This is a genomic window from Flagellimonas meishanensis (assembly GCF_019880545.1).
GTDB lineage: Bacteria > Bacteroidota > Bacteroidia > Flavobacteriales > Flavobacteriaceae > Flagellimonas > Flagellimonas meishanensis.
In genome coordinates, this window is the sequence record NZ_JAINVW010000003.1 from 634,386 (window position 1) to 865,071 (window position 230,686).

213 protein-coding genes, 1 tRNA gene, 1 other RNA gene and 1 riboswitch (2 of these 216 only partly in view) are annotated in these 230,686 nt (G+C 44.3%); of the genes, 115 read left to right on the top strand and 100 right to left on the bottom strand.

Translation table 11 applies throughout. The annotated features are described in order from the left end of the window. From K7G75_RS10840 to K7G75_RS10850, 3 genes are all read left to right on the top strand, one after another. Positions 1–1,285: the end of a gluzincin family metallopeptidase gene (locus tag K7G75_RS10840; RefSeq protein WP_262420331.1), read on the top strand. The gene continues 1,454 nt to the left of window position 1, outside the view; 1,285 of the gene's 2,739 nt are visible here — the last part of the coding sequence; the start codon falls outside the window, past its left edge; its stop codon occupies positions 1,283–1,285. Between the two features lie 161 nt (positions 1,286–1,446). Next, positions 1,447–3,858, top strand: coding sequence for an alpha-ketoacid dehydrogenase subunit alpha/beta (locus K7G75_RS10845; RefSeq protein ID WP_222984268.1), 2,412 nt, complete (start codon positions 1,447–1,449; stop codon positions 3,856–3,858). Positions 3,859–3,961: 103 nt separating this feature from the next. Continuing rightward, positions 3,962–4,339 carry a DoxX family protein gene (locus K7G75_RS10850; RefSeq protein ID WP_222984269.1) on the top strand — a complete coding sequence of 126 codons (378 nt, stop codon included), beginning with the start codon at positions 3,962–3,964 and terminating at the stop codon, positions 4,337–4,339. A 1-nt stretch (position 4,340) separates the two neighbouring features. Here K7G75_RS10850 and holA read toward each other — a convergent pair whose 3' ends face one another. Continuing rightward, a complete protein-coding gene (holA, locus tag K7G75_RS10855) occupies positions 4,341–5,342 on the bottom strand; it encodes a DNA polymerase III subunit delta (protein ID WP_222985013.1) in 1,002 nt (333 codons plus the stop codon). A 26-nt stretch (positions 5,343–5,368) separates the two neighbouring features. On the opposite strand from holA, the gene K7G75_RS10860 reads away from it, so the two are divergent. The 3 genes from K7G75_RS10860 to K7G75_RS10870 all read left to right on the top strand — a co-directional run bounded on the left by K7G75_RS10860 (position 5,369) and on the right by K7G75_RS10870 (position 7,798). Continuing rightward, positions 5,369–5,815: a type I restriction enzyme HsdR N-terminal domain-containing protein gene (locus tag K7G75_RS10860; RefSeq protein ID WP_222984270.1), complete on the top strand. Its 447-nt coding sequence runs from the start codon at positions 5,369–5,371 to the stop codon at positions 5,813–5,815. Between the two features lie 12 nt (positions 5,816–5,827). Further along, on the top strand, positions 5,828–6,829 hold the full coding sequence (locus K7G75_RS10865) for a glycosyltransferase family 2 protein (RefSeq protein ID WP_222984271.1): 1,002 nt from the start codon (positions 5,828–5,830) through the stop codon (positions 6,827–6,829). Between the two features lie 96 nt (positions 6,830–6,925). Then, entirely contained in the window at positions 6,926–7,798 is an 873-nt protein-coding gene (locus K7G75_RS10870) for an OmpA/MotB family protein (protein ID WP_222984272.1), read from the top strand. A gap of 55 nt (positions 7,799–7,853) precedes the next feature. On the opposite strand, the gene K7G75_RS10875 is transcribed toward K7G75_RS10870, so the two are convergent. After that, positions 7,854–8,474: an L-threonylcarbamoyladenylate synthase gene (locus K7G75_RS10875; protein ID WP_222984273.1), complete on the bottom strand. Its 621-nt coding sequence runs from the start codon at positions 8,472–8,474 to the stop codon at positions 7,854–7,856. 80 nt (positions 8,475–8,554) lie between these two features. Next, on the bottom strand, positions 8,555–10,882 hold the full coding sequence (locus K7G75_RS10880) for an ATP-dependent helicase (protein WP_222984274.1): 2,328 nt from the start codon (positions 10,880–10,882) through the stop codon (positions 8,555–8,557). Between the two features lie 136 nt (positions 10,883–11,018). Here K7G75_RS10880 and K7G75_RS10885 point away from each other — a divergent pair, with 136 nt between their 5' ends. The 4 genes from K7G75_RS10885 to K7G75_RS10900 all read left to right on the top strand — a co-directional run bounded on the left by K7G75_RS10885 (position 11,019) and on the right by K7G75_RS10900 (position 14,367). Next, positions 11,019–11,558, top strand: a complete 540-nt coding sequence (locus tag K7G75_RS10885; protein ID WP_222984275.1) for a DsrE family protein — start codon at positions 11,019–11,021, stop codon at positions 11,556–11,558. A gap of 10 nt (positions 11,559–11,568) precedes the next feature. Then, positions 11,569–12,843: an amidohydrolase gene (locus K7G75_RS10890; RefSeq protein ID WP_222984276.1), complete on the top strand. Its 1,275-nt coding sequence runs from the start codon at positions 11,569–11,571 to the stop codon at positions 12,841–12,843. 138 nt (positions 12,844–12,981) lie between these two features. After that, on the top strand, positions 12,982–13,755 hold the full coding sequence (locus K7G75_RS10895) for a hypothetical protein (RefSeq protein ID WP_222984277.1): 774 nt from the start codon (positions 12,982–12,984) through the stop codon (positions 13,753–13,755). Positions 13,756–13,845: 90 nt separating this feature from the next. Further along, positions 13,846–14,367: a DUF7935 family protein gene (locus K7G75_RS10900; RefSeq protein ID WP_222984278.1), complete on the top strand. Its 522-nt coding sequence runs from the start codon at positions 13,846–13,848 to the stop codon at positions 14,365–14,367. A gap of 1 nt (position 14,368) precedes the next feature. On the opposite strand, the gene K7G75_RS10905 is transcribed toward K7G75_RS10900, so the two are convergent. Then, a complete protein-coding gene (locus K7G75_RS10905) occupies positions 14,369–15,283 on the bottom strand; it encodes a patatin-like phospholipase family protein (RefSeq protein ID WP_222984279.1) in 915 nt (304 codons plus the stop codon). Then, positions 15,280–17,379 carry a M1 family metallopeptidase gene (locus K7G75_RS10910; protein WP_262420332.1) on the bottom strand — a complete coding sequence of 700 codons (2,100 nt, stop codon included), beginning with the start codon at positions 17,377–17,379 and terminating at the stop codon, positions 15,280–15,282. The genes K7G75_RS10905 and K7G75_RS10910 overlap by 4 nt, the downstream gene beginning before the upstream one ends. Positions 17,380–17,417: 38 nt before the next feature. Here K7G75_RS10910 and recG point away from each other — a divergent pair, with 38 nt between their 5' ends. Beyond that, positions 17,418–19,523, top strand: a complete 2,106-nt coding sequence (recG, locus tag K7G75_RS10915) for an ATP-dependent DNA helicase RecG (protein ID WP_222984280.1) — start codon at positions 17,418–17,420, stop codon at positions 19,521–19,523. Between the two features lie 47 nt (positions 19,524–19,570). On the opposite strand, the gene K7G75_RS10920 is transcribed toward recG, so the two are convergent. Further along, positions 19,571–20,683 carry a DUF2911 domain-containing protein gene (locus tag K7G75_RS10920; protein WP_222984281.1) on the bottom strand — a complete coding sequence of 371 codons (1,113 nt, stop codon included), beginning with the start codon at positions 20,681–20,683 and terminating at the stop codon, positions 19,571–19,573. Between the two features lie 417 nt (positions 20,684–21,100). Between K7G75_RS10920 and leuC the strand changes: the two genes are divergently transcribed. From leuC to leuB (K7G75_RS10940), 4 genes are all read left to right on the top strand, one after another. Beyond that, positions 21,101–22,498: a 3-isopropylmalate dehydratase large subunit gene (gene leuC, locus K7G75_RS10925; RefSeq protein WP_222984282.1), complete on the top strand. Its 1,398-nt coding sequence runs from the start codon at positions 21,101–21,103 to the stop codon at positions 22,496–22,498. Between the two features lie 71 nt (positions 22,499–22,569). Next, positions 22,570–23,166 (top strand): 3-isopropylmalate dehydratase small subunit, encoded by a 597-nt coding sequence (leuD, locus tag K7G75_RS10930; protein ID WP_222984283.1) that lies wholly within the window; start codon positions 22,570–22,572, stop codon positions 23,164–23,166. Positions 23,167–23,187: 21 nt separating this feature from the next. Further along, the gene (locus K7G75_RS10935; protein WP_222984284.1) at positions 23,188–24,705 is read left to right on the top strand and encodes an alpha-isopropylmalate synthase regulatory domain-containing protein; all 1,518 of its coding nucleotides are present in this window, start codon (positions 23,188–23,190) and stop codon (positions 24,703–24,705) included. An 11-nt stretch (positions 24,706–24,716) separates the two neighbouring features. Beyond that, positions 24,717–25,775, top strand: a complete 1,059-nt coding sequence (leuB, locus tag K7G75_RS10940) for a 3-isopropylmalate dehydrogenase (RefSeq protein ID WP_222984285.1) — start codon at positions 24,717–24,719, stop codon at positions 25,773–25,775. Positions 25,776–25,777: 2 nt separating this feature from the next. Here leuB (K7G75_RS10940) and K7G75_RS10945 read toward each other — a convergent pair whose 3' ends face one another. The 9 genes from K7G75_RS10945 to K7G75_RS10985 all read right to left on the bottom strand — a co-directional run bounded on the left by K7G75_RS10945 (position 25,778) and on the right by K7G75_RS10985 (position 36,767). After that, complete coding sequence (locus K7G75_RS10945) at positions 25,778–27,352, bottom strand: NADP-dependent glyceraldehyde-3-phosphate dehydrogenase (RefSeq protein WP_222984286.1); 1,575 nt, start codon at positions 27,350–27,352, stop codon at positions 25,778–25,780. Positions 27,353–27,402: 50 nt separating this feature from the next. Then, the gene (ilvC, locus tag K7G75_RS10950; protein WP_222984287.1) at positions 27,403–28,878 is read right to left on the bottom strand and encodes a ketol-acid reductoisomerase; all 1,476 of its coding nucleotides are present in this window, start codon (positions 28,876–28,878) and stop codon (positions 27,403–27,405) included. Between the two features lie 32 nt (positions 28,879–28,910). Then, positions 28,911–29,435: an acetolactate synthase small subunit gene (ilvN, locus tag K7G75_RS10955; protein WP_222984288.1), complete on the bottom strand. Its 525-nt coding sequence runs from the start codon at positions 29,433–29,435 to the stop codon at positions 28,911–28,913. 35 nt (positions 29,436–29,470) lie between these two features. Next, the gene (gene ilvB, locus K7G75_RS10960; protein ID WP_222984289.1) at positions 29,471–31,204 is read right to left on the bottom strand and encodes a biosynthetic-type acetolactate synthase large subunit; all 1,734 of its coding nucleotides are present in this window, start codon (positions 31,202–31,204) and stop codon (positions 29,471–29,473) included. 45 nt (positions 31,205–31,249) lie between these two features. Further along, positions 31,250–32,926 carry a dihydroxy-acid dehydratase gene (gene ilvD / locus K7G75_RS10965; RefSeq protein WP_222984290.1) on the bottom strand — a complete coding sequence of 559 codons (1,677 nt, stop codon included), beginning with the start codon at positions 32,924–32,926 and terminating at the stop codon, positions 31,250–31,252. A gap of 329 nt (positions 32,927–33,255) precedes the next feature. Next, on the bottom strand, positions 33,256–34,098 hold the full coding sequence (locus K7G75_RS10970; protein ID WP_222984291.1) for a 5-oxoprolinase subunit C family protein: 843 nt from the start codon (positions 34,096–34,098) through the stop codon (positions 33,256–33,258). Further along, positions 34,082–34,825: a 5-oxoprolinase subunit PxpB gene (pxpB, locus tag K7G75_RS10975; RefSeq protein ID WP_222984292.1), complete on the bottom strand. Its 744-nt coding sequence runs from the start codon at positions 34,823–34,825 to the stop codon at positions 34,082–34,084. The genes K7G75_RS10970 and pxpB overlap by 17 nt, the downstream gene beginning before the upstream one ends. Then, positions 34,822–35,565, bottom strand: a complete 744-nt coding sequence (gene pxpA / locus K7G75_RS10980; protein WP_222984293.1) for a 5-oxoprolinase subunit PxpA — start codon at positions 35,563–35,565, stop codon at positions 34,822–34,824. Before pxpA ends, pxpB begins: the two co-directional genes overlap by 4 nt. A 5-nt stretch (positions 35,566–35,570) precedes the next feature. Next, positions 35,571–36,767 (bottom strand): Nramp family divalent metal transporter, encoded by a 1,197-nt coding sequence (locus K7G75_RS10985; protein ID WP_222984294.1) that lies wholly within the window; start codon positions 36,765–36,767, stop codon positions 35,571–35,573. A 177-nt stretch (positions 36,768–36,944) separates the two neighbouring features. On the opposite strand from K7G75_RS10985, the gene K7G75_RS10990 reads away from it, so the two are divergent. Both K7G75_RS10990 and K7G75_RS10995 read left to right on the top strand, forming a co-directional pair. Next, complete coding sequence (locus K7G75_RS10990; RefSeq protein WP_222984295.1) at positions 36,945–37,388, top strand: hypothetical protein; 444 nt, start codon at positions 36,945–36,947, stop codon at positions 37,386–37,388. Between the two features lie 221 nt (positions 37,389–37,609). After that, positions 37,610–38,728, top strand: coding sequence for a pyridoxal phosphate-dependent aminotransferase (locus K7G75_RS10995; RefSeq protein WP_222984296.1), 1,119 nt, complete (start codon positions 37,610–37,612; stop codon positions 38,726–38,728). A 2-nt stretch (positions 38,729–38,730) separates the two neighbouring features. On the opposite strand, the gene K7G75_RS11000 is transcribed toward K7G75_RS10995, so the two are convergent. From K7G75_RS11000 to K7G75_RS11075, 16 genes are all read right to left on the bottom strand, one after another. After that, entirely contained in the window at positions 38,731–40,266 is a 1,536-nt protein-coding gene (locus K7G75_RS11000; RefSeq protein ID WP_222984297.1) for a YifB family Mg chelatase-like AAA ATPase, read from the bottom strand. A gap of 47 nt (positions 40,267–40,313) precedes the next feature. Next, on the bottom strand, positions 40,314–42,068 hold the full coding sequence (locus K7G75_RS11005) for a hypothetical protein (protein ID WP_222984298.1): 1,755 nt from the start codon (positions 42,066–42,068) through the stop codon (positions 40,314–40,316). A 10-nt stretch (positions 42,069–42,078) separates the two neighbouring features. Continuing rightward, complete coding sequence (locus K7G75_RS11010; protein WP_222984299.1) at positions 42,079–43,299, bottom strand: DUF4249 domain-containing protein; 1,221 nt, start codon at positions 43,297–43,299, stop codon at positions 42,079–42,081. Continuing rightward, positions 43,296–44,477 (bottom strand): DUF4249 domain-containing protein, encoded by a 1,182-nt coding sequence (locus K7G75_RS11015; protein ID WP_262420361.1) that lies wholly within the window; start codon positions 44,475–44,477, stop codon positions 43,296–43,298. The genes K7G75_RS11010 and K7G75_RS11015 overlap by 4 nt, the downstream gene beginning before the upstream one ends. Further along, positions 44,474–45,640: a DUF4249 domain-containing protein gene (locus tag K7G75_RS11020; RefSeq protein WP_222984301.1), complete on the bottom strand. Its 1,167-nt coding sequence runs from the start codon at positions 45,638–45,640 to the stop codon at positions 44,474–44,476. Before K7G75_RS11020 ends, K7G75_RS11015 begins: the two co-directional genes overlap by 4 nt. 29 nt (positions 45,641–45,669) lie before the next feature. Further along, entirely contained in the window at positions 45,670–46,872 is a 1,203-nt protein-coding gene (locus tag K7G75_RS11025) for a DUF4249 domain-containing protein (RefSeq protein WP_222984302.1), read from the bottom strand. A 2-nt stretch (positions 46,873–46,874) separates the two neighbouring features. Then, a complete protein-coding gene (locus tag K7G75_RS11030; RefSeq protein ID WP_222984303.1) occupies positions 46,875–49,643 on the bottom strand; it encodes a TonB-dependent receptor in 2,769 nt (922 codons plus the stop codon). Beyond that, positions 49,640–50,392, bottom strand: a complete 753-nt coding sequence (locus K7G75_RS11035) for a hypothetical protein (protein WP_222984304.1) — start codon at positions 50,390–50,392, stop codon at positions 49,640–49,642. Before K7G75_RS11035 ends, K7G75_RS11030 begins: the two co-directional genes overlap by 4 nt. Positions 50,393–50,602: 210 nt before the next feature. Next, a complete protein-coding gene (locus K7G75_RS11040; protein WP_222984305.1) occupies positions 50,603–52,996 on the bottom strand; it encodes a penicillin acylase family protein in 2,394 nt (797 codons plus the stop codon). 80 nt (positions 52,997–53,076) lie between these two features. Next, on the bottom strand, positions 53,077–55,059 hold the full coding sequence (locus K7G75_RS11045; RefSeq protein WP_222984306.1) for a thioredoxin family protein: 1,983 nt from the start codon (positions 55,057–55,059) through the stop codon (positions 53,077–53,079). Next, positions 55,056–56,363, bottom strand: coding sequence for a tRNA lysidine(34) synthetase TilS (gene tilS, locus K7G75_RS11050; protein WP_222984307.1), 1,308 nt, complete (start codon positions 56,361–56,363; stop codon positions 55,056–55,058). Before tilS ends, K7G75_RS11045 begins: the two co-directional genes overlap by 4 nt. Before the next feature lie 47 nt (positions 56,364–56,410). Further along, positions 56,411–57,238 (bottom strand): TlpA family protein disulfide reductase, encoded by an 828-nt coding sequence (locus K7G75_RS11055; protein WP_222984308.1) that lies wholly within the window; start codon positions 57,236–57,238, stop codon positions 56,411–56,413. A 61-nt stretch (positions 57,239–57,299) separates the two neighbouring features. Next, positions 57,300–57,623 (bottom strand): helix-turn-helix domain-containing protein, encoded by a 324-nt coding sequence (locus K7G75_RS11060; RefSeq protein ID WP_222984309.1) that lies wholly within the window; start codon positions 57,621–57,623, stop codon positions 57,300–57,302. A 44-nt stretch (positions 57,624–57,667) separates the two neighbouring features. Continuing rightward, positions 57,668–58,237, bottom strand: a complete 570-nt coding sequence (locus K7G75_RS11065) for a hypothetical protein (RefSeq protein WP_222984310.1) — start codon at positions 58,235–58,237, stop codon at positions 57,668–57,670. Between the two features lie 448 nt (positions 58,238–58,685). Further along, a complete protein-coding gene (locus tag K7G75_RS11070) occupies positions 58,686–59,993 on the bottom strand; it encodes an anthranilate synthase component I family protein (protein ID WP_313777829.1) in 1,308 nt (435 codons plus the stop codon). After that, a complete protein-coding gene (locus tag K7G75_RS11075; RefSeq protein WP_222984312.1) occupies positions 59,990–60,526 on the bottom strand; it encodes an NADPH-dependent FMN reductase in 537 nt (178 codons plus the stop codon). Before K7G75_RS11075 ends, K7G75_RS11070 begins: the two co-directional genes overlap by 4 nt. Positions 60,527–60,656: 130 nt before the next feature. On the opposite strand from K7G75_RS11075, the gene K7G75_RS11080 reads away from it, so the two are divergent. Continuing rightward, a complete protein-coding gene (locus tag K7G75_RS11080; RefSeq protein ID WP_222984313.1) occupies positions 60,657–61,859 on the top strand; it encodes an acyltransferase family protein in 1,203 nt (400 codons plus the stop codon). Between the two features lie 24 nt (positions 61,860–61,883). On the opposite strand, the gene K7G75_RS11085 is transcribed toward K7G75_RS11080, so the two are convergent. The 4 genes from K7G75_RS11085 to K7G75_RS11100 all read right to left on the bottom strand — a co-directional run bounded on the left by K7G75_RS11085 (position 61,884) and on the right by K7G75_RS11100 (position 65,138). After that, the gene (locus K7G75_RS11085; protein WP_262420333.1) at positions 61,884–62,627 is read right to left on the bottom strand and encodes an NIPSNAP family protein; all 744 of its coding nucleotides are present in this window, start codon (positions 62,625–62,627) and stop codon (positions 61,884–61,886) included. A gap of 64 nt (positions 62,628–62,691) precedes the next feature. Continuing rightward, on the bottom strand, positions 62,692–64,098 hold the full coding sequence (gene lpdA, locus K7G75_RS11090; protein WP_222984314.1) for a dihydrolipoyl dehydrogenase: 1,407 nt from the start codon (positions 64,096–64,098) through the stop codon (positions 62,692–62,694). Between the two features lie 86 nt (positions 64,099–64,184). Continuing rightward, on the bottom strand, positions 64,185–64,574 hold the full coding sequence (locus tag K7G75_RS11095; protein WP_222984315.1) for a hypothetical protein: 390 nt from the start codon (positions 64,572–64,574) through the stop codon (positions 64,185–64,187). 105 nt (positions 64,575–64,679) lie between these two features. Next, the gene (locus tag K7G75_RS11100) at positions 64,680–65,138 is read right to left on the bottom strand and encodes an Lrp/AsnC family transcriptional regulator (RefSeq protein WP_222984316.1); all 459 of its coding nucleotides are present in this window, start codon (positions 65,136–65,138) and stop codon (positions 64,680–64,682) included. 151 nt (positions 65,139–65,289) lie between these two features. Here K7G75_RS11100 and K7G75_RS11105 point away from each other — a divergent pair, with 151 nt between their 5' ends. The 8 genes from K7G75_RS11105 to ribB all read left to right on the top strand — a co-directional run bounded on the left by K7G75_RS11105 (position 65,290) and on the right by ribB (position 74,752). Further along, a complete protein-coding gene (locus tag K7G75_RS11105; RefSeq protein WP_222984317.1) occupies positions 65,290–66,510 on the top strand; it encodes an aminotransferase class I/II-fold pyridoxal phosphate-dependent enzyme in 1,221 nt (406 codons plus the stop codon). 72 nt (positions 66,511–66,582) lie between these two features. Beyond that, entirely contained in the window at positions 66,583–68,079 is a 1,497-nt protein-coding gene (gene nhaC / locus K7G75_RS11110; protein WP_222984318.1) for a Na+/H+ antiporter NhaC, read from the top strand. A gap of 82 nt (positions 68,080–68,161) precedes the next feature. After that, a complete protein-coding gene (gene tpx / locus K7G75_RS11115) occupies positions 68,162–68,668 on the top strand; it encodes a thiol peroxidase (RefSeq protein ID WP_222984319.1) in 507 nt (168 codons plus the stop codon). Then, positions 68,661–69,026, top strand: coding sequence for a diacylglycerol kinase family protein (locus tag K7G75_RS11120; RefSeq protein WP_222984320.1), 366 nt, complete (start codon positions 68,661–68,663; stop codon positions 69,024–69,026). Before tpx ends, K7G75_RS11120 begins: the two co-directional genes overlap by 8 nt. Before the next feature lie 64 nt (positions 69,027–69,090). Continuing rightward, positions 69,091–71,454: an FtsK/SpoIIIE family DNA translocase gene (locus K7G75_RS11125; RefSeq protein WP_222984321.1), complete on the top strand. Its 2,364-nt coding sequence runs from the start codon at positions 69,091–69,093 to the stop codon at positions 71,452–71,454. A gap of 4 nt (positions 71,455–71,458) precedes the next feature. Continuing rightward, a complete protein-coding gene (gene lolA1, locus K7G75_RS11130) occupies positions 71,459–72,106 on the top strand; it encodes an outer membrane lipoprotein periplasmic chaperone LolA1 (protein ID WP_222984322.1) in 648 nt (215 codons plus the stop codon). Between the two features lie 3 nt (positions 72,107–72,109). Further along, positions 72,110–73,612, top strand: a complete 1,503-nt coding sequence (locus K7G75_RS11135; RefSeq protein ID WP_222984323.1) for an LptF/LptG family permease — start codon at positions 72,110–72,112, stop codon at positions 73,610–73,612. Continuing rightward, positions 73,613–74,752: a 3,4-dihydroxy-2-butanone-4-phosphate synthase gene (gene ribB / locus K7G75_RS11140; protein WP_222984324.1), complete on the top strand. Its 1,140-nt coding sequence runs from the start codon at positions 73,613–73,615 to the stop codon at positions 74,750–74,752. It begins immediately after the preceding gene. Here ribB and K7G75_RS11145 read toward each other — a convergent pair. After that, the gene (locus K7G75_RS11145) at positions 74,749–75,942 is read right to left on the bottom strand and encodes a DegT/DnrJ/EryC1/StrS family aminotransferase (RefSeq protein ID WP_222984325.1); all 1,194 of its coding nucleotides are present in this window, start codon (positions 75,940–75,942) and stop codon (positions 74,749–74,751) included. The genes ribB and K7G75_RS11145 overlap by 4 nt on opposite strands. Before the next feature lie 6 nt (positions 75,943–75,948). Beyond that, positions 75,949–76,704, bottom strand: a complete 756-nt coding sequence (locus tag K7G75_RS11150) for a sulfite exporter TauE/SafE family protein (protein WP_222984326.1) — start codon at positions 76,702–76,704, stop codon at positions 75,949–75,951. Positions 76,705–76,877: 173 nt separating this feature from the next. On the opposite strand from K7G75_RS11150, the gene K7G75_RS11155 reads away from it, so the two are divergent. The 10 genes from K7G75_RS11155 to K7G75_RS11200 all read left to right on the top strand — a co-directional run bounded on the left by K7G75_RS11155 (position 76,878) and on the right by K7G75_RS11200 (position 84,392). Then, positions 76,878–77,378 (top strand): outer membrane beta-barrel protein, encoded by a 501-nt coding sequence (locus K7G75_RS11155; RefSeq protein WP_222984327.1) that lies wholly within the window; start codon positions 76,878–76,880, stop codon positions 77,376–77,378. Between the two features lie 167 nt (positions 77,379–77,545). Next, positions 77,546–77,633: transfer RNA gene (locus K7G75_RS11160), tRNA-Ser, on the top strand. A 409-nt stretch (positions 77,634–78,042) separates the two neighbouring features. Then, complete coding sequence (locus tag K7G75_RS11165) at positions 78,043–78,867, top strand: hypothetical protein (protein ID WP_222984328.1); 825 nt, start codon at positions 78,043–78,045, stop codon at positions 78,865–78,867. A gap of 48 nt (positions 78,868–78,915) precedes the next feature. Then, positions 78,916–79,497, top strand: a complete 582-nt coding sequence (locus tag K7G75_RS11170; RefSeq protein WP_222984329.1) for a Crp/Fnr family transcriptional regulator — start codon at positions 78,916–78,918, stop codon at positions 79,495–79,497. A gap of 191 nt (positions 79,498–79,688) precedes the next feature. Beyond that, entirely contained in the window at positions 79,689–80,084 is a 396-nt protein-coding gene (locus K7G75_RS11175; RefSeq protein ID WP_222984330.1) for a YybH family protein, read from the top strand. A gap of 327 nt (positions 80,085–80,411) precedes the next feature. Beyond that, positions 80,412–80,981, top strand: a complete 570-nt coding sequence (locus K7G75_RS11180; RefSeq protein ID WP_222984331.1) for a Crp/Fnr family transcriptional regulator — start codon at positions 80,412–80,414, stop codon at positions 80,979–80,981. 119 nt (positions 80,982–81,100) lie between these two features. After that, positions 81,101–81,502: a DUF6326 family protein gene (locus K7G75_RS11185; RefSeq protein WP_222984332.1), complete on the top strand. Its 402-nt coding sequence runs from the start codon at positions 81,101–81,103 to the stop codon at positions 81,500–81,502. 145 nt (positions 81,503–81,647) lie between these two features. Continuing rightward, entirely contained in the window at positions 81,648–81,896 is a 249-nt protein-coding gene (locus K7G75_RS11190; protein WP_222984333.1) for a hypothetical protein, read from the top strand. Between the two features lie 317 nt (positions 81,897–82,213). Continuing rightward, the gene (locus tag K7G75_RS11195; RefSeq protein WP_222984334.1) at positions 82,214–83,074 is read left to right on the top strand and encodes a TolB-like translocation protein; all 861 of its coding nucleotides are present in this window, start codon (positions 82,214–82,216) and stop codon (positions 83,072–83,074) included. A 673-nt stretch (positions 83,075–83,747) separates the two neighbouring features. Continuing rightward, entirely contained in the window at positions 83,748–84,392 is a 645-nt protein-coding gene (locus K7G75_RS11200) for a LuxR C-terminal-related transcriptional regulator (RefSeq protein ID WP_222984335.1), read from the top strand. Between the two features lie 67 nt (positions 84,393–84,459). On the opposite strand, the gene K7G75_RS11205 is transcribed toward K7G75_RS11200, so the two are convergent. Together K7G75_RS11205 and dnaK are read right to left on the bottom strand one after the other, a co-directional pair. Continuing rightward, a complete protein-coding gene (locus tag K7G75_RS11205; RefSeq protein ID WP_222984336.1) occupies positions 84,460–84,912 on the bottom strand; it encodes a hypothetical protein in 453 nt (150 codons plus the stop codon). A gap of 143 nt (positions 84,913–85,055) precedes the next feature. After that, complete coding sequence (gene dnaK, locus K7G75_RS11210; protein ID WP_222984337.1) at positions 85,056–86,975, bottom strand: molecular chaperone DnaK; 1,920 nt, start codon at positions 86,973–86,975, stop codon at positions 85,056–85,058. A 204-nt stretch (positions 86,976–87,179) separates the two neighbouring features. On the opposite strand from dnaK, the gene K7G75_RS11215 reads away from it, so the two are divergent. Continuing rightward, the gene (locus K7G75_RS11215) at positions 87,180–88,604 is read left to right on the top strand and encodes an L-serine ammonia-lyase (protein ID WP_222984338.1); all 1,425 of its coding nucleotides are present in this window, start codon (positions 87,180–87,182) and stop codon (positions 88,602–88,604) included. On the opposite strand, the gene K7G75_RS11220 is transcribed toward K7G75_RS11215, so the two are convergent. Beyond that, positions 88,601–89,083, bottom strand: coding sequence for a nuclear transport factor 2 family protein (locus K7G75_RS11220; protein WP_262420334.1), 483 nt, complete (start codon positions 89,081–89,083; stop codon positions 88,601–88,603). The genes K7G75_RS11215 and K7G75_RS11220 overlap by 4 nt on opposite strands. A gap of 70 nt (positions 89,084–89,153) precedes the next feature. Here K7G75_RS11220 and panB point away from each other — a divergent pair, with 70 nt between their 5' ends. Continuing rightward, positions 89,154–89,972: a 3-methyl-2-oxobutanoate hydroxymethyltransferase gene (gene panB, locus K7G75_RS11225; protein WP_222984339.1), complete on the top strand. Its 819-nt coding sequence runs from the start codon at positions 89,154–89,156 to the stop codon at positions 89,970–89,972. A 27-nt stretch (positions 89,973–89,999) separates the two neighbouring features. After that, positions 90,000–90,701 (top strand): RluA family pseudouridine synthase, encoded by a 702-nt coding sequence (locus K7G75_RS11230; protein WP_222984340.1) that lies wholly within the window; start codon positions 90,000–90,002, stop codon positions 90,699–90,701. Here K7G75_RS11230 and K7G75_RS11235 read toward each other — a convergent pair. Beyond that, positions 90,698–92,242 carry a hypothetical protein gene (locus K7G75_RS11235; RefSeq protein WP_222984341.1) on the bottom strand — a complete coding sequence of 515 codons (1,545 nt, stop codon included), beginning with the start codon at positions 92,240–92,242 and terminating at the stop codon, positions 90,698–90,700. The two genes, K7G75_RS11230 and K7G75_RS11235, sit on opposite strands and share 4 nt — an antisense overlap. 145 nt (positions 92,243–92,387) lie before the next feature. Here K7G75_RS11235 and K7G75_RS11240 point away from each other — a divergent pair, with 145 nt between their 5' ends. After that, positions 92,388–93,560, top strand: a complete 1,173-nt coding sequence (locus tag K7G75_RS11240; protein ID WP_222984342.1) for a 2-isopropylmalate synthase — start codon at positions 92,388–92,390, stop codon at positions 93,558–93,560. Positions 93,561–93,589: 29 nt separating this feature from the next. Then, positions 93,590–94,708 carry a 3-isopropylmalate dehydrogenase gene (gene leuB / locus K7G75_RS11245; protein WP_222984343.1) on the top strand — a complete coding sequence of 373 codons (1,119 nt, stop codon included), beginning with the start codon at positions 93,590–93,592 and terminating at the stop codon, positions 94,706–94,708. Here leuB (K7G75_RS11245) and K7G75_RS11250 read toward each other — a convergent pair. Beyond that, a complete protein-coding gene (locus K7G75_RS11250; protein ID WP_222984344.1) occupies positions 94,701–95,933 on the bottom strand; it encodes a peroxiredoxin family protein in 1,233 nt (410 codons plus the stop codon). The genes leuB (K7G75_RS11245) and K7G75_RS11250 overlap by 8 nt on opposite strands. A gap of 124 nt (positions 95,934–96,057) precedes the next feature. Between K7G75_RS11250 and pheT the strand changes: the two genes are divergently transcribed. After that, the gene (gene pheT / locus K7G75_RS11255) at positions 96,058–98,478 is read left to right on the top strand and encodes a phenylalanine--tRNA ligase subunit beta (RefSeq protein WP_222984345.1); all 2,421 of its coding nucleotides are present in this window, start codon (positions 96,058–96,060) and stop codon (positions 98,476–98,478) included. Here the strand turns inward: pheT and K7G75_RS11260 are convergent, their stop codons facing one another. Further along, entirely contained in the window at positions 98,479–99,018 is a 540-nt protein-coding gene (locus K7G75_RS11260) for a fasciclin domain-containing protein (protein ID WP_222984346.1), read from the bottom strand. It lies immediately after the preceding gene. Positions 99,019–99,231: 213 nt separating this feature from the next. Between K7G75_RS11260 and K7G75_RS11265 the strand changes: the two genes are divergently transcribed. Then, entirely contained in the window at positions 99,232–99,951 is a 720-nt protein-coding gene (locus K7G75_RS11265) for a hypothetical protein (RefSeq protein ID WP_222984347.1), read from the top strand. Positions 99,952–99,953: 2 nt separating this feature from the next. Here K7G75_RS11265 and K7G75_RS11270 read toward each other — a convergent pair whose 3' ends face one another. After that, positions 99,954–101,585, bottom strand: a complete 1,632-nt coding sequence (locus tag K7G75_RS11270) for an ABC-F family ATP-binding cassette domain-containing protein (protein WP_222984348.1) — start codon at positions 101,583–101,585, stop codon at positions 99,954–99,956. 168 nt (positions 101,586–101,753) lie between these two features. On the opposite strand from K7G75_RS11270, the gene K7G75_RS11275 reads away from it, so the two are divergent. Then, positions 101,754–103,136 carry a TlpA family protein disulfide reductase gene (locus tag K7G75_RS11275; protein WP_262420335.1) on the top strand — a complete coding sequence of 461 codons (1,383 nt, stop codon included), beginning with the start codon at positions 101,754–101,756 and terminating at the stop codon, positions 103,134–103,136. 61 nt (positions 103,137–103,197) lie between these two features. Here K7G75_RS11275 and fsa read toward each other — a convergent pair whose 3' ends face one another. The 4 genes from fsa to ffs all read right to left on the bottom strand — a co-directional run bounded on the left by fsa (position 103,198) and on the right by ffs (position 105,368). Beyond that, entirely contained in the window at positions 103,198–103,854 is a 657-nt protein-coding gene (fsa, locus tag K7G75_RS11280) for a fructose-6-phosphate aldolase (protein ID WP_222984350.1), read from the bottom strand. A 96-nt stretch (positions 103,855–103,950) separates the two neighbouring features. After that, a complete protein-coding gene (locus K7G75_RS11285; protein ID WP_222984351.1) occupies positions 103,951–104,370 on the bottom strand; it encodes a hypothetical protein in 420 nt (139 codons plus the stop codon). Between the two features lie 33 nt (positions 104,371–104,403). Beyond that, positions 104,404–105,213 carry an SDR family oxidoreductase gene (locus K7G75_RS11290; protein ID WP_222984352.1) on the bottom strand — a complete coding sequence of 270 codons (810 nt, stop codon included), beginning with the start codon at positions 105,211–105,213 and terminating at the stop codon, positions 104,404–104,406. A 56-nt stretch (positions 105,214–105,269) separates the two neighbouring features. Next, positions 105,270–105,368: signal recognition particle sRNA small type (gene ffs / locus K7G75_RS11295), an RNA gene on the bottom strand. Positions 105,369–105,464: 96 nt separating this feature from the next. Between ffs and K7G75_RS11300 the strand changes: the two genes are divergently transcribed. From K7G75_RS11300 to K7G75_RS11335, 8 genes are all read left to right on the top strand, one after another. Next, a complete protein-coding gene (locus tag K7G75_RS11300; protein ID WP_222984353.1) occupies positions 105,465–106,511 on the top strand; it encodes a glutaminyl-peptide cyclotransferase in 1,047 nt (348 codons plus the stop codon). Further along, positions 106,511–106,906 (top strand): acyl-CoA thioesterase, encoded by a 396-nt coding sequence (locus K7G75_RS11305; protein WP_222984354.1) that lies wholly within the window; start codon positions 106,511–106,513, stop codon positions 106,904–106,906. The genes K7G75_RS11300 and K7G75_RS11305 overlap by 1 nt, the downstream gene beginning before the upstream one ends. Beyond that, complete coding sequence (locus K7G75_RS11310) at positions 106,903–108,444, top strand: hypothetical protein (RefSeq protein ID WP_262420336.1); 1,542 nt, start codon at positions 106,903–106,905, stop codon at positions 108,442–108,444. The genes K7G75_RS11305 and K7G75_RS11310 overlap by 4 nt, the downstream gene beginning before the upstream one ends. Positions 108,445–108,536: 92 nt before the next feature. After that, positions 108,537–109,310 carry a LytR/AlgR family response regulator transcription factor gene (locus K7G75_RS11315; protein WP_313777830.1) on the top strand — a complete coding sequence of 258 codons (774 nt, stop codon included), beginning with the start codon at positions 108,537–108,539 and terminating at the stop codon, positions 109,308–109,310. Positions 109,311–109,448: 138 nt separating this feature from the next. Further along, entirely contained in the window at positions 109,449–109,607 is a 159-nt protein-coding gene (locus tag K7G75_RS11320; protein ID WP_222984355.1) for a hypothetical protein, read from the top strand. 482 nt (positions 109,608–110,089) lie between these two features. Beyond that, a complete protein-coding gene (locus K7G75_RS11325) occupies positions 110,090–112,054 on the top strand; it encodes a tetratricopeptide repeat-containing sensor histidine kinase (RefSeq protein ID WP_222984356.1) in 1,965 nt (654 codons plus the stop codon). Next, complete coding sequence (locus K7G75_RS11330; protein WP_222984357.1) at positions 112,047–112,745, top strand: response regulator; 699 nt, start codon at positions 112,047–112,049, stop codon at positions 112,743–112,745. The genes K7G75_RS11325 and K7G75_RS11330 overlap by 8 nt, the downstream gene beginning before the upstream one ends. Positions 112,746–112,917: 172 nt before the next feature. Next, positions 112,918–113,574: a hypothetical protein gene (locus tag K7G75_RS11335; RefSeq protein ID WP_222984358.1), complete on the top strand. Its 657-nt coding sequence runs from the start codon at positions 112,918–112,920 to the stop codon at positions 113,572–113,574. A gap of 25 nt (positions 113,575–113,599) precedes the next feature. Here K7G75_RS11335 and K7G75_RS11340 read toward each other — a convergent pair whose 3' ends face one another. Continuing rightward, positions 113,600–114,874 carry a serine hydroxymethyltransferase gene (locus tag K7G75_RS11340; protein WP_222984359.1) on the bottom strand — a complete coding sequence of 425 codons (1,275 nt, stop codon included), beginning with the start codon at positions 114,872–114,874 and terminating at the stop codon, positions 113,600–113,602. Between the two features lie 242 nt (positions 114,875–115,116). Here K7G75_RS11340 and K7G75_RS11345 point away from each other — a divergent pair, with 242 nt between their 5' ends. After that, positions 115,117–116,301, top strand: a complete 1,185-nt coding sequence (locus tag K7G75_RS11345) for a hypothetical protein (protein ID WP_222984360.1) — start codon at positions 115,117–115,119, stop codon at positions 116,299–116,301. Positions 116,302–116,332: 31 nt separating this feature from the next. On the opposite strand, the gene ytxJ is transcribed toward K7G75_RS11345, so the two are convergent. Continuing rightward, entirely contained in the window at positions 116,333–116,722 is a 390-nt protein-coding gene (ytxJ, locus tag K7G75_RS11350; RefSeq protein ID WP_222984361.1) for a bacillithiol system redox-active protein YtxJ, read from the bottom strand. A gap of 145 nt (positions 116,723–116,867) precedes the next feature. Between ytxJ and clpB the strand changes: the two genes are divergently transcribed. From clpB to K7G75_RS11375, 5 genes are all read left to right on the top strand, one after another. Next, positions 116,868–119,468, top strand: coding sequence for an ATP-dependent chaperone ClpB (gene clpB / locus K7G75_RS11355; protein ID WP_222984362.1), 2,601 nt, complete (start codon positions 116,868–116,870; stop codon positions 119,466–119,468). 137 nt (positions 119,469–119,605) lie between these two features. After that, positions 119,606–120,919: a gluconate:H+ symporter gene (locus K7G75_RS11360; protein ID WP_222984363.1), complete on the top strand. Its 1,314-nt coding sequence runs from the start codon at positions 119,606–119,608 to the stop codon at positions 120,917–120,919. 130 nt (positions 120,920–121,049) lie between these two features. Next, positions 121,050–121,646: a TetR/AcrR family transcriptional regulator gene (locus K7G75_RS11365; protein ID WP_222984364.1), complete on the top strand. Its 597-nt coding sequence runs from the start codon at positions 121,050–121,052 to the stop codon at positions 121,644–121,646. Positions 121,647–121,810: 164 nt separating this feature from the next. Further along, positions 121,811–122,713 (top strand): WG repeat-containing protein, encoded by a 903-nt coding sequence (locus K7G75_RS11370; RefSeq protein WP_335341884.1) that lies wholly within the window; start codon positions 121,811–121,813, stop codon positions 122,711–122,713. A gap of 69 nt (positions 122,714–122,782) precedes the next feature. Next, the gene (locus tag K7G75_RS11375) at positions 122,783–124,546 is read left to right on the top strand and encodes an SMI1/KNR4 family protein (RefSeq protein ID WP_222984366.1); all 1,764 of its coding nucleotides are present in this window, start codon (positions 122,783–122,785) and stop codon (positions 124,544–124,546) included. A 69-nt stretch (positions 124,547–124,615) separates the two neighbouring features. Here the strand turns inward: K7G75_RS11375 and K7G75_RS11380 are convergent, their stop codons facing one another. Beyond that, a complete protein-coding gene (locus tag K7G75_RS11380; protein ID WP_222984367.1) occupies positions 124,616–126,070 on the bottom strand; it encodes a PorP/SprF family type IX secretion system membrane protein in 1,455 nt (484 codons plus the stop codon). A 74-nt stretch (positions 126,071–126,144) separates the two neighbouring features. Between K7G75_RS11380 and K7G75_RS11385 the strand changes: the two genes are divergently transcribed. Further along, the gene (locus K7G75_RS11385) at positions 126,145–126,663 is read left to right on the top strand and encodes a SixA phosphatase family protein (RefSeq protein ID WP_222984368.1); all 519 of its coding nucleotides are present in this window, start codon (positions 126,145–126,147) and stop codon (positions 126,661–126,663) included. Here K7G75_RS11385 and K7G75_RS11390 read toward each other — a convergent pair. Next, positions 126,660–127,403 carry a DUF6503 family protein gene (locus tag K7G75_RS11390; protein ID WP_222984369.1) on the bottom strand — a complete coding sequence of 248 codons (744 nt, stop codon included), beginning with the start codon at positions 127,401–127,403 and terminating at the stop codon, positions 126,660–126,662. The genes K7G75_RS11385 and K7G75_RS11390 overlap by 4 nt on opposite strands. Before the next feature lie 84 nt (positions 127,404–127,487). Here K7G75_RS11390 and smpB point away from each other — a divergent pair, with 84 nt between their 5' ends. Next, a complete protein-coding gene (gene smpB, locus K7G75_RS11395) occupies positions 127,488–127,949 on the top strand; it encodes an SsrA-binding protein SmpB (RefSeq protein ID WP_222984370.1) in 462 nt (153 codons plus the stop codon). Here smpB and K7G75_RS11400 read toward each other — a convergent pair. Continuing rightward, positions 127,946–128,587 carry a protein-L-isoaspartate(D-aspartate) O-methyltransferase gene (locus K7G75_RS11400; protein ID WP_222984371.1) on the bottom strand — a complete coding sequence of 214 codons (642 nt, stop codon included), beginning with the start codon at positions 128,585–128,587 and terminating at the stop codon, positions 127,946–127,948. The two genes, smpB and K7G75_RS11400, sit on opposite strands and share 4 nt — an antisense overlap. A 114-nt stretch (positions 128,588–128,701) precedes the next feature. Between K7G75_RS11400 and K7G75_RS11405 the strand changes: the two genes are divergently transcribed. The 9 genes from K7G75_RS11405 (at position 128,702) to K7G75_RS11445 (ending at position 138,349) form a co-directional block, all read left to right on the top strand. Continuing rightward, a complete protein-coding gene (locus K7G75_RS11405; RefSeq protein WP_222984372.1) occupies positions 128,702–129,667 on the top strand; it encodes a Gfo/Idh/MocA family protein in 966 nt (321 codons plus the stop codon). A gap of 58 nt (positions 129,668–129,725) precedes the next feature. Then, positions 129,726–130,613 (top strand): 3-hydroxyacyl-CoA dehydrogenase family protein, encoded by an 888-nt coding sequence (locus K7G75_RS11410; protein WP_222984373.1) that lies wholly within the window; start codon positions 129,726–129,728, stop codon positions 130,611–130,613. A 5-nt stretch (positions 130,614–130,618) separates the two neighbouring features. After that, entirely contained in the window at positions 130,619–131,854 is a 1,236-nt protein-coding gene (locus tag K7G75_RS11415) for a DUF1015 domain-containing protein (RefSeq protein ID WP_222984374.1), read from the top strand. Positions 131,855–131,876: 22 nt separating this feature from the next. Continuing rightward, on the top strand, positions 131,877–132,530 hold the full coding sequence (locus K7G75_RS11420) for a YggS family pyridoxal phosphate-dependent enzyme (protein ID WP_222984375.1): 654 nt from the start codon (positions 131,877–131,879) through the stop codon (positions 132,528–132,530). 21 nt (positions 132,531–132,551) lie between these two features. Then, positions 132,552–133,913, top strand: a complete 1,362-nt coding sequence (locus K7G75_RS11425; protein WP_222984376.1) for an exonuclease domain-containing protein — start codon at positions 132,552–132,554, stop codon at positions 133,911–133,913. Beyond that, the gene (locus K7G75_RS11430; protein ID WP_222984377.1) at positions 133,910–134,749 is read left to right on the top strand and encodes an ion transporter; all 840 of its coding nucleotides are present in this window, start codon (positions 133,910–133,912) and stop codon (positions 134,747–134,749) included. The genes K7G75_RS11425 and K7G75_RS11430 overlap by 4 nt, the downstream gene beginning before the upstream one ends. Next, positions 134,746–135,675 (top strand): tRNA (adenosine(37)-N6)-dimethylallyltransferase MiaA, encoded by a 930-nt coding sequence (gene miaA / locus K7G75_RS11435; protein ID WP_222984378.1) that lies wholly within the window; start codon positions 134,746–134,748, stop codon positions 135,673–135,675. Before K7G75_RS11430 ends, miaA begins: the two co-directional genes overlap by 4 nt. Next, complete coding sequence (locus K7G75_RS11440) at positions 135,665–136,159, top strand: gluconokinase (protein ID WP_222984379.1); 495 nt, start codon at positions 135,665–135,667, stop codon at positions 136,157–136,159. Before miaA ends, K7G75_RS11440 begins: the two co-directional genes overlap by 11 nt. Positions 136,160–136,300: 141 nt before the next feature. Next, positions 136,301–138,349 (top strand): M13 family metallopeptidase, encoded by a 2,049-nt coding sequence (locus tag K7G75_RS11445; RefSeq protein WP_222984380.1) that lies wholly within the window; start codon positions 136,301–136,303, stop codon positions 138,347–138,349. A gap of 76 nt (positions 138,350–138,425) precedes the next feature. Here the strand turns inward: K7G75_RS11445 and K7G75_RS11450 are convergent, their stop codons facing one another. From K7G75_RS11450 to K7G75_RS11510, 13 genes are all read right to left on the bottom strand, one after another. Continuing rightward, positions 138,426–139,139, bottom strand: a complete 714-nt coding sequence (locus K7G75_RS11450; RefSeq protein ID WP_222984381.1) for a response regulator transcription factor — start codon at positions 139,137–139,139, stop codon at positions 138,426–138,428. A 10-nt stretch (positions 139,140–139,149) separates the two neighbouring features. Continuing rightward, the gene (locus K7G75_RS11455; protein ID WP_222984382.1) at positions 139,150–140,733 is read right to left on the bottom strand and encodes a sensor histidine kinase; all 1,584 of its coding nucleotides are present in this window, start codon (positions 140,731–140,733) and stop codon (positions 139,150–139,152) included. Between the two features lie 64 nt (positions 140,734–140,797). Continuing rightward, the gene (gene coaE / locus K7G75_RS11460) at positions 140,798–141,394 is read right to left on the bottom strand and encodes a dephospho-CoA kinase (RefSeq protein ID WP_222984383.1); all 597 of its coding nucleotides are present in this window, start codon (positions 141,392–141,394) and stop codon (positions 140,798–140,800) included. Further along, positions 141,391–142,347 (bottom strand): YbbR-like domain-containing protein, encoded by a 957-nt coding sequence (locus K7G75_RS11465; protein ID WP_222984384.1) that lies wholly within the window; start codon positions 142,345–142,347, stop codon positions 141,391–141,393. The genes coaE and K7G75_RS11465 overlap by 4 nt, the downstream gene beginning before the upstream one ends. A gap of 2 nt (positions 142,348–142,349) precedes the next feature. Further along, positions 142,350–143,357: a glycosyltransferase family 2 protein gene (locus K7G75_RS11470; RefSeq protein WP_222985019.1), complete on the bottom strand. Its 1,008-nt coding sequence runs from the start codon at positions 143,355–143,357 to the stop codon at positions 142,350–142,352. 54 nt (positions 143,358–143,411) lie between these two features. Next, entirely contained in the window at positions 143,412–144,224 is an 813-nt protein-coding gene (locus tag K7G75_RS11475) for an enoyl-ACP reductase FabI (protein ID WP_222984385.1), read from the bottom strand. Between the two features lie 80 nt (positions 144,225–144,304). Next, on the bottom strand, positions 144,305–145,957 hold the full coding sequence (recN, locus tag K7G75_RS11480) for a DNA repair protein RecN (protein ID WP_222984386.1): 1,653 nt from the start codon (positions 145,955–145,957) through the stop codon (positions 144,305–144,307). Between the two features lie 46 nt (positions 145,958–146,003). Continuing rightward, positions 146,004–146,891, bottom strand: coding sequence for a type IX secretion system protein PorD (gene porD / locus K7G75_RS11485; protein ID WP_222984387.1), 888 nt, complete (start codon positions 146,889–146,891; stop codon positions 146,004–146,006). After that, positions 146,884–148,089, bottom strand: coding sequence for a bifunctional phosphopantothenoylcysteine decarboxylase/phosphopantothenate--cysteine ligase CoaBC (gene coaBC, locus K7G75_RS11490; RefSeq protein ID WP_222984388.1), 1,206 nt, complete (start codon positions 148,087–148,089; stop codon positions 146,884–146,886). The genes porD and coaBC overlap by 8 nt, the downstream gene beginning before the upstream one ends. 3 nt (positions 148,090–148,092) lie before the next feature. Continuing rightward, complete coding sequence (locus K7G75_RS11495; protein ID WP_222984389.1) at positions 148,093–148,419, bottom strand: DNA-directed RNA polymerase subunit omega; 327 nt, start codon at positions 148,417–148,419, stop codon at positions 148,093–148,095. A gap of 24 nt (positions 148,420–148,443) precedes the next feature. Continuing rightward, positions 148,444–149,277 carry an outer membrane protein assembly factor BamD gene (locus tag K7G75_RS11500; RefSeq protein WP_222984390.1) on the bottom strand — a complete coding sequence of 278 codons (834 nt, stop codon included), beginning with the start codon at positions 149,275–149,277 and terminating at the stop codon, positions 148,444–148,446. A gap of 105 nt (positions 149,278–149,382) precedes the next feature. Next, on the bottom strand, positions 149,383–150,273 hold the full coding sequence (dapA, locus tag K7G75_RS11505; protein ID WP_222984391.1) for a 4-hydroxy-tetrahydrodipicolinate synthase: 891 nt from the start codon (positions 150,271–150,273) through the stop codon (positions 149,383–149,385). Continuing rightward, positions 150,273–150,806 (bottom strand): DUF6913 domain-containing protein, encoded by a 534-nt coding sequence (locus K7G75_RS11510; protein ID WP_222984392.1) that lies wholly within the window; start codon positions 150,804–150,806, stop codon positions 150,273–150,275. Before K7G75_RS11510 ends, dapA begins: the two co-directional genes overlap by 1 nt. Before the next feature lie 115 nt (positions 150,807–150,921). Here K7G75_RS11510 and K7G75_RS11515 point away from each other — a divergent pair, with 115 nt between their 5' ends. Together K7G75_RS11515 and K7G75_RS11520 are read left to right on the top strand one after the other, a co-directional pair. Next, complete coding sequence (locus tag K7G75_RS11515; protein ID WP_222984393.1) at positions 150,922–151,638, top strand: 5'-nucleotidase C-terminal domain-containing protein; 717 nt, start codon at positions 150,922–150,924, stop codon at positions 151,636–151,638. After that, a complete protein-coding gene (locus K7G75_RS11520) occupies positions 151,639–152,550 on the top strand; it encodes a metallophosphatase (RefSeq protein WP_222984394.1) in 912 nt (303 codons plus the stop codon). 127 nt (positions 152,551–152,677) lie between these two features. On the opposite strand, the gene K7G75_RS11525 is transcribed toward K7G75_RS11520, so the two are convergent. Then, entirely contained in the window at positions 152,678–153,064 is a 387-nt protein-coding gene (locus tag K7G75_RS11525; RefSeq protein WP_222984395.1) for an endonuclease domain-containing protein, read from the bottom strand. A 336-nt stretch (positions 153,065–153,400) separates the two neighbouring features. Beyond that, complete coding sequence (locus K7G75_RS11530; protein ID WP_222984396.1) at positions 153,401–155,617, bottom strand: BspA family leucine-rich repeat surface protein; 2,217 nt, start codon at positions 155,615–155,617, stop codon at positions 153,401–153,403. A gap of 111 nt (positions 155,618–155,728) precedes the next feature. Between K7G75_RS11530 and K7G75_RS11535 the strand changes: the two genes are divergently transcribed. Then, positions 155,729–155,956, top strand: a complete 228-nt coding sequence (locus K7G75_RS11535) for a hypothetical protein (protein WP_222984397.1) — start codon at positions 155,729–155,731, stop codon at positions 155,954–155,956. A 199-nt stretch (positions 155,957–156,155) separates the two neighbouring features. Then, the gene (locus K7G75_RS11540) at positions 156,156–157,622 is read left to right on the top strand and encodes a T9SS type A sorting domain-containing protein (protein ID WP_222984398.1); all 1,467 of its coding nucleotides are present in this window, start codon (positions 156,156–156,158) and stop codon (positions 157,620–157,622) included. Between the two features lie 51 nt (positions 157,623–157,673). Here the strand turns inward: K7G75_RS11540 and K7G75_RS11545 are convergent, their stop codons facing one another. Genes K7G75_RS11545 through K7G75_RS11560 form a run of 4 tightly spaced genes read right to left on the bottom strand, consistent with a single transcriptional unit; the run spans position 157,674 to position 161,356 of the window. Continuing rightward, positions 157,674–157,967, bottom strand: coding sequence for a hypothetical protein (locus K7G75_RS11545; RefSeq protein ID WP_222984399.1), 294 nt, complete (start codon positions 157,965–157,967; stop codon positions 157,674–157,676). Beyond that, a complete protein-coding gene (gene ligA / locus K7G75_RS11550; protein WP_222984400.1) occupies positions 157,967–159,964 on the bottom strand; it encodes an NAD-dependent DNA ligase LigA in 1,998 nt (665 codons plus the stop codon). The genes K7G75_RS11545 and ligA overlap by 1 nt, the downstream gene beginning before the upstream one ends. Beyond that, positions 159,961–160,872 carry a peptide chain release factor N(5)-glutamine methyltransferase gene (prmC, locus tag K7G75_RS11555; RefSeq protein ID WP_222984401.1) on the bottom strand — a complete coding sequence of 304 codons (912 nt, stop codon included), beginning with the start codon at positions 160,870–160,872 and terminating at the stop codon, positions 159,961–159,963. Before prmC ends, ligA begins: the two co-directional genes overlap by 4 nt. Before the next feature lies 1 nt (position 160,873). Further along, entirely contained in the window at positions 160,874–161,356 is a 483-nt protein-coding gene (locus K7G75_RS11560) for a GNAT family N-acetyltransferase (RefSeq protein ID WP_222984402.1), read from the bottom strand. A 32-nt stretch (positions 161,357–161,388) separates the two neighbouring features. Between K7G75_RS11560 and ribD the strand changes: the two genes are divergently transcribed. From ribD to K7G75_RS11580, 4 genes are read left to right on the top strand one after another with little or no spacing between them, the layout of a single operon-like run. After that, the gene (gene ribD, locus K7G75_RS11565) at positions 161,389–162,441 is read left to right on the top strand and encodes a bifunctional diaminohydroxyphosphoribosylaminopyrimidine deaminase/5-amino-6-(5-phosphoribosylamino)uracil reductase RibD (protein WP_222984403.1); all 1,053 of its coding nucleotides are present in this window, start codon (positions 161,389–161,391) and stop codon (positions 162,439–162,441) included. 7 nt (positions 162,442–162,448) lie between these two features. Continuing rightward, positions 162,449–163,036, top strand: coding sequence for an HAD family hydrolase (locus K7G75_RS11570; RefSeq protein ID WP_313777832.1), 588 nt, complete (start codon positions 162,449–162,451; stop codon positions 163,034–163,036). Between the two features lie 2 nt (positions 163,037–163,038). After that, positions 163,039–163,902, top strand: a complete 864-nt coding sequence (locus tag K7G75_RS11575; RefSeq protein WP_222984405.1) for an EamA family transporter — start codon at positions 163,039–163,041, stop codon at positions 163,900–163,902. Beyond that, positions 163,902–164,537 carry an IMPACT family protein gene (locus K7G75_RS11580; RefSeq protein ID WP_222984406.1) on the top strand — a complete coding sequence of 212 codons (636 nt, stop codon included), beginning with the start codon at positions 163,902–163,904 and terminating at the stop codon, positions 164,535–164,537. Before K7G75_RS11575 ends, K7G75_RS11580 begins: the two co-directional genes overlap by 1 nt. Here the strand turns inward: K7G75_RS11580 and K7G75_RS11585 are convergent. Beyond that, the gene (locus tag K7G75_RS11585; RefSeq protein ID WP_222984407.1) at positions 164,510–164,908 is read right to left on the bottom strand and encodes an acyl-CoA thioesterase; all 399 of its coding nucleotides are present in this window, start codon (positions 164,906–164,908) and stop codon (positions 164,510–164,512) included. The two genes, K7G75_RS11580 and K7G75_RS11585, sit on opposite strands and share 28 nt — an antisense overlap. Before the next feature lie 201 nt (positions 164,909–165,109). Here K7G75_RS11585 and dnaA point away from each other — a divergent pair, with 201 nt between their 5' ends. From dnaA to K7G75_RS11600, 3 genes are read left to right on the top strand one after another with little or no spacing between them, the layout of a single operon-like run. Continuing rightward, complete coding sequence (gene dnaA / locus K7G75_RS11590) at positions 165,110–166,534, top strand: chromosomal replication initiator protein DnaA (protein WP_222984408.1); 1,425 nt, start codon at positions 165,110–165,112, stop codon at positions 166,532–166,534. A 12-nt stretch (positions 166,535–166,546) separates the two neighbouring features. Continuing rightward, complete coding sequence (locus tag K7G75_RS11595) at positions 166,547–166,999, top strand: low molecular weight protein-tyrosine-phosphatase (RefSeq protein WP_222984409.1); 453 nt, start codon at positions 166,547–166,549, stop codon at positions 166,997–166,999. 4 nt (positions 167,000–167,003) lie between these two features. After that, positions 167,004–167,732, top strand: a complete 729-nt coding sequence (locus tag K7G75_RS11600; protein WP_222984410.1) for an SAM-dependent methyltransferase — start codon at positions 167,004–167,006, stop codon at positions 167,730–167,732. A gap of 44 nt (positions 167,733–167,776) precedes the next feature. Here K7G75_RS11600 and K7G75_RS11605 read toward each other — a convergent pair whose 3' ends face one another. The 4 genes from K7G75_RS11605 to dapF all read right to left on the bottom strand — a co-directional run bounded on the left by K7G75_RS11605 (position 167,777) and on the right by dapF (position 170,917). After that, positions 167,777–168,421 carry a lysozyme family protein gene (locus tag K7G75_RS11605; RefSeq protein ID WP_222984411.1) on the bottom strand — a complete coding sequence of 215 codons (645 nt, stop codon included), beginning with the start codon at positions 168,419–168,421 and terminating at the stop codon, positions 167,777–167,779. Positions 168,422–168,580: 159 nt separating this feature from the next. Next, positions 168,581–169,624, bottom strand: coding sequence for an endolytic transglycosylase MltG (gene mltG / locus K7G75_RS11610; protein WP_222984412.1), 1,044 nt, complete (start codon positions 169,622–169,624; stop codon positions 168,581–168,583). Continuing rightward, complete coding sequence (locus K7G75_RS11615; RefSeq protein WP_222984413.1) at positions 169,614–170,147, bottom strand: GNAT family N-acetyltransferase; 534 nt, start codon at positions 170,145–170,147, stop codon at positions 169,614–169,616. Before K7G75_RS11615 ends, mltG begins: the two co-directional genes overlap by 11 nt. Continuing rightward, positions 170,141–170,917, bottom strand: a complete 777-nt coding sequence (gene dapF, locus K7G75_RS11620; protein WP_222984414.1) for a diaminopimelate epimerase — start codon at positions 170,915–170,917, stop codon at positions 170,141–170,143. The genes K7G75_RS11615 and dapF overlap by 7 nt, the downstream gene beginning before the upstream one ends. A gap of 134 nt (positions 170,918–171,051) precedes the next feature. On the opposite strand from dapF, the gene K7G75_RS11625 reads away from it, so the two are divergent. The 11 genes from K7G75_RS11625 to K7G75_RS11675 all read left to right on the top strand — a co-directional run bounded on the left by K7G75_RS11625 (position 171,052) and on the right by K7G75_RS11675 (position 183,906). After that, the gene (locus tag K7G75_RS11625) at positions 171,052–172,443 is read left to right on the top strand and encodes a S1C family serine protease (RefSeq protein ID WP_222984415.1); all 1,392 of its coding nucleotides are present in this window, start codon (positions 171,052–171,054) and stop codon (positions 172,441–172,443) included. 127 nt (positions 172,444–172,570) lie between these two features. After that, on the top strand, positions 172,571–174,019 hold the full coding sequence (locus K7G75_RS11630) for a glyceraldehyde-3-phosphate dehydrogenase (protein ID WP_222984416.1): 1,449 nt from the start codon (positions 172,571–172,573) through the stop codon (positions 174,017–174,019). A 111-nt stretch (positions 174,020–174,130) separates the two neighbouring features. Then, positions 174,131–174,736, top strand: a complete 606-nt coding sequence (locus K7G75_RS11635; RefSeq protein ID WP_222984417.1) for a tRNA (guanine-N1)-methyltransferase — start codon at positions 174,131–174,133, stop codon at positions 174,734–174,736. Between the two features lie 46 nt (positions 174,737–174,782). Continuing rightward, positions 174,783–175,229 (top strand): GNAT family N-acetyltransferase, encoded by a 447-nt coding sequence (locus K7G75_RS11640; protein ID WP_222984418.1) that lies wholly within the window; start codon positions 174,783–174,785, stop codon positions 175,227–175,229. A gap of 28 nt (positions 175,230–175,257) precedes the next feature. After that, complete coding sequence (gene trmD, locus K7G75_RS11645) at positions 175,258–175,932, top strand: tRNA (guanosine(37)-N1)-methyltransferase TrmD (RefSeq protein WP_222984419.1); 675 nt, start codon at positions 175,258–175,260, stop codon at positions 175,930–175,932. A 6-nt stretch (positions 175,933–175,938) separates the two neighbouring features. Continuing rightward, entirely contained in the window at positions 175,939–176,265 is a 327-nt protein-coding gene (locus K7G75_RS11650) for a hypothetical protein (protein WP_222984420.1), read from the top strand. A gap of 114 nt (positions 176,266–176,379) precedes the next feature. Further along, positions 176,380–176,730, top strand: a complete 351-nt coding sequence (rplS, locus tag K7G75_RS11655) for a 50S ribosomal protein L19 (protein ID WP_222984421.1) — start codon at positions 176,380–176,382, stop codon at positions 176,728–176,730. A gap of 624 nt (positions 176,731–177,354) precedes the next feature. Further along, entirely contained in the window at positions 177,355–179,574 is a 2,220-nt protein-coding gene (locus K7G75_RS11660) for an NADP-dependent isocitrate dehydrogenase (protein WP_222984422.1), read from the top strand. A 160-nt stretch (positions 179,575–179,734) separates the two neighbouring features. Further along, on the top strand, positions 179,735–182,143 hold the full coding sequence (locus K7G75_RS11665; protein ID WP_222984423.1) for a TonB-dependent receptor: 2,409 nt from the start codon (positions 179,735–179,737) through the stop codon (positions 182,141–182,143). 19 nt (positions 182,144–182,162) lie between these two features. After that, the gene (locus tag K7G75_RS11670; protein ID WP_262420339.1) at positions 182,163–183,044 is read left to right on the top strand and encodes a DUF4249 domain-containing protein; all 882 of its coding nucleotides are present in this window, start codon (positions 182,163–182,165) and stop codon (positions 183,042–183,044) included. A 34-nt stretch (positions 183,045–183,078) separates the two neighbouring features. After that, positions 183,079–183,906, top strand: a complete 828-nt coding sequence (locus K7G75_RS11675; RefSeq protein WP_262420340.1) for a DUF4249 family protein — start codon at positions 183,079–183,081, stop codon at positions 183,904–183,906. Here K7G75_RS11675 and K7G75_RS11680 read toward each other — a convergent pair. Continuing rightward, entirely contained in the window at positions 183,896–185,221 is a 1,326-nt protein-coding gene (locus K7G75_RS11680; RefSeq protein ID WP_222984425.1) for a GntP family permease, read from the bottom strand. The genes K7G75_RS11675 and K7G75_RS11680 overlap by 11 nt on opposite strands. Positions 185,222–185,298: 77 nt before the next feature. Here K7G75_RS11680 and K7G75_RS11685 point away from each other — a divergent pair, with 77 nt between their 5' ends. Beyond that, positions 185,299–185,538 carry a DUF6095 family protein gene (locus tag K7G75_RS11685; protein ID WP_222984426.1) on the top strand — a complete coding sequence of 80 codons (240 nt, stop codon included), beginning with the start codon at positions 185,299–185,301 and terminating at the stop codon, positions 185,536–185,538. Here K7G75_RS11685 and K7G75_RS11690 read toward each other — a convergent pair. Further along, positions 185,535–186,236 (bottom strand): DUF4294 domain-containing protein, encoded by a 702-nt coding sequence (locus tag K7G75_RS11690; protein ID WP_222984427.1) that lies wholly within the window; start codon positions 186,234–186,236, stop codon positions 185,535–185,537. The two genes, K7G75_RS11685 and K7G75_RS11690, sit on opposite strands and share 4 nt — an antisense overlap. Before the next feature lie 102 nt (positions 186,237–186,338). On the opposite strand from K7G75_RS11690, the gene K7G75_RS11695 reads away from it, so the two are divergent. Next, the gene (locus K7G75_RS11695; protein ID WP_222984428.1) at positions 186,339–187,427 is read left to right on the top strand and encodes a M42 family metallopeptidase; all 1,089 of its coding nucleotides are present in this window, start codon (positions 186,339–186,341) and stop codon (positions 187,425–187,427) included. A 110-nt stretch (positions 187,428–187,537) separates the two neighbouring features. Continuing rightward, positions 187,538–188,086: an NUDIX hydrolase gene (locus K7G75_RS11700; protein WP_222984429.1), complete on the top strand. Its 549-nt coding sequence runs from the start codon at positions 187,538–187,540 to the stop codon at positions 188,084–188,086. Here K7G75_RS11700 and hisS read toward each other — a convergent pair. Next, complete coding sequence (gene hisS, locus K7G75_RS11705) at positions 188,083–189,462, bottom strand: histidine--tRNA ligase (RefSeq protein ID WP_222985021.1); 1,380 nt, start codon at positions 189,460–189,462, stop codon at positions 188,083–188,085. The two genes, K7G75_RS11700 and hisS, sit on opposite strands and share 4 nt — an antisense overlap. Before the next feature lie 306 nt (positions 189,463–189,768). On the opposite strand from hisS, the gene K7G75_RS11710 reads away from it, so the two are divergent. Continuing rightward, positions 189,769–190,431 carry a hypothetical protein gene (locus K7G75_RS11710; protein WP_222984430.1) on the top strand — a complete coding sequence of 221 codons (663 nt, stop codon included), beginning with the start codon at positions 189,769–189,771 and terminating at the stop codon, positions 190,429–190,431. Positions 190,432–190,755: 324 nt separating this feature from the next. Continuing rightward, positions 190,756–191,508, top strand: coding sequence for a hypothetical protein (locus tag K7G75_RS11715; RefSeq protein ID WP_222984431.1), 753 nt, complete (start codon positions 190,756–190,758; stop codon positions 191,506–191,508). A gap of 276 nt (positions 191,509–191,784) precedes the next feature. Here the strand turns inward: K7G75_RS11715 and K7G75_RS11720 are convergent, their stop codons facing one another. The 5 genes from K7G75_RS11720 to rpsF all read right to left on the bottom strand — a co-directional run bounded on the left by K7G75_RS11720 (position 191,785) and on the right by rpsF (position 196,718). Beyond that, the gene (locus K7G75_RS11720) at positions 191,785–192,255 is read right to left on the bottom strand and encodes a DUF6495 family protein (RefSeq protein ID WP_222984432.1); all 471 of its coding nucleotides are present in this window, start codon (positions 192,253–192,255) and stop codon (positions 191,785–191,787) included. A gap of 66 nt (positions 192,256–192,321) precedes the next feature. Beyond that, positions 192,322–195,513, bottom strand: coding sequence for a TonB-dependent receptor (locus K7G75_RS11725; protein WP_222984433.1), 3,192 nt, complete (start codon positions 195,511–195,513; stop codon positions 192,322–192,324). A 101-nt stretch (positions 195,514–195,614) separates the two neighbouring features. After that, the gene (gene rplI / locus K7G75_RS11730; RefSeq protein WP_222984434.1) at positions 195,615–196,067 is read right to left on the bottom strand and encodes a 50S ribosomal protein L9; all 453 of its coding nucleotides are present in this window, start codon (positions 196,065–196,067) and stop codon (positions 195,615–195,617) included. Between the two features lie 12 nt (positions 196,068–196,079). Continuing rightward, the gene (gene rpsR / locus K7G75_RS11735; protein WP_055392375.1) at positions 196,080–196,376 is read right to left on the bottom strand and encodes a 30S ribosomal protein S18; all 297 of its coding nucleotides are present in this window, start codon (positions 196,374–196,376) and stop codon (positions 196,080–196,082) included. Between the two features lie 3 nt (positions 196,377–196,379). Continuing rightward, entirely contained in the window at positions 196,380–196,718 is a 339-nt protein-coding gene (gene rpsF / locus K7G75_RS11740; protein ID WP_222984435.1) for a 30S ribosomal protein S6, read from the bottom strand. 237 nt (positions 196,719–196,955) lie between these two features. On the opposite strand from rpsF, the gene K7G75_RS11745 reads away from it, so the two are divergent. Beyond that, complete coding sequence (locus tag K7G75_RS11745) at positions 196,956–197,648, top strand: LytR/AlgR family response regulator transcription factor (protein ID WP_222984436.1); 693 nt, start codon at positions 196,956–196,958, stop codon at positions 197,646–197,648. Here K7G75_RS11745 and priA read toward each other — a convergent pair whose 3' ends face one another. Genes priA through nadC form a run of 4 tightly spaced genes read right to left on the bottom strand, consistent with a single transcriptional unit; the run spans position 197,649 to position 202,376 of the window. Next, positions 197,649–200,105 carry a replication restart helicase PriA gene (gene priA, locus K7G75_RS11750; RefSeq protein ID WP_222984437.1) on the bottom strand — a complete coding sequence of 819 codons (2,457 nt, stop codon included), beginning with the start codon at positions 200,103–200,105 and terminating at the stop codon, positions 197,649–197,651. A 4-nt stretch (positions 200,106–200,109) separates the two neighbouring features. After that, positions 200,110–200,544, bottom strand: a complete 435-nt coding sequence (locus tag K7G75_RS11755) for a DUF2147 domain-containing protein (protein ID WP_262420341.1) — start codon at positions 200,542–200,544, stop codon at positions 200,110–200,112. Further along, positions 200,534–201,514, bottom strand: a complete 981-nt coding sequence (locus K7G75_RS11760) for a YihY/virulence factor BrkB family protein (protein WP_222984439.1) — start codon at positions 201,512–201,514, stop codon at positions 200,534–200,536. The genes K7G75_RS11755 and K7G75_RS11760 overlap by 11 nt, the downstream gene beginning before the upstream one ends. Positions 201,515–201,518: 4 nt before the next feature. Then, positions 201,519–202,376 (bottom strand): carboxylating nicotinate-nucleotide diphosphorylase, encoded by an 858-nt coding sequence (nadC, locus tag K7G75_RS11765; protein WP_222984440.1) that lies wholly within the window; start codon positions 202,374–202,376, stop codon positions 201,519–201,521. A gap of 95 nt (positions 202,377–202,471) precedes the next feature. Here nadC and rlmH point away from each other — a divergent pair, with 95 nt between their 5' ends. Next, a complete protein-coding gene (gene rlmH, locus K7G75_RS11770; protein WP_222984441.1) occupies positions 202,472–202,945 on the top strand; it encodes a 23S rRNA (pseudouridine(1915)-N(3))-methyltransferase RlmH in 474 nt (157 codons plus the stop codon). Here the strand turns inward: rlmH and serA are convergent. After that, positions 202,939–204,831, bottom strand: coding sequence for a phosphoglycerate dehydrogenase (gene serA / locus K7G75_RS11775; protein ID WP_222985022.1), 1,893 nt, complete (start codon positions 204,829–204,831; stop codon positions 202,939–202,941). The two genes, rlmH and serA, sit on opposite strands and share 7 nt — an antisense overlap. A gap of 145 nt (positions 204,832–204,976) precedes the next feature. Then, positions 204,977–205,429 (bottom strand): methyltransferase family protein, encoded by a 453-nt coding sequence (locus K7G75_RS11780; protein WP_222984442.1) that lies wholly within the window; start codon positions 205,427–205,429, stop codon positions 204,977–204,979. Between the two features lie 59 nt (positions 205,430–205,488). Between K7G75_RS11780 and K7G75_RS11785 the strand changes: the two genes are divergently transcribed. The 7 genes from K7G75_RS11785 to K7G75_RS11815 all read left to right on the top strand — a co-directional run bounded on the left by K7G75_RS11785 (position 205,489) and on the right by K7G75_RS11815 (position 213,257). Then, positions 205,489–206,070: a non-canonical purine NTP diphosphatase gene (locus tag K7G75_RS11785; RefSeq protein ID WP_222984443.1), complete on the top strand. Its 582-nt coding sequence runs from the start codon at positions 205,489–205,491 to the stop codon at positions 206,068–206,070. A 143-nt stretch (positions 206,071–206,213) separates the two neighbouring features. Further along, positions 206,214–207,959, top strand: coding sequence for a DEAD/DEAH box helicase (locus tag K7G75_RS11790; RefSeq protein ID WP_222984444.1), 1,746 nt, complete (start codon positions 206,214–206,216; stop codon positions 207,957–207,959). A 75-nt stretch (positions 207,960–208,034) separates the two neighbouring features. Further along, on the top strand, positions 208,035–208,811 hold the full coding sequence (locus tag K7G75_RS11795; RefSeq protein ID WP_222984445.1) for a carboxypeptidase-like regulatory domain-containing protein: 777 nt from the start codon (positions 208,035–208,037) through the stop codon (positions 208,809–208,811). An 84-nt stretch (positions 208,812–208,895) separates the two neighbouring features. Beyond that, the gene (locus K7G75_RS11800) at positions 208,896–210,581 is read left to right on the top strand and encodes an alpha-amylase family glycosyl hydrolase (RefSeq protein WP_222984446.1); all 1,686 of its coding nucleotides are present in this window, start codon (positions 208,896–208,898) and stop codon (positions 210,579–210,581) included. 232 nt (positions 210,582–210,813) lie between these two features. Further along, positions 210,814–212,514, top strand: a complete 1,701-nt coding sequence (locus K7G75_RS11805) for a hypothetical protein (protein ID WP_222984447.1) — start codon at positions 210,814–210,816, stop codon at positions 212,512–212,514. Between the two features lie 2 nt (positions 212,515–212,516). Beyond that, entirely contained in the window at positions 212,517–212,969 is a 453-nt protein-coding gene (locus K7G75_RS11810) for a hypothetical protein (protein ID WP_222984448.1), read from the top strand. 48 nt (positions 212,970–213,017) lie between these two features. Then, entirely contained in the window at positions 213,018–213,257 is a 240-nt protein-coding gene (locus K7G75_RS11815; RefSeq protein ID WP_222984449.1) for a hypothetical protein, read from the top strand. Positions 213,258–213,334: 77 nt separating this feature from the next. Here the strand turns inward: K7G75_RS11815 and K7G75_RS11820 are convergent, their stop codons facing one another. From K7G75_RS11820 to K7G75_RS11830, 3 genes are read right to left on the bottom strand one after another with little or no spacing between them, the layout of a single operon-like run. Continuing rightward, positions 213,335–213,715 carry a VOC family protein gene (locus K7G75_RS11820; protein ID WP_222984450.1) on the bottom strand — a complete coding sequence of 127 codons (381 nt, stop codon included), beginning with the start codon at positions 213,713–213,715 and terminating at the stop codon, positions 213,335–213,337. A 5-nt stretch (positions 213,716–213,720) separates the two neighbouring features. Further along, positions 213,721–214,248 carry an SRPBCC family protein gene (locus K7G75_RS11825; protein WP_222984451.1) on the bottom strand — a complete coding sequence of 176 codons (528 nt, stop codon included), beginning with the start codon at positions 214,246–214,248 and terminating at the stop codon, positions 213,721–213,723. A gap of 39 nt (positions 214,249–214,287) precedes the next feature. After that, a complete protein-coding gene (locus K7G75_RS11830; RefSeq protein WP_222984452.1) occupies positions 214,288–214,941 on the bottom strand; it encodes a TrmH family RNA methyltransferase in 654 nt (217 codons plus the stop codon). A gap of 178 nt (positions 214,942–215,119) precedes the next feature. On the opposite strand from K7G75_RS11830, the gene K7G75_RS11835 reads away from it, so the two are divergent. Together K7G75_RS11835 and K7G75_RS11840 are read left to right on the top strand one after the other, a co-directional pair. After that, positions 215,120–216,622, top strand: a complete 1,503-nt coding sequence (locus K7G75_RS11835) for a S10 family peptidase (RefSeq protein WP_222984453.1) — start codon at positions 215,120–215,122, stop codon at positions 216,620–216,622. 24 nt (positions 216,623–216,646) lie between these two features. Beyond that, positions 216,647–217,345, top strand: coding sequence for an SIR2 family NAD-dependent protein deacylase (locus K7G75_RS11840; protein WP_222984454.1), 699 nt, complete (start codon positions 216,647–216,649; stop codon positions 217,343–217,345). On the opposite strand, the gene K7G75_RS11845 is transcribed toward K7G75_RS11840, so the two are convergent. Further along, complete coding sequence (locus K7G75_RS11845) at positions 217,308–217,781, bottom strand: heme-binding domain-containing protein (RefSeq protein ID WP_222984455.1); 474 nt, start codon at positions 217,779–217,781, stop codon at positions 217,308–217,310. The genes K7G75_RS11840 and K7G75_RS11845 overlap by 38 nt on opposite strands. 30 nt (positions 217,782–217,811) lie before the next feature. Here K7G75_RS11845 and K7G75_RS11850 point away from each other — a divergent pair, with 30 nt between their 5' ends. Together K7G75_RS11850 and purB are read left to right on the top strand one after the other, a co-directional pair. After that, positions 217,812–218,384, top strand: coding sequence for a hypothetical protein (locus K7G75_RS11850; protein WP_222984456.1), 573 nt, complete (start codon positions 217,812–217,814; stop codon positions 218,382–218,384). Between the two features lie 47 nt (positions 218,385–218,431). After that, complete coding sequence (gene purB / locus K7G75_RS11855) at positions 218,432–219,775, top strand: adenylosuccinate lyase (protein WP_222984457.1); 1,344 nt, start codon at positions 218,432–218,434, stop codon at positions 219,773–219,775. A 206-nt stretch (positions 219,776–219,981) separates the two neighbouring features. On the opposite strand, the gene K7G75_RS11860 is transcribed toward purB, so the two are convergent. From K7G75_RS11860 to K7G75_RS11875, 4 genes are all read right to left on the bottom strand, one after another. After that, a complete protein-coding gene (locus K7G75_RS11860) occupies positions 219,982–220,521 on the bottom strand; it encodes a DUF4252 domain-containing protein (protein ID WP_222984458.1) in 540 nt (179 codons plus the stop codon). 94 nt (positions 220,522–220,615) lie between these two features. Continuing rightward, positions 220,616–221,155, bottom strand: a complete 540-nt coding sequence (locus K7G75_RS11865; RefSeq protein WP_222984459.1) for a DUF4252 domain-containing protein — start codon at positions 221,153–221,155, stop codon at positions 220,616–220,618. 11 nt (positions 221,156–221,166) lie between these two features. Beyond that, entirely contained in the window at positions 221,167–221,586 is a 420-nt protein-coding gene (locus K7G75_RS11870; protein WP_222984460.1) for a hypothetical protein, read from the bottom strand. Then, a complete protein-coding gene (locus tag K7G75_RS11875) occupies positions 221,573–222,082 on the bottom strand; it encodes an RNA polymerase sigma factor (protein ID WP_222984461.1) in 510 nt (169 codons plus the stop codon). Before K7G75_RS11875 ends, K7G75_RS11870 begins: the two co-directional genes overlap by 14 nt. 209 nt (positions 222,083–222,291) lie before the next feature. Between K7G75_RS11875 and K7G75_RS11880 the strand changes: the two genes are divergently transcribed. Further along, positions 222,292–223,734 carry a S41 family peptidase gene (locus K7G75_RS11880; RefSeq protein ID WP_222984462.1) on the top strand — a complete coding sequence of 481 codons (1,443 nt, stop codon included), beginning with the start codon at positions 222,292–222,294 and terminating at the stop codon, positions 223,732–223,734. Between the two features lie 27 nt (positions 223,735–223,761). Here K7G75_RS11880 and K7G75_RS11885 read toward each other — a convergent pair whose 3' ends face one another. Next, a complete protein-coding gene (locus K7G75_RS11885) occupies positions 223,762–225,624 on the bottom strand; it encodes a TonB-dependent receptor plug domain-containing protein (protein ID WP_222984463.1) in 1,863 nt (620 codons plus the stop codon). A 69-nt stretch (positions 225,625–225,693) separates the two neighbouring features. Continuing rightward, positions 225,694–225,937: riboswitch (cobalamin riboswitch) on the bottom strand. A 159-nt stretch (positions 225,938–226,096) separates the two neighbouring features. On the opposite strand from K7G75_RS11885, the gene K7G75_RS11890 reads away from it, so the two are divergent. The 5 genes in view from K7G75_RS11890 to K7G75_RS11910 are tightly spaced (at most 60 nt apart) and all read left to right on the top strand, a layout consistent with a single transcriptional unit that may run on beyond the window. Then, positions 226,097–227,149, top strand: a complete 1,053-nt coding sequence (locus tag K7G75_RS11890) for an ABC transporter substrate-binding protein (RefSeq protein ID WP_313777833.1) — start codon at positions 226,097–226,099, stop codon at positions 227,147–227,149. 1 nt (position 227,150) lies between these two features. Next, complete coding sequence (locus K7G75_RS11895; RefSeq protein WP_222984465.1) at positions 227,151–228,182, top strand: iron ABC transporter permease; 1,032 nt, start codon at positions 227,151–227,153, stop codon at positions 228,180–228,182. Further along, entirely contained in the window at positions 228,182–228,961 is a 780-nt protein-coding gene (locus K7G75_RS11900) for an ABC transporter ATP-binding protein (RefSeq protein WP_222984466.1), read from the top strand. The genes K7G75_RS11895 and K7G75_RS11900 overlap by 1 nt, the downstream gene beginning before the upstream one ends. A 60-nt stretch (positions 228,962–229,021) precedes the next feature. Then, a complete protein-coding gene (locus K7G75_RS11905) occupies positions 229,022–230,365 on the top strand; it encodes a DNA recombination protein RmuC (protein ID WP_222984467.1) in 1,344 nt (447 codons plus the stop codon). A 3-nt stretch (positions 230,366–230,368) separates the two neighbouring features. Further along, positions 230,369–230,686, top strand: the 5' portion of a protein-coding gene (locus K7G75_RS11910) for a 6-phosphogluconate dehydrogenase (RefSeq protein WP_222984468.1). It continues 48 nt past the right edge of the window; 318 of the gene's 366 nt are visible here — the first part of the coding sequence; it begins with the start codon at positions 230,369–230,371; its stop codon lies off the right edge, out of view.

Genomic DNA, 230,686 nt, shown 5'->3' on the forward strand with positions numbered 1-230,686 from the left:
CAAGCAGGGAACCAATGTGCCCATTTCCCTTTTCGGACTGCAAAAGGATTCGGTGGTGTCCCATTACTGGTTCTCCGATATTGACACCTCTAAAACTGTGACCATTCCGCGAAATGGTGAGGACCGTTTGGTGCTGAACTATGATCAAAAAATTCCGGAGTTCAATCAGCGGGACAACTGGAAAACCCTAAATGGTTTTTTCTCAAGCAATAAAAAACTGAAGTTTCAATTTTTCAAGGACACGGAAAATCCGTATTACAATCAGATTTTTTACGTTCCAATTGTCAACTTCAACGTGTATGATGGGGTCACGCCCGGGCTTCGGATATACAACAAGACCTTCCTTGAAAGGCCTTTTCAATATGACATCTCCCCCACATATTCCTTCTTGGAAAAGACCATGGTTGGGAAGGCGAGTTTCAGATATAGGAAATACCATCAAAAAACAGGGTTGTATGCCTCAACTTATTCATTTACAGGATCTACGTCCCATTTTCAGACCAATTCCCGTTTCACGACGCTCACTCCCGCAATCAGCCTAAGTTGGAGGCCCAATGACCTCCTCTCCAATAGGCGACAGACCTTGCTATTACGTTATAGGGGTGTATTCAGAAATATTGATGATACTTTGGTGGATGAAATCGATACCGAGCCAGATTATGGTGTTCTAAACCTGCGGTTTGGGGATGTGGACAATAACATTCTCAACTATACCTCTTGGTTTTTGGATGCCCAACATTCCAGTGATTTTACCAAACTGGCCTTTGAAATGGAATACCGAAAATTGTTCCAGAGCAACAGGCAATTGAATTTGAGGTTCTATGCCGGAAAGTTTATAAGAAACCAGACCAACTCCGACTTTTTCAGTTTTGCTTTGGATAGGCCCACGGATTATATGTTCGACCTGGCCTATCTCGGTAGGTCCGAAGACTCGGGGATCTATAGCCAACAAATAATAATTGCCGAGGGTGGTTTCAAATCACAGCTCGAAAATCCGTTTGCCAATGATTGGATAGCCACCACCAACGCTAGCACGAACATTTGGAGATGGGTGGAGGCCTATGGAGATATTGGTTTCATCAAAAACCGGGGTGATGACGCCCGTTTTGTCTACGATTCCGGAATCCGACTCAACTTGGTTACGGATTATTTTGAACTGTACTTTCCGGTCTACTCCAAAAGAGGTTGGGAAATTGCACAGGATGATTATGGGCAGCGTATTCGTTTTGTGGTCACCATAAGCCCAAGAACACTTATTGGTCTCTTTACCCGTAAATGGTTTTAAATTTGATGAATTCATATTTTTAAACCCATTGAAATCCAATATTCTGAAGTATCTGTTTTAAATTATACATTTTTTTGTCATATTTATAATTTGTTAACGTATTCCCTTGTTGGCAAATTGGATGGGTTTTTGTAGTTTTGCAAAAAAGCAACCCATACTCTATGAAGCCTGACCCGAGTACTCAAAATGATATTTCTTTTGATGATTTTCAGTCACAGATTCTTCAGGATTACAGAACGGCGGTACTAAGCAGGGAATGTAGTTTATTGGGAAGGCGTGAGGTACTCTCCGGAAAAGCCAAGTTCGGAATTTTTGGTGACGGTAAGGAATTGCCCCAGTTGGCCATGGCCAGGGCATTTCAAGATGGGGATTTCAGGAGTGGTTACTATAGAGATCAAACCTTTATGATGGCCCTTGGACTTTTGGACCCGAAAGAATTTTTTCACGGGCTTTATGCCACTACCGATTTGGAAAAGGATCCGATGAGTGCCGGAAGGCAGATGGGAGGCCACTTCATGACCCATAGCCTAAATGAAGATGGCACCTGGAAAAACCTTACCAAGCAAAAGAACAGCAGTGCCGATATCTCCTGCACCGCAGGGCAGATGCCACGTTTGTTGGGGTTGGCACAGGCCTCAAAAATATACCGAAACCTCAAGGAGATTGACCAATCCAATTTTTCCAACAATGGGAACGAAGTGGCTTGGGGCACCATAGGAAATGCGAGCACCAGTGAAGGACACTTCTTTGAGACCCTCAATGCGGCCGGCGTTATGCAGGTGCCCATGGTCATCAGTGTTTGGGATGATGAATATGGCATATCGGTCCCAGCGGAGTACCACACCACCAAGGGCAATATCTCATCGGCCCTGAAAGGGTTCCAGCGCGATGATGAAAATGCCGGATTTGAAATTTTAAAGGTCAAGGGGTGGGATTACACCGCGCTTATCCATGCATTTGAAAATGCCGGCGAAATTGCACGCGAGAACCATGTGCCGGTGCTAATCCACGTAACCGAGTTAACACAGCCTCAAGGACACTCCACGTCGGGTTCGCATGAGCGGTACAAATCCGCAGAGCGCCTGGAATGGGAACGGGAAAACGATTGCAACAAACGTTTTAGGGAATGGATCATAGCCAATGGCATCAGTAATGAAAATGAACTAAAAGCCATTGAGCGGGAAATCAAACAACATGTACGGGTCGCCAAAAAGGAGGCATGGGCTACCTTCCTAAAGCCTCATATTGAAGCAAAGAAAGAGTTGGTGCATCTGCTTGACGCTGCAGCTTCAAAAAGCCCCAACCGAGCATTTATTTCCAAATTGAAAAACGACCTCATCGCCATTGATGAACCCTTAAAAAAAGATTTGGCATCCAAGTCCCGTACTGCACTGCGATACCTACTTGGTGAAGAATCCCCGGAGAAAAAGCAACTACAGCAGTGGATAGCCACATTTTTGAACAACAGCCAGCCTAAATACAGCTCACATCTGTACAGCGAACTGCCAAATGGTGCCACTCGTGTGAAAGCGGTCTTGCCAAACTACGACAAGGATGTTGAGGAAGTGGATGGGCGTATCATACTGCGCGATAATTTTGATGCCCTTTTTGAAAAGTATCCTGAAGCCATGGTTTTTGGAGAGGATACAGGGAATATAGGTGATGTGAACCAGGGCCTGGAAGGATTGCAAAAGAAATATGGGGAACTTCGCGTTGCGGATACAGGCATCCGCGAGGCATCCATAATTGGGCAAGGCATTGGTTTGGCCATGCGGGGCCTACGGCCCATAGCGGAAATCCAATATTTGGATTATATATTGTACGGCCTCCAGACCTTGAGCGATGATTTGGCCACCCTCCTATACCGCACGGTAGGCAAACAGAAAGCACCCCTTATCATCAGGACCAGGGGGCACCGACTGGAAGGCATTTGGCATTCCGGTTCCCAAATGGGCGGGCTAATTCATTTGCTAAGGGGCATGTATATCCTGACCCCAAGGAACATGACCCAAGCTGCCGGTTTTTACAATACTTTGTTGAAAAGTGATGAACCCGCCTTGGTTATAGAGAGTCTGAATGGTTATCGGCTTAAAGAGAAGAAACCCACAAATTTAGGAGATTTTTGTACCCCTATAGGAAAGGTGGAAAGGTTAAAGGAAGGGAACGACATTACTTTGCTATCCTACGGATCAACACTGCGGATAGTTGAAAAAGTGGCCCAAGAACTTCTGGAAGTCGGCATTGATGCCGAGGTCATTGATGCGCAATCGCTGTTGCCCTTCGATTTGGCACATGAGACGGTGGAAAGTCTGAAAAAGACCAACAGGTTATTGATAATCGATGAAGATGTTCCAGGCGGGTGTTCAGCATATTTACTACAAAAAATACTGGAAGAACAGGGTGGTTATCACTATTTGGACAGCACCCCACAAACCCTTACCGCAAAGGCCCATCGGCCTGCATATGCTTCCGATGGTGACTACTTTTCCAAACCGAATGCGGAGGATATTTTTGAAAAAGTTTATGAGATTATGAACGAGGCCGATCCTGTTTCATACCCAAGGTTGAGATAGCCTTCAGGTTACAAAATCATATCTCGGCAGAAATTTATTTCGACGGTTTTTGTTGTCATTGAAACAATATTTTTTACTTTCACAAAGTTTAAAATCCCCCATAATGAAAAACAACTTGTTGATACACCTGGGTCTTGCACTTCTTAGAATTCTGCCTTCGGCATTTATGCTTACCCATGGTTATCCTAAATTGATGAAACTGGTGAATGGAAATACGGAGTTTGCCAATCCTTTCGGTATCGGTGAAGCCCCTACCCTTTTCTTAGCGGTGATAGCGGAGTTCGTTTGTCCCGTGCTCATGATCATTGGTTTTAAAACCCGTTGGGCTGCCATACCGGCCGCCATTGCCATGTTTGTTGCTGCCTTTATGATACACGCTGCAGATCCCTTTGCAACAAAGGAGAAAGCGTTGTTATTCCTGGTTTTCTTTGTGGTTATTTTCCTGTTGGGTCCTGGGAAGTACAGTGTGGACAAGAGGTAGGTCAAACAACCTCGAACAGCAACTCCTTTAAAAGATCGGCATGGCCAATATTGTTGGCGCCCACTCCCTTTCCCTTAAGATCAAGCTCACGAAGACTTGAAATGATCCGGCTTACTGTTTTCATTGGATAGTTTTTGGCCGCTATGGTATATTCCTTTACGAAGTATGGGTTTACGCCCAGCACTTTGGCAACATTCGCGGGGGAATGGTCGCTCAGTCCATGATATTGTAATAGCTGTGTAAAAAAAGTGTTCATCAGGGTTATTGTGACCACGAAGGGATTGTCCTTTGGGTTCTGGGCAAAATAGTCGATGATCCTGGAAGCTTTTTTTACATCCTTTTCCCCAATGGCCTTTTTTAGCTCAAAGTTGTTGTAATCCTTACTGATTCCTATATGTTTTTCAATGGCCTCGGGGGTAATCTCATCTGCGGATGGGATTACAAGCATCAATTTATCCAGTTCATTGCCAATTTTGCTCAAGTCCGTTCCCAAATATTCCACTAGAAGTATGCAGGCCTTGGGTGATATCCTATATTTTTTCCCTGCCAGGGTCCTCCGTATCCATTCGGCAACTTGGTTCTCGTACAGCTTGTTGCTTTCAAAGAGTTCCCCGTTCTTTTGTATGGCCTTGTACAACTTCTTCCGCTTGTCCAGTTTTTTGTACTTGTAGCAGACCACCAAAACGGTTGACCACTGGGGGTTTTCAACATAGCCTACCAGATTCTCAATGTTTCGGGACAAATGTTGGGCCTCCTTCACAATGACCACCTGATAATCCGCCATCATGGGAAACCGCTTGGAGTTGGCAATTACCTCATCAACTTGGGTATCCTTTCCGTAGAGCACCATTTGGTTGAACCCCCGTTCTTCCTCGGTCAACAAATTATCGGCTATGTATTGGGAAATCTTATCAATGTAGTAAGGCTCCTCCCCCATCAAAAAATAAATGGGTTTGGGTTTCCGCGCATCTATGGCGCCCACAATCTCCTTTATCCGCTCCATTGAGAAAAAATCATCAAATTTGTCCAATGCAAGCATTGAACTTTCCTAAATACTCGTTTCGACTCAAAAGTAGCGAAAATAGCCTCTATATTTTTGATGGTATCCGTAAAAAGTTTGTGGTACTCCAGCCCGAGGAATGGGTGCGCCAACATGTGGTCCACTTTCTGGTTTTTGCAAAAGGATATCCCAAAAGCCTGATCAATGTGGAAAAGCAACTAGTGGTGAACAAATTGAAAAAGCGCTATGACATTGTGGTCTTCAATCCGGATGGAAAAATTCATTTGCTTGTTGAATGCAAGGCTCCCGAGGTCAAAATCACCCAAAACACCTTCGACCAAATTGCCCGATACAATTACGCCTTGAAATCAAACTACCTTATGGTTACCAATGGCATGGAACACTACTGCTGTAAAATGGACTTTGAAAACGAAAAATACCAGTTTTTGAAGGAAATTCCTGATTTTAGCCGTTAATTTGCTCCCGTTTTGAAGATTGCCGTTGTCATACTCAATTGGAACGGGAAGGCATTGCTCCAAAAGTATCTTCCCCCAGCACTGGCCCATTCCAATGAGGCCGACATCTACGTTGTGGACAATGCCAGCACAGATGGGTCGGTAGCATTTATTGAAGAGGCCCATCCCACTATCCGTGTTATTCAAAATGAGGTGAACGGTGGCTTTGCCAAAGGATACAACGATGGTCTTAAGGATATAGACGCCGACATTTACTGCTTGTTGAATTCTGATGTTGAAGTTACCCCAAATTGGATTCCACCCATTGTTGAAGCGTTCAAATCGTTACCGGAAGCTGTCATCATCCAACCTAAAATACTGGATTTAAAAAGAAAGGACTATTTTGAATACGCAGGTGCCGCCGGTGGATTTATTGACCAGTTGGGATATCCATTTTGTCGGGGGAGAATCTTCCAGGCATTGGAAAAAGATGAAGGCCAGTACAACGATGTCAAGGAGGTGTTCTGGGCCACGGGCGCATGCATGTTCATAAAGGCGGATGTGTACAAGCATCTCAATGGTTTTGACGAGGACTATTTTGCCCATCAGGAGGAGATCGACCTTTGCTGGCGGGCCAAAAACATGGGACACAAAGTATATTATGTGGGCAAAAGCCATGTGTACCATCTTGGAGGCTCCACCCTGGACAACATGAATCCCACGAAGACCTATTTAAATTTTAGGAATTCTTTGTATTCCATCACCAAAAATCTCCCCAGGAGAAAAGCATACCCGATTATCTTGCTAAGATTGTTGCTGGACGGTATAGCGGCGCTTCGTTTTATATTTCAGTTGAAGTTCAATCATTGTTGGGCCGTTCTTCGAGCGCATTTGAGTTTTTATGCTAACTTTAGGAAAATGTACAAAAAGCGGGAGAAAGCTAATTTTATCCTAAAGTACCATGCCACAACATCCATAGTGTGGTCCCACTTCGTACATCAGGTAAAGAATTTTAACATTTTAGTAAAAGATTAACGATACCTAAGAATACAAGCTTTGCTTTTTCTATAATTTTGGCTCGTGTTTTTTACTTCGAAATGTCTAACAACCATTAAAATAATACTCTGAACTATGAAAAAAGTTTTTCTAGGAACCCTGGCCATGGCCGTTCTATTGTCTTCATGCGTGTCTCAAAAGAAATATGCCGAACTTGAGGCCAAGCAAAAGGAAACCCAAGATTTATTGAACTCGGCAACCGTTAAGCTCAACGATTGTTTGGAAGAAAAAGCCACTGCCGATTCAAGATTGAAAACACTTGAGGACCAAAATTCATTTTTAAAGGCAAACAACCAAGAGTTGATCAACAACATGGGCAATTTGACCACGCTCACTACCAAGGGTGCTGAAAACCTTGAGAAATCCTTGGAAAGCCTGCGTGAAAAAGATTTGACCATTAGAAAACTGCAAGATGCCGTCACCCGTCGTGATTCTGTTAACCTGGCACTGGTACAAAGCCTAAAAGGTGTTCTGGGCAACTTGGATGACGAGGACATCGAGGTCAGCGTTGAGAAAGGTGTTGTTTTCGTATCCATTTCTGACAAATTGTTGTTCAGCAGCGGAAGCTACAATGTGACCAATGCGGCCAAAGAAGTTTTGGGCAAAGTTGCGAAAGTGGTCAACAACAAACCTGACTTTGAATTCATGGTGGAAGGCCATACGGACAATGTTCCCTACAGAAGCGGTGTGCTTTTGGACAACTGGGATTTGAGTGCCAAAAGGGCAACATCCATTGTGCGGATTCTTCAGGATGATTTCGGTGTGGATCCTGCTAGGATGACCGCCGCTGGAAGAAGTTATTATGTTCCATTGGTGTCCAATGATAGCGCTACCGATAGGGCCAAGAACAGAAGAACCCGTATCGTGGTCCTTCCAAAAATCGATCAGTTCTATAGTATGATTGAAGAGGGAATGAAAGACCCGGCCATTGGTGGTTCTGGTAACTAAAAAGTCCTTGATAGTATATTAAAGCGGCCTTTAGGCCGCTTTTTTTTATGCCATTTTATAAAATGTCCAGACTGCCCTTACCCTCGCGCACAACCACTGGCTCCCCTTCCGATACATCAATTACGGTGGAGGCAACATTGCCACCATATCCGCCATCAATCACAACATCTACCAGATTTTGCCACTTTTCATAAATGAGTTCCGGGTCTGTGGTATATTCCAAAACATCATCTTCATCATAAATGGAAGTGGAGACGATTGGATTCCCCAAGGTAGAAACAAGGGCTCTGGCAATGGCATTGTCCGGAACACGTATCCCGACGGTCTTTTTCCGTTTGAAATCCTTTGGAAGATTGTTGCTGCCAGGCAAAATAAAGGTGTACGGCCCAGGAAGTGCCCGTTTCAAAAGCTTGAAAGTGGGCGCGTCAATCTGTCTGACGAAATCGGACAGGTTGCTCAAATCCGCGCAGACGAAAGACCAATTGGCCTTTTCCAGCTTCACTCCCTTAATCCGTGCAATTTTTTGTAATGCTTTTGTATTTGTGATATCACAACCCAGGCCATAGACCGTATCCGTAGGATAAATGATCAATCCATCCTTTCTTAGGATATCACAAATCTTGGCAATTTGCCTTGGATTCGGGTTTTCTTCATAAAGTTTGATGAATTCTGCCATAGTGTTTTTTGCCCTCTATGCAAGTTAGTGCAAAAAAGAGAATTCTTCCGATAAAAACGGACCCCATGAGGTGCAACCTTTCAGCCCAACACTTCCAATTTCGCAAAACGAAGCAATAATTTTTTCACATCGCCCTGCTCAAATTGTATTTCGGCCTTTTTATCATTTCCGATGCCTTCTATCTTCAAAACTTTTCCTTTGCCAAAACGGGTATGGTTTACCAAAGTCCCTTCCGACAGATTCAAATCGTTGGCGCTGGTAGTACTGGCTGGGTTGGAGAGTTCTGGTTTTAATTTTCTAAGTCTCCTCAATTGCTGCTCATTCGGTTGTTGAATGCGCGGAGGTGTGCCGTTCTTGGGTTTCACCTGTCGCAATTTGCTTTTGTCCACATCACCAAAAATATCGGCGTCTATCAATGATTTGTAACGATAGCCGTCATTCACAGGTGTTAGGTTCTCCACATATTGCGCATCGATTTCCTCAAGAAACCTGCTGGGTTCCGCATCTATAAGCTTTCCCCATCGATACCGATTTTGGGTATAGGTCAAGATCGCCTGCTCTTCGGCCCGGGTGAGGGCGACATAGAACAACCTCCGTTCCTCTTCCAGTTCGCTGCGTGTGTTCATGCTCATGGCGGACGGAAACAAATCCTCTTCCATGCCCACTACATATACGTGTGGAAATTCCAATCCCTTGGCCAGATGGATCGTCATCAATGCGACACGGTCATCATCGCCCACTTCCTTGTCCATATCCGTGGCAAGGGCAACATCTTCCAAAAACTCCGACAAGGCTCCTGTTGCATCCACCAATTCTTTCTGACCTTCCACAAAATCCTTGATCCCGTTCAAAAGCTCCTCAATATTTTCCATGCGGGCCACACCTTCCGGGGTGCCATCCTTTTTGAACTCAAGAATTAGTCCTGTTTTTTTCACTACGTGCTCTGCCAAGGTAAAGGCATCCGTGCTCTCGTTCATTATCTGGAAACTCTTGATCATGGTTACGAAATCTTCCAGTTTTCGTTGGGTACCCGCATTGATGCTGAGGTCCAGTTTCCCCAAATTTTCCATCACCTCATAAATGGAACGTCCATAATGGTTGGCGGCAACAATCAATCGGTCTATGGTAGTCGACCCGATGCCCCTCGCAGGAAAGTTGATGACCCGTTTTAGGGCTTCCTCATCTTTCGGGTTCACAATCAATCTCAAATAGGCCAGTACATCCTTGATCTCCTTACGTTGATAAAATGAAAGGCCTCCATAAATGCGATAGGGAATATCCCGTTTCCGCAGGGCATCCTCAATGGCCCGTGATTGCGAATTGGTCCGATACAACACGGCAAAGTCACCATTCAGGAGCTGCTTCTGCATCTTGGTTTCAAAAATGGAACTCGCCACGTACCTTCCCTCCTCCGCATCGGTTATACTGCGATGGATCTTTATTCTGTTCCCTTCATCATTTGAGGTCCAAACCACTTTTTGCAATTGGTCCCTATTTTTTGCAATGATGGAATTGGCCGCATTGACTATGTTTTTTGTGGAACGGTAATTTTGCTCCAGGCGATATACCGTTGCATCATCATAATCCCGTTGAAAGTTCAGGATGTTGCTAATATTTGCTCCACGAAAGGAATAGATGCTCTGCGCATCATCACCAACCACGCAAATGTTTTGATAACGGTCTGACAATGCTTTTACGATCAAATATTGGGAATGGTTGGTGTCTTGGTACTCATCCACCAAAATATAGCGGAAACGTTCCTGGTATTTGGCCAAGACTTCCGGAAAACGGGTCAACAGCTCATTGGTCCTGAGCAAAAGATCATCAAAGTCCATCGCCCCGGCCTTGAAACAACGATCAACGTAGTTCCGGTAAATTTCGCCCAACCTAGGACGCTTGGCCATGGCATCGGCCTCCACCAGCTCCGGGTTCTGGAAATAGGCTTTCACCGTGATCAGGCTGTTCTTGTAGGATGAAATCCGGTTTTGGATCTGTTTGTATTTGTAGATGTCCTTGTCCAGGCCCATTTCCTTGATGATGGATGCAATCAATCTTTGCGAATCCTGGGTATCATAGATGGTAAAATTGCTCGGGAATCCCAACTTATCGCCATCATAGCGCAACAATCTGGCAAAAACGGAATGGAACGTCCCCATCCACAGGTTCTTGGCCTCCGATTCGCCGACTATGGCCGCAATCCGTTTCTTCATTTCCCGGGCGGCCTTGTTGGTAAAGGTCAAGGCCAAGATATTGAAGGCATCAACACCCTCTTGCATCAAATGGGCAATGCGATAGGTCAATACACGGGTTTTTCCCGAACCTGCCCCGGCTATCACCATCAACGGACCCTCCTTATGGAGTACAGGAGCCCGCTGCGCATCATTGAGTTCATCTAAAAAAGAGTCCACCTTTTGTTTTTAAAACCAAGGGTGAAATTAGCCAATAATGGGCGCATGCTAAAATCATCCTTTCAATACTTATAAACAGAAAATGGGGATTTACCGGGATTTTGAATATATTTAAAACCAGAACCAACTACGCTTGATGAAATATAGCATCCCATTCGTTTCCCTCTTCTTATTGATTTCAGCCTTTTGCCATTCACAAGAAAAAAGCACAGGTCCCATACTAAATGATTTTGGGGCGGTATGGGCCATTGAGAACCCAGATTTCAAAACCGACCTGAATGGTGAGTTCAAGGTGGTATTCGATGTTATGGACAGCCCAGAATCCCATTCCGAGCTCAACCCCTGGATTGAAACTGCGGCCCGTTTTTTAAACATGCATGCACAAGCGGGCGTTCCCCTTTCCCAACTCAAGGTTGCTCTCGTCGTGCATAACAAGGCTTCAAAAGATATTGCCAACAACGAAAAATATGGAATCCTGTATGGCACTGAAAATCCCAATCGGCCCATGATCGAAGCCTTAATGCAGGCAGGAGCGGAAGTCATTTTTTGTGGGCAATCCTCCAAATCACGGGGTTTTCCGAAGGAAGATTTGATACCGGGGACCAAAATGGCACTTTCGGCAATGACGGCGTTGATCCAGCTTCAAAATGAAGGATACCGACTAATCAAATTCTAAATCAACTTATATGTACAAAATCATCCCCCTAGCTTTCCTATTTATTGGCCTTGGCCTTTGTGCCCAGGACTCAAATCTAGAGCAGGATTTCCAAAGCATTGAAAGCAAAGTGATTGAATGGAGACGGGACATCCACCAAAACCCGGAATTGAGCAACCGGGAATTCAAGACGGCAGAGAAAATAGCAAAACACCTAAAATCCCTAGGGCTGGAAGTCCAGACCGGAGTGGCCCATACCGGTGTGGTGGGACTTTTGAAAGGAGACCAGCCTGGCAAGGTGGTGGCCTTGAGGGCGGATATTGATGCCCTACCGGTCACGGAGAGGAATGATTTGCCCTTCAAATCCACAGTAACGTCGGAATATTTAGGGAAAGCAACGGGTGTCATGCATGCATGCGGGCACGATACGCACACAGCCATATTGATGGGTGTTGCGGAAGTACTTTCCAAAAACAAGGATAAAATAAAGGGAACCGTCAAGTTCATTTTCCAACCCGCAGAAGAAGGCCCGCCACCAGGTGAAGAAGGTGGGGCTTTGCTTATGGTGAAAGAGGGTGTATTGCAAAACCCCGATGTTGATGCCATTTTTGGGTTGCACATTAACTCCCAAACCCCAATCGGAACCTTAAAGTACAAGCCTGGAGGTGCTTTGGCATCGGCACAGCGTTTTGTGATCAATGTAAGAGGCAAGCAGACCCATGGTTCCCAACCATGGGCAGGAACAGACCCCATAATGATCAGTGCAAAGATCATTGATGCCCTGCAGACCATCATTAGCCGAGAAGCAGAGCTCACCAATGAAGCAGCGGTTATTTCCATTGGAAAAATCACGAGTGGGGTTCGTTCGAACATTATCCCTGAAAGCGCCGAATTGATTGGCACTATCCGTACCCTGGATTACGATATGCAAAAGTTCGTCAACAAAAGAATGGAAGAAATGGTACCTGCCATTGCCAAAGCCTATGGTGGTGATGCCACCTTGGAGATTTTCACCTCCACGGCAATTACGTTCAACGATTTGGATTTGACGGCCAAAATGGCACCGACGTTGGAAAAAGTCGCTGGAAAAGAAAACATTTCCATTCACAAGGCCATTACAGGTGCGGAAGACTTTAGTTATTTTCAGGAAAAGGTGCCCGGATTGTTTTTCTTTTTGGGAGGAATGGCCCCAGGCACTACTGAGGCTTTTCCACACCACACCCCCGATTTCAAGATTGATGACAGTGGATTATTGCTGGGCGTGAAAGCCATGACCCATTTGGCGCTGGACTATTTGAACATGTAACCGTACTTGGCTCTCCATTGTGTAATGTAATGCTGAAGGTGATGGGATTTAACTTCATTTTACTGTCAGGTTTCCAAAGGTTTTAAAAAACATCCTAATTTTGGCCTAAACAAAATTGCAAACCAAATACGACTACTTATGAAAAAAAAGCTACTCCTAATTGCTGTGCTCAGTGTTTCGTCTCTTTGTTTTTCCCAGAGAAAAAGTGATTTGATCGCCCAAATCGACCATTTCAGGGCAGCATTGGACAGTGTTGGGCAGGAATTGGCCCAGGCCAAACGTGAAATCTCCTCTAGCCGTGCCAAGGCAGAGACATTGGAAGCTGAAAATGTGGGACTTCGGGACGCCAATGCCACATTGCTGCAAAATTTGGGGAACTTTTCGGAGCTGTCCAAACAAAATACAAAAAACGTGAACCGGGCCATGGAAGCTCTCGCGCAGAAAGAAAAGCAGTTAAGTGGCATCAACGACATGATAGCGGCCAACGATTCAACCGCCATTGTATCCCTCACCCGGATAAAACAGACCTTGGGGGAAAATGCCAATGTAAACGTTTCCGCTGGCACCATTATCATTTCCAATAGTTTGGATGGCCTTTTTGGTTCCGATTCGGCTGTGGCATTGACCGAAGAAGGAAAAGCATGGCTGTCCAATGTGGCCAAAGTGATCATGCTCAATCCCAATTTCACCGTTGAAATAGAAGGGCTCAATATTACAGGTGAGTTCGGACCAACCTTTGATAAAGTCGCCTCAGTGGCAAAGGAATTGGTCAATCAGTCCGGAATCCCGACCGATAAATTGACACTTGCGGCCAAGGATGGGAATTTTAGGGAAGGAATAAATGTAAAATTGCAGCCGGACTACAAAGCTTTTTATTCGGAAGCGAAAAACAGTGTGAAGATTGCACAGTGACGGGCGGCAAGGTTAAATCCCGAGAAAAATACTTTTTAAAGTTTTAGTGCGTTCTTGTTTCTGTAAAATCAACAAAAACCAAACTTTGTTATGAGTGGAGATGATATCCTTCAACTTTTTGCCTATTTATTGCCAGCCGTAGTTACCGGAGCCATTGCTTTTTACTTTTTTAGATTGCATACCCGCAACGAAGACGGCAGACGACGTTTTTTGCTCCATAAAGATTCTCAGAAAGATACCCTTCCGGTGAGATTGCAGGCCTATGAGCGCATGGCGCTTTTTTTGGAGCGAATCTCCATCAACAGTCTTGTGGTTCGGGTGGCACCCAAGGGAAAAAGTAAAAGTGATTATGAAAACTTGTTGATAAGCCAAATTGAAACCGAGTTTGAGCATAACCTTTCCCAACAGATCTACATGTCGGACGAATGTTGGAACATTATCAAAGCTGCAAAAAATGCAACGATTCAAATAATCCGTTCCGCAGGAATGAGTGCAACGGATTCTCCCGATAAACTAAGAGAGGACATTTTGAACCAAACCATGGAAAAGCAATCACCTTCCAACACAGCTCTGGCTTTTGTGAAAAGGGAAGTGAGCGACCTCTGGAACTAGGCTATTCTTGATGTTCGGGATTGATGGGGCTGGTTTCCTCGTTCTTGTTTTTGGCATATAGATAGCCCCTTTTCCACCAAAGCGTCATTCTTTCCTTATCAAAAATCAATGAATTGGTGGTCAGCACCGTGGGTGTGTAGTAGAAGTTGATAATAGCGTCCTTTTGGTTCGCGACCAACTTGCCAATCCTAATATTTTGGTTTTCAATCCTGTCCAACATAAAACCAAAAATGGTTGTTATCAGTTCAAAGGGATTTCTAACCGGCATTCGGTTCAAGTAGTTTACCTCCGTGTGCAGTACCACAACATCCACCTCGGTGGCACCCCTTCTGAGGGCCTCTTCAATGGGCACCAAACTGCCCAATCCTCCATCGGCATATTCGCAGCCGTTCTTGCGCACCAAACTCATGAAAGGCGTATAGTTGGATGAAATCCAAATCCAATCACAGAATTCGTCATAAGTGCAATCATTGACCGATTTATACTCCACCTGGTTCAACGAAAGGTTGGAAACCGTGACCACTACATCCTTGCTGCCTTCTTTCAAGTCAACGAACTCTTCCGGTGTAATGGATTGGCGAATGAGCTCCCTCAGATTTTCACTTTCGCCAAATGTTTTTTTGCCGCGGATAAAGTTCTTTACCACATTCCAGTGGTTTATGGCAATGGTCTCCACGCCATATTTCTTTTTGATGATAAAGGGACAGTTGCTGAAAATACTTTCTTGGTTCACCGAGGAATAGATTTCCTTGATCTTATCCAATTTGTTCAGTGCCAAATGCGAAATCAGTAGACTTCCCGTGGAGGTGCCCACAAAAAGGTCGTATTCATGCTTGGCCTCCTCAATCAAGAATTGGGCAACACCCCCCGCGAAGGCCCCCTTGCTACCTCCCCCTGAAATAACAAGCGCTCTCATTTTCCCAGGGTTTTATCCAAATATGCTCTTTCCTCGGAACCAAGAGAGCCATATAGTGCCTCCACACGGTCCAAATTTCCTTCTTCCCTTAGAAACTCTTCCAAAATCTTTCTGCATGATTTTTTGAAGTGCCAAACGTGGTGCCCGCAGGCCTCGATAAGGTTTTTGAGCGTATCATCATTAAAGGCGCCTATATTCCCCAAATATTGAAACGCCAAAAGGCGTACCTCAAAATGGTACTGGGGGCTGGTATAAGCACTCAACTCTTCAAAATAGGTAGATTTTTTTTCGATGTCGTAATCCGGTGTAATCAGGGCCAAGGTCAACCACAACAATCGAACATTTTTATTGGGAAGCCCAATGATACCGTCGGTTTTCTCCAAATAAACATTACGATGCAAGGGAAAATCTGTCCAAAGTCGATATAAAACGGATTCGATGGTCACATAACTTGGGTCGTTCAACAGTTGTTCAACGTTGGGGCGCAGTGCAACCGGTATTTTTTTCAAAGTCATTGCCGCGGCCTGCCTCACCTTGAGCCCTTCTTCCATAAAGACTCTCTGTAAAAACTGCTCTGGAAGTTTGTCCCCAAAATCCAAAATAAGACGGTGTTTCAATAAATCGGATGAAAGATTGTCCCACTCCCCATCCAGGACCGTTTCCACGGTCTGGGGATGCCCATCAATTTTCTCTTTTATGGTGAAATAGGTGTCAATGGAACTATTCTTTGTCCTAAGAAAGGATTTGGCCACATCCAAAGGAAACTCAGATTCCTGAAGCCAAACCACTTCAAAATCAGATAGATTCATCCCGGATGCCTTTTCCATTTCCCAAATAAATTCTGGAATGGTAGCATTTTTAAAGGCATATTGGGTGAGAAAGTTTTGTATGCCTGTCCTAAAACTTTCTTCCCCTACCCTTTCCCTGAGTATGACCAAGGCCCATGCCCCTTTCTCATAAAAGGTGAGGCTTCCGGCATTGGAATTGGTAAGTGCCTCGCCATTTCCATCTCCTGAAAAATTGGCCAAGGCCTCCGCGGTTTCCAACAAGCGCCAATAAAAATGGTCCCCGCCAAAAATGTCCTTTTCGGCCAGGTAGGCGTAGTAGGTGGCAAAGCCTTCGTGCAACCAATGATGTTCCCCACTTTGCTCTGTCACCAAATTTCCAAACCATTGGTGCGCCAATTCGTGCGCATTGACATTGACATAATTCTTGTCAAAAAAAGCAATGGAATCCACCACAAAGGTGTTGGAGAAAATAGTGGCTCCCGTATTCTCCATCCCGGCATATAAAAAATCCTGTACGGGCACTTGTTTGTAGTTCTGCCAAGGATAGGGAACACCTATTTCCTTTTCCAAAAAGTCAAAAATCTGTTGGGTATGGCGATAGGTAGGTTCCACTTTAAGGCTATCCTTGGGTTCATAATACAACTCAATGGGCACTCCAGAACCCGATTGTATGCGTTTTTTATCAAAATTGCCCATGATAAAGGCCACCAAGTAGCTGCTCATCGGTTTTTGCATGTCATACTTCCAAAGAAATGCATTGGTTTCCTGGAGGGTATCCTTTTTTGCCAACCGCCCATTTGAGATGACCCTATAATTTTCCTTAAAAAGAAAATTCAGATCAAATTCAAGCTTCTCGGTCATATCATCCAAACTGGGCAACCAGTGGCTGGTATATTTTCCCTGTCCTTGGGTCCAAATTTGTTCGTTGCCTTCAACACCATCATCCCACCCCAAAAAATAGACCGTTTGTTTTGGATGGGCGGTATAGGCCAACGCTAGGGTGTGTTCTTGGCCATTTTTGAATTTTTTGTCCACAATAACGGCCTCACCTGTATTGCGAAAGGTAGTTTCTTTCGCATCAAGCAATACGGAAGAAAACTCCATGGCATGGGCATCTAAAAAGATGGAATCCACATCTTTTAGCACTTCAAATTTATAGGTGACATTGCCCACAATCTTCCTTTCTTGCGGGATTGGCTCTACCAAAACCTCAGCGTGGATAAAATCGACTTTATCCTGAACCTGCGGAAAAGTGAATTGGATGAAAAGAAAAAAAACGATAAGGGGGCAGGACTTCATACGGTACATGCTATCAAAAGTCTTTCCAAATTACATATTTTAGTTCGATGGATCCCAATTTTCTGCAAACTCCAATCTCCTATTTAAAAGGTGTAGGTCCCAACCGGGCCGAAACCCTGAAGTCGGAACTGGGCATTGAAACGTACAAAGATCTACTGCATTTGTTCCCCAATCGGTACCTGGACAGAACCACCTACTACACTATAAACCAATTGCAGCCCAGTGGTGCCGACGTGCAGGTAATCGGAAAAATCATCCACATAAAGACTGTGGAACAAAAGCGGGGGAAACGTTTGGTCGCCACGTTCGTTGATGAAACCGGAGAAATGGAGCTGGTATGGTTCCGGGGGCAGAAATGGATTCGCGAGAACTTAAAACTCAATGAACCATATGTGGTCTTTGGACGGGTATCCCGGTATGGCAGTACTTTTTCCATGCCGCATCCGGATATGGAGCTTCTAAAGGAGCATCAGGCGGGCCTGAAAATTGCCATGCAACCCATTTATCCATCCACCGAAAAATTGGGCTCGAAAGGTATAACCAATCGGGTAATCGGCAAAATGATGCAACAACTGTTCCTGGAATCCAAAGGGATATTCCCCGAATCACTTTCCAAAACCATTATTGATGAACTACGTCTCATCTCAAAAAATGAGGCCCTTTTCAACATCCATTTCCCAAAAAGTCAAAATCTATTGGCGAAGGCAAGGTTTCGATTAAAGTTTGAGGAGCTTTTCTACGTGCAACTCCAGCTCATTTCCAAAAAACTGTTGCGCAAGCAAAAAATAAAGGGCTTGCCTTTTGAACAGGTGGGTGAAAAGTTCAATATCTTTTTTGAAAAACATCTACCCTTTGAACTTACCACTGCACAAAAACGGGTAATCAAGGAAATACGCAGCGATTTGGGCAGCAATGCCCAAATGAACCGACTATTACAGGGAGATGTGGGTTCTGGGAAAACCATTGTGGCACTTATGTGCATGCTCCTGGCCATTGACAACGGGTTTCAGGCCTGTTTGATGGCTCCAACGGAGATATTGGCCAATCAACACTACAATGGATTGAAGCAGCTTTTGGGCCACATGGAGGTGAAAATTGCCCTATTGACCGGTTCCACCAAAAAATCAGAACGCACCCTGTTGCACAACCAGCTGGAAAACGGGAATTTGAACATTCTGGTAGGCACCCATGCCGTTTTGGAAGATAAGGTGCGGTTCAAAAATTTGGGATTGGCCATTGTGGATGAACAACATCGGTTCGGGGTGGCCCAGCGCTCCAAACTTTGGCATAAAAATGAGATTCCCCCACATGTTTTGGTCATGACCGCAACTCCCATTCCAAGAACCTTGGCCATGAGTTTGTACGGCGATTTGGATATTTCTGTTATTGATGAGCTGCCCCCTGGAAGAAAACCTGTAAAAACCGTCCACCGTTTTGATAGCAATAGGTTGAAAGTCTTTCGCTTCATCAAGGATGAAATCAAAAAAGGGAGGCAGGTGTATATCGTTTATCCCTTGATTCAAGAATCGGAGGCCTTGGATTTTAAAGATTTGATGGACGGTTATGAAAGTATCGTTCGTGATTTTCCCATGCCAGACTATCAAATTTCCATTGTCCATGGCAAGATGAAACCCGTCGATAAGGATTATGAAATGGAGCGTTTTGTCAAAGGGGAGACGCAGATTATGGTCGCCACTACGGTAATTGAGGTGGGCGTAAACGTCCCCAACGCTTCAGTAATGATCATTGAAAGCGCGGAACGGTTCGGGTTGTCCCAACTGCACCAGTTGCGTGGTCGCGTGGGGCGCGGTGCTCAACAGAGTTTTTGTATTTTGATGACGAGCGGCAAGCTCTCAGAGGATGCCAAGACCCGTTTGCAGACCATGGTGCGCACCAACGACGGTTTTGAAATTGCTGAAGTCGACCTAAAACTACGTGGTCCAGGGGATTTGATGGGCACCCAACAAAGCGGCTTGCTCCATCTAAAGATTGCCGATATTGTAAAGGATAACCAAATCTTGAAAACAGCCCGGTATCATGCCATTCTATTGCTGAAAGAGGACCCGAAACTGCAAAAAGAAGAGAATATTCCAATACTTATAGCATACACCAAGATGATGAAAAGCAAGGTGCTATGGGGGTATATAAGCTAAAAAACCCAGCTTTCGCTGGGTTTTCCGTTCCTGTCTGGATAAATTCTCTAGTTGATGTCCGTGCCTTGCTCCAATTTTGTGATATTGGCGGCAATGGCATCTTTATTGGGCTGGTCGGGAGCTCTTCCAGCGGCTATTTTTAAATGTTTAAGGGCTGTTTTGTAGTCCCCAACAGCCGAGTACCCTCTGGCCAACCCGAAATCAACGGGCCAGGTATCTTTATTGTTTTTGGCATTCCATTTAAAAATTTCCAAGGCTTTGTCCGCTTGGCCTTGTGCTATCAGCTGCCTACCATAACCATGCACCTGAAATACGGTGGCCAACGGCAATGCTTCCTTCATCAAGGCTTCGGCTTCGGCTGTCTTGCCCTGCTTGGCCAAGATTTGTGATTTTATGCTAAGGTTATTGAATGTCTTCTGGCTAAAAAACTGACCGGCGATCGCAGCATCCACCCATGCCAGGGCTTCGTCCAAATCGCCATCGTTATTTAAGGCGAAATTTGCGGCTTGTTCCCAGCTCTGTCTTGCAAATCCCGGGGTGGTCTGTAGTTGTTGACGGATTTCGGCCAATACGTTGTTGGTGACGTCCGTTTCCACCTTTAAAGGAATTTGTTTCTTTTCCCAGTTTAGGGAAACCACCGCAGAGTTGGCATCAACGTCCGTAAACAAATAGGTGAGTTGTTCCACATGCGACACTTCCTTGGTCTCCACATCCACCCGAAGTACATCATCCGCAGGGTCGTAGAAATAACTTCCCCAGGCATCGTGATTTTTTGAAAAAATAATTGTTGCAGAGTTGTCTTCGTTAACAATCATGTGGAGCCCATATTTACCAGCAGGTAAAGTCTTCCCGCCAACGGTAAGGTCGTGGGTAGTCTTAAAAATGGTATTCTCATTGGCTCCGGCACGCCATGGTGACTCGGAGGCGGTTCCAAAACCAAGGTTGTTCATGCCATAGGGAACCAGGGTGCCCCAGACTTCCCTATCATTAACACTGGGTCTTGAGTAGACTACGGTAACATCCGTGTTGCCGATACGCTGGGAAACTTTGGCCATCTGACTTCCCCTGGGCAAAAAGTTTAACTGGGCAACGGCATAGCCCGATACAAAAAATAGGGCAATAAGAATCTTAGCCGTTAAGGCTGAATAATTTTTTCTCATGTTCGTTTTTGATTTAATTAATGAATAAACTATTAGGTTGTATTCTTCGAAAGTAGGTTGCTTCCGTTTTCAAAAGCGTTACAGCAATGTTAAATATCCCCTGAACCTGTTAAAATTCAAGGATTTAAGAAGAATATGAACAAACCGAGGCACTTAAAAAAGTTGGACTTCACTTTAACATCCGTCACTTTTCTTCGGGAAAAACCTTACCAAAACATATCCATTACCTGCTTAGCTATAAATGGTGAATAATTACTGTGGTTAAAATATGGTCCATCATAATGAATCCAATTAACTGGCACTTGAACAAACAAAAGTTATTAGCCGCTCTTGGACATCGTAATTTTTTGAACAGGCAAAGTGTCTTTTTGGTTGCAAGTTTTAACTTTGGTCGCTTACAAAATATTCATTTTCAACATGAGCAAGACACTGTTTGACAAGGTTTGGGATTCCCACGTGGTGCAACACATTGAAAATGGCCCCGATGTACTTTTTATAGATAGGCATTTGGTGCACGAGGTCACAAGTCCCGTGGCATTTTTAGGTTTGAAGAATAGAGGCATCAAGGTGCTATACCCTGAGCGAACTTTTGCCACTGCAGATCATAATACACCCACGCGCAACCAACATTTGCCCGTAAAGGATAAGCTCTCTGCCAACCAGTTGAAGGCATTGGAGATAAATTCCAAGGAACATGGCATACCCTACTGGGGCCTTGGGCATGAAAAAAATGGGATCGTACACGTAATTGGCCCAGAAAATGGCATTACGATGCCCGGTGCTACGATTGTTTGCGGGGATTCGCATACATCCACACACGGGGCTTTCGGAGCCATTGCTTTTGGTATTGGCACCAGTGAGGTGGAAATGGTGCTTTCCACGCAATGCATCATGCAGCCTAAACCAAAAAGCATGCGCATCAACATTAATGGCTCTCTGAACAAAGCCGTTACACCAAAAGATGTGGCCCTGTTCATTATTTCAAGGTTGACAACATCCGGTGCCACGGGTTATTTTGTGGAATATGCCGGTGAAGTATTCAAAAATATGTCCATTGAAGGCAGAATGACGGTCTGCAACCTTAGCATTGAGATGGGTGCGAGAGGCGGAATGATCGCTCCGGATGAAACGACTTTTGAATATATAAAAGGCCGGGAGTACACACCAAAAGGCAAGGAATGGGACAAGGCCACGGCCTATTGGAACACCCTTTATTCTGAAGATGATGCGGTTTTTGACAAGGAAATCACATTTGATGCGGGAGAAATTGAACCCATGATCACCTACGGCACCAATCCGGGAATGGGCATCGGAATCCAAAAGGGCATTCCCTTTGCAGAAAGTGTTGAAGGCGGGGTGGCAACTTACAAAAAATCCTTGGCCTATATGGATTTCAATGAGGGCGAAGCAATGGTCGGGAAACCCATCGACTTTGTATTTCTTGGTAGCTGCACCAATGGGCGGATTGAGGATTTCAGAGCCTTTGCATCCATTGTCAAGGGAAGAAAAAAGGCCGACAATGTCACAGCGTGGTTGGTTCCCGGTTCGCACAAGGTAGAAGAGGCCATCAGGGAAGAAGGTATTTTGGATATTTTGAACGAAGCTGGTTTTGAATTGAGAGAGCCTGGATGTTCTGCCTGTTTGGCCATGAACGACGACAAAATACCAGCGGGAAAATACGCTGTTAGCACCTCCAACAGAAACTTTGAGGGTAGACAAGGTCCCGGAGCAAGAACCTTACTTGCAAGCCCATTGGTGGCAGCTGCCGCTGCAGTTACTGGCAAGGTCACTGATCCCAGGGAACTCATAGCGTAGTTGGCAATGACCAATAAACAATTGACAATGAACTTGAAATTGCTAATTGAAAACTGATAATTGACAAAAAAATGGCATACGATAAATTCAACATACTAAAAAGCACAGCGGTTCCAATGCCCATAGAAAATGTGGATACGGACCAAATTATACCAGCCCGTTTTTTGAAAGCAACCGAGCGCAAGGGATTTGGTGACAATTTGTTCAGGGATTGGCGCTACCATCCCGACAACACGCCCAAAGAACAATTTGTGCTGAACAATCCCATTTATGGTGGAAAAATATTGGTGGGTGGCAAAAACTTCGGCTCAGGTTCCTCCAGGGAGCACGCTGCATGGGCGGTATACGATTACGGTTTTCGATGTGTGGTTTCCAGTTTTTTTGCAGATATTTTCAGAAACAATTGCTTAAATATTGGTGTTCTTCCCGTTCAGGTAAGCCCTGAGTTCTTGGATAAAATTTTCAAGACTATCGAAGCAAATCCCAAAACAGAATTGGAGATCAATCTGCCCGAACAATCCATCACCATTTTAGAAACTGGGGAAACAGAGCAGTTCGACATCAACGGGTATAAAAAAGAGAACATGTTGAACGGTTTTGATGATATTGACTACCTGTTGAACATCAAAAAAGATATTGAAAAGTTTGCGGAAAGCACGCCTTTATAAATTGGTAAACTTACCCTGAAAATGAAAAAGCGCACCATTGAAATAATGGACACTACCCTTAGGGATGGTGAACAAACCTCAGGAGTATCCTTTACGGCCCTGGAAAAGTTGACCTTGGCCAAGCTGCTCTTGGTGGAACTAAAGGTAAACCGAATAGAGGTCGCCTCGGCCCGGGTTTCAGAAGGTGAGTTTCAAGCCGTGAAAAACATTACCGAGTGGGCCAGCGAAAGTGGCCGAATCCATCAGGTTGAGGTACTTACTTTCGTGGATAACGGGGCTTCCATCGATTGGATGAAAAAAACAGGGGCCAAGGTACAAAACCTGTTGACCAAAGGTTCACTGAACCACCTCACACATCAACTCAAAAAGACGCCAGAGGAACATTTTAATGCCATAGGCAAGGTCATTGAGATTGCCAATGAAGCCGATATTGAAACAAATGTATACCTAGAGGATTGGAGCAACGGGATGCGAAATTCCCCAGAATATGTCTTTCGGTTCCTGGATTTCTTGGCACAACAACCCATAAAGCGTATTCTGCTGCCAGATACCCTGGGCATTCTGACGCCCTCGGAGACCTTTGAATACATAAACGATATCGTCAAGAAATATCCCAATGTGCATTTCGACTTCCATGGGCACAACGATTATGACCTTAGTGTGTCCAATGTTATGGAAGCACTCAAAGCGGGCGCACATGGATTGCACCTAACAGTGAATGGGATGGGTGAGCGTGCCGGTAATGCGCCCTTGGCCAGCACAATAGCCGTAATCAACGATTTTCTGCCGGAGATTGAAACCCAGGTGGTGGAGTCTTCCCTTTACAAAGTAAGCAAGCTAGTGTCCACATTCACAGGTTTTGGTATTCCTGCCAATAAACCCATCGTTGGCGATAATGTTTTCACGCAAACAGCTGGTATACATGCTGATGGTGACAACAAAATGAATCTTTACTTTAGCGATTTAATGCCTGAGAGATTTGGCAGAAAGCGAAAATATGCCCTCGGCAAAACCTCCGGCAAGGCCAATATCCTCAAAAATCTTCAAGAACTGGGGTTGACCCTCAACGACGAGGAAGTACAGAAAGTAACGGAGCGCATCATTGAGCTGGGAGACCGAAAGGAAAAAGTGACAACGGATGATCTTCCCTATATCATCTCGGATGTTCTGGACAGCTCTTCGTTCAAGCAAAAGGTTTTTATAAAATCCTATGTGCTTACCCACGCCAAAGGATTGAAGCCCTCCACTACCCTTTCCATTGAGATTGAGGGCAACCGTTACGAAGAAAATGCCCAAGGTGATGGACAGTTCGACGCTTTTATGAACGCTTTGGGTAAAGTCTACGAAAAAAGGGGCAACAAATTACCTAAATTGGTCGACTATGCCGTCAGAATACCCCCCGGAAGCAGTTCCGATGCCCTTTGTGAGACCATGATCACATGGAAGACCAGCAAAAGGGATTTTGTCACAACCGGACTTGATTCCGATCAAACCGTTTCAGCGATCAAGGCAACCGAAAAAATGCTCAACTTAATTTAACCAAACTGTTTATGAAACTCAACATTGCCTTATTGGCCGGTGACGGAATTGGCCCCGAAGTGATAGATCAAGCGGTGAAAGTCTCCAATGCGGTAGCGGCAAAGTATGGTCATGAGATTACTTGGGTTCCGGCGCTCACAGGTGCTGCGGCCATAGACGCTGTTGGCGAACCCTATCCGGACGAGACCCATGAAATCTGTGTAAATGCCGATGCCGTTCTTTTTGGTGCCATAGGGCACCCACGTTTTGATAATGACCCTTCCGCCAAGGTTCGTCCAGAACAAGGATTGCTTAAAATGCGTCAAAAACTAGGACTTTTTGCCAACGTGCGTCCCACGTTTACCTTTCCGTCATTGATTGACAAATCTCCTTTAAAAAGGGAGCGCATTGAAGGAACCGACCTAGTTTTTCTCCGTGAACTGACCGGCGGCATCTATTTTGGAAAACGGGGAAGGGAAGATAACAACAACACAGCCTACGATACCTGCACCTATACGCGCGGGGAGGTGGAACGGCTTGCCAGAAAAGGATTTGAAATGGCCATGCAGCGCTCCAAGAAGCTGTGCTGTGTGGACAAGGCCAATGTTTTGGAAACTTCCCGTTTGTGGAGGGAAACTGTTCAAAATATGGAAAAAGAATATCCCGAGGTGGCCGTTTCCTATGAGTTTGTGGATGCGGTTGCCATGCGCTTGGTGCAATGGCCCAACGAGTATGATGTGTTGATCACCGAAAATCTTTTTGGTGATATTCTTACGGATGAAGCTTCGGTAATCTCAGGTTCCATGGGCTTGATGCCCTCTGCCTCATTGGGAGAAAAAACCTCATTGTTTGAACCGATTCATGGCTCCTATCCCCAAGCGGCCGGGAAGGATATTGCCAATCCTTTAGCCACAGTACTATCAGCAGCCATGATGTTTGAAACGGCTTTTGGATTGACTGATGAAGGTGAGGCCATCCGTGCCGTGGTGAATAAATCACTGTCCGAAGGTGTGGTCACCGAAGACCTGGCCAATGGTGGCAAAGCCTACAAAACCAGCGAAGTCGGGGATTGGTTGGCAAACAATATTTGAATCTATAAAATATAATCAGTACTCAAAAAGTTACTGACCTTGGCCTCCAATAGCTGTTCAATGGTCTGATTATTCAAATCGTTGTCCTTAAAGGCCACAAAAGTCCTAATGGAAAAGGAACGCAGTGCATCATGGACGCTCAAGGTGGACTGCGCAGAATCCTTTCTTCCCGCGAACGGATATACATCGGGGCCACGCTGGCAGGAGCTATTCAAATTTACCCGACACACCAAGTTGGCCAAAGTATCAATCAATGGAGATAACGTATATACGTCTTTACCAAAGAGACTCACCTGCTGCCCATAGTTGGACTCGGCCATGTCATCCAAAGGTTCTTCAATATCCTTAAAGGATAAAACTGGAATAATGGGACCGAATTGCTCTTCCTGATAAACCCTCATTTCCTTGGAAACCGGGTACAATACGGCGGGCCAAATGTAATTGTCGAAATGCTTACCTCCCTTTTTATTCTTGATTTTGGCCCCTTTGGCCAAAGCATCATCCAATAGTTCCTGAATGTAAGCCGGTTTTTCTGGTTCTGGAAGCGGGGTTAGCTGCACTCCATCATCCCAAGGATTTCCAAATTTAAGGCTGTCCACTTTTTGGGCGAATCGTTTCAGAAACTCTTCCCTTATTTCTTCATGGACATAGATGACCTTAAGTGCGGTGCAACGCTGTCCGTTAAAAGAAAGTGTTCCCGAAATGCATTCGTTTATGGTCAGGTCCAAATCCGCATCGGGCAGAACGATGGCAGGATTTTTTGCCTCTAGGCCCAAAACCAAACGCAATCTGTTGCTCTTTGGATGTTGGTCCTGCAAGGCATTGGCCGATTTGCTATTACCTATCAATGCCAGAACATCCACCTTTCCAGTTTTCATTATGGGAGCGGCCACTGCCCTGCCCCTTCCAAACAATATGTTGACAACCCCTTTGGGAAAACTGCTCTGAAACGCCTCCAATAACGGCGCAATCAATAGAACTCCATGTTTGGCCGGCTTAAAAATGGTGGTGTTGCCCATTATAATGGCCGGAATCAATAAAGCAAAAGTTTCATTCAATGGATAATTGTAGGGGCCCAAACATAATACTACACCCAGGGGTCCTCTCCTAATATGGGCGTACACGCCATCATGCTTTTGAAACTTAGCGCTGTTTCTGTCCAACTCCTTGTACTCTTCTATTGTATCGTAGATATATTCCACGGTACGGTCGAACTCCTTAAAGGCATCAGGTTTGGATTTACCAATTTCCCACATCAAGAGCTTCACCACCTGCTCCCTTTTTTTCTCCATCTTTTTCACAAAAGATTCCATGCACTCTATACGGTCCTTTACCTTCATGGTGGGCCAAACACCCTGTCCTTTATTGTAGGCCGCCAATGCAGCGTTCAAGGCATCCATTGCCTCTGGCTCTCCCATATCGGGAATGCTTCCAAGAACGGTGTGGGCATATTTGTCAGTGGATGAAATTGTTGAGATGACCGGGGTGGTATTGCCCTCCCAATGGCGCAACTCTCCATTGATCAAATACTTTTTTTGATGTATTTCTTCGGTAATTTGAAATTCTTCAGGTATCATAAGGTTTCCATATAGAAGTTGAGATTGCGGGATGAGTCGTCAATCGATTTTTAAGCAATGGGTTTCATGGCGGTCATGGAAGCACGCAAGCGGGCACCGACCACCTCCACATCATGTTCCCGAATGGCTTTATTGACCGCTATAAGTTTAACGTTGTCCACGCCATTATCACTAGCCTCTCCGAAAGACTTTCCAATAATATCGGTCTCAACATTCTTCATGAAGTTTGACAAAAGGGGTTTACAGGCATGATCAAAAAGATAACAGCCATATTCCGCCGTATCGGAAATTACCCGGTTCATCTCGAACAATTTCTTCCTGGCAATGGTGTTTGCAATCAAGGGTGTTTCATGCAGGGATTCATAGTAGGCAGATTCACCAATGATGCCTGACTCGGTCATGGTCTCATAGGCCAATTCCACCCCTGATTTCACAAAAGCGACCATCAGTACCCCATTATCATAATACTCCTGTTCTGAAATCTCCATACTGCCTGCAGGTGTTTTTTCAAATGCGGTTTCGCCCGTGGCAGCTCTCCAATCCAAAAGATTCTTGTCCCCATTGGCCCAGTCTTCCATCATTGTCTTGGAAAAGTGGCCACTCATTATGTCATCCATGTGCTTTTGGAAAAGTGGGCGCATGATGCCTTTAAGTTCTTCGGCCAATTCAAAGGCCTTTATTTTGGCTGGATTGGACAGACGGTCCATCATATTGGTAATCCCCCCCTGTTTCAACCCTTCGGTAATGGTCTCCCAGCCGTATTGAATCAATTTAGAAGCGTATTTCTCATCAATTCCTTTCTCCACCATTTTATTGAACGAAAGTATGGAGCCGGTTTGAAGCAATCCACAAAGAATGGTCTGCTCACCCATTAAATCCGATTTCACCTCGGCAACAAAGGAAGACTCCAGTACGCCTGCCTTGTGACCTCCTGTGGCAGCTGCATAAGCCTTGGCCCGTGCAAGTCCCTTGCCTTCAGGGTCATTCTCAGGATGCACGGCAATCAGGGTGGGGACCCCAAATCCTCTTTTGTATTCTTCCCGAACTTCGGAACCTGGACTTTTGGGGGCGACCATAATCACGGTCAGGTCCTTACGGATCTGCATGCCTTCTTCCACAATATTGAATCCATGGGAGTAGGACAATGTGGCTCCCTTCTTCATTAGGGGCATCACGGTAGTCACTACATCGGTATGCTGCTTATCCGGGGTCAAATTAATGACCAGGTCTGCAGTGGGTATCAGCGCATCATAGGTTCCTACAACAAAATTATTTTCCTTGGCATTTTTATAGGATTGTCTTTGCTGTTTGATGGCCGCTTCGCGAAGGGCATAGGAAACATCCAAACCCGAGTCGCGCATGTTCAATCCTTGGTTAAGGCCCTGCGCACCACAGCCCACAATTACAATTTTCTTTCCTTTCAATGCGGCAACACCATCTGCAAACTCACTGGAATCCATAAACCTGCATTGTCCCAATTGCAATAATTTTTCGCGGAGTGATAGTGTGTTGAAGTAATTTGTCATTTTTTTAAATCTGGTTTAACTATGTTTTCTTGTTAGTCTTGAAATTCTGCCAATATTTCCGAGATGGGCATAGCGGCCTTGGTCACTGCAATCCTTCCTGAGCGAACAAATTGCATGATGCCGTAAGGTTCCAGTGCCTCGTGCATCTCGTCAATTTCATGGCGACGGCCCGTTTTCGCAAGCACAAAGAATTCTCGGTTGACGGTAACGATCTGGGATTTACTTTCTTTGATTATGTTTTGAATCTGACGTTCATCAAACAGTAAATGCGATGCTATCTTGAACAGGGCCGATTCTTGGTAAATGGTTTCATCATCCGTATGATAAAAAGCCTTTATCACCTCTATCTGCTTTTCAATCTGGTTCACGATCTTCCTGGTCCAATCTTCGGTGGTGTTGATTACGATTGTGAACTTAGAAACATTCTCGATTTCTGATTTTGAAACATTTAAACTTTCTATATTAATGTGACGCTTTAAGAATATTCCCGATATTCTGTTCAACAACCCCACATTGTTTTCGGAGTACACCGAAATGGTATACCATTGTTTTTCCATAATATTCTTGCTTAATGTCATTTACAAAGGGGTAATTACTTCAACCGAATGTCTGCCACAGAAGCCCCGGAAGGAATCATTGGGAAAACGTTGTCCTCTTTTTCAACCCGTACTTCCAAGAAATAGGGGTCTTTGGAGGACATCATTTCTTGTACGGCTTCGGTCAAATCTTCTCTTTTCTCTACTCTCCTTGATTTAATATGGTACCCCTCTGCTATTTTGACAAAATCGGGATTGGTCATAACTGTGGAGGCATAACGACTTTCAAAGAAAAGCTCCTGCCATTGCCTTACCATGCCCAAATGTTCGTTGTTGAGGACCACAATCTTAACGGGTACATTATGCTGAAAGATAACCCCGAGTTCCTGTATGGTCATTTGATAGCCCCCATCTCCAATAACGGCAACCACCTCACGGTCCATGGCGCCCATTTTGGCACCGATGGCAGCGGGTAGGGCAAAGCCCATGGTGCCCAATCCCCCAGAGGTTATATTGCTTTTTGATTGCCGGAACTTGGCATATCTGCAGGTTATCATTTGGTGTTGGCCCACATCCGTTACAATAACGGCCTTCTGGTCCGATGCCAAGTTAATCTGTTCTATGACCTCACCCATGGTCAGACCTTCTTTGGTGGGGTGAATGTCCTTTTCGATTACAGTATCAAATTCTATCTTGTACTTTTTATCAAACTCCGCCCGCCATTCCTTATGTTCGTTCTCATTTACTAGTGGCAAAAGGAGCTCCAAGGTTTGTTTGGCATTGCCCATGACCGCAACATCGGCATTCACGTTTTTGTTCACCTCGGCCGGATCAATTTCAAAATGGATAATCTTGGCCTGTTTGGCGTAAGTGTCCAAACTGCCGGTTACCCTATCGTCAAAACGCATTCCTATTGCTAGGAGCACATCGCACTCGTTTGTTAGCACGTTGGGGCCATAATTACCATGCATTCCCACCATTCCAACATTCATTGGATGTTCGGTATCCAAGGCGGAAAGCCCAAGAATTGTCCATGCTGCGGGAATCCCGGCCTTTTCCACCAACGCCTTTAGCTGTACCTCTGCTTCTCCCAATATTACACCTTGCCCAAAAACGATGTACGGCTTTTTTGCCTTGTTGATAAGTTCTGCGGCTTTTTCGATGGCCTTCATGTCTGGCTGGGGCACTGGTTTGTAACTTCTGACACCAGTACACTTTTCATACGCGAAATCCAATTCGTCAAATTGTGCATTTTTGGTAATATCGATCAAAACAGGTCCTGGCCTGCCTGATCTTGCAATGTAAAATGCTTTGGCCATTATCTCAGGAATCTCACTTGCCTTAGTTATTTGATAGTTCCATTTAGTGACCGGTGTGGAAATTCCAACGATATCGGTCTCCTGAAAGGCATCAGAACCCAACAAATGTCGCGGCACCTGCCCGGTGATGCAAACCATCGGGGTAGAATCGATTTGGGCATCTGCCAAGCCGGTAACCAAATTCGTAGCTCCCGGTCCCGAAGTAGCCATGGCAACGCCCACTTTTCCCGTAACCCTAGCAAATCCTTGGGCAGCATGTGTGGCTCCCTGTTCATGACGGGTCAGAATATGCGTGAGCTTATCCTGAAATTTATAAAGCTCATCATAAACAGGCATAATTGCACCTCCCGGATAGCCATAAATAAGATTAACCCCCTCTTCCAATAGGCAGTGTATTATTGCCTCGGCACCGGTAATTCGCATACTGGTCTTCTTTTTCTCTTCTTTCTTCTGTGCTTTCAATGTTTCCATAAGCCTGTTTTTGAAAGGTTCAAACCCAACTTTGGGATTCAATTCCTAAAATATATCGGTTACACAGCCCTTGGAAGCTGATGAGACCGTTTTGGCGTATTTGTACAAACTTCCCCTTTGAACCTTCAAGGGAGGTTGCACCCATTTTTGTTTTCGTTTTGCCAACTCTTCGTCGGAAACGTTCAAATTGATTGTATTTTTTACTGCATCAATGGTTATCTCATCACCATCTTCCACCAAAGCGATAGCTCCACCTTCTTGGGCTTCCGGCGAAACATGCCCCACAACAAAGCCATGCGACCCTCCGGAAAATCTTCCATCGGTGATCAACGCCACATCATTTCCAAGTCCTGCTCCCATTATGGCTGATGTGGGCTTCAACATTTCTGGCATTCCAGGCCCTCCTTTGGGTCCCTCATAGCGGATCACCACTACATCACCCTTTTGTACCCTGCCATTCTTTATACCCTCATTGACGGCGACCTCTCCATCAAAAACTTTAGCGGTCCCCGTAAAATTCAACCCTTCCTTGCCCGTTATCTTGGCCACGGCTCCTTCAGAAGCTAGATTTCCATAAAGAATACGGATATGTCCCGTTTCCTTTATGGGCTTGTCAATTGGCCTTACCACATCCTGACCTTCAGTCAAATCCGGTACATCCAATAGATTTTCCGCCAATGTTTTGCCTGTAACGGTCATGCACTCTCCATGGAGCATTCCCTTTTTTAGCATATATTTTAGAACCGCTGGAACCCCGCCAACTTTATACAGGTCTTCCATGACGTATTTACCGCTTGGCTTTAGGTCGGCCAAAAATGGCGTTGTATCGCTTATTTTGGTGATATCCCTTAGGGTAAAATCAACCTCGGCCGCCTGTGCTATTGCCATAAAGTGCAAAACAGCATTGGTGGAACCCCCAAGTACCGTGACCAGCCTAAACGCATTTTCCAATGCTTCCTTGGTCACTATGTCCCTTGGTTTGATGTCATTCTCCAACAAATGCAGTAAGGCTGCACCCGCTGCTTCGCAATCGGAACTTTTTTTGGAGTTCACCGCAGGTATTGACGAATTGAAAGGCAGTGCCATACCCATTGCCTCAATGGCGGAAGCCATGGTATTGGCCGTATACATGCCTCCACATGCCCCGGCTCCGGGACAAGCTTTGTGGATAACACTCTTGTATTCTTTGTCGTCAATGGACCCAGCAACTTTTTGCCCCCATGCTTCAAAAGCGGAAACCACATCCAATTTCTTATCGTTATGGCAGCCCGGGGCAATAGTGCCGCCATAGACCAGCACTGAAGGTCTGTTCAAACGGAGCTGTGCCATTAGGGCGCCCGGCATGTTTTTATCACATCCTACAACGGTTACCAGCCCATCATAGCTCATGGCCTGTACCACAGTTTCAATGGAATCTGCAATAATGTCTCGCGAAGGAAGCGAATATCGCATTCCAGGTGTACCCATGGAAATGCCATCACTCACCCCAATCGTATTGAAAATAAGTCCTACCAAATTGGTCGACTCTACACCCTTTTTCACCTCAAGGGCCAAATCATTTAAGTGCATGTTGCAGGGATTGCCCTCATAACCTGTGCTGGCTATGCCCACAAATGGTTTTTTAAGGTCTTCATCCGTTAGGCCAAGGGCATGTAACATGGCCTGTGCCGCGGGTTGTGTTGGGTCTTGCGTTACGCTTTTACTGTATTTGTTCAATTCCATTTTCAAAGGTCATTCACGCACGGGATACCACAGGGCACATCATGCAAAATCAAATATAGCTGTTTAATCACCCGTATTTTGGATATGGAATTGTCTGCTCTAGATTCATTTGAAAAAATATATAGGTATCTTTCTGTTATTCAATTTGTTATATAAAAAAAATTCCAATATTCATTTCTCCCCAAATCGGCAGGGAAAAAGTCCGTGGTTGTTTTGATACAAACCTTTTCAATCAACATGGTCCCAGGATCATTCCACGTTTGAAAATGAAATGATTGCGCTTTTGACTTTCTTTTTGTTCATCAATCTGTAAAATGCAGAAAAGACGGCTATTTCAAAAGTTCGAAGGAAACAATGTCCCTTGACTTCTTTTGGGCCAAAATGCAAATGGATTCTTTGGAAAGTTGAAATATTCGTGGATAGCCCCCGGTTGTTTGTCCATCCTTCATCAGGATAATAATCCTTCCCGATGGAGTGAGCTGCACCGTGCCTGGCAATGTTCCAGAGGTGAGCATGGAATGATCATGTCCCTTTATGGTCTCTCCCAATTGGTAGGCCATTCTGTTGTTTTGTTTTGAAATTGTAAACGATTTTGAAAAGATTGAGGCCAATTGTCCATCGTCCAAGAGTTCGTACTCCGGTCCCTTGTTGACCTTCAACAGACCCGGTTCAAAATGTGCCTCTGTTTTCAATTCGGTTATGGCTGGAGCAAAATTGCTTGTTTCCTTATAAGGAATTTCATCGCCCTCTTTTAAACATTGGGCCAATGTTACAGGAAAATACTGTGATTGACTGCCCAATACTTTTTCGGTTCCAAACCCACCTTTAACCGCCAAATAGCTCCTAAAACCGTTTTGCAACTTGCCAAAGGTTAGGACATCGTTTTTTGCAACCTTGATCACCCTGTAATTGGTGATGGCTTTTCCATTTATGGATGGTAGCATATCAGCTCCCGAAATACATATATATGTGTGAGACTCAAATTGTAAGGTTGGACCCGTCATTGTCATTTCCATTAAGGTAGCACCGGCTTCGTTCTCCAATAATAGGTTTGCCCGTGTAGCGGAAACTTCATCCATAACCCCGGAAATGGGAACTCCTTTATCCCGAAAACCTAACCTTCCCAAGTCTTGGAGCGTGCTGTAAAAACCAGCTTTAAGTATCTTGACCATGCAAAAGGATCCTTTTAGGTTTATAGATGCCGACCTCTGCTTCAATCTTGTGTAGATCATATTCCGCACGTGGAATACTATGGAACTGTACCTTGTCCCCTACGTTTACCAAACATGGTTCTTCTTTTTTTGGATTGAAAAGTGATATGGGGCAATTGCCAATGATGTTCCAACCCCCGGGGGATTCTTGCGGATATATACCCGTTTGTTTTCCAGCCAGTCCCACCGAACCCTTTGCCACATGCAAACGAGGTTCCGCTCGTCGTGGAATCTCCAGTGAGGATGGAAGCCCGCCCAGATACATGAACCCTGGCAAAAATCCAATGCCATAGACAAGATATTGGTGAGCGGTGTGTTGCTCAATAAGCGTGTTTACGGAAATATTCAAGTGTTCTGCCACTTCCTCGAGGTCGATGCCAAACTCTGCATCATAACAGACTGGAATGTGCCAAAGATGGTTTTCTCTTTTGATTCTTGAAGTTGCTCTGGTAAACAAACTATCATTTATCAACTGTTTTGAACGATCAAAATCCAAAACATCCCCTTGACTGACCATCATCAATGAATTGTAGGCCGGGACCATTTCCCATTCTGTACCGCTAATGGTCCTAAAGTGCTCCATAAAATCCAGGATGTCGCACAAAATGTCTTCTGCAACTTCGTTTGGCCACTCCAAAAGAATGGCATATTCACCATAAGGTTTAATGTTGACGGGGTAACTTTTCACTTTTGTAACTGTACCTGATGTTTGGGCAATTCCTTGGAAAGATACATCAATATTTCCAATGCTGATGGCGTGTCCCCATGGACGCAGAGCGTATTTGCCTTTATTTTTTTTATTTTTCCTGTTGGCGTCAACACCGTATCTTCTTTAATGATTGGAAGTATGTGTTCCAAGACCTTTTCAGGTTCCTCAATTACTGCATTCCGTTCTTTTCTGGGGACAAGGCTCAGGTCTTCCATATAGTTTCTGTCCGCAAATGCCTCATGCCAAATTGAAAAGCCCAAATCCACAGCCATCTGTGCGATTATGGATCCGAAAGGAACATAGAGAAGGGTTTGATCCCGATATCCTTCCAAAGACTCCAAGTAGACCCGTGCGAGCCGAGCATCCTTGGCTGTTTGGTTGTAAAGAGCACCGTGGGCCTTGATGTGATGCAAAGTGCAATCTTCTGCTGTCAACACTTCATCAAAATCCGCCAACTGCTGTTCAATGCTTTCTTTGAGCATGGCTCCGGATATGTTTATTACTTCTCTTCCAAAGTTTGCTTTGTCGGGATAGGAAGGGTGCGCTCCAATCTTTATTTTGTGCTTTTTGGCCAATAGGACCACATCGGTCATCGTGCCTCGGTCCCCGGCATGCCCTCCACAGGCAATATTGCATGAGCTAATGTGGGGAAACAATAGCGCTTCATTGCCAACACCCTCACCAACATCACAGCTAATATCTATTTTCCAACCTTTCATTTTCTTTAAAACATTCCAATTACGCTTAAAATGCTCTTGCCACCCAAAAACAGGGTGAACCCCACAATCAGTAAGCCCAATGTGTTTTGGAATTTCGTATTGTGATATTCTCCCATCACAGATTTTTGGTTCACCATCCAAAGCAACAGTATGGCCATTATAGGCAGTAAAACGCCATTGGCTACTTGGGCAAATTGAATTACCTCAATGGGTTTTATATCAAAAGACAAAAAGAAGACCCCAAAAAAGAGCACCATGGCCCAAACCAACCTGAATCGCTTATCCTGCATGCCAGCTTTCCATCCGAAACAGCTATTGGCAACGAACGCAGCCGCAAGAGGTGCGGTCACCGCAGAGGTAATTCCGGCTGCCAACAGTCCGACGCCCATAATGTAAGAGGCGGTCTTGCCAAAAAGAGGCTCCAGTCCCTTGGCCATATCCGCTGCATTTGTCACATCTTGTATCGAAGCCGCCGAGGCTGTGATCAATATCGCCATGGACACCAATCCTCCAAGGGCAATAGAAATTATTGTGTCCCATGTCACGGATCCGAGTTCCGATTTGGATTTCCACTTTTCCTTAACCAATGATGCGTGCAAAAAAAGATTGTACGGCACCACCGTTGTGCCCACCAAGGCCATTATGGTAAACAGGCTGTCCGCTGGCATCTCTGGTACCAAAGCGCCCTTGATGATGTCTAGAGCTGAGGGTTTAACCATCAACGTGCACAGTACAAAGCATAATCCCATTAAGGCCACCAGGGCCACAAAAACCTTTTCCAAAACTTTATAGGTGCCAAACCAGAGCAGGAGAAATGCAAATATTCCTATGATCATTGGATGCCATGCCGTAAGCTCTGGATTTTGGACCAACTGTTCCATTCCCAAGCTTGCACCGCCTATATTTCCCGCTTCGTAGGCCGCGTTGCCGACAAGTATGGCTCCTAAGATGATAACGATCACAACGCCCCGAAGCCATGGATTCTTCAGTTCTTTTTTTACTGATTCGGCCAAACCGCTTTGCGTGACCAACCCTACTCTCCCAGCCATTCCCTGCAACACCATGGTTGCCAGTATGGACAGGGTTAAGGCCCACAAGAGGGTGTACCCGAAACGGGCTCCGGCAACGGTGCACGCCGTCAAAGTTCCCGGGCCCACAAATGCCGCCGCCACCAAAATTCCCGGTCCTATTCTTTTTAGCATTTCAAATGTTCTTTTATTGGTTTTTTAGAAGGCTTTGTAATAATACATGCATTTCGTCTAAAAAAATGCATTTCGTCTAAAAATAGGTTGTTTTGATTACCCATTTTATACGAATATCCAAAACCAGAAGTTATAATAATCCCAAATTGAACCATTGACCTAACTTGACCAAGGCTTATGACCTGTAAGGACTGCGATAAGAGCATAGGACACCAAGAATATGAGTCGTCCCAAAATTCATTGGGAGTGGCATTGTGCAAAAAACACACCTCCCTCATCAAAAAAGTCATTCTTGAAAACAATACTCCTTTGGAGGCAATTCAACTGTTTTATGCCCTTAAATCGGCAGGCGCCAATCCCATGTTGGAATGGTGGGATGGGAAAAAATCCGTTGACATAGCCATTTCCCGGGTAAAGCTCAATATAGAAATTGACAGGGACCATAGTACCATTACCCATGAACAGGCCATTAACGACCTTGAACAGGCGATGCGCTCCTTTCAAAATGGCTTTACAACCATTCGCATCCCCAGCGTTGCAATCAAATACTATCTAAAAGATACCGTGGACAACATCCTGGGCATCATCAATGGTTTAAAAGCAAACATTAAAGTGGTCTAGGCCTTACAAAACTTCAACCGTTTGTGTATCTTTAAGTGAAATTGAAATCCAGTCATTGGTTTCACTTTTTCTATGGCAATTGACCTTGGCATTTTTTGGATTTAGGTCTGTTGTCGAAAGTACTATTGATGCGGGCCATTGTTGAAAAAGTGTGGAGTTGTCCATAAATGATTAAACCAAACTTGCATCAAACCCGATAAAGAACCACTAAAAAATCAACCATGAACACTATTGAAAGAAGGGAATGGCTCAAGAGCATTGGCCTATCCGCAGGATTCACCCTTTTGGGAGGGGTCGGAGGTTGGGCAGGCGAGACCAAAAAAGAGTTTATTGTTTCCTCTAAAAATCTAGTGGCCAAACTGGATTCCAATGAGAATCCGTATGGTCCTTCAAAACGGGTCAGGGAAGCAATAACACATGCGTTTGATAAAGCCTGTAGATATCCTTCCGTAGTTTTCCGGCCTTTATTGGAAAAGATTGCTGAAAAAGAGGGCGTTCCCACGGACCACATCGTAATAACAGGTGGGTCAACTGAAGGTTTGAACGCCGCTGGATTGACTTTTGGCAACGGAGGCGGTGAGTTGATTGCCGCTGACCCCACATTTCAAGCTATGTTGCGATATGCCGAGGGATTTGGCGCCTATGTACATCGCGTACCGGTAGATGAAAATTTGGGGCATGACCTGGAAGCAATGGCCAATAGATTAAATACCAAAACGAGCCTTGTTTTTCTCTGTAACCCCAACAACCCCACAGGCACTCTGCTGGACAAGCACAAGCTAAGGGTTTTTTGCATCTCCATGGGCAAAGAGACCATGGTTTTCAGTGATGAGGCCTATTACGACTTCATCATGGAGCCAGATTACCCTTCCATGGTGGAATTGGTCAAGGAAGGCATGAACGTTATTGTATCAAAAACCTTCTCAAAGGTATATGGATTGGCTGGAATGCGCATCGGCTATTTAGTGGCGAGGCCGGACATTGCGGCACGACTGCGCAAAAACATAATGGCCATGACCAATGTCCTGGCCATTGAAGCGGCCCGAACAGCTTTGGAGGATGATGAGTTTTACAAATTCAGTCTGATGAAAAACATGGAGGCCAAAAAGGCCATATATAGCTGTTTGGATGATCTTGGGCTGGAATATGTTCCATCCCACACGAATTTTGTATTCTTCAAGACTGGTAGGCCAATTTCGGAAATGATTGCTGAAATGAAAAAACACGATGTTTTGATAGGAAGGCCATTCCCTCCATTCTATGAATGGGCCCGTATCAGTACGGGCACCATGGAAGATATGCAGCGATTTGACAGTGCGCTGCGAAAGGTTATGGGATAGTATCATCCCAACCAGCCTTCCCTGTCCAAGCTTCTATATTGGATGGCCTCCGATATGTGTCCCTGCGCTATTTTATCGGTATTTTCCAAATCAGCGATAGTACGGGCCACTTTTAATATTCTATCATAGGCCCTGGCGGAAAGATTAAGGCGCTGCATGGCATTTTTTAGCAAAGTTTTGCTCATTTCATCCAACACGCAATATTTACGTATCTGCTTTGTGCCCATTTGTGCGTTATAATGAACCCCATCCATGTTGGAAAAACGGCGGGATTGGATAGCCCTGGCGGAAATGACCCGCTCCCTGATTTGCACACTGCTTTCACCTTTTCTTTCGTCCGCCAGTTTTTCAAACGGCACGGGGGTCACCTCAATATGGATATCTATTCTATCCAACAAGGGTCCGGATATTTTACTTAAATAACGTTGCATTTCTGCCGGGGATGATGTGACGGGCGCATCGGGGTCGTTAAAATATCCCCCGGGACTTGGGTTCATGCTGGCAACAAGCATAAAACTACTGGGATACGTAACGGCATATTTGGCCCTGGCAATTGTTACCTCCCTATCTTCCATGGGCTGACGCAATACTTCCAATACCCTCCGTTCAAACTCAGGAAGTTCGTCCAAGAACAGCACTCCGTTATGGGAAAGGGAAATCTCACCAGGCTGAGGATAACTGCCGCCTCCCACCAACGCTGCACTGCTTATGGTGTGGTGTGGGCTTCTAAAAGGCCGCTGGTGCATAAGACCCATGTTCTTTACCTTGCCGACCACGCTGTGTATTTTGGTGGTTTCCAAGGCTTCTTGCAACGTCATAGGTGGCAATATGGAGGGAAGGCGCTTGGCCAACATAGTTTTACCTGCTCCCGGAGGTCCTATTAAAATAATATTGTGCCCACCGGCTGCTGCAATCTCCATACAACGCTTTATACTTTCCTGGCCCATTACATCAGAGAAATCAAACTCAGGATGGTTCGTCAATTGGTCAAATTCCCCTTCTTCCTGAATGGTTGTCTGCTCCAATGCCCTTTCAGCGTCAAAAAAGCCTATCACCTCTTCTATATGTTTTACCCCATAAACACAAAGTCCCTCCACCACCGCGGCTTCCCTGGCGTTTGCTTCGGGCAAGATCATACCCGCAAACCCTTCTTCCTTGGCTTTGATGGCGATGGGCAATGCTCCTTTTATGGGCTGTACGCTTCCATCAAGGGAAAGTTCTCCCATGATCAGATAGTCTGAAATATTTTTTGACTTAATCTGGTCGGAAGCGGCCAGAATACCCAGAGCAAGGGGAAGGTCGTAGGCCGAGCCCTCTTTTCTGAGGTCGGCAGGTGCCATGTTAATGGTTATCTTTTTACCAGGAATCCTAAATCCAATATTTTGAAGGGCTGCAGCAATGCGAAAATTGCTTTCCTTTATGGCATTATCGGGCAATCCTACCAAGTCGTAGCCAATGCCTCTGTCCACGTTGACTTCCATGACGATGGTGGTGGCCTCAATGCCAAATACGGCGCTCCCATAAACCTTTATGAGCATAAATAAAGAGAGAAATGTTGTTTACTAGAGGAGAAATATATTCAATCCTACTCGACAACAAGCCGCTCTTTGACGGATACCGGGTTTCCAGTTGACGTAAACCCCTCCAGAACCAACTGATAAATGCCAGGCACATCGGAAGTGTAAAAAACAATCTCCTTTGGACCGTTGGACAAATCTAGGTCTGGCTCCCAAAACAATTGGTGCCTAAAGTCAGGAATTCGCTGGTTTTCTTTATCGCCATAATCCTGATTGTGATATACTTTTTCTGGTTCAGGTTTGAAAAGATCCACATTTATAATGTGCGGGGTGTAGAAATCGCTATAAAAATCGCCTTCAATGGTCTTAAAAGAGATCATTCCTTGGAACATTTGGGAGCCCAACAACACTTTTTCCCGTGAAAAACTGATGGATTTCACTTTTTTGGCACTATAACCCATAAAATCTTCATGTCTTTTTATAAAAAGGCCGTCCACAAAAACCATGGGCAACAGGTTTCTGTCCGTATACCCTTCTTCAGGCCGTACCTCAAAAACCCGGGTTCCGTCGTCCAGTCGACGCACGCCTACTTGGTCCACTACCTCAATAATAGTCTCCGGAATCGAATTAAAACGGGTGTAATCATCCAGGTCATAAGTTTCTGTAAATTTTCGGTAATAGGGCTCCACATGAGATGCGGGAACAATGGAATCCAATTTCACTTCACGATAGGCATTCTCAATTTGGTTTTGAATACTTTTTTGAAGAATACGCTGTTCCATTTCCTTGCTCAGTTTAAATTCTGAAAAATCAAGTGAATCGAACTGCTGGTTTTCGCCATCCAGCACGATGTCATACTTGTCCCAGTCGTCGGATAAAACCTGTAACGCTCCTTCAAGGTTGTCATATTCCCTGTTGACAATAAAACGGAATTTGCCATCGGCATTGGAAGTGGTCACATTTAACAGATACTTGTTTCCCGGAAGGGACAGGGAAATCCTTTGGTTTTCCACTGGAAGTCCAGTCTCTTTTAATTTAATTGTTCCTGAGATAACATCTCCCCGTAATTCGGGCAATTGGGTGCTTTTATTAAGATTGTTCGACCATACTTTGTTTAGTTGCTTTTCCACAAAGGTCTCCGAGGATATTTGGGAGGGCATGGGCAATGAGTCCAATTTCCGGACGGAAATGGAATAACTGCCGGTTGAAGCAGCTTTATCACTCGAACGAATTGTCAACGCTGCCTTTTGCCTTTTTCCAACAACGTCCTTATCCAAATTGAGGGTTATGTGAGCACTCCCTTTTTGTTCAGGGGCTTTATAAACCATAGTCTTCCGTGGTTCGGGAGAGGCAAGGGAATCCAATGAATCCATTGGTTTTTCCAAATAGGCTGCTGGTAAGGGTTGATAAGGGTTCACAATGTATAGGTCGGTCTGGAAAAAGTTTTCATGGGGCATATTTTTCATCCATTCCGAATATCCCAACAACTTATAGCTGCCGGTGGGCAACGAGGTGGGCACAAAGAAATCCCCATATCCCTTACCTGATTCTAGATGCAATTTATGTGAAAACACAACATCTCCCTGTCTATCCACAAGGGTCACATAACCAATCTTACTGATATGGCTCAGTGACTTTGTGCCCCTGTCCATACAATAAAATTTATACAGCAGGTTTTCCCCAGAAAAAACCAACGCCTCATTGCATTGTAAATAGACCGCTTCTTGCGGCATGTTATTTAGCTTGCCAGTTGAGTTATTTTGGGCAAATGTCCCAAGAAAAACCGATAGGCAAATGAACAATGTAATTTTCACTTTCTTCATAATTATTGTATTATTCCATCCAAAATTCGGGTGGTGTTGAACTACCAATACTTGTGCAGTCCCCGCAGACTTTTGGGACAACTATATATGGACCTTCGTTAGGGCCTCCACTTTGATTTTCTTCCACGTAAGCGACCAATTCACTTTCAACCAAATTAAGCAAAACGCATACCGGAGGTACGCCTCTTGATAAGACAGGTGCTGCTAGATTACAAGGTTCTATATATGGAGGCAGATTTTCATTAGGATAAAAGTCTTCATAATTAAAGAAAATACGCTGCTCCGCAACAGGTGACACATCAAAATATCCCAATACTTTCTCTTCTTGATTAGTTTCAGATGAAACATTTCCAACTAAAAACCCTGGCTGTGTTTCGGAGAAAAGACTCTCACTACCTGAAAACTCTTGTAAGGTTTCATAGAAGGTATAGGCCTCATTTGATAGCACAAACTGTTTAACCAAAATGCTATATCTATGGGATATGAAATAATTGTCTCTATTGATGAAGCGTACCCTAAAATCATCCAAGCGATCTTCTGAAAAACCTTCAGTATTTGCCAAAATGATTCCGTTTGAAGCAACTGAGGCATAACAGATACTTTCACTAATGTTGCGGGTCTGTTGCAAAACCTTTACCCCACATGGAACTGCTTCAGGATCCGTATCTGCGGCTAAACTATTAGGACTCCATAAAGGAGCCTCAATTCGGAACGTTTCTCCATACGTGAAACGATAGTATTTAGATTGGTTCTGTGAATCATTGGTATCCAATAAAATGGCTATCCCATCCTCTCCAAAACCATTTTGTGTGCGCTCAGCACGTAATTCATCGATGTTTGTTTCAGTGTTCAATGCAACTGATTGCGAAGCATAACTCCTACCATCCTGAGTAGTAATCGATAGCCTGTAGGTGTTGCCTGTCTCGGCAGCAAAAGGTACTGCGGAAACATAGTTGCCATTACCCATGTCCCGAAAGGTGAAGGTGTTCCCGGATTGGTCCTCGACCAGAACATTGGCATTGGATTCTGCGGTGGGTCCGTCAGCTTCAAATTCAAAAGTACGGGATAGGAATACTTCTTGGTTCTTTAATTCGTTGGTTATGGTAGCCTCCACGACCAAAGCACTTTCAAAATCCTCGAAAGTTGCCTCAAAGGGCTCTATGCAGCCATAGAGCAGACCTCCCATAAAAATGGGAGAGAAAAAACGATATGTCACCTTTTCCCATGTCATTCTATCCAAAATTCAGGGATTTCTGGGGAACCTAAGACCGTACAATCACCGCAAACTCTAGGAACAATAATGTAAGATCCGACTGGTCCTGTAAATTCTCCATCATTATCCTTTACATATTTTATTAGATTCAGCCTTACTTGACTTGGTATCTTATCATCGGGTGGAGATGATAAATTACATGGATTCACATAAGGCGGCAAACGTTCACCTGGGAAAAAGTCCTCGTAATTAAAGAAAATTCGTTTTTCATCGATAGCCGCAACATTAAAATAACCCAATACTTTGTTTACGCTATTTGCTTTTGAAGATAGATTACCACTCAAAAATCCAGGTTGAGTTTCTGAGAAAAGATTCTCGGACGTGGCAAAATTGCTCAGGTTTTTATAAAAAGTATGCGGCTCCTGGGACTGACTGTATTGTCTTACCAAGATGCTATATCTGTGAGTGATAATGTAATTATTTCTGTTTATAAAGCGAACCAGAAAATTGGTCACATTAACATCATCCAAATCTTCAGTATCTGCTAAAATAATAGTATTTGAGGTCGCACTCGGAAAACAGGTCAATTCTTCCGGTGGTCTAGGAGTGATGATGATGGCACCTTCATCGCTTAAACTCAAATCATCATTTGTATAAAAGGGTGCAACTATTTTATAGGTCTCCTCATACTCATAGCGATAAAAATTGGTGCTGTCACCAATACCGCGTGTGTTTAAAAAGATACCTATCCCCTCTTCTCCAAAATCATTAATAATACGTTGTGCATATAAGCTGTCAATCTGTGACATATTCCCCATTGCCGCTTCTTCAGATTGGTAGACACTGCCATCCCTGGTGGTGATGAAAAGGGTGTATTGGGTATTTGGTTGGGCCGCAAAGGGTAGTTCGGAAAAATAATTGCCGTTTTCCGATTCTATAAAGTCAAAACTCACACCGTTGCCCGCAACTACCTGAAGTAGGGCTCCTGATTCCCCAATTGGCCCGTCTGCCTCAAGTTCGTAGGTGCGGGTAAGAATTATTTGTTGCTGCTTTATCTCATTGGTCAGGGTCGCATCGACCACCAAAACGCTCTCAAAATCGATAAAAGTCGCCTCAAAGGGTTCTATACAACCACAGAGCATTCCCCCCATAAAAATGGGCGAGAAAAAACGGTATGTGACTCTATCCCATGTCATTCTATCCAAAATTCAGGGATTTCAGAGGTTCCCAACACGCTACAGTCCCCACAAATTCTGGGAACAATCAAATAAGGACCTTCATTTACACTTGCAAGCGCATTGTCAGCGGCATAAATGCCGGCACCGGATTCCAAAATAGGCCTGAGCACACAGCCTCCCTCATTCTCTATTACGGGTGTACTTCCGTTGCATGGTTCAACATATGGAGGTAAATCCTCTCCAGGATAAAAATCGTCATAGTTGAAAAAAAGGCGCTCCTCTGTCACGGAGCTAACGTCAAAATATCCCAACACATTCTCGTCTCGGTTCTCCCTCGAGAATACATTGCCCTGCAATAGCCCTGGTTGAATTTGTGAAAAAAGACTTTCCGAACTAGAGAGCTCTCTTAGCGTTTCAAAAAAGGTGAAGGCTTCATTGGATAGAACAAACTGACGGACCAAAATACTGTACCTATGTGAGATAATGAAATTGTCCCTACTTATAAAGTGGACTCTAAACTTACTGACCCGATCCTCTTCCAAATCTTCGGTAGAGGTCAAAATAATGTCAGTTGAGCCAACCGTTGGGTAACATATTTCTTCATCGGTGCTGTTAGGTACTTTTATGACGTCACAGCCTCCTTCTGGGTTTCCAACAAGCGAAATCGGTGTCCAGGTCGGTGCAATTACCCTATACGTCTCCTCGTATTCGTACCTATAGTTTTTGGAGGTTCCGCTAGGGTCAAAACTATCCACCAATATGGCCATCCCATCATTACCGATATCTGTAATTACACGCTCTGCTGACAACCCATCTATAGTGGTTGCGGTGGTTAACCGTGCGGTGTCCGATCCATAATTTCTACCATTTGATGTAGTGATGGAAAGCTCATAATCCACTCCAGGTTGTGCCGCAAAGACCTCAGTGGAGCGATATATTCCATTGTTTTCCTCCTCAAAAGTGTAGATGTTTCCTGCCGAGTCAATGATACGTACATCAGCATTGCTTTCTGGTATGGGGCCATCTGCTTCAAACTCAAATGTCCTTGTAAGAATGATTTGTTGTTGTTTTGTTTCGTTGGTGATTGATGCATCGATTACCAAGGCACTTTCAAAATCCACAAAAGTGGCATCAAAAGGTTCTATGCAACCCTGAAAAAACCCTCCTATTATTAGGGCCATTAGTAAGTGATATTTTTTTGTGTGTGATTTCATTCTGTCCAAAATTCCGGAATTTCAGGAGGTCCAAGCACGCTGCAGTCGCCACATACCCTTCGTGTAACAAGATATGGGCCTTGATTGTCACTTGGTTGGGCACCGCTATCTCCGGCATATACCCCTGCACCACTTTCGATGAGCGGCCGTAGGACACAGCCCCCCATATTGGCGATGACCGGGGCACTGGTGCCACAGGGATCCACATAAGGCGGGAGTTCCTCTCCTGGGTAAAAATCGTCGTAATTGAAAAAGATTCGTTGTTCTGATACCGTACTCACCTCGAAAAATCCAAGTACGCGTTCTTCCGAATTGTCATTGGAGAACACATTTCCTTGCAAAAACCCGGGTTGCGTTTGGGAAAACAGACTTTCTGAGCTGGAAAACTCCAAAAGGGTGCTATAAAAATTGAAAGCCTCATCGGATTGCACATATTGCCGCACCAAAATGCTATATCTATGAGAGATTATATAGTTTTCGCTACTGATGAATCTGACCATAAAATTATCAACCCTGTCTTCAGCCAAATCCTCGGTGGATGTCAAGATTATTTGGTTTGATCTGTTTGTAGGATAACAGACACGAGCCAAGTCATTGTTGGCAACCAAAATCATGTTGCATCCAAATTCTGCTTCTGGCACCAATTTGATGGGCCACCAAGTGGGTGCTATTACCCGATAGGTCTCCTCATACTCGTATCTATAGTTTTTGGAGGTGCCGCTAGGGTCAAAACTATCCACCAATATGGCCATCCCATCCTGGCCGTCATCATCAGTAATCCGCTCGGCAGTAATCTGATCTATGCCCGTTCCTGTCTTTAGTTGGACCTGATCCGAACGATAACTTCTTCCATCCCTGGTGGTCACTGAAAGTTGATAATCCTGACCCGATTCAGCTGCGAAAGTCTCGGTGGATAGATAAAGTCCGTTCCCCTGATCTTCAAAAACATATGTGTTGCCTTCAGAATCATTGATACTGACATTGGCATTGACCTCAGGTGTTGGGCCTTCATCATCAAACTCATATGACCTGGTAAGAAAAATTTCCTGTTGTTTGGTCTCATTGGTTATGGTCGCTTCAATGACCAAAGCGCTCTCGAAATCCTCAAATGTAGCGTTGAACGGTTCTATACATGAGGTCACCAGGAGCAATATGAAACACTGGCCAACAATAACAAATTTTCCAATTGCACTCGACATGTTTAAAACTTAAAATTATATGTAATAGTTGGCACCGGAATAGCGAATATGGAACTCTGAAACGCTTTGATATCGCCATCTTCCGTTACAAAAAACACCGAATAGGGATTGTTCCTTCCCAACACGTTGTAAATGGAAAAACTCCAAAAACTATGTGCAAATTTTTTGATCTTATGATTCCCTTCCATGTTGAAACTGAGGTCCAAACGGTAGTAATCGGGAATTCTGAATTTGTTCCTGTCACTATAAAAAACAAATTCTGAATTGTTGAATGCAAAGCTGCCAATTGGAAAAGTTACCGGCCTGCCGGTTTGATATACGAAATTGGCAGAAGCACTGAACCTTCTTGTGAACTTATAATTTGCTACGACGCTAATGTCGTGTGGCTTGTCAAAATTGGATGGAAAAAACTCACCATTGTTAATGCGCTCTTCATTGAACTCGCTATCTAGTTTCACAAAGGAACGGGAATAGGTATAACCCAACCACCCGTTCAGTTTTCCTTCATTCTTTTTCACCAAGAACTCCACTCCGTATGCCTGGCCATCGCCCTGTAGCACTTCCTGTTCTATGGCCTCATTGAGCAACAATTGAGCCCCGACCTTATAATCCAGCAAATTGCGTTGCTCTTTGTAATAGCCCTCCAGGCTCAGTTCGTATTTATTCCCATCAAAGTTTTTATAAAACCCCAATGAGGCCTGATAGGCTTCCTGTGGCTTGATATTAAGGTCCGATAGCTTCCAGGTATCTGTCGGTGATACCGTAGTATTGTTGGACAGCGTGTGTATGTACTGAAAGGCATTGTTCACACTGGCCTTGACGGAAAAGTCGGGTGCCAAAAAATACCGGGCCGAAAGCCGAACCTCGGGCCCACCAAAGGTCTCTATCACCTCATTCTCATCAAACTCCTGGGTCTCTACAAGGGTGCCACTGTTTCTAGGGGCATTATCCTGATAAATGCGTTGTTGCCCCGCTCCCAATGCGGCATAAAAAGAAAACCGTAACCCCATATCTATCAAAAGCTTATCGTTGACCTTATAGCTATCCGATATGAACACCGCAGACTCCAAACCCTTTTCTCGGGGAATGACCAAAGAGGAAACGTCGGAATCCGCACCCAAGGGGTCTATATTACCAGGGTCTACTACATAGAGTTTGCTGGCAATCCCAAAATCCAATGTATGTTTTCCGCCAGGAATGTACTTCATCCGGTATTTGAACTCAGTTTCGTTGTTCTTGTAGCCAAGGTCAAAATCGTTATTGGATTCACCATCAAATTCAATACCGAACCTATACTCACTATTTGATAGGATGAGGCTTCCTGTTGTCTTTTCGCTGAACTTGTGATCCCATCCCAATGAGACCAACCTGTTGCTATAATCGAAAATGGAATCGGAGGTAATACTGAATTCATCCCGACTGAAGTAGCCCGTTGCCTTTATCTCATTATTTTCGTTTATGGTGTGGTTGTACTTGGCCAGTACGTCAAAAAAGGATGCGGTACTGTTATTAAGCTGCTCGTCATCCAAGGTTTCCAAAATCCAATCGGAATATGTGGCCCTACCCCCTACCATCAGTGCGGCTTTATCCTTTATTATGGGTGTCTCCAAAACAATGTTGCTGGTAACAGGGCCTATGGAGGCCTCTCCAGCAAACTTTTCGGTATTGGCATCCTTGGACGTAATGTCGAAAACCGAAGAAAGTCTACCTCCAAATTCGGCTGGAATATGTCCCTTAAAAATTTCGACCGCTCCCGTGGTAAATGGATTGATTGCGGAGAATATGCCAAAAAAGTGGGATGGATTGTAGATGACCCCATTGTCGAGCAAAATCAGGTTTTGGTCTGTACGTCCACCACGTACATTATATCCTGAAGCACCTTCACCAGCCGTTGTAATGCCCGGAAGGGTAATCGCAGCCTTGAGCACGTCCCTTTCACCAAGTACCAACGGTATGTTTTTGATCTTTTCAACCTCAATAAGCGTTACGCCCGTTATGGCGGTTTCCACATTTCTATCAATGTTTGCCTGTACCACAACCTCATCCAATGCCTCAACACTCTCATCCAATTGAAAGTCGTGGGAACCGTCATTGTACAAAATGACCTTGGTACGAGATTCCTCTATACCCAATCCTCTAGTAGTGATGATATTTTCCCCAATGGGCAGTTCCAGACTGTAGTTTCCGTTGGCATTGGTGGAAGTACCTATATCTTTTCCTTCAACAATAATTGCCAGGTCGGGTATGGGTTGTCCGCTCCGGGCATTCAAGGCCCTTCCGTTAAGTGTAAAGCTTCGTCGCCTACTGTTCCGATTCTCACGGCCTATTTTTACCACTTGCAGTCCCCTGTTATTATCATCACTGCCTACAAAAAGAGGGCCAATATCCTGAAGTTGGTCATATTGTGGAAAGTCATCCTCAACTTGCTCTTGGGCCCCAAAAAAGTCGTTGGGAAGCGCATCGTATATCTGATTGTTCTGCATGAGGTATATCCTTTCGGAATCCATGATGAAGTAATTGAGCACGGTATCCTTAAAAATACTTTCAAGCACTGTGCTGATAGGGACATCTTGAAAACTTCCGGTCACCCTAAGACCTTTTAACCAATCTGACAAGTAGAAGAAGCTATATGAGGTCTTGCTCTCAATTTCAGAAAGGGCATCTTCGGCCGGAGTATTGGCAAACGAAACTGAAATGCGCGGGACCTCTGTTTGGGCACCAACGTATTGCATGCCCATAAAGAGCAGGAAAACAATTATTACTCTTTTCATTCTTCTACTGGTTTATTGGATTGGTTAAGGAGGGTTTCTATTCGCCTGACCAAACTGACCTGAAATTGGTCGGGATCCGTTCTTCTGAGGCTTTTGGCAATTCGATAGAATCGGTCAATCTGCCTTTTCTGATTTGGGAACAGATCTATTATATTCCCTTTTGTATTCACGATATGGTAGCTGCCCTTATGTAACAACACATATTCCGAAGGGCCTTCCAAAAATTCATAATAGATAGAGCTCCTATCCTTTCTCTCAAAACTTTTTTTGGTGTACTTGGTGTAAAGTGTGAATGTAGGAGATTCCATCGCCTTTGCATAAAAACCATAAGCGTTGAGCCCAGGGGCCTGTTGCTCTGTCAACTTAAAAAAACTAAGCCCGCCAAGCTCAAAGCTATCGATGTAATCCTTGAACAATCGCAGGGTTCCTCCACCCGCGGACGAAATAAGCTTAAGCAAGACTTCATCTTCATATGAATCATATTTAAGGTCAACATCAAAATAACATTGCCCGTCGTAACATACATTTCCCTTTTGGAAGTCAAGCGTTCTAAAAAACTGGGTCTGTTCATTAATGGTCCTATACTTCTCCTCATAAACCTCCCCTTGGTACAGCCCCGTGTTCTCTATGCCCACTTCTGAATCATAGGCATTGTAGTATGCTATATAGTTTTGCTCTTGGGAAAAAACAGTAAAAAAGCAGCCAAGTAAAAAAATCGGGGATAAGAGACCCCTTAATTGTGTTCTCATATTCTTTTTTGGTTGATGAATTGGTCTAGAAATCAAATAAAGTTTGATATCCGTATCTAAAATACCGATAAAAATCCTGACTTCTAAGAAAACCAAAAAAAATGAATAATCTATAAAAATAATAGGGAATTGTCATCCTTTTTAGGGGGACACCTTTCTTTTAATAAAGGTATCTTCAACCATTGTGCAATTTTTAATCCTTTTTGGGACTTATTGTGGCCTTAATTTTAACAAGGAGGACGCATTCTGCTCTATTTCATTTTTGTTCATCATCATTTTCCTGAACTTTCCTTGAATATAGAGCTTTGCTTGATCTTCGTAATGTTTGCTAAAAGGATTGCCAGACTGCCCTGTGGGCAATATACTGATGCTGTTCTCTATATCGGAAAAATCGATAATGCGACGGGTTGACGGTCCAGAGTTTACCTTGTACATCCCAGTACTATCATAGGGAAAGGCCATATTGTTGATCACCTCCCTGGTTCCCTCTACCGGAAAAGGGCCAACATTGAAAAAACCGCGCAGCGCCTCCACCTTTCCTATGGGGTGCTGGTGCTCCAATGTGTGCACTTTTCGCCACTGCCACTGATTTGGGTCAGGTCCAAAATCCTCAACAAGGGAATTCCATGCGTCATCAAATGATTTTATCAAGATTTCCAATCGGGTCTCAACCATTTCTTCCGTGTTCACATTGTCCCACCATACGCCATCTTCCATTTGGGCACCCCATGCAATGTGGCGTTTTACAAGATGGGTCGCCAACAACTGATTGAATCGTTCCGAGCCCAATTCATCTTCAAAAGTGTTCTTAAGCATGTAATATTCCGTACGGTGGAACAAGGTCGGGCTAATGCCATCCAACGGATAGCTCCCATCCCAATTTTTAAGTGCATCCACCCAAACCAGCTGTTCTTCGGTAAGTATGGAAACATCCACCAATTTAATGAGCTCGGTCACCAAACTTGGGTTCACGGAGGAGGTTACGTCCAATATCATACCCGCTGTGGCTTCCTTGTCCCAATCATTCTTATTATCCAATAACTGGACAATTCGCTTGGCCCTGTTTTCAGGAAGATAATAGCCTGGGTATAACATCCCGGCGGAGGAATCGGGTTGATTATTTGCGGAGTACACATACTGCCAAGGTGGATTCACAGCGCTTGGATTTTCCGAAAAATCAAGAAAACGTTTGGGCTCCTGTGTTCCGGAGGTTCCATCGAGAATGAATTTTGTTGAAATGCTATCCGGCATCTGGTACAGCTTTGCGGTGGCCCACCAGGCCACATTTCCCTCAGCATCTCCATACATCACGTTCAGACCTGGTGCATGAATCTTGGGCAATGCGCTTTGAAATTCTGTTATGTTTTCTGCATGGCTCAGCTCATACAGCCCATGCATCACTTCGTTTTTTTGCGTAACATACACCCATGACATTGCAACAGGCCGTTTGTCCTCAATTTGGGCGGCAATTCCATTCAAAATGGGTCCATGTCGTGTTTTCTTATACGTATAAGTTATATCGTCGCCATCCTTTACTTTTATGGTATTGGTGATGTACCCATAGTTCTCCCACCCGTTTTCGGTCCGATATTTTGTGCTGTCCTGTGGATGGGTCTCTTCATAATAAAAATTAAGGTCGTCGTTCTGTAACATAGTAAGGCCGTAGGCCAGATTTCTGTTATGCCCTAGCAACGGGAACGGGACTCCCCCCAAATGATATCCATATTTTTCATAGTTGGGGGTTATCACATGGGCTTCGTACCAAACCGAAGGTTGGGCAAAACCGATATGGGGGTCGTTTGCCAAGATTACTTTTCCATTTTTGGTTTTGGAGGGAGACAGAACCCAACTGTTACTTCCAACGAACAGTGGCACCGGGAGTTTTTGCAATGCCCTTGTGGCACTTGCCGTTATTTGCGTTCCTATGGAATCTGGAATGTTGTTTTTATAATTTTTAATCCAAACGGTGGATGTATCCGAATAGATAGCCAGGTCATTGATGTACTGCTCGCCCAACTCCTCCTGAATGCTGGTCAACAATGGGTCCGTTTTGTGCCCCATTGCAAAGCTGAAGGCCATATAGCCGACCACATTGTAGACATCGTCCAAGGCAAACGGTTTCTTCTCCAATCCCGTCAGGTAAAACTCTATAGGTGTCGGGCCATGTTCAATAAAGGTGTTTATGCCATCCAGATAGGCTTGGCAAAGGCTTACCATCCTGTCATCAGGATTTAGTGCTGCCAACGTTTCATTGGTATGCTCATCAATGCCGAGGGAAAGAAAAAATTTGTCCGTGTCCACCAAATCGGCCCCAAAGACTTCCGAGAGACCTCCCTTTGCCAATCTTCGCAATAGCTCCATTTGCCAAAGCCTGTCCTGCGCATGAACATAACCCAATGCCTTTTGGGCATCCAGCTCATTTTTGGCATAGATGTGCGGGATGCCATAAGTGTCAAAGAAAACATTGACGTCTTCCTGGAGACCGGGCAATGTCTTTTCCCCCTTGTAATCGGGTTTCAGTGTTTGAACAAATATGGCCAATCCGATGATTGCAAGCACTAACAGCCCTGCAATCGCCCAGAGCACTTTCTTTAATTTTTTCACGGGGGTTCTTTAGGTTATGTCAATTAGTTACCCTAAGGTAATCTATTTTGTATAATGTGAAAAAAATATTGAGGTTCGGATCACTGTCGATTCATGGATAATTGATGTCTTTCCAAGCCCGATTTGAGCCATTGTCCATAGGTTTCAACATCCACATACTGCACGGCATCATTGAGGAGTTCAAGGTCTGGAGAAAGCAGTACGTAGTACGGTTGCGACGCGGCATTGAAGTTGATGGTCTGGAAGGTCCCCCATTTTTGACCGATGGTCTCAATGGTCTTTATTCTACCTGAATCAAACTGAAAATCAAATTGTTCCTCTTTGGGAAGTGTTTTTCTGTCATCAACATACAGGGAAATGAGGACGTATTCGTTTTTTAGCAGCTGGTAAATGTCTGGATGACTCCAAACGTTCTCCTCCATTTTTCGACAATTTACGCAGGCCCATCCGGTGAAATCGAGAAGAATTGGTTTATTGACCTCTTTTGCATGGGCAACGCCATCGTCAAAATCTTTGAAACAATCCAATCCCAGTGGGCAATCACTTTCCTTTTGTTGTACACTGTAAAAATCAGGAGGTGGAAAACCACTCAACAATTTTAATGTGGTGAGGTTAAAAAGGCCCAAGACCAAATAGGTGGTAAAGATCAGGCTCAATAGACCGAAAAATTTTCGTGTAATGGAAATCTTTGCCTTTGGTCCGTCATGCGAAAACCTGATGAGCCCGAAGAGATACAAAGTCATCAAAAGAAACAGAACAATCCATATTGCCAAGAATATCTCGCGTTTCAACAATCCCCAATGACCAACCAAATCGGCGTTAGAGAGAAACTTAAATGCCAGGGCCAGCTCCAAAAAGCCCAATACCACTTTTACCGTGGTCATCCAACCACCAGATTTGGGCAGCGAATTGAGCCAAGTTGGAAACAAGGCAAACAGTCCAAAGGGCAAAGCAAGTGCAAGACCAAAGCCTACCATGCCAGAACTTAGATTGGTGGCAACATTGCCCGCTGCCAAGGTGGTGCTCCCCAATAGTCCGCCCAATATGGGACCGGTACACGAAAAGGAGACTATGGCCAATGTCAAGGCCATAAAAAATATCCCCAGTGCACCGCCAACCTTTGAGGATGCGGCATCCATCTTATTGGCCCAAGAACTGGGCAGGGTCAACTCATAATATCCAAAAAACGAGAATGCGAAGACCACAAAGACCACGAAAAAGAACACGTTGAGCCAAACATTGGTCGCAATCGTGTTCAAAATCTGGGAATCCACCGAATCAAACAAGTGAAACGGCAAACTGAGCAGAAAATAGATCAGCACTATGAAAAAACCATAAAGGCTGGCGTTGAACACTCCGTGTTTTTTTTGTTGGGCATGTTTGGTAAAAAAAGATACGGTCAAGGGAATCATTGGAAATACGCAGGGCGTCAACAGTGCAATAAGTCCGCCCAAAAATCCCAAGCCAAAAATTGTCCAAAGGTTGGATTTTGCCTCGGAGTCCTGAATTCCGCCCTGGTTCAAGAGTGCTTTGTTCTTGATATCAACCCGAAGGGATTCATTGATGAGCAGGCTCCTTTCGTCCAACTGTTTTCCTTCATCCACATAGGCACTGCCATCCAAAGAAATTTGGAACAAATAATCTTTTGGAATACAGACCTCCTTACAGATTTGGTAAAACAAGTTGGCCGATAGTTGTCGCACATTCGGGTCGAGAAGTTTGATTTTTTGGATGAAGATGGCCTCCTTTTTGAAAAAAGTCTCCTCCACTTCAAAAATATCGCTGTATTCCTTGATGGTTTCGCCCTCCTCTGTTCTCCCGATCAACTCATATTCCTCCCCAGCCTTCTCAAAAGTAAACTCACTGGGCAGGGAACCTCCCTCGGCAGTGTATTGGGAATATACGTGCCATCCGTCCATTATCTTGCCCTTGAACACCAGCTCGTATTCGGTCTCCGAGATCTGATTCACCTCATGTGACCATAAGGCAGGTTCCGCATCGGTTTGTGCAAAAAGGCTCGAGCTTATCCAAAATGAAGCCAAAAAAAGCAATATAATTCTCATAGAATCCATGTGATCTTTAATATCTCCCGAGTTGCAGCATCAATCTTAAAGCGCTCATCGGCCCTGCGGCCCACTACCCAGACAATTTCATCATCCGAGCAGAGCAACCACTGTTTTTCCTTTGAAATGACATCCACTTTATCATCTTTGAAAAACTTGGACAGCTTCTTCTTTCCCTTCATTCCAAAAGGATAAAAATAGTCGCCATTTTGCCACTTCCTTAATACTAACGGAAAGTTTAACTTTTCCTTATCCAAATAGATGGTGTTCGATGTCGCTTGGCCAAGACTTGGAACGATTTCCATTCGCAGATGTATGGGATCCTGCACGAATGATTCTCCATCGTGGATAAAATAAACTCCATCTTCTTCCGATTGCAACGGCGACAGTATAAGATGCGTTCTGTCCTTTAAAAGCCGATGGGTCTTGGAAAGGACTTCCTTACCACTCATGGCGTCCAAAAGACCTTTCACATTGTCCCATTCAGTGAAACCATATTCATGGAACAATCCATAAAGATAGGCTTCCAACGGGACCATTTTGTGCAGCTCCCCAATAGTTATGATAAAGGTGTCTCCCTTGGGCTGGAACAGCCTATTCTTAAGTTCTTTTAGATGATGATCGGCCAAAACCCGGGTTTGCTCCAAGTAGGTCTGTGTCGTCAAAAAATTGTCAAGAAAGTTAGGATGCAACTCTTTTAAAACGGGAACCAATTCCAGGCGAATTTTATTCCTCAGGTATTTGTTGTCCCTGTTACTGCTGTCTTCCCTCCATTCCAAACCTTCCCCCTTGGCATAATCTTCTATTACCTTTCTTGGGAAACGGAGCAAAGGTCTGATGATTCTTCCATTTTGGGCGGGTATTCCCATAAGACCTTCAATTCCTGTGCCCCTGGACAGATTGATCAAGAATGTCTCCAGATTGTCGTCCGCGTGGTGTGCCGTGAGCAAATAATCAAACCCTTTTTTTTCCAGCAATCCATGGAACCATTGATAGCGTAATGTCCGTGCCGCCATTTGGATGGAGCCTCCATGTTGGTTCAAATACCCAAGCGTGTCGAAAACTTTTGAAAAGGTATCGATTCCCAGGTTTTTTCCCAATTCCTTAACAAAGTTTTCATCCCCATCACTTTCAGCGCCACGTAAATTGAAGTTGCAATGAGCCAAACTGATATCCAATCCAATGCGATGACAAAGATGGGCCAAAACCACGCTGTCCACTCCCCCACTGCATGCGACTAAAAGTTTGCCCCTGACCAAAAAGGTAAAATCAGCTTCAATTTTTTCTTGAAATTCAGTCAACATTGGACAAAAATAGGAATATACTCCATGAGTTATAAACCTATCATCACCTATTCCGTTAACGACCTTATGATTTCATTAAGGTTCTTGTCCAAACTCTCTGATGGGTTGTACCCTTCATGTTTAAACCTTATCATACCAGAACTGTCAATAATCAATAGTGCAGGTACTCCAGTAAATCCGAGGCTTTTATGTGATGCGTTGCCAAAATCAAAATAGGTTTTAAAATCCATATCATGTTTCTTCATGAATTCCATTGCCTTTTCAGGTGTGTCATTGCCAAACTCAGTACAAACCATTAGAAACTCTATCTTGGAATCGGATTTGAAACTATCCCTAACCTTTTTTAGTTCCTTCATTTCATTCAAACAGGGCTTGCACCAGGTACCAAAGAAATCGAGGACCAGAACTTTTCCCCTAAAGTTTTCCGCTTGTATGTTTTGTCCTGTATCAAGAGAAAGCAGTTCAATGTTTGGGGGATTCTCGTTCACGAATTCTGAAAGATCTGACTCTACCAAGGAGGGAACTATGAAAAATGAGAATAGCACGTAAAGTGGAATGGTCAATGCCAGGTTTTTATATTTTCCAGCAATGCGGCCTACAAAGGCAGCTGATATAAATACAGGTATTGAAATCCAAAGCTTTGGAATTTCTGGAAGAATCCAAATTGTAAAAAAAATGGCGATGGGTAAGCAAACAAGGAATATTGTGAGTATAATATTAAATTCTCTTGAGGGTGTGATATAGGTATAGAGCAATATAAGAAGTGATATAATCAGTGTGATCCACCGCAAATCGAGCGTTACCAGCAGCATGACCGATATAGCAAGGAGTGTTATGGCAATACCTGCCGCAAAGTCTAGAATCCCTTTTTTCAAATCAAACATGTTTAGTGCTGCAAACAAAACTAGTTTGAAAATCAATTATATGGGTAAGCATTCATTCAGTCTTACCCTTTTTTTGCATGCTGTTTCTGAATGTGGTTGGGGTCATTCCTGTTCGGTCTTTAAAAGACTTGTTGAAGGTGGCTTTATTGTTAAAGCCGCAATCATACATTACGTTTTTAATTGGAATTTTTTTCAATGCTTCGTCAGCTAGCATTGTCTTGGCCTTCTCAATGCGTAGGGTATTTAAATAATCATACAGGTTTTTACCTAAAAAATTATTGAAAACTTGAGACACTTTCTTTGGAGGTATGTTGAGTGCCCTGGATATTTCATCGAGGCCAATTTCAGGGTTTGTATAATATTCTTTTTCTGCCAAAAACTCCTCAATTCGTCTGGATATTGCATTGCCCTCATCGATAGTCAGGTTGGATTCTGAATATTTTTTTTACTGCCTCTGAAAATCTCAGGAAGTATGATTGAAAAATAAATCAAAGACCCCGCCAAGAAAGTTGCCAGAATAAAAATTGAAGTTGTTGCATAGCCATGAGCGCTAAGGTTGCTGCGATACGAGAAAAACAAGTTAATTGCCAGAACAATCCAAAGTAAAAAGAAAAGTAAAAGAAAATAAACTATCCATCTTTTCAATCCCTCAGAATGCCCCGTTGCCGCTTTTAAACTATGTTTCAGCGCTGCAAGTGTAAAGGCGATGTTGTAGCCCAAGATAAAGAGGGTGAAAAAAAACAGTTGTTGGAACGAAAAATCATCTAAAATAGCCCATGTCAAAAAAATGAGGGAGGGAACAAAATATAAAAACGAACGATGAGCAGGTTCTCGGCTATTATCTACAAGGGATTTGACATAAAGATATATGAATGGGCCGTAGTTGCTGGCAAAGAAGGGATTCAAATCCGTTTTAATAGTGTGATCGGCAAATTCCGAAAAATATATATTTATGAAATGAAGCCCAAAGTTTAGGACAAATAGGGTCATTAACCTTGACGTACTGTTTTTTTTAGGGAAGCTTAAAAGTGCCAGCACTACAATGGTTGCCAGCAATATTACGAACCAAATGAGAATCCTGTTCATCATCACCTGTCATCTATACTTGGTATAAATCAAAAAACATATTTTCCTACAAAACAAAAGCACTGAGCTTTGTAGAAGGTAAGTTTGGATCGAAACATACCAAGAATTCGCATGAAAGGCAAATGATATTCAAATTTTTAAATCTGCAGTCTGCATTCCTATTGTCTTAATTTGAATAAGAAATGAATTGAAATTTTGATTGTAAAGTAAGAGAGAGTCAGACCCAATAGATTTTGGATGAATAAAACTATATAAAGTTTTAAGAAATAAATGGAAAACTTTAAGCATCAGTTTGATAAATTTCAAACAAATGCGTTTAGAAAAATAATTCTTCGATATTAAGAGAAAAGCCTCAGCCCTTTTCCAAAACACTGCGCATTGCCTTGGCCTTGAGCAAACATTCCTGGTACTCCTTTTCAGGATTGGATTTTGATGTGATCGCACTTCCGACAGAAAATGATACATATTTTTCTGCGGCATTGTAAAGTATGCTCCGAATCACTACATTAAAATCGAAGTCTCCATTGGGAGCAAAATATCCCACAGCACCACTATACAGCCCCCGCTTGGTTTCCTCCAATTTTTCAATGATTTTCATGGCCGATATTTTCGGTGCCCCTGTCATGCTTCCCATTGGGAAGGTCTGTTTGATAATTTCCAGCGGGTTCTTTTCCTTGGCCACTTTTGAGATAACAGTGGAGATCATTTGGTGCACCTGTTTGTACGTGTATACCCTGCAGAGCTCTTCTACGAGCACACTTCCTTTTAATGCGCTCTTGGATAGGTCGTTTCGCACCAAATCAGTGATCATAATGTTCTCCGCCCTTTCTTTTTCATCCATGGAAAGTGCAATGCGCAAAGCTTCGTCTTCTTTTCCGTTATTTCCACGTCGGGATGTACCCTTAATAGGTTGGGAAATGACATTCTGTCCCATTTTTCGTAAATAGCGTTCGGGAGACGCGCACATTAAATAGCGCTCCCCAAGTCGCATGAATGCCGCAAAGGGGGGTCTGGAAATCTCATTCAGCCGAAAATAGGTCTGCCAGGGGTCAATCTCAGTATCCGTGGCATAAAATTCCTGGCATAGGTTGGCCTCGTAAAGGTCTCCCCTATGGATATGCTCCAAAAGCCTCGCCACTTTTTCAAAATAGGCATCCTTATGTACACGGAGATGGATCCGTGGTGATGGGGAACTTCCCATAACAGCTTTTGGACCATCAACGGCATTCTTTATTTGTAAATAGTCATTATCGATATCGTTGGTATCGGCTTCAAGGTATAGAAAATGAAGTTCCCCACCTTTGAGCAGTATCAACTTTGATGGTCTAAAAAAATGGATTTTTGGGAAACTTAGACCATCAAAATTCCTTGACTCCAAGTCCTCAAGGTCATTTTTAAAATCATATGAAAAATAGCCAAACAGCCAATCATGCTTTTTATCGATGATAGCACTTAATTCATCGATGTTTTCTACGCCAGCATCAGACATATCGGTCTGTTCCACTGCCAAAGCAGCCTCAAAAAAACCATAGGGGTCCTTATGCCCATTACTGTCCAACCAAACAACCGAGGGAAATTTTTTGGACCACTCCAACAGCGCATCCTTTATTTTGAGGCTGTCTTGGATCGTAAAGATTTGATGCTTTCGCAAGGGAATCACTTTAGCCTTTCCAAAAAAGCCTGCAGTGCGGCAAGGTGTTCTTTCTTTAATGACTCTTCCAATATCCCCCGTTCCTTGTCGAAATTCTCATGATAGGACGGCAGGGAAAATGTTGAACAGATTTCGGCACCGAATCGCGGTAGCATATTTTTGGTCACCTCCAAAGCACCCATAGCACCCCGCTTTCCACCGGAGGTTGACATGAGCAATATGCATTTTCCATCCAAAAACTTACGCTCCAACCGGGAAAGCCAGTCAACCACATTCTTAAAATAGGCCGAAGGATTACTGTTGTGTTCATTCACGGAAATGATTAAGCCATAAGCCTGCGCTATGCTTTCCTTGAGTTCGACCACCGAATTGGGAAAACCTTTCTGCTTTTCATCATCCACACTGTACATGGGAAAGGGATAATGGGTCATATCAAGGAGTTGGTGCTCATGATTTTCCAACAAGGAAATGGTATACTTTACCAGTTGATGATTGATGGAAGTTGAAGAATTGCTTCCGGCGAATGCCAAAATTGCAGCCATAAAGGGAAAACTTTGATTGTTTCGCTAAAATACTTGAAATGGTACAGACTTGACACTATTTTGTATAATTTTGCCGGGCAAAGCATCCAAACGTACTGTCAAACAAGTATATAGGGTAACCGATTGCGGGATGAAGGAAAAAACCAGCAGACTATTTTTCATAGATGCCATGAGGGCGTGGGCCATTCTGATGATGCTCCAGGGCCATTTCATTGACGGTTTGCTAGATCCCATTTTTAGAAACCCCGACAACCCGATTTACACCACTTGGCTTTATTTTAGGGGAATCACAGCTCCCGTTTTCTTTACGGTTTCTGGTTTCATCTTCACCTATTTATTGATTCGCGTACCACAGCAGGGCTTGGAAAATCCAAGGGTAAAAAAAGGCATACGGCGTGGTCTACAGTTACTTTTGATTGGATATCTGCTACGATTGAATCTTTTTGGGCTGCTCAAGGGCGAGATTTATGAAGGGTTCTATTTGGTGGACGTTCTGCAATGCATCGGCCTGTCCATTCTGGCCATTATCGGTATCTACCTGCTTGCCATAAAAAGAAAGCGCTTTGTTTTTCCATTATCGTTATTGATGGTTACCGTGGTGCTGTTCCTTTTTGAACCCCTATACAAACAATTCACCTTTGGCTTTTTACCGGATGGATTGGCCAATTATTTCACCAAGGCCAACGGTTCCGTGTTTACCATTTTCCCATGGCTGGGATACAGTACCCTTGGTGCCGCCCTTGCATTGTTTTTTACCCGATTCAGGAATCTGAAGCATTTGTACCCCATAGCGATTGGCTTTTCGGTTTTGTTGGGGTATGCTTTGGTCTACCATTCATCCAACCTGTTCTTTAACCTGTATGCCAGTACGGGTATTGAGCTTTTCCGAATGATAGAGTCCAACAACTATCTTTTTATCCGTTTGGGGGATGTTTTCCTTGTCTTTGCAATTTTCATGGTTTTTAGAAGCCTGTTGACACACAGCACCATTTTGAAAATCGGCTCCAGCACCCTGACGATTTACGTAATGCATTTCATTCTGCTCTACGGAAGCTTTACCGGATTGGGGCTCTACAAATTTTTCCATCATGGATTACCTGCGGTGATAGCCATTCCCGGTGCTGTGGCATTCATGATACTTTGCACCTATCTTTCGCTGCAATACGAGAAACACGAGGAGGAGATAAAACTGACCCTTGTTTCAACCGTCCAGCAAATAAAAAATGGCTTGGAATTCCTTCAGAAAATGGCTTTTGCAGCATTGAAGGAAATTATTGTCCGTGTGCGCCCCTTGTTAGATCGGGTGCTAAGAGTCGTTCGCAGCGGGCAATAGTCCGTTACAAATTGCACAAACCTTTTATAGTTTGGAATAAGGTAGTCGTTCCAAATACTTCGTCTCGATATGGGAAACCGTATTGGAGTACTCTTCCAGGTTCAGGATACGTATCCATTCTGGATGCCGGAGGAACTTGACCCAACTCTCCTGGTGCTTTTCAAACGATTCAAAGGCCAAGAAATAAGTCAAACTGGGCATGCCCTCACCAATAAGTTGCTCTCCAAAGAAAAGCGGATTCAATCCCACTTCCTCAAAGATTTCAAACTCACTTTCGTTGAACATTTTCACTTTTCGCCGTAGGGCGTCCTCATTATAGCTTAGATAAGTGCGCAATTCAAAGAATCTTGCACTATCATCGGGTTTGGCAATCTTTGGCATTCCGGCAAAGGCTATAAAAAATGAGCTGGTGTAGTCGCGGAAAGGAAATTCCTCCACTTTGGCTTTTAGATAAGGCCTTGCGGAATCAACATAAACCTCATCATTAATAAGCCCATTCTTGATTTTTAGAAATTGCTCCATACTTTCGTATGGGATGAGCACGTAAATTCTATCTGGCATGACCCGCCATTCCCTAAAAACACCAATAGCTTCCACACCTTGGCGTTCCATGGCCGGAATGAGGGCATCTTTAAGATAGTTGTGAAGAATATTCGAATCCCTGCGAAAAGTAAGTTCATAGGAGCGAAGTTCATAGAACTCCTGCTGCCCTTGGACATAAAAACATAGTAGAAATACAGCTAGGACAATCTTCTTAATAGGAAACATATAGGTTGATTATAATTTCCTAAAATTAAAGAAAATAAACCAGAGACGGTTAGAGCTCAAAAGATTATATGTGCAACGCCCTATCCTCGGTGGCAGCCAAGGCAGCCTCCTTTAACGCTTCGGCATAGGTTGGGTGGGCATGGCTCATCCGGGCTATATCCTCGGCCGAAGCCCTAAACTCCATGGCTGTAACGCCTTCGGTGATAAGGTCCGCACATCGAGCACCTATCATGTGTACTCCGAGCACCTCATCGGTAGCTTTGTCGGCAATGATTTTCACGAATCCATCGATGTCCATACTGGCCCTGGCCCTTCCCAGCGCCCGCATGGGAAACTGACCCACTTTATAGTCCACACCGGCTTCCTTCAACTCTTCTTCCGTTTTTCCCACAGCAGCCACTTCTGGCCAGGTATAAACCACTCCTGGGATCAAATTATAGTTGATGTGCGGCTTTTGACCAGCTATCAGTTCCGCCACCATGGTGCCCTCTTCTTCTGCCTTGTGGGCCAACATGGCACCGCGCACCACATCCCCGATGGCATAAATGTTAGAAACATTGGTCTGCAAATGGTCATTGACCACTACCCTGCCCTTATCATCCAATTTCACCCCGGCCGCTTCCGCATTCAAGCCTTCTGTGTAGGGTCTCCGCCCTACCGAAACCAGACAGTAATCCCCTGTCAATGTCACTTCCTCGCCTTTTTTGTCATCGGCTTTCACTACCACCTGATTGCCCTTTCGCTCCACGGATTTAACCTTGTGCGAAAGGTTGAACTTCATTCTCTGTTTCTTCAACACCCTCATCAATTCTTTGGACAATGCGCCATCCATTCCAGGAATGATCCTATCCATAAATTCCACGACGGTGACCTCGGAGCCCAAGCGCTTGTATACCTGGCCCAATTCCAACCCGATCACACCTCCGCCAATTACAATCATGTGCTTGGGAACTTCCCCGAGCTTCAAAGCTTCCGTTGATGTGATGATGCGTTCCTTGTCCAATTTGATAAATGGCAGGGTTGACGGCTTGGAACCTGTCGCTATTATGGTGTTCTTGGCTTCGATGGTTTCCGTTTTTCCTTTGCCTTTTGTGATGTTTATATGGGTTGCATCCTTGAAACTGCCCAGCCCTTCATAGACATCAATTTTATTTTTATCCATCAAAAACTGGATCCCTTTGGTGGTTTGGTCCACCACGGACTGCTTTCGTGCAATCATCTGTTTGAGGTTCACCTTCACCTCCCCTGGAATTTCGATGCCATGCTCTTCAAAATGGGTAATGGCATCTTCATAATGATGTGAGGAATCCAACAAGGCCTTGGAGGGAATACAGCCCACATTGAGGCAGGTACCACCCAATGTGCTGTACTTTTCAATTATTGCGGTCTTCATTCCCAATTGGGCACATCGAATCGCCGCCACATAACCTCCGGGTCCAGAGCCAATGACAGCCACATCATATTGATTCATACTCTATTTTTTTGTGGATAAATTTTAAATCTGTTCGTCAATAAAAACGGCAGTAAAAATACAAATGTTTTTCGGGAACTTTCCTATTAAACAGGAGCCAATGGAAACTTATGTGCGCAGTAACGGCCAAACCAAAGTCCGACCAATAGGGACAACTGCAGGGCGGACTCGAACCAAATGGGCCCATTTGATGGCAAGTGTACCAGAATAAATGACATTTTGGCCACAATGAACAGAGATATCAAAAAGTGCGGCCATACATTGTCCCTGATCACGATCAAGGATGCAATGAAACCGGCAATACTTGCCGATGCAAAAGTGGACAGTCCCGCCATGAAGAGTTCCACATCCGAAGAAGAACAGAGATTCAACCCATTAAAGATAATATCTCTTGAAAGTGTATTGTACAGGATCAGTGCAAGCCCCCCTACAAGAGTGGCCAATACCGAAAGAAGAATTCGGGTACGGGATGTCATGACTAATTAAGTGGTTTTTGGTTGTCTTCGTTTTTTGATAGTCAAAAATTAGACATATGCCACTGGCCATGATTCCTTTTTAACATGGAATTAGGTTAAACTTTGCTAAATATGCACGGAAGGGCTGCTTTTGACCTCATTGATCACAAAGGAACTCTGGGTATTTCCAATGTTGCTGATGGCCGTGAGCTTGGTGACCATAAACTCCCTATATGTTTTCATGTCCTTTACATTCACCTTGATAATGTAGTCATAATCCCCTCCAACATGATAGCACTCCGACACCTCATCCAACTTCAGGATCTCCCGTTCAAACTTCAGGACATTCTCTTTTATGTGTTGTATCAGTCGAATGTGGCATAATACGGTGAAATTACGTTGCACCTTTTCCTTGTTGACCAATGCGACATAGCTTGTAATAATGCCCTCCCGCTCCAATCGTTTGATGCGCTCATACACCGCTGTTTTTGACAGTTGCAGGATATCGGCGTAATACTTTGTGGTCCTTTTGCAATCTTCCTGTAACAGTTCCACTAATTTTTTATCAATGGCATCCAGTTTCATTCTGATATATTTTCACCAAACATAATCAATTTTAAATTGATTAAGAACAATATTCTAGAATAGCAGCATTCTATTGCACTAAGTTCTATATTTGAAGATTTTGGTTGATACATCATCTACATATAGGTATCTTTATAAAAAAATTTATATCATGGACTACAAGGCTGCAGAGAACATTCAAGATTTACAGTATTTTGGTGAATACGGCGGGGTAAATCCTTCCATTTCGGATTCTTCCACCTATACATTTCTTTCCGCCAAGACTATGTTCGACACTTTTGAAGGAAACACAGAAGGTTGCTATCTATACAGCAGGCACTCCTCCCCTTCCAATCTCTATTTGGGCGAAGCCATGGCCCAACTTGAAGGAACGGAGTCCGCCAACGTGTTTGCCAGTGGTATGGGAGCGATAAGTGCCGTTATCCTTCAACTTTGTGATGCCGGTGACCATATCGTCTGTAGTCGCACCATTTATGGAGGAACCTATGCCTTTTTGAAAAACTTTTTGAAGAAGTTCAATATTTCCACCTCTTTTGTGGACATTACCGATTTGGAAGTTGTTGAAAAATCCATTACCAACAAAACCAAGATGATCTATTGTGAAGCCATTAGCAACCCTTTATTGGAGATAGCCGACATAAGGGCGCTTTCCAAACTTGGCAAAAAGCATCGATTGCCTTTGGTGGTGGACAACACCTTTTCGCCATTGAGCATCAATGCGGCGCAATTGGGTGCGGACATCGTGGTGCACAGCCTCACCAAGTTCATCAACGGAAGCAGCGATTGTGTTGCCGGGGCCGTTTGTGCTTCTACCGATTTTTGTCTTTCCCTGAAAGATGTAAATGATGGTGCAGGTATGCTTTTGGGAAGTACATTGGACAGCCTAAGGGCCGCTTCCATACTTAAAAACATGCGTACCCTACATATTCGTATCAAAAAGCATAGCGAAAATGCCCATTATCTCGCCCAACAATTGGAACGGGATGGCCTTAAAGTTGCCTACCCCGGACTTAAAAGTCATCCGGGCCATGAAACCATGAAAGGCCAAATGAACGACGAATACGGATTTGGCGGGCTTTTGACCTTGGATGTCGGCTCCCTTGACAAAGCCAATGCACTTATGGAACTCATGCAACAAAAAAAGTTGGGCTATTTGGCCGTGAGCCTGGGCTTTTACAAAACACTTTTCAGTGCTCCCGGAACTTCCACATCTTCGGAAATACCCATGGAGGAACAAGAGGCTTTAGGACTTTCCCAAGGACTTATCCGCTTTTCCATTGGTCTTGACAACGACATCCACAGTACATACATGGCCATGCGCGCTTGCATGGAAACCTTGGGCATTTTGGCAAAAGATTCCGCTATGGTTTAGACAAGACTTCTGTTAGGGTTTGGAGAACAAGGCTCAAAATTGTAATATTACCCTTTACCAAAACCAAACCCAATGCCAAACAAGGAAAAAAAACCGAAGTATAGACAGAACGAAACCATCATAGAAAATCGGGAACTGAACATTTGGGAGGCAATGATCCCAGTTTTTGCACTGGTGGGCATGTTGGCATATAATGTCTACGTTTTTGGTGACGATGCCCTGAGTGGCTCCAACCAATTTATTCTGCTTCTGGGAGGTGCCGTAGCCGCCATCGTAGGTTTCTTCAACAAGGTTTCCTATAAACAAATGATAGCCGAAGTTGCAGAAAATGTTCGATCCACCACGGGTGCCTTGCTCATTCTTTTAATGGTTGGTGCCCTATCCGGAACTTGGTTGGTGAGCGGAATTATCCCGGCGATGATCTATTACGGCCTTCAAATTCTTAATCCCACCATCTTTTTGGCTGCTTGCGTGGTTATCTGTGCCATTATTTCCATAGCAACCGGAAGTAGTTGGACGACCGCCGCAACCGTTGGTATTGCCTTGATAGGAATAGGCGAAGCATTGGGCATCTCTTTGGGAATGACCGCAGGTGCCGTGTTATCGGGAGCCTATTTCGGTGACAAAATGTCCCCACTGAGCGACACTACAAACTTGGCGCCCGCAATGGCAGGAGGTGATTTGTTCTCACATATTCGCTATATGACCTATACGACCGTTCCTACCATAAGCATCACATTGCTGGTGTTTATCATTTTGGGTTTTACCGTGGATGCATCGGGCGTTACAGATACGGATACCATATTGGCCAATATAGATGCAGCCTTCAATATCAATGGTTGGCTATTCTTAGTGCCGGTTGTGGTAATCTTTTTAATTGTCAAGAAAGCACCCCCGCTTATGGCTTTACTCATAGGAACGCTTTTGGGTGGTGTGTTTGCCCTTATTTTCCAGCCAGACGTCATTGCTACCTTGGGAGGCAGTCCATCGCTGACTTTTGAGTCCGGATACAAAGGAATTTTGAATGCCATAACCGTTGATACCAATATCGCCACAAGTGACCCAGCGCTTAATGATCTTTTCTCCTCGGGAGGCATGGCCGGTATGTTGGGCACTATCTGGCTTATTGTCTGTGCCATGGTTTTTGGCGGAATCATGGACGGAATTGGTGCACTGGAACGCATTACACAATCCCTTTTGAGCATGGCCAAAACAACATTTGGCCTTTTTGCCAGCACCGTCGGAAGTTGTTTGGCGCTTAATGTGACCGCTTCGGACCAATATTTGGCTTTGGTGGTCCCTGGTAAAATGTTTGCCAAAGCATACAATGATAGAGGATTGGCCCCAGAAAATTTGAGTAGGACCCTGGAAGATTCCGGTACGGTGACCTCCGTTTTGGTGCCATGGAACACCTGTGGGGCCTATCACAGTGGCGTACTGGGCGTTGGTGTCGGGGAATATTTTCTTTATGCCATTTTCAACTGGCTCAGCCCGTTCATGACCTTATTGTTTGCCGCACTAAAAATCAAAATCAAACAACTGGCCACACCATCCGCTTCAACGGTCTAAATTTTGGATAAATTTAAAACGGTTGGGTATGATGGTCAAGATTAAAATTTTACCTTCACGGTTTTAATCAAAATCCAAAAAAATGGCTTCAATAACTCTTGGTGGCAACCCGGCCAAAACCGTTGGGGAACTGCCCGCAAAAAATACAAAAGCACCTGATTTTAAACTGACTAAGTCCGACATGTCAACAGTTTCTTTGTCCAACTACAAAGGTTCAAGATTGGTGCTCAATATTTTCCCCAGTGTGGACACCGGGGTATGCGCCCAATCCGTTAGGGAATTCAACAAAAGAGCTTCGGCATTGGAAAATACTAAAGTCCTCTGCATATCCAAAGACCTGCCCTTTGCCCAAAACAGATTCTGTGGCGCGGAAGGTATTGAAAATGTGGAGATGCTTTCTGACTATAAAACTGGAAAGTTTGGGCAGGACTACGGCGTCACCTTTGCAGATAGTGCCTTTGAGACCCTATTGTCTCGTTCAATCGTCATAGTAAACGAAAATGGGCAGGTGGTCTACACTGAGCAGGTTCCAGAAACCGGTAATGAACCCAACTACGATGCCGCTTTGGAAGCTTTGCTGAATGGCTAGGGAATCTTTCTTTAAAAACCGGATTCGGAGTATTGGCTATGCTTTCAAGGGTTTGTTCCTTTTGATAGCAACAGAATCCAGCATACAGATCCAACTGGTTATAGCCCTGTTGATAACCGGTGCCGGGTTCTATTTTCAAATATCCAACACTGAATGGATCGTGCAGATGCTGGCCATAGGAATGGTGATGGGTGTTGAGGGAGCCAACACGGCGATTGAAAAATTATCCGATTATGTGCAACCAAAGAACGATCCCAAAATCGGTTTGATCAAGGATGTCTCGGCTGGAGCCGTCATGATTGTTTCCATTGCCGCTAGTATTGTCGGGCTTATCATTTACCTGCCAAAAATCATCTGATTGGTGCCCTAATTGAACTGGAGCATCCTAAATTTGTAACTTAGCCCCGGAATTAACAAGAGTAATGGCAAAAAAGAGGACAAAATCCAAATCTACTTCCTCCAAAAAAAGTTTTACGCTAAAACTTTCAAAGCAGAACAAGATCATCTTTGGCAGTTTGCTGATTGTATTGAGCATCGCGCTTTTCTTTTCCTTTCTTTCCTATTATTTTACCTGGCAGGAAGATCAAAGCCTGCTATCCGAATTTAAGGACCGAAATGCACAGGCCAGCAATTTGTTGAACAAGTTTGGCGCCTCCGTGAGCCACTTTTTTATGTTCAAGGGTTTTGGTCTGGCTTCTTTTGCGTTTCCTCTGCTCTTGGCGATAACTGGACTTTATCTTTTTTTGGGATTGAACGGTAAAAGTCTTTTGGGAAAATGGATTTGGGGATTGGTCGGAATAATCTGGGTTTCCATAGCCCTTGGCTTTTTTGCAATGGAACAACCCCTTTTGGGCGGACTCATCGGGTTTGAGATGAATGATTTTCTCCAAGATTATACCGGAAAAATTGGCGTGTTGCTGCTACTGCTTTTTGTGTTGATTGTGATTTTGGTACGCCTATTCAACTTCACTCCAGAGGGATTTGCCAATTTCTTTCGCTCACAGCGACGAAAAATCAAATCTGACTTTGGGGGTGCTGAGGTGGCTGATGATTTGGATGAAAGCAGTATTGAGCTGAGCGTGGATGCCGATGCCGAACAAAAATTGGCGGACACCTATACCCACAGAAAAGATATACCTCCCTTACAGAGCGAGGCAGGTCTGGATGTGAACCTTCCTGAGGAGGATGATCCTGAAATTGACCTAAAAGTGGAGCAGGTAGCCGAGGAAGAGGAAGAAAAGGACATAAAAGCCGCCAGGTTGGTCAAGGATTTTGGGGAATTTGACCCAAAACTGGAACTGGGAAATTATAAGTTTCCCCCGCTGGACCTACTGGACGCACATGGTGCTTCTGGAGGTATTACCATCAACCAAGAGGAACTTGAAGAAAACAAGAACAAAATTGTAAGTACCCTCAAGAATTATAAAATTGGCATTGCCCAAATAAAAGCGACCATTGGCCCCACCGTTACCCTTTATGAAATAGTCCCTGAGGCGGGAATACGGATTTCCAAAATAAAAAATCTGGAAGATGACATAGCGCTGTCCCTTGCTGCCCTGGGCATACGGATTATTGCTCCCATACCCGGAAAAGGTACCGTAGGTATCGAAGTTCCGAACAAAAATGCCACTATAGTTTCGATGCGTTCCGTAATTGCCTCAAGTAAATTCCAGAAAGCGGAGATGGAACTTCCGATCGCCTTTGGAAAGACCATCAGCAATGAAACATTTGTGGTGGACCTTTCCAAAATGCCCCATTTGTTGATGGCGGGTGCCACGGGACAGGGAAAATCTGTGGGATTGAATGCCGTGATCACCTCCATTCTATACAAAAAGCATCCGGCGGAAGTTAAGTTTGTATTGGTGGATCCAAAAAAAGTGGAGCTTACCCTTTACAACAAAATTGAAAGGCATTTTTTGGCCAAACTGCCAGATTCCGAAGAAGCCATCATTACCGATAACAATAAGGTGATCAATACACTGAACTCCCTTTGTATTGAAATGGACAATAGGTACGAGCTTTTGAAGATTGCCATGGTGCGCAACATCAAGGAATATAATGTGAAGTTCAAGGCGCGCAAGCTCAACCCCAATGATGGTCACAAGTACCTGCCCTATATTGTGTTGGTAATCGATGAGTTTGCCGACCTCATCATGACAGCCGGCAAGGAAGTGGAAACCCCCATTGCCAGATTGGCACAACTGGCGCGGGCCATTGGAATTCACCTGATCATAGCAACCCAGCGACCTTCCGTAAATGTGATCACGGGTATCATCAAGGCTAATTTCCCGGCCCGAATTGCCTTTAGGGTAACTTCAAAAATAGACTCCCGTACCATTCTGGACACCCAAGGGGCCGACCAACTTATTGGTAGGGGCGATATGCTTTTCACCCAAGGCAATGATGTTACAAGGCTTCAATGCGCCTTTGTGGACACTCCGGAAGTGGGCAAAATAACCGAATATATCGGGTCGCAGCGAGCATATCCCGAAGCCCATATGCTTCCGGAATATGTGGGAGAGGATTCTGGCACGGGTATTGATTATGACATTTCGGAAAGGGATGCCATGTTCCGCGAAGCGGCAGAGGTGATCGTGACCTCCCAGCAAGGTTCCGCCTCCCTAATCCAAAGAAAATTGAAATTGGGGTATAACAGGGCCGGGAGAATCATTGACCAACTGGAGGCTGCCGGAATCGTCGGTCCATTTGAAGGAAGCAAGGCACGGCAGGTGTTGATTCCGGATATTTATGCCCTTGACCAATTATTAGCGAACGAAACAAAATAATGCCATGATAAAAAAACAACTTCTTTTCCTTGCGCTTTTGGGATCAATACTCATTTCCCATGCTCAAAATTCATCCAAAGCAAAAGCCCTCCTGGACGAAGTCTACAACAAAGTGATGGGCTATGACAACATCCATATCGATTTTTCCTCCACCCTGGAAAACACCGAGGCCAATCTTAAGCAAGAGACCAATGGCAATGTTACCTTGGATGGGGAAAAATATCTGTTGAACTATTTTGGGGCAAAACAACTTTATGATGGTAAGAAAGTGTATACCGTGGTCCCAGAAAATGAGGAAGTGACCATTGAGGATGTAAACGAGGACGAGGACAACGTGAGCCCATCAAAAATGTTGACCTTTTACAAGACGGGGCACAACTATCACTGGGACATTCTGCAAAATGTGGGCGGAAGAAAGATCCAGTATGTGAAATTGGTTCCGATTGATTCCAACACCGAGATCAAATCGGTGCTTTTGGGCATCGATTCGGAGACAAAGCACATCTATAAACTCATACAAACCGGTAAAAACGGAACCAAGACCACCATTACCGTTAATTCTTTCAAAACCAATCAACCCCTTTCCAGCGGACTCTTTACCTTTAACGAGAAAAAATACGAGGAAGAAGGGTATTACATCATAAGAAACTAGGCGTTGAAAATACTTGATCGCTATATATTATCAAGATTTCTTTACAATTTCTTTAGTTCATTCTTTATTCTTATAGTCATATTCATTTTTCAGGGGATATGGCTATTTATAGATGATCTGGCCGGAAAGGGATTGGGGATTGTCATCATCGGAAAGTTCATTTTCTATTTTATCCCTACCCTGGTGGACAAGGTTCTGCCACTGACCGTACTGCTCTCTTCCATCCTTACCTTTGGTACTTTTGCCGAAAACTATGAGTTTGCTGCCATGAAGGCATCAGGAATTTCCCTGCAACGAGGCATGCGGAGCCTCATTGTTTTTGTGCTTTTTCTGGGCGTGATCACTTTTTTCTTTGCCAACAACATTATCCCGAAATCGGAACAGAAAATGTTCAACCTGCGCCGTAATATTGCCAAGGTAAAACCGGCAGCCGCCATTACGGAAGGGGTTTTCAGTGATTTTGAGGGGACCGGACAGGGCATGAACATAAAGGTGGAACGAAAATTCGGGGAGCAAGACCGGTTTTTGGAAAACGTGATCATCCACAAAAAGACCAATCAAAGTGTGAACAACACCGTCATCAAAGCACAGTCGGGGGAGTTGATCAGCAGTGAGGAATCCGATATCATCCAACTTGTGCTGAAGGATGGCCATTATTACGAAGAACTCAAACCAAGCAAAAGTACAGAGAGAAGAAAGCATCCGTTTGCCAAATCCAAGTTTGAAACATACACCATCAACATAGATATTTCAGAGTTGAACGACCAAGACCTGGAAGAGGACCAGAACATCACCACCGATAAGATGAAAAATGTGGTCCGCTTGATCAAAGACATCGATTCCCTCGGAAAAAACAACGTGGAAAAAGTGGAGGCTTTCTCCAAAAGCATTACCAGCAGAATGGGTGCCTTTCCTTTACCTGAAAAAAAGGACAGTTCCCTTGTAAAACTGAACGAAATTGTTTCATTGGACAGCCTTACCAAACAGCCCGTGGATACCATCAATAGTATTGAAGGGCTCCTGGGCAGCCTTAAGGTATGGCAGCGCTCGCAACTGGTGAACAACGCCAAAAATTCGGTCACTGGAGTCCTAAACACCGTAAAATCGAAAAAGGAAGAGCTGCAAAAGCGCTTCAAGTTCTACAACAGCCATATCCTTTCGCTGCACAAGAAATATGCGCTTGCACTTTCGTGCATTATCCTCTTTTTTGTGGGAGCTCCCTTGGGAGCCATCATTAGAAAAGGTGGGCTTGGACTTCCTATGGTCGTTGCCATTATGCTATTTTTGACGTATTATTTTATTGGCGTTTTTGCTGGCAACTATGCCAAGGAGGGCAACATACACCCAGCCTTGGGCGCATGGCTCTCCACCCTGATCATGCTTCCGCTGGGCATTTCGCTTACCAAGAGGGCCACTGCGGACAAAGGACTGTTCGGGTTTGGACATTTGTTCGATGTATTGAAGCAATTTATTGGCAAGTTTGCCAAAAAGACAAAGAAAGCATAGATGGTATTTAAGGATAAGAAGATACAGCTTGACGCTATTGAAGAGGCGATTGCCGATATTCGACAGGGCAAGGTTATCATTGTGGTCGATGATGAGAATCGGGAAAACGAAGGCGATTTTGTGGCGGCTGCCGAATTGATCACCCCAGAGACCATCAACTTTATGGCCAAACACGGGCGTGGACTAATATGCACCCCACTTACCGAGGGCCGTTGCAAGGAATTGGGATTGCATAAAATGGTGACCCATAATTCCGACCCCCTTGAGACCGCCTTCACCGTTTCGGTAGATTTGAGGGGCAATGGGGTAACCACTGGTATCTCAGCTGCGGACCGCGCGAAAACCGTATTGGCACTCACGGATAACTCCACCAAGGCACACGAACTGGCCCGACCCGGTCACATTTTTCCATTGATTGCGAAAGAGGGCGGTGTGTTGCGACGAACAGGCCATACGGAGGCGGCCATAGATTTTGCGCGTTTGGCAGGTCTGCAACCCGCTGGAGTGATTGTGGAGATCATGAACGAGGATGGTAGCATGGCCCGCCTGCCGGAGCTTATGAATGTGGCCAAGAAATTTGACCTCAAAATAGTTTCCATCGAGGATTTGATTGCCTATCGGATGGAGCATGACAGCCTCATAGAACTCAAAGACGCCTTCGACATCAAGACCCGGTTCGGGGATTTTCGACTACGGGCCTATCAACAGACCACCAATGACCAAGTACACATAGCATTGTTGCGCGGCACTTGGAAAAGCGGGGAACCTGTGCTCACCCGTATCAATTCCACATTGGTCAACAACGATATGTTGGGCACTTTGACCAACAATCCCGATGAGGTGCTCCACAATATGTTCAAGGCATTGAACAAGGAAGAAAAGGCTGCCATGATCTTTATTAATCAGGAAAGCCAATCCATAAATCTTTTGGGGCGTCTTGCGGAGTACAAAAAATTACAGGCCCAAGGCATTTACAATGCACCAAAAATTGAAATGGACACCAAGGATTTTGGTATTGGTGCACAGATCCTACACGACCTCAACATTTCAAAAATTCGATTGTTGACCAATTCCGGAAAAACGCGTCGTGTTGGAATGGTAGGTTACGGTCTGGAGATTGTGGAGTATGTAAACTACTAGAGAGCACTTTTTATGGCCTCAGCCATTTTCTGGGCTCTTTGTTCCACTTCGGTTGCAGTCCAGCCCAATTTAATCAAACAGGAAATGGTGCGGCCCATCCAATGGTCCGAGGCTGAAAAATCAACTTTGGAAAAATCCTGAAGTGAATCCAACACTTCTTTCGGCAATTTGCCCAAGGACTTTGCTTCGGTCAAATGTTCCCATTTCCGATAATAATGCCAATTGTTGTCATACCAATAGAAACAGCCATCAACGCCATTTTCACCAAGACTGCGATGCGCCCTGCGGGCCAATTTCTCCGTGGGAAGAAAGAAATTGAGGAACGAATGGTTTTCTTCCCCGCCTTCCGGAACCCTTCTAAAAGTGATCTCAGGGATTTGGGACAGGGTCTCCCTAAGGATGTTGTAGTTTCTTTTTTGTATGCCGATGAATTCATCCAGCCGGGCAATCTGTGCCAGCCCCACAGCGGCATTCAGTTCGGAAATCCGAAAATTGTATCCTAAAAACGGATGCGCCTCCGCTCCCCTATCATTTCCCAAATGGTCATGGCCATGATCGGAGTACTTGTGGGCATTTTCATAATAGTTTTTATTATTGGTGATGACAGCTCCTCCCTCGCCACAGGTGATGGTCTTGACATAGTCAAACGAGAAACAGCCCAAATCCCCGATACTACCCAAAGGTTTTCCCTGATAACTGCCCCCAATGGCCTGACAGGCATCCTCCAATAACAGTAGCCCATATTTCTTACAAATGGATTGCAGCGCCCCCAAATCGGCCATGGAACCACACATGTGTACGGGCATAATCACTTTGGTCCTTTCCGTTATGGCTTTTTCCACAGCGTTGGGGTCCAAGGTCAACGTATCATCGATATCCACTAAAATGGGGACCGCCCCCAGCATCAAAATGGACTCAAAACTGGCCACAAAGGTAAAGGTGGGCATGATTACCTCATCCCCCGCTCCCACTCCAGCACCGGCAAGAGCAACAGTAAGGGCCGAAGTACCGCTACTGGTTAGGTGTGCATGGGACACTTGCATCCGTTGGACAAGAGCATCTTCCAGCGACTTGGCTTTCCAATGTCTTTTCCGCATGCCATCGAACCCGTAACGCATAAGCACCCCGGAATCCAGAACGTCGTTTACCTCTTTTCTTTCTTTATCTCCAAAAAGTTCAAATCCAGGCATATCTTTCTATGTAAAAAACCACAGTTTAATGGCCATGGCAATTACCATGATGACCAAAAATGTTTTAATGAATCCATCTCCTTTGTTCACCGATACCCTACTGGATACCCATCCACCGCCACCTGTGCCAATAGCCAAGGTAAATCCGGCCAACCAATCCACTTTATCATTTATGACAAAAACCGCCAGCGCGGAAATTGTGTACGCCAAGACTACCGATACTTTGGTTGCGTTGACCCGTACCAGGTTCATCCGGTTTACGTAGTGCAAAAATAATATGATCACAAAACCTATCCCGGCATTGATGAACCCGCCATATATTCCAATGAAGAAAAAGGCAATGATGCCAATCCACAGGTATTTTCCCGTGATGCGCTCGGTAAGCTCCTCTACATTGATCTTTGGTTTAAATATGATGATGACCACCACGGCTATCATCACGATGGCTAAAATGCGATTAAAAGTCTCCCCTTTTATGTCCACCGCTATCTGGGCACCGATAATGGACCCGAGCAAGGCTGAAATCCCCAAATAGGCATTGAATGGGAAGGTGGATACCCCTTTACTCTTGAATCCAGCAGTGGCGAGCGATGTTTGGATAATTATGGCCACGCGGTTGGTGCCATTGGCAACACTGGGCGGCAATCCCAAAAATATAAGGGTTGGCAGGGCCAACAACGAGCCTCCTCCAGCTATGGTGTTGATAAAGCCTACGGCAAAACCAACTATTATCAATAATGCGTAGTGATACCAGGCTTCCACAGCGTAAAAATAAGCGAAGCGACACAAACGTAAGCGGGTAATTGAAAATATTGCCGTTTAATTTGGAGACATATAGGTTGAACAGACCCTCTTTTTTTAAAAAAATCCGTTTTGTAGGAAATATAAACTGAAAAATGGCGTTTACCATCTCTACAACTAAAAATTAGTATATCATGAAAAAAGCAACATTGTTATGTTTATTGTTAACCTTGACCATGGGTTCATCCATTTTTGGGCAGGGAGATTTTAAGGCTGGAGCACATCTTGGTTTGCCTATTGGTGATGCCGGTGACCTAGCTACCTTTGCCATCGCTGTGGACCTTGGATATTTGTTTGATATAAGCGATGAATTCTCAGCTGGACCTGCTATTGGGTTTTCCCACAGCTTTGGTGATGAAGTTTCCGTGGGAGGATTTACCTTTGAAGTAGAAGACGTTCAGTTTCTTCCCATTGGCGGAGAGGCTCGTTACGCTTTTGACGACTTCTTTATCGGTGGGGGCCTTGGTTATGCCGTTGGTATCAATGATGGGAATGATGGAGGTTTCTACTACAGCCCTAGGTTTGGATACAACGTTTCCGATAAGGTGGCCATAATGGCAGCATATCGTGGCGTTTCTTTGGACGGTGGTTCGTGGGACATTATCACTGCCGGGGTTGAAGTTAACCTGAACTAACGATAGATCATTTATCATATTGGAACCCGGTTCTTTGAAAGAACCGGGTTTTTTTATTGTCGTCTGTTCCATAAAGGTTTTTAAAATCCATTTGGGCCACAGTATTTGTTGAAATTGAAAAAAACCTTTTTACAAACGCAAAAGCTTCCTATATTTGCACCCGCTTAGGAGGAATGGCAGAGTGGTCGAATGCGGCAGTCTTGAAAACTGTTGAGGGTCACACCTCCGGGGGTTCGAATCCCTCTTCCTCCGCCAGTATTTTTTTGAAAGCCCCTATTTTGGGGCTTTTTTATTTTGGGTGACAATCTGGGTGACAGAACTCTTAATTTTATTTTGTTTTCGAAATAGCTCTAGAAAAGTGAAAGCTTCAAACTTTTTTTCTTAAAAAGACTTCTCTTTTCTTGTAAAGGAGATAAAATGTTCAAAATAGGTTAGAAAGCGCACTACAGAATTGCAAAGAGTATGAACTGGATATGTCAGAGGTAAGAAAGGCCATTTCTGTTATAAAATAATTACATTTCGCTAACACGGTTTATAATTATTAATTGCGGACGGAATTTCCAAGTGGAAATTCCTGCAATAAATTACTTTTAAAGTCAAGCGAACATTTTCCGTTGAAAAAGTCAGCAACTAGTTATAAGCGAATCATTGATGTGCATGAAAAATGAACCCATTTGAAAGTATAAATCCGAAAATCGGTTTACAAAAAGATGTAAAAAGCCCATTTTTTGGTCGGTATCGATTAGTGTTTAATCAAGTAACTCCTTTTAGGGAACTTTCATTTAATAGAGTGTTCATAAAAGTAAATTCCAATGCGATTGAGGAGGTAAAAAATAGATATGATTTACTTCCAAAACATCTAAAACATCAAATTCAATGCTACAATCAGGGAAATATCAGAAATAATGAAATCATTGCAATTGATTGTTTTGAAGACGATGATTGGTTCTTGTGTTTGGATATGACAGGGGATGTTGCGTTTATTCCAATGTATAATTTTTATTTTGCGCTTAAGGGTTTAAGTAATTACTTAGAAAATTCTCATTTTTTCATTTTTTCGTCAGGTGATATGGATAACCGATGGATTGATGAGTATAAAATTCTTGACGGAGAATTGGAACTTTCAAGAAATGAAATGGAAGCAGAGTCTTTTTGGGGATCAATTATCTATTACCTAAAAGAGGCTATTAGGCTAAATACAAACGAATTCAAAAGGTTTGCCGCATTTCAGTTCTACGATTTACTTTTTGATAACAAATATTGTTATAGAGAGTTGGGAGAGGATGGGAAAGCATATGACGAATTTGGCCAGGAAATCACGTATGATATACAAGAACATATTCAAACGATGAATGTCCAGGAACTAAACGCAATAAACAAATCGCTCAAGCTGCTATTCAATCTCAAACTGGACAATAATTTGAAGGGGGAACTCAATAAATTGTTCGCATTTGATTTATTGGATTACAAACGTCGTAACAAAAAATAAACGTTAGTAAGACGTGCATTTATTCTGGCCGTTATAATTAACTTGAAAATGACCATAAAACCATTACTAGACTATTTCGAAAAATATCTTCCCTTAAGCGAAGAAGAAAAGTCCTTTGTGGAAGAAGTTTTCAAAGCGCGGAGGGTAAAACGAAGGCAATTTATTCTTCAGGAAGGTGATGTGTGCACGCATAACACATTCGTGACTGAAGGATGTTTCAGAATGTACATGATTGATGAAAGAGGCAAAGAGCATAACCTGCAGTTTGCCATTGAGAATTGGTGGATCGGTGACATTGGCAGTTTTCATTCCGAAGAACCGACTAAACTATGTATAGAAGCCTTGGAAAACTCAATTGTCTTTCAAATCAAAAAAGAAGATCAGCTCAAACTCTTTGTGGAGTACCCCAAATTCAACCGCATTTTTAGGGTGTTCACAGAAAATGCCCTTGTAAGCGCCCAACGCAGAATCCTTCAGAACATCAGTTCAACCGCCGAGGAGCGGTATTTGGATTTTTTAGAACGCTATCCACATTTCTTCAATAGAATCTCCAATGTTCAGATTGCCTCTTACCTAGGGGTAACACCAGAGTTTCTCAGTACCATTAGGAAGAAGATCGCCAAATCTTAATCCACATTAAGGTTCTTTCTTAAACTACCATATAGGTAAGCATGGTGATGATTCCAGACCTTTGTCTCAAACAAAAAACAAAGGCAATGAAACATTTTTTGATACCAACGTTGGCACTACTCCTGATGACTTCATGCGGTGAAAACAAAAATCAGGAATCAAATGAAAAATTAACCCAAAAAACAGAAATCATGGAAAAGCAAGAAAAGCAAAAAATAGAAGCGCTATTGAGCGAATACCAGAAGTCATTGAACACATCAGATTCCAAATTGGCGCAATCACTTTACACAAAGGATGGAATATTTATGCCAACAGAGGCCCCCTCTGGAATTGGAGCAGATGGCATATTGAAGTCCTATGAATACGTTTTCTCCCAAATCCAATTGAACATAGAGTTTTTCGTTGAAGAAATCGAAGTGGAAGGAAACATGGCATTTGCAGTAACGAGCTCAAAAGGAACTGCGCTGATACATGCCACGGGCGATACCATCCCCGAAGCGAACAGAGAACTCTTCGTATTTGAAAAGGTTGATGGGAAATGGAAAATTGCCCGATATATGTTCAACAAAACAGAACCAAAAGGATAAAAACTGTTAAAACTTTGGACAAAGGCGGTAAGGTTAACAGCGTTGTTCAAAGAACACTGCATTAAATTAACCGACTTGGTAGCGGCTTACAAGTGATGTACCTTGAAGCCGCTACCTTTTTTATAAGAGGCCTTTGCCTAATGCATAAGAAATCACTACGCTTTCACGCCTATAGTATTTTGCAATAGTAATCTACAAAATGAGTTGGGCAACAAAAACATTTTCGCCCCAATCAGACGCTCTAAACATTTGATTTTTTCATTTCGCCCAAAACCTTGCTAAATTTGTAGACATTCCGAAACATTTGAAAACTGAACAATCGTTAAAATGGACCAAGTAATATTTGATTTCTTATCAAAGTATATTGACCTTACGCAGCAGGAAAAAGCGATTATATCGGAACAAAAATTCATAAAATCATTCAAAAAAGGTGCAATCCTATTACGCGAAGGAGAACTGGCCAATGAATGCTTTTTTATTCTTAAAGGTTGTATTTACAGCTACTATTTAGTTGATGGTGAAGTGAAAGTGACCGAGTTCTTTACCGAAAAACAACCTATTACCCCCGTGAGTTATACCACCAAGGAGCCCTCGCAATACTATGTGGAGTGTCTGGAAGATTGCATTGTTTCCATTGGATCCCAAAAAAGAACCGAAGAAATAATGAAAAAAGTTCCCAGATTAGCCGCTATGGGACCAAGTGTACTTGAGGATGAATTGGCATCCCAAAGAATGAAATATGATAATTTCATAAAGCTGAGCCCGGAAAAACGCTATTTGAATCTACAGGATAAATCTCCCGAACTTCTTGAAAGGATACCTCAATATTTGATTGCCAGTTATCTGGGCATCAAACCCGAATCTCTTAGCCGCATTCGTAAGCGTATTCTCAAATAATCAAAATCCCTTTGTTCCCGACAACAATTTTCATGGGGACAACCGACCGTTATTTCTTAACCCAAGTCAATGTAAAACGAATCTTGGTGTTCCAATTTTGCAATTCAAATTTTAGCTATATGAGAAAAAACAAAACTGAAACACGGTCACTGTTGTCCACCCTATGGATTTTTGTATTGTTGAACATGATCTTTAGAGATCTTCACCAATTCGCAAGCCAAGGTTTTATTGAGGAACTAATGTCCCTGGACATATCGGAAGAACTTGTCCTAGTTTTTGGGTTTATTCTGGAAATTCCCATTTTAATGGTGCTTCTTCCCAAAGTATTGAGTGATGTTGCCAACAAATGGGCAAACATTGTCGCCGTGATCGTCACCTCCTTTGGGATGCTAAGTGTGCTGCCTTCAGTGGATTTGGATGACATCTTTTTTATGGTGATGGAGTTTATGGCTTTGATAGCTATAGCAATGATTGCTTGGAAACTGCCTGCACTGAATCCAACAAACCAGACCAGAACATAATGGGTTCAAAAGGAAAAATCCAATCACCATCACTTAAATTGTTTTTTGTCATCACAACATGGGCTTGGATGGGGATTTTTATGCTGTCATTAGCTGGTTGCGCTACGCATCGTGCCATTCGGCTTAGAAATAAGAGCCTAAAGGAATGGGAAACCAACCAACGAAGTATGGATGGAAAAACTCCAATCAATCAAAAGGATGCACAATCTATTCCCGAAAAGTCAAGGATTCGAAGTTCAAAGAGTTTAAGATAACCGGAAAGATTGATGCTCCTCTGGAGCAGGCTGCCATGCACTATTTGAAAAAAAGAATCCCTGTGGTTCCCATATTTGTAAAAGGAACGTTGTTACAAAAGTTTTGGGCAATCCGCAGAATGAACATTTCTCGTTTTTGATCTATGATATGCCATTCCCCATTTAGCACAATGCCCTGTACCAACGATTTGAGCACATTGCAAACCCCACCTCAAACATGATAAAGATAACTTAGACCCAAGATCGAGAATCTGGCTGGATGCACTAGCCATCTGTTGAACTGCACAAAACATCGTTAATCGGCACTAATTGATTTTGAACACGCCCATAGGTTAAAATAAATTCGATGAAATACACTTTTTTATCGTTAAAATTGAAAACCTATGAAAAATTGATAAGTATCCACTACTAGTCTTTTCCCAACTTTGTCATGTATTAACCCCCAAATCCCAAAATCATGACACGAGCAATAACCTACAGCCTGACCTTATTTATCGGAATGTTCCATTTAGGCCAGACCATGGCACAAAACCCGATGAAGTTTGAAAACAATGAAGAAATAGTGCAGAACCAATATAATGGTGGAAGTTTTTCCACACTGGAAGGTTACGTTCCGTCCATGTCTGTTACCCAAGATGGAAACACCGCCTATTTCAGCAGCTCCGACCAACAGAAACCATTATATGGCCTATTCTCTAAAAAAGAGGTAGTGCACGAAATCTACCGAGCGGAAAGAATAAATGGGAAATGGACCAATATCACCAAATTAGAGGTCTGTCCAAAATATGCCTCAGCCAAACACCCCACCATTTCCGATGACGGCAAGCGTTTGTTTTTTGCATCCAACATGAAGGGTAGCTATGGAAAATATGATATCTATGTGGCCGATATAAAACCTGATGGGAGCCTTGGCGTATCCAAAAACCTAGGTCCAAAGGTAAATACCAAAGAAGATGAACTATATCCAAACCTGTATAACGGAACCCTTTTGTTCTTTGCCTCCGAAGGCAGGGATGGATACGGAGGCCTAGATCTGTATGCTACCCAAGTGGCCCACAACAGCCTTACCCCTTCCGTTAATCTTGGAAGCCATATTAACAGCAGCAGAGACGACTATGCAATCCAGTTGGATATTGAGCAAGGATTGAGCTACGTGGTATCCAACCGGGGCGAGAACCATACCATTGAACAAGTCACGATTGCCTATAGGAGCAAGCCCGTGGAAGATACCATGGTGGCCTATAACGATGAAGACCTTGACAAAGCTTTGCGCACAGAAACCACATACGAATATACCAGCACTTCGTTTGAGGATTAAAAACACTAAAATAAATCGGTCCGCTACCTGAGGGTTGATCTGATTTTGTCAATTGCCGAGATACTAAACATTTTTGACCCATGATAAACTACACAGGGGGAACTGACACTTTATCATAGAAAGCGGGTTGTATTATTTCATCCGGACCGATTTTGTCGAGAATAGGATGCTCCAAAAGGGCATCCTATTTTTTTTGTAAAACACCATATCAGCCTCTTTTCTACAATCCAAACCTTCACTTTTTTTGCAGTGGAGTGTTTAAACATGAGCATGCATTTGAACGAAAAACGCCACAAAAAATTCTCCCGAAGGGAAAAAAAACCTAATTTAATTCTTGAAATAATACAAACCCAAATCTTATACTCATGAAAAAAGCTACGTTTCTTAGTGCAAGGCCAAATCCCCCAAACCTAAAAAGGGTCCGTTTTTAACGCGCACTAAAAACCTTTTCTAAACTACATTGATTAATCCTTTTTAAAGGATTGTTATCAGCATGTCCATCAAGGATATGGGCGCTGGTAGACTGATTTGTCCTGTTATTTGGTTGGCAGAACAACGAAGTCCCATCCCCTATTCCCTACGCTGGACAGTGTGGACAGGATACGTTTTGCCCTGTTGTATGGCAAAATGAAGGCAATTAATGACAAAATCAGATTATCCCAAATCTAGTACCATGAAAACAAATCCATTAAACATCACCATTATTGATAACGATGAAAAACTACACCCCCTCTACAGATTCTATTTTAGTGACATGACCCATTATAAGTTGCAAGGAATCTATCTCTCTGTACATGAGTTCATGTCCCATGCTGGACGAATTGGAACTGAAATCATCGTATCGGAAGTAAGCTTGATAGGAATCTCTGGGATTGACGGAATTCAATATTTCCATAAACAGGCCAATGCCCCAAAAGTTTTGATGATGAGCACAGACTGCGATTTCGAGGTCATCAAAGAAGCCTTTAAAAGGGGAGCCAACGGTTTTTTGACAAAGCCTTTGACCAAAAATCGGCTTTTTGGAGCCATTGAGGAGCTTCATCAACATGGTGTCGCATTGGAGCACGATGTGGCCAAGAAAATCATCAGTTCCTTTCAGAACAGGACTTTTGAGGCATTCTCAAAAAAGGAAAACCAGATTGTTGAACTCCTAACGCAAGGTTTCACTTATAAAATGATTGCGGACCGATTATGTGTCACACCTAGTGCCGTGAATTTTCACATTCAGAACATTTATGTCAAGCTCAATGTGAACTCAAAGTCGGAAGCCCTAAAAAAGCTTCAGGAGATGGAAACACAGCAATTGAATGCCGCATAAGGTTCCCAAATAGAGCAAATAAAAAACCCTGGCCTAAGGCCAGGGTTTTTTATATTTTAAATGAGAATCAAAGACTGAATAACAATCCTGCCGATATCAAACTAAACGTTCCATTATTGCTCACACCTCTATAACCCAAAGATAGGGCAACGGCTTCGCTGATATTGTAGCCCATTTGTGGACTATAGTAGAATCCACCATCATTTCCTTCATTGATGCCCAAGGCATACCCAAGACCTGCCTGAAGCCAAAAGTCTTCGGAGGCATTGATTCGGCCTTGAAGGGCAATTGGCAAAAATTGAATGTCTGGAACTTCAAAACTTATCCCCACTCCCTCTATTTCTTTGCCAAATGCTTGAATGATCCCTATTGTTGGAGCTATTTCAAATTGATCAGAGGCCTCAACATAATAACCTAAATCTGCTATGATGGCAAAAGAGGAAAGATCTCCAGCATCACCCACGGGCAAGCCCGCATTGATCCCTATTCCAATTTTTCCTTGTGCACTACTAAATGCCATACCAAATAATATTAAAGTACTAAACAATACTAATTTTCTCATGTTTAAAAGTTTTAGGAAATATAACTCCTTTACTCTCCTGTTATTATCTAGTCATAAAAAAACCTGATGTTTCCATCAGGTTTTTCTTAATAATCATACTGCTATTTAACCTCTTCAAAATCAACATCCTCAACATTGTCTCCTTCTGAAGCGGTCTCACTTCCACCAGCGGCATTGTCAGCGCCGGCTTTACCGGCACCATTGGCTTGTGCAGCCTCAGCCTGGGCCTTGTACATTTCCTCGGAAGCCACTTTCCAAGCTTCATTGATTTTCTCCAAAGCAGGGTCTATTACCACCACATCTTTGGTTTCATAGGCCTTTTTCAGTTCTTCCAAAGCATCTTCAATGGGCTTTTTCTTATCCTCGGACAATTTATCCCCGAACTCCTTCAACTGTTTTTCCGTTTGAAAGATCATGGCATCGGCCTCGTTCAATTTATCCGCCTTCTCCTTGGCTTTTTTATCTGTCTCTGCGTTGGCCTCGGCCTCGGCCTTCATTTTCTTGATTTCCTCTTCGGTCAGACCAGAAGACGCCTCTATTCGGATATCCTGTGATTTTCCGGTGGCCTTATCCGTTGCCGACACCTTGATGATACCATTGGCATCGATGTCAAAGGCTACCTCGATCTGCGGTGTGCCCCTAGGTGCAGGAGGAATACCATCCAAATGGAATCTTCCTATGGTTTTGTTGTCTGCTGCCATGGGTCGTTCCCCTTGCAGCACGTGGATTTCAACCGAAGGTTGGTTGTCCGCTGCGGTGGAAAATACCTGGGATTTCTTGGTAGGAATTGTGGTGTTCGCCTCAATCAGTTTGGTGAATACGCTTCCCATGGTCTCGATACCCAATGAAAGTGGGGTAACATCCAGCAAAAGCACATCTTTTACATCCCCGGTCAAAACCCCGCCTTGAATTGCAGCGCCAACGGCCACTACCTCATCGGGATTTACTCCTTTGGAAGGTTTCTTGCCAAAAAATTTCTCCACAGCTTCCTGAACCGCAGGGATACGGGTAGAACCACCCACCAAAATAATCTCGTCAATATCACTTTTGGAAAGTCCGGCAGATTTCAATGCCGTCTCACAAGGAGCGATTGTTCTTTTTACCAAATCATCGATCAACTGCTCAAATTTTGAGCGGGACAGGGTTCGCACCAAGTGCTTTGGCCCAGATGCCGTAGCTGTCACATAAGGCAAATTGATTTCTGTTTGGGCTGAAGAGGACAGTTCAATCTTGGCTTTTTCGGCTGCTTCTCGCAAGCGTTGCAACGCCATGGAATCACTACGCAGGTCCAATCCTTCGTCTTTTTTGAACTCTTCTGCCAACCAATCAATGATTTTTTGGTCCACGTCATCACCTCCCAAGTGGGTGTCCCCATCAGTGGCCAATACTTCAAAAACACCATCACCCAATTCCAAGATGGAAACATCGTGGGTACCTCCTCCAAAGTCGAATACCACAATTTTTTGATCTGTATCCTTTTTATCGAGCCCATAGGCCAAAGAGGCCGCTGTAGGTTCGTTGATGATGCGCTCCACGGTTAGGCCGGCAATTTCGCCAGCTTCTTTGGTGGCCTGCCGCTGTGAATCATTGAAATAGGCAGGAACTGTGATCACCGCACGGGTCACATCCTGTCCCAAATAATCTTCGGCAGTCTTCTTCATTTTTTGAAGGATCATGGCCGAAAGTTCCTGGGGAGTGTACAAACGACCGTCAATATCTACACGTGGCGTGTCGTTGTCACCCTTTACCACCTTATAAGGAACTCGTTCCGCTTCCGTTTTGGATTCCGAAAATTTGTTCCCCATAAACCTCTTTATGGAATAAATAGTCTTATTCGGGTTGGTTACCGCTTGCCTTTTTGCAGGGTCGCCCACCTTGATCTCACCACCTTCCACAAAAGCGATGACGGATGGCGTGGTTCGCTTACCCTCGGCATTTGGAATCACCACCGGTTCGTTACCCTCCATTACAGAGACACACGAATTGGTTGTACCCAAATCTATACCAATAATTTTGCTCATTGTATCTGTATTATTTCGTTGAAAATTCGTTTCTAGTTCGTCCAATAAATGTCAATGATCGTGCCATGTGCCAGAATATGACAAGGTGTCAGCTATTGTCCCGGTTAGAATCCACCGTCTCCTGAAAATTTTTACCATTTCCTGTCACTTTGTTTACAACTATGCAAGACAGGCTCGCTATATTTGATGCACTAATTTTCTGCAATGGAATGCATCAGTGTTTTTGACATGCTCAAGATCGGGGTTGGGCCATCCAGTTCACATACCTTGGGCCCTTGGCGTGCTGCCGAACGTTGGATAAAAGAGCTTAAGGAACAGGGTGTTTTTGAAAAAGTAAGAGAGGTGACCGTGTTTTTATATGGTTCCCTTTCTTTGACGGGCAAAGGCCACGCCACGGACATTGCGGTGACCATGGGCCTGCTGGGAGCCGACCCCGAAACCGTTCCCATTGAGGGAATAGAGCCTACCATTTTGACCATCAAAACGGAAAAACGAATCAATTTTGGCGGGACAACGGAAATTCCCTTTGATTGGGAAAGGCACATTGTTTTCAAAAGAGAATTTCTTCCTTTTCATGCCAACGCCATTCGTTTTGAAGCCCTATTGGCCGACAATACCTCAACCATTGAGACCTATTACTCCATTGGTGGGGGGTTTGTGGTAAAAGAGGAACTGATCCATGCCAAGGAAAACAAAGAAACCTTTAAAAGCTTCCCCCATCCCGTCCAAACCGGAAATGAGCTATTGCAACATTGTGTGGAACACAACAAATCAATTTCAGAGATCGTATTGGAGAATGAGCTTTCATTGCGCAGTGCCGAGGAAATCGATTCCGGATTGCAGCGCATCTGGGAGACCATGCTGGAATGTATGTATGTTGGCTGTCACACCGAGGGTAAACTGCCAGGGGGGCTAAATGTAAAACGCAGGGCCTTTGAGATGCATCAAAAATTGAAGGGAACAGTCCCTTATACCAATCCGCAAGAATGGTTGGAAAGCATCCGGGAAACGGAAGTAAAATTTCGGCAGATCATCAAATGGGTGAGTTGCTTCGCTCTTTCGGTAAATGAGGTAAATGCCTCATTAGGCAGGGTGGTAACCGCGCCGACCAATGGAAGTGCCGGGGTGATTCCGGCCGTATTGATGTACTACATGGTGATCGAAAACCATGACGCCAACTTTGAGGACGTCAAACAATTTTTGTTGGTGGCAAGTGAAGTGGGCAGCATTTTCAAGAAAGGTGCTACCATTTCCGCGGCCATGGGAGGCTGTCAGGCGGAGATAGGCGTTTCCTCAGCCATGGCGGCTGCTGGACTTACAGAACTTATGGGAGGCACGCCAGAGCAAGTGTTGATGGCCGCCGAAATCGCCATGGAACATCATTTGGGACTCACCTGCGACCCCATCGGCGGTCTGGTGCAAGTGCCCTGTATTGAACGTAATGCCATGGGTGCCATAAAAGCTATAAATGCCTCTGAACTGGCGTTGGATGCCGACCCGAAAGAGGCCAAGGTGCCGTTTGACAAGGTAGTAAATACCATGTGGGAAACAGCCAAGGACATGAACTCAAAATATAAGGAAACCTCGGAGGGTGGTCTTGCCGTAGGGGTCTTTTTAAGCGATTGTTAATTCAGGCATCCCTCCCTGCCCCGGGTATCAATTAAATAGATGATCTTCCAATCCCCATCAAAATCAACAAGCTGGAAGGAGTTGATGCCACAGTGGCTAAATTCGCCATTGATCCAAAACTCATAGCCCACCCAAGCATTGGCCATGGTGCGGTCTACCTGTATGGAGAACGAAGTGAGCTTTTCCTCAAAGACAATGCTGTCCGGAATGCTGCAAATGGATTTCAAAAACCCTGAGAATTCCTCTGTCCTGAAACGGGTTTTACCTTCTCTATCCTTCCCAGTGGTTTGTAGCACCACCCTATCCGCCACCAGGCTCTTGATCAAAGAAGAGTCCTGCTTGTGGAATCCATCAAAAAAGGCAGTTATTGTCCTTTTCACCTCCTCTTGGGCCGAAGATCCTGTCATGATGGAATCCTGCGCAAACACATAGGCGCCAAAAGCAAATAAAAAAGTAAGGGATAAGGCAGCTCGTATCATTTTTTGAAGTTTTTTGATTGTGGCCCAAATTAAACAAATCTGCTTACATTTAGCCTTCAAAACGAAACCAATGTCTGTCGCCAAAAAAGAATATAAAAGGATTACCGTGAAATCCTTGACGGAAATGAAACAAGCCGGTGAAAAAATATCCATGCTCACCGCTTATGATTATTCCATGGCCAAAATAGTGGATGATGCCAATGTGGATGTTATTCTGGTGGGAGATTCTGCCAGCAACGTTATAGCCGGCCATGAAACCACCTTGCCCATCACTTTGGATCAAATGATCTATCATGCCAGTTCGGTGGTACGCGGGGCCAACCGGGCCCTTGTGGTGGTGGATATTCCATTTGGCAGTTACCAAAGCGATTCCAAGGAAGCGCTGCGGTCTGCTATCCGCATTATGAAAGAAAGTGGTGCGCATGGGGTAAAAATGGAGGGCGGTGTGGAAATAAAGGAATCTGTAAAGCGGATTCTTCAGGCTGGGATACCCGTGATGGGGCACTTGGGACTTACCCCACAATCCATTTATAAGTTTGGCACTTACACAGTTCGGGCCAAGGAAGATGAAGAGGCCAAAAAATTAAAGGAAGATGCCAAGTTTTTGGAAAAAATAGGATGTTTTGCCATCGTATTGGAAAAGATTCCCGCAAAATTGGCGCAAGAGGTCGCAGCGAGCGTTTCCATACCTATTATTGGGATAGGTGCCGGTGGCGGGGTTGATGGCCAAGTGTTGGTGGTACACGATCTTTTGGGCATGACCCATGAATTCAACCCGCGTTTTCTCCGTAGGTATATGAATCTGTATGAAGAAATGGGCAATGCCATCTCACAATACGTGGATGATGTAAAGCGAAGGGATTTTCCCAATGAGGATGAATCGTACTAGCCATAAAAAGAATCCAAAAAATTGCCCTTGCCAAACGAAACCAAGCGTACTTCACTTTCCAATTTACAAATAGTCTTTGAGGACAACCACTTGATCGTGGTGAACAAAAGGCCGGGTGACATAGTGCAGGGCGACAATACTGGCGATGTCCCGTTAAGTGAGATTGTAAAACAATACCTCAAGAAAAAATACGACAAACCTGGAAACGTTTTCCTTGGCGTAGTGCATCGTTTGGACCGGCCTACTTCGGGCATTGTGATGTTCGCCAAAACTTCCAAAGCCCTTTCCAGATTGAACAAACTTTTTGCAACCGGGAAAACAAAGAAAACCTACTGGGCCATTGTCAAAGATCGTCCGGAAGAACAAGAAGCCACGTTGACGCACTGGTTGGTTCGCAATGCAAAACAAAACAAGTCCTATGCTCATCCCCATGAAGTGCCCAACAGCAAGAAGGCCATTTTGACCTATACCCTACTGAAAAAACTGGACTCCCACTACTTGTTGGAAATTGATTTAAAAACTGGCAGGCACCATCAGATAAGGGCGCAATTGACCGCAATTGGAAGTCCCATTAAAGGAGATCTAAAGTATGGCGCAAAGCGCAGCAATATCGATGGTGGCATTCATCTTCATGCAAAACGTTTGCAATTGGAACATCCTGTTGGCAACGACTCCCTGTACTTTGACGCGGATCCCCCCGATGATCCTTTATGGAATGCCTGCCGCTAGCGGGTGGCCAACAAAGCCTTTTCCCTAATAATCTGCGCCACGGGCTTGCCCTCCAAATGACATTCCAACCAAGATAGTATGTCGAGATAGAGGAATGCACGCTTTTCATACGGATGATTCTCGTATTTTTTGAGCTCATTGTAAAGTTTCTGGAATTCATTCTTAAGCTCATGCGGATAGATATCACCCAAACTCCTGAGAAATTTGATCATTTCCTTTTGCACGGCGTGCAAATCATTCATTTTTAGGAGAAACTTATAGGTGCTTTTCAGCTGTACCTCCAAATGATAGTCCATTCCCGCTTCATAATGGGCCACCAAGCTCAAGACCCGGGCAAAACACATTAGGTCCTCCCGCATTTTCAGACTTTTGTTCGAGATGATTTTTTTGAGGTAGGCAATACAATTTTTATAATCACCGTGTCCAAAATAAAGGCAGGCAATCTTGTAATACAACAGCATAACGTGGTGCGCATCAATCCTGTCGCCGTGTTTTTTGATACCGTATTCTATTATTTTCACTAGGTACAGTCCCTTGTCAAAAGTGCCCTCCAAAAAATGAAGGTTGAGTTTGTTGGAGTTGATATACAGAAATGCCAGTGAGGCAATGTTATCGTTCTGGGGAAACTTTGGGTCCGCCACCTGCTGCTCCAGTCGGGCAAGAGTATCCTTGAACTGAGATCCATACTTCACAAAAAACAGCGATTCCAAGAGGTAGTGGTTTCCCTTTAGGTAGAAAACAGGGTTCAGCAAAATCATCTCTTCGTTTTCATAAAAAAGGTCAACCCATTTGCTGGCATACCTATACGAGGAGAGAAAATCCTGGGTCAATAGACTGTACCACAGATGGGCCTTGTATGCCCATAATTTTTCACGAAAGCCCAGATCTTCCAACTTGTAAGCCGGTACATGGGATTCAAAATAATCCTTTACGCTTTGAAGGTCCTCATCATTTCTCACATAACCCACTTTCAGCATCATTCCATACAATTGCAACGAAAGATTGGAAAGTTTGCTGGTAATCACATTGTGCTCGGAGAGTTTTTTGGCCTGCTGCGCCAATTCGTCTGCCCTGTCAGGAATGCTACGGGTAATATATTGGGTCTCTATCACCTTTTCCAGCTCCACAATCTCGTAGGCGACATTTTTTTCCTCGTGCTCCATCGCCATGCTCTTTGCCTTGTCCAGAATCTTCAAGCTTTGCTTGTAAAGGCCTTTTTGGTACAGTATGGTGGCAAAATCCAATTGCTCCCTGATCTGTATCCTGATGTTTTGGTTTACGGGATTCAATCTAAGGCTCACCAATATCTGTTTGTACAAATGGGCCTTGAGGTTGGAGATCTGCGTTTTTTTAACAATGCCACTATCCAAAATCTGCTCTTCGTCGTACGCCTTCATTTTGTCCAAAAGATTGAACAGGGCCAAAAATTTTGCGTCTGTATTGACGCCCAATCGGCCCACATATAACTTGAATTGGCGTTTTTCTGATTTCGATAATGACTTGATCAATACGAACAGGGCATCCCTATGGACATTTGTCATCGTAAAAAATGATATTTAAGATATTGTTTTTCAATATGTTGCGCTTGATGAAATACTATTAAACGTTGTAAAGGACCGTGGTGTTTTCCGGCACATGTCCACTCCTATCCTATCTTCGTATAGTATTCAAAAAAGCGACAGAGCAATGGGTAAAGATAAGGTACAAATTTTTGACACCACACTGCGGGATGGCGAACAAGTTCCCGGTTGCAAACTGGACACCAAACAAAAGTTGGTGATTGCTGAGCGCTTGGATGAACTTGGGGTGGATGTGATCGAGGCGGGTTTTCCCATTTCCAGTCCCGGCGATTTCAAATCCGTTGGAGAAATTGCCAAACTGGTGAAGAATGCCACAGTTTGTGGTTTGACCCGGGCTGTAAAAAAAGACATTGAAGTTGCTGCAGAGGCGATAAAAGCAGCGAAAAAACCGCGGATTCATACAGGAATAGGCACTTCAGATTCCCATATCAAATACAAATTCAATTCCACAAGGGAAAAAATCATTGAACGGGCGGTCGAGGCCGTTGCCTATGCCAAATCTTTTGTGGATGATGTTGAGTTCTACGCCGAGGATGCCGGAAGAACGGACAATGAATTTTTGGCACAGGTCTGTGAGGCCGTTATAAAGGCGGGGGCCACGGTTTTGAACATTCCCGATACCACAGGGTATTGCCTGCCCGAGGAATATGGTGTCAAAATGAAGTATTTGAAAGAAAATGTAAAGGGCATTGACAGGGCCATACTTTCCTGCCATTGCCATAACGATTTGGGCCTTGCCACGGCGAATTCCATAGCCGGTGTCATCAACGGGGCAAGACAAATTGAATGCACCATTAATGGTATTGGCGAACGTGCCGGAAATACCTCTTTGGAAGAAGTGGTAATGATCCTGAGACAGCATCCATATTTGAATTTGGATACCGGCATCAACAGCAAGTTGCTCTATGATACCAGTCAGATGGTTTCCCAAAAAATGGGGATGCCCGTCCAGCCCAACAAAGCTATTGTGGGTTCCAACGCATTTGCCCACAGTTCAGGGATACATCAGGATGGGGTGATCAAGCAGCGTGAAACCTATGAGATAATCGATCCACAGGATGTGGGCGTGAACGAATCTTCCATTGTGCTAACCGCGCGGAGCGGTCGTGCTGCCTTGGCCTATCGCGCCAAAAAGGTAGGCTATGAGCTTACCAAACTACAACTGGATGTGGTATATGAAAACTTTCTAAAATTTGCCGACCGCAAAAAGGAAATACTGGATGATGATATTCATGAAATTGTTGAGACCAGTAAAATCAGCATTCAGAGTTTGGCGTAGTCCGCACTCCCAAAACCAATTGGCTCTCTATGAACATTAAGATTGCAGTATTGCCCGGAGACGGCATCGGGCCCGAAGTTGTGGCCCAAGCACGTAAATGTCTTCAGGCTGTTGAAGAGACTTTTAACCATCATTTTGAATATCGGGAGGCTGCCGTGGGCGCCATCGCCATTGATAAAAAAGGGACGCCCCTACCCGACAGCACCCTCAAACTTTGCCAAGAGGCCGACGCCGTACTGTTTGGTGCCATTGGAGATCCAAAATATGACAACGATCCCGAGGCCAAAGTCCGTCCGGAACAAGGACTACTGAAACTAAGAAAAGAATTGGGCCTCTATGCCAACATAAGGCCAGTAAAGGTCTTCCCTACCCTGATCAACAACTCGCCTTTAAAAAGGAAGATAATTTCCGGGACGGATTTTGTAATCTACCGGGAACTCACTGGAGGCATTTATTTTGGTGAGAAAAAAATTAACGAAGCGGGAACCGTGGCTTCCGACCTTTGCGAATACTCGGAAAAAGAAATTTCCCGTATTGCACATTTGGCCTTCAAGGCTGCGAAAAGCCGTCGCAAAAAACTCACTTTGGTGGATAAGGCCAATGTGTTGGAATCTTCTAGGTTATGGAGAAAAGTGGTTGCCAGGATTGCTGAAAGCTATCCAGAGGTATCGCTTGATTTTCTATTTGTGGACAATGCCGCCATGCAGATCATCCTCAATCCCAGTCAATTTGATGTGATACTGACGGAAAATATGTTTGGTGATATCATTTCGGATGAGGGCAGTGTGATTGGGGGCTCCATTGGTTTACTGCCTTCGGCATCCGTGGGGGATGAAAATGCGCTTTTTGAGCCAATCCATGGTTCGTATCCGCAAGCCCGTGGAAAAGATATTGCCAATCCCATTGCCTCCATACTTTCGGCAGCCATGTTGTTGGAGCATTTTGGTCTTTTTGAAGAAGCGGTGGCCATGCGCAAAGCGGTCGACAAATCTTTGGAAAAAGGTGTCGTAACCCCAGATCTAAACCCAAAAAGCCGATACGGAACCAGCTATGTTGGGGATTTCATCGCACATAACATTGTGGACAGTGAGGACAGTTTCCGCATGAACGATGAAAACATCGATTTGGGAAAATCCACGATCATTTAACGTCGGCCGGTGCCGTCAGTTGTTGCATGCTCTCCGCAAACTGTTGTTTGAATTCCTCGTATTTTTCTCCTGTGGCCGGCCCATTGAACCCGGTATGAATTTTCTGGACCTCTCCATACCTGTCAATATAAATGGTGGTGGGGTAGGAAAGGATATGGTTCAACATCGGTAATTTTTCATTCGCCTTCTGTTTGTTCGAAGTACCATATTGGGCCAGTAAAATGGGATAGTTTGCCCCTACCCGTTCCTTCAACCTTCGAATACCCTCAAATGCTTTCTTTTCGGTTTTGGCATATTCAAAAGCCAACGCCACCAACTCCACGTCCATTTCAGGGTTGTTTTTTAAGAATTCCACATAAAAACGGGTTTCGTCCAAACAATTGGGGCACCAAGTTCCCATTATCTGAACCAGGACGGGTTTGTTTTTGAATCTGGAGTCGGATAGACTCACCAAGCGTCCGGTTTCATCAGGAAAGGAAAAATCAAATTTGTCATAACCTTCCCTCAAAAAGGTAAGCGAGTTGGCATCAGGCAGTTCAAAGGCCTCATTACGAACTCCCATGAAGTCCTCAACGCTATGGTTCCCACTAAAAAAACGCCCGTCAAGGGTGCTGTCCGTCACTTTAGCCACAAACAAAAAAACGTGGGCGCCATCAAAAGCGGACAGTTTTAGACTGTCCCCATCAACCACGCCTTCCAAAAAGCGATAGTCTCCCGTGTTTGTCCTAAAAGTGCCTTTTACCTTGCCATTGTTTTGGGTAAAAATTCCCTTAGCGGGATATTCTTCCGTCGTGTTGATGGCAAAATAAGTTTCCCATATCCCAGAAATATTGACGTTTGGCTCGGTCCTTTTCTCAAAACGGTCCCTTTCCCCTTGGATGGCATGAAAGGGCACCACACGGTCTAAACTTTCCTTGATGAAACTGCCCTTGATTTCATCCGGTGTAAAAGTTCCGGCAATATAGCCTTCAAATACGGGCATTTGAATTCGCAGCGAGTCTCCGGACCATGTTATTTCATCAACCCGGATCACTTCATCGGCATTATGGATATCCATCACATACTGTCCTTCCATCTCCATCAAATCAAAGGTGAACGGAAGCTCGTATTCCGATGAGACCTGCATCTTGCCCCACCATGGGCCAACGGTCAAATTGTTTTGTTCTTCCCCGCAGGAAATCATGGAAACCAAAATCGCACCAACGCCAACCCAGAAATGTTTCATTAAATGAAGGTTTTTTCTTAAAAATAGAAAATCCTTGACAAATTCAACCCTATTTGCGCATCTAACTTTTCCCATTGAATCTGTTGGCCTATTGTGTTATATTTGTCCCTTCTAAAATTGGGGCATGAAGATTTCTTACAACTGGTTGAAGCAATTTATCAATCTGGATTGGGATTCGCAAAAAACTGGTGAATTGCTTACGGATTTGGGCCTGGAAGTGGAAGGTATTTCCCATTTTGAATCAGTTAAGGGAGGTCTTGAAGGTGTGGTGGTCGGGAAGGTATTGACCTGTGTGCAGCACCCCAATGCAGACCGCCTAAAGTTGACCACTGTGGATGTCGGGGGAGATTCCCCTTTACAGATAGTTTGTGGGGCGCCGAACGTGGCCATTGGCCAAAAAGTTCCGGTTGCCATCGTTGGAACCATGCTTTATCCTGCGGAGGGAGACGCATTGAAAATAAAAAAAGGAAAAATCCGCGGTGAGGAAAGCCATGGGATGATCTGTGCGGAAGATGAGCTTGGGCTGGGCAAAAACCATGATGGAATCATGGTCCTTAACGATGAACTAAAAGTTGGCACCCCTTGCTCCGAGGTTTTTGAAATTGAACGCGATGAGATCATTGAAATCGGGTTAACGCCCAATCGTGCCGATGCCATGAGCCACTTTGGTGTGGCCCGAGACCTAAAGGCAGGATTGGAACAACGGGAAATACAAAAACAATTGGTCACCCCTTCCACAAGCAATTTCTCCATAGACAACAGGTCGCTCAAAATAGATGTTTCGGTATTGGATGCCCAAAAAGCCCCACGATATTGCGGTGTCACCATCAGTAATCTCATTGTGCAAGAGTCGCCCCATTGGTTAAAAAACAGGCTGAGATCTATCGGGCTTACCCCGATAAATAATGTGGTGGATGTGACGAACTACGTGCTCCATGAACTGGGACAACCATTGCACGCTTTTGATGCGATGAAGATAAAGGGGGGCAAAATTCAGGTCAAGACGCTGCCCAAGGGTACAAAATTCCGAACCTTGGATGATGTGGAACGTGAGCTTCACGAGGAGGACCTAATGATCTGTGACAGTGAAAAGCCCATGTGCATTGCCGGGGTTTTTGGCGGAATCCATTCCGGGGTCACGATGGACACCACCTCCATTTTTCTAGAAAGTGCCTACTTCGACCCGATTTCTATCCGCAAAACAGCCAAAAGACATGGTCTGAATACAGATGCATCCTTCCGGTTTGAGCGTGGTATCGACATAAACATTACAGAGTATGCCTTAAAAAGGGCCGCCCTGCTCATTCGTGAGATTGCCGGGGGCGATATCAGTTCGGAGGTGGTGGACCTTTATCCTAGAAAAGCACAGGAACGACAGGTGTTCCTCACGTTCGATAAAATCAACATGCTCATTGGACAGGAAATCCCGAGGGATACCATTAAGTCCATTTTAGCCTCCTTGGAAATTAAGGTCAACAACGTAACTGAATCCGGATTGGGATTGACCATCCCAAACTATAGGGTGGATGTGGAACGTGAGGTTGACGTGATAGAAGAAATTCTCAGGGTGTACGGCTACAATAATATCGACTACAAAGAAAAACTTACCGCCTCCATAGCGAAGACTTCAAAATTTGAGAACCACAAAATACAGGACATCATTGGAAACATGCTGGCCGCACAAGGTTTTTTTGAAATTATGACCAATAGTCTAGTGCCCGCCGAGACACATAAACTTTGGGGCGAAAACAAGCAACCTGTATCCATGCTCAATCCGTTGAGCTCTGACCTGTCCGAGATGAGGACGTCCATGCTGTACTCGGGATTGGAGGCACTGTCGCATAACTTGAATCGACAGGTCACAAATTTGAAATTCTTCGAGTTTGGAAAGACCTACCATGGCACTAAAACCCAAAATGAGGAAAGAAGGCATTTGGCCCTGTTGATTTCTGGAAATAGGACGCAGAGCAATTGGACCGTTTCTGAGAGAAAAAGTGATTTCTTTTTCTTAAAAGGCGTGGTCACATCACTTTTCGACCGTTTGGGACTCAATACGGTGGATACGGTTCCCTATTCGGATGGAATTTTTTCAGAAGGACTTCAATGCCAAGTAAATGGAAAGCCATTGGGAACCTATGGGATGGTAAGTAAATCCGTTTTGAAGAAAATGGACATAAAACAAGAAGTGTTCCATGCAGATTTTGATTGGGATACCCTCTTGGAACTGATAAGCACGGACAATATCATTTTCAAGGAAATTCCCAGATTCCCTTCCGTGAGCAGGGACCTTGCCCTTTTGGTTGATGAAAACATTACGTTTCAGCAAATCTACGACCTCGCCTGGAAGACAGAGAAAAAGCTACTCAAAAAGGTAAGCCTATTTGATGTGTACACGGGCAAGAATCTTCCAAAAGGTAAAAAGTCGTATGCAGTGAGCTACACGCTATTGGACGAAGCCAAGACATTGAACGATCAGCAGATTGAAAAAATCATGTCCAAATTGACAGCTTCATACAAAAAGGAATTGAACGCCGAACTGCGATAATTACATCTGCGTTGGCACAATGACACTGTCTATCTCGTGGATAATACCATTTTCAAGATTGAGGTCTGCACTGGTAATCCGTGCCGTGTTTCCAACCGAATCAGTGAGTACTATATCATAGCCATCCATGTGGGCAAGAAGTTTTTTGCCCTGAATTGTGGTGAAGCTTGCCTTTCCGTTGCCCCTGCACATGGCCTTTAAAATTCGGGAAGCTGTTAAATGTCCGGCCACAATGTGGTAGCTCAGCAGCGATTTCAGTTCACTTTTATCAGATCCAGTGATCCACTCCTCCATCTTGGTGTTGGAAAATCGTTCAAAAGCGGCATCCGAAGGTGCGAAAACCGTAAAAGGGCCAGATTTTCTTAGTATGGAATCCAGTTGCACCGCCTCCACAGCCGTAAAAAGCATCTTGTGGTTGTCTTTTGTTGTCGTGTTCGCCTCCATTGGGACATCCATACCAAAACTTGGGTCTTGTGCATAGGAAAATGCAAAAGAGATCATGAAAATGCACAGCAAAATTCGGGTAAGTGGGGCTATCATTATGGTGTTCTCAACTTTGGGGCTAACTACTATTTTTGGCTTTTACGATTAAGTGCAAAAAACTTCGATAAGATACATCTTTTTGCTCAAACGGATCAGTTTTGGACATGTTATACATCAATTTAACAAAATGTTAACATTTCGGTTTTTTCATGGGCTTATAAAAGCCGGTACCAAATCCTTAAATTTGGAAGAATTGCTAAGAAAAATGAAATGATTTTAGAGAAAACCAACATTGAGGACAAACTCCGAAGGGCAAGAAAAAAACAAAAGGAAAAGGGTCTTTGTTTAGAGGAAGTCCAGGCTTTTCTGGAGAGTGATGTAATGCGGGATGCAAAAATATCCGCTGAACTTGGGTCCGCAAGCGATGCCAATTTCAACGCTTTCTCTTTTGATGCATTGGAAACCGATAGGATCTTCCATATCGAGCAAATAAAGCAAATCTGCATTGATTATAGGCTTCGGTTTTTGGACAGCCATTATTTTAAAGGGGAAATCCCAAACGGTGCCCTTACTGAGATAAAGCGATTGGAACAAGCCCACAATACCACGTTGAAGGGCTTTAAGATTATGGCGCCCTCAAGGTTGTTTAAATTGGAGGACAAGGATGATCCCCTGCTCTTTGCACCCATCGGAAATGGGTACCACTATTTGGTGCACAAATGGGGGAATGACCTTCACCCCTTGCGAAAAATGATGGTTTGGCCTTTTAAAAATATGGTGAACCTAACCCTGTTTGTGGTACTCATAAGCTACGTGGCAACCTTTTTGGTGCCCAATGGCCTTTTTTCCAAGAATAATTCCACTGCGGAGTTCTGGATCATCTTCTTCTTTATGTTCAAGGCGATTGCCTCCGTGGTCATTTTCTATGGGTTTGCCCTCGGGAAAAACTTCAACCCGGCCATCTGGAACAGTAAATATTTCAATGCCTGAGTTTATACCGCAGTGACAGCGTACATTTTTTCACGTTGTTCCCTGATGGCTTTATCCGACATATAATCGTCAAAAGTGAGATAACGGTCGATGCTTCCTTTTGGGGTCAGTTCAATGATCCTATTGGCAACCGTGTGTACAAATTGATGATCATGTGTGGTCAGCAAAACAGTGCCCTTGAAATTTTTAAGTGAATTGTTGAACGCTGTGATGCTCTCCAGGTCAAGGTGATTTGTTGGTTCGTCCAACAGTAGCACATTGGCACGTAGCATCATCATTCTGCTCAACATACAACGTACCTTTTCCCCTCCAGATAGCACAGTGCATTTCTTCAAGGCCTCTTCACCGCTGAACAACATTTTGCCCAAAAATCCGCGAATGTAGACCTCCTCGCGTTCTTCTTCCGTCTTTGCCCATTGGCGAAGCCAATCCACCAAATTGATGTCCTCTTTAAAGTAGTCGGAATTATCCGCGGGAAGGTGGGATTGCGTGGTAGTCACCCCCCACTGGTACGAACCGTCCTTGGGCTTTGTCTTTCCTGTTATGATATTATAAAAAGCGGTAGTGGCCCTGGAGTCCCTCGAAAGAATGGCCACTTTATCCCCTTTGGCCAAATTGATATCTACATTGGAAAACAATAGGTCTCCATCCTCTGAGGTAGCCGAAAGACCTTCCACGTGGAGAATCTGGTCTCCGGCTTCGCGCTCACGATCAAATATGATGGCGGGATACCGTCTGCTGGATGGTTTGATGTCCTCCACCTTGAGTTTTTCCAACATTTTCTTTCGGGAAGTGGCCTGTTTGCTCTTGGCAACATTGGCACTGAAGCGTTGGATGAATTCCTGGAGTTCCTTAGCCTTTTCCTCAGCCTTTTTATTTTGCTGGGCACGCTGGCGAGCAGCCAACTGACTGCTCTCATACCAAAAAGTGTAGTTGCCCGAAAATAGGTTGATCTTGCCAAAGTCTATATCCGCCACATGGGTGCACACGGCATCCAAAAAATGCCTGTCGTGCGAAACCACGATCACGGTATTGTCATAATTGGCCAAAAAGTTTTCCAACCATTGAATGGTTTCATAGTCCAGGTCGTTGGTGGGCTCGTCCATGATCAGTGCATCCGGGTTGCCAAAAAGGGCCTGGGCCAACAAAACCCTCACCTTGAGTTTGGAATCCATCTCTGCCATGGTAGTGTAGTGCAATTCTTCGGCTATGCCCAAATTGGACAGTAGGGCTGCCGCATCGCTATCGGCATTCCAGCCGTTCATTTCCTCAAATTGTACCTGTAGCTCCCCTATTTTCTCCGCATTGGCATCATTGTAGTCCGCATAGAGGGCATCTATTTCTTTTTTGATATGATATAGGGGCTTGTTTCCCATCACCACAGCCTCCAACACTGTAAAACTGTCATAGGCATTGTGGTCCTGTTCCAGAATGGACATCCGTTTTCCGGGCTCCAACTGAACACTTCCTGAGGTTGGGTCCTGCTGGCCGGACAAAATCTTCAAAAAGGTCGATTTACCCGCTCCGTTGGCCCCAATAATACCATAACAATTCCCCTGCGTGAAGGTCACGTTCACTTCATCGAACAAAACCCTTTTTCCAAACTGTACCGATAAATTTGATACTGATAGCATGCAATTATTTATTTTTTTGCAAAAGTAGCTAAAACAGACCCTTATTACCAATTTAAAACCACATTATTAAACCACACAAAAACAAGGGCTTACAACATTTAACTAGCTATTAACAAGGTGGGTTTTCAGCTATTGTTACTTTTGTGCTCAACTATGAAGGTTCCCTGTATGGTAAGATTTTTACTCAGCCTCACAATTCTTGCTGTTTTAGGATGTGTCGGAAAGCAAGGAGAATGTCCTTCCGTATATTTTGGCGGGGAGATTGCCAACCCTACCAGCGACTATGTGGTCCTTTATCGCAACGACGCCTATATTGATTCGGCAAAACTGGACGACACAAACAGGTTCGCCTTTAGACTGCAAGGTCTTGATGAAGGACTCTACCACTTTGACCACAGCCCTGAACTGCAATATGTTTATCTTCAAGAAGGGGATAGCCTCCTCATACGTTTGAACACTGTGGAGTTTGATGAATCCTTGGTGTATTCCGGTCAAGGAAGTGCAATCAACAATTTTTTGGTGGAAATGTTTCTTGCCTTCGAGGAAGAAGAGCCATTGATCTATGAATATTATGCCCTGGATCCCGAAGCGTTCGGCAAAAAAATTGATTCGCTGCGTTCCATAAAAATCAATCATTTGGAAGAGTTGGTTGCCGACAACCAACTTTCTGAAAAAATGCAGTCCATGGCCAAGGCTTCCATTGACTACAACACTTACATCTACAAAGAAAAATATCCTTTCTACCACAAGAAGAAAACCGGTGAGGAAACCATTCATGAATTAGCGGATTCCTTTTACGATTATCGCAAGACCATCGACCTGAACAATCGGGACCTTACCTATTTCAGGCCGTATTTTGATTTCATGAAGTACCATTTTGGCAATCTTTCCTATATGGATTGCATGGAGCATTGCAGCACCGAAAAGAAACCGGTCAGCTCCCATCTGCATTTTAATAAACATAAGCTCTACCTGGTGGACAGCCTTGTAGTGGAGAAGGATTTAAGGGATATCCTTTTTAGGAACATCGCCATGGATTATCTGTTAAAGGAACATGAGGCCAATGAGGAATGCCAAATCTTTATTGACAAATTCCGTTCGTTGAGCACCAACGAATCGCACAAGGAAGAAATAAACATGCTTTACAGTGGTATTCAGGGTCTGCAACCCAATAGGGAACTTCCCAACCTGGTGTTGAAAAATGTGGATGACGAAGAAGTTTCCCTGCGGGAAATAAGCAAGGGTAAAACAACGGTGTTCTATTTTTGGGCAGGTTCACAAAAGAAGCATTTTGAAAATGTGACCGCGCATGTTGAAAAACTGAAGAAAGAATATCCGAACCACACCTTTGTGGGCATCAACCTGAGAACCAGTTTTCCACAATGGAAGCTTTTGTTGGACGAATACCGTTTGGACAAGAAAACCCAGTTCCATGGGGAAGATTTTAAGGAAGTCCAAATGTCCATGATAGTGGATGGCCTTAACAAATGTGTCATTGCCAAGGATACCCTTATTGTTGACGCCTTTGCGAACCTCTACTATTCGTTCTAAGGCATAAAAAACCCCGAAACGATTAAGTTTTCAGGGTGTATTTATTTTGGATTCGTTACTGTTAAGAATTCCCCTTTCTGTAATCGGCCAAGAATTTTTCCAGCCCTATATCCGTAAGTGGGTGCTTTAACAAGCCATCAATGACCGATAAAGGCCCAGTCATTACATCGGCCCCCAACTTGGCACAATCAATAATGTGCATGGTATGGCGAATGGAAGCGGCGAGTATCTGGGTCTGAAAATCGTAATTGTCATAAATCAAGCGAATCTCCGAAATTAGGTTCAAACCGTCTGTGGAAATATCATCCAATCTGCCAAGGAATGGTGAAACGTATGTGGCCCCTGCCTTAGCGGCCAAAAGCGCCTGTCCGGCAGAAAAAACCAACGTGCAATTGGTACGAATGCCATGGTCCGAAAAATACTTTAGAGCCTTGACCCCGTCCTTGATCATGGGCACTTTAACCACAATTTGCTCATGTAACTCGGCAAGCTCCTCCCCTTCCTTTATCATGCCGTCAAATTCGGTGGACACCACTTCGGCGGAAACATCGCCTTCAACAATGTTGCAGATATCCACATAATGCTTCAAAATATTGTCTTTTCCGGTAATCCCTTCTTTGGCCATTAGTGATGGATTGGTGGTTACCCCATCCAAAACTCCCAGTTGCTGCGCTTCCGAAATTTGGTCCAGATTGGCAGTATCAATAAAAAATTTCATGTTTCTAAGCTGTTTTAAGTTGAAATTGAATTTGTTGCGAATTTACAACATAAACCATCCATTGATAAATAATTGAAGAAAATATGAAATAGGCCGTCAATCAACCACCTGAATGACGAAATCGCGCACAGCGGAATCCGAGCAAGTTGGACTCCCGTCGAACCCGTCATAATCGTAGGATTCCACAAAAAGCTCTACCCGGAACCTATAATTGCCCACCTCTTCGGGAATCCCAAAAAACTCGATGGACCTCCTGTTCACATCAAAAAAAATGCCGGGAGGAAGCTCGCCAATGATATCAAAATCGTAGAAGTAATCGTTGTCATTGACCTCATTGCTGATTTCCGCCGTAATGATGCCGTAATAGCGTTCGCCAACCAATCCTATTTCCAAAGGACGATCATGGATTTCGGGATTGATATTAAAAATGCACTCGTAAACCTCATCACAACCGGAGAAAAGAAACAGGATGCAAATGGAAAGGCAAAGTCGGATGGTTTTGGTAGTTCGCTCCATACCTTCCAAGCTATCAAAAAACATGCCATCCAACTATAACTTATAGTGGTTGAGCAAAAGTTTTTCATACATTTTGCCCGGAAGGATCTTTTTCAAAAAAAGGGAAAATTTTTGCATAAAAGCCCCAACAGGATAATGAACCCTTGGCTTTTTGTTTTGAATGATGGCGAATACCTTGTGGGCGACCATCATGGGATCTCCCCCGGAGTCTACATGAGCGTCCATCAGGTCCAGACTTTTTTGGTATATCTCCTCGTAGGCCGAACCTTTTATCACTGGGGCATGATAACGGCCTGCAGCAATATTGGTAGCAAAATCGCCAGGGGCAACATTGGTAATTTGGATGCCAAAATCCTTGGTTTCCATGCGAAGCGCCTCCGTAATAAGTCCCAAAGCCCCTTTTGTCGCTGAATAGTACCCTCGGAACGGCAATCCCATGTAACCGGCAAGGGAAGTGATGTTGATAATGGTTCCACTACCCTGTTTCCGCATTTGGGGCAATACGGCCTTCATCATGTGCACCGGACCATGAAAGTTGGTATCGAAAACATTTAGTATTTCCTCATGTGGAGTTTCCTCAACAGGACCAGTGATGCCCATACCGGCGTTGTTGACCAATACATCAAGACGTCCTTCCCGCAAAATTATCTCAGTCACTGCGGCATGGATGCTCTCCGGCTGTCTCACATCCAGTTGGAGAAGCTCAAATGCACCAAAATCGCGATACTTTTCAAGGGATCGGGTAGTGCCGTATACCTTAAGTCCCCTCGCAGTCAAAAAAACTCCAATGGATTTACCAATGCCGGAGGAACCCCCGGTGATCAATACAACTCTTTTGTCCATTCCAAGCCTAAATTATGAAGAAGAAAGGCCGCAATCTACTGATTTTTGGGCACAAAAAAAGGCAAGCTACCTACATCGCACCGCTACGACCACATACCCTTGCTGCGTTCCCACCCTGGGGGATTCTGCAGGAGCTGGTCGTGTAGGACTTGCCAAATGCAAATATACGACCTTTTAAATTTGCTGCAATCCTATTTCATTCTTAATTTCGGTGACCAAGGACAAGAATCATGAACCCAATTGCCAAAAGCATGTTCAAACTACTTTCCATATTCAGTTTTTTAGCTTTTTTTCTCGGCTGTGGTGGGGATGCCGACCCTTCCAAATTATTTTCCATTCAGCTTGAAAACAAGAGTAAGCTACAGCAGGACCAAGAGATAGGTGTCGCTATCAAGAGTAAAGCGGATATTGCGGTCGATAAGGTCCAATATTTTATTGATGGACAGGAACTTCCAATGAAAAATGGGAAAATAAAGCTGGCATCACAAACCCTGGGCGACAAAACGTTGGTAGCCAAAATAACCTATGGTGATGAGTCTGCTGAAATCGGTACAAAGATTAGATTGCACTCCCCTAACGCCCCGGAAATCTATACCTATGAGATCATCAATACGTATCCACACGATCCCAAAGCCTATACCCAAGGATTGGAGTTTTACCAAGACATTCTATATGAAAGCACTGGAAAAAAAGGAGCCTCTACCGTAAGGAAAGTTGATTTTGAAACGGGTGAGATCTTACAACAGGTAAATTTGGACAATTCGGTATTTGGAGAGGGGATTACAATTGTGGACAATAAGCTGTACCAACTTACCTGGCAAAGTGGCATTGGTTATGTTTACGATCCGGCCAATCTGGAAAAATTGAGAAACTTTACCTACGGCAATAGCCGTGAAGGCTGGGGGCTTTGCAATGATGGTGAAAAAATCTTTAAGAGTGATGGCACGGAAAAAATCTGGTTTTTGGACCCCTATACCCTTGACGAACAAGGCTATATACAGACGGTGACCGATAAATCCATCTTCAACAAGGCCAATGAACTGGAGTATGTGGACGGGAAAATCTATGCCAATGTGTACCAGCGTGAAAGTATGATGATCATTGATGCCAACTCTGGTGCCATTGAAGGTGTCATCAATTTTGGCGGGCTGAAGGGCAAAGTAAAAAAAGGTCCGGAATGGGACGATACCAATTCCGTGCTCAACGGTGTTGCTTACCATAAGGATAGGGGCACTTTTTTTGTGACCGGAAAGAATTGGGACAAGTTGTTCGAGGTCCAAATCAGGAAAAAGGAATAATGCGTCACTATAGCGAAACCCTTGAGGTATGCCAAGATGACCTGGACGAACTGGATCATGTGAACAATGTACGTTACGTGCAGTGGATCCAGGATATTTCAAAAAACCATTGGTTTGCCGCTACCACAGAGCAAATGCGACAGACCATGATCTGGGTGGTAAAAAACCACAACATAAGCTACCATCAACCTGCAATTTTGGGAGATGTTGTTTCCGTCCAAACCCATATCCAAGAGAACAAAGGTCCGTTATCCATAAGGATTGTTGAGATACGAAACAATAAAACCGGACAACTCTTAGTTAGTGCAAGTACGGAGTGGTGCCTTTTGGATGCCACAACCTTTCGGCCAAAACGGGTTCCGGAGTCCGTGACCGCTTTATTCCAAAAGGAATGAGAAATTCAATTTTCATGGGGTTGGCGACCAGCTTGGCCCTTGTTTTGGTTCTATTGCTCGGCGCTTGCCGAGAGGATTTTGACTATGCCCCTAGCTCTGGTAATCTCCGCTTTTCAAAGGATACGGTTTTTCTTGATACCATATTCACCACGATCGGTAGCAGTACCTATACACTAAAAGTGTACAATCCCAGTGACCAGGACATCCTGATTCCCTATGTGGGCCTACAAAACGGCCAGGCCAGCAGCTACCGGCTCAATGTGGATGGGATTGCCGGAAAGGAGTTTGCAGATATTCCCTTGTTGGCCAAGGACAGTCTGTTTGTCTTTGTAGAAACCACATTTGATATTTCCACGACCTCCGCAAATGAGTTCCTATACACGGAGGACCTTTTTTTTGGTAATGGAAGTTCTGCCCAAAAAGTGGCCTTGGTAACCTTGGTCAGGGACGCTGTGTTCCTATTCCCAGCCACTCGTTCCAACGGCAGCAAGGAAACCGTTGTGCTGGGGACGGACGCACAGGGAAATCAAATTGAGGTTCCCGGGTTTGTTCTGGACCCCGACCAACTGGATTTCACCAATGAAAAACCCTATGTGATCTATGGCTATGCGGTCGTTCCTGAAGGAAACACACTTTCCATGGCCGCAGGGACTCGGGTGCACTTCCACAACAATTCGGGCCTTGTGGTAAATGCGGGTGGCAGCCTACAGGTGAATGGACAATTAAGTGAAGATCCCGAGCTTCTGGAACATGAGGTTGTTTTTGAAGGTGATCGCTTGGAACCCACCTATGCTGATGAACCTGGACAATGGGGGGCGGTTTGGATTCAAAAAGGAAGCGTGGACAATCAAATTGACCATCTCACCATAAAAAATGCCACTGTTGCCCTTCGGGTCGATGGGGAAGCCCCTTGGAACGCGCCCAGCCTGATCGTACGCAATACACAGCTGTATAATAGCCTCAACAGCAACCTGTGGGCAACTTCCGCTCATGTGGTCGCGGAGAACACGGTAGTGGGCAGTGCCGGAAATGCCGCTCTTTTGGTTGAGTTGGGTGGAAGCTATCAATTTACGCATTGCACCTTCGCCAATTATTGGAACAATGGCTTTAGAAGTGGTCCGGCGGTGCTCCTATCCAATTCCGATGGAGTGGGTTCTGCCGATCTTATCAATGCGGAATTCGTCAACTGCATAATTGCCGGAAGTTCCTCCCGTGAACTCTCATTGCAAAGCGCAATCGAATCCGTCTTTGATTTTCGCTTTCAAAATTGCCTGCTTCAGTTTGAGGATGGCGACAATCAATTTGCCGAAGACCCTCTATATGATTTTGATGATACCGCCCGTTACCAGAACATGCTTTTAAGTGAAGACCCTGAATTTCTTCAACCTTTTCAGAATCAATTTCAGATCGGAATCGGTTCTGCCGCAATCGATGCTGCCGAATCCAATATTCCGAATCCCATTTTCCTTGATATTTTAGGAAACGACCGCACCCAAAATCCGGATATCGGCGCTTACGAGTTTGTGCCGGAAAACTAGGTTTTTAAGAAAAAAAATGGCGTTATCGTAGGAAAACTTCTTGATTTTGAAGGGAACCCATAGTTTTTTTAAGGAAAAACTGCAATCGTATTATGCTGGTTGTTAGTAACTTGGCTCCAAGAATAATACCCATGGATTATACCTACGTCATTATCGATTCAGATGCTTCTTCCAAATTACAGTTGCAACTGTTTCTGGAGGAACACGGGGACTTCACCTTCGAGGGGTCGGCCAAGGGTCCTATGGATGGTCTGGATATTATCTTAAAGCATACCCCCGATGTAGTCTTGGTCAATTTGAACGAGGAAGGCATGGATTACTTTCAAATGGTATCGGAGTTGAACCAGTACATTCAGACCCTACCTATACTCATAGGATATTCCAAGACCAAAAAATTTGCCTATAATGCCATTAAAAGTGGCTTTTTTGATTATTGGATCTTGCCACATAATGAATTTGACATACGGAAATCCGTGATGCGGCTTCGCAAAAGGCATCCAAAACAGACCCTCCCCTCCACCATCTGCTTAAAATCCTATAAGGATTATCGGTATTTGGACACCAGGGAGATCCTTTACCTGAAATCGGACAACAATACCACGGACTTTGTGATGAAGGATGGCCGTGTGGTCAGCGCCTTCAAGACCCTGAAATCTTTTGAGGACATGCTCCCAAAAAGTTTTATCCGCATACACCAGAGCTATATCCTGAACAGTGTCTACGTTTCGCGTATCAACTATGGTAGGTCCATCTGCACCTTGCGCAACGAACAGCAAGAGGAAATCCCGTTCACCAAGACCTATAAGGACAAAATAGACGCTCTAAAGGAAATGCTTTCCAAAACAGCGATAAGGTCCCTGAATTAGTCAAATTCTTGCAGATTTCCGTAAAATTCTAACAGATATAGGGTATATACTAAAAGTATATGCCTAAGCTCCACATTCGTTTTGTAGGTCATTATTTTGGCGTCATAAACCAATTTTTTTAACTATAAAACGTAAACCATGAAAAGATTTTTAAGTATTGTAGCGGTAGCCGTATTTGCACTTGGATTATTCTCCTGTGAAGCTGAAACTGATGTTCAGGAAACCGCGGACCTACTTGCTAGTTTAGATCAGGAGGCTAATGACGAAAATGAAAAAAGTGAAGATGATAGACAATAAATTGGTCCATGTATTGGATTAGACTGGGCAATATCTGGATTAGCCTAATGATTACAGTTTGGTGTTTAGGCTTTTTTTTTATGCGTTATTTGATGTCAGATGGTAAAATTGTCATAAGCGAATGGTCCAAAATCAATAGTATTCAAGAATTCCATAAAAATAATTCGTCAAAAAAAGCAGAGCCCGCGAAACATATAGCAGCTCCCTTGCCATATAATATTGATGAGGATCGCCAGATGTGATATAACATTTTAAAACTTTGCAGCCCCATACTCATAATGAATTTGGGGCTTTTTTAGTACCTTGTAAAAGAAGATGGCAACCAACATTCATACTTTTAGCACACTCTTTTGAAAATTAGCTTCTCTATATTATCCATACTTTTGCTTATTGCATGTGGGAGCGATGACAAAAACCAGTCATCGGGAAATAATCAGCTATCAGAAAGGATTGAATATCTTATTTCAATCTCTAAAGATAGTATGGAGCTATCCATCAAAGAACGTCGGTCTTTTCTGGAAGAAGCAGAGAATATGTCTCTGCAAATAACCAATATTACTCAACGATTGGATTATCTTTCCCGAATATCCCTGGCCTATAAAAAAATTAAAGACTCTTCAAGTTTTAGAACAATGAATTTGAAGGTTCAGCAATTATCCCAAAAGGCCAAAATCTATAAGAACTTGGGGGAGTCCCATTGGGATTTGGCTTCGTTTTTTCGCGACTATGGGGTGTTGGACAGTGCCTATTATCACTTTCGGGCCGCCTATCGAAGCTTTGATAGGATGCCGGTGGATTCTACTTCCCAATCCCTAAGAGGGCGTATGTTATACAGTATGGGCAACATACAGGATTCCTATAAGGACTATTTAGGGGCTGAATTAAGTATTGCGCAAGCTTTAATGATTTTCCAAGAATTGGATGATAATCTCCGGGTTTATAACTGTTACAATGTTTTGGGCGTCATTGCCAATGGCATGGACAACAATAAGAAGTCCATAGAGTATTACGAAAAGGCCATGGGCTATTTGGATGACTTAAACTCAGAGCTAAAAAACAGATTGTCTTGGCAAAACCAAAATAACCTGTCCGCTAGTCTTATGAGCATGGAAGACTATCCAGCAGCTAAGAATGTATATTATCAATTGATTAAAGATAAAAAGCTTCAAAGTGAGGCCCCAAAACTGTATTCTCAAGCACTTGCTAGTTATGCATATTGTATACTTAAAGGAGAAAACAACCTAGATGGCGTTTCTGGATACTTGGATATGGCTTCTAAAATCAATGACAGTATAGGAAACTTGTACAATCAAGCTCGTATCAATCAATATTATGGTGAATTGATGATGGCTCAAGGCGACACGGCCCAGGCCATTCAATATGCCCGGCAATCTCGAAACATTGCCCAAGAAACCAGTAACAACGATCGCCTTTTGGAGATATTACGCTTACTTACCCAATGGGACAGTGACAATGCCGTGGCCTATTCCAATGCCTACTATACCCTCAACGAGAACATAAAAGAGGAGGAACGCGCCAAAAGGGACAAATTTGCACGGATTCGGCTCGAAACCGATGAGGTGATCGAGGAAAACAAATTTCTCACCCGACAAAGGCAACTATGGATCGCTGCGGCCATGGCGCTCATTTTAATGGGTATCGCCACCATGATCATCGTTACCCAGAGGATACACAACAATAGGCTAAAGTTCAAGCAAAAACAGCAGGAGAGCAATCAGGAGATCTATAATCTGATGTTGTCCCAGCAGGGCAAGCTCAAGGAAGGCAAACAATTGGAGCAGAAACGCATTTCGGAGGAACTGCATGATGGCATTTTGGGCCAAATGTTGGGCATTCGGCTCATTCTCAGCGGACTTAATGAAAAGGGCGACCCATCGGCCGTTGAAAAACGGGCGGATTTTATCGAAAAGCTGCGTGAAGTGGAAGAGGAAATCAGGACCATCTCACACGAATTGAGCAATGCTTCGTATCAAAAATTTTATAACTTTATTGTATCGCTGGAAGACCTGATTGACGATATCCGTAAATCATCCAAGATATCAATTGGTTTTGAGTATAGTTCCAAAGTGGATTGGGACAGCCTTCAGGGCGATATCAAAATCAATATCTATAGGATTGTACAGGAGTCGTTGCAGAACTGTGTCAAACACGCAAAATGCAATAAAGTACAGGTTGACATGATGGTTGACGATGACATGTTGGAATTGCGGATTACCGATAATGGTATCGGATTTGACACAAACAAAGGCAAAAAAGGCATAGGTTTGCGCAATGTGACCTCTAGGGTTCAAAAGTTGAAGGGTACGTTGAAGGTTGACAGCAACAATGGAAATGGAACGCAGGTTTTGGTGCAGATTCCTGTGGAATCGGTAGTATTTAATGACGAAAAGCAGATTGAAAAAACAAAACAAGTACTGAATGTCTAACCCGGAACATACCAAGGAAAGCCTCAAAACCCTCCGGATTTTGGCTGTGGACGACCATGAAATCACCATTCTGGGATATAAGTTTATCTTGGAGGAATTGGAATTTGATGGATACAACATTATTGTGGATACCGCCACCACCTATGAAAGTGCTAAAAAAATTATCGAGGATTCCGTCAATTCCTTCAAGTACGACATCCTGTTCCTGGACGTGCAGCTTTACGCCCCCAACGAGGACCAACCACACACGGGTGAAGACCTGGGCATTTTGGCCCGAAAACTGGTCCCCGGGACCAAAATTGTATACATGTCCTCGTTCAGTGACAATTTCAGGATCAATAGTATCCTAAAAACGGTAGACCCCGATGGTTATCTTGTGAAAACCGATATTGATCCAAAAACTCTCGAGGATGCCGTGAAGACCATCATCAACGACCCTCCCTATTATTCTTCCAAAGCGCTCGGCGCCATAAGAAAAAAGATGGCCAACGATATTGATCTGGATGAAAAGGACAGAAAAATACTCTACCATCTTTCCCAGGGGACCAAGACCAAGGACCTTGAAAAACACATACGCTTGTCCCCGTCCTCCATCGAAAACAGAAAACGACATCTTAAAACACTTTTTGGAACGGAAAACGAGAATGATCTTGCCTTGATCCTGGCAGCGAAGAGCAAGGGATTTATCTAAGCAGCAAGTGGGCAAAAACCGTTGCTTTTCGTACTTCATGTACTTTTTTCACCCCTTTTGAGCATAAAAACCTACAAATTGAAGTAAATCCGTAGAATTTTTAAGGATTTGCTGCAATCCCAAAAAAAAGATTCACTTTAATTTTAGTGTAGCTAACATTGAAGTTGATACTATGTCGGTCCCAAACAAAACCAATCCTTATTTTTTTAACGGTGTAAGACCCTATAATGTCATTGCAGAGGGTTTGGATGAGTTCGTGCATGCCGTTGAGCGGGATTTTTTTTCGGAAACAAAGCTTCTTTTCAAATATTCCGGTAAAAACAAAAAAACGGAATTGATTCTGGACATATGCTGTAATTTTGGCCTTACCGTTGGCCTGCACCATTTCAATAGCGGAAATTGGGGAGGATTTACATCGGTGGACGATGACCAAGCGCTGGTCTCATCATTTTCAAAGGCCTTTACGGTGTTGAACCAGTTGAACGAAAACAGCTTGGAACTTGTAGAGGTTTCGCTGAACTTCACCGACACCTCCATTATAATCACCAAACTTTACAATCAGAGCATTCCGGAACTACTTGGCCAGATCATTTCAAAAATCAGTGAGCACTTTGTTTATTTTACCAAAGGATTGACGGAAATGCCGTATGAGATTTTTGTGCCCGTATTTGAGGATACACTGCCGCACGTTCCCGAAATGGAAAAGGAACAGCATAGCTATTTCAATTTTTGGGGCCTCTATTTTGAAGAGGGCACGCAGCATCAGGTAATGGTATACAGCCTCAAAAACCGGCGTTTTTGCAAAGAAGACCTATTCCTTTTGGAATAAGGCAAATCCAAATACCCTACGCATATTACCCATCGAACAAAGGTCGTGACTTCATCAAGTCATTGACCTTTTGTCGTATCTCGGCTATCCCTTTTTCATTTTCAGGCTCCATGATCACCTGGTCTATAAGGTCCACAATGGTTTCCATGTGTTCCTCCTTAAGCCCCCGTGTGGTTATGGCCGGTGTCCCAAATCTGATTCCCGATGTGATGAAAGGGGATTGGTCATCAAAAGGCACCATGTTCTTATTGGCTGTGATGGCCGCTTTTTCCAGAGCTTTTTCGGCATCTTTACCGGTGATGCCCTTGTTTCTAAGATCTATCAGCATCATGTGGTTATCGGTTCCTCCGGAAATCACCTTATAATTTCTTTTCATGAAAGCCTGGGCCATGGCCGCGGCATTTTTCTTCACCTGTAGCATATAGTGCAGAAATTCATCTGAAAGTGCTTCACCGAAGGCAATGGCCTTCGCTGCAATGATATGCTCCAAAGGTCCCCCTTGATTACCCGGAAACACGGCCAAATCCAACAGTCCGGACATTTTTCGCAAGCTTCCGTTCTTTAAGGTGATGCCAAAGGGATTGTCAAAATTTTCGCCCATCAAGATGAGTCCTCCCCTAGGCCCTCTCAAGGTTTTGTGTGTGGTGGTGGTAACAATATGGCAATGGGGAATGGGATCATTGAGTATGCCTTTTGCGATCAATCCCGCAGGGTGTGATATATCGGCCAATAAAATGGCATTTACGCTATCCGCTATTTCCCTGAAACGCTTAAAATCCATATCACGGGAATACGCTGAAGCTCCTGCAATGATCAATTTAGGTTTTTCCCGATCTGCGACCTCTTGGATCTTATCATAGTTCAAAGTGCCAGTCTCCTCATCCACGCCATAAAAAACAGGTCGATATAGCTTTCCCGAAAAATTTACGGGAGAGCCATGCGTCAAGTGCCCCCCATGAGAAAGGTCGAAGCCAAGAATCGTGTCCCCAGGTTTCAAACAGGCATGGTACACCGCTGCATTGGCCTGAGAGCCGGAATGGGGCTGTACATTGGCGTATACCGCTCCAAATAGGGCCTTGGCCCTGTCAATGGCAAGTTGTTCCACCTCGTCCACCACCTCGCATCCGCCATAGTAGCGCTTGCCGGGATAGCCCTCGGCATACTTGTTGGTGAGCACGGAACCCGCCGCTTCCATGACTTGGGAGCTGGTGAAGTTTTCCGAAGCAATAAGCTCGATTCCTTCAATTTGTCTGTCCCTTTCCTTTGCTATAAGCTCAAAAACCTGGTGATCTCTTTGCATCTATCCTAAAATTATGAAAGGCTAAAATTACAAATACGATGTTGATTTGGAACCAAAAAATACCAAAGCCGAGGAGTTTTTATCAAACAACAATTAACAATGTTCACAATATCTGTTAAACCCCTCATTTTTAGGTTTTTCATCGATGATATACTACCGTTCAACCTTTTTCGTTAGTACAATGATGGTTTTTGGCACAGCTATTGAAAAAACCAACGAATAACCAATAAAATCAGAAAGCCATGAAAAAAATACTACTCTTTGCAACATTGGTTGTCCTTGCCGCCTGCAGCGGTGTAAAGAAAACACAGGAGGCCCTGAACAGTGGCAACTACTATACTGCCATGAACAAGGCCATAAAGAACTTGGCCGACAATAAGACCAAAAAGGGACATCAGGACTACGTGCTGATGCTGGAAGAGGCCTTCGCCAAAAACACGGAACGTGAACTCCAGGAAATAGCCTTCTTAAAGCAGGATGGAAACCCAGCCAATCTCGAGGCCATTTATAATAAATACCTTCAACTTCGGGACATTCAAAAGAGGATAAGACCACTTTTGCCCCTTCCCATTTATGACGAGGGGCGGGAAGCCCGTTTCTATTTTAGGAATTATGATGCCGATATATTGGATACCAAGGATGAGCTTTCCGAATATCTTTACGGAAATGCATCAAATCTGTTGACCACGGCCAGGGAAAAAGCCGATTACCGAGCTGCCTATAACGACTTGAAATACCTGCAGGACATAAACCCAGGATACAAGGATGTAGTCGGTAAGATGAATGAGGCCTACCAGCGAGGGCTCGAATATGTGAAAGTGGAGATTGGCAATGCCACACAACAGATCATTCCCGAGCGACTGGAAAATGAGCTTTTGGACTTCAATTCGTATGGAATCGATAATTTCTGGATGCAATACCACACCAATCCCCTATCCGAAATCAAGTACGATTACGCCATGAACGTCGATTTTATGGAAATCAACATATCGCCAGAGCAGGTAAACGAAACCCAGATCATTAAAGAAAAGCAGATCAAGGATGGTTATGAGTACCTTTTGGACGAGCAAGGAAATGCGGTGAAGGATAGTTTGGGCAACCGGATCCAAGTGGACCGATTTAGAACCGTGCAATGCAACTTTTACAGGTTCACCCAGTTTAAAAGTGCACAGATTGGGGCCAAGGTCAGATTTACTGATTTGAGAAACGGCCAGGAAATAAACTCCTATCCCCTATCCAGTGAGTTTGTTTTTGAACATATCTACGCCAACTATCAAGGTGACAGAAGGGCTTTGGATACCGATTTGATTGCTCTGCTGGATTTGAGGGCGGTCCCTTTTCCAAGTAACGAGCAAATGGTCTACGATGCGGGTGAAGATCTAAAGGCCCGGCTCAAAGGCATTATCAGTAGGCATCAATTCAATTAAGAATAAAAGCTCCAGGTACTTGGAGCTTTTTTTATGTGTAGTCTTGCAGATCAACATCCGTAATGGCACCATGGGACGCATGCAAAACCACCTGTCCGTTTTTAACGAGCAACAACTGAGGTGATTGGTGTACCACACCGAACTTGGAAGCCACGGCATCCGAAACGCTTCTATGGGCATGCAGATCCAAAAAATGAAAATCCATATTCTCCTCCAAAGCATGGGTACTGGAAAACATCCGCAACACCATCCCACTTATCCCACAAGTGGTCGAATGTTTAAATATCGCCTGCGTCCTTTTTTTTGATTCCTCCATTAACCCATCCAATTGTAATGCATCATTCAGCGGAATCCACGATATACCCTTGCTTGGTTCCGGTTGTTCCTTTTTACTTCCAAATACATTGTCAAAAAATCCCATGGTATAAATTTAAAGGGTATGTCGGTAAACACCAACAAACTTACAAACTGACGAAATGTCCTTTGTTTTCAGGGTTTTAGCGACATTTTGACGGTAATTTGGTTCTGGTAAGGTTGTTGAACATCAGTGGTAAAAAGCATTGAATATGAATTTTAACAATTTTACCATAAAATCACAGGAGGCCATCCAAAGGGCGCAACAATTGGCCCAGGAATATAGCCACCAACAAATAGAGAACGAACACCTCTTCAAGGCCATTGCCGAGGTGGATGAAAATGTATTGCCGTTCATTCTAAAAAAACTGAATGTCAACAGCTCCATGGTGAACCAGATTTTGGATAAGGAACTGGAGCGCTTTTCCAAGGTTTCTGGCGGAGAGATCATGCTGTCAAGAGAAGCGGGCAAAACCCTGAACGAGGCCAACATCATTGCCAAAAACCAAGGCGATGAATTCGTTTCCGTGGAGCACTTGCTGCTGGCCATCTTAAAATCCAACAGTAAGGTTGCCCAAATACTGAAAGATCAGGGCGTCACCGAAAAGGACCTGAGTACGGCCATTGCCGAGTTGCGGAAAGGCGGAAAAGTGACCTCGCAGAGTGCCGAAGAAACCTATAATTCGCTGGATAAATATGCCAAAAACCTAAACCAATTGGCAGATAGTGGCAAACTGGATCCCGTAATCGGTCGTGATGAAGAAATAAGAAGGGTTTTGCAGATTCTATCCCGTAGGACGAAGAACAACCCCATGCTCGTTGGTGAACCCGGTGTGGGTAAAACAGCCATTGCAGAAGGTCTTGCACACCGAATCGTTCAGGGTGATGTCCCCGAAAACCTTAAGGATAAAACCATTTATTCCTTGGATATGGGTGCATTGATCGCCGGTGCCAAATACAAAGGAGAGTTTGAGGAGCGCCTTAAGGCCGTGATCAAGGAAGTAACCTCTTCCGATGGCAGTATTGTGCTCTTCATTGATGAGATCCACACCTTGATCGGTGCAGGAGGTGGTCAGGGCGCCATGGACGCTGCCAACATCCTAAAACCGGCATTGGCTCGAGGTGAACTCAGGGCCATTGGGGCAACAACTTTGGACGAATACCAAAAATACTTTGAGAAAGACAAGGCATTGGAAAGAAGGTTCCAAAAGGTAATGGTGGATGAGCCCGATACCGAAAGTGCCATTTCCATCCTTAGGGGCATCAAGGAAAAATATGAGGCCCACCACAAGGTTCGGATCAAAGATCAGGCGGTAATCGCTGCAGTGGAACTGTCACAGCGTTACATCACCAATCGCTTTTTACCCGATAAGGCCATAGACCTTATGGATGAGGCCGCTTCCAAGATTCGGATGGAAATCAACTCCAAACCTGAGGAATTGGATGTGTTGGACCGAAAGATCACGCAATTGGAAATTGAGATTGAAGCCATCAAAAGGGAAAATGATAAAGAGAAACTGCAATCCCTGAATCTTGAACTGGCAAATCTGAAAGAAGAGCGCAATGAAATCTTCGCCCAATGGGAAAGTGAAAAAACCGTGGTGGATGAAATTCAAAAAACCAAACAGAATATTGAGAATTTCAAACTCGAGGCAGAACGGGCCGAACGAAATGGCGACTATGGCAAAGTGGCCGAGCTTCGATACGGAAAAATAAAAGAGGCCCAAGAAAAATTGGAAAAGCTCCAAGATGATCTGGCACAACAGCAAAGTGCCGGCACACTCATCAAGGAAGAGGTGACCAACGAGGATATTGCCGAAGTGGTGGCCAAATGGACTGGCATACCCGTGACCAAGATGATGCAGAGCGAGCGCGAGAAATTACTGAAACTGGAAAACGTACTGCATCAACGGGTGGTTGGACAGGAAGAAGCCATCGTGGCCGTTTCAGATGCCATCAGAAGGAGCCGGGCAGGACTGCAAGATGCCAAAAAGCCCATTGGGTCGTTCCTCTTTTTGGGAAACACCGGTGTCGGTAAAACGGAATTGGCCAAAACCTTGGCCGCCTATCTGTTTGATGACGAAAATGCGATGACCCGGATTGACATGAGCGAATATCAAGAACGGCACTCCGTGAGCCGTTTGGTAGGCGCACCTCCAGGGTATGTGGGGTATGATGAAGGTGGGCAATTGACAGAAGCCGTTCGGAGACGGCCCTACTCCGTGGTACTATTGGATGAAATTGAAAAAGCACATCCAGATACGTTCAACATATTGCTGCAAGTGCTCGATGAAGGAAGATTGACCGACAACAAAGGTCGCGTAGCGGATTTCAAGAACTCCATCATCATTATGACCAGTAACATGGGAAGCCAAATCATCCAAGAGAAATTTGAAAATGTTGTTGATGTGGAAAGTGCAGCCGAGGCCGCTCGAATAGAGGTTATGGGATTGCTGCGCAAGACCATTCGCCCAGAGTTCCTGAACCGAATTGATGACATCATTATGTTCACCCCATTGAGCAAGGAAAACATCAAGGCCATTGTGAAACTGCAATTGGAACACCTAAAAAAGTTAGTGGCCAGGCAGCATATCACATTGGATGCAACCGAGGAAGCCATTGGGTATTTGGCCGAGAAAGGGTACGATCCTCAATTTGGGGCAAGACCCGTAAAAAGGCTTATCCAGAAAGAAGTGCTCAATAAGCTATCCAAAGAATTACTTGCAGGCACGATTAAATCAGATAGCATCGTACTCCTGGATTCCTTTGATGATGAATTGGTATTCCGAAATCAAAATGAGCTTGTAAATTAATTGATTCTTATAATCAAAAAGAACCCTTTCCCGACGTAGGGAAAGGGTTCTTTGTTTATGTCGCCCTTCATACCAATGGATGGGTTTCTGTGCTTTAAGTGTAAATATGTATTTTAGTCACATACAAACCAACCGTTATGCCTTTGATCATAGCCGTTTTTGGCATCCTATTGCTTTTTCTACTGATTGCCAAATTCAAACTGAACGCCTTCCTTTCATTTATCATTGTATGCCTTTTTGTGGGCATTTTCCAAGGAATGGAACTGGAAAGCTTGGTTAAATCGATCCAACGGGGCATCGGGAACACATTGGGCTTTTTGGTATTGATTTTGGGCCTTGGAGCCATGTTGGGTAAATTAGTGGCCGATAGTGGTGCCGCCCAGCAGATCACAACACGTTTGGTAAATAGTTTTGGGGTGAAACATGTGCAATGGGCCATGGTAATCACAGGATTTATAGTGGGGATTCCCATGTTCTACTCTGTCGGCTTCGTTATTTTGATTCCTTTAGTGTTCACGGTTGCCATTTCTACAAAATTACCTTTGTTGTATGTAGGCCTGCCCATGCTGACATCGCTATCCGTTACACACGGCTTTCTTCCACCCCACCCAGCGCCCACGGCCATCGCCACTATGTTCAATGCAGATATTGGGAAAACCTTGCTCTATGGAATCATAATTGCAATACCCGCCATCCTTGTGGCCGGTCCACTATTTGCTAGAACGATCAAAAAAATTGAGGCAAAACCTTTAAAGGAGTTCTATAATCCCAATATTATACCAGAAGATGAACTTCCTTCCACATGGACAAGTGTTTTGACTGCACTCTCTCCCATCCTTTTTATTGGAATCGGTATAGCTGCCGAACAATTTATATCCAATGGCATTTTGAAAAATATTCTAATGTTCATTGGAAACCCGGTTATTGCATTACTGCTCTCTGTCTTGTTGGCCCTCTATACCCTTGGGCTTTCCAAAGGAAAGAAAATGGGGGATCTAATGGATTCATTGACAATTTCGGTGTCAAGCATCACTATGATTTTACTGATCATAGCCGGTGCAGGGGCATTAAAGGAGGTCCTGATAGACAGTAGGGTAAGCGATTATATTGCCGCAAGCCTTCAGGATTCCAGTATTTCCCCCTTGCTATTGGCTTGGCTGATTGCCACTGCGATTAGGGTAAGCGTGGGTTCGGCCACAGTTGCAGGGCTGACCGCTGCAGGAATTGTGCTACCCATGGCCACAGACCTCAATGTAAGTGCGGAGCTTATGGTATTGTCCATTGGGGCCGGAAGCTTGATGTTATCCCACGTGAACGATACCGGCTTTTGGATGTTCAAAGAATATTTTAATCTGTCGGTAAAAGAGACATTAAGGACATGGACGGTCATGGAAACTTTGGTGGGTATTATGGGATTGCTAGGTGTGCTCGCCTTAAATTTCCTTATGTAAAACTGCTAAGGATTCAATAAAATGTGCGCTGGACTGCAACATTGTTAAATGTTCATTGATTATTGATTTAAATACCGTACAGTATCTGTTTTTTTTTATATTAGATACCGCTAGGCCAACCACCTAAACCATGACCAAAAAAGCAGAACGCACCACCGCTTACATCATCGAGACCGTAGCGCCCATTTTCAATAAGTTCGGCTATGTGGGTACCAGTATGAGCGACCTAACGGAGGCCACAGGGCTTACCAAAGGGGCCATTTACGGAAACTTCGAAAACAAGGAATCTTTGGCTTTATCCGCCTTTGCATATAACCGCAATATTCTGCTTTCCGCCATAGATGAAAAGCTGGGGGTCGATGGAGGTGCTATGGATAAATTGAATTCCTTGATGCGTTTTTATAAACAATATGACATTTTTACACTTCCCATTGGTGGGTGTCCCATCCTAAATGTGGGCGTGGACGCACAGGCCAACAACAAACTTTTGGCTGCGGCGGTAAAAGAGACTATTAAGGATGTGGAGGGCAAAATTGCCCTGGTGCTGGAAAATGGTTCCAATACTCGCGAAATAAAACTTCCCGTTCCTCCATTACAGTTTGCAAAGCAATTGTTTACCATGATCCAGGGAGCGGTTGCCATGAGCACCATGACCCGCGATAGAAAATACCTGATAAACACCATTGCCTATTTGGAGCATTTGATTCAGAACGAAACCAAAAACTAGCCGTCCGGCAACTTCAAGCCTATATACTTTCCTGTTTTCGTGAAATGAATTTCCATATCCATCAACCGATATGGACCATAGGTATATTCTGGGGTTCGACATTGCCCAAAATGGGTTTTCTTCGAGAAATGAAAGGTTTAGCCAAACTGTCTTTTATTTTGTTGATGACATTTAATGCCCACTCACAACATTTTGGTGAGGTCAATATTGCCATATTATCAGCGCAACTGGCCCATTCGGACCAGGCTGTATTTCCAATGTGGAAAAATGGAAAGATGTACTATGTTGATAGTACAACCAACAAAACCTTGATCGCACAAGGCTTCGATGTCGCCTATCCATTCTTCAAAAAGGCAGCCTTGGTCAAGGAAAAGGGCAAATTTGCGGTAATCGACAAAAAAGGAACCTTTTTGCTTCCCCCACAATATGATGAAGTTGATGTCGCACCGTTTGACCATGAAAGCCATTTGGTGATCCTTAACAGGGATATGATCTTCGATTTGAATAAAGGACAGCAAGCTTCATACTATTTACGGGACGAGGAACCTGAAATGATTGAGTCCAACCAATTTCCAGTTGGAAACGATTCGAATGGACTCTCAAAAGACATACATGGCGCAGATCTTGTTGCCTATGACAGTATTCTTACGCGGGGTGCCGATTTCACCATTGCCAAAATTCATGGAAAGATAAGCGTGCTGGGAAACCAAGGCAATACCATCACCAACGAGTATTTTGAGGATGCCATATTCTCTTTCTCAATGTATACCGGACTGGCACACCCTACATTTGGGTTGAAGCAAAATGGGGTTTGGAGCTACTTTAAAAATGGGAAAATCATCCTTAAAAGTAGACATCACTGTATCAGTTTTGGTACCCTACTTCCCAATTCTATTGGAATCATCATGAAACGCAATATGCATTGGATTCTTTTTGAAGATGGAAAAATCAGCAAAAAATCCTATGACTTCATTTCCGAAAATGGATTGGTGGGCATCCGGAAAAATAATGTTTATGTATTAAAAAGTGATGGGAGCGGTCAACGCTATTATCACCATAAACAATAAAATCCTTACTGAATTCCAATCAGATCCGTTTATTGCATGGTTTCAACAATCAAAGAAAAGATAAATGAAATGAAGGCCAAGATCCTGGAGCATTCAAAAATTCCGAGCACGCTACAGGACAACCAATACCTTCCCATTCCAGAAGCAAGCCTATCCCAATTTGAGTCGAAACACCATATAGAGCTCCCCCATGAATATCGCCAGTTTTTGTTGCATGTGAACAACGGGGGAATAGGGCCAGCAAAAGGCATAATTCCATTAGACCTTGGCCATTTTTATGAAAATTTGGACTTGCCCTGGACAAATCCATCCCAATACAATCAACTTTTTCGGTACGACGGTAATTCCGAAAATGAAGAGGAGTTCGACGACCGGGTCGATGCCTTACTGGACGATGAGGATTCCGTAGAATGTAAAATCTATGATGCGAAAGATCATGGAACAATTACCCTTGTGGACAATGGATGCGGCTCCACAACCATACTGGTGGTTTCTGGAGATAGAAAAGGTGAGATATGGCTTGATTTGACCGTCAATGAAGATGGGCTTGTATTTTTGGCTAAAAACTTTTTAGAGTGGCACTTATCTTGGCTTCAGGCACAAGTTGAAAAAATATCCGAAAAGAATCAGGCTATTTCCGAAAGAATTTCTATCCGTGAACCGTCCATTCCCCATTTTTCCAATACCAAGTCGTTGCATGCATTCCTTGGAATATTTAAGGGGGGTGCAAATAAAGAGCCCGTATTTGATATGTTGGAGCGTCTATTGCAAGCAAACAACCTACCCAAAGATGTGATTTTGGCCATTGTTGACTATCTCGTTGAAAATCCAGAATTTAAAAACTATTCACTTGCCTTAAAGTTCATCGACATAGCCTTACAAGATTTTCAACATTGGGAACCGTCAGCCTTAAAACCCCTCCTCTGCACGAAGGGGAAGGCCCATGTGGGCATCCAAGAGTATGTACAGGCCAAGTCCTGTTTTGACAATGCATTGACTCTTGAAATGCCACATTTCCCAAAGGGAACCTTAAAAGACGAACACCTTAGGCTGCTCGCATTGTCTCTTTTATGCTTGGAAAGACATGATGAGGCCGAATCCCTTTTGCTGCGGCCACGGGAAACCATGGATATTGAAAATGCGGTTTTTCTTTTGATGGATTTGTATGAAAAGTTCAAGGATTTTGAGCGCACATTGCTTTGGGGCGAATTATTGTTGGGTTCTACCTTGCTCGATGAAAATGGAAAATATGAATACAATGTCAGCCCAATATATCTGTATCTTACCTATGCCTCCATTCGGATGGGAAACACAGTGGACGCTGAAAAATACCTGGAGCAACTGTCCCAAATCGAACAAAACCCCCAAAACATACCTTATGGCCAAATTGCATTGATCCTATTTGAGGAGGGTTTTTATAAAAAATCGTTGCAGTTTCTTGACATGTATGCCTCACTGCCCATTTCAAGGAACGTTTCATATTGGGTAGATAATTTGAGAGGATGCTGCTATGCTGATATGGGAAACCATAAAAAAGGGATTGCACATTTTATCAAGAGTTTCAATGGCAACGGATGGATAGTTCCCTATTGCAACCTGATCAGGCCCTACATCCATTTGAATAAATTGGACAAGGCCCAGCAAGTGTTCGACGACATCCTGAAATTTGATCCCTACTATTCCTGGAACTATTATCAATTTTCGCTGTACCACATCAAGGAAGAAAATCCGAAAAAGGCACTCGACCTGCTCCAAAAAGCCCTTGGGTTGGGACTTGACATCAAGGTTATCAAGGAGGATAAAGAACTGGCATCAATAATTGATCAACTTTGATCTAAATCTGGGTTCGAAGGTACTTTGGATAGCAATCACGGGGGCATTTTTCTTGAAAAAAATCAAGGTTCATCGAATTCGTAAAATCCATATTTCCCCGCTATACTTGCCAAAAAACTTGCTATCCCTAGCCTTTCGGGCTTCATCCATGCTGCTGTACCGTTCCAAATACACGTAATTGAATTTGTTCGTGCTCCGGTAAAAGGATTTGGGTTCCAAACCACTTAACTTTAACGTATGCATGAAACTTTCATAATATTTTTTGGTCCCGAAAACATTTGTTATCAAATAAAAGCCGGGAGTCAATCCATCTTCACTTGTAACCTCTTGATAACGCTCATTGGGCTTAAGTTCAACTTTTGCTTCTTGCAATGCAGCAATGCTGTCCTGCTTTTTTTGTTCTTCCAACTTCAATAACTCCCTTTGAATCTTTGCCAAAGAATCTTTTTCCCTTTGTTGCCTTTCCATAAGCAATTGCCGTTCGGTTTCTTCCTGCTTTGCTCTTTCCGCATCCAACCGTTCTTGCTCTTTTCGATTTTCTTCCTCCAAATGAGACTCTTCGGCAGCCAGGGCATCTTCTTTTTCAACATCAAACCCGACAACTTTTTTTCTGCTATCCGGCTTTCCAAAATGGTATGCTGCAATCAATTCAAGACTGGGGTCTTCATCCTCGAGGTCCGTGCCTGTTCCAAATTCCATCAAACCCCCAATCGAAAATTGCTTCGCAAGAGTTACACCAAGCCCTCCCGATACTCCATAGAAGTTATTGTATCCGCCTTGTATCCAGAACCGAGAGGTGGAGAGCAAACCATTTACCCCGAATTGGGTGTCGCCATCTGGTATGGATTTCACATAAATCACAGGTCTGATGAAATCATTGGCCGCATTCCGAAAGAGCCCAATTGGAATATCGTTGCTCAAAGTGCCCGTGAATATTTCAAAGTTTCCAGGGCTCATGCCATTGTCCTCCGAAGTATTGATGCCAAAAGCATTTTCCAGGGCCAACCCCACGCTGAATTTATGCACTTGCAAACGAACCGCAGGGGAAAACTGCAGCATAAAACTGTTGGAGCTATTCGCCTCTGGCAACATATTTTGTGGATCGGGCAGAAAACGGTCATCAGCCAGTTTTTCCTGAAAAGCGAACAGGTTGACACCTGTCATTAACTTGACATCTCCATCCAAGTGAAAAACATGGACATATCCAATATTGGCCCCTGTGTCCAAAAAGGTTCCGGTGTTTTGCTGTAGAAACCCTAGGGCAAAAGCTGAATTGGCATTTATTTGGTGGGTGTAATTGGCAAAGATGGTCGTGGGATCACCGTCAACCGTTTGCCATTGCCAGCGAGTCCACAAGGACAATGAGTTCGGATTGTTCCAATCATGGGCGTAAGTGGCATTGAGCAGATTGGCATTGAACCGCGTAAGGTTATGTTGCCTAAGGTCAGTTGGCAATATAAGCTCCTGGCCCGACACAAATACGGTGAAACAGGTCATGAACGAGCAAACCAAGAACCTACCCATATGCAAAAATGAAAATTATACCTTACTTTAGTCCCTATAACTACAAAATCATTTTGGGATTAACACCATTTAGTATGCGAATTACCAAAATTCTAGTTGTCCTGCTCATCTTGGTCACTTTGGGCAACGGATGCAAGGATGATGCAAAGGCCGAGCCCATAATTTCCACATTCTATTTCATCCGACATGCTGAGAAAGACCGTTCGGATCCTGAAAATACTGACCCAGAATTGAACCAGGATGGTCTAGGTAGGGCCATCCGATGGGCCGAGGTATTTGATCCCATTGCATTGGATGCCATTTATTCCACCAATTACGAGCGCACATCCATGACCGCTGCCCCTACTTCGGTCAAAAAGAATATTGATGTTCAGTACTACGACCCAAGCGTTTTGGACATTGAAGCGTTCAAGAAAAACAACGAGGGACTCAATGTATTGGTTGTGGGACATAGCAATACCACTCCCGATTTTGTAAACAAAATGATAGGGCAGGAAAAATATGGGGCCATGGATGACTCCGACAACAGCAGCCTTTTCATAGTCAGAATCATCAACGGTGTTCCCACCGATATTCGGCTTAAAATGGACTAGTTTTCGGTCACCTTTATGTCCTTTAGCTCAATCTTGGAGAGCAATTCCAATGCGTCTTTGTCAAAGCTTTGTCCAATGTCCAGGATATCGGAATCTTTGGTTTTCGGCTTGTAATTGTTGTAGTCCACAAATCGAATTCCATTTATATAGCGTTCGTTAAAGGCCTCCCTAAACCGTTGACCGCCTCCGTCCACATGAAAATCGTATGCAAGGTAATCGGGCTTAAAGGTTTCCTTGTTGAACCAGTAAACATAGATGTCATCAAAATCATCACCTCCGCCCTTTTGGTCAAAAGTGACCTTTATTTTGAAATAATCCTTACCCTTTATCGACTCGGTGCCCAATAATTCTTTTCGTACCGCAGGATCGTTCAATCCCAGGGGCAACCGGGCAAAATAGTGCACAGAATTCACCGAATTGGCATACCGATTGGCAATCGAATCGGGTAAGGCCACCAAAGTATCATTGATGAAACGTTTGAAAGATAAATTAGTTTTTAAGTCCATGATACGGACCGAATCCAGGTGGGATAATCTTTTCAATATCTTTTGACCATCCTGCACCTCCGATATGTAGGTTCTGTCCCTAAAGACAAACGAAGTGTTATGATTTCCGTACAATGCGCCCCCACTGTCCTTGATGGACTCATCCACAATCTCTTGGGCCGTAAACGTGATTTTTTCAGTTTGTTTACAGTTTATCAGAAGCAGTGCAACTAGCGGCATCAAATATCTTTTCATTGGTTTCGGTTTATATCCATATTCGTAAAATATGCTCCAACATTACAACTTTCTTGCACAAGAGTTTCTATTTTTGCCCCCGTAATGCAGAAAAAAATCAACATAAAGAACAAAAGGGCCCGTTTCGACTATGAAATTCTGGACACTTATACTGCGGGCATCGTTTTGGGAGGCACGGAAATAAAATCCCTACGGTTGGGGAAGGCTTCACTATCCCAAAGTTTCTGCGAATTCAATGATAAGGGCGAATTGTTCGTCATCAACATGCAAATTGACGAATACAGTCACGGTGGATACTACAACCACAGGCCAAAAGCAGAGCGCAAGCTGCTGCTCAACAAGGGGGAACTCAAAAAACTTCGAAAGGAAGTGGTTGCCAGTGGCCTCACCATTATTCCCTTGAATCTGTTCATCAATGATCGGGGCTTGGCCAAAATGAATATAGGCCTTGCCAAGGGCAAAAAGCTTTACGACAAACGGGAAACTATCAAAGAGCGGGACAGCAAGCGTAATCTTTCACGCATCAAAAAAGATTTTAACAACTAGTTCTTGTCTTCCAAAAGTGGGACAAAACGGAAAAGTCCCAATTCCTGTTTTTCAAATTCCTTTTCCGACTTGCGTCGATATACGGTCATGATCTGCTCATCCACGCCAACAGGAATTACCAACCTACCCCCTACTTTTAACTGTGACATCAGCGCTTTGGGCACTTCTGGTGCGCCTGCCGTGACGATTATACCATCAAAAGGTGCATTGTCGGGCATGCCCTTATAGCCGTCCCCAAAAACAAACTTCTTGGGCCTGTAGTTCATTTTCTTGAAGAACAGGTTGGTTTTTTTAAAAAGCTCTTGCTGGCGCTCAATGGTAAATACCTTGGCCCCCATGTGCAACAAAATGGCCGTTTGGTAGCCGCTGCCCGTACCTATTTCCAGAATGGCGTCGTTGGGCTTTACCTGAAGGAGTTCGGTTTGGAAGGCTACCGTGTAGGGTTGGGATATGGTCTGGTCCGCCTCAATGGGAAATGCCTTGTCCTGATAGGCATGGTCTTCAAAGCTGCTGTCCAAAAACAAATGCCGCGGTACCGTTCTTATGGCATCTAGCACCTTTTCGTCCGTAATGCCCTTTTTTGCCAGTAGCTTGGCCAACTTATTGCGCATGCCCCGATGCTTCAATGTATCCTTCATGGTGTTTGGTCTGGTTCACGAATTTAAAAAGTTCCGTGCAACTTTGTTTTAGGTTACCTCTTATTTTTGTGGCAGAGTGCCACCATATCCTTATTTTTGAAAAAAAGACACAATATGCTTAAAGTTGGTGTCCTGGGTGCGGGACATTTGGGAAAAATACACCTCAGACTCCTAAACCAATCGGAAAAATACGAGCTTGTCGGCTTTCACGACCCGGATGAAATAAATGCCAAAAAAGTTGCGGCCGAATTTGGTTACACTTATTTTGAAAACATAAATAGCCTGATCGATGCAGTTGACGTGGTGGATATAGTCACTCCTACCCTTTCTCATTTTGATTGCGCCAAAAAAGCCATTGAAAAGAGCAGACATATTTTTATTGAAAAGCCCATCACGAACACGGTGGATGAAGCCCAAGAATTACTGGAACTTACTAAAAAATATAGGGTAAAAGGACAAGTGGGACATGTGGAGCGGTTCAATCCGGCATTTTTGGCCGTGCGGGACAAAATTGTCAACCCCATGTTCATTGAGACCCACAGGTTGGCCGAGTTCAATCCGAGGGGCACCGATGTGCCCGTAGTACTTGATCTTATGATCCATGACATTGATGTGATCCTTAGCGTTGTTCCATCAAAGGTGAAACAGATCAACGCAAGTGGCGTGTCCGTAATCAGCAATTCGCCAGACATTACCAATGCGCGCATCGAATTTGAGAATGGCTGTGTTGCCAATCTTACCTCCAGTCGTATTTCGCTCAAGAATATGCGCAAATCCCGTTTTTTTCAAAAAGATGCCTACATCTCGGTGGATTTTTTGGAAAAAAAGGTGGAGGTGGTAAAAATGAAGGACGCTCCTGAAAAACCGGGAGACTTTGATATGATCCTTCAAAACGCCGAAGGAATCAAAAAGCAAATCTATTTTGAAAACCCCGAAATTGAAGTGAACAATGCCATTCTGGATGAGCTGGAAACCTTTGCCGATGCCATCCAAAATGATACAACGCCCGTGGTAAGCTTGGAGCAGGGAACCCAAGCTTTGCGTGTGGCACTACAGATCATCGAATCATTTGAAAATTAGTTAGGCCTGCCAAAGCGTAATCCAGGACAATCAACTTTTAAACTATAGCAACAATAGAATGAAAAAAATCGCAGTAATCGGTGCCGGTACTATGGGGAATGGGATAGCTCACGTTTTTGCCCAAACCGGATTCCAAGTACACCTTATTGATATTGCCCAGGCTTCGTTGGATAAAGGTCTGGCGACCATTACCAAAAACTTGGACCGCATGCTGGCCAAGGAAACTATCAGCGAGGCGGATAAGAAAGAAACCCTGGACAACATTTCAACCTTTACCAATCTCAAGAATGGGGTCACCGGTGTCGACTTGGTGGTAGAGGCAGCCACGGAGAATCTGGACCTTAAACTCAAAATCTTCAAGGAGCTTGATGATCTTTGCGGGGAAAATACCATCCTTGCCACCAACACCTCGTCCATTTCCATTACACACATCGCTTCGGTGACCAAAAGACCTGAAAAAGTGATTGGAATGCACTTCATGAATCCCGTTCCCATTATGAAATTAGTGGAGATCATTCGGGGATACAGCACCTCGGATGAAGTAACACGGACCATTATGGACCTGTCCAAAAAATTGGGCAAGACACCTACCGAAGTGAACGATTATCCTGGTTTTGTGGCCAATCGCATCCTTATGCCAATGATCAACGAGGCTGTTGAGACCTTGTACAACGGTGTGGCCGGTGTGGCTGAAATTGACACGGTAATGAAACTGGGCATGGCACATCCAATGGGGCCGCTCCAATTGGCCGATTTTATAGGACTGGATGTATGCCTTTCCATTCTCAATGTGATGTATGATGGATTTAAGAATCCAAAATATGCACCGTGTCCGCTCCTGGTGAACATGGTAATGGCCGGAAAATTGGGAGTGAAATCGGGAGAAGGTTTTTATGACTATTCCGAGTCCCGAAAAGCCGAACATGTATCCACACAGTTTAGGTAATCAGTATGGCCCATATAAAACCTTTTAAGGCCATCCGTCCGGCAAAGGACAAAGTCTCATTCGTGGCCTCCAAATCGTATGAGGAGTACTCCAAGAACGAACTGAAATCCATTTTAAGGTACAATCCTTTCTCCTTCCTGCACATAATCAATCCTGGTTTCAAGTTTCATAAAACCATCATTGGAAAAGAACGGTTTGGCTTGGTAAGGAATCGATATTTGGAATTTTTGGAGGACCATGTTTTTGTAAAGGACCAAGAACCCAGTATGTATCTCTATCAAATCGAAAAAAATGATTTTAAGAGTTTGGGCTTCTTTTGTGCCTGTAGTGTGGAAGATTATCGCAGGGATGTCATCAAAAAGCATGAGGACACCATCCAGCGAAGGGAACAACTGTTCGCAGATTATTTGCACACCGTAGGGTTCAATGCAGAGCCGGTGCTGATGACCTATGTGGACAACGACTCGGTTGATGCCCTTTTCCAAAAGGAGACGCAGCAAAAGCCCGAGTATGATTTCACCACCACGGATAAGGTGAACCACAAGCTCTGGAAAATTGCGGATACTCGGACCATTCACCAACTAGAGACCATTTTTGAAAGCATGGATGCCCTGTACATAGCGGACGGTCATCATCGCAGTGCCTCATCCAAACTTCTGGCAGAGAAAATGGAAGCCGGTGATCGTTCCCATTCTGGAAAGGAACCGTACAACTATTTCATGGCTTACCTCATCCCAGAATCCCAAATAAGGATATATGAGTTTAACAGAATGGTGCAGGATTTGAACGGATTCTCCAAGGAAGAATTCCTTATCAAATTGGATGCATATTTTCGAATTGAGAAAAGGGAGGACGGATTGTACAGGCCCACAAAAAAGCATCACTTCAGCATGTATCTGGAAGGAGAGTTCTATTCCCTTTATTTAAGAAAGACCAAATACCAGTTCACCGATGCCCTGAGCAGACTGGACACCCAAATCCTCTATAAGACCATCTTGGAACCCATTTTAGGAATTCATGACCTTAGAAATGACAAGCGTATTTCGTACGGCTACGGCAAACACAATCTCATAAAAATGAAGGATGCCGTGGACAATGGAACCTTTGCTGTTGGGTTCAGCCTGGTTCCCATAACCACAGAAGAAATCAAGTCCATAGCCAATGCTGGCTTGGTAATGCCGCCAAAAAGCACCTATATTGAACCCAAATTACGAAGTGGGCTCGCCATTTATGAACTGTAATGACCGCTAATTCTGTATGACCATGTCGATAAAGGACAACATAGCCAAGCTCAAAAATGAACTGCCCGACCACGTGACCCTAGTGGCAGTTTCGAAAACCAAGCCCGGCGAGGCCATCATGGAAGCCTATGAGGCTGGACATCGGATTTTTGGGGAGAACAAAGTGCAGGAAATGGTACAGAAATGGGAAGAACTGCCAAAGGATATCGAATGGCACATGATTGGACACCTGCAGCGCAACAAGGTTAGATATATGGCCGGATTTGTGTCCCTTATCCATGGTGTTGACAGCTTAAAGCTCCTCGAAGAAATTGAAAAACAGGGCAAAAAGCATGACAGAACCATCCCTTGTCTCCTACAGATGCATATTGCTGAGGAGGAAACAAAATTTGGCTTGGATGTTCCTGAACTGGAGGCGTTACTTGAATCCAACGAATTCAAGATGATGGAACATGTTAAAATTGTTGGGCTAATGGGTATGGCCACGTTCACCGAAAACCAGCAACAAATAAGAAAGGAGTTTGCCAATCTCAGGTCAATTTTTGAAAATCTAAAGGAAAGATTGCCCTACATACACATCCTCTCCATGGGTATGAGCGGTGACTATCAAATCGCCATGGAACAGGGCAGCACCATGATCCGCATAGGAAGTAGTATCTTTGGGGCGCGCAACTAACAAAAAACTTCAAAATTTTTCATGTACGCTATTCTCGATATTGAAAGCACCGGGGGAAAATACAACGAGGAAGGCATCATGGAAATCGCTATACATAGGTTTGATGGCCACAAGGTTGTGGATAAATTCATGAGTTTGGTGAACCCGGAACGTGAAATACAGCCCTTTGTGACAAAACTTACCGGCATCAACAACCACATGCTGCGTTCGGCACCCAAGTTTCATGAAGTGGCCAAACGGATTGTGGAAATTACTGAGGGGACCGTACTTGTGGCCCATAATGCCCAGTTTGATTATCGTATACTCCGTACCGAATTCCGGCGGTTGGGCTATGACTTTCAGCGAAAAACTCTGTGCACCGTGGATCTCTCCAAAAAACTGCTTCCCGATGCCGAATCGCACAGCTTGGGAAAACTTGTGCGTTCGTTGGGTATCCCAATGAGTGACAGGCACCGGGCCAACGGTGATGCCATTGCCACCCTTAAGCTCTTTAAACTGCTATTGGGCAAGGACTCAGACAAACAAATCATGAAGGAGGTGATCCGGGAGGCCGAACATGGTGAGCTCTCCCCCAACCAGCTGGATATGGTATCCGAGTTGCCATCTGAAACCGGTGTTTACTATATGCACGACAAGGATGGGGAAATTATTTTCCTGGGGAAGACCAAAAACATCAAAAAAAGGGTGAACCAACATTTTACCAATGCGGGGACCTTGGCACGGAAGCTTCAAAAATATACTAAAAAGGTAAGCTACGAACGCACAGGAAGTGAACTTATGGCCATTCTGAAGGAATATGTGGAACTGGTGAGTACCAGGCCAAAGTACAACTCCATTTCACACAAAAAGCTCTTTTCGCATACGGTCAATTTTTCATTGAATGGTGAACCTCACATCACCGTTAAGATTGTGAAAGGCCAAATGCAACAGGAGCAGAAAATACGCTTCAATGGGGTTAGCTCAGCGATTAACTTTCTCAAAAGGGCGAGTGAGGAGTTCGATATTTGCCCCGCTTCAATGGGGCTCAAAAAATCCTGCTCCCATAATGAAAATGGTTGTTTGTCCGGCTGCTCAGATATTAAGGATGTAGAAAATTATAATCAGAAAATGCTCTCCATACTCCATAAATATGGTATAGAAAATAGGAGTTTGGCCTTGCTGGATAAGGGTCGTGAGCACGGTGAACAGGGCTTGGTGCTCATCAAAAATGGCAGGCTCCAAGGTTTTGGATACGTGGAACTCAACCATCAAATCAATAATATTCATATATTAGAATCATTGATCACCCCCATGTGCGGTGACGAAAACACTACATTTATCATTGAATCCTATTTGCGAAAAAGCCATGGACTCAAAGTTTTAGACCTAAGCCCTTCACTTTGAAAGAGCATAAAATACATTCGGGATGGAAAAGCAAGCTTCATGAAATAATTTATGAAGCTGACACCCCTGCGGGTAAAATGTTCGATATTCTGCTTTTCATCTTGATTATCATGAGCGTTGTGTTGGTGATGCTGGAAAGTGTGAAGGATGTGGATCATGACTATCATGGAATACTGCTAGCCTTGGAATGGGTGATCACCATATTCTTCACTTTTGAATATATAGCCCGTGTCATAAGTATAAAAAAGCCTTGGAAATATATTTTTAGCTTTTACGGCATCATCGATTTTGTTTCAACGATCCCGTTATACCTTTCCTATATCATGGCCGGCTCCCAAGTGCTCTTGGCGGTCCGGGCCTTCCGGTTATTGCGGATATTCAGAATCTTAAAATTGGTCAAATTTATGGGAGAGGCGTCCCAATTGAGGTCCGCACTGAGGGCAAGCAGGACGAAGATCGCCGTATTCATCTATGTGGTCATGATACTATCCGTCATCCTGGGTACCCTCATGTACATTATTGAAAGTGATGAGGCCGGTTTCACCAGTATTCCCAGAAGCATTTATTGGACCATCGTAACGCTGACCACTGTGGGGTACGGGGATATTGCCCCGCAGACCGCCCTGGGCCAGTTTTTTGCTACAATTATCATGGTTTTGGGTTATGGAATTATTGCTGTGCCCACGGGCATAGTCACTGTCGAGTTCTCAAAGCAAAACACAATCAAGAATCAAGCGCCCCATATGAACCTGAACACGCAATCCTGCGTAAACTGCCTGGCTGAGGGACATAGGGACGATGCCGCCCATTGTTACAACTGTGGTGAGCCCTTATGAGTTCCAATAAAGTATTGATTGCGATTGTGGGGCCTACTGCCATTGGAAAGACTTCCTTGGGAGTTTTTTTGGCCCAACATTTTGATACAGCGGTTATTTCCGCAGATTCCCGCCAGTTTTTCAAGGAAATGCATATTGGTACCGCAGTCCCGACCCAAGAGGAATTGAAGCAAGTCCCCCATCATTTTATTCAACATAAAAGTATCTTGGACACCTATTCCGTAGGTGATTTTGAAAAGGATGCGCTGACCAAACTTGAAACATTGTTCCTCACCAAGAACACCGTAATCATGGTCGGTGGCAGTGGGCTTTATGTTGATGCCGTCATAAAAGGGTTGGATGACTTCCCAGAGGTGAATCCGGCTTTGCGCAAAAAGCTGGTCCGGCAATTGCAGGAAAAGGGATTGGAAAGTCTGCAAGAGGAGTTGAAAAAAATTGACCAAGAGTATCATGCCAAGGTGGACCTGGACAATCCGCATCGGGTAATCAGGGCCTTGGAGGTGTCCTTGACTGCCAGCAGACCCTACTCCTCATTTTTGGATCGGGAAAAGAAAAATAGACCTTTCAAACATTTATATGTGGGGCTATTTGCACCCAGGGAGGTTATTTATGAACGCATCAACCAACGTGTTGACCAAATGATTGAGGCAGGTCTCATGGACGAAGCCAAGAAACTACATGAGCATAAAAATCGAAATGCACTGCAAACGGTTGGCTACAAGGAGCTCTTTGAGTTTTTTGAAGGGCGCTGTTCCTTGGAGTTCGCCATTTCTGAAATAAAAAAGAACACCCGGCGCTTCGCAAAACGGCAGCTTACCTGGTTAAGGAAAAATCCAGAAGTTTTGTGGTTAGAACATGATTTGGCAAAGGAGGACATGCTGAAAATGATTTTGGAACGAACAAAAAGTATCAGGAATGCAGACTAAAAAATTCGTTTTTGTAGTGATGGGAGTAAGTGGTACCGGGAAAACCACTGTGGGCAAATTATTGGCAGAAAAACTGGATTTACCTTTTTTTGACGGGGACGATTTTCACCCCGAGTCCAATATTGAGAAAATGAGTGTTGGGATTCCTTTGAATGATCAAGATAGGGAAGGATGGCTTAGAGCCCTGAATCAACTGGCCATGGACCACAAATTATCTGGTGCCGTCATAGCTTGCTCTGCCTTAAAGGAGTCCTATCGCGTCATTTTAAGGAACCAAATGGGAATTCTGATGCGGTTCATTTTTCTTGATGGCTCTTTCGACCTCATCAAAAGAAGAATGGAGCAGCGGAAAGGCCATTTTATGCCCTTGGAACTATTACAATCCCAATTCGATACTTTAGAGATTCCCGAAAATGCCATTTCCGTTTCGGTAGATCAGACCGTAGAAAAGATAGTGTCCGAAATTTTGATGAAAATTCAATAAAGAATGTATTCCGGAGGATTTGTAAAAACTTAACACAAAAAGTAGGGTTTATCCACTATATTGTTAAAATTTTTTGGAACAAGTGCGTAACATACCATGTCCCTAACAGTCTAACTCACAACTAATGTAAATTTTATTGAAATGAAAAGAATTTGGTTTTTGGCAGTTGCTACAATACTGCTTTGGAATTGTAAAGAACAGCCAAAAGAAACTGCCGAGGTGGAGAAAATACCTGGTATTGTATTGGAAAACATGGACACCACTGTTAGTCCAAAAGAAGATTTCTACAATTATGTGAACGGGAACTGGATGAAGAATACTGAAATTCCGGAGGACCGCACCCGATGGGGAGGATTCTCTGTACTTCGAAAATCCACAGATGCCGATGTCCTTCAAATTATTTCAGAAGCAAAAACAAGCAACAAGTACGATGCCACCACGGATCAAGCCAAAGCAATTGCCATTTTTGACACAAAGATGGACACCGTCGCACGCAATGAAGCTGGAATTGACCCACTACGCCCCGCCTTGGACGCTATTTCCGGAATTCAGAACCTAGGCGACCTCCAAACGGTGCTCGCCACCAACCCTTCGGTATCCTCTCCCCTTGCAGGTATTTCGGTATTTGCCGATTTAAACAACAGTGCCATGAACGCCGTGTATCTGAACCCTAATGGATTGGGACTTCCAGAACGGGATTACTATTTGGATGATGACGATAAGTCCAAAGAAATCCGTGAGGAATATAAAAAACACATCGTTCGGATGTTGCAAATTTTGGGCGATAGTGAAAAAGATGCCATTGCCGCTTCGAATAAAATTCTTGAACTCGAAACCCAATTGGCAAAACCAAGATTGAACAAAGTGGAACGGCGCGATGCCCGCAATCTTAACAATCCAAGGAGCATTGCCGAAGTTGATGCGATGTTGAGCAGCATTGACCTGCCAAAAATGCTCACTGATATTGGAGCAACCAAAGCATTTGACACCATTTTTGTGACCCAACTGGATTATACCAAGGTATTGGACGACTTCTTGAAGAACACACCTATTGAAGACATTAAAACCTTGGTGCGGTGGGACACCTTCAACAATGCTGCCAATCGGCTTACCACGGAAATTGAGACGGCCAATTGGGAGTTCTACAGCAAGTATCTCAGAGGTGCCGAAAAGCAGCGTCCAGCGGACGAACGGGCTTTGGCAACAGTAAATGGGTCTGTAGGTGAAGCACTGGGGCAATTGTATGTGGATGCCAAGTTTCCTCCTGAAGCCAAGGAAAAAGCGGAAAAAATGATTGCAAACATCATCGAGGCCTATAAGGAGCGTATCAAGAAATTGGATTGGATGGGAGACTCCACAAAGACCAAAGCAATTGAAAAACTGGACAAGTTCACCGTGAAAATTGCCTATCCTGATAAATGGGAGGATTATTCTTCCATGAAAGTCTCTGCAGACCAATCTTACTTCGACAATATGGTTGCCGTTGCTAAATGGCAACTGGCTGATAACTTGGCAGATATTGGCGAACCGGTGGACAAAAGCAAGTGGGGCATGTCTCCACAGACTGTAAATGCATATTTTAATCCTTTGAACAATGAGATTGTTTTCCCGGCAGCCATCCTTCAGCCTCCATTTTACAACTATACTGCAGATGAGGCGGTAAACTACGGTGGTATTGGAGCGGTGATCGGGCACGAAATCTCCCATGCCTTTGATGATAGCGGTTCACGCTTCGATTCCAATGGAAACCTAAAAAACTGGTGGACCGAAGCTGATTTGGCTGCTTTTACCCAACGAGGTGACTCATTGGCAGCGCAATACGATAAGATTGAGGTGCTTCCGGAAGTGTTTGTAAATGGCAAGTTTACTTTAGGTGAGAATATTGGTGATCTTGGAGGAGTACTGGGAGCCTATGATGGATTACAAAAACATTTTGCCGAAAATGGGCGGCCTGAGAATATCGATGGTTTTACACCGGAACAGCGTTTCTTTATGTCGTGGGCCACGGTTTGGAGGACCAAAATAAGGGATGAAGCTTTACGAACACAAATTAAGACCGACCCCCATTCACCCGGTCAAGTCAGGGCCATTCAGCCCTTATTGAACGTGCAAGCATTTTATGATGCATTCGATATCAAAGAAGGTGATGGAATGTACTTGGCTCCGGAGGATAGGGTCCATATCTGGTAACCACGCCCATCCCAAAGCATAGAAAACAAAAAACCACCCATTTTGGGTGGTTTTTTGTTTTAAGATAAAAAATTCTCTATTGATTTTCCGCCTTGACCACCAATCTGAAACCTTCTCCATGAATGTTCAAGATTTCGACCAAGTCATCGCGTTTAAGATACTTTCTCAATTTGGCGATATAAACGTCCATGCTTCTGGAAGTGAAGTAGTTATCGTCCCTCCAAATTTTGGTCAATGCCAGTTCCCTGGGCATCAAATCGTTTTCATGCAGGGCCAATAGGCGAAGGAGCTCATTTTCCTTTGGAGAAAGTTTGATGGGCTCTTCGTCTTTATAGGTAAGGAAACGCAGTTTGGAATTGAGATGGAAGTTGCCTATCTCAAATTCGAATTGCTTGCTGTCCGCCAACGAATTGGAGGCCTTTCGCTGTAGGATGGCCCTAAGTTTCATCAAGAGTACTTCCGAATCAAAGGGTTTGTTCAAATAATCATCTGCACCGGCCTTGTATCCCTTGAGCACATCTTCCTTCATGGTCTTTGCCGTTAAGAAGATAATGGGCACATTCTCGTTCTTATCCCGTATTTCCCTGGCCAGGGTAAACCCATCCTTGTAGGGCATCATTACATCCAAAATACAGACGTCGTAATTGTCCTTTTTAAATTTTTCAAAGCCCTCCATTCCATTTTTGGCCAAAACGACCTCAAAGTCGTTCATGGATAGGTAATCCTTTAGGACAATCCCGAAATTTGGGTCATCCTCTACCAGTAATATCTTCTTTTTCTCTGTTTCCATAATTTTGTTTCTAAATTAAAGGGAGCTTTATGAAGAAAGTACTTCCTTTTCCTTTTTCGCTTTCTGCATAGACCTCACCCTGATGGTCTTCTATAATTCGTTTTACGTAGGCCAGTCCCAAACCGTGGCCCTTTACGTTATGTATATCGCCGGTGTGCTCGCGGTAGAACTTTTCAAATACACGTTTTAAAACCGCTTTGCTCATTCCAGCTCCTTGATCTTGAATTTTGACGATGATACTGTTTTTTGCCATTTCCGTGAACACCTCAATTTTTGGTGATTCAGGAGAGTATTTGACCGCATTGTCCAAAATGTTCACGATTACATTGGTCATGTGCGTATCATTGGCCAAAATCTCTGCTCTTTCGGCGTCCAAATGGGCTTTTACATAGCCTCCCCGGTCCGCCACGATCAGCTCAATATGGGCAATGGCATCACGTATCAGTTCATGAAGGTCCACCCTATCTTTACTGATGTCCAATTGGTTCTTTTCCAATTTGGAAATCCGAAGTACGTTCTCCACCTGAGCGTGCATGCGCTTGTTCTCATCCTTTATCATCCCCAAGTACCGCAGTACTTTTTCCTTGTCTTCCGATACCATCGGATTTCTCAGCGCCTCAACAGCCAAATTGATCGTGGCTATCGGTGTCTTGAACTCATGCGTCATATTGTTGATGAAATCGGACTTTATCTCCGATATCTGCTTTTGTTTGATCAACTGGTAGATGGCACTCGAATAGGCAATCATTATCACCAAGGTGAAAATCAATGAAAGTAAGGCCATACCCATGATGGACCTGAACAGGAACTTCTTCATTCTTGGAAAGGTGAGCAACAACGAAAAATTGGTGTTCCCCTCACTATCCTTGAAAATGGGCGCCTTGTACATTTTGGATTCAGAAAACCTGAACTTCCTTGACCGGACTTTTGTCGGATATCCCTGACTGTAAACCCCATATTCATAATCGATGTCGATACCTCTGTTTTTGAGCTCCTGGCTCAATAGCAGTTCCAATTCTTGCTTGGATACCCTCTTATAGATTGGCCGCGTTTTTGCATATTCCATGAATACATCTTCCCAAGCCGCTTTATCAATTTTGGACAATCCACCAATTTTTTCAGCTTTTTGAATCGGTGTCAGGCTATAGCTTTTGCCATCCAGCCCATATTCTTCCTTATATACGGCCTTTGTTCGCTTGCTGGTGAAGTTCTTAATGGTGGTCGTATCATCTTCACTTTCAATATTATCAAAGAACGTGGATGTTATATTGTAATCTTCCTCCAAGATTCCATGGGAATAAAAGAGAATTTCATCCGAATTCAAATCACGGTCAACAAATAAAAAATTCCTGAACTGTGTGGTTTTTGGTTGTCCTATGCTGTCTACCAGCGAAGCCAAACGATCTGAATATTCCTTCATCTCCCTCTTCTCCACCCTACTGGCCACTTTGTCCAGTATATCGGTAACCGTTCTTGAGAATTGCTCCTCTTTGTCGTCAATGGATGTTCTGATCCAATATACCTGAACAAAAATTATCCCTATCAAGGACAAACTCATCAATATGACGAGAAGAGCAAACAGCTTCTTGTTCATTGCAACAAAATTAGAAATTTAACATTTAGGCCTTTTATCGTTTAACCTAACCTTAACAAATATGTTAAAATTGGTCCTTGGCCAGTTTTAATAGGTTGGTATGCAGTGTTTTGACCTTCTTTTCGGTACTTTCAAGATCAATATTTTGGATGAGAAAGTCGGCAAGTTCAATTTTCCTATGCTCATCCATTTGGTTTTTGATTCTTTCCAGTACTTTTTCCTTCGAGGTACCATCCCGTTTCACAACCCTCTCCAATCGGGTTTCTTCTGGCGCGGTCACCATCAGTACTAAATCATATAGGTGCTGCATTTCGTTTTCAAAAATCAGGGCTGACTCTTGAACCACATAGGGGGTCTTCTGCTTCTCCTTCCACTGGATGAAATGCTTCCTTACCGCCGGATGCACAATGGCGTTGAGTTTTTCCAGGGCATCCCTATCGTTGAAGGCCTTGGATGCAATGTAGGCCCGGTTCAGACCATTCTTGCCATACGCCTTTTTGCCAAAAAGGGAAATAATCCTTTCCTTGATCTCTTCTGATGATGTCATCAGCAGTTTGGCCTCCGCGTCAGAATCATACACGGGAACTCCCAATGCCCTGAACATTTCGGCCACGGTACTTTTGCCGCTTCCTATTCCACCTGTCAAACCAACTATCATCATTGCTGCTCCAGGACAAAATTAACGGTGTTTTCAAGCAGACGGACGTCGTACACATTCTTTGGGGATTTCTTCAGTTCCAAGTACAGCGTACCCTTTCCAGAGCCATCCAACCTACCGTAATCCGCTACCACTTCAAAATCCGATTCAGAAATTTCCTTGAGCCTGTCCAATTTCGCCTTGCAGAGAACCGAAACCGAATTGGGAAAGGTTTTTACGCTATACCCTTCAGGTTGGTTTATCACAGCGATTGAAAGGGTGTAAATCTCCTCCGAGAACCGGACCACTTTTCCAGAAATTTTTACACGTTCCAAAGAAAAAATGGTATTGTTCAGCCCTTTGGGGAAAACTAGGGGCGCCTCCCTGTTGAAATCGACAGCGATATCTTTGAGCTCAATTACCGCTGTCATGATCTGTCGAAGGGTGTCAATTTCGGACAAGGGACCCTTGGCCATGACATGGGAAGGTTCAATCCCTAATGGTCCATCCAAAATAAAGTTTTGTTGCAGTCGTAGGTCCAAATTCGGCGCTATGGGAATTTCCTTGGAAGCTACTTGATATAGGTCGAGAACCAGTTGCTTTCTGTCCAGATCAAGTAAGGATATGCTTTGGGACAGCTGTCCGTCAATTTGTTTTTTCAACAAGGCATCATCAATAAGGTATTTGCCATTTTCGTAACGTGCCTGGGAGACATCTATATCCAACCGTTTGGCAAAAAGATTGTAGAAAAGGAACCTAAACCCGCTTGTCCTTAATTTGGCCTCCATTGAAGTGACGGCATTTTTCCCCAGCAATAGGGTATCTGGCAAATTCGTATAATTTAGTTTGACATCGCATCTTGATTCATAGGGCTCCGAAAGGTTGCTCAAGAACCAAGCCAAAAAAGAGCACAACAGAAATAGTGAAAATACCTTCACCTTCTTTTGATTGAGGTTGCGCAGCAAGTTTTTGAACACGATTATTTCAGCTTAAAAAACAATTTAGGAAACAGCACCTCTGGCTGCTTTTTACTAAAAGTAAGCAAGATTGTCGATTTTAGAAAACCCAGGCCATATCCCGTGAACTGGACAAGGGCGGCAAAAATCGCCAATAGGGCCACAACCGGGCTTTTTGTTGAAACCAAGGCATCCAAAAACAACAATAAAAAGTAAGCGGCATACAATAGGATGGGCAGTGCCATCCCAAAGACCCAAAAAACAAGGGACAGGCCAAGCCCGAACATGAACATGGTGGGGAACCAATACGTGGGCCGAGCTGTACCCGGGTGCCATCGGTTCAAAATAGGTCGGACCATGCCAAATTTGTTCACTTGGATGTAAAACTTGTTCCAATCAATCCTGCGTTTATGGTACACGTAGGCCTTGGGAAACAACCGGGAGTGAAATCCGGATTTCCAAATGCGAAACGTCAGGTCTGGATCCTCTCCGGGATGAATTTGCCCAAATCCGCCAACCTTTTCAAAAGCCGTTTTGGAAATCCCCATATTGAAGCTGCGGGGTTGGAATTTTCCAACCGCCTTTTTACCGCCTCGAATACCGCCCGTGGTCAAAAAAGAGGTCATTACATAATTGATGGCTTTTTGCACTGTGGTAAAAGATGCCTCGGCGGCATCGGGTCCTCCAAAACAGTGTACAAACTCCGTTTGGAGTTCTTTTTCAACCTCGGACAGATAGTTTTTAGGTAAAATACAGTCCGAATCCAAGATGATGAAAAAATTTCCCCTGGCCTTTCTCATCCCAAAATTCCTGGAATCTCCCGGCCCCGAATTGTCCTTATAGTAATAGGAAATCTGAAGGTTCTTCTGATACTTTTTTACGATGTCCTCGGCTCGTTCGCTGGAACCGTCCTCCACAATCACCACTTCATAATCCTGTTCAAAATCCTGATATACAAGACTTTCCAACAGTTCCCGAATTTCTTCGGGCCGGTTGTACACTGGGACGATTATGGAGAAAAAAGTGCTCATATCAAAAAGAAAAGCCACCCGATAGTGGATGGCTTTCAACAAAAAATAAATTCATTATTGGGTAAATTCATCAATTACTTCCTGGCTAACCCCGGTATTCGAGAAACCTCCATCATGGAACAAGTTCTGCATGGTCACCTTTTTGGTCAGGTCGGAAAATAAGCTCACCGTATAGTTGGCACAATCCGCAGCGGTGGCGTTGCCAAGGGGCGACATTTTTTCTGCATAGGAGATGAACCCATCAAATCCCTTTACGCCCTGCCCTGCGGTGGTCGGCGTAGGGGATTGGGAAATAGTGTTCACCCTTACCTTCTTTTCCTTGCCAAAAAAGTAGCCAAAACTTCGGGCCACGGATTCCAAATAGGCCTTGTTGTCGGCCATGTCGTTATAATCAGGGAAGGTGCGCTGGGCCGCCATGTAGGTGAGTGCCACGATACTGCCCCATTCGTTCATGGCATCGGCTTTATAAAGCGTCTGCATCACTTTATGGAAAGACAGGGCGGAAACATCCCATCCCTTTGCGGTAAAATCGTAGTTCTCATCGGTGTAGGCCCTTCCTTTTCTTACGTTCACTGACATTCCGATGGAATGCAGCACAAAATCCAGTTTTCCGCCAAGAATTTCCATGGCCTGGTCCACCAAATTTTTCAAATCCTCCTCACTGGTGGCATCTGCCGGTATTATTTCTGCATTGGTCCTTGCTGCCAATTCCTTTATTTGTCCCATGCGCATGGCAATGGGTGCATTGGTCAGCACAAATGTACCTCCTTCTTCATGCACGCGTTCCGCGGTTTTCCAAGCGATGGAATTTTCATCCAATGCTCCAAAAATAATTCCTTTCTTCCCCTTTAAAAGATTGTAAGCCATAGTTGTTTCAGCTATTGTTATTGTGTGACAAAGATATCCATTCTATTTTAAGTTTGAAGATTCCGGCCATGCGAATCCGTCTATCCCAAAAGTTGTTTGGCATGGGCTAGGGCAGATTCTGAAAGTACCTTGCCGCCCAACATTTCTGCCAGCTCCTTGATGCGTTCATCTTCATTCAGTTTTTTCATCCGGGTACTGGTTCCCAATTCATCCTCCTCTTTAAATACCTTAAATTGATGTTGTCCTTTGGAAGCCACCTGGGGCAAATGGGTGATGGAAAAAACCTGCATGTTCTTGCTCATTTCTTGCATGATCTCTCCCATCCTATTTGAAATTTCTCCGGAAACACCCGTATCTATTTCATCGAACATCATGGTGGGCAACTGTTCATACGTGGCCAGAATGGATTTGATGGTCAACATGATTCGTGATAATTCTCCACCGGAAGCCACTTTTTTCAACTCACCGAAACTGGAGCCCTTATTGGCGGAGAACAAGAAAATCAAATCATCTTTCCCATTATGCTTGAAGGTTTTCGAAGGCTCTACCTCAATCATAAAGGTAGCGGAAGGCATCCCCAGTTGCACCAGACTGGACTCAAGTCTACGCTTTAGCTCCGGGATTACCCCGTTCCTTGCCTTTCTGATATCTGCGGCAATTGCTTCAAGCTCATCCTTTATCCGATTGACCTCCGTCCTTTTTTCTTCAATTTTTGCTTCAATGTTGGCAACGACATCCACTTTTTCGGATAGTTGCTGTTTGATTTCCATCAACGCTTCCACCGAGGCTACCTGATGCTTTTTTTGAAGGTCGTAGAGTTTTTGTAACTGCCCGTTCACTGTTTCCAAACGTGTAGGATTCGCCTCAACGGTATCCTGCAGTTGTTCCAATTCGGCAGCGATATCATCCATTTCTATAAAAACCGATTGAATTCGCTCGTTCAGGGCGGTATAGGCCGGTCCAAAATCCGCCAGTTGTTGCAGGGAACGTTTTAAATCCGATAACTGGCCCAAAACTCCCATCTCCTCATGCTGCAATAGCTGATGCCCCTTGGCCAGTTGTTCCAGGATGTGTTCCACATTGTTCAACTGTTCATATTCCACTTCCAGTACTTCTTGGATTCCCGGTTGCAGCGCAACAGTTTCCAACTCCTGCAATAGAAAACTATGGTAATCATGGTCCTTATCCGCATTGGATTGAAAATCGATCAGTCCCTGCAATTCTTTTGATGCCTTTTGAAAACGATCAAGCTGACTCTGGTAACTTTTTAATCTTTCCGAATTTTCGGCCAGGGCATCCACCACTTTCAACTGAAACTCATTTTCGGTGAGCTGCAGCGTTTGGTGCTGGGAATGTACATCCACCAACCGACTGCCCAATGTTTTCATAACATCCAAAGTGATTGGGGTATCATTTACGAAAGCCCTCGATTTTCCGCCGGGCAGGATTTCCCTGCGCAAAAGGGTCTGGTCCTCGTAGTCCACATCATTTTCTTCAAAAAGAGCCTGCAACCCATATTTTGAGATATCAAATTCGGCTTCAATGATGCATTTTTGGGTCTGGTCTTTTAATGAGGATAGATCGGCACGGTTTCCCAGTACCAACGAAAGACCTCCAAGCAATATCGACTTTCCGGCACCTGTTTCCCCGGTAATGGTGGTGAAACCATCCGAAAACTGGACATCGATATCATCAATCAGCGCATAATTCTTAATGGAAAGATTTGTAAGCAAAGCCGAAGATTTTCTCCGTAAAGATATAGCACTTTAAAGAAAATGGCTAGTAATTTATTTCGTTCCAAATGTTGGAATAAAATGGGGCGACCTTGTTCAGGGTTTCCTTGAGCCTTACAATATCTATCTTGGGACCATCTGAGAAAATACTCTGTATCTCCTCCGCTTTGGCATCAAAAAAGGTCTGGATCAAAAAGGCATTGGGCCTTCGGCTGATGAGGGTTTCGAACAGCCGCAAACTTCCCGCAATGATCTGCTTTCCAGTACTGTTGTTGTCCCCCAATATATCCAAGCCCTTTCGGTGATAGTTGTACAATGCAATGCGATATTCCCTAAAAGAATTGCTAAGCAGGTTGTCCACGAGCTCAAAACGGGTCCGTTCGCCCGTTTCCTGGTTCCAACCGGAATAATTGGAACTTTGTGCCTGGGTAACAATGTTTTGGGCCAATCGATAGTACTCATCCCCTCCTTCCAGTGAAAACGTATCGGCATCGAGTCCGAGTATGACATAGACATAATAGGAAATGACCCCTACCAAATTGGAATCGAAGGAATTGGGATTGTACACCAACGGCTCAAACTCTTGGTACAAAAAATTGAAGGCATCGTCCTTATAGTTAAACACCGGACTTTCATACGAGGTATTGTAAACAGGTCTTGAGGACTGAATTTGGATATTGGCCTCAAAGCGGTCGGATTCGTATTGGGTAACGGTGATGAACATCCTGGCATTCACGCGCTCATTCTCAGCATATACCCGATTGGTCCATTTGCTCTTGTTTACAAAATCGGTAAGGGAACGCTCCAAGGTCCTGAAAATCTGTTGGTTGGTCTGCCCCACCTGATCAGAGTTTACTGTGACCACGCAGTTAAGCTCTTGCGCCGAAGCAACGCAAAAACTGGACAAACAAAACAGTAAAAAGAGTTTACGCATGAATCCTGGAGATGATTTCTTTCCAAATATCCGAAGCCACTTCCGACTTGGTCTTCAATTCAAACGCTTTTATGTCCAAATTCTTATCGATAAAGGTGATTTTGTTGGTGCTTTGTCCAAACCCTGCACCGCCATCATTTAAGGAATTGAGCACTATGGCATCCAGATTTTTGCGCTGCAGCTTCCCTTTGGCGTTTTCCAACTCATTGTCCGTTTCCAGGGCAAAGCCTACCAGAAATTGTTTGGTCTTTTTTTCGCCTAGGGATTTTAGTATGTCGGGGTTTCGCTCCAATTGAATGTGCAGGTCCCCTTCTTGTTTTTTTATTTTTGATTTGGCCACTTCCTTCGGTCGATAATCTGCCACGGCGGCAGAGGCAATGGCAATATCCACGTCCTGGAAATGCTTGTGGCAGGCCTCATACATTTCTTGGGCCGATGTTACCCGTGCTAAAAGTACGCCGTCCTGTTCCATTGTTAAGTGTGTGGGGCCTGAAACCAAGATCACGTTGGCACCCAGGGCAGCCGCTTTTTTGGCCAGTTCATATCCCATGGTGCCCGTGGAACGATTACCCAGAAATCGCACAGGGTCGATGGCTTCGTGGGTGGGACCTGCTGTGATCAGCACCTTCTTCCCTTTTAAGGGAAGGTTTTTTGCCAAGTCCCTTTTTATGAACTCGATGATGTTCTCGGGTTCGGCCATTCTGCCTTCCCCGTGAAGTCCGCTGGCGAGTTCACCAGTTTCAGCGGGAATCATCACATTGCCAAAAGATTCCAGTTTATCCATTGATGCCTTGGTTGAAGGGTGCTTGTACATGTCCAAATCCATGGCAGGTGCAAAATAGACGGGGCATTTAGCGGATAAATAGGCGGCGAGTAAAAGGTTGTCACAAACACCATTGGCCATTTTGGAAAGGGTGTTTGCCGTAGCTGGGGCAATTATCATAAGGTCGGCCCAAAGGCCCAATTCCACATGGTTGTTCCAAGAAATGCTGCCATCTTCCTCGTTAACAAAATCCAGGAGCACGGGGTTCTTGGAAAGTGTGGCCAGGGTAAGCGGGGAAACAAAAGAGCCAGCGCTCTGGGTCATTACTACCTTGACCTCAGCACCGGCTTTGCTTAGTAACCGAACAAGAAATGTGGTCTTATAGGCTGCAATTCCTCCGGTAATGCCCAACAGGATACGCTTGCCTTGAAACATTTCTTAGGCGTCTTTCTCTGTGTTTCTGTAATAGATTTTATCCTCCAACCATTCTTGGATGGCCAAGGCATGGGGTTTGGGCAATTTTTCGTAGAATTTGGAAACCTCGATTTGCTCCTTGTTCTCAAAAACCTCCTCAAGGCTGTCACTGTAAGTGGCAAACTCCTCCAACTTTTCCAACAACTCCTTCTTTATTTCCGAATTGATCTGAATAGCCCGTTTTGAAGCGATTGAAATGGCTTCATAAATGTTTTCGGTCTTTTCATCAAACTCATTGCGGTTAAGCGTGACCGTAGAAACGGGAGCTTTGGTGTTTTTCAAATCTTGCATAAACGTACTGCTTTTTTAAAACTGTTATTTGGCACTGGTTGTGGTATAGTCCCCCAACTCATCCTGTATTTTTTCAACGAGATTGTCTGCCTTTTTCTTGAATTGGGATTCCGGAAAATAGCGCATCAGGGTATTGTACGTACCCAAGGCTTCTTCCAGACGTTCTTTCTTTTTGTTTTCTGTACTGTTCAAGGCCAAATTGGTGGTGGCCTCGACACGGTAGTACAATGCTTCTTCCCTATAAATAGATCCCGGATTATCTGAAATGAAGTTATCCAAGGCGGTAATGGCCGAAACCAATATGGGATAGTTGAACTGTCCCAGTTTGGCAAATTGCTTGGCAATTTCGAGCTGTTTCTTTTCCTTTTTGGCGGTAAGTTCCTTGGCCATGGCATTGGCTTCGTCAAAATATTCCGATTCTGGATAGGTGTTGATGAAATTCTGCAATTTTATTAGGGCCTTGTCCGTGTCAGTCTGATCTAGGGAATACACCGGGGAGAGCTCGTAGTAGCTTTTTGCTCCCAAAAAACTTGCCTCCTGTATTTTGTCACTGTTCGGATAGGATTTTATGAATCTTTCAAATTGGTATCCCGAGAGATAATAATCCTCTGTTTTGAAGTAACTATCCGCAAAAAAGAACATCACCCTTTCGCCCTGTGGCTTGCCCACATACTTTGGTGCAATCTGCTCGTAAAGTCTTTTTGCCCTTTTAAAGTCCCCCTCTTTATAATATTTTTCAGCCAAGTCATATTTGGCCTTGACATCTTCATTCTTGAGCACTTTCTGGTACTCATTGCAGGATGACAGGAAAACTAAAAGGATAACCAACGAAAAAATGGGCCTCATTTTCAAAAACATTTTGCAAAATTAGTGATAATGAACGGATTTAAAAAAGGTTTTCTGACCCAAAGGTACATGCAAAAAAAAGTAGCCCACAAGCTTTTGGGGGAGTTTTAACGCTTTTTAGGCGTATTCGTTTTCCAAAGTCTTCAAAAAACCGTCTATTTTCTTTTTCAAAGCAGGGGATGCCTCAACCAATGGCAGGCGGACGGTCGCCGTACCCATGCCCAAATGTTCAAAAACGCTTTTGATCCCGGCGGGGTTTCCTTCCTCAAAGATCAATTCCATCAGCGGAAGCAATCGGCTGTGCATTTGATTGGCTTTTTCTGCATTGCCCTCCATGCCCAGGTCCATCATTTTGGAAAACAACTTGGGAATCGCCTGCCCCAGTACGGAAATGACCCCTGCACCTCCTGCCAGGACCGTAGGCAACGCGGTAAAATCATCCCCGGAAATGACCAAAAAGTCCCTTGGCGCGTTCTTGATGATGGTATTTATTTGCCCCATGTCGCCCGATGCTTCCTTTATGCCCAAAATCTTGGGGAAATCGTTGGCCAACCGCAAGCTGGTTTCGGCCAACATATTACTTCCCGTTCTGGAAGGGACATTGTATAGTATGATGGGAAGGGGCGATGCCTCGGCAATGGCCCTGAAATGCTGGTAAATGCCCTCTTGCGTGGGCTTGTTGTAGTATGGGGAAACGGACAATATGGCTTCAAAATGGGACAGGTCAAGGGTTTTTAACTCCTCAATGACCACTGCGGTATTGTTTCCTCCCACGCCCAGAACCAAGGGCAGTCTACCGGCATTGGACTTTGTTACCACATCCATCACCTGTTGTTTCTCCGCCTTGGAAAGTGTCACCGATTCCGCCGTGGTGCCCAAAACCACCAAATAGTCCACCCCACCAGCAACACAGTGCTCCACTATGCGTTCCAAAGTATCGGAATCTACCGAATGCTTGTTGGAAAAGGGCGTTACCAAAGCCACCCCAGTGCCCTTCAATTGTTCCATTAGAGCTCGTTTAAAACCTTCAAATATTTTTTTAGTTCACTCTTGAAAAGATCAAAATCCTTCAAGGGCGTGTTCAATATCAAATCGTTTATTTTGGGGTCCAGCGATCCCAGTCCAACCTTGATCCGTGCATTTGCCTTAACGGACAAAAGCTTCATCATAAAGTTGTCCTCATCGTAATAGTTGATCAGCATATCATACCGCTTTCCCAAAAACTCCAGCACATAGCCATTTTGAATCTCCCCCTTCCATCCCAGGTCCTTATCCGAAAAGATTTGGATCGCGTAGGGTGAATTCTTGTCATATTCCCGTTTGTAGCCAATGATCTTTATGGCATTGGGCCGCAAGGAAAAATCGTCTATCAGTTCGTAAAACTTCTCGGCATTTTGGAAATTGTCCGTATCCACAACGCATCCAACGCTCAGGATACCTTTGCCCCGGTCCTCATCGGACGAGGGTTTTTCCATTTCATCCCTTAAATATTTAAGACCCGATTTAACCTTAAATTTATCTTGGAGCCCCTTGAAAAACATATTTTTTTGTGCATTTTTACAAAGGTAATTATTCTGCCAAGATTACTTGAACAAAGATAGACGAGTGAACGATTTAAAATTAAAACAAATTGTTGTATTTATAACTTTTTGTTTGATGATTTCCTGTCAACAGGAAAAACCACAGCTAGCGGCCATCCAGGGAACCCAAGTGCGCATTGATGCCAACGTCCACGCCATAGACTCCATAGACCACCTTGTGGGTCCCTACCGAGACCGAATCAATGCGGTGTTGGACAGCACATTGGCCTATGCCCCGTTTACCTTGCTGCTGGACGATGGAAAACGCAACACCTCCATGGGCAACCTAATGGCGGATATCGTGTTGGCCGAGACCGCGCCATTGTTCAAAAACAAGACGGGGAACACCCTCGATTTTGTGGTTCTGAACCGTGGGGGCATCCGTTCCATCATTTCCGCGGGGAATGTGAACGCCCGGAATGCCTACGAGGTAATGCCCTTTGAAAACTACATTGCAGTGGTGGAACTCAACGGCAGGGCAACCCGGCAATTGATCACCTATTTATCCGAATCCACCAGGGAACACCCCATAGCCGGCATGCAGATTGTTCTGGACAAGTATGGGAAACTGGAATCGGTGACCATCAATGGAAGCCCTTTTGATGAAAGCAGGAACTATTTTGTGGCCACATCGGACTATTTGGTAATGGGTGGGCCAAGCATCGGCTTTTTTGATGAAATGGTCTCCGTAACGGACACGGGGTATCTTTTGCGAAATGCCATAATAGACCATTTTAGAAAGGTGGATACCCTGACCGCCACCGTGGATGACCGCTTTATACAATTGGATTAAATGAAACGAAGGGACTTTTTGACGAACACCGCCGCGGCCTCCACCCTATTGGGCGTTGGTGGGCTTGGCCTTGGCTCCTGCACTTCCTTGGGACGCAGGCACATTACCATATTGCACACCAACGATGTGCACAGCCATATAGACCCTTTCCCCGCTTCTCATTCGCAATATGCCAATTTGGGAGGGGTTGCCCGTAGGGCGGCTTTGGTGGAAAGTATCCGCAACGAGAATCCCAACACCTTGCTTTTTGATGCTGGGGATATCTTTCAGGGCACTCCCTATTTCAATTTTTATGGTGGGGAGCTGGAGTTTAAATTGATGAGCAAGCTACGGTATGATGCGGCCACCATCGGCAACCATGATTTTGACAATGGTATTGAAGGCTTGTTGGCCCAGGTGCCCAATGCATCTTTTGAGCTGCTCTCCGCCAATTACAATTTCTCCAATACGGTGATGGATGGGTATGTAAAGCCATACAAGACCTATCTTTTGGACGGCATTAAAGTTGGGGTGTATGGTATTGGTATTGCATTGGATGGCTTGGTACTGAAACGGCTCTATAAGGAAACCGAATATTTAGATCCTTTTGAAATAGCCCTGGACATGGAACGACAGCTCAAGGAGCGCGAACAATGCGACCTGATCATCTGCCTTTCCCACTTGGGGTACGATTATGAAAACCCGAACCGCCCTTCCGATGTGCAACTGGCACAGCATACCCTGCACACCCACCTTATTATTGGCGGGCACACCCATACGTTTTTGGAAAAGCCCGATGTCCGAGCCAACAAGAATGGCAGCCCTGTTTTGGTGAACCAAGTGGGGGCCTATGGCATTAATTTGGGTAGGATTGACTTTTATTTTGATGCTAGTAAAAAGGCTGAGGCCAATGGGGTGAGCATAATGGTTTAAACACACCCCGATTCCTCATGAGAATCCCTTCTTGGGAAGGGAAGGATTTCGTCTCGGCGAAATCAGCGATGTGTTCTTTGCACAGTCGGGCCCTCTCAAGAGGGGAGTATCACACCCCCAACCCCTCTCAAGAGGGGAGTTTTTCTTTGGTATGGATATAATCTTCAATGGTATTGATGACATTTTCAATGTCCTTGAAAACCTGGTCGTCGGTAAAACGCAATACGGTAATCCCAACATGGAACATAGCCCTTTCTTTTATGCAATCCTTTCTTTGGACCTCAGGCAATTGATGGGAATATCCGTCCACTTCAATACCCAGCATCAACTCGTGACAGAAAAAATCCAGTATGTGGTTGCCGATGGGTTTTTGCCGATGGAAATCGTAACCATACAACTGTTTCCGCTTTAATTTCTGCCATAGGATAATCTCTGCCTTGGTCGAATTATTCCGCAATTGGCGGGCAAATTCCTTAAGTTTTGGATTGCATGGGATTATTTTTCTTCTTGGCATTTTGGATTCTTTTTTACACACCCCCGGCCCCTCTCCAGAGGGGAGTATCACACCCCCGGCCCCTCTCCAGAGGGGAGTATCACACCCCCGGCCCCTCTCCAGAGGGGAGTATCACACCCCCGGCCCCTCTCCAGAGGGGAGTATCACACCCCCGGCCCCTCTCCAGAGGGGAGTATCACACCCCCGGCCCCTCTCCAGAGGGGAGTATCACACCCCCGGCCCCTCTCCAGAGGGGAGCAAAAAAACACCGGGGAAGATTCCCCGGTGTTGCCTTAGATCGGTCTTGTTCGGTGAACAAGCTATCAGCTAAAAATTAGCGTTATGAAACTAAATGTACTAAGGATTACAGTTTAGTCCCGCATCGGTTATAGTCCAGCCGTATTTGTTTATTAATGAATTCCGTCCAAAACTGTTGCAAAAATTAAGGCCCGCAGCGCCAAGGTCAATACCTTGAGGGGTTGGTGAAATGCTATCATCGTACCAGCCAAGCAACGTGCGGTCGTAATTGTCAGGGGAAAGCCCCGAGTTGTCGAGCATGTTTGCCATGGTAGTTACACTGGATAAATCCCAGTCTCCCAACATTTGGTCAAAGGCCGAGGCATTGTTGAACATATTTGCCATGTTTCTAACATTGCCTACGTTCCAACCATTGATGTCCTGGTTAAAGGCCGAGGCACCTTTGAACATACTTGACATGTTTGTAACATTGCCTACGTTCCAACCGCTGATGTCCTGGTTAAAGGCCGAGGCATCACGGAACATAAAATCCATATTGGTCACGTTACTGGTGTCCCAACCGCCGATGTCCTGATTAAAGGAGGTGGCCTGATTGAACATAAATTCCATATCGGTGACACTGCCAGTATTCCAACCGCCGATGTCCTGGTTAAAGGAGGTGGCCTGATTGAACATAAATTCCATATCGGTGACACTGCCAGTATTCCAACCGCCGATGTCCCTGTTGAAAGAGGTGGCACCTGAGAACATTGCTATCATATTAGTGACACTGCTAGTAGTCCAACTGCTGATATCCCCGTTGAACAAGGCAGCACCATCGAACATCCCCTGCATATTGGTTACATTGCCCACATCCCAGTTGGACAGGTCGCCATTGAAGCTGGTCGCCCCACTGAACATATACGATATATCGGTGATCTGGGAGAGGTCGGGCACATCGGTGGCGTTATAGACCATATTGGTGCAACGTACAAATGCTCTAGCCATGCGCTGCCATGCAATGTTGCCCCATTGTTCTATGCTCGTCAATTTCTGCAAATAGCTAGCATCCACATTGAACATTTGGATGGCGGGGAAATCTCCTTGTATGGCCACGGTATAGGTGCCTGCCAATTCGTAGGTGTGCACAAAATAACGAACATCATTAAGGATATCATCAATTGCATCGGCATTTGTAAGGGTTTCCACGGTGCCATCGCCCCAGTCGATGGTAAAGTCATAGATCAGGTTTATATCAGCCTCTATCCTTATTTCTTCCATATCGTTTGTGGTCATCCAAGTGGTGATAAAGAAGGAAGCGGGGCTCTCGTCAACGTCGGTAACGTTGATGGTCACCTGGAACTGTATGGTGCTGTTGCCGTCGGTAACGCTCACGGTGATCACGTGCTGTGTGGCCGTCTCATAGTCCAGGCTTTGGTCTGTTGCCAAGCTAAGGGCGCCATCTTCGGTAATCTCAAAAAGGTCATTATCATTAGTCACTATTGCAAAGGTAAGGACGTCGTTCTCCGGATCGGTGGCCACCACCGTGCCAATAATATCGGTGTCTGATATTTTCTCCTCTATTGCGAACAGCTGATTGCCAGAGGTAGGTGGCAGGTTGGACACAATAACCTCGGTGACATTGATGGTGATGGTGGCCTGGGCGGCGGTGTTGCCGTCGGTAACGCTAACCGTTAGGGTGTGCTCGGCCGCCGTGGCAAAGTCCAAGCTGTTGCCCGAGAGCAGGCTGAGCTCGCCGCCATCGGTGATCTCGAACAGGCCGGAGGCGTCCTCTGCAATGGAGAAGACCAGGGCATCTTCCTCTGCATCGGTAGCGGTGACCGTGCCGATCAAAAAGGCATCGTTGACGTTTTCCGCGACCTCAAAGCTCTGTGCCGCAATCACCGGGGTTTCATTCGTGGTTTCTACCCTGGTGACGTTCACCGTTATGCTGCCTGTGGCATTGGCCGTGCCGTCGCTCACCCTCACGCTCAGCACATGGCTGGCCTTGGTGGCGAAGCTCAATGTCTTTCCGGCGGCCAGGCTAAGGGCGCCGGCACCGGTTATCTCGAACAGGTTGTCGCTGTTGGCGGCCAAACTAAAGGTAAGGGCATCATCGTCGGCATCGGTGGCCGTTACCGTGCCTATGACAAAGGTGTCGTTGATGTTCTCACTGACGGTGAACGCCTGTGCTGCAATCACGGGGACAGTGTTGGTGTCCACTGGATTTGGTTTAGGTTTAGGTGTCGGTGTCGGTGTGGTAGGACCATCGTCCTTACCGCATGATGTTACGGCCAATGCGAAAAGGGCCGCATAAAACAATTTTTTTAGATTCATTTTTATCGATTTAAATAGGTTAAAGCCGCAATTTGTCCATTTCCCGAATGGTTTTCGCGGGTGAATTGACGGATGCCCTGTTTGGATTGACGGGTGATTGGCAATGGGCAATTGACAATTGACAATGAGCAATCAGCAATTGAAAATGGAAAATGGAAAAGTGAAAATGGGTGGAGGGCAAAGGACAAAGGACGAAGGGGGTTCAATGGGCAATTGACAATGGAAAATGGAAAATGGAAAATGGGAAATGGAAAATGGAAAATGGGAAAGGGTGAAGGACGAAGGACAAAGGACGAAGGACGAAGGACAAAGGAAGAAGGGGGTTCAATGGGCAATTGACAATTAACAATGGGCAATTGACAATGGAAAATGGAAAATGGAAAAGTGTAAAATGGTGATAGCCGAAGGGCGTCCTAACAGACCGTTATCCAGATTATTGCTGATGAGTATAAATAAATAGTTCCCGGTTGTCGGAAAAATTTTTTTATTTGTTAAATTTTTAACATTTTTATAGCTAGCTAATTCAAACCTCACACATATGAAAGAAAAGACTACTACCCTACACTCCAAAACCACTGTCTTCCTATTTTTACTGTTTCTCATTACATCGATTGGATATGCACAAAACGCGGAGGCCCTTTTGGCCCCTGTGAGCCAGTTGACCATAAACGACAAGGGGGAGATTGCCTGTGAGATCCACGCCAACGACGGCGCGGCGTTGGACCACCATCAAATGGGAAGTTCCAAGGCAGGACTCAATTTTAAAGGAAGCCAAAAGGTGGCTTCGAGTTCCAAAAAGACTCCTTCTGGGGCAGAGATCAATGTATCCTATTTCAACTTTGATCCTGATTTTTCAATGGCCGATTTCATCATTGCCGCCACTGCCTTTCAATCGGCTGTGGATGCTTGGGCCAGCAGTATTTCGTCCGATGTGCCCATTTTTGTGGCTGCCGTGTTCCAACAATTGGGTCCCGGTGTACTTGGCTCCGCTGGACCCACATTCGTTTTTGCCAATAACCCCGGTTTGGAAAGGGATACTTGGTATGGCAATGCCCTTGCGGACAAGTTGAGCGGGCAAGACCTTTCTCCAGAAAATTTTGACATTATTGCCCGATTCAGTACCGTATTTCCCAATTGGTACTACGGTACGGATGGAAACACCCCAGCAGGGGATTTTGATTTCAAGACCGTTGTACTGCATGAATTGGGCCACGGGCTTGGTTTCTTTGGTTCCATGTTCGTGGACAATGCCACAGGCATTGGGGATTATGGTTTCGGGATTCCCGATCCGGTCTATCCGGCAATCTATGATCGCTTGGCCCATTCCGCGGATGGAAAATCCATTTTAAAGGAAAACAGATATGGAAACTTTACCACCGCTTTGGGTGATGTATTGTTGTCCGGCCCATTGACCGCCAAAGGCCCGCGGATCAAAAAAGCTACCAATGGCAAAGGGGCCCAATTGTTTACCATTTTGGATTCTGCCATTTTTGGCGATATTCCTGGATTCACCGACATCTGGTTGCCAGGTTCCAGCTATTCGCACATGGACTTTGTGACCTATGCAGGTACAGAAAATGGGCTTATGGTACCGTTTTTGTCCCGAGGGCTTTCCTATGCAGCTCCCGATAATATCGTGCTTTCCATCTTTGATGATATGGGGTGGAACGGTAAAGTGAACCGGGAAGTAATGGAGGACCGAAGCAACAACAATGACGATGGCGATGGCGATGATCCGTTGTTAGGCTCTGAAAATGTGGTTGCGATATTTCCAAATCCATTCTCCAGTAGCCTGAATTTGACCTTAAAAGAGGGCCGTTCCATTAAAAAGGCCAGCCTAACGGATATGGCTGGAGTGTATTATGCCGTTCCCAAAAGGGGAATAAGCAATGGTTCGCAGGCAACCCTTGACCTTAGTGGTTTCCAAGGGCGTTCCGGGCTCTATTTTATGCAGCTTACCTATGACAATAATACATCCGAAGTGATATCGGTGTACAGACAATAGCATAAACACTAATCAACCTCAAGAAGACGTCAGCCATAGGCTGGCGTTTTTTTATAGGTTGGCTTTCACCAACAGGACAAACTCCTCTTCAAGACTTGTGTTTGGAAAGGACTTGCCGGCGCGTGCATACCAATATCCCGCGTTCCAGTCGTCTCCTTCCTTTCGATGCAGATAGGCATGGATCCAACTCCCCATATCCGTGTGCAGCTCTTGGGCAATGTCGTGGGAGGCATTCCAATCATCCTTGGCGTCCCACCAAAGTGCCTGCAAGGCCAACGACCAGTCCCGGGGCGGCACTGCCTGCTCCAAACTGGTTTGGAAATCATCAAAGGTGATGGGTTTCATTACCCAAGTTTTTCCAAAAATTCCTGCTCGGAAATTATGGGTATGCCCAAACTTTCGGCCTTGGTCCTTTTACTGGGCCCCATATTGTCTCCCGCTACCAAAAAAGTGGTTTTGGAGGAAACCGAGGAAGCAACCTTCCCCCCATTGTCCTCAATCAATTTTTTGAGCTCATTTCTGTCAATGGACTCAAAAACACCAGAAACCACAAACGTTTGCCCCTTTAGTCTGTCGCTTTGGTTTTCCAACTGTGCCTCGGATAAAGAAAATTGTAGGCCGTAGGTCTTTAACCGTTCCACGATCTGCACATTGGAGGGCTCCGAAAAAAACTGGATGACGCTCTCGGCTATCCTATCCCCTATTTCGTCCACGGCTATCAGTTCTTCATGGGTTGCACCCATCAGCATATCGATGTTCTTGTAGGCCTTGGCCAGTTTTTTGGCCACAGTCTCCCCCACATAGCGTATGCCCAAGGCAAAGAGTACCCTTTCAAAAGGTATTGCTTTGGACGCCGCAACCCCATTGACGAGGTTTTCAGCCGATTTTTCGGCCATACGTTCCAAAGGAATGATCTGTTCCTTGGTCAATGTGTACAGATCGGCATAATTGGAGATCAATCCTTCCTTGAAGAGTAACTCCACCGTTTCACCACCCATCCCCTCGATATCCATGGCTTTCCGGGAGATAAAATGTTGTATACGCCCTGTAATCTGCGTTGGACAACCCGTGTCGTTCGGACAAAAGTGCTGGGCTTCCCCCTCTTTCCTGATAAGTTGGGTACCGCATTCCGGGCAATTTTGAATATACTGAGTCGGTTTGGAGTCCGATGGTCTTTTTGTAAAATCCACGGCAATGATCTTCGGAATAATCTCTCCACCCTTTTCAACAAATACTGTATCCCCAACACGCACATCCAACTTGGCAATCTGGTCGGCATTGTGCAACGAGGCACGTTTAACTGTGGTCCCAGCCAACAAAACAGGTTCCAGATTGGCCACTGGGGTAATCGCTCCCGTTCGGCCCACTTGGTAGGTGATCTCATTCAAGATGGTGGACACCTGTTCGGCCTTAAACTTATAGGCCATGGCCCATCGGGGCGATTTTGCCGTGTATCCCAGTTCTTCTTGTTGTTGCATGCTGTTTACCTTCACAACCACCCCATCGGTTTCATAAGGAAGGTCGTGTCGTTTTACTTCCCAGTAATCCGCAAACTGCATTACCTCCTCAGTGGTTTTGCACAATTTGGCCACCGTAGGCACCTTAAATCCCCATGAACGGGCCTTTTCCAACACCTGAAATTGGGAGGAAATCCCCAAACCGTTCCCTACGATACTGTACAGCAAACATTCCAAAGGGCGCTGGGCCACTAAGGCGCTATCCTGTAGTTTTAAGCTCCCTGAAGCTGTGTTCCTCGGGTTCATGTATGGATCCTCGCCCGCCTCGATGCGTTCCCTATTCATTTTGGCAAAGCCCTCCAAGGTCAAGATGATTTCACCTCGGATGTCGAACTTGGGAGGATAATCCCCTTTCAATTGCAGGGGTACGGATTTTATGGTCTTTATGTTGGTGGTCACATCATCTCCTTGAAAACCATCGCCACGGGTCACCGCCCGCACCAAATGGCCCTCTTCATAGGTAAGGCTGATGGAGGCCCCATCATATTTTAACTCACAGGTGAATTCCACATCCACATCGCCCAAAATACGTTGGATGCGTTTTTCCCAATCTTCCAAATCCTGTTTTGAATAAGAGTTGTCCAACGAATACATGCGATGTTCATGTGCCACCGTCTCAAAATTCTTTGTCACTTCACCCCCAACACGAATGGTGGGAGACGTTGGGTCGTGGAACTCTGGATGCTCGGCCTCCAATTGTTGGAGTTCTTTCAACTTCATGTCAAACTCATAGTCTGAAATGGTGGGCTGGTCCATCACATAATACCTGTAATTGTGCTCCCGTAGTTCTTCCCGAAGGGAAAGGATTCGTTGTTCAATACTCATTTCTTTATCGCTTTAAGCATCCTGTGGTTGTCAAAAATATCTTTTCGCAACTCAATTTCCGAAAAATCATGGGCTTTCAAAAGTTCACGGGCCCGCTCGCCCAAATATTGATTGACCTCAAAGTAGAGTTTCCCCTTTTGTCTCAGATGACTGTTCGCCAATTGAATGATAGCCCTGTAAAACTTTAATGGGTCATCATCGGGCACAAAAAGGGCAATGTATGGTTCAAATGCCTTGACATTATTCTTCATTTGGTCCTTTTCCTTCTCACGGACATAGGGTGGGTTGGAAACGATGACGTCGAATTCATCAAGTTCAAGTTCAGGGCTTAATACGTCCTGTTGAATAAATTCCACATCCACTTGGTTGTTTCTTGCATTATCCGATGCCACTTCCAAAGCTTTTTCGGAAATATCCAGGGCAACAACCCTTGCCGCAGGTAAATGCTTGGCCAGCGCAATGGCGATACAACCACTTCCTGTGCCGATGTCCAAGATGGAAAAGGGTGAAGGGTGAAGGGTGAAATCCTCTCCTTTCTTTTCATCCTTCCTCTGACTTCGTACTTCTGACTTCAGACTTACAACATCGTCCAAAATCCATTGCACCAATTCTTCAGTCTCTGGTCTTGGAATCAATACGTTTTCGTTCACCACCAACTCCATATCCATAAAATGGGCTTTGCCCAATATATATTGAATGGGCTTTTCCTTTTTCAATTGGGCCAAGGTTTCAAACAAAGGCTGCTCTTCTTCCTTGGTCAGGCTGATATGGGGCCTTAGTACCAAAACAAATCGTTCCAATCCCAAAAAGTGTTCAACACTCCTATGAAAAAAGGAATCAATCTCTTCCCTGGAATAAAGTTGTTGCAGTTCTTTACGAAAAATATCCTGGATATCCTTTAAGAGCATGCTATAGTTTTTTCAGCATCCAAACTGGGCAGGAGTAGTGCCCTGTATCTCCCATTGAGGAATCAATATATTGGAACCCATGGTTTTGATAAAGTTTTTGGGCGGCCTTCATGTAAGGCATGGTTTCCAGATAGCATTGTTCAAAACCAAACTCCTTGGCCCTCTCCAGACATATCTTTATCATACGGCCACCGATTCCCTTACCCCTGGCTTCTTCCAAAAAATACATTTTCTGGAGTTCGCATACGTTACCATTAAAATTTTCAAGCTGGGCAATTCCCGCACAACCAATTATCTTTTCTTCCTGTTCCACCACATAGTAAATGGCTTTGGGAACATTGTAGGTTCCATACATGTCGTCCAAGGCTTTATCGGCATATGCCGTGCCCACTTTGGGAACGCCCAATTCCTCCAAAACGGTCCGGACCACTTTTGCCACCTGCGCATTGTCCTCCGGGGTGATTTCGCGAATGATCACATCCATTCCATTGCAATTTAATGTTCTATTTTTGCCGTGTGAAGATACACCAAAAATACATCCTTCGCTGTCTGGAACTGGGCAAAAAAGGCCTGGGGTCCACGGCGCCCAACCCCATGGTGGGATGTGTGATTGTGCACAATGACAAGATTATCGGGGAAGGTTTTACCAGCCCCTACGGTGGCCCTCATGCCGAGGTGAACGCCTTAAATTCCGTGCAAGATCGCTCCTTGCTTTCCAAGGCAACCCTGTACGTGTCTCTGGAGCCCTGTGCGCATTACGGAAAAACACCACCCTGTGCCAACTTGATTGCCGAGTACAGGATTCCAAAAGTGGTCATCGGCATTGAAGATCCCCACGAAAAAGTCGCCGGAAAAGGGATAGGGATAATCAAGGAAGCTGGAAGTGAGGTAATTGTCGGGGTTCTTGCAGAGGCTTGCAGACAGCACCACAAACGATTCCTCTGCCATCATGAAAAAAAACGCCCCTATATCATTTTGAAATGGGCGGAGACCCAAGATGGGTTTATGGCGCCAGAAAATGAAAAAAGGGAATCCGATCCGACACCTTTTTGGATTACCAACGAACTTTCCAGGCAACTGGTGCATAAATGGCGTAGCGAGGAGCAGGCCATTTTGGTAGGAACGCAAACCGTGCTGAAGGATAATCCCAAACTTTCCACCAGGCATTGGGTTGGAAAAAGTCCGATTCGTGTGGTCTTGGATAAAGATCTGAAAGTGCCCCGGGATTTTTCCGTTTTTGATAGTTCCGTAAAAACGCTGGTACTCACCCAAATTTCCAATACATCAGCATATTTGGACCATATTGATTATGAAATTGTTGATTTTTCAAAACCCATAGCTTCGCAGCTATGTGATATTCTCTATGCCCGTAACATCACCAGTCTCATTGTGGAGGGAGGTCGCCACACCCTTCAAACTTTTATAGATGATGGGCTATGGGATGAGGCCCGTATTTTTAGAGGATCCCATTCTTTTCAGAAAGGTTTGGCAGCACCCAACCTGGATGGAAAATTGATTTCGGAGCAAACCATTTCATCAGATATGCTTTCCATTTATGTCCCCAATTAAAAATATAGTGTTTGATCTTGGTGACGTGTTCATCAACCTGGACAAAATGGCAACGGCGAGGATCATGCACAAGTATGGTTTCACAACTGTCACCCCGGCGCTGGATTCCTTGTTCAAGCACTATGAAAAAGGGCTGATGGACTCCAAATCCTTCTTGGACCAAGTAGGGGTACATTTTCCAAAGGCAAGCAGACAAAATTTAAAGGAAGCCTGGAATTCCATTCTCTTGGATTTTCCAGAATATCGGTTGGAATTTCTTGAAGAACTGGCCTCAAAAAACCAATACCGGCTTTTTCTTTTGAGCAATACCAATGCATTGCACATGGAGGGTGTGGAGCAGCAAATGGGAACGGAACGGTTCAAGCGGTTCAAGGACGTTTTTGAGGGTTTTTATCTTTCCCATGAAATTGGCATGCGCAAACCGGATATTGAGATCTTCCAATTTGTTTTGGACCAAAACAGGCTCCATCCGGCTGAAACCCTTTTTGTGGATGACACCAAGGAAAATACCGATGCCGCTGCCAACCTGGGCATTAAAACATGGCACTTAAAGGTCGGAGCGGAAGAGGTGACCCAAATAAAACTTTTTCTTTAATTATGGTATACTTAGCGCTGAGCATCCTGAGTTCAACCCTCATTTTTGTGGTCTTTAAACTGTATGATGTGTATAAGGTGCAGACCCTGTACGCCATTATCACGAACTACGTTGTCGCTTGTCTTGTGGGATTGTTTTTATATGAAGGACCCATTCTACCGGAATCCTTGGTGCATAAATCGTGGTTCTGGGGCCCGGTGGCTCTGGGGGCATTGTTCATAGTCATTTTCAACCTAATGGCCAAAACCGCTCAGGTGGCAGGTGTTTCGGTGGCATCGGTGGCCACGAAAATGTCTTTGGCCATTCCAGTGATGTTTGGCGTGATCCTATATGGTGAAAAATTGTCCCTTTTTCAAATACTGGGCGTGTTCTTGGCCCTTGTGGCTGTGTACCTGGCCTCGATAAAAAGCAGCAGCGTAACCCTTAACAAGCGAGACTTACTCCTGCCCCTTTTGGTTTTTTTGGGCTCCGGGATCATAGACACCAGCATGAAATATTTTGAGGAAGGGCATTTGACCCCACAGGAAGTTCCCATTTTTTCCTCGATGATCTTTGGCTTTGCCGCAATCTTTGGGCTTATGTTTATTGGGATAAAGGCTGCCCGCACGCCATTAAAAGTGAACTTAAGGAACATATTGGGTGGGATTGCCCTAGGTATCCCCAACTATTTTTCCATCTTTTTTTTGATTCGTGCACTGCAATCCGATGTTTTGGGCAGCGCGGCCATTTTCACATTGAACAATGTAGCCATTGTTTTGGCATCCACACTTTTGGGCATACTGGCCTTTAAAGAACGGCTAAGCCCCAAAAACTGGGCGGGTGTTGCCCTGGCAATCTTCAGCATAATAATGGTAGCTTTGTTCTAATGGACCAAGATGATGTATACCGTACCCTGAAAAAACCCTCGGAAGAGATTCTTTTTAAAGACCGAAAAAGCAAATTCTATGCCCAGGCCTTTCCCATTCAATCGGAAGATGATGTAAAACCCATTGTTGAAGAACTCCGCAAGCGGCATCATACGGCCAACCACGTATGCTATGCTTGGCAATTGGGTGAAAAAATCCATACCTATCGTGCGAATGATGACGGTGAACCCAACAATTCAGCCGGAATGCCCATTTATGGGCAAATACAATCCTTTAATGTCACCAACGCACTGGTAACCGTTACCCGGATTTTTGGTGGCACCAAACTGGGCGTGGGCGGATTGATACAGGCGTACAGGACCGCGGCGCAAATGGCATTGGAAAATGCCCAAATCATTACCAAGACCATGACCTCCAAGTTCTATTTGAATTTTGACTATCCGGAGATGGACAAGGTCATGCGGACGATAAAACAGCGAGAAATTACCCTGATGCACCAAAAAATGGATTTGCAGTGCGAGATTCTAATTGCCGTACGCAACAGTGAGCAGGTTGAAGTTTTCCAAGTTTTCGAGGAAATGCAAAATGTATCGATTAAGCGGGCAGATCAAAAATCCAATCTCTCCAAAATATAGTCGGGGCATTTGATGGGCCTGTTGGTTTCCATATCGATAAAGGCCAACACTGTATTGGCCGTGGCCAACAACTGGTTGGATTCGTTCACTATGCTGTAATCAAATTCGATTTTGACCAGCGGTGGTTTGGCCAGCATGGTCTGCACAGTGATCAGGTCATCATATTTGGCAGATTTTTTGTAATCAATTTGTAATGAAATTACTGGCAGCATGATACCGTTTTCCTCCATGCTTCGGTAAGTGACCCCCAGGGCCCTTAACCACTCCACCCTACCAAGTTCCAGATACTGTGCATAGTTGCCATGGTAAACCACTCCCATTTGGTCGGTTTCTCCATAGCGCACACGAAAAGAATGGGAATTTAACCTCATATTCTAGCTGAAAAATTATATATTTAGAGGCTTGGTTAACATTTGGTGAACATGCGAAAAAAAAATAGGAAATTCAAAGGTGAAATCTTTTTTTTTTAAAAGATTTGTTCACATATTTGTCGCATCCAAAAAGCATCTAGATACCGCCAGATGTTTTATCTGAAGCATTGTAGCTAACCAACAAAACAAGGAAAAACTTTTATGAGTGTTACTGCTAATTCCGTATGGAACAACTGTTTGGCTTTTATCAACGATAATATCCAACCGCAGGCATTCAAAACGTGGTTTGAACCTATTAAGCCCATCAAGTTAGCAGACAAAGCACTCAGCATACAAGTACCCAGTAAATTTTTTTATGAATGGCTTGAAGAGCACTATGTAAAGTTGCTCAAAGTGGCCCTGACCAGGGAACTTGGAACCAATGCCAAGCTTATCTACATTATAAAAATGGAGAACAGGTATGGGAACAAGGAACCCTTTACCGAACAAATCCCAAGTAGCAACAGAACCGCCGTGGGACCCCAGGAACTCGATGTGCCCATTACCTCCAAAAGTCCGGAACTAAAAAATCCCTTCGTGATCCCCGGAATACGGAACATCAAGATTGAGTCCCAGCTGAATCCGAACTATAATTTTGAGAATTTTCTTGAAGGCGACTCCAACCGGTTGGCAAGATCGGCAGGTATGGCAGTGGCCAACAAACCGGGCGGCACCTCGTTCAACCCACTATTGGTTTTTGGAGGGGTGGGACTGGGAAAAACGCACCTGGCACATGCCATTGGTGTGGAGATCAAGGATAAATATCCAGAGAAAACGGTGCTCTACATCTCTGCGGAGAAGTTTACCCAGCAATATATTGAGTCGGTAAAAAAGAATACCCGAAACGACTTTATCCATTTCTACCAGCTTATCGATGTGTTGATCATCGATGATGTGCAATTCCTCTCCGGGAAATCAGGCACACAGGATGTGTTCTTCCATATTTTCAACCATTTGCACCAGAATGGCAAACAGGTGGTGTTGACCTCGGACAAGGCTCCTGTGGATATGCAGGACATAGAACAGCGCCTGCTCTCCCGTTTTAAATGGGGACTGTCCGCAGAACTGCAGAATCCCGATTACGAAACCCGCGTTTCCATATTGAAGAACAAGCTGTACCGGGATGGTGTGGAGATGCCCGATGACATTATTGATCATGTGGCCAAGAACATAAAAACAAATATTCGGGAGCTTGAGGGGGCCATAATCTCCCTGATAGCCCAGTCCTCCTTCAACAAAAGGGAAGTGACCTTGGAACTGGCCCAGCAGGTGGTGGAAAAGTTTGTGAAGAATACCAAAAGGGAAGTATCCATTGACTATATCCAAAAAGTGGTCTCGGATTATTTTGAAATGGATGTGGCCACACTACAGTCCAAGACCAGAAAACGGCATATTGTCCAGGCTAGGCAACTGGCCATGTTCTTTGCCAAAAAATTTACTAAGGCATCCCTTGCCAGTATCGGGTCCCAAATTGGAAAACGGGACCACGCCACTGTATTGCACGCCTGCAAAACAGTTGATAACCTAGCCGAGACGGACAAACAGTTCAGAAAATATATCGAAGACCTCAACAAAAAATTTTCATAATCGCATAGATTTATGAAAACCAAAGTTTTAATGGTTTGCTTGGGCAATATTTGCCGGTCACCGTTGGCTGAGGGCATCCTAAAATCGAAGGTGGACACGGAGCACGTTTGGGTTGATTCCGCAGGAACTGCAGGATATCATGTTGGCAATCCTCCAGATAAAAGGTCTATTGCAGTGGCAAAAAAACACGGTTTAGACATAAGTGCCCAAAGATGCCGAAAATTTGACCCAATGGATTTTTTGGAATTTGACCATATTTATGTCATGGACAAAAACAATTATTGGGATATTGTTCGGCTGGCCACCAACGAGGGGCACAAGCAAAAAGTAAAGCTGCTGCTGGACGGAACGGATTTGGGCATAGCCGAAGTGCCCGATCCCTATCATGATGGAATTGATGGATTTGAAAAGGTTTTTGAAATGATCGATGCAGCCTGCGAGTCCATTGCCAATAAACTGAGCTGATTTCATGGAAGAGTCAAAACCGAATCTGGTATCAGGGAAAGTGTATTTGATCCCGACAACCCTTGGGGACAATGCCCCGTTGGAGGTGCTTCCCATTTCCATCAAAAAGACCATCGAAAACATAGACCACTATATTGTGGAAAATGAGAAGTCTGCACGTCATTTTATAAAAAAGATAATTCCGAACAAGCCGCAACCCAGTCTGCACATACAAACATTGAACAAATACACAGATCCCGTCGCCATCCCTTCCTATCTGGACCCCTGCATCCATGGTTTTGACATTGGCTTGCTGTCAGAAGCGGGCTGTCCTGGAATTGCCGACCCTGGAGCCGATGTGGTGAAGGTAGCACATGAAAAAAGGATTCAGGTAGTGCCCTTGGTGGGCCCATCGTCCATTTTGATGGCCATGATGTCCAGTGGCATGAACGGTCAAAATTTTGCTTTTAACGGGTACCTGCCCATCGATAAAAATGAGCGCAAGGCCAAGATAAAACAATTGGAACGGCTATCCAGGGAAACCGGGCAGTCACAAATTTTCATGGAAACGCCCTATAGGAACAACCAGCTACTTGCCGAACTGGTGAAGACGCTGAACGAAAATACAAGGTTGTGTGTGGCATCCGACATCACACTGCCATCCGAGTTTATCAGGACTACCATTGTCCATGAATGGGGAGAAATCGAAATCGATCTGGACAAGCGCCCTACCATATTTATTGTACAGGCATAAAAAAGCCCAGAAACAAATTTCTGGGCTTTTCCTTTTTTTGGGATTTAAACCTTCGGGTTTCGCTTTCTCTGCACCGCAGATATGTCGTACCCGGCAAACTTCCTCATATAATACGAGATGTTGCTTCCGTAGGCATCCGCGACATCTTCCTTACCATAGGATCTTAGGTATTTCTTCACATTTCCGGCTCCTGCCAAGTGGGCAGCCGCCAAAATACCCGACTCGGTGATCTCCACACCATTGATTCTTTTTCCCTTGAACGTTTTAATGTCCCGTCTCAAAATCCATTTGTTTCGGGCAATATTGGTATCAAATACAGCTTCTTGAAGTGCGGCATCGGCCAAAAACCTATCGGCGTTATAAACACCCATGAGGTTCAATGTACTCAAGCCAAACTGATATTTTCCCAGATATCCAAGCGTGTTCACAACCTGGTACCTTCCTCTGGACTCCTTAAAAGCCAGTGCGTCTTTGAATCCGTTATAGGACCTGCCCAAAAAAGGAGGTGCTATGCCATCTTCATCAAAGTAGTTTTCAAAGTTTTGGGGTAGTTCGGACATCGACTCCAAATCCGCTCGGAGGAAATCCGGTACTTGCCGTACCGCTTTTTTGTCCAATGTGTAAGAACCAAAGCTGGTTAAGATCGCAATCATGGCAAGATGAAGTAAAAAACCAATCCATCTTTTCATAATGTTCTAATTTAGTGTTTTACCGTTAGCAAACAGTAAAATTAAATTGGCCGGCAAAGATATGGGGTTACTTTAACTTGGCAACCCTAAAGCTCTTAAGATTTTCATAAAAGACACCCAAAACACGTTAAAGTGCTGAATATTAACGCTAAATAGTTTTTAGCGCATCACTTTTTGGGCATTCAACCACTGGATATATTGCGTTTTGTTCCGGTTATGCTGTGCCAAGGTCTTGGCGAAAAGGTGGTATCCGAAGTTGGAAACATCGGCTACGAAAAAGAGGTATTCGTGCTTTTCCGGATTCAGTACGGCTTCTATGGAAGAGATGTCGGGCATGGCAATAGGACCTGGGGGAATGCCCTTATATTTATAGGTATTGTATGGTGAGTCAATTTCCAAATCCCGATTGAGTACCCGCTTTATTATGGTATCGTAATTTCCCGTTTCCCTTTTTATGGCATAGATTACCGTGGGGTCCGCCTGTAGCAACATGCCCTTTTTAATCCGATTGACATAAACCCCTGCAACGCGCGGCCTTTCGTCCACTTTCACCGTTTCCTTTTGGACAATGGATGCCAAGGCCATGACCTGGGCCGGGGTGAAACCCATGGTTTCTGCTTTTTTCAGGCGGTCATTATTCCAATAATTGTTGTATTCCTTGAGCATCCGGTCCCGAAAATTTTGGGCCTTGGTGTTCCAGTAAAATTCATAGGTGTTGGGAATGTACATCCCCAGTTTGGTATCTGCATCAAACCCCTGATCCATCAAAAAATCCGGATCATTCAACGCTTGGATCAGGGACAAGCTATCGGCTTCAATCTGTTGGGCAATCCTGCCGGCAAGATTTGCCAAAGACTCCTGATTATTAAAAACCACCTTTACCGGAATGTTGTTGCTACGCAATGAATTGATGATCTCATTGTTGTTCATTCCCTTCCGAATGGCATATTTTCCTGCTTTAATATTGGAGGTATATCCTTTTCGGGATGCCACGGACTCAAATGTACCCATGTTCTTGAGCAAGGGTTCCAACATGGTTTTAACCTCAGCAAAGGTTGCATCCGAGGGGATGTGTACATAGGCCTCTTGGTTATTGAACTGGGTGTTGGGACTGAAAATGGCACTATAGATCTGATATGCAATAAAACCACAGATCAAAATGCCCAACAAGGCCGTTGCCCACAATACTTTTTTAAGATACATTGCTGTTTATCTTTTGGAACAATATTTCATTTTTAAAACCTGCACTAGTTCGAACCCATTCCCTTTTGATGCCCACTTTTTCGAAACCCAATTTTTGAAACAAATGCACACTTGCCGTGTTGTCTTCCAAAATATTGGCATAAATCTGATGGAGGTTGAGAACGGAAAAGGCGTAATCACACATAAGGGAAATGGCCTCCGCTCCCATGCCCTTGCCCCTGTTCTTGGCCGAAGCTATAACCAATCCCATCCCGGCCCTTCCATTTTTGGGGTCAAAATCGAACAGGTCTATCAAGCCAACACATTCATCATCCAAACTGCAGATACAAAGTCGCAACTGTTTCACTTCATAAATATCCCTGTGGGCATTTTCCAAGTAAAGTTGGAGCACTTTTTTTGAATAGGGTTTCAGTGTGCCGCTTATTTCCCATATGGAGGTGTCGTTCTCCAAACGGTATAGAAACTCCAGGTCTTTTGGTTCCAAGGCCCGCAAATAAATATGCTTTCCACGCAGATTCACCATACCATTTCTCCTTTAAACACTTGGACCGCTGGCCCTGTGAGCAAGATATTTGAATACACCCCATTGCTATTATCAAAACTGATGGAAAGGTTCCCGCCTTTGGTAACAATATCCACCTGGTTTGATTTTGTCCTTCCTAATTTGTGCATGGCCAAGGCAACCGCGGTAACACCCGTTCCGCAGGAAAGGGTCTCGTCTTCAACGCCCCGCTCGTACGTCCTTACCATAAAATTATTGTCGCCTTGTTGCTCCACAAAGTTGATATTGCTCCCTTGCTGGCCATAAAGCCCATATCGAATCTTTCTTCCTTCGTTAGGGACATCAAAATCGTCCAATCCGCTAACCAACTGCACATGGTGTGGTGAGCCTGTATCCAAAAATCCGTAGATTTCGGTTTCCCTTATTTCTGATACGTCGTTCATCTTCAAAGTGACCGTGTTTCCTTCTATTGTGGCTTGATGTATCCCGTCAATGGCGCTAAAGGTGCATTCGTTGTCCACAATTCCCAAATAATTGGCAAAAGCTACCAAACACCTTCCGCCATTGCCGCACATGCTGCTCTGGTTACCATCTGCATTATAGTATACCATCTTAAAATCCGACATTTTGTCATTTTCCAGTAGTATCAATCCGTCCGCTCCAATACCAAAACGTCTGTCGCATAATGTTTCCACCAATTTGGTATCTTTTTTGGGGAAAAAATTTGAGCGGTTGTCGATGATCACAAAATCGTTGCCCGTACCTTGATATTTGAAAAAAGTGAATTTCATATCGCACTGCTGATAGAACAAATATAGGGTATTCTTTAAGGAATATTTTGTAGTTAAAAACGAGTTAAACCGCCTACTTGAAAAGTCAATTGATTTAATTTTGTTGAACCTTAATGTTAAAAAAGTATTGAATTATGAAGAGAATAGCCGGATTGTTTTTGATTTCATTGTTTGCAGGAGCCATAACACTTGTTGCCTACAAACTTTTCTTTGAAAAAGACAACTACAAATGGGTATCCTCCAACCAAGAAGCTCCGTTGATAAGCACAAGCGGACTGGCTACCTCGGCAAAGGGAGCGGGCATCAACGAGGTGGACTTTACCTTGGCCGCGGAAAAAACTGTGAATGCCGTGGTGCACGTGAAGAACCTTAGTCTTAGCAAGGGTCCGAGCACCCTTTCCGACTTCTTTTATGGGTTTGAAAGACAACAGACCCCGCAGATTGGCACAGGTTCGGGGGTTATTATTTCTCCCGATGGCTATATCGTCACCAACAACCATGTTATAGCAAAATCGCAACAACTGGAGGTGACCTTGAACAACAATAGAAGCTATGAGGCGGAAATAATTGGTACCGATTCGGATTCCGATATAGCGCTTATAAAAATTGATGTGGACGAACCCCTGCCCTATTTGGCCTTCGGGGATTCTGACAATACCCGCATTGGTGAATGGGTACTTGCCGTAGGCAATCCGTTTAACCTGACCTCAACCGTGACCGCTGGAATAGTCAGTGCCAAGGCCCGGTCCTTGGGCAGGAACCAATCCTTCATCCAAACCGATGCGGCCGTTAATCCTGGTAACAGTGGCGGCGCCCTGGTAAACACGAATGGGGATTTGATCGGCATCAATACGGCGATTACCTCTCAAACCGGCTCCTATGTAGGCTATGCTTTTGCCGTGCCGAGCAACATAGCCCGCAAAGTGGTGGAGGACATCATGGAATTCGGTGATGTGCAAAAAGGCCTATTGGGCATATCCGCAGCCAATGTGAACTCGCAACAGGCCATTGAAATGGGTCTTAACGAAATAGAAGGTGTCTATGTTTCCCAAGTGACCGAAGATTCCGGAGCCAAGGAGGCGGACCTTAGAGAAGGGGATATCATTAAGCAGATTGACAATATCAACATTTCAAAGTTTTCGGAATTGACTGGCTACTTATCCTCAAAAAGGCCGGGAGATGTGGTAAAAGTGGTGATAGATCGCGATGGCAAACGCTTGACCAAGAACGTGACACTCAAAAAACAACAGACCGTCTTTCTTCCAATGACGGGATTCATGGTAAAAAACCTTACCAAGGAAGACAGGAAAACATTTGGCGTTTCCAAAGGAGTAAAAATTGTTGATGTTCCCGAGGGATATGGCCGATATGACCTGATCGACAAAGTGATAGTAGAGGTGGATGGCAACGAAATCAATGATATTGACGATGCCAAGGAACATTTTGGACAGATTTCAAAGTATGGCCGTACCAGCTTTACCATGATCAATAAAGACGGTGAAAAAGAACGCCTGATTCTTCAATGATCTACCTGAACGAAAAGCACAAAGGCACCCTGTTTTGGGTGCTTTTTTATTTTGTCATTTCTTTTTACGAAAACGTTTGAAATAACTATTTTTGCCGAAATTTTTAAAACAATCGTAACCAATTTCCATGAGCAACATCAAGTCTTACGAGAAAGAGCTTGCCTTTCAGGCAGATAGGCGCAAAGCTACCACCGAGTTCATCAAAATAATCAGCGACCTGTGGTATGACAAGGCCATAGAAGTTGTTCTTTTCAAGAACCAGATCATCGACAAAAATGTCAGTGATATCATCAATCTGCACGAGTATGCCGGGGAATTTGTGCAAAAGCCCATTTCCATATTTGATTCCGTGGAAATATTACGGGCCATAAACGATATCAACCTCCCCCCTGCCAAGCTCGATATCGGAAAACTCACCTATGAGTATCACTCGGACGAGAATACCCATCTGAACGTCAAGGCCTTTGTGTTGGACAAACTGAAGGATGCCCAGGTTTCCAAGGAAATAAAACCCAAGGACGTGGTGCTATATGGTTTTGGAAGGATAGGAAGATTGGTCGCGCGTGAACTTATGGCCAAAACAGGACGTGGCAACCAACTAAGGCTGCGTGCCGTTGTGGTACGTGGGACATTGGATGAGGAAATTTTGGAAAAAAGGGCAGCCCTGCTGAAAACCGATTCCGTGCATGGAATGTTCACCGGAACAGTGGATGTAGATGCCCCAAATGAAGCTTTGATCATCAACGGGACTACGGTAAAATTCATAAATGCTGACAAACCCGAGGACATTGACTATACCAAATATGGCATCTACAATGCCCTCATCATTGACAATACGGGGGCATTCCGCGATAAAGAAGCCCTTTCCCGACATTTGGAGTCCAAGGGAGCTTCCAAAGTGCTGCTTACCGCGCCAGGCAAAGAAGTTCCCAATATCGTTCACGGGGTAAACCATAAGGAGTTTGATCCAGATACCACCAAAATTTACTCCGCAGCCTCCTGTACCACAAATGCCATTACACCCATTCTGAAGGTTATAGAGGATTCATTGGGTATTAAAAAAGGGCATTTGGAGACGATACACGCCTACACCAACGACCAAAACCTGGTGGACAATATGCACAAAAAATACCGTCGGGGAAGAGCGGCCGCACTTAACATGGTAATCACAGAAACCGGAGCCGGGGCGGCAGTGGCAAAGGCGCTCCCTTCCCTTAAAGGAAAACTTACTTCCAATGCCATCAGAGTGCCGGTACCCAATGGCTCGTTGGCCATACTTAACTTGGAAGTAAAACAAAAAACGTCCAAGGAAAGCCTGAACACCATCCTAAAAAAATACGCACTGGAAGGCGATTTGGTGGAACAGATCAAATATTCGTTGAGCAACGAATTGGTTTCTTCTGATATTGTGGGAACTTCGGCCCCTTCAATCTATGATAGCAGGGCCACATTGGTTTCTGCAGATGGAAAAGGCATCGTGCTTTATATATGGTATGACAACGAATATGGATACTCCCATCAGGTGATACGTTTGGCAAAATACATTGCCAAAGTAAGGCGCTATACCTATTACTAGGCCCAATTGTCCCACTTGGTGGAACAAGGAGGCATGTTTTTCTTTTGATTTTTGGTTTATTGGTGTAATTTCGCCTTACCCTTAATCTAAATTAAAATAAGAACATTGACCATGAAGCGATTACGAATTTTACTTGCCCTTGCCCTTTTCACTCCCCTTGGTCCAATCTTTTCACAGGATGACCCAGGTTCTGGTGACAACGATGGGACACTGGTGGGACAATTTGAAGAATTGGAACGGAAATCTGGCAACTACCGGGCTAACGGTATTCAATACGAGGTGGTCCGCTTATCCACATTGAACCAGATAAAGAGAAGCATTTTTGATTCCATCAACACGGCAAACGCCAACATAAAGGACCTCTCTGCAACAATTGCCGCCAACAAGGCAGAAATAGAGGATCTCAACAGTAAACTTCAAGAGACTACCAACAACTTAAAGACCGTTACCTCGCAAAAGGACAGTATCTCCTTTTTTGGGGCCTGGATAAGCAAGGGGACTTACAAATTTATTCTATGGGCCATCATTTTTGGGCTCTTGCTCTTTCTTTTGTTCTTTATCTATAAATTTAGGAAAAGTAACTTCCTGACCCAGCAAGCCAAGACAGCGCTGGCCGATTTGGAGCAGGAATATGAGGATCATCGACGCCGGGCACTGGAACGCGAGCAACGAATCAGTCGTCAGCTTCAAGATGAGCTGAACAAGCAAAAAAAATAACCCAAGGCTTCCAAGTGGAAGCCTTTTTTAAATAAACACTTTAAAAATGGATGTTAAACGGGCGGATGTTTTGGATTTGGATAAAATTGTTCCTCTTTTTGATGCGTATAGAATGTTCTATCAACAAAAATCAGATAAGGATGCTGCCCTTGCCTTTTTAAAGGAGCGCCTGGAAAAGCAAGAAAGTGTGGTCTTTTTTGCATTGGAGGGAACCCAGGCCGCTGGTTTTACGCAATTATATAAAACATTCTCCTCGGTATCGCTGGAGCCCTTTTATATTTTGAACGATCTGTACGTGGCCCCTGAATTTAGAAAAAAAGGGGTTGGGGAAGCACTGTTGAATCGGGCCAAAACCTTTTGCATGGAACAAAATGGTAAAGGACTAGCCCTCGAAACCGCTGTGGACAATCCGGCCCAAAAACTATATGAACGTTTGGGTTGGGAAAAGGATACGGACTTCTTTCATTACTTTTGGAAAAACAACTGGGCGTAGCCAGTCACCAATCAATTTGTGCTGATCCATGCGGATAGATATAATTACCGTGTTGCCCGAGCTTCTTAAAAGCCCTTTTGAGGCTTCCATACTGCAAAGGGCCATTGATAAGGGACTCGTTGAGGTACATTTTCATAACCTTAGGGATTTTGCCACTGGTAAATACAGGCAAGTGGATGATTATCAATTCGGGGGCGGTGCCGGCATGGTACTCATGGTAGAGCCCATTGACAAGTGCATCTCCAAACTGAAGTCCGAGAGAACGTATGACGAGGTCATTTACATGACCCCGGATGGCAATACCCTAAACCAAGGACTGGCCAACGAAATTTCCTTGAAAAAAAATCTGATCATTCTTTGCGGACACTATAAGGGAGTTGACCAACGCGTGAGGGATATGTTCGTGACCCGCGAAATATCCATAGGCGATTATGTCCTTTCCGGAGGGGAACTGGCAGCGGCCGTACTTTGCGATGCTGTAATCCGTTTGCTTCCAGGTGTATTGAACGATGAAACCTCTGCCCTTACCGATACCTTCCAAGACAATATGCTGGCACCACCTGTCTATACACGGCCGGCATCGTACAAGGGGAACGAGGTGCCAAAAATTCTATTGAGTGGGAATTTTCCCAAAATAGAACAGTGGCGCGAGGAGCAGGCCTTGGAAAGAACAAGAAAACGAAGACCCGACCTTTTAGAATAACGCCTTATGGACAACAATGACACGTTCATCTTCGCTGCAGGAGGATTGCTCAATGGTATTGCACATGTTTTGGTTATCGCCGCCTGTGTGGTTTTGATGATCAAACGCAAAAGTGGACCAACGCTGCTCATGCTGGCATCACAACTATTGGCTTTGATATTTTTCATAGGTAGCTTTTTGTGGACAACATTCTCTGCGCGGCAAGGAACCGAGGAATTGGTGAGAACGAGCAAGATCATTGCAGCGTTGGGACCTCTGCCCCATCTACTTTTCGCCCTGGGCCTGCTCTGGTTCGCAGTGCAGCTTTCAAAAAGGAAAGAGGCAGAGGAATAAATACTCCAAAAAACAACTTGCAATTTCTAAATATTGCATTACTTTTGCAGTCTCAAAATCAACCTCTGACGAAATACGTGAAAGTTGGTTCTGATAAAACTTAAAAAAACAATCATGGAATCCTTAGTGAAATTTGTTGAGGACGAGTTTGTTCCAAAAAAAGAATTCCCAGAATTTTCGGCCGGTGACACCATCACTGCATATTATGAAATCAAGGAAGGTGAGAAAAAAAGAACACAGTTCTTTAAAGGCGTTGTAATCCAAAGAAGGGGAAGCGGTGCCACAGAAACATTCACCATCCGCAAAATGTCAGGCACCGTGGGAGTGGAAAGAATATTTCCGGTCAACATGCCTGCACTGCAAAAGATAGAGGTGAACAAAAAAGGAAAGGTGCGCCGTTCAAGAATCTTCTATTTTAGAGGACTTACCGGCAAAAAAGCTCGAATCAAAGAGGTTCGGGGCTAAGCAACCTGTTCACCAAACAACAATGCTTAAGGCACCCAGTTGGGTGCCTTTTTTATGAACAATTGTTAATAACAGCGGTTTATATCTTGTTGATTTTAAATCCGTTAGAAAATTTGCATATTTAAATGTTTGTCCTACTTTAGTAAAAGAAATAATGATGGCGATTATATCAAAATTATGTTTCTTTTAAAGTTGACGTTCTTTAAAACTGATGTTTCCCTTTTAATTGGTAACACTACTGATCACAAAAGGAATTTCAAATCAGGACAGGCTTCGGCAGGTGTTGAAGAGAAATAATAGATTTTATGTGCGGATGGGAGAGCAATTTTCCATTCTGATAAGATTTAGGAGACATTAAGAAGAGCTTTGCTAGGTGCAGTTTAGTTGAAAAATTAAAGGTAGCTTGCAGGGTAAACGTCAAAGGGGCAACAGATACAGCTTCGGTTGTAGTTTTGTGGCAACGCAAAATGAAGTCTTTTAGCCCTTTTCAGAAAGCCATATCAATGTGTGAACATAGATATGGCTTTTGTTTTTACCCGCTTCCAGTGCCATTTTTACCTAAATCCGTGGTGTGCCACTTGGCATAAATTGTATATTTGCAGCGCTTAAACAAAATCCATTTTAATGGCCAAGATTTTCTATACAAAAACGGACGAGGCACCCGCCTTGGCCACGCAGTCCTTTCTACCCATTGTTAGAGCATTTACCAAAACTGCTGGCATAGCCATAGAAACCAAGGATATTTCATTGGCGGGCAGAATAGCAGCGGTCTTTCCCAAAAATTTGGGCAAGGACCAACAAACGGCCGATGACCTTGCCCTATTGGGTGCCTTGGCAAAGACCCCAGAGGCCAATATCATAAAACTTCCCAACATCAGTGCTTCCATACCCCAACTAAAGGAAGCCATTGAAGAATTGCAACAAAAAGGCTACAATATTCCCAATTATCCCGATGAACCCAAAAATGAAGAGGAGAAGGCCATTAAGTCCAAGTATGATAAAATCAAGGGCAGTGCAGTCAATCCGGTGCTTAGGGAAGGAAATTCGGACAGAAGGGCTCCCAAGGCCATAAAAAATTACGCCAAGAAAAATCCACATACCATGGGGGCATGGTCTCCCAGTTCAAAAACCCATGTGGCCACCATGTCCCATGGCGATTTTAAGAATAATGAAAAATCACTTACCCTGGACCATGAGAGCACTGTGCATATTGCATTGGTTGACGGAGACGGAAAAACAACCATGCTAAAAGAATCGATTGCCCTTCAAAAAGGAGAGATCATCGATGCCACAGTGATGGACAAAAAGGCGTTGATAGACTTTCTTGAAAAAGAAATTGCGGACGCCCGCAAAAACAAACTGCTTCTTTCTCTGCACTTTAAGGCGACTATGATGAAGGTTTCGGACCCCATCATCTTTGGCCATGCCATGCAAGTATACTTCTCCGAAGTGTTTCGGGAATTTGCCCCGACCTTTGATAAATTGGGCATCAATCCCAACAATGGGCTGGAGAGTCTTTTTGACAAGTTGGAAGAACTCCCTGAAAGTGAACGGAATAAGATAAAAGAAGCCATATCAAGTGCCATTGAAAATGGGCCGGACCTAGCCATGGTAAATTCTGATAAAGGTATCACCAACCTACACGTTCCAAGTGATGTGATCATAGACGCATCCATGCCTGCAATGATCAGAAATTCAGGGAAAATGTGGGACAAAAACGGTAATCTTCAGGATACCAAGGCCATAATTCCCGATAGTAGCTACTCTGGAATATACCAGGCCACCATAGATTTCTGTAAGGAGCATGGCGCTTTAGATCCCACTACCATGGGTACGGTACCCAATGTAGGCCTCATGGCTCAGAAAGCGGAGGAATATGGCTCCCATGATAAAACATTTGAAATTCCAAAAGCAGGCGTTGTACGTGTCATTGATAGTAAGAATGACCAAATACTTTTGGAGCACAACGTGAAACCGGGCGATATCTGGAGAATGTGCCAGGTGAAGGATGCACCCGTGCGTGACTGGGTAAAACTCGCCGTGTCCCGTGCAAGGGCAACAAACACTCCCGCCGTTTTCTGGTTGGACAAAGACAGGGCGCACGATGCAGAGCTTATCAAAAAAGTGGATGCCTATCTAAAAGAATTGGACACCAAAGGGCTGGACCTACAAATCCTTTCTCCGATTGAGGCAACAAAATTTACCTTGAAAAGAATCAAAGCCGGCAAGGATACCATATCCGTTTCGGGAAATGTATTGCGTGACTATCTAACGGACCTATTTCCCATTTTGGAGGTGGGTACCAGTGCCAAAATGCTCTCCATAGTTCCGCTGATGAACGGTGGCGGCCTGTTTGAAACAGGTGCGGGTGGTTCGGCACCAAAGCATGTGGAGCAGTTTTTGGAAGAGGGTCACCTAAGGTGGGATTCTCTGGGCGAATTCCTGGCGCTTGGGGTTTCGCTGGAATTCCATGGTGAAAAAAATGCGAACAAAAAGGCTTTGGTTTTGGCCGATACTTTGGACAAGGCCACAGAAAAATTCTTGGACAATGACAAATCCCCTTCAAGAAAGGTCAATGAACTGGATACCCGGGGAAGTCATTTTTACCTGGCCCTGTATTGGGCGGAAGCTCTCTCCCGACAAACGGAGGATTCCGAACTTCAAGCTACGTTCAGCACCGTTTTTGAAGAACTATCAACCAATGAAAGCAAAATAACCCAAGAATTGATTGATGCACAGGGCAATCCCGTGGATATTGGTGGCTATTATCTTCCCGATGCTGAAAAGGTTTCAAAAGCCATGAGGCCCAGTGAATCTTTCAATCGCATATTGGGGTCCATTTGATTGTTGAAATTCTGATGGGAAATTGAGAATTTTTGGGTTAATATAGGGCAAGGCCCATTAAACTGATACTATTTCATCAGTTTTTTAAATTACCGCTAAATATCCGTTTTATCTTTTTTCCTTGAAGGTATAATCTGTATTTTTAAGCAAACTAGATAGGATGCCAAAGAACCTCTTCTCCCTTGCGCTTTTCATATGCCTTGCAGTCATACCATTAAGTGCACAACAGAAGTACACCCTTAGCGGAACAATTTCAGAAGCGAACAGCAATGAAACCCTTATCGGTGTTACAATTGCCTTTCCTGAACTTAGAACAGGCGCCACTACCAATGAATACGGTTTTTATTCAATTACCCTGCCGCAAGGAGAGTATAATGTTGTTGTGAGTTATCTGGGTTTCCAGGATGTAAGGCAGACCATAAACCTAAATTCTGATGTCAAAAAGGATTTTAGGCTTCTGGAAAAGGCGGAGGAGTTGGAAGAGGTAGTCGTCACAGACGATGCCGAGCGTCTGGATATCCGAAAGCCCCAAATGAGTGTCAACACCTTGGCTGCACAAACCATCAAACAAATTCCTGTGGTCTTGGGGGAGGCTGACGTTATCAAATCTCTGCTCCTGTTACCGGGAGTCACCAATGCGGGAGAAGCATCATCAGGATTCAATGTAAGAGGTGGTGCTGTGGACCAAAATCTTATCCTTTTGGATGAAGCGGTGGTATTCAATTCGTCCCACCTGTTTGGGTTTTTCTCGGTTTTCAACCCAGACGCCATCAAAGATGTAAAATTATTCAAAGGAGGCATCCCTGCCCGGTATGGGGGAAGGGTCTCTTCAGTGCTTGAGATTTTTCAGAAAGAAGGAAACAGTAAAGAGTTCAAAGTGAATGGTGGCATTGGTGCTGTGGCGAGCCGACTGCTGCTGGAAGGACCCATTGATAAAGACCGTACGGCTTTTCTGGTTGGCGGTAGGGCCTCATACGCCCACTTGTTCCTCCCCTTGCTCGATATTGATGATAAAGCCTATTTCTATGATTTAAACACCAAGATCAATCATAAGATAAACGACAGAAACAGTATTTTCCTGTCAGGCTATTTTGGTCGGGATTTGTTCAGTATCAACGATAGTTTCATCAATATTTATGGTAATGCCGTGGGGAACTTTCGTTGGAACCACCTCTTTTCCGATAAACTTTTCTCCAATCTATCCCTGATCTATTCCGATTATTTCTATGGGTTGGAGCTTGATTTTGTTGGGTTCGATTGGGATTCCGGAATACAGAACTTCAACGTAAAATATGACTTGAAGCATTATGTAAGCGATAAACTTCAGATAAACTACGGTCTAAACAACATTTACTACGTGTTCAACCCTGGAAAAATTAGACCAAATAGCCCAGATTCTGGGATTGTTGAAGAGCAATTGACCAAGAAATATGCCAATGAAAATGCTATCTATGTTGATGTCGAACATAAAATTTCTGAAAGCCTAAGTGTTGAATATGGGTTAAGGGCCAGTCAATTCAATCGGTTTGGTCAAGATGAATTCTTCGTCTATGAAAATGACAACCCGGTAATTTTTGACCCTTTTGCTCTCGTTTATAGGGAGGCCGAGCCCATAGACACTATTAGCCCAGGCAGGGGAGGCACGCTCAAAAAGTTTTTCAATTTGGAGCCCCGTATCTCTATGTCCTATAACTTCAATGGAAAAAGTTCGGTGAAAGCAAGCTACACTAAATTGGCGCAATACCTGCACCTGCTTTCGAACACCAGCTCACCCACCCCATTGGACGTATGGACTCCCAGTGGACCGTTCATAGAGCCCCAGTTATTGGACCAATATGCGGTGGGTTATTTCAGAAACATCAAAGATGGAGCTTACTCTTTTGAAACCGAAGCTTTTTATAAGGATATACAAAATCGTATCGATTACATAGACGGCGCCGATCTTATTGCCAACAATGCGATAGAGCAAGTAATATTGAATGGCGTAGCCAGGGCGTATGGTATTGAATTTTTACTTAGAAAAAATGAGGGTGCATTTACCGGATGGTTGGCGTACACCCTATCGCGATCGGAACAGCGGACCCCGGGAAGGGACCTTAGGGCACTTGGTATCGATACTGGCCGATCAGATTTGGAAACAGGAATAAATTTTGGGGAATGGTACAGCACACCCTTTGACAAGACCCACGACATTTCCATTTATGGAAATTATGAGCTGAACGACAATTGGAGCCTCAATGCCAACTTTATTTACCAAACCGGACAGCCTACCAACTATCCCGTAGGGCAGTTTGAATTTGAGGGCATTACAGTTCCCTTTTATGGGCTGCGCAACAAGGAACGATTGCCAGATTATCATCGGTTGGATATTTCCGCTACCCTGACCCCAAGGAAAAATAAAGACAGGAATTTCCAATCAGAGTGGGTCTTCAGCATTTATAATGCCTATAATAGGCGTAACGCAGCTTCCATTAACTTTAGGGAAAATGACGATACGGGCCGAAATGAAGCCATCAGAACCTCAATTTTCGGAATAATTCCTGCAATAACCTACAACTTTAAATTCTAAGATGATGAAAAGAGGAATTATGATTTCAATTTTAGGAATTTTAGTGCTATGGGCATGCGAGGATGTTATTGAGGTTGATTTACCCAAACAGGAAACACGGCTGGTAGTGGATGGGTTGTTACGTGTGGATGTTAGTCAAGAATTCGTGGACGTTCAAATTCGAATGCGGGAAACCAGTAATTTTTTTGATGATAATCAACCCACACAGGTTGAAAGCGCACTAATTGTATATGGACTTCCCAATGAACTTGGTGAAATAGACAGTCTCTCATTCTCTTCCTTGGCGGAGAGTACCCCAGGATCAGGAATTTATATCCCAGATCCAAATTTTTCATCCGACCAACGTATACGAACATCAGCGATAGAGCCAAATGTTATCTTTTTTCTACAAATTACATACGATGAAAGAAATTATTTTGCTAGGACAGAGTACGCCCCAACAGTACCCATAAATAGGCTGACTCAGGGAGAAAACACCCTTTTTGATGAGGACGAGACCGAAATCATTGTATCATTTTCCGATGTCCCCAACGAAAATAATTACTACATTTTTGATTTTGGTTTCGGCGAGTTTCTGGCATTGGATGATCAATTTATAGATGGACAAGACTTTGAATTCTCATATTTCTTTGATTCAAACCTACAACCCGGTCAAGAACTCACTGTAAGTATTTTGGGTGCCACCCAAGAGTTTTATAATTACATGGATTTGTTGGTTGAACAGACACAAGACGATGGTGGCGTTTTTGAGACACCTGTTTCCACGGTAAGAGGAAACGTGTTCGACGTAACGGACTTGGACAACATCGATATTTTTGATAATGTCGGACAACCTGAACTCTTTGCTTTGGGATATTTTGCGGTTGTGCAAGAATTTGCGGAAACCTTAGTAATTGAATAATAAATAAGTACTACTGAAAACCTTTAAGCACATATTGATAAGTTTCATAATTAGCCTTAATCTGGCTTGCGAAGAGGTCATCGAGGTTGATGTTCCCTCCGAAGAACCAAGGCTCATCATAAATGCATTAGTGCGTGTTGATCCTGATTCTACTTTTGTCAACTTAAGGGTAAAAGTAGGGCTCACGGACTCATTTTTTGGTGAAATCCCCGTAACAAACCTAAAACAGATTACGCTGGGCGGCGCCATACTTGTCGATATTGACAACCCGGGCTCTGGGATATATGAAAACGTTAGAACCCGGCAGTTTTTTGAGGAGCGCGCAGAAATAGGTGATGAAATATTGCTGCAAATCGATTGGGAAGACAAACTCTACTACGCAAGTACTATGTATGTAGAGACAGTCCCTATAGATACCCTTGAGATTGGCACCAACACCCTTTTCAATGACGACGACACCGAATTGATCATAACCATCACGGATGACCCCGATAAGAAGAATTACTACATTTTTGATTTGGGCTTTGGTGAATTCGCAACTTTGGATGATGAGTTCATACAAGGACAACAATTCAGTTTTTCCTATTTCTATGATAGGCAGTTCGAACCTGGTGAGGAGTTGACCATAAGTGTTCTCGGTGCGGACCAAAGTTTTTATAACTACATGGATTTATTGATTGAGCAAACTGAAGATAATCTTGGTGTTTTTGAAACCCCAGCGGCCACGGTACGTGGAAACATATTTGACGTAACCGAATTGGATAATATTGATTTTTTTGATAATGTAAAAATCCCAAATGAATTTCCCTTAGGCTACTTTGCGGTTGTGCAAGAGTATAAACGCACCATTATCATTGAATGATCTGATGGATCAACAGAATAATGCCAATTCCAACCAAACCTTGAAAAAAGGTGGCTGTGGTATGCCCTTTCAATGCATTTTTCACATCTAGATTGGAGAATTGGGAAACCACCCAAAAATAGCTGTCATTGATATGGGAAACGGTCATGGCCCCAGCTCCGACGGCAAGTACGGCCAAGGCCTTGTCTGTCATTGATAACAATCCAAAAGTTTCCAATAATGGTGCGATTATGGCCGAAGCGGTTATAATTGCCACAGTGGAAGACCCTTGGGCCGTTTTCAAGATTGCAGCAATCCCAAAGGCAATCAAAAGACCGCCCATCCCAGAACCGGATTCAATATTTATGATGGAAGCAATGTCCATAGTGCGCAAAATTGCCCCGAAAGCACCCCCGGCTCCTGTGATCAACACAATGGAACCCGCTTGCTTAAACGCTATGGGAACCCATTCCTTTTTGTCCTTGGCAGGAGTTTTTCTACCCAACAAAAATGCAAAAAACACACCGATCAACAAGGCAATGACAGGTTCCCCTACAAAATCAAAAAAATGAAATGCAACCGAATCGCCAAAAGGATGGGTGGGGTAATTGGCAATCGACTTCAATGCGATTAACAGGATCGGTGCCAGAAGTGGTAAAAAAGCCTGATAGGGTTTTACCTGGGGAATGGTTTCTTCTTCCTGTTGGTGCTGCCCTGCATCCTCTTTCTGCTCCATCAACGATTTTCCAATGTATTTTGCCCAAAAGTAGCCGGTCACCGACACCGGAATGGAAACAACAATTCCCAACAACAATACCCTGCCCAAGTCAGCTTCCAAAATGGCTGCGGCCGCCAAAGGCCCCGGCGTGGGTGGCACAAACACGTGGGCCGCATAAAGTCCTGTTGCCAATGAAATGGCAAATATCATCACGGGAATCCCCGTTTTTTTGCTCAATGCTTTGTTGAGCGATGAGAGAATAATGAATCCCGAATCACAGAAGACAGGGATTGAAATTACGTATCCTGCAAGATTCAATGCCAACGGGGAGCGTTTTAACCCAATGATCTTAAGCACGGCATTGGCCAATACCTGGGTGCTGCCCGTTTTCTCCAAATAGATGCCTATTACCGTTCCGAAAGCAATCACCAATCCAATGCTTGAAAGGGTTTTTCCAAACCCCTCACCTATTGTTCCCGCAATATCCTTGGGCGATAATCCTAACATAAAGCCCATTGCCACGGCAGCTAAGGTTAAAGAAAAAATGGGATGCATTTTGAATTTAACGGTAGCCAAGACAATGAAAACAATAACAAGCACCAAGAAAAACAACTCCACGGGCAACAAAATTTAGGTTAGTAAGTATTTAAAATAGTATCCTTATAAATATAAACTAATATTCCTACTTTGGTAACATGAAGCATACCAACAAACAACTGCTGGTGAAAGGATTAAAATCGTTTGGGTATACCGTGACGATAATGTTCTTGGCACCTTTTTTACTTTATCAGGCCTTCAAAAATGAAGGGCATCCCTTTTTTGTTCCAGTACTCATACTCGGGATAGTCCTTGCAGTGCTGGCGATTTATATGGGATTTAGATCTGTAAATATTGTGATGAATGCCGTTTTTGGTAAAAAGAAAGCTGATACCTAGTTTTTGGGATTTGGACCGTCTTTCCACTTGTTGCTCAATTGGGCGTAGTCATAGTCCAATACCGACTTTTGGCGCTCTAATTGGTTTGATGCAAAAGCGCGTTGCAGAATGTCCTCGATAAGATAATCCTCATGTATTCTTTCTGGGTGAAATTCCTCCTTGATGCTGATATTAAAGGCATTGGCCGTTGCATTGTACCAAAAGGCCCTCCATCCGCTTCGAAGCTCTTTTACCAAATCGAAGGCTGTAGTCCCCGTTTGCCGATAAATCAACTTGACCAAGATCTGCCCTTCCGTACGGGTCAGCTTTTTGAGTTCCGCTGAAAATTCATCTTCTATGAATTTCTGTACTTTCCGGGTGTACTTTTTACGATGCCTATGTTTTTTTATATGGGAAAGACTATCACTTAGCTCGACCAACCGTTCTGCGGCCAGCTTTGCATACGGATACACTTTTAGGGTCTTTCTGCGAAGAATGTAATACCGTAATTTCTCGTTCCTGTCCTTGAATTTGAGCTGGTCAAAAAGAAACACCTCATCCAGGGCAATGGAACTGTACAAGATGGAATCCCCCTCAAACCGCACATAGTAATCGGCAATGGAATCGTTTTCGAACATTATGGAATCACGATTCATTTCCTGTGCGAACGTAAATGAACAGGTTAGGGCCACGATAACCAGAGCTTTGTATCGGTTCATGTCGATTTGCGGTCAAAAGTCTTGCCAAAATTAAGTATAAAGCATTGATATGGCTATTAAATAAAAGTGAATATTGTTATGTTTGTGACCTAAATTGGATATATGGCCACGTCAAAGATCATCAATGCAAAATCCCAAAAATTCCTTGAGAAATACCTGAACAATCCCTCTCCTACGGGTTACGAATGGGAAGGGCAAAAAATATGGATGGACTATATTAAACCATATGTGGATGAGTTCATTACGGATACATATGGCACCGCTGTAGGGGTCATCAATCCGAAAGCGGAGTACAAAGTTGTCATCGAGGCCCATTCCGACGAAATTTCTTGGTATGTAAACTACATCACCGATAACGGACTGATCTATGTAATACGAAATGGGGGCAGTGACCATCAGATCGCACCTTCCAAATGGGTGAACATCCATACCAAAAAAGGAATTGTGAAGGGGATTTTTGGCTGGCCCGCCATCCATACCAGGGACAAAGGCAAAGAGGAACCTCCCAAATTGGACAATATTTTTGTAGACATAGGTGCCAAGGACAAGGCCGGGGTCGAAAAAATGGGGGTTCATGTGGGATGTGTGATCACCTACCCAGATGAATTCCAGGTGTTGAACAAGGACAAATTTGTCTGTCGTGCCCTGGACAACAGAGCCGGTGGATTCATGATTGCCGAAGTGGCCCGGCTGCTGCACGAAAACAAAAAAAAGCTGCCTTTTGGGCTTTATGTGACCAATTCGGTACAGGAAGAAATAGGACTTCGTGGTGCTGAAATGATCACCCAAACCATCAAACCCAATGTGGCTTTGGTAACCGACGTTTGCCATGACACCACCACGCCAATGATCGATAAGAAAAAGGAAGGTGAGACCTCCATTGGTTCCGGACCTGTGATTTCCTATGCCCCTGCGGTACAGAACAAGCTGAGGGAGCGCATCATTGAAACGGCGGAAGCCAAAAAAATCCCATTCCAGCGGTTGGCTTCCTCCCGCTACACGGGTACAGACACTGATGCCTTTGCATACAGTAATGGCGGGGTAGCATCCGCTTTGATTTCCTTGCCCTTGCGCTATATGCACACCACTGTGGAAACGGTCCATAAGGATGATGTGGAAAACGTGATCCGGCTTATCTATGAGACCTTGTTGAACATCAAGGAGGGAGAAACCTTCAGTTATTTTGACTGATTGAGCCCATTGTCATTTCGAACGGATGTGTGAAATCTCCAAATAGTTCAGGTGTTACTTCAGATTTCCTGTGTTCATTCGAAATGACGTTTAAACCCTATTAAAAAACAATGGATGAACTGGTAGACATTCTGGACGAACATGGAAAGCCTACCGGTAAATCCTGTCTGAAATCCGAAGCGCACCAAAAAGGCCTGTTGCACCCTACCGTACATGTTTGGTTCTACACCGGTAATGGCAAAGTTTTAATCCAACAACGAGGGAAAACCAAGGAGACCCATCCCCTACTTTGGGATGTTTCGGTTGCAGGGCATGTAGCCTCGGGAGAAAATATAGCGTTGGCTGCCCTGCGGGAAGTCCAGGAAGAAATAGGTCTAGATATCAGTGAGGCCGATTTGGAACCTATTGGCACCTTCAAGGAAGTCCATAAACATGCTGAAAATTTTATTGATGCCGAACTCCACCATATTTTTCTGGCAAAGCTGAAAGCTCCCTTGGCATCTTTGACAAAACAGGAAAGTGAGGTTGAATCCTTAGACTTGGTTCCTCTATTTCAATTTGCGGAAGAGACTTGGGGATTGGGCAACTCGGATAAATATGTGCCACACGGTCCAAACTACTACAAATTGATCGTGACCGAAATCAAAAAAAGGATTTAAGTCATTTTTTGGACAAACTGGGAAGGGTTATCCAACGCATATGAAGCTTGGTTCCCAGTCTTCATGTTCTTTGCCACAAAATTACCTTCGGCCAGTTCTTTTTCACCCAAAAGGATCACATAGGGCACACCTCTCTTATCGGCATATTTGAACTGCTTTTGAACCTTGGTATCCGTAGGATATAAATCAACACGCAGCCCAAATTTTCTCAAAGAAGACACAAGCTTCAGTGCAGCGATTCGTTCCTTTTGTCCAAAATTAAGGCAAAGTACATCCAGCGCAATATCCAGGTCATCAGGAAACAGCCCTAGCTCTTCTAGAACCAGGTAAATGCGGTCCAACCCAAACGAAATGCCTACACCACTGACATCCTTCAATCCAAAGATGCCCGTGAGGTCATCATACCGGCCACCCCCACCGATGGAACCCATAGCCACACCTTCCGGGGCGGCTACCTCAAAAATGGCGCCAGTGTAATAGTTAAGTCCACGGGCCAAGGTCACGTCCAATTGCAAATGTGCAGATGCCAGTCCAACATCTTCAACAGTCGAAATAATCTCTTGAAGTTCAGCAACACCCTGCATGCCCACCTCGGAACCGGTTAATAAATCCTTTAATTGGTCCAACTGTTCGGAAGCCGTTCCCGACATGGAAAACAAAGGTGCCGCCCTGGTTATGGCCTGTTCAGAAATACCTCTTTCCAACATTTCCGTTTTGACCTGCTCTACTCCAATTTTGTCCAATTTGTCCAAAGCCACGGTGAAATCCACCAATAGATGCCTTGCCCCGATTACCTCCGCAATCCCGGAAAGTATTTTTCTGTTGTTTATTTTGATGGTGGTTCCATTCAACCCCAAATCTGTGAAGACGGCATCATAGAGTTGAATAAATTCAACCTCTTGCAAGAGCGCATTGGCACCCACCACATCGGCATCGCACTGGTAAAACTCCCGAAAACGTCCTTTTTGGGGACGGTCCGCCCTCCAAACGGGCTGTATTTGATATCGTTTGAAAGGAAATTCAATCTCGTTTTGGTGCATCACCACATAGCGGGCAAAGGGTACGGTGAGGTCATAGCGCAAGGCTTTATCCGATATTTTAGGTGCAAGCGAAGCCGAGTTTTTGGAACTATAGGTAACATCATCCACTTTGGAAATAAAATCTCCAGAATTCAAAATCTTAAAAATCAACCGATCCCCTTCCTCTCCATATTTACCCAACAAAGTTTCCGAGTTTTCAAAGGAAGGTGTTTCAATGGGTTGAAAACCAAATAGCTCAAAATGCTTTTTGATGGTATTGATGATATAATTACGCTTGGTCACCTCGGCAGGCGAAAAATCGCGGGTTCCCTTGGGTATGGACGGCTTTTGTGGCATGCGGTTCAGATTATCGTGCAAATATACACGGTTTGGGTTGGATTTGGGAGTGGGTCAAGGATGAAGGTGAAAGGTGTTGGGGAAGGGGGTAGAACATTCCCCATATCTTAAAGTGGGTTCTTTCATTTCTTTTAAATGTAGTCATCACAAATATTAACAGGAATATTCCTTCTCATATTTTTTTATTTGTGCAAACAAGCAGATCATCAACCCAAAAGATCCATCCATCAATCAGGGTCAAATTAGGGTCTTTGTCCCCTATACATTTGTGCCATCAGTAAAAAATATTAATTAAAAAAGTAAATCATGAAACTAAAAAGATTTTTTATGTTGGGCTGCATGGTAACCGCCATGGCCCTAATTTCTTCCTGCTCAGGTGAAGATGGAAAAGATGGATTGAACGGGACCAATGGCACCAATGGTGTTGACGGTGCCACTGGACCTGCCGGTTCCGATGGCATAGCCTGTTGGGACCTGAATGCCAACGGTGTTGGGGATATTGAGGAAGACATGAACGGTGATGAGTTTGTTGATGCCTTAGATTGCCAAGGCCCACAAGGAGAAGCAGGGCCAGCTGCACAAAGAATTATTGTGGATACTACTGGAGAAACGCCCGGAGCTACATCCATAGAACTTGATGTGCCTGAATTGACACAAGCTGTATTGGACACCCATATAGTTTTAACTTACATAACGGACGGCTCCAATTTTTGGTCAATTCCCGCAGCAATCCCCACTGCTTTTTTTAATTTCGATTTAGTTGTAAGATATGAGGTAGGATTAATAGAAATCCGAGAACTTATAGGAACCGGCTGGGATCCAGATCTTTTCCCAGAGGTCCATATCGTTTTGATTGAGACCGCAAGTATGGGAGGCAAATCCCAAGCCGATGTTATGGCCTCGCTTAAGGCTGCCCAGGTGGATGTTAACAACTACGAGGAAGTAAAGAAATTCTTTGGTCTAAAATAAGATTTTGGCAAATACTGCTGATATGATGAGCAATCATCAATTGGGTCTCCAAAAATGGGGACCCTTTTTTTGGTTAAAGTCAAAATGTGAAGGGTTAAGGGTGAAGTAATTGTCATCAATATTCATAGGTCGGTTGTTTCATGTTGTTTCCGAGCATGGCTGTCTCAAGAATTAACAGGAATATTCCTTCTCATATTTTTTTATTTGCGCAAACAAGCAGATTATCAACCCAAAATATCCATCCATCAATTAGGGTCAAATTGGGGTCTTTGTCCCCTTTACATTTGTGGCATCAGTAAAAAATATTAATTAAAAAAGTAAATCATGAAACTAAAAAGATTTTTTATGTTGGGCAGCATGGTAACCGCCATGGCCCTTATTGCCTCTTGCTCGGGAGAAGATGGAAAAGATGGATTGAACGGGACCAATGGTACCGATGGTGTTGATGGCGCAACTGGACCTGCCGGTGCCACTGGACCTGCGGGTGCTGCAGGTGCCAATGGTGTTGATGGTACGGATGGTATCGCCTGTTGGGACCTGAATGCCAATGGAGTCGGGGATATAGAGGAAGACATGAACGGTGATGAGGTTGTTGATGCCATGGATTGCCAAGGAGTTGATGGAACCGATGGGGTTGATGGAACCGACGGAGTTGATGGCAATGCCAATGTTCAACGCATTATTCTTATACCTGATGCCATAAATGGACAGGTTTCTGTCACGCTAAATTCCGTTGAAGAGCTGACGCAAGAAGTACTGGATACCCATGCTATTTTAGCATACCTATACGATCAAGACGAACCTCGCTATTATTTCATTCCTGGAGCTATTGCTTTTCAAGGCGGAAATCGCATATTCGGTATTTCTTATACTCCTCAAACTGTAAGGATAGATGAGCTTTTAGGAGGTGGTTGGAATGATGAGATTGATGAAGTACATCTCATCCTTATTGAGCAGAGCGCAAACAATGGCGGGCTGAATTTCAAATCCAAGGATAATGTCATGTCAGCCTTGAAGGCTGCCGAAGTCGACGTTAACAATTACCATGAAGTAAAAAAATTCTTTGGTATAAAATAAGATTTTGGCAAATAGTGCTGATGTGATAAGCAATCATCAATTGGGTCTCCAGAAATGGGGGCCCTTTTTTTGTGTATTGGTGAAGGGCGAAGCACGAGAGACGAAGGAAGAAAGACGAAGGAAGAAATGCGGAGGACGGAGGGTCAAGAATCCAAGTTAGTGAAAAAGGTGTAGGGTGATTCACAATCAATGGATTACCCACATCCAAAGGTCCGGTTATCTAACAATCCATCTTCTTACTTCTTACTTCTTACTTCTTACTTCTTACTTCACCCCTCACTCCATAATCTGCTCAAACCATTGGTACAGTTCCCCTTTGGTAATTACGGCTCCCTGTTCTATGAGTTCAAACTTGTCCAAATTCTTATCCGTTCCATATGCCTTGGATGCGGTCAAGTATTCCACAAAGTCAGATTGAAAGTTCCGTTTGAACCAACCAAAGCCCTCTTGGGTACGTAGGTCAATTTCAGGATTCAACACTTTTACCGAAAACAATTTCATTTCTTTTTCGGTCAAATGGAACAAGTGCATGTGCATCTCCGAAATGTTTTCCAGGTACTCCACCTTGGAAAGTACCCCTTCCCAAATCAAATCGCTGAATACATCAATTTCCTCTTCGGCAACTTGGGGTTTTTCTTTCTTTAAAACATCCCATTCGGCAGCAGTTATCGACTGGGTGGCCAAAAAATTAATGAATTCTGGATGTAGCTCTTCCAATTGCTCTTTGGATAGTCTTTTATATTTCATCCAGCAAAAATAAAAAAGACCATGCAAAAGCATGGTCTTTTCCTATTTCTTGTTTGTAATTAAAGCCTATTCAAAAATATATCGTACCCCAATCTGGGCCCTCCAGCGTGAAAGTGCACTGGTATTGGCCGTAAACGTATTGGTTAAATTTGGGTCAAAGGTATAGGTAGGGTTGTTGTTGGCATCCACGGAAACTCCCAAAATCTGGTTGAAGGTAGGACTTTCCACAACACCCCAATCGGAACTTATCAGATTGCCCACATTCAACACATCCAAGCTCAACTGTAGTTTGTTCCGGTCGTTTACTTTAATATCCTGCAAAATCTTTACATCCCAGCGACCTCGCCATGGTGCCAAAGCTCCATAACGCTCCGCATAACTTCCCCTATTTTCGCTGAGGTAATCATCTTGCTGGATAAAGGCCTCAAATGCTTCGGCCTGTCCGGCCCCGCTAAAGTTCATCTGGTTTATTTCACTAGCGGTTGGGATGTAGATCAAATCATTGATGCTGCTTCCATCGTTGTTGATATCACCTCCGTAGATGTAATTGAACCTACCCCCTTGGGCATATTCAAAAAAGGTGGACACCGTGGTTCCGGTTGAAAAAGCCTTGGAAACCACTCCGATAAAACGGTGCGTGTCTCCATACTTGGAAAAGGCAAGTACATCGTTGTTGGCATTGCCCACAATGGCATTGCCTGCAAAGGCGTCTCCTGTGATTTCTGCTTCAATGGAGTTCACCTCCTTGGAATTCAAATAGTTATAGGCAAGCATGGCATACAATCCATCGTCCCATGTTTTCTGCGCCTTGAATGATGCGTTGAAAATTCTTCCATCATCAGAATTGGTAAACACATAGGCGTTCGTGGGCCCGCCAAAAATCTGTGACTTATCATCATTAGAGTAGACTGCTCTGTTGTCCACACCCGCCAAAGTGCCCGAAGGCGTATCCAAGCCCCAGTTTTGAACATGTGCCGCATTGATATCCTTGGTGTAGGACAGGTCTGTGGTCAAAATCAAACCATTGTCAAACTGCTTGTCAACACCAATATTGGTCCTCCATACCTGGGGAAACTTAAATTCTGGATCCACCACCTGATAGAAAAAGAAATCGGTTCCCTGTACCTGGTTTCCTAACCAAACAAATGGGAAACGTCCGGTAAATATGCCAGAGCCACCACGTACTTGAAGGGTATTGTCATCTTTCACGTCCCAATTGAAACCTACCCGTGGAGAAATCAAAAAGTCATTGTTCGGCAAGGTCTCTGAACTTAAAAAGGTCTCATCCCCAGTTTCTGGGTCAAAGTAAACTATATCCGGGGCATAGGTGCCACCTTGCGACAGCAATCCGCCCTTCCTGTCGATATTTTCGCGAACCTTATCGCCCGTATCAAAGAACAATGGTTTGTCAAAACGGACTCCGTAGGTCAACTTGAAATTATCGGTCACGTTCCACTCATCCTGAACATAGAAGGCCATTTGTCCCACATTGGTCTCCGCCAAGGCCCATCCCCCTGGGTTTCCAGTTCCATTGGCTTCCAAGGAGTTTGCAGCGGCAATGGCCCCATTAAAGGCGGCCTGTAAGCTGCCCGAATCAGCAAAATTTTGGAAATCGGTAATGGTTGTTGTTGGAAAAAATACCCCTTGTGCACCATAGGCCCCTAGATTGAAGGAGTTGTCAAACTGGAACTTTTCAAACGAAAATCCAACGGTATAGGTGTGATTCCCTTTGAAAAAGTTAAGGTTGTTGGTAATCTGAAATACTTTTTGGTCCAATCTGTTATTGATAGAAAAGGGCTCGTGGCCAGCAATAATATAGTTGGAACTTCCACTTGCATCCAAAATGGTAATTGTGGGCGCGGGAGTGGAAAGTGCGTTTCTGAAATCATCAAAATGGGTGTAGCCCACCTGTAATTTGTTGGTGGCATTGTCCGAAAGGGTCGAGTTCAATTCCAACTGAATGGAATTGATGTTATTGTTGATCTCGTATCCTGTGTTCTCAAATTGTAATGTGGCCGCATTGGGTCCCCTAAAGCCCAGTGCTGATGGGTGAGCTGGTTTTTCCTTGGCAGACCTTAAAAAGTTGTATATGATTGCCAAACGGTTGTTATCGTTGATGTTCCAATCCAGTTTGAAGATCCCCTTGGTGGATTCTTGGTCAAAATTGAAGTTTTCAAACGCCCCGGGATTGTAGAAAATGTCGTTGCCCTGGGCATCTTGCCCAATGACCACCTGCCTGAGCAGGTTGTCGACCAATTGAAAATCGGAAGCGGCCACACGGGATTCGTTAATGGCCCCCGCGCCCCTATTGGGGATAAAACCGGACGTTCCCAACTCGGTCAGGTCATCTTTTTCAAAATTGGCAAAGAAGAACAACTTGTTCTTGACGATGGGTCCGCCTATGCTCACCCCATACTGAAGCTGTTCCAGCCCTGTCTTGAACACATCATCACCGTTTATTTTGCCTCCGGTAAGGTCATCATTCCTGAAAAAGCCATAAACCGTAGCGTAGAAGTTATTGGTTCCGCTTTTGGTCACAGCGTTCACCGTAGCTCCTGTAAATCCAGATTGGGTAACATCATACGGGGCCAAAGAAACCTGTATCTGGTCAATGGCATCCAATGAAATGGGTTGTGCGCTGGTCTGCCCGCCCGGTGTTGGTGCATCCAATCCAAAAGGGTTGGCAAAGAAGGAACCATCCAAGGAAAAGTTGTTGAACTGGTCGTTTCTTCCTCCAAATGACAGGCCACCGTCCTGTCCGGGAGAGGAAGCGCTGGGTTCCAACCGGGTAAAGTCCTCGGCCGATCTGGAAATTGTTGGCAATCGCTGCAAATCCTTTCGGCCAACATTGGTTTCAGAGCCGGTCCTGTCGCTTCCAAAAGTTCCCGATTGGTCGGAAACCACAACCACCTCATCCAATTGCTGGCTATCCGTAACCATGCTCAAATCCAAGTTAAAGGTCTTGCCCAAAGAGAGAAATACATCATTTCGGGTCTCGGTCTGGAATCCAACGTAGGAAATGGTCACTTCATATGGACCGCCTACCCTAAGGTTCAATAGGTTAAATCGACCTTCTTCGTTGGTAATGGTGCCGTAGCGTGTGCCTGTGGGCGTGTGAACGGCCACCACATTGGCGCCGAAAAGGGGTGCCGCTTGATCGTCAACCACAGTTCCCCTTATATTGGATGTGGTAATTTGTGAGAAGGCTGAGGAGCATACGAAAAGAAAAAATATGCCCAAGAGTAGTAATTTCTTCATTTTAACAGTGTTAATTAGTACTAGAGTGTTCGCAAACATAGGACAAAAAAAGAGTTCCGCGAACGGAACTCTTAACAATTTATTAACCAAAAATAACCTGTTTATTTCGTCTCAGGCACCACTTCAAAGGGTAAATCAACGATTACTTCACGGTGCAGTCGCACTTCCGCTTTGTAGGGCCCTACCCTTTTTACCGCACCACCTTGTATGTTGATAAATTTCTTGTCCACTTGGTGGCCTTCCTTGTCCAATACGGCAGCTAGGTCTATACTGGTCACCGAACCGAACAATTTGTCTCCGGCACCCACCTTGGCAGGAATGCGAATTTCCAACTTTCTAAGGGCTTCCGCCGTTTTGTTGGCCTCATCGATGACTTTCTTTTCCTTGTGGGCCCTTTGTTTCAGGTTCTCGGCCAAAACCTTCTTGGCCGAAGGTGTTGCCAAGGCAGCCAATCCCTGGGGAATCAGATAGTTTCTGCCATATCCATTCTTTACAGTGACAATGTCGTCCTTAAAGCCCAAATCCTGTACGTCTTCTTTTAAAATAAGTTCCATGCTCTTTGTTTTTTATTTCAACATATCGCCAACATACGGCATTAAGGCAAGATGACGGGCACGCTTAACGGCCTGGGCCACCTTTCTTTGATATTTTAGGGAGGTTCCGGTAAGTCTTCTTGGAAGCAGTTTACCTTGCTCATTGACCAATTTCATCAAAAAATCGGGGTCTTTGTAGTCAATGTACTTGATTCCGGATTTCTTGAACCTACAGTATTTCTTCTGCTTGTTGGTCTCTATGTTCAACGGGGTCAAATACCTGATTTCCCCGTCTTTTTTCGATTTTGCTTGTTGCTCTATGGATGCCATGCCCTATGCCTTTGCTTTAAGTTTGTCTCTTCTCTTTTCTGCCCAAGCAACGGCGTGCTTGTCCAGCTTAACTGTCAAAAAACGCATGATGCGCTCATCTCTTCTGAACTCCAGCTCGTAGGGGCCAATAGCCTCACCGGGAGCTGTGAATTCAAACAAGTGGTAAAATCCACTTTTTTTGTGCTGAATGGGATAGGCCAATTTTTTTAGTCCCCAATCTTCCTTGGAGACCATTTTGGCACCATTCTTAATCAAGAAATCCTCGAACTTCTTGACTGTTTCCTCTATCTGGGTCTCAGATAGAACGGGATTCAAAATGAAAACAGTTTCGTAATGGTTCATATATTATGATTTGTTTAAAGGAGCGCAAAATTAGTAATATTTCCTTCATCCCGCAAGAAAAGCCAAAAAACTTCGTTTAGGTACAAGAGTTATTAACAAAACGAACCCAATAAACCTACGTAACGTATATGGTAATATACACAACAAAATGGACCATGTTTACATCTTTTATTGTTGTTAACCTTCTTTTTTGTGTAATTTGCCGATGATTTAAAACCCTACAAATCACCCCATTCTATGAAATTAAAGAGTATAATTGTCGACGACTCCTCCATGCAGCGAATGGCTGTTGCAAAATTGGTCAACAATCATCCACATCTTGCCCTTGTAGCCGAGTATAGCAATGCTATTGAAGCCAAGAATGGTTTAAAGAACCACGAAATCGACCTGATTTTTTTAGATGTTGAAATGCCGATCATCAACGGCTTTGACCTTTTAGAGGCGCTGGAGAACCCACCTCAGGTTATCCTTATCACCGGAAAACCGGACTATGCCCTTAAGGCATTTGATTATGATGTGACCGATTACCTTCACAAACCCATCACCCTGGCACGTTTTGAGGCTTCCGTAAAAAGAGCCGTGGCCAAGTATGAACAACTCAATAGAGTTGACGAGGATGAAGAGCACATCTTTGTAAAGAGCAACCTTAAAAAGCGTAAGGTTATCTTAAATGACATTAAATGGATCGAGGCTTTGGGCGATTACATCAAATTGGTGACCGATGAAGCCAATATTGTGATCCTTTCCACCATGAAGTCCTTTGAAAAACAACTTCCTGCGGAAAAGTTCCTTCGTATCCATAAATCCTATATTGTGAATCTGGAGAAGATTGAGAAATTCAACAGCAAAAATGTTGAGGTAGGGGGCAGACAGATTCCTTTGAGTAGAAACAAAAAGACCGAATTGGCAGAGGCACTTGCCAATGTATGATCAAATGTGGTCCACATTGTAGACCAGTCGTACACTTTTATACTTGGAAATAGCATTAAAAGATTTTTCAATTCTTTTAATGCTATTTTTCGTTTTGGACAACGACCGGTCGCGGGGTATCTTAATCAGGATATTCTTCAAATAGGCCTTTCTGATACGCGCAATGGGCGGATATTCCGGTCCCAACACCTGATGCCGCAGTACATTCCGCAAGGAGCTGGCAAACCAATCTGAGGCTTCGTTCAATTTATTGAAATCTTTATCCTTTAAGGTCACTTTTATTATCCTTACGATTGGGGGATATTTGAACTGCTCCCTTTCATAATACTGCTCTTGGTACATCTTTTCATAATCATTCGTTGTTACTTGTTGCAATATTTGATGATAGGGATTATAGGTCTGTATGAGCACCTTGCCCCGTTTCTGGGTCCGCCCTGCCCTTCCAGCCACCTGGGTCAGCATTTGAAAGCTGCGTTCGTGGGCGCGATAATCCGGGAAGTTGAGCATGGAATCCGCATTCATGATGCCCACCAGGCCCACATTCCTGAAATCCAAGCCTTTGGTCACCATTTGGGTGCCCACCAATATGTCCATTTCCTGATTTTCAAAAGCCGAGATAATTTTTTCATAGGCAAACTTTCCACGCGTGGTGTCCAAATCCATGCGGCCCACTGTTGCTTGGGGAAACAATTCTCCCAACTCTTCCTGCACCTGTTCCGTTCCAAACCCTTTTTTGTCCAACGTGGGGCTCCCACATGCCAAACAAGCTTGCTGTAAGGCCATGTGATACCCACAATAATGGCATCGCAATTGATTTCTTTGTTGATGGAAGGTTAGGCTCACATCACAATTGGGGCATTGGGCCACATGTCCGCAAGTGGTGCATTCCACCACAGGTGCAAATCCCCTTCGGTTTTGAAAAAGGATCACTTGCTCTCCTTCCTCCAACTTTTCGGCTATGGCATCAATCAAGGTTTCAGAAAAATGACCCTTCATTCTTTTCTTTCGGGAAGCTTCCTTTATATCAACCAAACTGATCTCGGGCATGAGTACTTCCCCAAACCTGTAATCGATTACGGCATAGCCATATTTGCCAGTTTTTGCATTCTCCATGCTTTCCATACTTGGGGTAGCCGAACCCAAAATGGTATGTGCGCCATGTAAGTTAGCCAACACAACCGCGGCATCCCGGGCATGATATCTTGGAGCGGGATCAAATTGCTTAAAAGAACTCTCATGCTCCTCATCAATGACCACCAACCCTAAATTGGAGAAAGGCAAAAACATAGCAGAACGTGCGCCAATAACGATTTGTGCCTTTTCTGCGCAGGAAAGGACATTGTTCCAGACCTCCACACGCTCATTGATGCTATATTTTGAATGGTATACGGCAACATGATGCCCGAAATAAGTCTGTAATCGATTTATAAGTTGTGAGGTTAGCGCAATTTCGGGCAAAAGATATAAGGCCTGCCTACCTTCGTCCAGACATTTTTGTATCAATTTGATATATACCTCCGTTTTTCCAGAAGAAGTCACCCCATGCAAAAGAACGGGTTTGTTTTGTGAAAAACCCTGGTCTATTTCTAATGAAGCCGTCTTTTGATGCACATTGAGCTCAACATCCTTGGATTCCATGGAAGCCTCGCCATGCTGTACCCTATCTGTTCGTATATGGTATTCCTCCAAGACACCTTTGTCAATCAGCGACTTTATCACGGCCCTTGATGTCTTGCTTTCCTTTTCCAGATCGCTTACCGGAATGGGCTTTTTTGATTTGGCCCGCAACTGGAAAAGGGTCAGCACTACTTGGCTTTGCTTTGGGGCACGGCCCAAATTGTCCAACAACACCTGCAAATTGTCGTCATCATCAAACTTGGGGGCCAATTTCACGTACCTGACCAACTTGGGCCTGTATTTTTCATACAGCGTTTCTTTCTGTGAGACTATTCCTTTTTGTACCAGCCCATTTATGCGGGCAAGCACATTCTTTTTGTCCACGATATCACTAATCTCACCAATGCGCAGTGCACTCTGGTGCTGCAAGGCCTCATACACCAAGAACTCGTCATCCTTGAGTTCCAATTCATTGACATTGGCATCGGGATTTGAAAGAATCAACGTCTCGCTTTCCAACAAAAAAGCACTTGGCAGCGCGCTTCTTACCACTTCGCCCAAGGTGCACATATAGTACTGGGCCATCCATTGCCAGTGTTTGAGTTGATGTTGGGTGACCAATGGGTTTTCGTCCAAGATCTGATAGATTTCCTTGGCCTCGTATACCTCCGGGGCCTCCGTGTGGATATGATGGGAAAGAGCGGTATAAATCTTTGATTTGCCAAAAGGAACCGCCACGCGCATGCCGGGCCGTATACAAGCAGCCTCTTGCTCCGTGATTTTATAGGTAAAAAGCCTTTCCAAAGGTATGGGAAGGACCACATCCAAAAAATAATCCATACGTCTATTCTTGCTTTACCCTGTGCCAAGTTTGGGTACGGTAAAAAAATGCCAGATAGCCCCTCACCTTCAACTTATTTGTATTACCGGGGTCCAGCCATACCTTTCCCCTGTAGGTCTTGGCATGTTCAGGGTCAAAAAGTCGATCGCCCCTGTATTCCCCATCATCATTTTTTTCAAAGTTCGACATGATCTGCATCCCCACTATGGGCCGATCCTTCAATTCACCCTCACATTTGATGCAGACCGCATCTTCCTTTCCCACTTCCAAAATCTTCTCGATCCGTGCCTGCAACATACCATTTTCCGTGTAGACTTCCACAATCGCTTTTTCTATGCCCGTGCGGTCATCAATGGTCTTCCATTTGCCAAATACCGATTGGGAAAATAGCGTCTGAAATGTCAACGAACCCATCAAAAAAAATATTCTATGATGCATTGAACTGTTTCTCATGTCTTTTTTTCAATGAATTCAATGTTGCATTCAACTCAAAGCCAAGCAACAAAATGTTGGAGTTCAACCAGATAAATACCATCAAGATCAACAAACCGCCCAAAGCACCATAAAGTTCATTGTAACGGGCAAATTTTTCCACATATACCCCAAAAAGATATGAGGTAAGCAAAAAGAGCAAAGTGGTCATCAGGGCACCGGCAGAAAAGAACCTTACCTGCCGTCCTTCCGCCGTGCCAAAGTAATATAAAATGGCCGTGGTAAGATAGGACAACACCATAAAGAAGAGGATCTTGGCAATCTGTATGCCTATGGCATCGCCGCGCTCAACATCGGTGCCCCAGGTTTTTCCAAAATACTCACTGGTGTATTCCACAATATAAAATTCAAAATATACGAAGGCCACCGCACCTGCTATGAGCAATATGGAGAGTATTAACCCCACCATGAGTGCATAGGCGTATTGGCGGAAAAAATTCCGGGTCAGCTCCACGTGATAGGAATATTCAAATCCCCCAAAAATGGCATTCACCCCGTTGGCCACCAAAAAAATGGACAGTATAAATGCCGATGACAATAAACCGCCCTGTTTTTGGTCCTTGATCTGTTGATAGATCTCTCCAAAATATTCACTTGTTGCCGATGGGAGAAAATTTTCCAAGAACAAGAGAAACTGGGCATCAAAATTTTCGTTGCCCACGCTTACATAGGGTATAATGAACGGGATAAGGGTAATCAAAAAAATTAACAGGGGAAATAGGGCCATGAACAAACTGAAGGCAATGGAACTCGCCCTAGTGGACAATGCTCCCTTTACAATGCCCATGGCGTACATTTCAAGGAGGTCGTATGAGGAAAGACCCTCGAACGCCTTCAGCTTAATTTTTTTCAACAGGCGCACCACCCAGTTGACCACCGGTATTTTTTCCAATCGCTCCTCTATAGCCTCTGACATGGTGTTATACTGCTTTTAAGCTAAGATCCATATTGTGGACCGAATGGGTCAACGCTCCCGACGAAATAAAATCCACACCGCATTCTGCGTACTTTCTTAGGGTATTTTCATCGATTCCCCCAGAAGATTCTGTAAGACATCGTGTTCCTATCAGTGCTACCGCCTTTTTAGTATCCTCATAGTTGAAATTGTCCAGCAAGATGCGGTACACCTCTTCCGATTTAAGTATTTCCTCCACTTCGCCAAGATTTCTCGCTTCCACGATAATTTTCAAGTCCTTATCTTTTTCCTTCAGGTAATCTTGCGTCATTTTAATGGCTTTGGATATGCCCCCGGCAAAGTCGATATGGTTATCTTTAAGCATGATCATGTCGTACAGTGCAAATCTATGGTTCTCCCCGCCCCCTATTTTTACGGCCCATTTTTCCAAAGCACGGATGCCAGGAGTGGTCTTTCGAGTATCCAAAATTTTGGTGCCGGTACCATCCAGCTGCTCCACAAAATGTCTGGTCTTTGTGGCTATGGCGCTCATGCGCTGCATGGCATTGAGCACCAGCCGCTCTGCTTTCAGAATGCTTTGTGAGCTCCCCTCCACATAAAAAACAATGTCCCCATAGTTGACAGGGCTTCCATCGGGTATCAGGACTTCCATTTGCAAATCGGGATCTACATAAGTAAATACCTGCCGGGCGAAGGCAACACCTGCAATAATGCCTTCATCCTTCACCAACAGTTTTGCCTTTCCCTTGGCCGATTCAGGTATACAGGCCAAAGAACTATGATCGCCATCCCCTACGTCTTCCCGTATGGCATTTTGTATAATTAGGTCAATTTCTTTTTGAAACTGTGCTTCGGATATCATCCTAAATTGGGGTTTTAACGAAAATACTAAAAACATCGCCCATGACCATCCACGGTCCATGGATATTGTTTACAAATAAAAATTATTTTTGGAAGATGCAGATCACCCTCATTGCCATTGGAAAAACCGACAGCGAACAGCTGGAACAACTCATTACTGTTTATGAGAAGAGGCTGAAACACTATGTTCGGTTCGAGTTCAACATCATTCCAGACATCAAAAACAGAAAAACGCTCTCCGAGGACCAGCAAAAAGAAAGAGAGGGAGACCTGATTTTAGACCAGATAAAATCATCGGACACCCTGATTCTTTTGGATGAGCAAGGCAAACAGTTTTCCTCAGTGGAATTTGCCCAGTACCTCCAAAAAAGGATGAATGGTGGCATTAAGAACCTTGTTTTGGTCATTGGCGGTCCCTATGGTTTCAGTCCTGCCATTTACGAAAGAAGCGATGGCAGGATAAGTCTATCCAAAATGACCTTTTCCCACCAAATGGTACGGTTATTTACGGTGGAACAACTGTACAGGGCCTTTACCATTCTCAAGAATGAGCCCTATCATCATCAATAAAGTACCCTGAATTTAATGGTGTTTTCCACATTTTTCAACTCCTTGACCACGGCTTTGTTATAATCCTTGTCAAGATCTGTGATCACATAGCCCACTTCATTGTCAGTGGATAGGTATTGCCCCAGGATGTTCATCTCGTATTTGGCAAGTACCTCATTGATTTTTGCCATGATGCCAGGCACATTTTTATGAATGTGCAAAAAGCGATGCGCCTTGTTCTGCTTTGGCAACCTGATTGTCGGGAAATTGACGGCATCAACCGTGTTTCCAGAGTTGATATAATCCATGATCTTATTGGGCACAAAATCGGCAATATCGCGTTGGGCCTCTTCCGTGCTTCCTCCAATATGCGGGGTCAGTATCACGTTTGGAATACCCTGCAGGGCAGTGTCAAAAGCTCCATTGCTCCTTGGTTCAACGGGATACACATCCACTGCGGCACCACCCAACTTTCCATTTTTGAGTGCCGCTGCCAAGGCGTCGATATCCACCACAAATCCCCTGGAAAGATTGACAAGTATGGCCCCATCACGCATTTGTTCTATCTCATGTGCTCCAATAAAGTTCTCGTTGGCCTTGTTATCATCCACGTGCAGACTAACCACATCCGAAACTGATAGTAGTTCCTTCAAGGTGCTGCACTTTGTGGCGTTGCCCAATGCCAGACGCTCCAGCACATCGTAATAATAGACCCGCATGCCAATGGCCTCTGCCAGTACGGACAATTGCTTGCCTATATTTCCATAACCTACGATTCCCAGATTTTTTCCTCTTACCTCCCGGGAATTGTTCGCAGTTTTGTTCCACTGCCCATTATGGATTTCCGTGCTTCGTGTGAAAATATTTCGCATCAACATGATGATCTGGCCTATGGCCATTTCCACCACGGAGCGTGTGTTGCTGTATGGTGCGTTGAAAACCACCACACCCCTCTTCTTACTATATTCCAAATCAATTTGGGTAGTGCCAATGCAAAATGCACCAATCACCAATAGTTTATCTGCGGCATCCAAGACCTTTTTTGTTACCTGGGTCTTGGAGCGGATTCCCAAAACGTGCACACCCTTCAACCGTTCCATGAGTTCCTCTTCGGGCAGACTGTGCTTCACGAGCTCCACCGAAAAACCATCGTTGGACAGGTTGTCAAAAGCTGCGGGATGCACATTTTCCAATAAAAGAATCTTGATCCGGTTCTTGGGGTATGAGATGTTTCTGGGCAAATCGTTCACAAATAAAAATTCATCAAAATTGGGGGTCACATGGTCTGCATTGTTGGCAGCTTTTTCCCTGTGCACATTTTCGGTATAGGCAAAAAACTTATCGGCAATGCCGGCTTCCCGCATTACATAATCGCTATATCCATCCCCGATGACCTGCACCTCACCCTCCAAATCCAATTGTTTAAGACACTCTATTTTCCCATTATGCATGGCGAGTACGTTGGATTCGTCAAATCCGATGATATTCCCTTCATCATCAAATTTAAAGGTGTTGGCATATACACGATCGGAGGGAATGTTATATTCCTCAACAATTGGATCTATAAATTCCTTAAAACCACAGGAAATCACATAAATATCGTCCGAAAACTGCTGAAAAAATTCTTTGTTGGACGTTATGGACTTGGAAATTTTCTGTCGAAGCTCGCCTACCAGACCCTCAAGGTCGTTCTTGTGGGCTTTCAAAAGTCTGATCCTTCGTTCCAACGACTCGGTGAACGATATGTCACCATCAATGCCCAAGTTGGTAATTTCTTGGATTTCCTTTATGATTTCCGACTTGTTGGATTTATCCCTCAGGGTGATTTCAGCCAAAACATCCAATGCCTCAACTTGGGTCAGGGTGCTGTCAAAATCAAAAACGTATTTCCGTCCCGCTTCCACCATGGTATTCTCAAAAAAATTAAGCATTAAAATTAAACATAAATTCCGTCTGCGGTAGGCCAACCCCAAAAAAAGCCATCATTAATATGAATATGTCAAAAATCGACTTTAAAAAATTTCAAAATGTAAAAAATATCTGGGGTCGGAATCAAAACCAACGCCGGGTTTCCTTGCAGTATACGCGATATGCTTTTCCAAAACGTGAAGTCAAGGCCTCTTCCTCATGTTTAATCTGAAAGTGGTTCATGTAATACACAAAACCTGCCGCCAGCAGCGTGTTGAAGGCATTGCCCAACTTTAGTCCAAAGGCCAGCAAAAAAAGCAGCATGGCCAGGTACATCGGGTTTCTGGTATACCGATAAATCCCAGTAGTGACCAGTTGGGTCGTTTTTTTCAAATTGATGGGGTTGGTGGTGGTCTTGGAGCGCCAAAACTTGAAAATGGCCAAAAACATGACAAGTACTCCCAGTGTTCCCAAAAAAATGGCCAACTGCAAACGTCCAAAAAAGTCAAAATCGCCAAACGGCAAAAATCTGGCTAATAGGTACATCAATATCCCAAACAACAACATGACCAACGGCGGAAATAGCTTAATGTGCATACCATACGTGTTGAACTCCGAATTTACTACTTTTAGCGCTCAATTAAAGCGCCCCTGTTTTGAAATTCGTTTTTGCCACCCACAACGACCACAAATTAAAGGAAGTACAGCAGCTTTTGCCCAAATCAATAGAACTGCTGTCTTTAAGCGATATTGGCTGTGTCGATGAAATCCCAGAAATAGGAGAGACTCTGGAAGAAAATGCCAGGATCAAAGCGGATTTTGTTTCCAAAACCTATGGTTTTGATTGCTTTTCTGATGATACGGGCCTACTTGTGGATGCCTTGAATGGAAATCCTGGGGTTTATTCCGCACGTTATGCCGGGGAACAGAAAAATGCGGAGGACAACATGGCGAAGTTATTGTCCGAATTGGAAGGAGTAAATGACCGAAAAGCGCACTTTAAAACCGTTATATGTTTGAATGTAGCTGGTGCAAGCCACTTTTTTGAAGGTCGGGTCGATGGTCAGATTACCACAAGGAAGTTCGGCAAGGAAGGTTTTGGGTACGATCCCATATTCATGCCCGATGGCCATCATAAAACCTTTGGCGAGCTCCCCGGCGAAATCAAAAATGCAATGAGCCATAGGGGTCGGGCCATTCAAAAGTTGGTGGAATTCTTAAAAAACAAGCTAACCTAGCTCCCACTGAACAAAATAAGTGTACCTTTGCCGCCTTATTAACGCCGCCGGTATGGGCACCGTGTTGCGAGGAGCTTAAAAGGTTATAAGTAAATCGCTCTATGCAACACAGCATATTTGCGATTTTTTAGGTATACACCATTATGACAAAATTTGAAGCCCTGGGGTTGGACAAACCCCTATTGGATGCCATTTCCGATCTTGGATTTGAGACCCCATCCGAAGTACAGGAAAAATCAATTCCCGTATTATTACAAGATGACACCGACTTAGTGGCCCTGGCCCAAACGGGAACTGGAAAAACGGCCGCTTTTGGCTTTCCAATGATTCAAAAGATACATGCGGAAAGCAGGACTACCCAAGGTCTTATCCTGTCCCCCACACGGGAATTGTGCCTCCAGATCACCAACGAGCTGAAACTCTACTCCAAATATGTAAAGGGGCTGAACACCGTGGCCATCTATGGGGGAGCAAGCATTACAGAACAGGCCCGACAAATAAAGCGTGGCGCACAGATTGTTGTAGCCACTCCCGGAAGGATGAAGGATATGATAGGCCGTGGCATGGTTGACATTTCCAAAATTGATTATTGTGTGCTTGACGAAGCCGATGAAATGCTCAATATGGGCTTTTATGAGGACATCAAGGATATACTTTCGAACACGCCCAAAGAAAAATTCACTTGGCTTTTTTCTGCAACAATGCCCAAAGAAGTGGCCTTGATTGCAAAGAAGTTCATGCACAACCCTGTAGAAATAACCGTTGGGACAAAAAATGCAGGTGCCACCACGGTGCAGCACGAATATTATGTGGTCGGGGGTCGAGATCGTTATTCGGCTTTAAAACGCTTGGCAGACGCCAATCCCGATATCTTTTCGGTGGTTTTCTGTAGGACCAAGAGGGACACTCAAAAAGTGGCTGAAAAACTGATCGAAGATGGTTACAATGCCGGGGCACTGCATGGCGACCTCAGCCAAAACCAACGGGATATGGTTATGAACGCCTTCAGAAAAAAACAAGTTCAGATGTTGGTGGCCACCGATGTGGCGGCTAGGGGCATTGATGTGGATGACATTACCCATGTAATCAACTACCAATTGCCCGACGAGATTGAAACCTATACACACCGCAGCGGTAGAACGGGAAGAGCCGGCAAGTCCGGTATTTCCATGGTCATTGTGACACGCTCGGAATTGCGCAAGATAAAGGCCATTGAAAAGAAGATACAACAGAACTTCATTTCCAAGAAGATTCCTTCTGGAATGGAGATCTGTGAGATCCAGCTGTACCATTTGGCCAGCAAGATCAAACAAACGGAGGTCAACCCTGAGATCGACAATTATCTTCCGGCCATAAATGATGTGCTGGATGGTATTGACAGGGATGAGCTTATCAAAAAAATAATCTCTGTAGAATTTTCCCAATTCTACAATTACTACAACAAGACCAAGGACCTGAACTCTGAGGAGGAGGGCTCCAAAAAGGGAATGGATCACGAACAGATGCCATCTGATGGATCTGTACGCTATTTCATCAACGTTGGTGAACGGGACGGTTATGACTGGATGTCGCTTAAGGATTTCCTTAGGGAAACCCTGGGACTTGAAAAAGAGGATGTATTCAACGTGGACACCAAGGACAGCTTCTCCTTTTTCAACACCGATGCACAACTGACCGGACTGATCTTGGAAACCTTTACCGATTTTAAGGTAGATGGCCGTTTCATCAATGTTGAAGTTTCCAAAAAACCTGTAAGCGGTGGCAAGGGGGGCCGAAAACGGGAAAGAAACCGTGGTCATCGTAAAGGTGGGGACAATAAATCCTTCAAAAAAGGAAAAAAAGGTGGTTTTGGAAAAAAAGGGGGCAAAAAACGCTCTGGTTTCTTTTAGTTAATTCTATATTAAAACAAGGCGGACTGCTGTTTATTTTTGTTTGTTTCGTATTTTTGAGACTACAAAGATTGCATGAGAAGAACCCTACTTATCCTATTTATCTTAGTCCCGATCCTTTGCTCCGCTCAGACCGAGAGTGAAACATCGATGCAAGGAGAATTGACCGCCACCGTTGTCAATGCCCAAACGGATTTTCCATTGGAGAGTGTTCACGTGATCAATCTCAATCAAGTTAAGGGGACCATTACGGACCAAAAGGGGCGGTTTACGATAGAGGCTGCAGTAAACGATACGCTGTACCTGTCTTTTTTGGGTTTTAAGTCGCAAAAGGTGTGGGTTACCAACGATATGTTCCGATTTGAGGACACCAAAATAGCATTGACAGAGCTGGCCTATGCCCTGGAAGAAGTCATTGTCCGTCCCTATCAACTTACTGGTTATCTGGAAATTGATGTCAAGAACTTGCCCATCAACAATGCCTATCAATATAGCATTTCTGGGTTGCCCACAAGTTATGAAGCTGGAAGCAAGAGTCCAAGTGCTGTCACCAAGGTCTTGGGTGCCATTCTGAACCCGGCGGACCTGTTGCGCAACCTGTTCGGAAAAAAACCCAGGCAGATGCGAAAATTGCGCCAAATGAAGGAAGATGAGGATATCAGAAACCTATTGGCGTCCAAATTTGACCGGGAAACCCTCACTGAACTCCTGCAACTGGAAAAAGTGGATATTGAGGACATTCTGAACAATTGCAACTATAGCAGGTCGTTCATCAACACGGCCAACGATTTGCAGATTCTAGACGCCATTTCAAGCTGTTATGAGGAATACAAAGTACTCAACAGGAAGTAAACCCTAACTTTACCATGGTTTTGCCCCGGAAATAAATTTTATATTTCCGCATTCATTTTATAGCTTTAGGCAAAATCCCGATAGATGAAAAAACTACTTGCGACCATGTCCATAATTTCATTGCTCCTAGGCTGTAAGCAAGCTGAAAAACAAGCTCAAAAAGAGGTTCAAGTAGTAGAAGACAAGCAAGATAAAAAGGATGTTCCCTTTGTTTGGGAAGGGGCCAATATCTATTTCTTGTTGACGGACCGTTTCAACAATGGCAATCCCGAGAAAAACATCAATTTTGATCGCACTGAGGAAACCGGGGTTCTCCGTGGTTTTGAAGGCGGGGACCTACAGGGAATCACCCAAAAAATTGAAGAAGGGTATTTTACCGATTTGGGCATCAATGCCATATGGTTCACCCCTGTTGTGGAACAGGTTCACGGGGCCACCGATGAAGGGACCGGCAAAACGTACGGATACCACGGATATTGGACAAAGGACTGGACCGCCATCGATCCTAATTTCGGAACCCGAAAGGATCTTGAGCAGTTGGTAAAAACAGCACACGCTAAAGGCATACGCATATTGCTGGACGTGGTGCTGAACCACACAGGACCGGTGACCGAAAAAGACCCGGTTTGGCCCGAAGACTGGGTAAGGACAGACCCCACATGTGAATTTACCACGTACGAGAATACAACGGCCTGTACTTTGGTGGACAATCTTCCCGATATTCTCACGGAGTCCGATGAAGCTGTGGAACTCCCCGATGCCTTGCTGGCCAAATGGAAAAAGGAGGGTCGTTTGAGCCAAGAATTGGACGAACTCCAACTATTTTTTGAGCGTACGGGTTATCCGCGGGCTCCAAGATTTTATATCATCAAATGGCTCACGGACTATATAAACGACTTTGGTGTTGACGGTTTTCGTGTAGATACGGTAAAGCACGTCAACGAAAATGCATGGGCCGAACTACAAAAAGAGGCCCAATATGCTTTCGATACCTGGAAGAAAAAGCACAAGGACCAAATTTTGGATGATAACCCCTTCTACATGGTCGGTGAAGTCTACAATTATGGTATTTCAGGTGGTCGAGAATTTGATTTTGGGGATAAGAAGGTAGATTTTTTTGATAACGGCTTCAAAAGTCTTATCAATTTTGAGCTAAAAACTGATGCCAATAAAGACTATGAGACCATTTTTAAGAAGTACAACCGACTTCTGAACACCAAGTTAAAGGACAAGAGCGTGCTGAATTACCTAACCTCACATGATGATGGTGCTCCTTTTGATAAAGAACGTAAAAAACCGTATCGGGCGGCCAACGTGCTTTTGTTGACTCCGGGAGCATCCCAGGTGTACTACGGTGATGAAACATCAAGAAATCTTATCATTGAAGGTGCCGAAGGTGATGCCACACTGCGTTCCTTCATGAATTGGGAGGAATTGGACAGTGTGCCCGAAATACAGAAAATACACAAGCATTGGCAGAAATTGGGACAGTTTAGAAGGAATCATCCGGCCGTAGGGGCAGGAAAACACAATAGGTTGGCAAAATCACCATACGTTTTCTCCAGGAGCTATGCCCAAGGTGACTTCAAGGATAAAGTGGTCATCGGATTGGATTTGCCCAAGGGCAAAAAATCACTTTGGGTAAAAGGATTCTTTGGGGACGGCACCAAATTGTACGACACATATTCCGAAACCGAGGTGACCGTTACAAAAGGCAAAGTGGTTCTCGACAATCAGTTTGATATTGCGCTATTGGAATTGGTGGATTAATTAAGAAATCGCCTTGTCCTTCAGCTTTGATGACCACTTGGACCCACCCCGACTTACTCTTTTTGCGGCCATAAAGTAAAGACTATACTTACAAAAAAGAATCGTTATTTTTGCAATTTAGAAATAGAAGCTTTACTTTTCGTACAGATTAATAGACCAAATCATTTTCAACCTCTTCGCATTGGTCTACATCCATTTCAACCCAAATACATTTTAAAAACTTAACACTACCATGAAAAAACCACTAGTAGGGTTGGTGCTATGTGCTATGGCATTCCAACTGATTTCCTGCGAAAAAGAAGAGGTAACCACACTCCCTGAAAACAAAGCACAACCCGAAAACATCCCCTCCAAGGAAGGGCCGTACACCTTATCGGCAGTGGATTCGGAGCAAATTCCGAAAATAACGGACTTTCTGAGCACACGGGCCGGGAAAAACCTATTCCTCGAAGGCGACGCCACCCGTAAAGAAGGCGAAGAAGCCATTGAAATCGACGAGGAGGTGCTCCAGACCGTGGATACCTTGGGCCAGACCAATTATTCCTTTAGGTTCACCAAACCCGAAGATCCCGAAAATATCTTTTACAATGTGGTCGCCGGGGTGGACAGTTTGGGCATGCAGCAAGAACCCCAGGTATTCCAATACATCTGTGAACCGGATTACTTTGCCGAGTTCGAGGAAAGCGGTTTTGACCCCACTTACTTCGTCGGTACGGTGAACCTGTTCACTTTTGATGCCGTTTTTGGGGAGGAAGCTGCTTCCAAGAGCACTTGTATGGAGCACGACCAATATGGCGACCCGATTCCCTGTGTGCGCACCCACTTGACCAACGGGGGCAGTAGCGGCGGTTCGGGCGGTAGCTATGGTGGCACACCGAGCAACGGCGGTTTTGCCGCCCCTACCCTAGCTTCCTATTCCTTGACGGCCACAGTGTACCATGTGGTGCCCGACGGCCGCACCTTTGTGTTCGGGTCGGGCAGTGTGTGCCAGCACCCGGGAGAGTGCCAGGTTATTTTCCAAGTGGGGAACAAGCAGGACCGAAAAGCTTTGGACCGCGATTGTGCCAAATGCCCCGGGGCTCGGGGCGGTATTGCCGCCAATACGGGCAGCCGTACCAAGCATTTGGTGAATCTTATGAAAAGTAGGCTGTCCCTGTCGTCTTCGCAACAGAGTTTCTTGTTGAAAAACAGCTCTTTGGTGGAACAATTGAATCGGTATTTGGCAAGAAAGAATTGGAACTCAAATGCAAAAAACTTCACCAAATGGATCTTGGATTTTGAAATGTTGCCTGAGGTTCCCTGCGGTATTGGCCATGACTGCATCAAATCCATAAAAGTGATGGCCGAAGGTTTGCGGAAATTCCATGGAGAGGAAGGCAAAATGATGGCGGATTATTTTGATAGCCTTATTACTGATTTTAATTCATTCACCAAGGCTGAGCTACAGGATTTTTATACCGTGGCCCAAAAAGTTACCGAAGACTATAACAATAGAGCATTTGATTCAATAACGGGTGCTTTTGTAGCTGGTGTAACTCCAATCTTAGAAATTGCACTGTTAGAATTGGGTACGACCGTGGCGGTAAAACTCCTGCAAAAAATCCCAATCTCATGGGTGTACAGAGGCAAGCTTTTGGATGATGTGGTTAAGCAGGTAGGGCTATTAGGTAAAAAAGGGTTCAATAATTCAACAAGAGAATTTGCTCTAAACTCTCCTGTAACCAAAGCTAAAGAGCTTTTCAATTCTTTGACAAAACATGCAATATCCAAAACAACTGAAGCGAACGGTGCTATTACGGCTAATATGGGTAATGGTAAATTTATTACTTTTAGACCTATATCAGCTTCACAATCTAAAACTCCAGCGACCATTACTTTAGATTTTAAAAATATTTGGTCTCAGCCACGGAATGTTAAATTTTTGTATCCCTAAATATGACAAAAGAAGAGCTGTTCAATAAAAAAAGTGTAAACATAGATTTGTTCCATCCTGAAGGTGTTGAGTTTATTTCTAGTATTTTACAAAATCTAGGTTATACCTATACAAATGAATTTACTGAGGAAGCCAGAGAACATGGCCTGAATACGATAGAAAAACTTTTAGAATTAGAATTGATTGAAGTTTACCATTGGGGAGACTATAACGAAAAGTTGAATGGAAAGCTAATACCTAATATTAGAATTATGCGGTATTTAGCCGAACTATGGCAGAAAGGAGCGAAAACACCTGATTTTTATGGAATGCCAATGTTCAAATACCAAAAGTGGTACTTGGATGCATTAAAAAAAGTGGGCTTTGAATATAGAGGAATAGACTGGAAATCCTTTGTTAAAGAAAAATTGGGCGATTTGGAACTATGGATTGAGCAAAATAGGCCCAAAGAATAAGGCATGTTTTAGCACGTTTTTTCTAAGCGTTGAAAATTCTGTTCTATTTTGACAAAGAGCAAGGCAAAGAATATGGTGGACGAGGCCATGGCTGGTGCGCTTTTATCGGTGATGCCTTATATAAAATACCCCAAACACAAAGCTGGGGAATACACACAAAAATATCCTAAGCTTACAGAATACTTAAAGAATCAACTGCCCAAAGTAGCCAATATCCCAAAAATCACCACCGCCATCCAAAAGTTTACCAAGTTGCCACCACGAAGCCTTCAATTTCCAAAGAGCTGAATGACTGTAATACTTTTGTTCTTCTCTTTTGAATTTTATTGGAATATGTTCCTTAATAGGAAGGTCATAGTAAAAATTCAATCCCTCGAATGCAGCGCAATCCTATTCCCCTCAGAATCCAGAAACAGTCCCATATACCCAATATCCGGACTAATCTGTGTCTTTGGTTTTAGAATTCTTCCACCAGCGGTTTCAATGCGATCCAGCTGATTTTGAACATCACTGCAGGAAAAATAGATGACCACGCCATCCACATTGCTAGGCCTGTACCAATCAGGTTGGTAAATAAGTGAGCCTGCGGCACCAGACTTACCCTCTGCCCATGGAAACCAACCCATTAAGGTGCCATTAAAGTCCTGGACTTGTATGTTTATTGCAAAAACGGTCTCGTAAAACGTCTTGGCCCTATCCATATCCTTCACAGGGATTTCGAACCAACCCACCATGTTTTCTTCCATAGCGTTTATTTTTCCAAGGTCTGTTTTAAGCTGGATAGTCCTTCTTCAAAATCCTTGCCCACCATCTTGTCCATATTCATGAACAACATCATAATGCTCATGGGAAATTTGTTCTTGCCTGAAAAACCCCAGGTGACCCTTGTGGTACTGGCGTCGATTTCTTCCGTGGTCAAATAGGCATCAGAGGTGGACTTCCAGGGCTTAAGAAAACGAAGCTCGGATTCAATGCGTTCCCCATCCACAATCTTGGTGAGTTCCTGTTCTCCCTCCCCAACATCCTTGTTGCCGTTCCAATAGCTGGTGGCACCCACTTGGCCATCTGTTCCAGTAAATTTTTTTTCCATGTTGGGATCTTTTTTGTTCCAAGGCGACCAGGCATCTTGATTCTTTAGAAACCTAAGATTATCAAAAACGTCGCTTTTGGGTCTGGAAATTTCAATGGATCTTGAAACATTGTAGGTCTTCGGGGCTATCATTCCCAAGATTAGGACGAGCAATACAATGCCAGCCAAGATATAAAGTAGTGTAATCATTTGTTTTTAAATTGGTTATGTTTAAATGTACAAAAAACTTCAATTATTTAAGTACCTGCGCAGTATTCCTTCCACATTTTTTATCGATTTTTTGGTCCAATGCAATCTTTTCTCAAGCAGTTCACTATCAGACAATTGCCAGTGCACATCCGAATTCCTGACTTTTTGGGCCAATGCTTGTATGATGATGGCCGCGGAAACCGAAACGTTTAGGCTTTCAGAAAAGCCGACCATGGGAATTTTGAGAAAACCATCCGCATTTTGCATAACTTCCGCACTCAACCCTTCCTTTTCCGTGCCGAAGAACACGGCTGTTTTGGCGATGGGATAAAAATCGGGCAAGGGTATGGCATCACCCTGGGGAACAGTGGCGACAATTTGATATCCTTTCTCCCGTAACCTGGTCATACAATCGGAAACCGAGCGATAACGGTGCACATCCACCCATTGTTCGGCACCAACGGCAATGTTTTTATCCAGCCGCTTCCCAAAACGGTCCTCTACCACATGCACTTCCTGAATGCCGAAGGCATCGCAACTTCGGACAATGGCACTGGTGTTGTGCATCTGGAACACGTCCTCAATGGCAACGGTAAGGAATTTGGTACGGTATTGCAGCACCTCCAAAAAACGCTGTTTGCGCTCTTCGGTAAGATATCCTTCCAAATAGGCCAGTAAATCGTGGTTAAACATTGAAACAAGATACCAAAAACTTAAATTCTCTATTTTGGCATTACTTAAGAAAAAAGATAGTCGTACTTAGCAGAGCGGGCATGAATGCTGAAAGTACCTAGCTATTTTTCAGTCATTGGTAAAACCTCAATACAATCCACCATCCTTTTCCTATATTTATTAGTACAAACCAAAGACCATGAAAAAAAACTGCATTCTCCTCGTTTGCCTATCGCTTTTGCTTACTGTTTCCGCACAGAAAAAGGAAAAGGATTCGTTTTTGGTACCCGAACCAAAGTCCTTTGTAACCAATCACCAGATTACCAATGGTGGTAAATTAATAAAGTACCAAACGCTTGCCTCGGAGACCTATCTCAAGAACAAATCGGGTGAGCCTACGGCTTCAATCTGGTCGGTGGCCTATCTGCAAACAGGAATTACAGACACCACAAAACGTCCGGTGGCTTTTGTATTCAATGGTGGTCCTGGGTCGGCTTCCGTATGGTTGCATATGGGCATGTTCGGTCCAAAACTGGTAAAGGTAGACTCTGATGCTACGGTAGATGACGGTGCCGCCCCCTACACCCTGGTCACCAACACCAACGGAATCCTTGACCTAACAGATCTGGTTTTTATCGACCCTGTGGGAACGGGTTACAGTAAAGTAATTGGAAAGGGCAAGGTGGAGGATTTTTGGGGGCTTACCGAAGATGCCAATTCCGTAGCTCAGTTTATTCGACAATGGATAACCGATAACAACCGGTGGCTTTCCCCGAAATACATTATTGGTGAAAGTTTTGGCACCACAAGGGCTGTTGGGGTGGCCCATGCCCTGGAAGGTGATGGCCAAGATATGGCCCTTAACGGCTTGATCCTAATTTCACAGGCGCTGGATTATGCAGGATCTACCTCGGAACACAACAATATAACCTCCTATCTTACCTATTTGCCCAGTATGGCCGCGACGGCTTGGTACCACAAAAAAGCGGGACAAGGCAAAACCTTGGAAGCCTTTGTGGAGGAAAGCAGAAATTTCACCTATAATACTTATGCCCCGGCACTCTACAAGGGTTCACTATTGACCGAGATTGAAAAAAACAAGATTGCCGAGCAACTTGGTTATTTCATGGGTGTGGACAAAGAGTATATCCTAAAATCAAACCTAAGGGTTTTGATTCCCCGTTTCCAAAAGCAGCTCCTAGCCGATAAAGGCCTGGCTGTGGGACGCTTGGATGGACGCTTTATGGGCAATGAAGTTGACAAACTATCGGATGGCCCGCATCTGGGAGATCCATCCAGTTATCAGATAAGTTCGGCCTATACCGCCGCACTTAACCATTATCTTGCCTCGATGTTGAATGTGAAAATGGACTGGCCCTACTTGACCGGTAACGATGATATTTATGAGAAATGGAATTGGAAACCTGTTCCCGAAGGGAAAGGATGGGAACCCTCCTATGTGAATGTGTCCCAAAAATTGGGCGAGACCATGCGAAGAAACACAGCCATGAAGGTAATGGTGGCCAACGGCTATTACGATTTAATCTGTCCTTTTTTTGATGCAGAGTATACCTTTTCCCGAAACGGTATCGAACGGGAAAAAATACAGATGTTCTATTACGAAGCTGGTCACATGATGTACACCCACGAACCCGATCTAATCAAACTGGCCAATGATGTTCGGGCGTTTTTGTCGAACTAATAAAGATTGTAAAACCTTTTAAAAATGTCTAAAAAGAAAATCGTAGTCCTTACCGGTGCCGGCATGAGTGCCGAAAGCGGCCTAAAAACCTTTCGGGATGCCAATGGACTTTGGGAAGGGCACGATGTGATGCAAGTGGCCTCGCCCCAGGGCTTTGCGCAAAACCCGGAATTGGTGCTCGAATTTTACAACCAACGCAGAAGGCAACTATTGGAAGTTTCACCGAATGCTGGCCACTTGGCCCTTGTAGATCTAGAGTCGCACTTCGACGTTAGTATAGTGACCCAAAATGTGGATAACCTGCACGAGCAGGCTGGAAGCTCCCATGTGGTCCATTTGCATGGCGAATTGTTCAAAGTGCGCAGCACGATGGATGAAAATTACGTTCTGGAATGGAAGGAAGATCTGGTTTTGGGACATGTGGATAAAAATGGCCATCAGCTACGACCGCATATTGTCTGGTTCGGTGAAATGGTACCGATGATGGATGTTGCGGCCGAAATAACCCAACAAGCCGATGTATTGATGATCATTGGTACTTCCATGCAAGTGTACCCGGCCGCTGGATTGATCCATTATGCGCCAACAGAGGCTCCCATTTATTTTGTGGATCCAAGGCCCAATATCCGCTCTTCGGATTTTCGTAATCTCACGGTAATTCCCAAAACGGCGGTGGAAGGTGTCCCTACTCTTGTTGATCGGCTATTTGGTACAGCGCTCTAGTTTTTGTTGCCCAATCCATGAGCGCTTTACGCTGATCCTCGCTCAATCGGGCATCTTGGTGTGTCCAGGTATATTCCTTTAGTGGCATTTCCCCTTCCTCTATTTCCTCAACGAGCTCTTCCAGTTTATGGTCTTTCTTTTTTGCCGAATAGTTTGCCCAATCGGAAAAATCCAGATGTTCCTTGCCTTCTTCGATATGGCCATCGATCCAATAGGAAATGGGTGCTATATTATTGTACCACGGATAAACAGTGTTGTCGCTATGGCAATCATAGCAGGTGGTTTCCAAAACCTTTTGTACTTCCGGACCCGGTTGGGTTTCCGTCTCAAAGGCTGATACATAATCCCCTGTGGCCATATTTTTATCAGGCCGATAAAACTGCATGCCAATAAGGATCACCAACAAAACGATTGCTATTTTTTTCGCTATTTTCATTGTCCGGTATTTTTGTAAAAATAGATTTTTTTGACTGAAGCGCAACTACATACCCTATTAAATTCTGGAAGGCTTTCCAAGGCCCAAGTGTCCGGTTTGGTTATGGATTTGGAGCAACATCCGTCACTGGCAAACGCGCTGCTTCAGCAAGTGCTGCTTGAGGATAGGGAAGGCACTTTCAACGCCAGTTGGACCTTTGACAACCTTATGCGCAAAAAATTGGTCTATCTGATTCCAATAATGGATGATTTTACGGAAGGCCTGTCAAAACTGCGCTCGGACTCATGCATTAGGTCCATGGCCCATGTGTGCGAGATGGTCACTATGGCCTATTTCAAAAAAAAGGATTCCTTTTTCCGTAATAACATCACCGATTCGCATTTGGAGAAAATCATGACCGCTTGTTTCGATTGGCTCATCGGCCCACTGAACATTGCCCCCAAAGTGTTCGCCATGACCAGTCTCTTTTATTTGGGGATGAAATTTGATTGGGTGCACCCCGAACTGAAGCTCGTTTTGGAAAATACCACCGCTACCGGAACGGCAGGATACAAAAACCGGGCAAAAAAAACCTTGGACATGCTTAGGGGATTAGGCCACTAAACTCTTGGAGTTTGAGTATCTTTGGAGCTTTCAAAATATGTGATGTAATGTCCTTGACCCAACTCAATGCCATCTCCCCCATAGATGGAAGGTATAGAAACAAAACAGAAGCCCTAAAGAACTATTTTTCCGAGGAGGCGTTGATCAAGTATCGCGTTCAGGTCGAGATTGAATATTTTATTGCCCTTTGCGAAATACCCCTGCCCCAATTGGCCGAATTTGATACCTCCAAATTTGCGGAGCTCCAGAAAATCTATCTTGATTTTTCTTCGGAAGATGCATGGGCCATCAAGGAGATTGAAAAAACAACCAACCATGACGTCAAGGCCGTTGAATATTTCATCAAGCGGCAATTTGATGCCCTTGGACTGGAAAACCATAAGGAGTTCATCCATTTTGGACTAACATCCCAGGACATCAACAACACGGCCATCCCGCTTTCCATTCGGGAAGCGATGAACGATGTTTATGTACCTTCCTATTTTGAGGTCTTTGATAAATTGAAGACACTCGCCAAGGAGTGGGAAAATATACCAATGTTGGCAAGGACCCACGGCCAACCCGCTTCCCCGACCCGTTTGGGCAAGGAAATAGAGGTGTTTGTGGAACGCTTGAAAGAGCAGTTCAATTTATTGAACGATATTCCCAGCGCATCCAAATTTGGCGGTGCCACGGGGAATTACAATGCCCACAAAGTGGCCTACCCAGCTATTGACTGGAGGTCTTTTGGAAGGCAGTTCGTGCAGGAAAAACTGGGGCTTTACCATTCGTTCCCGACCACACAGATTGAGCATTACGACCACATGGCAGCCCTTTTTGACTGCCTAAAGCGCATCAATACCATCCTAATTGACCTGGACAGGGACATCTGGACCTATATTTCCATGGATTATTTCAAACAGAAGATCAAGAAAGGGGAAGTTGGCTCTTCGGCCATGCCCCATAAGGTAAATCCTATCGATTTTGAGAATTCCGAAGGAAATCTAGGGCTGGCCAATGCCCTATTTGAGCATCTGTCGGCAAAACTTCCCATTTCAAGACTGCAACGAGACCTTACCGACAGTACAGTGTTGAGGAATGTAGGCGTACCCTTTGCCCACACTTTGGTTGGATTTCAATCAACCCTAAAGGGATTGAACAAACTCGTGCTGAACCAGGACAAATTTGAGCAGGATCTGGAGGACAACTGGGCCGTAGTGGCAGAGGCCATCCAGACCATTTTAAGGCGTGAAGGCTATCCCAACCCATATGAAGCTTTAAAGGGTTTGACCCGAACCAATGAAAAAATCACCCAAGGGTCCATTGCTAACTTTATTGAAACTTTGGAGGTTTCCAATGCCATTAAAGAGGAGTTAAAAAAAATCACCCCGGCGAATTATACAGGGGTGTAAGCTTGTAGCCTCTGTCATTTCGAAATGAAATACGAAGCATTGATTGAGAAATCCGCTGTTGGGAATTGGCAGTCGTTTACTCCTTCGAAATGACATCTCATGCAATAGTTCCAGCGTTCGCTTAAGCCAATCGGGCAGGCAGCGGAGAACATCAAACAAAAAAAAGGCAGCTTTCGCTGCCCTTAACATCGTTCATTGATTGATAATCATCCTTTCAAGAAGGCGCCTATTTCCCCAAGGCCTTCCCCCCGATAGTCGGACTTTTGAATGGCTTGCATTAGCTGCACAATATGCGCTGGGTTCATGTCCTTGCCCAAAACGCGGATCAAGGCAAACCCTTTTTCCTTGCTATCCCCAAAAATGATGACCTCATCGATGGCATCCTCATCACCGAGGTATTTAATGACCCCTTTTCCATACTGGGAATTAATTTTCATTAGTTCAACAAATTCGTCATTCTTCAAGATTTCCTTCACTTTCTTTTTTTCCAGCTGATATTCGGCGTCATTGTCCGAATTTTTCTTAAAGGCCAAAAGATTGAACTTCCTTAGCGATTCCACCGCTTCCTTCTGTACGGGTGTCAAATCCACCACATCCATTTTTAGGATACTTGCCGGAACATCTATGGAAATGAAATTTGGGTTCTCCGAATTGTCCACATAATACTCCTGCAAACTCTGTTGTGACGAGCAAGCGGTCAACAGGAGGACCCCCAATGCCATGATGGTTTTTAAAATATGTTTCATCTGTCTTTTTTTGATTGATTTCCTTTCTGGTTATCCGATAACCAGTTTCAGTTGACAGATTATGAAGATTCTGCCAACCGAAACTGTTTTATGATCATTGTTTTTTGCCCGCTTTGTTCAATTCCTCGGGAAGGTTCATCTTCTTGGTAAGTGAGTTGATCTTGTTCAAGTCGATATCACCTGTCAAGGAAAGTAACACCGTCTCAAATTTTCTGCCATCGGCTTCCATTTCCTTCAACCCGGTAACGAACATCAACAGTTCGCTCACATGGTCCTCATCCTTGCCTTGTTTAATATAGAACTTCACATTGGCATCCTTGTCCTTCACACGCATGAGTTCTTCCATCTTTGCGGACTTTAGGTAACTGTCCACCGAAGATTTCATGTCCGACCCAATTTTCTCGCTATCCGTGGTAAATACCTTCAAGCTTTTAAGGCTGCTGGCAATATCCATGAAGTCCTGTGCTTCTGGGTCATCTACCTCCACGTCAATCTTTGCCAACAGATTGAACATGCTTTTGTTGACGACCACGGAGGTGACTTCGTCATAGTCTTCGTACTTGTCAAACAACGATTGTGAAAACGCTGACAGGGGCAGTACGGCTATTAATAAGATTAAAATATGTTTTTTCATTTTTTTTGATTTTAATTGTTGTTGTAAATTTTCTTTTTTGCGACTTCAAACTCTTGCAAATAGGCCACCTTTTCCGTGCCCCTTCCAAAATTCTCCGCCAAGAGCTCAAAAGCCTTTTTTGTCTCCTGATAGGCATACTCTGCCTTTTTCCTTTCTTGGTACTCATTACCAAAATAGATGCCAAAGGTTAAAACTGCCACCGCTGCAACGGAAATCCACTTGTAATAGTTTCTTCTAGGTTTTAATGGAACCTGCTTGGTGTACCGCTCTTCCCTGGCACTGGAAAAATAGTTGAACATGGGTCTGTACTGCTCAAGATGCGCCGCAACGCCCTCTTGCGAAAAATACGCCTTCAGTTCTTTTTCCTCGGCCACCGTTGTGCTGGCCTCAAAATACTTCTCCAGTAATTTTTCTATGTTATCCAATTCCATAGCTATGTTTTTTAATAAGTTCTTCCCTAACTGCTTTTCTTGCCCTGGACAAGGTTACACGCACCGCAGTGGCCTTCATGTCCAATAGTTCGCATATTTCTTCAAATTCGTACTGTTCCACGTCCCGTAATTGCAGGACCATTTTTTGTTGCTCTGGCAGATCTTCCATGATCCGTTCCATCCAGCTTAAACTATCTTCGGCCTCAAGTTGTCTTTGCAAGGACACACTTTCATCGGTATAATTGCTGTGTACCAATTTTAGGTTGCCCGCTTGTTTGGATTTCAATCGGTCCAAACAAAAGTTCTTGGTCATCGTCATCGCAAAGGCCTCCACATTTTTGTACTCGCCCATCGACTCATTTTTGGACCATAGTTTCAGCAAAATCTCCTGCGTGGCATCTTCCGCTTCCTCCTTGGATACCAACAAGCGCTTAGCGAGTCGGTACAGCTTATCCTTGAAAGGCATTACCACATTTAAGAATTCAGCTTGTTTCATTGGTTGTCTCAGTTGTTTTTGGTCCCTAATTTTTGACCTACACTATCTCGACGACAGATATCGATTTTTGTTACAAAAAATTTGTATTCTCCTTGAATGTAGCTATTTTGTACAGCAAAATTGTAAGAATTTAGAAAATTTACCGCCTTACTTACCAACCTCATTTTCTAAATGGAATGAAAATTGAGGAGTCCAGTTAAAACATAGCTATGAAAAAAATTATCCTTCTGTTCCTGGGGCTGTCATTGTTGATGTCGGCATGCAATAATGATGATGATACACCTGTCTCCACGGACATTGTTGTACAGAACTTTATGTGGCGGGCAATGAACCTATGGTATTTCTGGCAAGGCGAAGTTCCAAACTTGGCCGATACCCGTTTTACATCGGATGAACAATTGATCGATTTTCTGGAGGAAACTCCCAATCCAGAAGATTTTTATTTTGACGTGCTGCTCTTCAATGATGACCGTTTCAGTTTTCTTAATGAGGATTACAAAGAATTGGTGAACAATCTATCCGGGGTTTCCAAAAGCAATGGATTGGAGTTTGGACTACGTCGTTTTTCAGGTAGCGATGATCTCTTTGGTTACGTGCAGTACATCGTCCCCAATTCAGATGCCTCAACGAAGGACATTGCCCGAGGGGAACTCTTTACCCGGGTGGATGGACAACAACTGAACATTGACAACTATGTGGGCCTTTTGTTCGGCGATAACGACACCTACACCCTGGGCATGGCCGACATTGATGGAACTACCATCACAGATTCCACTAAGGAAGTGACACTCACGAAAATTGAAAACCAAGTGGAGGACCCTATTTTAGTGGCCACCACTTTGGATATAAATGGGACAAAAATTGCCTATTTGATGTACAATCGGTTTTTGAGCAACTTCAACGAACAGCTCAATGACGCTTTTGGGCAGTTTATTACAGATGGTGCTACGGAATTGGTGTTGGATATGCGTTACAACCCCGGAGGCTCCGTAAATACATCACGCCTATTGGCAAGCATGATCCACGGCACCAATACCAACAATTTGTACATCCGGCAACGTTGGAATGACAAAATTCAAGAACAATTGAGCGCAGAACAGTTGGAGGACTATTTTGCCAACAGTACGGGTTCAAGCCCCATAAACTCCATGAATCTTAGCAAAGTATATGTTTTGGCCACAGGAAGCTCGGCATCAGCTAGTGAATTGGTCATGAACGGTCTGGCACCCTATGTGGATGTGATCCACATTGGCGAGACCACCCGTGGTAAAAATGAGTTTTCCATTACTTTGGTTGATGATCCTGAAGGCTCATACGTATATAATAGTTCGAGAGAGAATCAAATAAATTCTGAAAACAACTGGGGACTGCAACCCCTAGTGGGCCGGAATGAAAATGCAGATGGCTTTTTTGATTACACCGATGGGCTTGCCCCAGATATCGTATTGGAAGAAGATCTGGCCAATCTTGGTGTGCTTGGTGACCCCAATGAACCCCTTCTGGCCAGGGCCATCCAAGAAATCACTGGATTGTCAAGTAAAAAGGATTTTATAGTCCAAATGCCGGCCAGACCACTTACAACATCGAGGGTGCACACGGCCGTAAAAGACAATATGTATCTGGATAAACCCTTAAATATCAGTTTCAAATAAAAGAAAAGCGGCCCAGGCCGCTTTTCTTTAGAAATCGAGACTCATCCCAAGCCTAAAATTTCTCCCCCGGGTGGTAAAACCGAGTATTTCCGTATAGTCCTCATTCAATAGATTCTCGGCATTGATGAATATCCGCAACCTATTGGAAATCAACTGATGTCCCAAATACAGATTCACCAAGGAAAAGGAATCTAAAGTAACATCGGTAAAACTGCTAAAGTCGGTATCCAACCGTTGGCCGGTATAGGTGTAAGTCAAAACCAAATCTGTATTATCGCAGATTTGATGGGTAGCGGATAAATTGGCTTTGTACTTTGGAATACGGATAGCATTGTCCCCCTTTCTTTCGGTAAATGTATAATTGGCGTCTATGCTCCATTTATTTGACGGTCTCCATGAAGCTTCCAATTCCAGACCATTCGCGTTGATTTCATCCGAAACATTAATGCTCATGAAGTTTTGGTCAAATCCGATAGTGTTCTTTTCATTTCGGTCAAAATAAACGGCACTAACTCTAAATTCTCCACTGGCCATAAACTCGATACCGCCTTCCAAAGTCCTGTTTTCCTCTGGCTCCAAATCCGGGTTGGCACCAAAATCGCCGAACAGTTGGGTGAGATTCGGTGTAATGTAGGATGTAGCATAGGAACCCAGCAGTTTCAAATAGCCTTTGTTTGTCGAAAAAGTGAAGGAAGGATTCAAGTTGTACACAACGTGGTTTCCATATTCAGAATGATGGTTCAACCGGCCACCGACATTCAGGTTCAACCCAAAATCCGATACATAAACCATATTCGCGTACGGGTCTACAATCGTAAACTCGGCCTCTTCGGAAAACACGGCTTCATCGTTAATATAGTTTACCCCAAGTATTGTGTGCCATTTTTTGTCAAGAACGTACTTATTGTATAAATCCAGTACCCAATTATTGCCCTCAAAATTCCTTTCACCAAATGTGTCCATGGTATCGGTCCCATACTCGGTAAAAGCCGTATTCAAATGAATAGAACCTTTGCCATAGGTAAAGGATGATGCCAATCCCGCCCTTTTTTGATCACTTTTGGAAAGATTGGCCGCTTCAGCAAAAGAAGCATCATATTCGTTGCGGAACTTGGTCTGGTTTCCATAAATGGAAACCTCAAAATCTTTGGAAAACTGATATCCCAGCCTCACGTTGGTACTGTATTGTGAAAAAATGTCTTCTTCGTTCTCCGGGGTCACAGCTGCCGAAAGCCCACTTTTATACCGATTGGAGAAGTCAACAGCATAACTGAAGCGTTCCAACGTCCCGCTTGCGGAAACGGCATTGGTGAAAGTCCCCATATTATACGTTTGCTCACCAGCTGTCTGGTTGGTGCCCACACTTGATTGAAAGTTGGCGGAAATACTTTTTTTGGAGCTTTTCTTGGTAGTGATGTTGATTACGGCCGTGGCGGCGTTGGTACCGTAGAGCGTGCTGGCAGCTCCTTTGATTATTTCAATGGATTCCAGAGTGACTGGGGAAATCAACCGTAGATCGTATTCCTGCGAAAAAGTGGATGGGTCCGAAACCCGCACCCCATCAATAATGACCAAGGCCTGCCTTCCGCGTCCACCCCTGGCAAAAACCCCCAAGACATCACCATCCCTGCCGCGGCTACCGGCGATCTCGATGCCACTTTTGGTATTGATGATCTCCGCCAGGGTCCTTCCTTGGTTTTGTTCCAGCTCTTCCTTAGTGATCTTGATGACTGTTTTGCCGGAATTTTCACGTTTCAGTTCAAATTTGGAATCGCTTACCACGACCTCCTGTAATTGATGAGGTGCCACAGAATCAATTTGTTGTTCCTGTGCAGAGAGCGACCTACCCATCAAGATGATGGATAACACGAGTAAATAATTTCTGTTCATTTCGTTTACGAGAATAAACGGGAGTATAGTATGATTGTCATACGTAAACTTTTATCCCGAAAGTTTAACTTTGTTTGTTTGAATTTGGCAGGTCTCCTGACTTGTTTTATGTTGTTTTGACCTTCCCATTCAACAATTAGAACAGTGGTCATTGTAGAAAACAACATCTCCTTTTATGAAGTGCCAAAAACCCGTCTGACGATAGGCATATTTGACATAAACTTACAGTTGCGGGAACAGTTCCGGATTTGCACCGGATTCCCTTTTAATCCCATGAAAAAAATCCATGTGAACCAAAATTCAGGGCGAAAGTAATCATTCTGTTTAATCTTTTTCGACAAAAGTTAAAAATCTTACATTTGGGGCTATGGCCAAAATTCCGCTTACACGACCCTTATGCTGCGCAATCTTTCTCATTTGTCTGGTATGTTGCGTTGAAAAAAAGAAACCGCCCATTGTTGAACAGCAACCAGTGAAGAAGGAGGTTGCCTATGCCAAAGGGTTTACCATCCAAAAAAATGATTCCTATACCGTCATTGAGGTCACTTCAGCATGGCCGGGAGCGGAAAATACGTTCAAATATGCGCTGGTGCCCAAAGAGAAACTGCCGTTTATAACTTTGCCAGCAGACGTGTATGATGCCATCGTACCCACCCCAGTGGAGAAAATCGTCATCACCTCCACCACCCACATTCCCTCTTTGGAAGCTTTGGGGGTATTGCACACCGTAGTGGGATTCCCAAGCATGGATTTTATTTCCTCTCCCGAAGCACGGAAACTGGTGGACGCAGGTATTATCAAAGAATTGGGAACCAATGAAAACATCAACACCGAAATTGTATTGGAACTCAATCCCGACATGGTTATGGGTTTTGGCATCAACGATGCGAACAAGGCCTACGGAACCATAAAACAATCCGGTATACCCGTGGTTTACAATGGTGATTGGGTGGAGCAGACCCCGTTGGGAAAAGCGGAGTGGATCAAGTTTTTTGCCCCCTTCTTTCAGAAAGAATCGGAGGCAGACCAGACCTTCTCCAAGATTGAAAAATCGTACCAGGAAGCCAAGCAAGTGGCCCAAAAGGCCAAGGAAAGCCCAACAGTACTCACTGGTGGATTGTACAAAGACGTCTGGTATGTTGCGGGAGGGAAGAGTTGGATGGCACAATTTTTAAAAGATGCCAATGCCAATTACATTTGGGCCGATACGGAACAAAAAGGAAGCATTGGCCTTAGTTTGGAAGCTGTTTTGGAGAAAGGCCAACATGCAGATTTTTGGCTCAACCCATCCATGCACATTACATATTTAGACTTGGAAAATGCCAATGCCCACCACAAACAATTTGAAGCTTTCCCACAAAGAAAAATATATTCCAACGCCATTAAAAAAGGAGCAAAAGGCGGACTGCTATTTTATGAATTGGCTCCCCAACGCCCCGATTTGGTGCTAAAGGACTTGATTTCAATATTGCATCCTGGACTTTTACCGGAGCACGAACCCGAATTTTTTATGCCACTCCAATAATATGGTTTCAACAAAATCATACCGTTTTTCCTTTTTGTTGATTTTCATCGCACTGATGCTTTCTTGGTTGTTGAATATAAGCTCTGGTTCGGTCAACATTCCATTTGATAAAACCCTATCCTTGCTTTTCGGCGGTCAAATAGAAGTAGAATCTTGGCAATATATAATCTGGAATTTTCGCATTCCCAAGGCATTTACCTCCGTTCTGGTAGGTGGCGGGCTAGCACTAAGTGGTCTGTTGATGCAAACCCTGTTCCGCAACCCCTTGGCGGGTCCATTTGTGCTGGGCATTAGCTCTGGGGCAAGTTTGGGAGCGGCATTGCTACTTATGGGCATTTCCCTTTTCTCAGGGTTCACTTCGCTTACAATTTTGGGTGATGCCTCATTGGCGATAGCGGCAAGCATTGGAAGTTTTTTGGTGTTGCTGGTGGTCATGCTGGTTGCACAACGTATCAAGGATACCATGGCCCTTTTGATTATTGGATTGATGTTCGGTAGCATAACCTCCGCAATTGTTAGCGTGTTGGCTTATTTTTCCAGCGCAGAAAACCTGCAACGGTTCATTTTTTGGTCCTTTGGAAGTGTTGGAAATCTCTCCAACCAACAAGTGCTGCTATTGTCAGCAATCGTATTTTTGGGTGTTTTGCTCAGCATCCTGTCCATAAAATCCCTGAATGCCTATCTGTTGGGGGAACATTACGCCCAAAGTTTGGGCGTTTCGTTGCGAAAATCCCGTTTAATGGTCATAATAGCCACAGGTTTATTGGCAGGAGGCATAACCGCATTTGCGGGACCCATTGCTTTTGTGGGATTGGCCGTGCCCCACCTAACCCGTCAAATATTTGATACCATGGAACATCGTATACTTATACCAGCAGTTTTCCTGTACGGTGCCATTCTGATGCTATTATGTGATACCTTGGCCCAGCTTCCGAATTCGGCCAGTGTGCTGCCAATCAATGCGATTACCTCACTGGTTGGGGCACCCGTGGTTATTTGGTTATTGGTGCGAAAACGTAAAATGATATTTTGATGACGGAATCCAAGGAACATATCATCTCGGTGGAAAAATTGTCCATTGGATACAAATCCAAAGTGGTCACAACAAGTATCGATTTTTCCCTGGAACGGGGTATACTTTGTGGCATCGTGGGCATTAATGGCATTGGAAAATCTACCTTATTGCGGACCTTGGGAAGGTTTCAGCCCAAGTTGGGAGGGACCATCATGCTAAAACAGAAAAAACTGGAAGACCATTCGCAGCCCCAACTGGCAAAGGAACTCAGTGTGGTGCTCACGGAGCAGCCTGCTTCCAAGAATCTAACCGTGCAGGAATTGATTGCCCTGGGCCGCCAGCCCTACACCAACTGGATAGGCGGTCTATCCCAAAAGGACAAGGAACACGTTCAACATAGTCTGGACGCTTTTCTACTAAATGATCTGCGAAGCAGCAAATGCCACGAACTGAGCGATGGCCAACTGCAAAGAGTACTCATTGCACGGGCCATGGCTCAAGACACCCCGTTGATACTCCTGGATGAACCGACCACCCATCTTGACCTGTACCACAAGGCCCAAATTTTAAAGATGCTGCAACAATTGGCGCACCAAAATCAAAAAACCATTGTGTTCACATCCCATGAAATTGACTTGGCCATTCAACTTTGTGACAAAATTTTGATTTTGGACGGCATGGATAATCCCTTTGGTGAGCCCTGCGATTTGATAGAACAAAGGCATTTTGAACGGTTATTTCCTTCAGATATGGTACAATTTGATACCAAAACAGGCACTTTTAAAGTGAACAAGTAAGTAGATTTTCAATTTCCGCATCGACAGGAATCCGTTATCTTTATCCGAAGAAAAAACTGCATGAGCACGGAACTGATCTACATAATTATTGGTGTTTTGGCCTTGGCCCTTGGACTTTTTGGAGGGATGTATGTTCAACGCTTGAAGACCAAATCCAAAGAGAGTGTTTGGGGTGAACGGGAACAGCAATTGAACAATTCCCTTAAATCCCTTAGCGACAGGTTGTTGCTGGTTGATGAGGAAAAAAAGCAGCTTCAAGCCGAAAAACAACAACAGAGCAACCAATTGGTTCGCTATCAAGCAGACCTGGAAAACCTGCAACGCGTCAATACGGAACAGAAAGAAGAAGTGGAAAAGCTTCAGGAAAAGTTCACAAAGGAGTTTGAAAATCTTGCGAACAAAATCCTGGAAGAGAAAAGCGAAAAGTTTACCAAGAGCAACAAGGAGAATATTGAGAACATACTCACCCCACTCAACAAAAAGATAAAGGAGTTTGAAGAGAAGGTGGAGAAATCCCAAAAGGAAAACATCAGCATCCATTCCGCCCTAAAAGAGCAATTGCACAATCTGCAAAACCAGAACATCAAGATTACCCAAGAAGCCGAAAACCTGACCAAGGCTCTAAAAGGGGATAGCAAAACACAAGGAAACTGGGGGGAATTGGTCCTGGAGCGTGTCCTTGAAAAGTCCGGACTCGAAAAAGATAGGGAGTACAGCGTGCAGCAAAGCTTTGCCCGCGAAGATGGCAGCCGAGTGATGCCCGACGTCATAATCCACCTTCCAAATGGCAAAAAGATGATTGTGGATTCCAAGGTTTCCCTAACAGATTATGAGCGGTACACGAATGCGGAAGAAGATGACAGGCCCAAGTTCCTAAAAGATCATATTTCCTCTTTAAGAAAGCATGTGGAACAACTTTCCGCCAAAAAATATGAAGATCTTTATGAGATTGAGAGCCCTGACTTTGTACTTATGTTTGTTCCAGTTGAACCTGCATTTGCCATTGCCATCAATGAAGATAATTCGTTGTACAACAAAGCTTTCGAGCAAAATATCGTCATAGTTACGCCATCTACCCTTTTGGCTACACTGCGCACCATTGATACCATGTGGAGCAATGAAAAACAACAGAAAAATGCCATTGAAATCGCAAGACAAGCGGGCGCACTGTATGATAAGTTTGAGGGATTTGTGGTAGACCTGACCAGAGTGGGCAAAAAAATGGATGAAGCCAAAACGGAATACAAAGGTGCAATGAACAAACTGGTCGAGGGACGGGGCAATATTATCAACAGCATCGAAAAACTGAAAAAAATGGGTGCCAAAGCGAAAAAATCCATCCCCGAACCCATACTGAAACGTGCCGAGGAAGATGATTACGAAGAACCCAAACTTGAGCTATAAACCATGAAGAAAATCTTGTTCATCACTATTTCGGTAATCCTGCTGGGAATAGCGGCCTATTTTACGTTCATCTACTATGTGCCCTATAGCGAAGGTTATCGGTCTGGGGAACTCATCAAGTTTAGCAGAAAGGGTGTTTTGGTGAAAACATGGGAAGGCCAGATCAGTCAAGGCATTTCGGGGACCAATATTTTTTCCTTCTCTGTGGAGGATAAGGAAGAGGACATCATTCAAAAGATGAAGGAATACCAGGGGCGCTACATAAAAGTTTCCTACAAAGAGCGCTATGCCACTTTTTTCTGGTTGGGCGACACCAAATAT

Coding starts and splice junctions, on each gene's coding strand:
- K7G75_RS11600 (WP_222984410.1), top strand. CDS start 167,004: ATGGAAGAGTCAAAACCGAATCTGGTATCAGGGAAAGTGTATTTGATC.
- K7G75_RS11370 (WP_335341884.1), top strand. CDS start 121,811: ATGACATTTAATGCCCACTCACAACATTTTGGTGAGGTCAATATTGCC.
- K7G75_RS10895 (WP_222984277.1), top strand. CDS start 12,982: ATGAAAAAAAAGCTACTCCTAATTGCTGTGCTCAGTGTTTCGTCTCTT.
- K7G75_RS11670 (WP_262420339.1), top strand. CDS start 182,163: ATGATTTCAATTTTAGGAATTTTAGTGCTATGGGCATGCGAGGATGTT.
- K7G75_RS11405 (WP_222984372.1), top strand. CDS start 128,702: ATGCTTAAAGTTGGTGTCCTGGGTGCGGGACATTTGGGAAAAATACAC.
- K7G75_RS10910 (WP_262420332.1), bottom strand. CDS start 17,379: ATGTACCGTATGAAGTCCTGCCCCCTTATCGTTTTTTTTCTTTTCATC.
- K7G75_RS11020 (WP_222984301.1), bottom strand. CDS start 45,640: ATGGCCCTAATAATAGGAGGGTTTTTTCAGGGTTGCATAGAACCTTTT.
- K7G75_RS11025 (WP_222984302.1), bottom strand. CDS start 46,872: ATGTCGAGTGCAATTGGAAAATTTGTTATTGTTGGCCAGTGTTTCATA.
- K7G75_RS11000 (WP_222984297.1), bottom strand. CDS start 40,266: ATGCTCATAAAGGTTTATGGGAGCGCCGTATTTGGCATTGAGGCCACC.
- hisS (WP_222985021.1), bottom strand. CDS start 189,462: ATGCCACAAAAGCCGTCCATACCCAAGGGAACCCGCGATTTTTCGCCT.
- K7G75_RS10920 (WP_222984281.1), bottom strand. CDS start 20,683: ATGAGAAAAAATTATTCAGCCTTAACGGCTAAGATTCTTATTGCCCTA.
- K7G75_RS11660 (WP_222984422.1), top strand. CDS start 177,355: ATGGCCAAGATTTTCTATACAAAAACGGACGAGGCACCCGCCTTGGCC.
- K7G75_RS11520 (WP_222984394.1), top strand. CDS start 151,639: ATGAAACGAAGGGACTTTTTGACGAACACCGCCGCGGCCTCCACCCTA.
- K7G75_RS11905 (WP_222984467.1), top strand. CDS start 229,022: ATGAGCACGGAACTGATCTACATAATTATTGGTGTTTTGGCCTTGGCC.
- K7G75_RS10945 (WP_222984286.1), bottom strand. CDS start 27,352: ATGATACCTGAAGAATTTCAAATTACCGAAGAAATACATCAAAAAAAG.
- dapF (WP_222984414.1), bottom strand. CDS start 170,917: ATGAAATTCACTTTTTTCAAATATCAAGGTACGGGCAACGATTTTGTG.
- K7G75_RS11580 (WP_222984406.1), top strand. CDS start 163,902: ATGGACCAAGATGATGTATACCGTACCCTGAAAAAACCCTCGGAAGAG.
- K7G75_RS11760 (WP_222984439.1), bottom strand. CDS start 201,514: ATGTCAGAGGCTATAGAGGAGCGATTGGAAAAAATACCGGTGGTCAAC.
- K7G75_RS11380 (WP_222984367.1), bottom strand. CDS start 126,070: ATGGGTAGGTTCTTGGTTTGCTCGTTCATGACCTGTTTCACCGTATTT.
- K7G75_RS11640 (WP_222984418.1), top strand. CDS start 174,783: ATGGATGTTAAACGGGCGGATGTTTTGGATTTGGATAAAATTGTTCCT.
- K7G75_RS11100 (WP_222984316.1), bottom strand. CDS start 65,138: ATGAAACTGGATGCCATTGATAAAAAATTAGTGGAACTGTTACAGGAA.
- K7G75_RS10870 (WP_222984272.1), top strand. CDS start 6,926: ATGAAAAAAGTTTTTCTAGGAACCCTGGCCATGGCCGTTCTATTGTCT.
- K7G75_RS11390 (WP_222984369.1), bottom strand. CDS start 127,403: ATGAAAAGATATTTGATGCCGCTAGTTGCACTGCTTCTGATAAACTGT.
- fsa (WP_222984350.1), bottom strand. CDS start 103,854: ATGAAATTTTTTATTGATACTGCCAATCTGGACCAAATTTCGGAAGCG.
- nadC (WP_222984440.1), bottom strand. CDS start 202,376: ATGATATCCGAAGCACAGTTTCAAAAAGAAATTGACCTAATTATACAA.
- porD (WP_222984387.1), bottom strand. CDS start 146,891: ATGCGTAAACTCTTTTTACTGTTTTGTTTGTCCAGTTTTTGCGTTGCT.
- K7G75_RS11195 (WP_222984334.1), top strand. CDS start 82,214: ATGACACGAGCAATAACCTACAGCCTGACCTTATTTATCGGAATGTTC.
- K7G75_RS11125 (WP_222984321.1), top strand. CDS start 69,091: ATGGCAAAAAAGAGGACAAAATCCAAATCTACTTCCTCCAAAAAAAGT.
- K7G75_RS11085 (WP_262420333.1), bottom strand. CDS start 62,627: ATGTTTCCTATTAAGAAGATTGTCCTAGCTGTATTTCTACTATGTTTT.
- K7G75_RS11440 (WP_222984379.1), top strand. CDS start 135,665: ATGCAGACTAAAAAATTCGTTTTTGTAGTGATGGGAGTAAGTGGTACC.
- K7G75_RS11710 (WP_222984430.1), top strand. CDS start 189,769: ATGAAACTAAAAAGATTTTTTATGTTGGGCTGCATGGTAACCGCCATG.
- rplS (WP_222984421.1), top strand. CDS start 176,380: ATGGAATCCTTAGTGAAATTTGTTGAGGACGAGTTTGTTCCAAAAAAA.
- K7G75_RS11450 (WP_222984381.1), bottom strand. CDS start 139,139: ATGGAAACAGAGAAAAAGAAGATATTACTGGTAGAGGATGACCCAAAT.
- K7G75_RS11045 (WP_222984306.1), bottom strand. CDS start 55,059: ATGAGAATTATATTGCTTTTTTTGGCTTCATTTTGGATAAGCTCGAGC.
- pheT (WP_222984345.1), top strand. CDS start 96,058: ATGAAGATTTCTTACAACTGGTTGAAGCAATTTATCAATCTGGATTGG.
- K7G75_RS10990 (WP_222984295.1), top strand. CDS start 36,945: ATGACCTGTAAGGACTGCGATAAGAGCATAGGACACCAAGAATATGAG.
- K7G75_RS11095 (WP_222984315.1), bottom strand. CDS start 64,574: ATGACATCCCGTACCCGAATTCTTCTTTCGGTATTGGCCACTCTTGTA.
- K7G75_RS11625 (WP_222984415.1), top strand. CDS start 171,052: ATGAAGAGAATAGCCGGATTGTTTTTGATTTCATTGTTTGCAGGAGCC.
- K7G75_RS10970 (WP_222984291.1), bottom strand. CDS start 34,098: ATGGTCAAGATACTTAAAGCTGGTTTTTACAGCACGCTCCAAGACTTG.
- K7G75_RS10900 (WP_222984278.1), top strand. CDS start 13,846: ATGAGTGGAGATGATATCCTTCAACTTTTTGCCTATTTATTGCCAGCC.
- rlmH (WP_222984441.1), top strand. CDS start 202,472: ATGCAGATCACCCTCATTGCCATTGGAAAAACCGACAGCGAACAGCTG.
- K7G75_RS11265 (WP_222984347.1), top strand. CDS start 99,232: ATGATTTTAGAGAAAACCAACATTGAGGACAAACTCCGAAGGGCAAGA.
- K7G75_RS11030 (WP_222984303.1), bottom strand. CDS start 49,643: ATGAAAAGAGTAATAATTGTTTTCCTGCTCTTTATGGGCATGCAATAC.
- K7G75_RS11805 (WP_222984447.1), top strand. CDS start 210,814: ATGAAAAAACCACTAGTAGGGTTGGTGCTATGTGCTATGGCATTCCAA.
- leuB (WP_222984343.1), top strand. CDS start 93,590: ATGAACATTAAGATTGCAGTATTGCCCGGAGACGGCATCGGGCCCGAA.
- K7G75_RS11585 (WP_222984407.1), bottom strand. CDS start 164,908: ATGAGGTTAAATTCCCATTCTTTTCGTGTGCGCTATGGAGAAACCGAC.
- K7G75_RS11455 (WP_222984382.1), bottom strand. CDS start 140,733: ATGAACAAGAAGCTGTTTGCTCTTCTCGTCATATTGATGAGTTTGTCC.
- trmD (WP_222984419.1), top strand. CDS start 175,258: ATGCGGATAGATATAATTACCGTGTTGCCCGAGCTTCTTAAAAGCCCT.
- K7G75_RS10905 (WP_222984279.1), bottom strand. CDS start 15,283: ATGAGAGCGCTTGTTATTTCAGGGGGAGGTAGCAAGGGGGCCTTCGCG.
- K7G75_RS11690 (WP_222984427.1), bottom strand. CDS start 186,236: ATGAACCGATACAAAGCTCTGGTTATCGTGGCCCTAACCTGTTCATTT.
- K7G75_RS11595 (WP_222984409.1), top strand. CDS start 166,547: ATGAAAACCAAAGTTTTAATGGTTTGCTTGGGCAATATTTGCCGGTCA.
- K7G75_RS11695 (WP_222984428.1), top strand. CDS start 186,339: ATGGCCACGTCAAAGATCATCAATGCAAAATCCCAAAAATTCCTTGAG.
- K7G75_RS11080 (WP_222984313.1), top strand. CDS start 60,657: ATGAAGGAAAAAACCAGCAGACTATTTTTCATAGATGCCATGAGGGCG.
- K7G75_RS11290 (WP_222984352.1), bottom strand. CDS start 105,213: ATGGACAAAAGAGTTGTATTGATCACCGGGGGTTCCTCCGGCATTGGT.
- K7G75_RS11510 (WP_222984392.1), bottom strand. CDS start 150,806: ATGTTTTTCAAGGGGCTCCAAGATAAATTTAAGGTTAAATCGGGTCTT.
- K7G75_RS11035 (WP_222984304.1), bottom strand. CDS start 50,392: ATGAGAACACAATTAAGGGGTCTCTTATCCCCGATTTTTTTACTTGGC.
- K7G75_RS11220 (WP_262420334.1), bottom strand. CDS start 89,083: ATGATACGAGCTGCCTTATCCCTTACTTTTTTATTTGCTTTTGGCGCC.
- K7G75_RS11385 (WP_222984368.1), top strand. CDS start 126,145: ATGCGAATTACCAAAATTCTAGTTGTCCTGCTCATCTTGGTCACTTTG.
- K7G75_RS11725 (WP_222984433.1), bottom strand. CDS start 195,513: ATGAAGAAATTACTACTCTTGGGCATATTTTTTCTTTTCGTATGCTCC.
- K7G75_RS11200 (WP_222984335.1), top strand. CDS start 83,748: ATGAAAACAAATCCATTAAACATCACCATTATTGATAACGATGAAAAA.
- K7G75_RS11885 (WP_222984463.1), bottom strand. CDS start 225,624: ATGAACAGAAATTATTTACTCGTGTTATCCATCATCTTGATGGGTAGG.
- K7G75_RS11540 (WP_222984398.1), top strand. CDS start 156,156: ATGAAAGAAAAGACTACTACCCTACACTCCAAAACCACTGTCTTCCTA.
- K7G75_RS11275 (WP_262420335.1), top strand. CDS start 101,754: ATGGTAAGATTTTTACTCAGCCTCACAATTCTTGCTGTTTTAGGATGT.
- dnaA (WP_222984408.1), top strand. CDS start 165,110: ATGAGTGTTACTGCTAATTCCGTATGGAACAACTGTTTGGCTTTTATC.
- prmC (WP_222984401.1), bottom strand. CDS start 160,872: ATGCTCTTAAAGGATATCCAGGATATTTTTCGTAAAGAACTGCAACAA.
- K7G75_RS11185 (WP_222984332.1), top strand. CDS start 81,101: ATGAGAAAAAACAAAACTGAAACACGGTCACTGTTGTCCACCCTATGG.
- K7G75_RS10860 (WP_222984270.1), top strand. CDS start 5,369: ATGCAAGCATTGAACTTTCCTAAATACTCGTTTCGACTCAAAAGTAGC.
- nhaC (WP_222984318.1), top strand. CDS start 66,583: ATGCCAAACAAGGAAAAAAAACCGAAGTATAGACAGAACGAAACCATC.
- coaE (WP_222984383.1), bottom strand. CDS start 141,394: ATGATGATAGTTGGTTTGACAGGTGGAATAGGAAGCGGCAAAAGTACC.
- K7G75_RS11810 (WP_222984448.1), top strand. CDS start 212,517: ATGACAAAAGAAGAGCTGTTCAATAAAAAAAGTGTAAACATAGATTTG.
- K7G75_RS11615 (WP_222984413.1), bottom strand. CDS start 170,147: ATGGTGAATCTGCGTGGAAAGCATATTTATTTGCGGGCCTTGGAACCA.
- pxpA (WP_222984293.1), bottom strand. CDS start 35,565: ATGAAAGGTTGGAAAATAGATATTAGCTGTGATGTTGGTGAGGGTGTT.
- K7G75_RS11685 (WP_222984426.1), top strand. CDS start 185,299: ATGAAGCATACCAACAAACAACTGCTGGTGAAAGGATTAAAATCGTTT.
- K7G75_RS11650 (WP_222984420.1), top strand. CDS start 175,939: ATGGACAACAATGACACGTTCATCTTCGCTGCAGGAGGATTGCTCAAT.
- K7G75_RS11175 (WP_222984330.1), top strand. CDS start 79,689: ATGGAAAAGCAAGAAAAGCAAAAAATAGAAGCGCTATTGAGCGAATAC.
- K7G75_RS11880 (WP_222984462.1), top strand. CDS start 222,292: ATGAAAAAAATTATCCTTCTGTTCCTGGGGCTGTCATTGTTGATGTCG.
- holA (WP_222985013.1), bottom strand. CDS start 5,342: ATGGAGCGGATAAAGGAGATTGTGGGCGCCATAGATGCGCGGAAACCC.
- K7G75_RS11360 (WP_222984363.1), top strand. CDS start 119,606: ATGCCTTTGATCATAGCCGTTTTTGGCATCCTATTGCTTTTTCTACTG.
- K7G75_RS11825 (WP_222984451.1), bottom strand. CDS start 214,248: ATGATTACACTACTTTATATCTTGGCTGGCATTGTATTGCTCGTCCTA.
- rplI (WP_222984434.1), bottom strand. CDS start 196,067: ATGGAACTTATTTTAAAAGAAGACGTACAGGATTTGGGCTTTAAGGAC.
- tpx (WP_222984319.1), top strand. CDS start 68,162: ATGGCTTCAATAACTCTTGGTGGCAACCCGGCCAAAACCGTTGGGGAA.
- K7G75_RS11320 (WP_222984355.1), top strand. CDS start 109,449: ATGAAAAGATTTTTAAGTATTGTAGCGGTAGCCGTATTTGCACTTGGA.
- coaBC (WP_222984388.1), bottom strand. CDS start 148,089: ATGTTTCAAGGCAAGCGTATCCTGTTGGGCATTACCGGAGGAATTGCA.
- K7G75_RS11310 (WP_262420336.1), top strand. CDS start 106,903: ATGAGAAATTCAATTTTCATGGGGTTGGCGACCAGCTTGGCCCTTGTT.
- K7G75_RS11285 (WP_222984351.1), bottom strand. CDS start 104,370: ATGGAGCGAACTACCAAAACCATCCGACTTTGCCTTTCCATTTGCATC.
- dnaK (WP_222984337.1), bottom strand. CDS start 86,975: ATGAGCAAAATTATTGGTATAGATTTGGGTACAACCAATTCGTGTGTC.
- K7G75_RS11840 (WP_222984454.1), top strand. CDS start 216,647: ATGTCTAAAAAGAAAATCGTAGTCCTTACCGGTGCCGGCATGAGTGCC.
- lpdA (WP_222984314.1), bottom strand. CDS start 64,098: ATGAATCAATATGATGTGGCTGTCATTGGCTCTGGACCCGGAGGTTAT.
- K7G75_RS11120 (WP_222984320.1), top strand. CDS start 68,661: ATGGCTAGGGAATCTTTCTTTAAAAACCGGATTCGGAGTATTGGCTAT.
- ilvC (WP_222984287.1), bottom strand. CDS start 28,878: ATGACAAATTACTTCAACACACTATCACTCCGCGAAAAATTATTGCAA.
- K7G75_RS11790 (WP_222984444.1), top strand. CDS start 206,214: ATGACAAAATTTGAAGCCCTGGGGTTGGACAAACCCCTATTGGATGCC.
- K7G75_RS11630 (WP_222984416.1), top strand. CDS start 172,571: ATGAGCAACATCAAGTCTTACGAGAAAGAGCTTGCCTTTCAGGCAGAT.
- K7G75_RS11515 (WP_222984393.1), top strand. CDS start 150,922: ATGATTTCCTGTCAACAGGAAAAACCACAGCTAGCGGCCATCCAGGGA.
- K7G75_RS11715 (WP_222984431.1), top strand. CDS start 190,756: ATGAAACTAAAAAGATTTTTTATGTTGGGCAGCATGGTAACCGCCATG.
- K7G75_RS11260 (WP_222984346.1), bottom strand. CDS start 99,018: ATGATAGCCCCACTTACCCGAATTTTGCTGTGCATTTTCATGATCTCT.
- K7G75_RS11780 (WP_222984442.1), bottom strand. CDS start 205,429: ATGCACATTAAGCTATTTCCGCCGTTGGTCATGTTGTTGTTTGGGATA.
- K7G75_RS11340 (WP_222984359.1), bottom strand. CDS start 114,874: ATGCAAAGAGATCACCAGGTTTTTGAGCTTATAGCAAAGGAAAGGGAC.
- K7G75_RS11240 (WP_222984342.1), top strand. CDS start 92,388: ATGGGTAAAGATAAGGTACAAATTTTTGACACCACACTGCGGGATGGC.
- priA (WP_222984437.1), bottom strand. CDS start 200,105: ATGGATTATTTTTTGGATGTGGTCCTTCCCATACCTTTGGAAAGGCTT.
- mltG (WP_222984412.1), bottom strand. CDS start 169,624: ATGTATCTTAAAAAAGTATTGTGGGCAACGGCCTTGTTGGGCATTTTG.
- K7G75_RS11325 (WP_222984356.1), top strand. CDS start 110,090: ATGGAGCTATCCATCAAAGAACGTCGGTCTTTTCTGGAAGAAGCAGAG.
- K7G75_RS10890 (WP_222984276.1), top strand. CDS start 11,569: ATGTACAAAATCATCCCCCTAGCTTTCCTATTTATTGGCCTTGGCCTT.
- K7G75_RS11155 (WP_222984327.1), top strand. CDS start 76,878: ATGAAAAAAGCAACATTGTTATGTTTATTGTTAACCTTGACCATGGGT.
- K7G75_RS11415 (WP_222984374.1), top strand. CDS start 130,619: ATGGCCCATATAAAACCTTTTAAGGCCATCCGTCCGGCAAAGGACAAA.
- K7G75_RS10995 (WP_222984296.1), top strand. CDS start 37,610: ATGAACACTATTGAAAGAAGGGAATGGCTCAAGAGCATTGGCCTATCC.
- ytxJ (WP_222984361.1), bottom strand. CDS start 116,722: ATGGGATTTTTTGACAATGTATTTGGAAGTAAAAAGGAACAACCGGAA.
- K7G75_RS11795 (WP_222984445.1), top strand. CDS start 208,035: ATGAGAAGAACCCTACTTATCCTATTTATCTTAGTCCCGATCCTTTGC.
- K7G75_RS11835 (WP_222984453.1), top strand. CDS start 215,120: ATGAAAAAAAACTGCATTCTCCTCGTTTGCCTATCGCTTTTGCTTACT.
- K7G75_RS11575 (WP_222984405.1), top strand. CDS start 163,039: ATGGTATACTTAGCGCTGAGCATCCTGAGTTCAACCCTCATTTTTGTG.
- K7G75_RS11015 (WP_262420361.1), bottom strand. CDS start 44,477: ATGACATGGGATAGAGTCACATACCGTTTTTTCTCGCCCATTTTTATG.
- K7G75_RS11105 (WP_222984317.1), top strand. CDS start 65,290: ATGGACTACAAGGCTGCAGAGAACATTCAAGATTTACAGTATTTTGGT.
- K7G75_RS11860 (WP_222984458.1), bottom strand. CDS start 220,521: ATGAAACATATTTTAAAAACCATCATGGCATTGGGGGTCCTCCTGTTG.
- K7G75_RS11375 (WP_222984366.1), top strand. CDS start 122,783: ATGAAGGCCAAGATCCTGGAGCATTCAAAAATTCCGAGCACGCTACAG.
- miaA (WP_222984378.1), top strand. CDS start 134,746: ATGAGTTCCAATAAAGTATTGATTGCGATTGTGGGGCCTACTGCCATT.
- leuC (WP_222984282.1), top strand. CDS start 21,101: ATGAGCAAGACACTGTTTGACAAGGTTTGGGATTCCCACGTGGTGCAA.
- K7G75_RS10875 (WP_222984273.1), bottom strand. CDS start 8,474: ATGGCAGAATTCATCAAACTTTATGAAGAAAACCCGAATCCAAGGCAA.
- K7G75_RS10885 (WP_222984275.1), top strand. CDS start 11,019: ATGAAATATAGCATCCCATTCGTTTCCCTCTTCTTATTGATTTCAGCC.
- K7G75_RS11165 (WP_222984328.1), top strand. CDS start 78,043: ATGAACCCATTTGAAAGTATAAATCCGAAAATCGGTTTACAAAAAGAT.
- K7G75_RS11845 (WP_222984455.1), bottom strand. CDS start 217,781: ATGAAAATAGCGAAAAAAATAGCAATCGTTTTGTTGGTGATCCTTATT.
- K7G75_RS10985 (WP_222984294.1), bottom strand. CDS start 36,767: ATGCTAAAAAGAATAGGACCGGGAATTTTGGTGGCGGCGGCATTTGTG.
- K7G75_RS11065 (WP_222984310.1), bottom strand. CDS start 58,237: ATGACCCTATTTGTCCTAAACTTTGGGCTTCATTTCATAAATATATAT.
- tilS (WP_222984307.1), bottom strand. CDS start 56,363: ATGTTGACTGAATTTCAAGAAAAAATTGAAGCTGATTTTACCTTTTTG.
- ilvB (WP_222984289.1), bottom strand. CDS start 31,204: ATGGAAACATTGAAAGCACAGAAGAAAGAAGAGAAAAAGAAGACCAGT.
- K7G75_RS11800 (WP_222984446.1), top strand. CDS start 208,896: ATGAAAAAACTACTTGCGACCATGTCCATAATTTCATTGCTCCTAGGC.
- K7G75_RS11755 (WP_262420341.1), bottom strand. CDS start 200,544: ATGCATCATAGAATATTTTTTTTGATGGGTTCGTTGACATTTCAGACG.
- K7G75_RS11335 (WP_222984358.1), top strand. CDS start 112,918: ATGTCGGTCCCAAACAAAACCAATCCTTATTTTTTTAACGGTGTAAGA.
- K7G75_RS11300 (WP_222984353.1), top strand. CDS start 105,465: ATGTTCAAACTACTTTCCATATTCAGTTTTTTAGCTTTTTTTCTCGGC.
- K7G75_RS11900 (WP_222984466.1), top strand. CDS start 228,182: ATGACGGAATCCAAGGAACATATCATCTCGGTGGAAAAATTGTCCATT.
- K7G75_RS11010 (WP_222984299.1), bottom strand. CDS start 43,299: ATGACATGGGAAAAGGTGACATATCGTTTTTTCTCTCCCATTTTTATG.
- dapA (WP_222984391.1), bottom strand. CDS start 150,273: ATGGAACAATTGAAGGGCACTGGGGTGGCTTTGGTAACGCCCTTTTCC.
- K7G75_RS11560 (WP_222984402.1), bottom strand. CDS start 161,356: ATGGATGTGATCATTCGCGAAATCACCCCGGAGGACAATGCGCAGGTG.
- K7G75_RS11400 (WP_222984371.1), bottom strand. CDS start 128,587: ATGAAGGATACATTGAAGCATCGGGGCATGCGCAATAAGTTGGCCAAG.
- K7G75_RS11305 (WP_222984354.1), top strand. CDS start 106,511: ATGCGTCACTATAGCGAAACCCTTGAGGTATGCCAAGATGACCTGGAC.
- K7G75_RS11330 (WP_222984357.1), top strand. CDS start 112,047: ATGTCTAACCCGGAACATACCAAGGAAAGCCTCAAAACCCTCCGGATT.
- K7G75_RS11525 (WP_222984395.1), bottom strand. CDS start 153,064: ATGCCAAGAAGAAAAATAATCCCATGCAATCCAAAACTTAAGGAATTT.
- K7G75_RS11820 (WP_222984450.1), bottom strand. CDS start 213,715: ATGGAAGAAAACATGGTGGGTTGGTTCGAAATCCCTGTGAAGGATATG.
- K7G75_RS11445 (WP_222984380.1), top strand. CDS start 136,301: ATGAAAAGAATTTGGTTTTTGGCAGTTGCTACAATACTGCTTTGGAAT.
- K7G75_RS11720 (WP_222984432.1), bottom strand. CDS start 192,255: ATGAAATATAAAAGACTATCCAAAGAGCAATTGGAAGAGCTACATCCA.
- K7G75_RS11365 (WP_222984364.1), top strand. CDS start 121,050: ATGACCAAAAAAGCAGAACGCACCACCGCTTACATCATCGAGACCGTA.
- K7G75_RS11830 (WP_222984452.1), bottom strand. CDS start 214,941: ATGTTTAACCACGATTTACTGGCCTATTTGGAAGGATATCTTACCGAA.
- ribB (WP_222984324.1), top strand. CDS start 73,613: ATGGTATTTAAGGATAAGAAGATACAGCTTGACGCTATTGAAGAGGCG.
- smpB (WP_222984370.1), top strand. CDS start 127,488: ATGCAGAAAAAAATCAACATAAAGAACAAAAGGGCCCGTTTCGACTAT.
- K7G75_RS11470 (WP_222985019.1), bottom strand. CDS start 143,357: ATGAGCACTTTTTTCTCCATAATCGTCCCAGTGTACAACCGGCCCGAA.
- K7G75_RS11865 (WP_222984459.1), bottom strand. CDS start 221,155: ATGAAAAAACATATTTTAATCTTATTAATAGCCGTACTGCCCCTGTCA.
- K7G75_RS11315 (WP_313777830.1), top strand. CDS start 108,537: ATGCTGGTTGTTAGTAACTTGGCTCCAAGAATAATACCCATGGATTAT.
- K7G75_RS11235 (WP_222984341.1), bottom strand. CDS start 92,242: ATGACAAATGTCCATAGGGATGCCCTGTTCGTATTGATCAAGTCATTA.
- leuB (WP_222984285.1), top strand. CDS start 24,717: ATGAAACTCAACATTGCCTTATTGGCCGGTGACGGAATTGGCCCCGAA.
- ligA (WP_222984400.1), bottom strand. CDS start 159,964: ATGAGTATTGAACAACGAATCCTTTCCCTTCGGGAAGAACTACGGGAG.
- rpsF (WP_222984435.1), bottom strand. CDS start 196,718: ATGAACCATTACGAAACTGTTTTCATTTTGAATCCCGTTCTATCTGAG.
- K7G75_RS11190 (WP_222984333.1), top strand. CDS start 81,648: ATGGGAAACCAACCAACGAAGTATGGATGGAAAAACTCCAATCAATCA.
- K7G75_RS10850 (WP_222984269.1), top strand. CDS start 3,962: ATGAAAAACAACTTGTTGATACACCTGGGTCTTGCACTTCTTAGAATT.
- ilvD (WP_222984290.1), bottom strand. CDS start 32,926: ATGGAATTGAACAAATACAGTAAAAGCGTAACGCAAGACCCAACACAA.
- K7G75_RS11250 (WP_222984344.1), bottom strand. CDS start 95,933: ATGAAACATTTCTGGGTTGGCGTTGGTGCGATTTTGGTTTCCATGATT.
- K7G75_RS11875 (WP_222984461.1), bottom strand. CDS start 222,082: ATGAAACAAGCTGAATTCTTAAATGTGGTAATGCCTTTCAAGGATAAG.
- lolA1 (WP_222984322.1), top strand. CDS start 71,459: ATGATAAAAAAACAACTTCTTTTCCTTGCGCTTTTGGGATCAATACTC.
- K7G75_RS11700 (WP_222984429.1), top strand. CDS start 187,538: ATGGATGAACTGGTAGACATTCTGGACGAACATGGAAAGCCTACCGGT.
- K7G75_RS11180 (WP_222984331.1), top strand. CDS start 80,412: ATGGACCAAGTAATATTTGATTTCTTATCAAAGTATATTGACCTTACG.
- leuD (WP_222984283.1), top strand. CDS start 22,570: ATGGCATACGATAAATTCAACATACTAAAAAGCACAGCGGTTCCAATG.
- K7G75_RS11530 (WP_222984396.1), bottom strand. CDS start 155,617: ATGAATCTAAAAAAATTGTTTTATGCGGCCCTTTTCGCATTGGCCGTA.
- K7G75_RS10845 (WP_222984268.1), top strand. CDS start 1,447: ATGAAGCCTGACCCGAGTACTCAAAATGATATTTCTTTTGATGATTTT.
- K7G75_RS11215 (WP_222984338.1), top strand. CDS start 87,180: ATGGAATGCATCAGTGTTTTTGACATGCTCAAGATCGGGGTTGGGCCA.
- K7G75_RS11665 (WP_222984423.1), top strand. CDS start 179,735: ATGCCAAAGAACCTCTTCTCCCTTGCGCTTTTCATATGCCTTGCAGTC.
- serA (WP_222985022.1), bottom strand. CDS start 204,831: ATGGTGGAAGCGGGACGGAAATACGTTTTTGATTTTGACAGCACCCTG.
- K7G75_RS11545 (WP_222984399.1), bottom strand. CDS start 157,967: ATGAAACCCATCACCTTTGATGATTTCCAAACCAGTTTGGAGCAGGCA.
- rpsR (WP_055392375.1), bottom strand. CDS start 196,376: ATGGCATCCATAGAGCAACAAGCAAAATCGAAAAAAGACGGGGAAATC.
- K7G75_RS11635 (WP_222984417.1), top strand. CDS start 174,131: ATGAAGCGATTACGAATTTTACTTGCCCTTGCCCTTTTCACTCCCCTT.
- K7G75_RS11205 (WP_222984336.1), bottom strand. CDS start 84,912: ATGGCATTTAGTAGTGCACAAGGAAAAATTGGAATAGGGATCAATGCG.
- K7G75_RS11895 (WP_222984465.1), top strand. CDS start 227,151: ATGGTTTCAACAAAATCATACCGTTTTTCCTTTTTGTTGATTTTCATC.
- purB (WP_222984457.1), top strand. CDS start 218,432: ATGTCCTTGACCCAACTCAATGCCATCTCCCCCATAGATGGAAGGTAT.
- K7G75_RS11420 (WP_222984375.1), top strand. CDS start 131,877: ATGTCGATAAAGGACAACATAGCCAAGCTCAAAAATGAACTGCCCGAC.
- ilvN (WP_222984288.1), bottom strand. CDS start 29,435: ATGGAAAAACAATGGTATACCATTTCGGTGTACTCCGAAAACAATGTG.
- K7G75_RS11425 (WP_222984376.1), top strand. CDS start 132,552: ATGTACGCTATTCTCGATATTGAAAGCACCGGGGGAAAATACAACGAG.
- K7G75_RS11410 (WP_222984373.1), top strand. CDS start 129,726: ATGAAAAAAATCGCAGTAATCGGTGCCGGTACTATGGGGAATGGGATA.
- K7G75_RS11170 (WP_222984329.1), top strand. CDS start 78,916: ATGACCATAAAACCATTACTAGACTATTTCGAAAAATATCTTCCCTTA.
- K7G75_RS11495 (WP_222984389.1), bottom strand. CDS start 148,419: ATGCAAGATTTGAAAAACACCAAAGCTCCCGTTTCTACGGTCACGCTT.
- K7G75_RS11500 (WP_222984390.1), bottom strand. CDS start 149,277: ATGTTTTTGAAAATGAGGCCCATTTTTTCGTTGGTTATCCTTTTAGTT.
- K7G75_RS10935 (WP_222984284.1), top strand. CDS start 23,188: ATGAAAAAGCGCACCATTGAAATAATGGACACTACCCTTAGGGATGGT.
- K7G75_RS11605 (WP_222984411.1), bottom strand. CDS start 168,421: ATGAAAAGATGGATTGGTTTTTTACTTCATCTTGCCATGATTGCGATC.
- K7G75_RS11475 (WP_222984385.1), bottom strand. CDS start 144,224: ATGGCTTACAATCTTTTAAAGGGGAAGAAAGGAATTATTTTTGGAGCA.
- K7G75_RS11075 (WP_222984312.1), bottom strand. CDS start 60,526: ATGGCTGCAATTTTGGCATTCGCCGGAAGCAATTCTTCAACTTCCATC.
- K7G75_RS11870 (WP_222984460.1), bottom strand. CDS start 221,586: ATGGAATTGGATAACATAGAAAAATTACTGGAGAAGTATTTTGAGGCC.
- panB (WP_222984339.1), top strand. CDS start 89,154: ATGTCTGTCGCCAAAAAAGAATATAAAAGGATTACCGTGAAATCCTTG.
- K7G75_RS11005 (WP_222984298.1), bottom strand. CDS start 42,068: ATGAAGAAAGTGAAAATTACATTGTTCATTTGCCTATCGGTTTTTCTT.
- K7G75_RS11345 (WP_222984360.1), top strand. CDS start 115,117: ATGAAAAAAATACTACTCTTTGCAACATTGGTTGTCCTTGCCGCCTGC.
- recG (WP_222984280.1), top strand. CDS start 17,418: ATGGATCCCAATTTTCTGCAAACTCCAATCTCCTATTTAAAAGGTGTA.
- K7G75_RS11145 (WP_222984325.1), bottom strand. CDS start 75,942: ATGCCTGGATTTGAACTTTTTGGAGATAAAGAAAGAAAAGAGGTAAAC.
- clpB (WP_222984362.1), top strand. CDS start 116,868: ATGAATTTTAACAATTTTACCATAAAATCACAGGAGGCCATCCAAAGG.
- K7G75_RS11270 (WP_222984348.1), bottom strand. CDS start 101,585: ATGCTATCAGTATCAAATTTATCGGTACAGTTTGGAAAAAGGGTTTTG.
- K7G75_RS11745 (WP_222984436.1), top strand. CDS start 196,956: ATGAAATTAAAGAGTATAATTGTCGACGACTCCTCCATGCAGCGAATG.